This is a genomic window from Aeromonas sp. S8(2024) (assembly GCF_041403085.1).
Taxonomy (GTDB): Bacteria; Pseudomonadota; Gammaproteobacteria; order Enterobacterales; family Aeromonadaceae; genus Aeromonas; species Aeromonas dhakensis.
Window position 1 is genome coordinate 860,490 of record NZ_JBGLRF010000001.1, and the last position, 211,808, is coordinate 1,072,297.

Consider the following 211,808-nt stretch of genomic DNA (forward strand, 5'->3'; position numbering starts at 1 on the left):
CCCACCGGCGGCGCCAGCCATGACCCGGGCTGCCAGACTGGCCGAGCAAGCGTGCCCGGCGCTGGTGACCCAGTGGGGAGTGCGGCTGCTGCGAGAGACCACGGCCCTGCCCGTCACCGACGGCTGGTATCAGGGGGATGCTCGCCTTGCATTGGCGCAAGGGGCCTGCCGGCTCAGCCGGCGTCCCCTCGACCCGGAGGATCTGCCCGCAGGTGGCCAGCGAGTCTGGTTTGCCCCCCGCTTTCACGCCGAGCCCGGCCTCTGGCTCGGCATACAGGATCACCCCCGTCACCAAAACTGGTAGACTGGATGTTTGTCACTCCCTGACTTCGCACTCATCAAGACTGGATAGCCTATGCCCCACGCCCCCCTCTCCCCCCGTTTCCTGTTCATCCTGCTCGGCGCCCTGGCAGGCCTGACGCCGCTCGCGGTCGACATGTACCTGCCCGCCATTCCGGCCATCGCCCGGGATCTGGCCACCAGTATCGACGGTGCCCAGCTCACCATCAGCGCCTTCCTCGGCGGCTTTGCCATCGGCCAGCTCTTCTACGGCCCGCTCGCCGACAGCTATGGCCGCAAGCCGGTGATCCTGGCGGGGCTGGTGATGTTTGCCATCGCCTCGGTGGGCTGCGCCATGGCGGACTCCCTGCCCGAGCTGCTGGCCTATCGGATGTTGCAGGCGGCCGGCGGGGCGGCCGGCTCTGTGGTGGTCAATGCGCTGCTGCGCGACCTGTTCGAGAAGGAGGCCTTCTCCCGCGCCATGTCGTTCGTCATTCTGGTGATGACGCTCGCGCCGCTGGTCGCCCCCGTGGTGGGCGGCTACATCAGTGCCCACAGCGACTGGCGAGTGATCTTCTGGCTGCTGATGGGCATCAGCCTGCTCATCTGCCTGGTGATGCAGTGGAAAATTCAGGAAACCCTGAAGCCTGAGCACAAGCAGCCCCTCAACCTCGGTCAGGTGCTGCGCAACTACTGGGGCGTGCTCTCCCATCGCGGCGCCATGGGTTACGTGCTGTGCGGCGCCCTGTCGAGCTCGGGCATGTTCGCCTTTATCAGCGCCTCCCCCTATGTCTACATCGAGTACTTCAAGGTGCCGACCGAGCACTACGGCTGGCTGTTCGGCCTCAACATCCTGCTGATGATGGTGGTCACCTTCGTCAACAGCCGGCTGGTGAAGGGGGTGGGCGCCGAGCGCATGCTGCAATACGGCCTGCTGGTGCTGCCGCTGGCTGGTGCCCTGCTCATCTACAACGCCTGGAGCCAGACCGGCGGCCTGTGGGGCATCGTCATTCCGGTGGTGCTGTTTGTCGGCCACATCAGTCTGGTGGGGGCCAATGCCATGACCGGCCTGATGGGTCACTTCCCGCAGTCCGCGGGCACCGCCTCGGCGCTGGCGGGCACCTTGCGCTTTGGCATCGGCGCCCTGGTGGGGGTGCTGGTCAACCTCAATCCCCCCGAATCGCCGCTGCCCATGGCCATCGCCATCGCCGGCTGCGGATTCGGCTCGGCGCTCTGCTACTGGCTGCTGACCGGCAAGCGCGCCTGAGGGCCCCAAGAATGACCAAGCCCTGTCCATGGACAGGGCTTTTTTGTGTTCGCTTTCGTGTGCGCGGCGGCCCTCAGGGGTCCGGCGAGAGTCCGCTTCGCACCAGGATCTCGCTCTCCAGCCCATCCAGGCTCAGCTGATTCTTCTTGCGCCAGTAGGCCTCAATTCCCTCCCGGCCCTGCCGCTCAGACCAGTTGGCGAGATCTTCCCTGTCCCCCTGGTACTCATACAGAGGCACCGACATGCCGCAGGAGGCCTGGACGCGCGCTATGTCCAGCAGGAAGATCTGGCGGGCCGCGACGCTTGGGGAGAAACGTGCCAAGGACGACGACCACTCTGGGTCACTCCGGTGCAGCACCCGCGCCCGGCCATAGGCCCGCAGGATCAGCGGCGCCCCCTCGAAGGCGCAGAACATCACCGTCATGCGCGGATGTTGCAGCACATGGGCCGCCGACTCGTTGCCGCTGCCGGTCAGGTTGAGCCAGGCCAGGGTGTGGGGGTCAATGACCCTCAGCGAGTCCCCGCCCTTGGGGGAGAGATTGACCGTCCCCTCTGCGGCCGCCGTGCCGACGAAGAAGATCTTCTGTGCCTCGATGAAGGCCACATGGCGCGGCGAGAGCGCCTCGAACAGTTGTCCCATCTTGTCTGTCTCTCCATGATCACCCGCTCAGAACAGGGCGCTGTTGAGCCACAGGTGCGCCCCTATGCCGACCATATAGCCAAGCAGAATGGCGGGCAACCACTTGAGGTGGCCAACGAAGGTATACATGCCCCTCGCCTGCCCCATCAGGGCCACCCCGGCCGCCGAGCCGATGGAGAGCAAACTGCCCCCCACGCCGGTGGTCAGGGTCACCAGCAGCCACTGCCCCGCGCTCATCTGCGGCTCCATGGAGAGGACCCCATACATCACGGGAATGTTGTCGATAAGGGCGGAGAGCAGGCCGATGGCCACGTTGGCCAGGGTCGGATCCCCCTGGTAGAGTAGCTGGGAGGCGAGCGCCAGATAGCCCATGAAGCCGAGCCCGCCGACGCACATCACCACCCCGTAGAAGAAGAGCAGGGTGTCCCACTCCGCCTTGGCTATCTTGTTGAACACGTCGAACGGCACCATTGAGCCCAGGCGCAGCAGCCGGGCCTCGTCGCCGGTGCGCGCGTACAGCGCCCGCTCGCGGGCCAGGGTGACCGGCTGCGTCTTGCGCAGGTAGAAGCCGAAGAACTGCAAATAGCCGAGCCCCATCATCATGCCGAGCACGGGGGGCAGTGCCAGGAAGTGATGGCAGGCGACCGCAGTCACTATGGTGAGCAGGAAGAGCAGCACTATGGTGAAGGCTCCGCGTCTGAGCACCACCCGCTCGTTGATCATGGCGGGGGCATGGCGCGGCACCATCAGGCTCATCAGGGTGGCCGGCACCAGGAAGTTCAGCAGGGCCGGCACGAACAGCAGCAGAAACTGCTCGAAGGGCACCTGACCCGCCTGCCACACCATCAGGGTGGTGATGTCGCCAAAGGGGCTGAAGGCACCGCCCGCATTGGCCGCCACCACGATATTGATGCAGGCCAGGTTGATGAAGCGGCGCTCACCGTTGGCCACATGGAGCACGACGGTGCACATCAGCAGCGCCGTGGTGAGGTTGTCCACCACCGGGGAGATGAAGAAGGCGAGGATCCCCGTCAGCCAGAACAGGGAGCGCAGGCTGAGCCTGGTGCGTACCAGGCGGGCGCGCAGGGCGTCGAACAGCAGCCTGTCCTCCATGGCGTTGACATAGGTCATGGCCACCAGCAAGAAGAGCATCAGCTCGGCGTACGCCAGCAGCGTCTGGCGAAATCCCGCCACCGCCAGCGGGCTCTGCCCCTGCCCGGCATAGACGATGCCGATGACGATCCAGATGATGCCGGCCGCCACCAGCACGGGTTTGGACTTGCGCAGCTTCAGGTACTCCTCCGCCATCACCAGGGCATAGGCCAGGGCGAAGATGGCCAGAGCAAAGAGGCCGGCGCCGGTGTGCGTCATGGGCAGAGGGCCGCCGTCGGCGAGCGCGGGGGCGCAGAAGAGGCCGAGGATGACCGAAGAAAACAGACGTGCAGATCCAGACATGGGGCCCCTCTCTTGGAAACCGTCTGGTTTTGAGGCTGGCAGTGGACAGGGAGGTCACCCCCTGCCCTCTCCCTGCTCGCGCCAGGCCCGGGTGGGCGAACGCTTGCATCAGGGGCACGAGATCAGGCGGCGCTCCTTGCCCCTGCCATCAGGGTTATTTCTTGCCAAACCCCGAGCGTTTGAGGGTGTAGCCGGCACTGTTCTGCCAGGCATCCAGCCCGCTGCGGTTGTTGCCCGCCACCAGGCTCGCGGCCAGGCTCGGGCTGTTGAACAGCTGATCGGCGGTAAAGACGAAGCCCCCTTCGCTGCGCGGGGCCAGGATCCCCTTGCCCAGCAGCTCCTGGCGCAGTTCGATCACTGCCTCGCGCAGGGAAGCCGCATCCTCACCGTTGGCGGTGGAGCCCGCCAGCACCATGAAGCCGGGATTCTGCCGCTTGCCCACCGGATAACCGTGCGCTTCGGCCCCCTTGCCGTTGAAGTGGTAGAGCTCGCGCTCGCCCGGCTTGTTGTCGGAGAGCGCCTTTTGCAGGGTCATCAGCTCGTTGTAAATCTCGATGGGGACCACGGCAGCCTGCTTGGCGCCCTTGCTGTCGACGATAAAACTGACTTGCTTGTGTAACATCCTTGCGCATCCTGTGACCCATGGAGGCCCCTATTCTAACCACCACAGGCGAGCGGGATCCAGCCAGGATCCTCACCTCTTTTGCAGCCTTGATCACTAACTGGCATAGTGGCACTCACCCTGAGGCGAGCCGAGGGCACGTAATGAAAGCCATTGGCCATCAACCGGTTATCCCATGCTGAATCTGCGCAATCTCGGCAAGAGCTTCGATAACGGCAGCGAACGGCTGCCGCTGTTTCACCACCTTGATCTGACCCTGGCGGCCGGCGAGATCACCCTGCTGCTTGGGCAGAGCGGCTGCGGCAAGTCGACCCTGCTCAACCTCATCGCCGGCCTGCTCCCCCCGGATGAGGGGGAGATCTGGCTGGGTAAGACCCGCCTCGACAACCAGTCGGCGGACGAGCGGGCCCGCCTGCGCGGTCGCCACTTCGGCATCGTCTATCAGGACTTCAACCTGCTGCCGACCCTGACCGTGGCCGAGAACCTCGCCCTGCCCCTTGCCATCAACCAGCTTGCCCGCGATGAGACACGCATTGACGGCCTGCTGGAGCGCCTCGATCTGGCCCACAAGCGCCACGCCTGGCCGGAGCAGCTCTCCGGCGGCCAGCGCCAGCGGGTGGCGCTGGCCCGCGCCCTCATTCACCAGCCGAAGTGGCTGCTCGCCGACGAGCCCACCGGCAGTCTCGATGAACACAACGCCGAGCAGGTGATGGCGCTGATGATGGCGGCGGTGCGGGGCACCGGCGCCGGCCTCTTGCTGGTGAGCCACAACCCCGCCTATGGTGCCCTGGCGGATCGGGTGCTGCGCCTTGAAGGGGGCCAGCTGGTCGAGCTCAAGGGGCGCCGCCATGACTGACGCCCGCCACGGAGGGCAGTGATGCTGCCGCTCAAGGCGCTGCTGCGCCTCTATCGCGCTCACCCCTGGCTGCTGTTGATGAGCCTGGTCGGGCTCACCCTGGGGGTCTCTTTGGTGGTGGCCATCGAGCTTTTGAACCACAGCGCCCGCACCAACTTCGTCGCCGCCCGCAGCCAGCTGGCGGGGGAAGCGAACTACCGGCTGGCGCCGGACGGCGGGCTGGACGAGCAGCTCTATGTGACGCTGGTGCGCAGCCAGCCGAATCTCGACGCCATGCCCCAGCTGCACGGCTGGCTGCAAGATGAGCAGGGGCGCAGTTTTCAGCTGCTGGGGATGGATCTGTTCAGCCCAGGCCCCTTGCGCCGGCTGTTTGGCGCCGCACCGGACAATAAGCCCACCTTCTCCCTCACCCGCGCCGACAGCGTCTGGCTGGCCGCCCCCGAGGCCAAGCGCCTTGGCTGGCAAACAGGCCAGAGCCTGCGCTTCGTGCTGGGTGGCGCTGAAGGGGCGCCGCCCCGCCCGCTGACCCTCACCCTGGCCGGCACCTTCGAGCCCGGCGCCGTGCCCATGGAGCGGCTGCTGGTGACCGACATCGGCCTCGCCCAGCCGCTGCTGGGCAAGGAGGGGCGGCTCGATCGCATCGTCTTCAAGCTCAGCGAGGGCGAGGCCAATACCTTGCAAAGAGCCCTGCAGGCGGCCCTGCAATCCTATGCCCCCCATCAGCCCCTCTGGCTTGAGCCCATCAGCCCGGCGCTCGATGCCAGCCAGCTCGGCGATGCGCTGGCGCTGAACCTCACGGCGCTCTCCCTGCTCGCCATGGCGGTGGGACTGTTTTTGGTGTTCAACGCCCAGCGCTTCGTGCAGAGTGTGCGCCGCCCCCAGCTGGCCCAGCTCATCATCCTCGGCATGCCGCCGCGCCGGCTGCTGCGCTGGCTGACCCTGGAGATCCTGATCCTCGCCAGCATCGGCACCCTGCTCGGGCTGCTGCTGGGGAGCCTGTTGGCCCTCGCCCTGATGGGGCAGCTCACCCAGGCACTGGCCGATCTCTATGGCCCCAACCCCATCGATCTGCTGCGCCTCTCCCCGACGAGCCTTGGCAAGGCGCTGGTCATTGGCCTTCTGGGCACGCTCGCCGCCAACCTGCCCGGCTGGTGGCAACTGCTGCGCCAATCCCCCCTTGAGCTGCGAGAAGGCAACAGCCGCCCGCCGGCTCATCCCTGGCAACGTCGGGGGCTCGCCATCGCCATCTTGCTGCTCTGCGCCCTGTGTCTATGGCGGCCAGAAACCGGGCTGGGCGGCGCCCTCTTCGTGGCCGGCGGCTGGCTGCTGGCCATGGCGCTCGCCCTGCCCGATGTGCTGCGCGCCGTGCTGGGCCGGCTGCGCCGACGCGAGCGCGGCCCCCTCAGCGCCCGGCTCGGGGTGGCCGAAACCCTCTATCACCTGGATCGCACCGCCATCGCGGTGATGGCGCTGCAACTGGCCATCGCCGCGGCCATCGGCATCGGGGTCATGGTGTCGAGCTTTCGCTCGAGCGTGGAGATCTGGCTCGGCCAGCGCCTGGCCGCCGATCTCTACGTCACCGCCCCCAAGGGGGTGGCCGGCAGCAAGGGCGCCCTGAGCGAGCAGACCCTCAACACCATCCTCGCCGCGCCAGACGTACGCGCCGCCTCGCGCCGCTCGGTGCACCCGGCCCGCTGGCAGGGGCAGCCCATCGAGTGGGCGCAGATGGACTTTATTCCCGAGCTCAAAGCCGCCTATCCGCTGCTGGCCGGACGCTGGCCCGCCACCCCCGACGAGGTGCTGGCGAGCGAGCCGCTGACAGTGCGCCTCGGGGTCAAGGTGGGACAGAGCCTCGAGGTGAGCGGCGAGCAGGGGCCACGCACGCTCACCGTCACCGGCGTCTATCAGGATTACGGCAGCGACAAGGGGCAGATACTGCACGCCTTCGAAGGGGGCAAGGTGCTATCCCTCGCCCTCTTCAGCCAGCACCCGGAACGCCTCGCCGATCGCCTGCGGGCACAGTTTGGCGAGGGGGTGAACCTGTTGCCCGCCCCCGCCATCCAGGCCGCGGCGCTGAAGGTGTTCGACCAGACCTTCGTGGTGACCGAGCTATTGAAATTGCTGATCCTCGGCATCGCCTTCGTTGGCATCGGCTCGGCCTTTATGGTACTGGGACTGGCCCGGCGCGGCGAGTTGCAGACCCTGCAAAGCCTTGGCTTGAGCCCGCGCCACTGCCGCCGGCTGCTGGTGTGGCAAGGGGCGGGTCTCGGGCTGCTCACCGCGCTGTTGGCCCTGCCGGTGGGCTATGGCCTTGCCTGGGTGCTGATTGAGGTGGTCAACCCCCGCGCCTTCGGCTGGCGGCTGGCCTTCGAGGCCGCCCCCCTGCACGCCGTCACGGCGCTTCTGCTCGCCCCCATCTGTGGCGCGCTCGCCTCCTGGTACGCCGCAAGGAGAGTGATATGAAATATTGGTTGGCGCACTGGCTCAGCCATGGCTTGAGGTTCCCATTGACCAGATCTCTGTCACCGCCCTTGATTCAGCGCAAAGAAGCGCACAGAGCTGCCGCGAACCATCCCCTCTCCCTTCGGGAGAGGGCCAGGGTGAGTGGAATCTTGTCCTCTTTACGGTCCCTGTGGCACGCAGCCCCCTTGATCCCGCTTGTTGCCATAAGCGGCCAAGCGCAGGCCAGCGATCTGGGGAGCATCCTCGGCGGCGGCAACGATCACTTCAAAAAGGCCCTGCCGGGCCAGTCCATCCGCCTGCCCACGGATCACGCTGCCCACCCCGACTACCGCTCGGAGTGGTGGTATCTCACCGGCAACCTGAAAGACGAGCAGGGGCGCGGCTACGGCATGCAGTGGACCCTGTTTCGCCAAGGCATCGAGCAGGAGATAACATCCGACAACCCCTGGCTCACTCCCCAGCTCTGGCTGGCCCAGTTCGCCATCACGGATTTGAGCAAAGGCAGCCACCAGCAGGATGAGCGCACCAGCCGCCAGGGGCCTGGGCTGGCCGGTGCCAGCGGTGGTCAGTATTGGCTGAAAGAGTGGGTGCTGGCCTCTCTAGGAAAATCACTCTTTCCCGCCACCCTCAAGGTGCAGAGCAAGGCGGGGGATCTTGATTTACAGGTGAGGGCCGCCAAGCCGGCGGTGCTGCAGGGCAAAGCGGGTTACAGCGAGAAGAGCCCGGGCAACGCCTCCTTCTACTACTCCTACCCGCGCCTGACCATCAGCGGCACCTTGACCCTGGATGGCGAGACCCGCAACGTCAGTGGTGAGGGCTGGTTTGATCACGAGTGGAGCAGCTCGGTATTGGCCGAGTGGCAATCGGGCTGGGACTGGTTTTCGCTGCAATTTGAGGATGGCCGCGAGTTGATGCTGTTTCGCCTGCGCACCAAATCGGGCCGCGCCAATCCAGAAAACAAGCCGGAGAACCGCTACGGCATCCTGATTGAACGGGACGGCAGCAGCCGGGTGCTAAGCCCAGATCACATCCGCCTTACCCCCGGCAAAACCTGGCGCGGCCCCAAGGGGCAAGACTACCCCGTCGAGTGGCAACTTAAGGCCGGAGATCTCAACCTTCGCATCCAGGCGCGCCAGCCCAATCAGGCCATGACGGGGCGCTTTGACTACTGGGAAGGGGCCGTATCCGTCTCGGGAGACGCCAAGGGCGTTGGCTATCTGGAGATGACGGGGTATTGATCACCAACATTTGAGCGGCCGCCTCAGCTGTCACATTCTTATCCATCTGCACGTTCCCATTCTGACTGTCCTCGTCAAAATCTGACCGCCATCAAGATTTCATTCAAATCCCACGGATCGGCTGTGTTTTTACTCAACAGGAACGGTCGGCCTTTGATAGGCTACTCATCCGGCCCCCCGAGCCTCAACGGTAGCCAGGGAGCGTCTATGGTTCGTACTTATTCAATTTGGTTAACAGCAGTACTCTGGGAGCTGTAACCCTGAGCGAGGGCTATTATATTATCTGACAAGAAAAACAATAAATATATACTGAATGGACGAAAGTTACTTAGTTTAGCAATACTTCTGCTAAATATAGGATGCGGCAGGAGCAAATATTTATATATTCGTTAGAATAAAGTTGTATCTGCATGCCTTAGTATAGTGAGATTTTAAATGACAAATGAAGATGTTCGAAAAATAAAAATGCAACTCCACAAAAACAATGAAGCAATTAAAACCGTAAGGGATGAATTAAAACCAAGAAAACCACGAACCTCGGTTAGATTCAATAATAGAGAGATTGTTGTTAGAAAGCCCAAGGTTGTCGCCGACTTACCGAGTAAAGTTGTGCTAACTGATTCGACTTGGCAATATGTAGAAATATATCTTCGTTCGGAGGGCCAAGATGATGCACTTTTTTACTGGGAGCAAGCTAGAAACTTTTATGAATCCACTAAGACTCTTAGCTTAGTATCTAAGCCTCTAACAGCATACTACTGTTTTCTCAATGCAACCAAAGCCCTACTAGAGGTGAAAAATGTTGGTTATGATTTGAGTCATGGTGTAACTGGAAAACGAGAAGATGGGCACATAAGACTTCAAAATGAGATCGTTAAGTTTCAACCAGCAGGTGTTGTTTCGGGATTAGGCATTTATTTAGGAGAGAACGTCCCTGCTGGAGGCCAAGAGTATACACTTAAAGACATATTTTACAATCTCCCATACATTCATCGCGCATTTACAATAACATATAAGAACATGGCTGAGTTATTTATTCCAATAATGGAGCCAAGATTTGTTTTTGACAAGCACCAAAACAAAGGTTGGTTGGAGATAAAGTTAGAGAAAGAGCATTCTAACCGTAGAACACTTAGACGCCTTCAAGGATATAGCTTAGACCCAATATATGATAATAGCGTTTCATATACTTTAAGACGGAATAAAAAATTCGATTGGATCGTAAATAGAGGCATTCCTAATGAGGCAAGTGTTAATGCTCTTCAGATTTATCACAAAAACAGAAGAAAAGAACTTCGTTACATTTTCAGCCCTAATTCATTGTGGTATGTAAAAAGAAAGGATTTGCAAAACAACATCATTGACAAGAGCACATTGACATTAACAATTGGAGCTATGCATCGTTTAAGTGAGCTATCCCGATATAACCCTCAGACACTAAGCAAGCACCTTGAAAAAGATGGCAGTTGGCTAATAACTGAATTTATAAATAAATCTATATATCAATTCATTGACCAAATCTCATCCGAAATTACGGGGAATGATTTTCGGGTAACTGGCTTCAGGGATTAGCCATGCATACGATAAGCATTTCAAATAAACCATCAAAAATAACCTTTAAAAAGCTGAATCCTATATTGATGATGCTGAATTTAGGTTTGGTACATTACAAGTCTGTTAATCGAGCATTACTAGTTAAAGCCTGAGGTTCTCACCAACCCAATCAACTAACATAACTCCCCGTCAGAACTTGTTCTGCCGGGGCTTTCTTTATCTCGCCGCCTGATCCACCAGATAAAGGATGCTGTGATAGGGAATGCCGGCGTGCTGGCTGAGCCCCATTTCGCAGGTGCGGCTGTTGCTGAAACCCTGACGGCAATCGCTGGGCACCTGGGCTGGCAGGCTGGCAAGCGCCGCGGCGTTGAGCTCCGGGGTCATCAGCCCCTTGTCGCCGGCAAAGCCGCAGCACTGGATATGCTCAGGGATTATCACCTCACGGGCGCAGGCGCGGGCCACCGCCAGCATGGTCTCCCCCAGCCCCATGCGCCGGCTGCTGCAGGTGATATGGAGCATCACTGTCTCATCGATGGGGGTCAGCTCAAGGTGGGGCAGCAGGTGTTCCAGCACAAAGGTAGCGGGCTCAAACACCCGAAGGCCCTTGCCGAGCGCCCCCGGCAGCAGTCGCTGCACGCAGGGGCTGGTATCGAGCAGCACGGGCCAGCGCCCCTGCTCGCTTGCCTGCCACAGCGCCGCCACCAGCTCACTGCGCTTGGCGGCAGCCACCTCGACCATCCCCTTGCTGTCATAGGGCATGCCGCAGCAGAGCCCCTCAACTCTCACCGGCACTATCACCCGGCAACCCGCCTTCTTGAGCAGGGATAACACCACGTCCGGCAGTGACGGGGCATCCTCCTGCTGGCCGAATACCCGGCTGGCGCACGACGGCAGATAGACCACGGCGCGCTCGATGGATCCATCATTGCTCCCCTCCCCTTGCGACCACCGGTAGCGGCTCGGCCCCGGCAGGGTCGGCAACCAGGCGGGTGTGCGCTGGCCGCTGATGTTGCGTGCCCCGTTCACCAGCCCTGCCAGCGCTTTTTCTCCCAACAGCTTGCCAGCAATGGCTTTGAGGCCGAGGGCCCCACGGGCCGTACGGGTAACGCCAGCGAAGTGATCGGCGCTCCAGCGGGCGATGGGCACGAAGCGCTGGTACTTGTCAGTGCGCAGCTTCTTGATGAGCGCTCCGGTGTTGATGCCGACCGGGCAGCGATCGGCGCACAGCCCGGTGGCGGCACAGGTTTCAATGCCCTGATAGTCAAACAGCCGGGCCAGCTGGTTGGAGGGCTCATCGGCACGATTGCGGCGGGCCAGTTCGCGGTAAAGCACGATGCGCTGGCGCGGCGACAGTGACAAGGTGCGCGAGGGGCAGACCGCCTCGCAAAAGCCGCATTCGATGCACGGATCGACGATGGCATCGCTCGCCGGCATGGGCTTGAGGTGGGCCAGGTGGGCCTTGGGGTCGTCGTTAATGATGACGCCGGGATTGAGCAGGTTATCGGGATCGATCAGCGCCTTGATGCGCCGCATCAGCGCCATCCCCTCCGGCCCCCATTCCAGCTCCACATAGGGGGCCATGTTGCGGCCGGTGCCGTGCTCGGCCTTGAGGGACCCGCCAAAACGCACGGCGACCAGCTCGGCCACCGCATCCATAAAGGCGCCGTAGCGGGCCACCTGGGCCGGATCGTCGAACCCCTGGGTAAAGACGAAGTGCAGGTTTCCCTCCAGCGCGTGGCCGAAGATGATGGCCTCGTGATACTCAAACTCGTCGAACAGTTGCTGCAGCCCCGCCACCCCCTCTGCCAGACGTTCGATGGGAAAGGCGACATCCTCGATGATGACGGTGGTGCCTGTGGTGCGCACCGCCCCCACCGCTGGGAATAGCCCCTTGCGAATGGCCCACAGGCCGGCACTATCGGTGGTAAAGGGTACAGAGGCGACCTGAGCGAACTCGGCCGCCATGGCCGTCACCTGCTCGCAGCGATCCACCAGCTCCTCTTTCGATTCCCCATGCACCTCGACAAGCAGGGCGCAGGCAGCCAGATCCAGCGTCTTGATAAAGTCCGGCAGGCCGGGCTTGCCAGCCACCGAGCGCAGGGATCGCCCATCCATCAGCTCCACCGCCGCCACCGGCGCACTTTTCAGGCGCGAGGTGGCCAGACACGCCTGCTCGGCGTCCCGAAACACCAGCAGGGCCGAGGCCTTGTGGGGGTATTCGGGCACGGTATCGAGCACCACCTCGGCGATAAAGCCGAGGGTCCCCTCCGAGCCAATCATCAGGTGGGTGAGGATATCGATGGGATCCTCATGGTCGAGCAGGGCGTTGATGGCGTAGCCGGTGGTGTTCTTGAGCCGGTACTTGTGGCGAATGTTGGCGGCAAGCTCGGTATTGGCCAGCACCTCGGCACGCAGGGCGGCGAGCCCGGCCAGCAGCTCCGGGCGCCTGGCCGCAAAGGCGGCACGGCTGTGGGGATCACCGCTCTCCAGCACAGTGCCATCTGCCAGCAGCAGGGTCATGGCGTGCAATGTGTGATAGCTGTTGTGGGCGGTGCCGCAGCACATGCCGCTCGCGTTGTTGGCGGCGATGCCGCCGAGCTTGCAGGCGTTGATGGAGGCGGGATCCGGCCCAATCTTGCGCCCCAGAGGCGCCAGATAGCGGTTGGCATCGGCGCCGATCACCCCGGGTTGCAGGGCGATGCGGGCCCCCTCGTCCAGAATGCGGTGGCCGCGCCAGCTGTCGGTCAGGGTGATGAGCACCGAATTGCTCAGGGCCTGGCCCGAGAGGCTGGTGCCGGCGGCGCGAAAAGTGCACGGCAGGCTCAATTCGCGGCACACCGCCAGCACGAAGCGCACCTCATCCAAAGAATCGAGGCGCACGATGCGCTCGGGCACCAGCCGGTAGAAGCTGGCGTCCGTGCCGTGGGCGAGGCGCAAATCCGGGTCGCTCACCAGCCGCTCCGGCGGGATGCGCGCGAGCACGGCGGCGTCAAACTGGTTCCAACGCATCAGCAATCCTCCACCAGCACTACCAGCAGGCGGCTCGGGCCGTGGGCGCCGTAGGCCAGGGTCTGCTGGATATCGGCGGTCTTGGAGGGGCCGGAAACCAGCAGCAGGTTGGTGGGCATGGCCTGCTGCCAGCGCCCGGCCGCCACCAGCCCCGCCAGGTTGTCGGCGATGGTGGAGGCCGCCAGCAGGGCGATATGGCAGGGTGGCACCAGGGATAGGGTGCGCGGCTCGCCGCCATCGGGCAGCAACACCAGGGTGCCGGTATCGGCGATGGCCCCCGCGCAGTGGGTGATGCCCGCCTGACAAACGTCAAACAGCTCGTCCTTCCAGCCGGCGAACTCACCAGAGGGGGTCAACACCGAGCGCCCGGCGCAGGCGACCGCAACCGCCGCATGCCAACGGGCACCCTGGCCACAGGCCAGGCTCGTCACGCCTTCTTCATCCAGCCAAGCGGTCAGCTCCCGGGCCAGGGTTGCCTCCTTGACGGTGAGGATCTCGGCGTGGCTGACGCTGATCCCGGCAAGAAATCGCTCGCGCCGCGCCTGTTCATCCTCCCCGCGCCAGGGCTGCCAGGCGTGCGGTGCGTGGGCAATGGGGGTGGCGGCGCCGCGCAGGCGGTTCAAGATAGCCTCTTTGCTCGACATATCAGGACTCCTTCTTCTTCTGGCGCAGCAGGGCGTGCAGGCTCTGGGGGGCGGGTTTGGGGGCTTCGCGGCATTGGGTCCAGGGGCCCAGATGTTTAGGGATAAGCCCACGCAGGCGACCGGCGACACCGGTCGCGGCGTGATAGAGGCGCGGGTGGGTGGCGGCAAAGGCAAAACCCTGCATGGCAAGCGTCTCGAGCCGGCTCTTGGCCGCCCCCTGCCCCGCCAGCGGTTCGTGGCCGGGTTCTGCGTCGTGCTTGGCCTCCCGGCGCAGGCGCTGCAACAGGTCGGGAATGGGGATGCGCACCGGGCACACCTCGCCGCAGGCGCCGCACAGGCTCGAGGCGGTCACCAGATCGCTCGTGCTTTCCAGCCCCAGCAGGTGGGGGGAGACTATCTTGCCGATGGGGCCCGGGTAGATGGTGCCGTAGGCGTGGCCACCGATGCGGGTGTAGACCGGGCAGTGGTTCATGCAGGCGCCGCAGCGGATGCACTGCAAGGTCTTGCGCAGCTCTTCGTCCCGGTAGGCCTGACTGCGGCCGTTGTCGAGCAGCACCAGGTGCACCTCGTCCGGGCCATCCAGCTCCCCTGCCCGGCGCGGGCCGCTGATGACGTTGAAGTAGGTGGTGATGGCCTGGCCGGTGGCCGAACGGGTCAGGGCGCTGTAAAGCGGCGGCACATCGGATAAAAATTCCACTACCTTCTCAATGCCGGTGATGGCCACGTGCACTTTCGGCACCGTGGTGCACATGCGCCCGTTGCCCTCGTTCTCGACGAGGCACAGGCTGCCGGTTTCGGCCACCGCGAAGTTGACGCCGGAGAGCCCCATGCCGGCGCGGCGAAACTCTTCGCGCAGGGCCCGCCGCCCGGTCTGGATCAGGGCGTCCACGTCGGTGGTGGGGGTGAAGCCTTCCAGGTTGCTTGCGAAGGTGTCGCTCACCTCCTGCTTGTTCTTGTGGATGGCGGGCATGATGATGTGGGACGGGGTATCGCCGTCGAGCTGGACGATAAACTCCCCCATGTCGCTCTCAAGGCAACGGATGCCGTGGCGCGCCATCTCGTGGTTGAACCCCACCTCCTCGCTCACCATGGACTTGCCCTTGACGATGGAACTCACCCCATGTTGCTGGGCGATCCCCAGAATGATGGCGTTGGCCTCGGCCGGCGTCTGGGCCCAGTGCACCCGGATGCCGTTGCGCTCGCAGTTGGTTTCGAGCTGCTCCAGCAGTTCCGGCAGGCGCGAGAGGCAGCGCTGGCGAATTTGCTCAGCCGCATCGCGCACCGCCGCTTCTTCCTGCGGGTCAGAGAAGGCATCCCGCCGCTTGCCGCGCAGGTAATCCATGGCGCCGCGAAAGTTCTGGCGCAGCACGGGGTCGGCCAGGGCCGCCTCGGCCTGGGGGTGGAAGCGGCGCGGCGAATACTTGGCGTGATCACTCATGATGGGCCCCCTGTTTTTGCGCTTGTAAGCCCTGAGCCACCGGCTCGCTATGGGCGAGCAGGAAGCTCGCCAGATGGGTGGCGGGGAGCGTCTTGCCCTGATACGCCAGGGATCCCTTGATGTTCAAGAGGCACCCCCAGTCAGCACTCACCAGGGTATTGGCGCCGGTGGCCAGCAGGTGGCGGGTCTTGTCCTCCACCATGGCTTGGCTGATGTGGGGATGGCGCACCGAGAAGGTGCCGCCAAAGCCGCAGCACTCGCTCTCGTAGGCCTGCTCATGCAAAGTAACCCCCTCGAGCTGCCCCAGCAGGCTGCTGGCCGTGGTGTGCACCTGCATCTCGCGCCGGGCCGAGCAGGAGGTGTGCATGACGATGCTTGCCCTCCCCACCCCATGCCAACGCACCCGGCAGACCCGGACCAGAAACTCGGTGAGCTCGAACACCCGCTCGCAAAACGCCGCCACCTCGGGGCGCTCCGGGAAGAGGCGCGCATAGTGGTGGTGCATCATGCCGCCGCAGGAGCCCGACAGCACCACCACCGGCCAGGGCTCGGGGAAGAGCGCCATCTGGCTTTGCGCCACCTGGCGCGCCTCCTCCTCGTGACCCGAGGTGTAGGCCGGCTGGCCACAGCAGGTCTGTTTCTCGACAAAGTGCACCCTTATCCCTTCCCGCTCGAGCAGAGCGATGGCATCGAGCCCCGCCACCGGGTCGAACAGATCCACCAGACAGGTGGCGTAGAGATAGACATCGGCCGGCTTGGCCGGATAGACCCGCATTACCTTCATCACTTGCTCTCCTTTACTTCAACTGCAGCAGTGCGTCCGAGACGTGGAAGCTGTACATGAGCGCCAGCCCGATAAGGCCGGTGGCCAGCAGGTAGTAGAGGGTTGGCAGCGCCGTCTTGCGCAGCGTCGCCCCCTCGCGACCGAGCAGCCCCACGGTGGCCGAGGCCGCCACCACGTTGTGAATGGCAATCATGTTGCCGGCCGCCGCGCCCACCGCCTGCAGCGCCAGCATGGCGGCGGTGGAGACCCCCAGGGTCTGCGCCACCTCGAACTGAAACTGGCTGAACATCATGTTCGACACCGTGTTGGAGCCGGCGATAAAGGCCCCCAGCGCGCCTATGGTGGCGCTGAGCGCCGGGAAAAACTCCCCGACGAGCCCGGCGGCAAAGTTGGCGGTGGTCACCGGCATGCTGGCAAGATCCGCTCCGTTGACGCCGGAGTTGATGAAGATGCGCACCATGGGCACGGTGAAGATGAGCACGAAGCCGGCGCCAATCAGGGTGCGGCTTGACTCGCTCACGGCGCGGCCGAGGGGCGCCAGGGCGCGGGCCTGAATGAGGGTGGCAAGCAGGGCGCAGAACACCAGCAGGCCCCCCGGCAGGTAGAGCGGTTCAATGGAGGCGCTGACCCCCTTCTCCCCCAGCAGATCCGTGAAGGCGAGGCTCACCGACAGGAGGCTCGCCTTGAACTCCGGGCTCACCCGGCTCGCCACCAGCAGGAGCGCCAGCGCCACATAGGGGAGCCAGGCCAGCAGCAGGGACATGGGGCGGCCGGCGGCCTCTTTGAGATCGAGCTTGAGGGATCCCAGCCACTCGGCGGGCCACTCCTGCTCGGGAGCAAAATCCCAGCTGTTTTTTGGCACCAGAAAACCGGCCCGCGCCGCCGTCACCACCAGGGCCAGTCCCACCAGGCCGCCAATGAGGGACGGGAACTCGGGGCCAAGCAGCATGCCGGTCAGAGCGTAGGGTACGGTGAAGGCGAGCCCAGCGAAAATCGCGAACGGCAGGATGGATAGCCCCTCGGTCCAGCTGCGGTTGCGGCCGAAGAAGCGGGTCAACATCATCACCATCAGCACCGGCATCAGGGTACCGACGGTGGCGTGGATGAGGGCCACGTTGGTGGTCACCTGCTGCAGGTAGATGTCCCAGCTGCTGCCACCGGCGCTCAGGGTGTGGCCGATGGCCTGGTTATCCAGCCCCTTGTTGATCCCCACCAGGATGGGGGTGCCCACCGCACCGAAGGATACCGGAGTGGACTGGATCATCATGCCAAGCAGCACGGCGGCGAGCGCCGGGAAGCCGATGGCCACCAGCAGGGGGGCGGCGATGGCGGCCGGGGTGCCAAACCCCGAGGCTCCCTCGATAAAGGCGCCGAAGCACCAGGCGATGATGATGGCCTGGATGCGCCGGTCTGGCGAGATGTTGGTGAAACCGCCGCGAATGGCGGTGATGGCACCTGTGTGTTTCAGGGTGTTGAGCATCAGGATGGCGCCGAACACGATCCAGAGTACGGTCACCGTGATGATGAGCCCCTGCAGGCTGGAGGCGAGCACCCGGGTCGGGCTCATCTGCCAGCCCCACAGGGCAATGAATACGGTCAGGAAAAAGGCGATGGGCATGGCGCGCTTGGCGGGCCAGTTGAGGCCGACCAGCAGCACGGCGGCCACCACGATCGGCGAGAAGGCCACCAGGGCCAACAGGGTGTCTGTCATCATTGCGTCCTTGTCCGAGCGGTGCAGAGGCGCACCTTGTTGTTGTTTTGTTAAGCGGACGTGACCTTACCCTGTTCTTTTTTCGCGATATATGGAAATAATGAACAACATTCGTTCCAAAAATCGATAAATATGGCCAGTACCGACGACCTCATTCTCTTCGCCCAGGTGGTGGAAGCAGGCTCCTTCAGCAAGGTGGCCGAGCAAAATTCCCTGACAAATTCAGTGGTTAGCAAACGGATCGGGCGCCTGGAGGAAGAGCTCGGGGTGCAGCTGCTCTATCGCACCACCCGCCGACTCACCCTGAGCGAGGCGGGCAAGGAGCTCTATCAGGGTGCCAAAAATGTGAAGGCCGCCGCACTGGACGCCTTCGATGCGGTGGCGGGATTTGGTGAAAAGGTGAGCGGCCATGTGCGGATGTCGGTGCCCACCATCTCCGGCGAGCTGCTGCTGGCCGACGCCGTGGCCGATTTTTGCCAGCAACACCCGGGGCTCACGGTGGAGATGTCGCTGGAGAATCGCTTCGTCAACCTGGTGGAAGAGGGGTTCGACCTGGTCATTCGCACCGGCTATCTGGATGATTCGAGCCTGATTGCCCGCCACATTCTCGACTCCCAGTGGGTGATCTGCGCCGCGCCCGCCTACGTGCGCCGCTTCGGGGCGCCGCGCGAGCCGTCGGATTTGCTCACCCACAACTGCCTGCGCTACGCCTATCAGAGCACGGGGGCCTCGGAGTGGGCCTTCAAGGGGGAAGAGGGCAACTATCTGCTGTCGGTGTCGGGCAGTTTTTGCACCGACAACGCGGGGGCCCTGCGCAAGGCGGCGCTGGGGGGGCGCGGCATCGTCTATGTGCCGCGCTGCCTGGTCTATCACGATCTGATGAATGGCGAGCTGGTGGATCTCTTCCCCGATCAGGTAGGCAAGAAGCTCGGCATCTACGCCGTCTACCCCTTTACCCGCCAGCCGCCACGCAAGATCCGGCTGCTGATCGAGCATATCCGCCAGCGCTACCTCGATATCGCCCACTACTTCGGCTAGCGAGGATGGCGGTCATCCTATGTCAACGCGGGGCTTTTTGAGTCGGGCGGCAGCGTTACCTAACATGGCCTCCCCTTCAGCGCGCTGGCTCAAGCCACCAGGGTCGCCTCAAGCAGGCGGTTGGCGCCGGCTCAGACGGGTTGGGCGGTGAGAAAGGCCAGCGACTGGCGGTTGAAGTGCTCGGGCCGCTCCACATTGCAGACGTGGCCGCAGCCGTCGATGATCTCGAGCCGGCTGTAGGGGTCGCGCGCCACCTGCTCGCGCACCGGCGCCAGGAACATGTGATCCTCCTCCCCCATCACATAGAGGGTGGGAATGGGCAGAGCACGTTCCTTGAAATAACGCATAAGAGGGTTCACCTCGGTGGCGAGGCGAAACCAGCGCTTGAACTCTTTTTGGCACAATTTGCGCGCCTCGCGCACGAACAGGTTGCGCGACTCCTGATGGTGCTGGCGCGGCATGATGATGAAGGCAAACAGCCGGTAGAGCCACATGTAGGGCAGGATGTGCTGGCCAAGGCGGCCGAGCTGCACCAACACCCGCGAGCGGATGTCGAGGCGCAAAATGGCGCCGCCCAGCACCATGCTCTTGACCCGCTCGGGGCAAAGCTCCGCCAGATGGCGAATGAGGATGGTGCCAAGGGAGATGCCGACGAAGTGGGCGCGGCGAATGTTGAGGTGATCGAGCAGTTGCAGGATATCCTCGGTCACCGCCCGGAAGCTGTAGTGACCCTTGATCACCTGCTGCAGCTTGTGGGACTGGCCGTGGCCGCGCAAGTCCAGCAGCAGCACGTTGAAGTGTTCGCGATAGGCGCGCAGCTGCTTGAACCAGATGGAGGAGCTACCGCCCGCCCCGTGTACGAATACTACCCAATCCCGCTCGGGACCCAGCTCGAAGGTCTTGTGATACAGCATCTTGCGACTCCCTCATCGACGGCATTGGGGTATAGTAGGCGCGCATCTTAGCAGATTTTTTCACCCGACTAATACGTTTGCACCGCAAGCAGCCAGGAGCATGACCATGGAGTTGACCCGTTTGAGATCCTTTCTGCTGACCCTGCCGGGCGCTCAGGAGGATACCCCCTTCGGCCCAGAGATCCTGGTCTATCGCATCGCCGGCAAGATGTTTGCCCTGCTGGACTGGCAGGCCGAACCGCTGCGGCTGAACCTCAAGTGCGAACCCGAGCTGGCCCTGCTGCTGCGCGAACTCCACCCCGAGGTCAAACCGGGCTGGCATATGAACAAGCAACACTGGAACACGGTCACCTTCAGCGATGACCTGGCCGACGATCTCTGGCAGGGCTGGGTGCATCACTCCTACGAGCGGGTGGTGGCCGGTTTGCCCAAGGCCAAGCGCCCGCAGGCACCCCAGCGATGAGCCCCGCCATGGCGGCAGAGCCCAGGCTCGTCCGGCTGAACGAGCAGCACATCCCCGCCCTTTGCACCCTGTTCGAGCAGTCGGTGCGAAGGATAGGCCCGCAGCACTACAGCCCGGAGCAGGTGGAGCAGTGGGCCCTCGGCGCCCATCATCCCGGCTTTGTCGGCCAGTTGCGTGAGCACCACGGCTGGGTGCTGGAGCAAAGCGGCGAGCCGCTCGGTTTCGTCACCCTGAGCCAGGATGGCCACCTCAGCCTGCTCTATGTGAGCGCCGATCACCCGCGCCTTGGCTATGGCGGCCTGCTGCTGGCCGCGGCCCTCGCCGAGGCGCAACGACTCGGACTCAAACAGCTGACGACGGAGGCCAGCGCCTTCAGCTATGGGCTATTTTTACGGTATGGCTTTGAGCTGACCGGATTGGAGAGCGTGGAGCGCGGCGGCGTCGGTTTTATCCGTTATCGCCTGCACTGTCGCTTGCCAAGCTAGGTCCAGCCACTAAAATACGCACAGTTTTTCCGTATTGTTGAGGATTGAGGCCGCCATGGTTGTAGAAAGCGAAGGCTATATCGCCCTGATTGAGTATCTGGTGGAGAGTCTGGGACTGTTTGAAACCCAGCAACAGAGCAGTGGTGAACAGACCATCGAAGATCTGGTGAGCAGCCGGGTGGCCGGCAACCTGATGGCCATCTGCGAGCAGAATCCGCAGCTCGATCCCAAGTTGCGCTTCGTGATCATGCAGGAAGCCGATGCGGTGGTGGCCGATCTGGAAGAGGTGCTCTCCGCCGTCTGGCTGCGCGCCCCGACCCCGGAGCAGAAAGCCTTCCTCGAAGAGTTCATCGATCTCATCAAGAACCTGTTTGACGGCGCCATCAGCTGAGCGCCGTGGCGAACGCCGGCGTCGCCACTCCCTCACCATTTTTCGCACCGCAGATAATGAAAAGGGCCGCCTTCATTGGCAGCCCTGCTTGCTAGCATTTCAACTCATCAAGTTTTTCAATGACTTTTATGAATTTCGAGGCAAGAAATGTGTCTGGTCTTGGCCGCCGTCCATGGTGGCTACCAAGTTGGGCAAGCCTGGTTCGAATAAGTTCCTCTCCATGACACATTTTTTTATGATTTTTTTCACTCTCCTGACAAAGCCCGATAAAAAGGCCGCAAAGGCGGCCTTTTTCTTTTCACAAACAATGACGAGTCACAGATGCCCGTCATCTTCACCTAGCGGTTGAGGCTCGGTGGCAGGCAGACGCCGATGCCACCCAGACCGCAATACCCGTCCGGATTTTTCTCCAGATATTGCTGATGGTAATCCTCGGCGTAATAGAAGGGGGCCAGCGGCAGAATGCGGGTGGTGATGGCGCGGCCGTCGCCGCTGGCCAGCATCGCCTGCTGATAGGCGGCCAGACTCTGCTGGGCGATGGCCTCCTGGGTGTCATCCCCGAAGAAGATGACGGAGCGGTACTGGGTGCCGATGTCGCCGCCCTGGCGCATCCCCTGGGCCGGATCGTGCTGCTCCCAGAACAGCTTGAGCAGATCGCCGTAACTGATCACCTTGGGATCAAACACCACCTGCACCGTCTCGGCATGACCGGTCAATCCGCTGCACACCTCCTTGTAGGTGGGATTCTGGGTCACCCCACCCTGATAACCGGCAGCGGTGGAGTAGACCCCTGGCTGTTGCCAGAACAGGCGCTCCACGCCCCAGAAGCAGCCCATGCCAAACCAGGCCACCGCCATCCCTTCAGGCCAGGGGCCCTGAGTCGGGTGACCATTGACCGCATGCTGCTGGCCAATCACCATCGCCTCGCGGCGTCCCGGCAGTGCGTCTGCCGGCGAAATAATCTGTTCCATGCACCCTGTCCTTGTATAAAAACCTGTGCAACCGCACAGCTGACGAAAAGGAATATCGAAGATAACAGTTTATGGGCCGGGATCAACCTGAGGCGCACCGCCACACCGCTGACGCCTTGCCCCGCCTGGTATCGCCACCGTTCGACCTGCCTGACCACCGCGATGACAAAATCATGCCAAATCAATATTTAATCTTGATTTGTGCATTTATTTTCATATATTGAGCCCATTGCTGTTTTTTTATGGAAGAAGCCTCAAGTGCGTGAACGCGAACCCAGCCTGGTCTATGCCTTTCGGCAGTCAACCCCCTACGTCAATGTGCACAGAGGTGCCACCTTCGTGCTGATGATGGGGGGGGAAGCCCTCTGCCACCCCAATTTTGCCAACATCGTCAGCGACATCGCCCTGCTGCAGACCTTGGGCATTCGCCTGGTACTGGTGTTCGGCTCCCGTCCGCAAAACGACGAGGCGCTGGCCCGCGCCGGCATCGAGGCCCAGTACCACAAGCGCATCCGGGTCACCGATGACGCGAGCTTCGCCATCATCAAGCAGGTGTGCGGCGGCTTGCAGTACGACATCACGGCCCAGCTCTCCATGGGGCTCGCCAACACACCGATGCAGGGTGCCCGCATCAGCGTGGTGAGCGGCAACTTCGTCACCGCCCAGCCGCTCGGGGTGGATGACGGTATCGATTTTTGCCACAGCGGCCGGGTACGCCGCATCGACGTGGAGGGGATCACCCGCCAGCTGGATCAGAAGAGCCTGGTGCTCATCTCCCCCATCGGCTGCTCGGTCACCGGCGAGAGCTTCAACCTGAGCTCGGAAGAGGTGGCCCGCCGGGTGGCGGTGGATTTGAAAGCGGACAAACTCATCTGTTTCAGCAGCACCCAGGGGGTGATGGACCGCCACGGCGAGGCCATCTCCGAGCTCTTCCCCGAACAGGCCGAAGAGCTGCTGGTGGAGCTGGAGCAGGCGGGGGAAGAGATGTCCGGCACCGCCCGCTACCTGCGCGCGGCGATCGCCTCCTGCCGCGGCGGCGTGCCTCGCTCCCATCTGGTGAGCTATCAGGATGACGGCGCCATGCTGCAGGAGCTGTTCAGCCGTGACGGCCTCGGCACCCAGATCGTGCGGGAAAGCGCCGAGCAGGCGCGCGCCGCCACCATCGAGGACATCGGCGGCATCCTGGATCTCATCCGCCCGCTGGAGGAGGAAGGCATTCTGGTACGCCGCTCCCGCGAGCAGTTGGAGATGGAAATAGACAAGTTCACCATCATAGAGCGCGACGGCCTCATCATCGGCTGCGCGGCGCTCTACTGCTTCATGGAAGAGGCGATGGCGGAGATGGCCTGCGTCGCCATCCACCCCGACTACCGCAACTCCAACCGGGGGGATCAGCTGGTGGCCAAGGTGGCCGAGCGGGCCAAACGGCTCGGCATCCGCCGCCTGTTCGTGCTCACCACCCGCTCCATCCACTGGTTCCGGGAGCGGGGCTTCGATCCGCTGGAGGTGGAAGATCTGCCGGTGGCGCGCCAGCGCCTCTACAACTGGCAGCGCCGCTCCAAGGTTTTGTCAAAGACAATCGTATAACCCATTGATTTTGCGTTGGCTTGGCTGACTTTTTGAACTTTTTCACAAACTCGATTGACAGTGCAATCCAACGCAAGGTATTTCTAAATGCACTCCACCGCCCTGGTGGAGCCAGAAGAGGAGCGCTGCCCAGGCAGCCCGAGGGAGGACACCAGTGTCCGGTGAACTTGGGTCAGGGGGAGCAGCGCCGAGACATCTGAGGCAACTGGATACCTCAGTGTCGGCTGCGGGGGCTGAATCCCCCGGGTTGTCATCGGTAGTGGTCATCCCCCACCGCGCCCCGTCAGAGGCGGGTACGGGATGGGCTCTGCGGGTGGAGTGCTTCTGGCCGGGATAGTTTCGATCATTCCTGCCATTTTCAGCCTCCTCCTCTCTTTTTGCCCGATGGAACCGGATTTTCATATTAAGACAGGAGTAAGCAATGAGCCCGATCAATGTCGCCAAGTTTGGCGGAACCAGCGTCGCCAACGCGGCAGCCATGAACAACTGTGCCGATGTGGTGCTGGCCAACCCGGCCACCCGGGTGGTGGTACTGAGCGCCAGCGCCGGCGTCACCAACCTGCTGGTGGCACTGGCCCAGGGCGATCTGGACGAGGCGGGCCAGGAGGCGCAACTGACCAGACTGAGCGAGATCCAGCAGGCCATTCTGGCCGACCTTGGCCACCCGGGCGACGTGAGTGCCCAGATCCACGACCAGCTCGACGAGATCCGCACCATGGCGCGCCAGGCCCATCTGCGTACCGATGCCGAGCTGGCTGACAGGCTCATCGCCTGCGGCGAGCTGATGTCTACCCGCCTCTTTACCGAGCTGCTGCGCCAGCGCGGCGTCAAAGCCCGCTGGCAGGATGTGCGCCAGCTGCTGCGCACCGACAGCCGTTTTGGCAAGGCGAGCGTGGATCTGGCCGCCACCCGTGACCTCTGCCAGCAGACGCTGGGCCCCCTGCTTGGCGACAGCCTCATCATCACCCAGGGCTTTATCGGTGCCGACGGCGATGGCCGCACCACCACCCTGGGCCGCGGCGGCTCCGACTACAGCGCGGCCCTCCTGGCCGAGGCGCTCGATGCCGGCTCCATCGAGATCTGGACCGACGTGCCCGGCATCTACACCACGGATCCGCGCCTGGTTACCCGCGCCCGCCCCATCCCCGAAATCAGCTTCGTGGAGGCGGCCGAGATGGCCACCTTCGGCGCCAAGGTGCTGCACCCGGCCACCTTGCAGCCGGCGGTACGCCGCGACATTCCGGTGTTTGTCGGCTCTGCCAAGGATCCGGCCGCCGGCGGTACCTGGATCCGCGCCAGCACCCGCACCAATCCGCTGTTTCGCGCCGTGGCCCTGCGCCGCAACCAGGTGCTGGTGACCCTGCACAGCCTCAACATGTTCCACGCCTACGGTTTCCTGGCCGAGGTGTTTGGCATCCTGGCCCGCCATCGCATCTCGGTGGATCTCATCACCACCTCCGAGGTGAGCGTGTCGCTGACCCTGGATCACACCGGCAGCCAGAGCAACGGCGAACCCATCCTCAATGACAAGGTGCTGGCGGAGCTCGGCCAGCTGTGCAAGGTGCAGGTGGAGACAGGGCTGGCGCTGGTGGCGCTCATCGGCAACCGGATGAGCGAGGCGGTCGGGGTGGGCAGTCAGGTCTTTGACGCCATTCGCGAACACAACATTCGCATGATCTGTTACGGCGCCAGCGCCCACAACCTCTGCTTTTTGGTCAAGGAGGACGAGGCGGGCCACATCGTCAACCGCCTCCATCAGGAGCTGCTCGACTAAGGGGCAGACAGCTCGCCAGGATCAACAGAGGGGCCGCCGGGCCCCTCTTTTTATATAGGGTGATTTTGGGATGAGAGAGTCGAGCGCCCCTAGCCCGCCGTAGTCAGCGCCGGCAGCAGGTTGGCCCGGATCTCCTCGCGCAGCCCTTCCAGCCGGCTCAGCAGCGCCCCCTGATCCAGCCCCGCCTCGTCGGGGCCCAGGTTGTCCGCCAGTTCGGCGTAATGTTCGGTCACAGCCTGCTCCAGCCAGTCGAGCCGGCGCAGGGTGAGCGGGCCACAGCTCTTGCCGCTGAGATCGTCGGCAATGTCGAGCCGGTGGCTGCGATACATGTCGCGCCACCAGTTGGCGGCGAGCGCCTCTTCGCTGGCGAGCGCCGATCGCCACTCGCCCAGCAGCCCCTGCAAGCGGGCCAGCACCGGCGCACTCGCCCCCTCCCGAGTCAGGTGCTGCAGCTCCCGCTGCGCCCAATTGACGCACAGGCCGCGCCAGTAGCGAAACTGCGGCAGCGGATCCGGCTCGTCGAGCCAGAGACCCGAGAGGGTGCGGGTCTCCAACCGTTCAGGGACATGAAAACCGGGATCGGTGAGGCCGTTGGAGTTGAATTCATGGCGAGGATCGAAGGGCCACATGTAGCCAAAGTCGAACACGCTGATCTGCTGGCCGTCGTCCAGCAGGTTGCCGGGGCTCGGATCCCAGTCGAACCAGCCCCAGTGGGCCAGCTCCGCCTGCACCGCCAGCATCTGCGCCAGGTTGCGCTCGTTGAGCTCATGCACCGGCACGCCTCGCAGCCAGGGGGAGACCAGCACCCCGGCCCGGGCCGAGCCAAAGCTGGTGCAGACCACGTTGGCCAGGATGGTGGGGTGCAACTCCCGCAGGGCCTCTATCTCCCGGCGGCGCTCCAGCTCGGTCAGGAAGGCGGTTCTGCCGTCCACGTTGGCCACCAGGGAGTCGTGCCGGCGCCGCTTCAGGCACCAGTGATGTCCCTCCACCTTGAGGTGGAACACCTCGGCGGTGAGGCCGTGACGATAGACCTTGAGCACGGCCGGATGATCCTCCTTGAGACGCACCAGCTGGGCCACCGAGAGCGGACAGTCCTGCTCGCGCCCGATCCGGATCTCCTCCTTGCTCTCCAGCATGCGGAGCAACCTTGCCTGACGTGCCGCTACTTTGGGATTCATACATGTACCTCCATCCATATTGAGAGACTAAGCAGCAAGGCTGGAGCAGACCAGCGGCAAAGCGTCATGATGACGCTTTCATCACAGAATGAGTGTGCCCCCCGGATCGGGATCACAGTTTGCATGGCTCCACTGTCACGCAACCTTCATTGTTTGGTCATTAAATTGACAACAAGGAACAAGCCCATCACCATCGGGTCAAATTAAATGCAGCAGCCATGCATCACCGTCACTCGCTCAAAGGATGAGCCCATATGAAAGCCCCCACTTCAGCGCGCTTGCCAGCCAGGGTCTCCGGTCTCCCCGCCCTGCTGCTGGGCATGCTGGCCGCGCTGCTGTTGCTGACCCTGTTGCTGCCGCAGATCAATCCCGCCAGCTGGCTCGGCCGGGCCCAGCCGCTGGTGCTGGGGCCGGCGGACAATCCCATCGCCACCCTCACCCGCCATGCCCTGCTCTACAAGAGCGACAGCCGCGGTCTCTATCTGGTGGTACGCAGCCAGTGGCAGCTGCGGGGGCCGCTGCAGGAGGGGGACAAGGTCAGGGTGGAGCTGCTCAACGACAGGGGCGAGCGCATCGATCAGCTGAGCCAGCCGGTGGACAAGCGCCAACAGTGCCGCAAGGGGCGCTGCACCCTGGATCTCAACAGCACCCTGCGTGCCCCCGACGACGCCCTGGCCAGCCGCTATCAGCTGCGGATCGGCCTGCTGCTCAAGGAGAGGCCCGAGAGCGGCGAGTTCAGCCAGATCCTGCAGACCCTGCCGGAGCGGGGTTTCAACCTCACCTATCTCTGCACCAGCCTGCTGCTGGTGCTGGCCCTGAGCGCCGCCGTGCTGAAGGTGGTGCTGCCCACCCTCAGGCGCAATCTGCGCTGGCGCATCGCCGGCAGCCTGCTGCTCGGCAACCTCACCTTCGTGCTGCTGCACGGCTTCGTGGTGTTCAAGCTGGGGGAATTTCTGCTCTGGTCAGGCTTTCGTCCCGAGCACTACTACCTCGCCTGGGGCAGCATGGTGCTGGGCTGGAGCCTCTGCGCGCTGGCGGGTTTCAACCTCTATATGGGGCTGGTGTTTACCGCCCTCTCCGGCATCGGCCTCTTGGCGAATTTCATGAAGATCGCCATCTACGGGGTACCGCTCGGGGGGGACGATCTCGGCAACCTGGTGGCGCTGCTGCGCATCCTGCTGGAGCAGCACCCTGTGCTGCCGCTGCTGGGCGGTGCACTCGCCCTCTTCTTGTGCTGGCGCTTCGCCCTGTCGCGCTGGGTGCTGCGTACCGCCGCCGCCACCGCCGCCTTCTTTGCGCTGTGCGTGTTTGCCACCCAGACCGGCAACAAGCTGCTGGGGCCCAACATTCGCTACGTGGACAGGGCGGTCAACTACCACAGGGATATCATCCGCTCGGGGCCCGGCCTCTATCTGTTCAACCTGGTGGACGAGATGCTGCAAAGCGGCAGCGTGTTTCGTTATCCCTTGCAGATCAACGAGTTCACCCCCCAGCTCAGCCATGTCAGCCTGAACCAGACGCCCCGCTTCGATCTGGTGATCGTGCTGCAATATGAATCCCTCTGGCTCGGCTGGCAGGGCAAGATCTGCGCGCCCCCGCCCACCCTGAGCCTGCCGGCCAGCGTGCAGCAGTGGCACAAGACCATCCACTCCCCCACCACCGGCGGCATGACGGTGCTTGCGGAGTTCGAGATGAACACCGGCCTGCCAGTGGGGCTGCTCAAGCAGGGGGTGGTGCCCTACTACTACCTCTCGGAGCAGGTGCCGGGTCTGGCGCAGAGTGCCAAACAAAGTGGCTACCGGACCCTGTTTGCCCACCCCTATGTGGAAAAGTTCTGGGGCCGCGCCAAGGCGATCCCGGCCCTTGGCTATGAGGAGCGCTGGTTCGACAACCGTTTCACCACGCTCGAACATAAGGGGCTCTATATCTCGGATGATGCCCTCATCGACCACCTGCTCAAGCGCAGCGAGCAGGATGAGCAGCCGCTGTTTGCCTACGCGGTCACCATGCAGGGGCACGGCCCCTTCGACGGGGATCGCTACCAGGCCCAGCAGCTCGACAAGGCCTGCCCGGATCAGAGCGAGGCCGACCGCCAGCTGCTCAACACCTACTACACCGGCGTGGTGGATGCCATGGCATCGCTGGAGCACCTGCTGACCAGCCTGGATCGCTCAGGCAAACGCTACCTGGTGGTGGCTTTTGGCGATCACCAACCATTCCTGATGTCGGCCGGCAAGGGCATCCACGGTGACAAGCCACCCCGCGATGCCAGCTACCAGATCCCCATGATGGCCTTTGCCCGCGCCGATGACGCCCTCAATCTGGCGACCCAGTTCGACCCGGTGCGCCAGCTCTATCAGATGGGCCAGGCCACCCGTCAGCTGCTGGCGGGTGACATGACCCCTCTCCCGGATCAGGCCCTGCTTCATCCCGTGCTGGGAGAGGAGAAGGGATTCGACGTCTCACCCCTGGTGCCGCAGATCCGCGCCAGCTTCCGGCCCGACGCCCTGCCTTGAGCCCCGTAGCAATGGGATAGATGACAAAGAGGTCGCCCAGGCGACCTCTTTGTCTATGTGCCGATGCGACTATGGCAGGCGGTGCGAACTCACTCGCCGAGCCAGGACTCGCACAGGGTGAGACTCTGGGCATCGAGATCCAGTTCGGCCTCGATGCCAAGGGGCAGGGTCAGCATGGGGTGGGTGTGGGCGCAGTCATACTCCGCCAGAATGGGGAAGGTCGGCTCCCCCACCACCTCCAGCAGGATGTCGAGCGGCCGCCGGCCGCTGCCCTGACTGTCGAACAGCTCGTGTTTGCCGAGCACCAGGGCGCCGATGCGATCAAACACCCCGCACAGCTTGAGGTGGGCAAACGAGCGCTCCACCGTCTCTGCCAGATGAAGACTGTCTTCCAGCAGCAGAATGTCACCTCGCTCGATGGCCGGCATATAGGGGGAGCCCCAGATCCCCGCCAGGGTGTTGAGGTTGCCGCCAATGAGCCGGCCCCGCACCCGACCTGTGCCCACCGAGATCAGCCGGTTTGGCCGGCACTGCTTGGCCCGGCTCTGCTGCTCCCAGTCAAGCCGCTCCTCGGTCCATTGCGCCGGGGTCGGCACTGTGTGAGGCACGGCGGCGCCACTGGCCTGGCAGATCTGGCGAAAACCCGCCAGGGTCTCGTCCACCAGCGGCGAGAGCTCGCCAAAAGAGGCCACCAGCGCCGGTCCGTAGAAGGTGACCAGGCCGGTGCGGGCATGAATGCCGAGCAGCAGGGCCGTCACATCGGAGTAGCCAATGATGATTTTGGGGTCGCGCATGAGCGCATCAAAATCGAGATAGGGCAGCAGGGAGTTGGAGTTGCTGCCGCCAATCACCGACATGATGCAGCGCACCTCTGGATCGCGAATGAGGGCATTGAGCTCGGCAGCCCGGGCGGCGATGGAGCCGGAGCGCCAGTGATCGCGCTGGCCGGTGAGGCTGCCCGCCTTGAGTCTGAAGCCCTGCCCTTCCAGAAACGCCCCGGCACGGGCAAAGCGGTTTGGCGCCCAGGCGGTGGCCGCACTGGAGGGGGAGAAAAAGCCGATGGTATCGCCAGGCTTGAGCCCCGGCGGCTTGAGTATCGTCATCGCAAACGGTCCTGTTCCAGATCTGGCCATCCAGGGCATGGCAGCCACAACAAAGGACTCATAATAGCCATTAGATGGCCATCAAGGCACCAAGAAAAGATGGCTGTTCAGGTAATAACCGACGCCACCCGGCTGGTGATCACGAAGTCGAGACCCGCATGGGAGATAGCGCGGCTCACTTGCCCGCCGGCTGAACCCAGAAGCGACGCCCCCATGCCTGGCTTATCTCGTCAAAGGAGCCATCGCGGTGCATCTGCTCCAGCGCCGCCCGCAGGCCTTCGATAATGACGGCATCCGTGTTGCGGCTGAAGGCAAAATAGAACGACTTGGTCTCCTGAAACTCAAACATGGGGACAAACTCCGAGTAGTGATGGCCCAAGGTCTCTATGTGGTAGGCGGCCCCCATCTGCATGGCTGGCGCGACGTCGGCCCTGCCGCGCAGCAGCATGCGAAACTTGTCGTCTTCGTCGTGCACCAGCACCAGATTGAGCCCTTTCTCCGCCAGCTCGATGGCCAGCGCCGAGTCGCGTACCACCGCGATCCGCCAGGGGGCCAGGTCAGCCAGCTGATGGCCCACCACATCGTCGCGTTTTGCCAGGCGATATACCCAGGTGACGCGAGGCCCGATAGGGCCAACCCAATGAAAGAGCGCCTCGCGCTCGGGCAGCCTTATCATGCTGAAGATGACGGTATTGGGGTCATACTGCGCCATCTGATAGGCCCGCGCCCAGGGCAGGAGCTGGATGCCCTTGCGGTCGAGCCCGATGCCGCTGACCTCCAGCATTCGCTTGAGCAGATCCACCGACAGCCCCGTCACCTGGCCGTCCTTGTCCCGATAGTTGTATGGGGGGAGCTCCTCCGTCACCGCCTGAATGGTGGCCCCCATGGCGCTCCCCAGCCAGCACCACAGCAATATCCAGCGCAGAATATGGAACATGATTGCATCCTCAACCCAATCCCTCTTGTCATGAGTATTGCGGATGCGAACCACACAATACAGGCTGGCGGACAGGTGCATGTCAGGGCGCTGGCATCCCCCATCCGCTGGGAAGAGCGCAATAAAAAACCGGCAGCAGGTTGCCGGTTTTTTCATGGCATCAAGGCGTCAGACCAACACGGCGGTCCCGCTGATGCTGACCATCAGCATGCTGCCGCTTTGCCCCACCACCTCGTAGTCGATGTCGATGCCGACCACCGCATTGGCACCCAGCGCCGCGGCGCGCTCCCTGAGCTCGTCGAAGGCGATTTCCCGGGCCCGGGCCAGCTCTTTCTCATAGGCGCCGGCGCGGCCGCCGATGATGTCGCGGATCCCGGCAAACAGATCCTTGAACACGTTGGCGCCGAGAATGGCTTCACCCACCACGATGCCGCGGTACTCGCGAATGGTCTTGCCTTCCAGGGTGGGGGTAGTTGAGAGGATCATCTGGGTTTCCTTGTGGATTGAACTGGGGGACAGCCTAAAACAGCGAGGGTGGCCAGGCAAGCAGGGAGACCCGGTTCGCCCCTAGCGGAGCATGGCGGCGCGGGCCTGCCAGCACGGATCCCGTGCGCGTCGACGACGTGGCACCTATCCATATTCAACGACGAAAGGCGACATCGAGCAGTCGCATGGCCTGCTCCGACAGCCCCTTTCATTAGCCGATCCGGCTCAAACATCAAGTGATAAAAGTGTCAGTTGTGGCCAATTTTGCCTTTCCCTAGGGTGAGTCTGTCCCGGCCATGAACCGGAGACAGACCCACTTCTCACGAGGAGAGCAGCATGATGCAGCAGGATACCCGACTACCTCACCCCATCCTCGCACCGGGGGTATGTTCCCCCGCCAGCCAGCTCGCCGACACCGCTATGGGGAGCATGTCATGACCACGATCGCCACCCTGGAGCTGGGGGATCAGGGTCTGCTGGCAGCCTACCTGTCGGCGACCTCGCCCGCCCTGCTCAACCAGACCTATGCGAACTTGTTGTTGATGCAGCAGTCATTGGCCAACAGCGAGATCGACTCCACCCTCGCGGTCAAAATCGAGGCCTACCAGGCCCAGATGATGAGTCAGGCACGCTACTACCAGCAGACCAACCTGTCCGGCCTCATCCACCTGCTGAGCAACGGCTCCAACTTCTACGCCCTGGTCGCCGCGTTCAATCGCCTGCTTGGCCAGGAAGAAGACGCCGCCGTGCTCGCGGGGCGCGCCCGGCTGGCCGAGCAGCTGACGTCTCTCGCCGATCAGGCCCTGAGCTACCGGCTCAATGCCCAGGCACTCAATACCCGCGTGCAGGTGGCCTGGGGATCCCTGCGCCCCCTGATGGAGCAGTTCAATGGCGTCATCACCCAGCTCGAGCAGGATCTGATGGCCGACGCCAAGCGCCAGACCGAGATCATTGATGCCCTCAACCAGGCGATTGCCGCCAATATCCAGGCCATCGTCGATGAGGGTGGCAAGGCCGGTGAAGGGGTCAACCAGTTGGGGCGGGCCATCGTCACCTCGCTGACGCTGGAACAGAAACCGGCCGACAAGGGGGCCAAACCCGCCACCTCGCAGGAGATAGCCAAACAGACAGACCAGCAGACCCAGTACATGGTCTCCGGTCTCAAGGCGATCTCATCGGGCATTGCCGGATCCAGCCTGGCAGCCCGCGAGCTCAAGACCAACACCGACAAACTGGCCGAGGCCTACCAGGCGCTGGCCGCCACCAACACCCTGCTGACCGTGGCCAAGTCGGTGCAGGCGCAAAACCAGCTGTTTGTCGACACCTACAGCCGGGTTGCCGATGCCGTCACCCAGCTGCCTGCTGGCTGGCAGAAGGTGGCCGACGCCTACCAAGGGGCGGTACCCGTGGTCGCCGACCTCAACAGCCCCGACGACGTGCGCCAGCTGCGGCGCACCGTGGCGCTCAACACCCAGTCCTGGCTGCTGCTCGCAGGCCAGGTTGACGACATCAAGGCAGCCTACGCCGGCAACGGCATCCTGCCCGACGCTTAATCCCACCACGCAAGGACACGCCAAATGACCAACGCAACAACCATCACCATGGACCAGGGTATGGCCAACCAGGCTTCCCAGGCCCTGCAAATCCAGACCTACTGCAACAGCGTCAAGCAGCAGGTGCCGGTGGACTTCAGCCAGTTCCCGAACCTCAAGGACAACCAGACCCAGATCAACCAGGGGCTCGATCTGGCGAAGGGGCACGCCGACCTCTATCTCAATACCGTCCAGCCGCAGATCATCACCAACATCAGCAACATCTCCAACTACTTTGCCCTGCAAAACGCCATTCCGGCCGTGCTGCCGCCCGGCTCCACCAAGGCGCAATGGCTCAGGCAACTGAGCGTCATCAAGGAGCAGGCCAGCGAGTATCAACGGCTCTCCGCCGACACCCGGCTGGTGATCGTCAATCTCAACAACAACCTCATCACCGACTCCAGCAACTTCCAGGGCATAGTGGTGAACCTCAACAGCAAGGTGCAGGGGGACAACGGGGTACTCGCCCAGCTCAACGGTGACATCGACAAGGTGAACGCGGCCATCGACGGCGCCATCGCTGGCATCGTCGCCGGGGGGCTGCTGGTGATTGGCGGCGCCTTCGTCACCGCCATCGGCGCCGTGGCCGACTTCGTCACCGCCGGCACCTCGACCCCGGTGGTCATCGGCGGGGTCGCCATGATGGTGGCCGGGGCCGGCGGCATCACGGCTGGCGCCATCGTGCTGCACAACTCCCTCGGTACCCGCCAGGATCTGTACCAGAAACGCAGCAACCTCAACAGCGAGGTACTGATCGCCACCCAGATCGGCAACGGCTACAAGGGGCTGCAGGTGCAGGCGCAAAACGCCGTCACCGCGGCCACCCAGATGAGCAACGCCTGGGACGCCCTCACCTCCGATCTGGGCAGCCTGATCACCGACCTGGACAAGGGGATCACCAGCGGCGACGACATCCGCCAGCTCTGGCTGACCGCCGCCGACACCACGGTCAAGACGGTGCTCACCGACGTGACCACCATCAAGGCCCAGATGGCCGGCGTGAGCCCGCTGCAAGTGCCGCAGACCGACACCATCGCCAACTTCGTGGCGCGCCTGGCTGCCTAACCCCCGGGAGGGCGGCCTGGCCGCCCTCTTTCATAAGGAGACCCCATGAGCAACGGCATTCTTTCCCAATCCATTGCCAACATGCAGCAGGCCGAAGCGACCATTCAGTCCTTCACCGGTCTGCCGCAAAACGCCGTCAACATTCAGCAGAACGTCGGTGAGGTGGTCGCGGCCCTGCTGCCTCAGGTGCAAACCATGCAGCAGCAGGTGCTGGCGTTTGCTGGCCGCCTGGAGACGCAACTGACCCAGCAGCTGGCCAATACCGGCCCCTTCAACCCCGACGCCCTCAAGGCGTTTGTCGATCAGGTCCAGCAGGAGATAACCCCCATCCAGACCCTGACCGCCCAGACCCTGACTGCCAGCCAGGCGGCCAACGATCGCATCACGCAGGACAACATAGCGTTGCAGCGGATCGGCGTGGAGCTGCAGGCAACCATCGCCGGGCTGCAGTCCAACCTGGCCGGCGCTCGTCAGGAGCTGGACTCCCTCAACAAGAAGAAGCTCTACCTGCTGGGGCTGGGACTGCTGGGGCTGCCTGGCCTCATCGCTCTGGCCGTCACCCTGACGCAGACCCAGAACAAGGTGAGCAGCCTGGAAGGACAGGTGAACCAGATCGAGGGGCAGATCCAGCGCCAGCAGGGCTTCCTCGGCCAGACGACGGCGTTTTCCCAGCAATTTGGCTCCCTCATCGATCGGGTGAGCAAGGTGGGCAACACCATCACCCTGCTCGGCGGCGACATTGCCAACGTCGCCCGCGATGCCGGGCAAGGGGATCCGGAACTGGCGCGGCTCTTCTTCACCGCCGCCCTCACCGAGGTGCGCACCCTGCAGGTGGACGCCTCCTGATACGACCGCAACAAAAAAGGAGAGGCCAAGGCCTCTCCTTTTTCATGGTGCGCGGGACCATTGTCGCCCCGCCACGTTTGCCCCAGGCTGCTTAGTGCAGCTTCAGGGTCGGGCGCAGCACCCGGTTGATGCGGCCCACCAGCATGATGAGGCCGGTCTTGATGTAGCCGTGCAGGGCAATCTGGTGCATCCGGTAGAGCGAGATGTAGACCAGACGGGCGATATAGCCCTCCACCATCATGGAACCGCGCATCAGGTTGCCCATCAGGCTGCCCACGGTGGAGAAGCGGCTCAGGGACACCAGCGAACCGTGGTCGTGGTAGAGGTAGGGCTTGAGCTCGCCGCCGTTCATCTTGGCCAGGATGTTCTTGAACGCCTGGGTCGCCATCTGGTGGGCGGACTGGGCGCGCGGCGGCACGAACTTGCCGTCCGGCTGCGGGCAGGCGGCGCAGTCACCGATGACGAAGATGTTCTCGTCGCGGGTGGTCTGCAGGGTCTCTTTCACCACCAGCTGGTTGATGCGGTTGGTCTCAAGACCGGCAATATCCTTCATGAAGTCCGGCGCCTTGATACCGGCCGCCCACACCATCAGGTCCGCTTCAATCAGCTCGCCATCCTTGGTGTGCAGACCTTCGGCTGTCGCTTCGGTGATCATGGTGGCGGTACGCACGTCCACGCCGAGCTTGACCAGCTCCTGATGGGCGGCGCCGCTGATGCGTTCCGGCAGCGCCGGCAGGATGCGGGGGCCCGCTTCCACCAGGGTCACCTTCAGGCTGTCGGTGGTCAGGTTCTTGAAGCCGTAGGCGTAGAGCTGCTCCACCGCGTTGTAGAGCTCGGCAGAGAGCTCGACGCCGGTGGCGCCGCCGCCGACGATGGCAATCTTCACCTTGTCGCCCGGCTGGTACTCGGTGGCGAACTGCAGGAAGCGGTTCATCATGCTGTTGTGGAAACGATGCGCCTGGGAGGGGCTGTCCAGGAAGATGCAGTGATCCTTGATGCCCTTGGTGTTGAAGTCGTTGGAGACGGAACCGATGGCCATCACCAGGTAGTCGTAGGGCAGCTCGCGCTCGTTGACCACGATGTCGCCGTTCTCGTCGACGATCTTCGCCAGCACGATGCGTTTCTCGTCGCGCTTGATGTCGGTCAGGGTCCCCAGCTGGAAGTCGAAGCCGTGGTTCTTGGCGTGGGACTGGTAGCTCAGGGCGTCGATGCCCGCGTCCATGGAGCCGGTGGCCACTTCGTGCAACAGGGGTTTCCACAGGTGGGTGCGGTTGCGATCAACCAGGGTGATCTTGGCCTTGTTCTTCTTGCCCAGCTTGCGGCCCAGGCTGGTAGCCAGCTCCAGACCGCCGGCACCGCCGCCGACGACAACAATATTGGTCATGGTTAATTACCTCGGTTCCATTAAAGCGAAGGGAGCCATCGGCTCCCTTGATAGTTGAATCCATGACGTGACGATCAATCAGGCTTCTTTGAAAGCCTTCATCTGCTGCAGGTGATGAGAGATGTTCTTGAACTTGTGCGTCTCTCGTTCATCCCACACGATGTTGTAATAATTCTTCAATTCACGCTCAGTTTCGCCATTATCGCGCACTTCATCCTGAACGGAAAGGATGCAGAGGCAATTTCCTGAATTTTTACTACGAAACTCAGACACACATTTGGTGCCGATATCTTCGTACTCTTCCGGCCGGTCGATCTTGCCCTGCATGTTGATCTCGGGGTGCAGGTTGGGGTTGAAGATCACCTGCTTGATGCCGCACAGAAAGCCGATGCGCTCGCTCCAGTAGCCACCCAGTCCCACCCCGCAGATGAGGGGCTTGGGATCGGTACTCATGTCGAGCTGCTTCTTCACTTCCTTGAGCAGGTGGCTCATGTCATGACGGGGGTGAACCGTGCTGTAGTGCACGAAACGTACATCATCATCGATAAACTGCAACTGCAGCACTTTCTCGTGATTGCCGGGGCTGGTGGCATCGAAGCCATGCAGATAGATGATCATGGATAAGACCTCAGGATCTGTGTCGGTTTTATCGAAACTACCCCAGCGGCAGGGCCCTGCGCCACCAAAACATCCAACTTTCTTGCTTTGGATCACGCCCTCTGTTGCTGATGAAACCAGAGCGGCGGGGCCGGCACAGCGCCGACTATCAATCTGAGAGCCAGACCGACCGAAATGATAACCGGGCTACCAATCTGACAGCCCTCCCCTGCCGGCAGGAAAACGATTGGCAGCCATCAGCGTGTGCAAGCGTGATCCCGCCTGCAAAAATACCCACAGACAGGGCCAACAGACCCACATTCATGCCAACCGAGCACGGTTCCTGCACTCCTCCTGCGATGCAGCGCGAAGGCGACCTTCGTCTACGTGGCCGGATCCTGGGCGACCCGGCCCCTATCCATGAACGGGACAGCCAGCCTGCCCCATCTTGCCCGGCCCTTGCCGCCGGGTCGCAAGGAGTGATCTGTTCATGCACCAGACCCAGCCCCCTGGGGCGGCCAAGGGCCGCGCCATCGACGAAGTGGAGCGCCTGCTCCCCCCCGGCCAGCTCTTTACTCTCGGCCTGCAGCATGTGCTGGTGATGTATGCCGGCGCCGTGGCGGTGCCGCTGGTCATCGGCGGCAGCCTGGGGCTGCCCAAGGATCAAATATCGTATCTCATCAGTTCGGATCTCTTCTGCTGTGGTATTGTCACCCTGCAGCAGTGTCTTGGCATCGGCCGCTTCGCCGGGATCCGCCTGCCGGTCATCATGTCGGTCACCTTCGCCGCCGTCATGCCCATGCTGGCCATCGGCGCCAACCCGGCGCTGGGGCTCACCGGCATCTTTGGCGCCACCATCGCCGCCGGCATCCTCTCCACCCTGCTGGTGCCGCTCATCGGCCGCTTGATGCCGCTCTTTCCCACCGTGGTGACCGGGGTGGTGATCACCTCCATCGGCATCAGCATCATGCAGGTGGGCATCGACTGGATGGCGGGGGGCAAGGGCAACCCCGAGTACGGCAGCCTGCGCTACATCGGCACCAGTTTTCTGGTGCTGGCCTTTATCCTGCTGGTGACCCGCTTCACCAAGGGCTTTTTCAGCAACATCTCGGTGCTGCTCGGCATCCTGTTCGGCTTCGGGGTGGCCATCACCATGGGGGAAGTGAGTCTGGACGGGCTTGGCGAGGCGGCCTGGTTCGCCCCCATAGTGCCGTTCGCCTTCGGCTGGCCCACCTTCGATCCCATCTCCATCGCCACCCTCACCGTCATCATGCTGATCACCTTCATCGAGTCGATGGGGATGTTTCTGGCGCTCGGCGACATCGTCGGCCACCCGGCCAGCCGGGGCGACATAGTGCGCGGCCTGCGGGTGGATGGCATCGGCACCATCATAGGCGGCATCTTCAACAGCTTCCCCCACACCTCGTTTTCCCAGAACATAGGGCTGGTGAGCGTGACCGGGGTGTCGAGCCGCTGGGTCTGCGTCATGTCGGGGGGGATCCTGCTCGCCTTCGGCCTGGTGCCCAAGATGTCGGTGCTGGTCGCCTCCATCCCCCCCTTCGTGCTGGGGGGCGCCGGCATAGTCATGTTCGGCATGGTGCTGGCCACCGGCATCCGCATCCTGGCCAGGGCCGACTACAACAGCAATCGCCACAACCTCTACATCGTCGCCATCAGCTTAGGCATCGGCATGATCCCCACCGTCTCCGGCGCCTTCTTCCAGCACTTTCCCGCCGCCCTGCAGCCGCTGTTTCACAGCGGCATCCTCTTGGCCACCCTCAGCTCGGTGCTGCTCAACCTCTTTTTCAACGGCTACCAGCCGGACCTGCGCCACCAGCCGAGGCCCCTGCTGGTGGGGCCGGAGCGCCCGCCCGCTCAGCCGCAGCCAGGCAAACCCGCCCCATAAAAAACCGCCGGGCAGCGTGGCTGCCCGGCGGTTTCATTCAGCAAGCCTGCGCTAGCCGCGAGTCTGGGCGAAGCGCTCCACCGCCGCTTCCACCAGCGCCAGGCTGCCCTGCCAGAAGGCGCTCTGGCGGATGTCCTGGCCCAGGTGCTTGGCCACCAGATCTTCGGCGCTCATGCGGCCGGTATCGCGCAGCAGGTCGCGGTAGGCCTGGGCCACATTCTGTTCTCCCGCCTTCTGGCGATGCATCAGCTGCTGATAGACGCCGAGGCTGAACAGATAGCCGAACAGGTAGGGGTAGTTGTAAAAGCCAAACCCGGCGATGGAGAAGTGCGCCTTGGCAGCCCAGAACAGGGGGTGATAACGGCACAGACTCTGCTCGTACCAGCGACCCCAGGCCTCGTCGGTCAGCGCCTTGAGCCGGGCCGGCGAGACATAGCCAGACGCCCGCTCCGCCACCAGGGCCCGCTCGAAATCGAAGCGGGCCGGGATATTGACCAGGAAGGTGGCCGCGCCGTCGGCCTCCGCCCAGGCGATGGCCTGCTGCTCTTCCGAGCTTTGCGCCTGCTCGAACAGGGCGCTGCGCACCAGGGTTTCGGCGAAGATGGAGGCGGTCTCCGCCAGCGTCATGGGGTAACGACGCTGGCTCATGGGCAGATCGCGAATGAGCCAGTTGTGCCAGGCGTGGCCCAGCTCGTGGGCCAGCGTGATGACGTTGTCCATGGTGCCGGCATAGGTGATGAAGACCCGCGGCTCCACCGGCTCGGCAAACTTGGTGCAGTAGGCCCCGGTGCGCCGGTTGGGGGTGGGCGCCGCATCGATCCACCCCTTTTCGGCCATCATGCGGGCAAACTCGCCCATCTCGGGATCAAAACGAGAGAACGCCTCGGCGATGATCTCGATCGCCTCCTCGAACGGGATCTCGCGGCTCACCGCGGCCGGCGGCGGGGCAAACAAATCCTCCGGCCCCAGCTCCTCGATGCCGAGGCGCTCGGCCATCAGCCCCAGCGCCCGCTGACCCAGCCCGCGTGCGCGCCAGGTCTCCTGCATCAGGGTATCCAGGGTCGCCCGCTCGATGTGGCTCTGGTGACAGGAGAGGTCGAGCGCATCGAGCTGGCGGCTGCGGCCGCGCTGGCGCGAAAGCTCAAGCCGCCAGCCATTGAGGGCGTTCAAGATGGCGGCCACCGTCTCCTGCTCCCCCTCCCAGCCGGCGCTGATGGCATCGAATGCTTCCCGGCGCAGGGCCCGCAGCGGGCTGGAGAGCAGGTTGCTCGCCTCGGCCAGCCCCATCTCGCGGCCATCGATCAGCAGCCGGATCTTGCCCACCAGATCGTTGTAGAGATTGCCCCAGGCGTGCAAGCCGTCGGTGCCAAGGCCGATCACCAGCTGCTCCGCCTCCACCGGCAGGCGCTGATCCTGCAAGAGGCGCTCGTGGCGCAGCCGGTACGCCTCCTCCCCCAGCAGGGAGTCAGCCATCAGCTGTTCAAATTCGGGTTCCGGCAGGGCCAGCATCAGATCCTCGACCGGCGCCAGGGTCTTGAACAGATCGGCATTGAGGGCGCGGGCACGGGAGGCCAGCTGCTTGGCCAGCTCGTCGCGGGCATCCTGACTGCCACGGCAGGCCGCCAGCACGGCCAGGTTCCAGCCAATGTTGTGAATGTCCCGAGTCCGCAGCCGCACCTCGCGCAGGAAATCCTGCAGCGCCTGCGCATTGGCCCGGGCGGCGCCAAGCCCCTCGATAAACTGGCCGAGCTCGTCCAGACTGGCGCGCGCCAGGGCGAGATCCGCGCTCACCTGCGGGCAGTCGAGGGCGGGATAGATATGCTGGTTTTGCCACTGTTGTGGGTAGATTCGTTGCTGCATCAAACGCTCGTCATCAGGTTGCGGGGCCGGGCCCCGTTGAATGCGCGTGGCGAGCCACAGGCCCGCCACCAGGATAAAAACGGCCGGGCTACCTACACCAGCCGCTCGAGGCGGGCGACCGCCTCTTCCACATAATCGAGGCTCTCCTGCCAGAAGGCGGGCTCACGAATGTCGACCCCCAGGTGCTTCTCCACCAGCTCTTCTGCACTCATACGGCCGGTGTCGCGCAGCAGCTCCCGATAGGCGTGGACGAACTCGCGACCCGCCCGCGCCTGCTGGGCATAGAGCCCCAGGCTGAACAGGTAGCCAAACAGATAGGGGTAGTTGTAGAACCCGAGCTCGGCGATGGAGAAGTGGCCCTTGCTGGCCCAGAACAGCTCGTCATATTGACTCAGGGTGTCACCATACCACTGCTGCTGCGCCGATTTCATCATCTGCCGCAGCTGGCCGGCCCCCACGTAGCCCTCCTCCCGCGCCGCCACCAGGGTCCGCTCGAAGGTAAAGCGGGCCGGCACGTCGAGCAGCAGGCTGGCGGCCCGCTCCCCGTCCAGCCAGGCGATGGCCCGGCGCTGCTCCATGTTGTCGGTGGCCGCCAGCAGGGCATCGCGCACCAGCGCCTCGGCAAACAGGGAAGCTGTCTCCGCCAGCGTCTTGGGGTAGTCACGCTGCTCCAACGGCAACTCCCGCATAAGCCAGCTGTGCCAGGCGTGCCCCAACTCATGAGCGAGCGTGATGACGTTGTCCAGGGTCCCCTCGAAGGTGAGAAACACCCGCGGCTCGGGCGGCTCGGCATACTCGGTGCTGTAGGCGCCGCTGCGCCTCTGTTCGCTCGGGGCAGCGTCAATCCAGCCATTGGCCGCCATCATGCGGGCAAACGCCCCCATCTCGGGATCAAACCCAGCGAAGGCATCGGCCACCAGGGTCAGCGCCTGCTCGAAGCTGATGAGGCTGCTCGCCCCGACAGGCGCCGGGGCATAGAGATCCCAGGGGGCGAAGTCGTTGATCTGCTGGGCGCAGGCCATGGCACGCAGGGCGCGCCGCCCCAGCTCCTTGTGCTCGCCGGCCGCCGTCATCAGGGTCTCCAGGGTGGCCCGCTCCAGGTGCCCCTGATGGCAGGAGAGATCGAGCGCATCCCACTTGCGTTCCTTGCCGCGCTGGCGAGCCAGCTCGTTGCGCCAGCCGTTGATGGCGTTGAGGATGGCGGCCACCGTCTCCTGCTCCGCCTCCCAGGCCGCCTGGATGGCGTGCCAGGCCGCGGCGCGCCGAGACCGCTGCGGGTGGGCCAGCAGGTTGTCCGCCTGGGCCAGCCCCATGGGCTGCCCCTCCACCACCGGCCTGAGCCTTCCGACCAGGCTACCGTAGAGATCCCCCCACCCCTGCAGGCCATCCACGCTCAGCCCCGCGATCAACTGCTCGCTCTCGAGCGACAACCACTGATCCCGCTGGCGCCGGTCGTGGCGAATGGCGTAGGCGAGCTCGAACAGCTCGGGATCCTGCAACAGGGAACGCACCTGCTCCTCGGGGGCACGCACCCAGAACAGGGCCACCGGTTTGCAGAGCTGGGCCAGGCTTGCCTGCAACTGCTGGCCGCGGGAGAGCAGCAGCCGGGCCGCCTCGTCGCGCCCGTCCCGGCTGAGCCGGTTGTAACCGTAGGTCTGCCAGTTCCACTCCAGCAGGCGTACCTCGCGCCAGCAGGCCCGGATGGCCCGCAGCAGATGGCGCAAGGCATTGATGTCGTTGGTCTTGGGCAGTTCATCCAGCAGGGGTTGCAGGCGCTTCATGGCCTCGCTGACACGCTGAAAATCGGCATCGATCGCCGGGCAGTCGGGGGCGGCATAGATGTGATCATCCTGCCAAACGGGTGGTTTCATGACGTTCCTTGTCTGTTTGCATCCATGTGGGTTGACCCCGCCTCTGTGAGCGGGTGTCAACCGGATAGTACGAAAGGAGGCCGGCCCTTGCCTAGCCCCCATCCGAGGCAACAGACGAGACAGTATCTGACGGGATGACCCGCTATCGCGGAAATGCCCGCTGACAGTCAGGCCCCGGCACTATTTGGCGGGCTTGAGCTTACTCACCAGGGTCATGGCCAGCACCAGCACCAACCCGGCCACCACGCCGGCCACGGCGTTGAGCAGGGTCGGCGTCACCAGTGCGAGGGCGGCGCCGACCGCAGGCAGAGTGGCCACGGCAGCGGCAGCCCCTTCAATCAGGTGGTGCACGAAAGGCCAGCCATGCACCAGGATGCCGCCCCCCACCATGAACATGGCGATGGTGCCGACCAGTGCCAGCAGGTGCATCAGCCGTGGCGCCGTCACCAGCAGCCCCTGCCCCACCGCCCGGCGCAGGGCGCCACCATCGGGCTTTTGCAGCAGATGCAGGCCGATGTCGTCGAGCTTGACGATGAGCCCCACCAGGCCGTAAACCCCCACCGTCATCAATACGGCAATGCCCGCCACCACCGACAGTTGCAGTGCCAGGCTGGCTCCCTGCACGGTGCCGAGGGCGATGACGATGATCTCGGCCGAGAGGATGAAATCGGTGCGAATGGCCCCCTTCACCTTCTGCTGCTCGAAGGCGACCAAATCATCGGGAATGGGTGCGGTATTCGCCTCCCCCTCGCTCGCCTCATGGAGCAGAAACTTGTGGGCCAGCTTCTCGGCCCCCTCGAAACAGAGGTAGGCGCCCCCCAGCATCAGGAGCGGGGTGATTAGCCAGGGCACCAGGGCGCTGATGGCGATGGCGGCAGGCACCAGAATAAGCTTGTTGCGAAACGACCCTTTGGCCACCGCCCACACCACCGGCAGCTCCCGCTCGGCGCGCACCCCGGAGACCTGCTCGGCGTTGAGAGCCAGATCGTCCCCCAGCACCCCGGCCGTCTTCTTCGCCGCCACCTTGGTCATCAACGCCACGTCGTCGAGTACGCTGGCAATATCGTCAATCAGGGCCAACAAACTGGTTCCGGCCATATCAGAGAATCCTTATGTCAGTAGAAGAGAGCTTCCCGCGGCACACCACGCCCTTGTTGGCCACGACGTTGGTCATCAACGCCACGTCGTCGAGTACGCTGGCAATATCGTCGAGCAGAGCCAACAAACTGGTTCCGGCCATATCAGAAAATCCTCATCAGGGTAGTCAGGGTCCCACGGTTCACCGGCGGCAACTGCCGATGTCGAGAGCGATGCCGGCCGAAGGGGGATCCCTATTGCGGGAAAAGATGGCACAGTGTAACCAGAAGCCGCCCGTTCGGCAGCAACCACATCAGGGTCATTTGGCCTTGTTTCATCCGGTGCCCGCAGGCCCAAGGAGTGTTCCATGCAACCCTGGCAACCGCTGCTCACATTCTGGTTTGGCGAAGAGAGTGACGACGTCACCCGCGCCAAACGCCAAGCGCCCCTCTGGTGGGGCAAAAACAGCGACACCGACGCCCTGCTCGCCAGTCGCTTCGGTGACCAGGCCGCAGCAGCCGCCGCCGGTGAGCTCGCCCACTGGGCCGAATCGGCCGAGGGCCGGCTGGCCCTGATCCTGCTGCTGGACCAGCTGCCGCGCAACATCCACCGCGGCACTCCCGCCGCATTTGCCCAGGATGCCAAGGCGCGGGATCTCTGCCTCAAGGGGCTCTCGCTGGGAGCGGATCTGGCGCTGCCACCGCTGGAACGGGTCTTTTTCTACCTGCCGCTGGAGCACGCCGAATCCCGCGAGCAGCAGGCCAGAAGCGTGACCCTGTTCGAGGGACTGGCGGCCGAACAGGCTGACGGCCCGGCGCGGGAGACCTTCGCCGGCTTTGCCGACTTTGCCCGCCGCCATCAGGTGATCGTCGAGCGTTTTGGCCGCTTCCCCCACCGCAACGCCATCCTGGGCCGCGCGAGCACAGAGGAAGAGGCAGCCTTCCTGCTGCAACCGGGGTCAGGTTTCTGACCCATAAAAAAATCCCCGCCATGTGGCGGGGAGCTGGCACCCATCGTGATCACTGGATGCGATAACGAGAGATCTGCTGGTGAATATTCTCGGTGGTCACATTCAACTCTTCCGCCGCAGCCGATGTCTCTTCCGCCGTGCTGCTGGTCTGCTGGACCACCTGGGCAATCTGCTCCACCTGATGGGCAATGGACTCCGCCGCCGAGCTCTGTTCGCGAATCGCGATGGTGATCTCACCGACCTGATCCATGACGCGATGGGAAGCATGACGGATCTGAGTAATGATCTCCCCGCTTTCAGTGGCCATGGCCACCCCCTGCGCAACCTTTTCTTCCACCTGAACCATCTTGGTCACCGTGAGCTGGGAGCCCTGTTGAATCGCCTCCACCGTCTCCGAGATCTCCCTGGTTGATTGGGCCGTCCGCTCCGCCAGTTTGCGTACCTCATCAGCCACCACGGCAAAACCTCGACCCTGTTCACCCGCTCGCGCGGCTTCAATGGCCGCATTCAACGCCAGCAAGTTGGTCTGCCCCGCCACATCGCTGATCACGTTCACCACGCCACCGATCCGGGAAATGCCATCACCCAATGCCGACACTTCACTGGAAGCCTGACGAATGGCCTCTGCGATCTCGTTGATGGCTTTCACCGTTCTGTCTATCGTGGTCCCCCCATCGCTGGCGAGCTTGCCGGATTCATTGGTGATGCGGCTGGCCTCCTGGGTTCGCTGGGAAATATCCGTGATGCTCACCGTCATCTCTTCCACCCCGGCGGCAATGAGACTGGTGGCATCGTTGGCCTGGCTCGCCGACGAGGCAAGGTGATGAGCCGCCTGGGAGAGCGACTCGGCCGTGCTCTTTATCTGCAGGCTGCCCACTGAAAACTCGGTAAAGGTTTGCTGCAAGGTGTCCAGCAGACGGTTGACGGCCGAGAGGGTCAGGCCAATCTCATCTTGCTGGGCCACCTTGGCCCGCAAGGTAAAGTTCAAATTGTGCTGAATATCGGAGAGCGTCGCCATTGCCAGCCGCAGTGGATTGGCGACCTGTCTGAACAACCAGATAAACAGCACCAGGGTCAATATTCCGGTACCACAAGAAATAAACAGCATGGTCTGGAGGCTATTGTCGTAGTTCTTTTCACCCTGCAGTTTGACTGCAGCCCCCAAATCAATGTTGAATTTCACATGCTTATCTATGGCCTTGGAAAACTGTTCGAACAGTGGCATGACATTGCTGGCGATAAAGTCTCTGGCCTCGGTGTTTTTATTATCGCGAGACAATATCAGGACCTTTTCTATCTCCTGATAATATTGCTCAATGATGCGCTGATCATCCGTCGTCAGTTGCCGATCCTCTTCATTGGAGAGCATCTCTGCTTGGTATTTTTGCAACAGAGAGCGGATTTCAGTACGCAGATCTGCAATGCCCGTCTCAATCTGATTCATCTTGCTGTTGTCGGTATTGAGCACATGGGTCTGGATCAAGGCGTGCAATGCGTAAAAATCGGCTTGTACCTGTTTGATGAGGGAGATGCTGGGCACCGTATTGTCGGTGACATAACCGAGATCAGTGTCGGCAGCAGAGAGTCGGTTGATGCTGAACCAGCTGAGAAAGGTCAGGGCCAGCATAACCAGCAGGGCAATGAGTTGAAGCCGGCGAGCAATGTTCATAAAGGCATACTCCGTTAATAAACTCCATTGCAGTGTAGACGATGGGCAACCTCCGGATGGCCCGTAAAATGTGCGCTTCCTTGCACATCTGTCACTACTGCTAGCCCTCGTGTTTCACCCGCTGCCGATGGTCAGAACCAGGCCCGAAAATAACCTCGCTGGCTGAATGTGAATGCGAAAAAGACCCGGCTACGACTGTGCCGGCCAGCCAATAAAAAAGAAGGAAGACATGTCGTCTTCCTTCTCGCTATTTATCTTCGCTCGGGATGACCCGGTAGGCCCACAGTGTGACGGCCGTCGATGAAGGTCACGCCGCCTCCGCCAGCTCCTCTTCTTTTTTCTGGTAAGCCTGCGGCGTGAGCCCCAGCAGCTCCTGCACGGTGGAGGCCACCGTAATAGAGGAGATGGTGCCCACCAGGATGCCGGCGAACAGGGTGAAGGAGAAACCGTAGAGGGCGTCACCGCCGAACAGCAGCAGGGCCCCCACCGTGAACAGGGTGGTGCCCGAGGTGATCATGGTGCGGCTGAAGGTGGCCTTGATGGCCACGTCGGAGCAGTCGTGGATCCCCATCTGGGTGCGCGAGCTGAGCAAGTCCCGCAAACGGTCGGAGATGACGATGCTGTCGTTGAGGGAGTAGCCGATCACCGCCATCAGACCGGCGATGACGTTGAGATCGAACTCGATGTTGAACAGCGCCAGCAGCCCCAGCGCCACCAGGCCGTCGTGCAGCACCGACACCAGGATGCCGATGGCTTGGCGCCACTCGAAACGCACCGCCAGGTAGACGGAGATGGCGAGCGAGGCCACCAGCACCGCCAGCATCCCCTGCTGGAACAGTTCGGCGCCCACCTGGGGGCCGACGATGGTGGTGCGCAGCAGCTCCACCGGCAGGTTGAGCTGCTGACCCAGCATCACCGCCAGCTCCTCGGCCGGCCAGGGCAGCTCGTGGGGTGGCAGCTTGATCAGCCACTCGCCGGGCACGCCGGCGCCGTGCAGCTCGACCACGCCCGCCAGGGGGGCCGTCAACAGAGCGTTGAGCTCATGGGCCTCCTTCAGGGTCTGGATGCGAAACTCCAGCAGGATGCCGCCGGTGAAGTCGAGACCGAGGGAGAGGCCGTTGATGGCGAGCACCGCGATGCTCGCCACGGTCAGCAGCACGGAGGCCCACAGGCCGATGTAACGCCAGCGGGTCAATCCCATGGCAATGATCATTCTCAGCATTCTTCTTCCCTCGACAGCAGATGGCTCGGGCTTCCCGCAGGGAAGCGCGTGACGCGGGCGCGGAGCAGGCTCGAACGCGCGGCGCGATGACACAGGTGGTGGTCAGTCATGGTCACACTCTCAGCAGCTTGGCGCTGCTCTTGCCCCACAGGGGGTTGATGATGGCGCGCGTGCCCCAGATGCCGGTCACCATGCTGGAGATGAGGCCCAGGATCAGGGTGATGGAGAAGCCCTGCAGCGGCCCGGAGCCAATGGCATAGAGCACCACGGCGCAGATCAGGGTGGTGATGTTGGCATCGAAGATGGTGCGAAACGCGGAGCGATAACCAAAGTCGATGGCGTTGGCCAGCGAGCCCCCTTCCCGCAACCGGTCCTTGATCCGCTCAAAAATCAGCACATGGGTATCCACCGCCATGCCGACGGTGAGCACCAGGCCGGCGATCCCCGGCAGGGTCAGCACGGCCCCCGGCAGCACTGCCAGCATGCCCACCTGCATCAAGAGGTTGGCGATCAGCGCCGTGATGGCGACCCAGCCGAACTTGCGATACCAGGCCATCATGAACAGCATCATGCCGGCCATGCCAAACGCCAGCGCGGTGAAGCCCGCCTCGATGTTCTGCAGACCCAGGGTCGGGCCTATGCTGCGCTCTTCCAGGATCTTGAGGGGTGCGGTGAGGGCGCCGGCCCGCAGCAGCATGGCCAGCTCCTGGGCTTCCGGTACGCTGCCAATCCCGGTGATGCGGAACTGGTTGCCAAGGGCGGTCTGGATGGTGGCAACGTTGATCACCTCGCTCTGGGCCCGCAGCTTGCCCTGGGCGTTGGTCTTGTACTCGGTGAAGACGGTGGCCATCGGCTTGCCCACGTGCTGGCGGCTGAACTGGTTCATCTTGCTGCCGCCCAGGCTGTCGAGCACGATGTTGACCTGGGGTTGCCCCATCTCGCCCATGTTGGCGCGGGCATCGACGATGTGCTCGCCGGTCAGCACCGGCTTGCGAGCCAGCCCCACCGCCTGGCCGCTGCGATCCGCCATGAAGAAGCGGCTGTCGGCCTGGGCTTCGTAGAAGGCCAGCGAGGCGGTGGCCCCGATCACCTCTTTCGCCTGCTTGGGATTGTGCACCCCCGGCAGCTCGATGCGGATGCCGTCCTGCCCCTGGCGCTGGACCGAGGCTTCGACGATGCCGAGCTCGTTGATCCGCTTTTTCAGGATCGACAGGTTCTGGGTCACCGCGTTGTTGGCCAGCAGGGTGCGCTCGGCCTCGCTCATCACCAGCCGCAGCTCGTTGCCGCTGCGCTTGAGGGTCCACTGATCCTGCCGGGTGCCGGCGGAATCCTTGATGATGGTGAGCCAGGGCGCCTGATCGGCCACCTCAGGCAGGGTCACCCTCACCTCCCCTTCGCTCACCCTGGCTACGTTGGCGCCGCGCAGGCGCGCCTCGCGAAACTGGGTGCGCAACATGTCCACCAGGTTCTTGGTCTGGTTGTCGACCACGAAGCTCAGATCGACCCCGATCAGCAGCTGGGAACCGCCGCGCAGATCCAGCCCGAGCTTGATGGGGGCGGCGCCGAGCTGACTTATCCAGCCGGGGGCGTTGGAGTAGAACTCCAGGGTCAGCGCCGAGCTGTCATGGCCCTGCTGCTCCAGCAGCTGCTTGGCGCGCTGCTGCTCGGCCTGGCTGGCAAACACCAGCTCGACCCGCTCGCCCTGCTGCACCTGCTTCTGCGGCTCGATGCGGTTGTCGGCCAGCAGGGTACGCTGCGCCTCGGTCAGGCTGGTCTGGCCGTGCAGACCGAGGGAGGGCTGCTCACCGAAGAAGGTGGGCAGGGAGTAAAAGGTAAAGGTGAGCAGCATGAGCAGCAGCAGGGCGTACTGCCACATGTTCATGCGGTTCAAGGTGATACGACTCTTTTTTCTCATGAAATCAGCCTCTGTCAGGAGAAGGCGGCGCACTCGCCACGCCCGGGCGGCGGCACGCAAAAAAACAGGAATGAGACAGTGGCCCGTTCACGCGCGGTGAGCAGGCAGCAGGCGGCGATGAGGTGGTACGAAAGGACCGGACCCCATCGGGATCAGGCGAGGTAACTCTGACAGAAACGGTATTGCAGGTGCTGGCGTTGCAACCGGTGCCGATGGATGGTGGCAAACCGATCGCGGAAACTGTGTTTGCGATAGAAGAGGGCGGCATAGAACAGCAGGCCGCACAGCAGCAGCAGGATCGCCTGTTGGGACCAGCTGGTGACAAGCTCGTACACCACGCTGCCGGGCTGATGATCGCTGCGTAGGGAGTGTTCGAGCCGCAGCAGGTGATTCTGGTGGGAGCTGACGAACTTGACGACCCCGTCGTCGCTGTCGCTGGCACTGTGGCTCACCTGGCCTGCGTCGGACGGCGCCGCGGCGCCATCCATCAACTGACCATGCTGGGCGTGATGCAGGGATACGGGCAGGGAAAACCCCTCCACCGAGAGAGTGGAGAACAACAGAGCGAGGGAGATGAGCAGGCTCATCAGCACCAGTTTCACTTTGTCGATCAGGTTCAAAAAGTTAATTCCCGCATAATAGAAAGGGCAAACTACCACAGGGGGCCCGTTGGAACAAGGATGAAGGGGGTCGCCAACCCCCTTCCCCACTGGCTGGCCGCAACCATCATCCCTCAGACATCTGCCTGAAATCGCGGGCATAGCCCTTGAGCAGGCTGTAGAGGTGGGCTCGCTGGGAGATATCCAGCGACTGGCTGAGATCGCTCAGCCAGTTGACGGTGCGCTGGCGCGACTGATCGGTATAGCCGGTGAAGCGACCATCCATCAGACCGTCCCCCTGTTGCAGCAGGGCGGTGAGCTGGGCGCCGAAGTCCTGGCTCTGGCGCTGCTTCATCAGCCGGTCCAGCTCCTTGGTCCAGGCGGTCTGAAACTCAAGCCAGGGGGCCTGCAGCTCGTACTGCCACTGGGCCCACTGGGCCACCAGCGGGGCCTGGGCCGGCTTCACCTCGCCAATCCAGAACACCAGCCGCTCGTTCATCTTGTCGCGAAACTCCTTGAGCATCTCCTCCCTGGGCTTGTCGGCAAACTCCTTTTCCCGCTCGGCCTGACGGGTGAGCCTGTCCTTCATGAACATGGCCACCTGCGCCTCGGTCAGGGTGCGCGCCAGCCGCACGGCCCGCGGCACCGTGTCCTCCAGGGTTCGGGTCAGGCTCTGCTGGGCCGCATCCAGATGGCGGGAGACCTGGGCCGGGGTCATGGGGCTCGCCACCGCCTTGGCCAGCGCATCGAGATCCTTGGCGTAGCGCGGCACCTCATGCTGGCGGTGCCAGGCCATCAACCCCTTCACTTCGTTGTCCAGCAGCCGCTTCTGGCTGCGATCCAGCGAGAAGTAGTCGTCCAGCTGCCAGACGATGGCCACGTCAAGCCAGTAATAGACGACCCGGGTGGAGCAGCCAGCCAGCAGCAGACAGAGCAGCAGCAGACTCCAGCTACTGGGCTTGCGCCAGGAAAAGGTGGTCACCATGCAGGGCTCCAATGTTGATGAAACAGGGTTGTCGATACGGATGATTCATAATGCCTGCCCCTCTACTCCAACCGCTGCCGATTGAGATCGATCAGCGCCTGATAGTCGGGCCCCGGTTGCTGCTCGGCCATCAACAGCGCCCACAGCAGCCCTATGTAGTCGACCCAGGGCAAAAAGGCCCGGCTCTGAAAGCCGCGCGGGCCGACCGGCTGCTCTGCCCGCTCGCAGTAGGCCTGCTCCAGCGCCTCGCGCTGGGCCTCCTGCCAGTTGTGGGTGCGCTGGATGCTGGCCACCTCGAAACCGGGATGCCCGGCGGCGCCATACTCCCAGTCGATGACCCAGGGCCGGCTCCCCAACAAATTAGCCGGATTGAGATCATGATGGCAAGGGAGCCAGCAATCGGCAGGCTCGCGGCTGGCCAGCAGCCCCCGCTCCAGCGCAGGCAGCCAGGCCGGCACCCGGGCCAGCCGGGCACGATAGCCGGCGCTGTGGGCCCGCACCGCCATCACCACGGTCGGCACCGGCAACCGGTGCAGCCGCGTCAGCACCCCGGCCAGCAGCGCTGGCTGCAACGCAGCCGGGGGCGGCGCCGCCAGCCAGTTCGGCTCGTCGCACCACTCCAGCAGCATCAGGCCAGTGGCGGGATCGCTGTGATGGCAGGGCAAGGCCAGCCCCTGCCCCACGGCCCCCTGATAGAGCTGCCATTCGGTGGCCCGGTCGATGCCAAGGCGCACCGGATCGGGGTGGCCCTGGCGCAAAAAGTGACTGCGCCCCGAGGGGAGGCGCAGTCGATAGTTGCAGTTGGTCAGGCCGCTGGTCAATGGCTCCAGCCGACCCGAGCGCCAGGGTGGCGGCAGGCGGGACAGCAGAGCGCGCTCGGCGGCCGCCAGAGAGTCCTCGTTCGATTTACCAGCCAAAGGTGGACTTCTTGGCCTGCTTGCGGATCTCCTTCTGATCGGCCCACAGCAGCTCGCCGTTTTGCAGATCCATCAGGTTCATGGTCATCTGGTAGTAGACATCCTTCACCTTGCCGTTGTCCTTGACGATGCTGGCGAGGTTGCCATAGACCATGTAGCGGGCGCCGGTCTGCTTGCCCAGGCGCACCATGGAGGCAGGATCCACCATGCCGCTGCTCTGCTGGTATTCGAGCTGCTGCTTGACCGCCGCCACCTTGCTCATGTCGACGAAGCGGAACTTGCCGGCGCGCAGCAGCTTGGTACGGATGGTGTCGGTGATGGCCTCGGTGTCGATGTGCTCGGAGGTCTTGTTGCGAATGGAGTCCATGAACATCACCGGACGGCCGCCGGCGGTGATCTCGCTGGTGGCCGGCGACGCCAGCATGGAATCCGCCATCTTGTCGGCGATGGCCTGCAGATCGCTTGAACCGTAATCGACGGTCACCGTCTCGGTTTCGGTCGGATCGCCATAGCTGACGGTGGTGCTGGAGCAGCCGCCCAGCAGCAGGGCGCCAGTCAATATCAGCAGGGCATGATTCATTTTCATCAGTAGGATTCCTCAATCACTTCGCGTACGTAAATCCGGTAGCCCCGGGCGGCCGGGCTAGGCGCCAGGGCAGACAGGGTACGGGTCTGATAGCCGTGCAGCTTGAGCGGCGTCCAGCCGCGGCCATCGCTGGCCACCTCCTGCCCCGCCTCATCATACCAATAGAACAGGTATTGCAGCTTGTTGTCGCCACGCTGGGTGCTGGCCGCCGCCACATTGACCTGCAGCAGGCCGTTTTGTTCGCGCCGGCTGAGCTCGGTCAGGGTGACATTGACGTTTTGATGCTGCTCCGCCACTGGCGCGGCGCCCGGTGCCCCATAGAGCGCCACGCCGGAGGTATTGGTGGCGCAGCCTGCCAGCAGCAGAACCAGGCCCAGAGCCAACCCGTGTGCTTTCATCTTGCTCTCCTTGCCGGCGACCCCGATGGGCCCGACCGGTCACTCATGTGTATTGCCATTGTTCGCCGTCACAGCGGCATCACCCGCGTCGTCAGCCCGGCACCGAGCCGCTGCACCCACACCAGGGTGGTGCGTCCCTGGTGGATGGTGAGCGGCAATTGCCGCTGCGCTGCCCCCGCACCCAGGGTAAGGTTCACGTCACCCGCCGGCAGCATCCCCTGCCAGCTCGATGCCTGCGCCGGCAGCGTCAGCCAGCTGCGGGTGTCAGCCCGCTCCGAGAGGGTATTGAAGATGCCGACCAGAATGTTGCCCACATCGCCCCCCTCCTTGGCGGCGGTGCGCCGCACCTGCTCCTTGGCCACCAGCCGCAGCGCCTGGCGGGTCAGCATGCCGGGCAGCCGCTCCTGCAGATCTTTGGCCGCCAGCGCCTCCAGCCTGACCAGCTCGCTGGTTTGCTCGACCCGCTTGCCCACCGATACCGTGAGCGGCCCGGTGTCGCTGGCCCGATTATCGTAATAGGGGATGGCGACGGTAAAGGTGCGAAAATCGCCGCCGGAGGTGGCGATGGGCAGCGGCAGGAACAGCTCGCGCCGCGCCGGGATCAACCCATCTTCAAACAGCACCACCAGCTGGCCCTGACTCTTGGCCAGGGGCGGCGCCTTGCGGCCCACCTTTTTCTCGGTCTCACGGATCTCGTCCGCGGCGCCCCGCAGCACAGCCAGGCGCAGCAAGGCATCCTGCAGGCTGCGGTTGTCCGGCGCTATCTGGTAACCGCGCTGATAGTCGACCCAGGCATCGTTGAGATCCCCCGCGGCCTCATAGAGCACGCCGGAGAAATAGAAGGTGTAGGCGTTCTGAAAACCGTTCTTGACCCGCCCGATCAGCCGGTCGAGCTCGGGGGCGCCGCGCGACATCAGCTGGCGCATCTCCCCTTCAGTTGCGGTATCCGCCTCGACCTCTTCGCTCTCATTCTTTGCCTTGCGCACCTCGTCGGCCCGCCGTTTGAGGGCCTGCTCCTGCACCTGGTTGGCGCGGCGCACCTCCACCAGGGCGCCCTCGGCATCCCCGCGCTGCAGGTAGTTGAGAGCCAGATAGTGGTGCAGCATGGTGCGCTCGTAATCGGGCGCCCGGTAGACCATGGTCTGGTCGTTGGTGAGCAGGCTGCCCGCCTGGGCCAGCCCCTGGCTGACCCGGTACTCGGCCTGATTGTCTTCCCACGCCAGCCGGCTGTCGGCGGCGGCAAAGGCCTGCTTGCTGGCGGCATCCTGACTCGCCAGCCAGGCGATGCGCCCCTGCTCGAGCCGGTCCAGCACATAGGTATCGTCCCCCGGCGTGGAGTCGCGCACCTCGGGCAGCGCCTCGGCGGCATGGCCCAGCAGCAGCTGGTTGCGCAGCGGCACCATCTGATCGGAATAGGAGACGAACATGTCTTGCCAGTGGGAGGCGCAGCCCCCCAGCAGGGAACCGGCCAGCAGCAGGCCGGCCAGCGGCAGGCGCGGCATCACAGGCTGAGCAGGGGTCCCAGCGGCTGGCCGCCGACCAGATGCAGATGGATGTGGTAGACCTCCTGCCCGCCGTGGCGGTTGCAGTTCATGATGAGGCGATAGCCATCCTCGGCAATGCCCGCCTCGCTTGCCAGCTTGCGGGCCACGGTGAACATCCGGCCCAGCGCCAGCTCGTGATCCGGCTCCACATCGTTGACGGTGGGGATCAGTACGTTGGGGATGATCAGGATATGGGTCTTGGCCTTGGGCTGGATGTCACGAAAGGCGGTCACCAGGTCGTCTTGATAAAGGATGTCGGCGGGGATCTCTTTGCGGATGATTTTGCTGAAAATGGTTTCTTGCGCCATGGATAACTCCTTTATATGAAAAAGAAAATTCAATGCCTGTCTCAAGCGGTTCCAACGCCCGTCATCAAGGCCCGGCAAGTGTGACACAAGCCGACATTTGACACAGCCGTTGTCCCATTCTCTTCAGTTATTGTTAAAAATACCGATAGCCGGAAGACGTCTGCCGACGTTGCTCGCCCACAGTGGTAGCAGGGTATCAAATGGACGGGGTATTCAGGCAAGGGACTTTTGCATATACAGCGGGACAATAATGAAACAAACAATGTCAGACCTCTCCATCTTGCAGAGGGTCTATCTTGGCTTTGCCATCCTGGTGGCCGTGATGGCGGCCACCTCGGTACTCACCTTCCGCAGCCAGAGCGAGCTCAATCAGGCGCTGGATCAGGTCACCCGGCAGACCATGCCGCTGGTGATCGCCAGCAGTCAGACCCAGATCAGCCTGCTCAGCGCCAACAAGTGGCTCACCGACGTGCTGACCGAGCAGGATCTCAAGCAGATCCCGGCCGAAGTGGCTGAACTGCAGCAGGCCAAGGCGCAGGTCGACCAGACCCTCGCCACCCTTGCCCAACAGGCGGCGGAACACCCGGAGCTGCAGAGTGAGCTCGGCGCGCTCAACCAGCTGGTCAAGGACTACCTGCAGTTGACCGAGACCCTGCCCACCGAACACCAGGCCCTGCTCACCCGGCTCTACAAGGTGAACCAGGCCAAGGGCCAGTTCCAGGTCAGCCTGCCCCAGTTCAAGAAGAACCTCGGCGACATGATGATCACCATCGACGACAGCTTCATCAAGATGCTCTCCGAGACCCTGACCACCAAGCTCTCCGCCATTGAACTCTCCACCATGGATGCCCTCAATCAGAGCATCCCCGCCCCCATCGAGGCGGCGCTCAAGCGCAACAAGATGCAGATCGAGGGCTTCAACAGCACCATCAAGGATCTACAGGGGGAGCTCAAGGAGTTCGACAACAACATGGGCCACTACGTGCACGGCTTCGTGCGCGACACCACCGCCAGCGACGGCGTGCTGGCCCAGTACCTGGCGCTGATGCAGCAGCAGGAGCGGATGCGCGAGCAGAGCAAGCAGGCCGGCAAGCTCATCGTCAACATCCAGAGCAAGCTCGAGCAGATCACCGCCCAGAGCCAGCAGTTGATGAACAACAGCATCCGCGCCTCCGGCAAGGTGCAGACCCAGAGCACCCTCACCCAGGGGGTGGCGCTGGTCATCGCCATCACCATCGCCATCCTGGTGGCCTACACCCTCGGCAAGGCTATTCGCCGTCCGCTCAAGGAGCTGCTGCGGGTGCTGACCGAGGTGACCCAGGGCGACATGACCCAGCGCATCGGTTTTCGCAGCAACAACGAATTTGGCCGGCTCGGCAGCCAGGTCAACCTGCTGATCGAGCAGATGGGCGAAGTGCTGAGCCAGCTCTCCCAGGCCTCCAACCAGCTCAACAACGCCGCCCATGACAACCGCCACACCACCGAATCGGTGCGGGCGGATCTGGAGAAACAGCGCCAGGAGACCGCCTCGGTCGCCGCCGCCATGACCCAGATGGAGGCCTCGGTGCGCGAGGTGGCCCAGGCCGCCAACCAGACCCTGGAGCGGGTGATGGACGTGGAGAAAGCCTCCAAGACCGGCCGCAAGGTGATGGCCGGCAACATCACCACCACCCACCAGCTGGCGGGCAAGCTGCAGCAGACCGGCAAGGTGATTGGCGACGTGAGCGCCATGAGCGGCCAGATCGGCAACATCCTCGACGTCATTCGCGGCATCGCCGAGCAGACCAACCTGCTGGCCCTCAATGCCGCCATTGAAGCGGCGCGAGCCGGCGAGCAGGGGCGTGGCTTTGCGGTAGTGGCCGACGAGGTGCGCAGCCTGGCCGGGCGCACCGCTCAGTCCACCAGCGAGATCCAGACCATGATCGAGAACCTGCAGCAGGGGGTCGCCAAGGCGGTCACCGTGATGCAGGAGTGCTCCCGCGAGATGGACAGCTGCATGGATCAGAGCTCCCACGCCAACAACGCCATGGAGGAGGTGCAGGGCATAGTGGTGCTCATCAGCGACATGTCGAGCCAGATTGCCTCCGCCGCCGAGCAGCAGCAGGCCACCAGCGCCGACATCGCCACCAACCTCAACCGCATCTCCGACATCTCGGATCTCAACTACCAGGGGATCGAGCGGGTGGCCGAGACCAGCCAGCAGCTCGACTCGCTGGCCGAGCAGCAGGAGAGCCTGGTCAAGCGCTTTAGGCTCAGCGCCTGACACCCACGCCAGCCCCAGCAACGACAAGGCCCCGCAGATGCGGGGCCTTGTTTTTTTACTGGCAAGCAGCGCGGGATCAGGCGTAGGCGATGGCGCCCTTGCCCACCCCTTCATAGGCGACAATCTTGATGAACTTGTCGCCCACGCTCTTCTTCACCTCGCGGGCGATGTAGTGGGCCAGCAGCTCGATGGTGGTGTCGGTGTCGATCACCTCCACCTCCGCCGCCGGCATGGCCAGCTGGAACAACCCTTGCGGCGCCACATACTTGAAACCGACGTAGTGTTCGCCAGCCTCTTGCAGAATGGTCTTGGCCTGCTCGCTCAACGCGAGATCGCCGAGGGCCACCCGATCCTCGTCGGTCCCAAGATAGATGTCGGCCCAGCGTTCGGCCCAGTTGAGCTCAAGCTCCTGGTCGCGCTCGCCGTCCACATGGATCTCGATGGGAGAGCGGTGGCCGTGGGCGATGCGCTGGCAGTTGCCGTCGTGCTTCTTGAGGCCGTGGCTGTAGTGATAGAAGGCGCCGTCGATGGCCTCCTGGCGCAGGGTCAGCGACAGATCCTTGATGTTGCCAGGCAGCCGCTTGGCCAGCACCGCCAGCAGATAGCGGGTGACGGACTCCTTGTCCACCTGGGGCGCCGGAATGAAGGCAAAGCCCTGGCTCGGGCAGCGCAGGTGGATAGAGCGACCCGGGCGCAGCAGATCGACTGTGCTCTCGTCACCGTCCAGCTGGGCCACCTGCACCAGGGGGCTCTCGGTCGGCACCAGCAGCTTGTGATCCACCTCGTCGTCGATGATCGACTTGATCAGTTTCTTGACCCGGCCAAAGTCCAGCAACATGCTCATCTCGTTGAGCTCGCCGCTCATTTCGATGTCCACCAGCCAGCTCTCCCCCACCATACCGCGGCGTTCGCACAGGTAGCTGGAGTCGATCACGGTCAAATCTTTTACAAATAACTTCATCAGTCAGGCCTTGCTACAGAGAAAGGGCGGTTTGCGCTATTATGACCCGCGATTATCGGCAAAGGAACTGGAACCCCCCATGAACAAATTGCTTATCAAGAATGCCACCCTGGTCAACGAAGGCCGCATCTATGCCTCCGACGTGCTGATCGAGGGGGAACGGATCGCCCGCATCGCCCCGGATATCAGCGCCCCCGATGCAGTGGTGATCGATGCCGCGGGCCGTCACCTCATCCCAGGAATGATCGATGATCAGGTCCATTTCCGGGAGCCGGGGCTGACCCACAAGGGGACCATCGCCAGTGAATCCCGGGCCGCCGTGGCCGGTGGCACTACCAGCTTCATGGAAATGCCCAACGTCAATCCCCAGACCACCACCCTCGATGCCCTCGAAGCCAAATACCAGATAGCCGCCAACTCCTCCGCCGCCAACTACAGCTTCTACCTCGGCGCCACCAACGACAACCTGGAAGAGATCAAGAAGCTCGATCCGAAACAGTCCTGCGGCATCAAGATCTTCATGGGTGCCTCTACCGGCAACATGCTGGTGGACAATCAGGAGACCCTGGCCGCCATCTTCCGCGAGAGCCCGGTGATGATCGTCACTCACTGCGAGGACACCCCCACCATCAAGGTGCTGGAAGACGAAGCCCGCGCCAAGTGGGGCGAAGATGTGCCGATGCGCGAGCACGGCCGCATCCGCAGCGCCGACGCCTGCTACAAATCCTCCAGCCTGGCGGTCTCCCTGGCCAAGCAGTACGGCGCCAAGCTGCACGTGCTGCACCTGACCACGGCGAAAGAGCTGTCGCTCTTTACCGCCACCCCGGATCTGAAGGATCTCAAGGACAAGAACATCACCGCCGAGGTGTGCGTCCACCATCTGTTCTTCAACGAGGCGGACTACGACACCCTGGGCAGCCAGATCAAGTGCAACCCGGCGGTGAAGAGCGCCGCCGACCAGCACGCCCTGCTGGATGCGGTGCGCAATGACGTGCTCGATATCATCGCCACCGACCACGCCCCCCACACCTGGGAAGAGAAGCAGAACAGCTACTTCAAGGCGCCGTCCGGCGTGCCGCTGGTGCAGCACTCCCTGCTGGCCCTGCTGGAGCTCTACCACAACGGGGTATTCTCGCTGGAGACCATCGTCAAGAAGACCTCCCACGCGGTAGCCGAGCGCTTCCAGGTGCAGGATCGCGGCTACATCCGCGAGGGTTACTTCGCTGACCTGGTGCTGCTGGATCTGGGCAAGCCCTACGTGGTCAACGACAGCAACCTGCTCTACCTGTGCGGCTGGTCGCCCTTCAACGGCTACCGTTTCCACAGCACGGTGGAGATGACCCTGGTCAACGGCCAGATCGCCTGGCAAAACGGTCAGGTCACCAACGAGGTGCTGGGCAAGCGGCTCACCTTCACCCGCTGATCCCTCCCAATCGGTGCCATCGTCACCATCGCAGGCCGCCCACCCGGGCGGCCTGCTTGTTTTAAGGGGTTCTCAACCCCGCCATGAGCAGTTTTTGGGCAAGTGGCGGCACTTTGAGCGCCGATTGTTCGCAAAGCAGGCGAACGCACCGCCGCCGCGGTTTCCTTGTTGACAGGTCGGGTCCAGCTCCATAAACTCAGCCCCCGTCAGCCGAGCTGACTTCGTCGGCGTGTAGCGCAGCCAGGTAGCGCACTGTCATGGGGTGTCAGGGGTCGGAGGTTCAAATCCTCTCACGCCGACCATCATTCCCCGAGAAAGGCCTTGTCAAACGACAAGGCCTTTTTTCTTTTGGCCGCGCGCCACCGCAGGAAGCGGCCCCCCGATTGTGCCCCCCATGGCTTTGTGCTGTAGTGAAGCCCTCTGCTGCCAACCGGTGATCGAGATGCCCTCTCCCCGTCCCTCTGTGCCCGTCCTGCTACTGGCCTGCCTCTGCGCTGCCCTGCTGCTCGGCTGTGCCACCCCCTATCACAGCAAGCCCTCGTTCTGGAACGGCCAGACCGGCTTCTCCCAGACCCGGCTCGGGCCGGACAAGTGGCAGCTGGAATTTGTCGGCAACGATCTGGTGAGCCGGGAAACCGCCCGCAAGTACGTGCTGAAACGGGCGGGCGAAGTGGCGCAAGCCGAAGGATATCAGTGGCTTGAGGTCAATGAATTGACCCTGCAGCGGGATGCGGTCAGGGTAACCCCGAGCCGCCCCCTGTTCGGGTTCGATGATGACGAACCGGACCCCTTTCTGGATCAGCGCACCGTGGAGCATCGCATCTCGGCGCTGCTGGTCTTCACCCTCGCCAAACGGGCAAGAAACGACCAAAGCCTGAAAGCTAATTATCTTGCCAACATCAAAATAAACAGTGATTAATATAGGCAAATTGCAAGATCCATATCACATACACCTAATAGCAAGATAAAATTCTGCTACAAGGCGCTGGATTTACCCCCCCGGATTAGGCATGCTGCCAGCACACCGGCTGTCAGGAATCTACGGCTCGGATCACAAAAACGGACTGAAGTGGCACCCTTGCCGCTTGAAATGCTCTGCACTTATCAAAACTGGGACCCACCCCATGAAAATGAACAAACTGACGGTTGCCATCCTCATCGCAATGCTGGTTGGCATCCTCACCGGTCAGGGCTATCGGATGTTTGCCCCTGACCAGGCCGCCGGCTTTGCCAGCGACATCACCCTGCTGACCGACATCTTCCTGCGTCTCATCAAGATGATCATCGCCCCCCTGGTGTTCACCACCCTGGTGGTCGGTATCGCCAAGATGGGCGATACCCGCACCGTGGGCCGCATCGGCGTCAAGACCCTCGGCTGGTTCATGCTCGCCTCCCTGCTGTCGCTGACCCTGGGGCTGGTGATGGTTCACCTGATGCAGCCTGGGGTGGGGCTCTCCCTCTCCCTGCCCGATGACACCGCCAGCTCCGGCGTGGTCGCCAGCGCCATCTCCCTCAAGGACTTCGTCACCCACGCCATCCCGAAAAGCGTGGTCGAGGCGATGGCCACCAACGAGATCCTGCAGATCGTGGTGTTCTCCCTCTTCTTCGGGCTGGCCGCCGCCGCCCTGGGGGACGCCGCCAAGCCAGTGGTGATGCTGATGGCCAGCGGCGCCGAGATCATGCTCAAGGTGACCGGCTACGTGATGAACTTCGCGCCGTTCGCGGTGTTTGGCGCCATCGCCGCCATGGTCGCCAAGGAGGGGCTCGGTATCCTCGCCACCTACGGCACCTTCATGGCCCAGTTCTACCTGGCACTGGGTTGCCTCTGGCTGCTGCTGATCGCCATGGGCAGCCTGTTCATCCGCCGCCGCATGCTGACTCTGCTGGCCCTGATCCGCGAGCCCATCCTGCTGGCCTTCTCCACCGCCAGCTCCGAGGCCGCCTATCCAAAAACCCTGGATCGGCTGGAGAAGTTCGGTTGTGACAAGCGCATCGCCAGCTTCGTACTGCCCATGGGCTACTCCTTCAACCTGGACGGCTCCATGATGTACTGCACCTTCGCGGTGATGTTCATCGCCCAGGCCTACGGCATCGAGCTCTCCATGGCCCAGCAGATCACCATGCTGCTGCTGCTGATGGTCACCTCCAAAGGGATGGCCGGCGTACCGCGCGCCTCCCTGGTGGTGATTGCCGCCACCCTCAACCAGTTCCAGATCCCGGAAGCGGGCATCCTGCTGCTGCTCGGCATCGACCACTTCCTCGACATGGGTCGCTCCGCCACCAACGTGCTGGGCAACGCCATCGCCGCCAGCGTGGTAGCCAAGAGCGAAGACAGCCTGGGGGAAACCGCACCGCTCGGCGAGGTGGATACCGCCAAGGCGTGATCCCCGCCATCCCATCAAAACGGCCCGCATCTGCGGGCCGTTTTCTTGTGCCTCATGGCAACAGCACGCTCCCTAGCACCAGCGCCGCACCCGCCGGCAGTAATCGGCATAGGCCTCGCCAAAGCGCCCCTGCAGCGCCCGCTCCTCCGGTACTATCTGCCAGCGGCTGAGCCAGCCCCACAGCAGCAGCGGACCGAGCCACACCACCAGCCCGCCCAGATAACAGGCCAGCGCCATGGTCCAGCAGAGCAGCCCCAGGTACATGGGGTTGCGGCTGACACGAAAGATCCCCCCGGTGACCAGCGCACTGGCCTGCGCCGGGTGCAGCGGTGTCACCGTGGTGCCCTGGCGGCGAAAGCGCAGCACGCCTCCCAGCCCGAACAGGCTGCCGAGCATGGCCAGCAACAGGGCCGGCAGCGGCCAGCCACCGTTCACGTCACCCGCGCCCCATCCCAGCATGGCCGCCACGATCAGGCCAAACAGCAGCAACGGTGGTACCCGACACTCAAGACTCATCATCTATTGGCTCCCGGAAGGTGCCACGATCGGCACCTTGCGTTACACTCCCCGGCGGGAAAGCGCCGTGGAAAATTGACAAAGTTCATAACGATAACAATGCCTTGGCTACACTTTATCCCATCTGCATGAAAACGGTCACCCGCTGACCGTCATGCGCCTCAACCCAAACAATAAAGAAAGGAACCACCCCATGCACAAGAAGACACTGCTGGCCACCCTGATCCTGGGCCTGCTGGCCGGTCAGGCCGTCGCAGCCCCCTATCTGCCGCTCGCCAGCGATCACCGCAACGGCGAAGTGCAGACCGCCAGCAATGCCTGGCTGGAAGTTGATCTCGGCGCCTTCGAGCACAACATCCAGACCCTCAAGGATCGCCTCGGCGACAAGGGGCCGAAGATCTGCGCCATCATGAAGGCGGACGCCTACGGCCACGGCATCGACCTGCTGGTCCCCTCGGTGGTCAAGGCGGGCATTCCCTGCATCGGCATCGCCAGCAACGAAGAGGCCCGTGTGGCCCGCGAGAAGGGCTTCAGCGGCCGCCTGATGCGGGTACGTGCCGCCACCCCGGATGAGGTTGAGCAGGCCCTGCCCTACAAGATGGAGGAGCTGGTTGGCAGCCTGGTGAGTGCCCAGGGCATCGCCGACATCGCCCAGCGCCACCACACCAATATCCCGGTGCACATCGCACTCAACTCCGCCGGCATGAGCCGCAACGGCATCGATCTGCGCCTGGCTGATTCCAAGGAAGACGCGCTGGCCATGCTCAAGCTCAAGGGGATCACCCCGGTCGGCATCATGACCCACTTCCCGGTGGAGGAGAAAGAGGACGTCAAGATGGGTCTGGCCCAGTTCAAGCTGGACTCCCAGTGGCTGCTGGAAGCGGGCAAGCTGGATCGCAGCAAGATCACCATCCACGCCGCCAACTCCTTCGCCACCCTGGAAGTGCCGGACGCCTACTTCGACATGGTGCGCCCAGGCGGCCTGCTGTACGGTGACTCCATCCCCTCCTACACCGAGTACAAGCGGGTGATGGCGTTCAAGACCCAGGTTGCCTCCGTCAACCACTACCCGGCCGGCAACACCGTCGGTTATGACCGCACCTTCACCCTCAAGCGCGACTCCTGGCTCGCCAACCTGCCGCTGGGCTACTCCGACGGCTATCGCCGGGCGCTGAGCAACAAGGCCTATGTGCTGATCCAGGGCCAGAAGGTGCCGGTCGTCGGCAAGACTTCCATGAACACCATCATGGTGGACGTGACCGATCTGAAGGGGGTCAAACCCGGTGACGAGGTGGTGCTGTTCGGCCGCCAGGGTGAGGCCGAGGTGAAACAGGCGGATCTCGAGGAGTACAACGGCGCCCTCTTGGCGGACATGTACACCATCTGGGGCTACACCAACCCCAAGAAGATCAAGCGCTAAGCCACTCTTTGCCATAAAAAAGGGCTCCCGCGGGAGCCCTTGTTGTCAGTGCTTTATAGTCTGCCGCGTTCAAGCGGCTTTCTTGCGGGTCACCCAGAGGCTCAGCCCCATGGAGGCCAGCAGGATCAGCGCGACCACACCGAGCGCTATGCCGGTCGGGATCTTGAACACATCCAGCAGCAGCATCTTGACCCCGATAAACATCAGGATCAGTGCCAGGCCGTATTTGAGCAGGGCGAAGCGCTCGGCCACGCCGGCCAGCAAGAAGTACATGGCACGCAGACCCATGATGGCGAAGATGTTGGAGGTCAGCACGATGAAGGGATCCGTGGTCACCGCGAAGATGGCCGGGATGCTGTCCACCGCGAAGATGAGATCGCTCACCTCTACCAGCACCAGAATGAGCAGCAGCGGCGTGGCGTAGCGCACCCCATCGCGCCAGACGAAGAAGTTCTCCCCCTCCAGGGTCTCCGTCACCTTGAAGCGGCGGCGCATCCAGCCCAGCAGCGGGTTGTTGGCGAGATCTGGCTCCTTGTCGGCCGCCCACAGCATCTTGACCCCGGTCAGCAGCAGGAAGGCGCCGAACAGGTAGAGGATCCAGTGGAACTGCTCGATGAGCCAGCTGCCGGCGAACACCATCCCGGCCCGCATCACGATGGCACCCAGTACCCCGTACAGCAGCACCCGGCGCTGCAGCTCGGCCGGAATGGCAAAGTAGCCGAACAGCATCAGCCAGACAAAGACGTTGTCCACCGCCAGCGCCTTCTCGATGAGGTAGCCGGTGAGAAACTCCAGCCCCTTCTGGTTGGCAATTTCACGGCCTGCGCTGTGATCCAGCCAGAACCAGATGGCCAGGTTGAAGAGGAGCGCCACGCTGATCCAGATGAGGGACCAGACACCTGCCTCTTTCAGCGACACCTTGTGCGCCTTGCCGCCGCCGACAAAGCGGATATCAATCCATAACAGGACCAGCACTATGCTGAAGAAACCGGCCCACATCCACCATTCACCCATTTTCACTTCTCCCAAAAACGACAAAACCCACGGCCGGGAGGCAGTGGGTTCGCGTCTGGAGCAGATACACCTTGCCTCTCGGCAAGGTCTCACTTACAGCCGATTTTCATCGACTGCCCGGCTGCCGGGTGCACTGCAGGATATGGGTGCACCGTAATGACGACAAACCGGCGAGAAGTTACTCCCCTTGTTGCGCGGATAGTAACAGCGGAAAAAGATAACGCCAAGAGGCATCTTCATGCCGGCTGCAAAAAAACAGGGCGCCACCCGGGCGCCCTGTTCTGCCTGCTCATCCTCAGAGCGGATCCGCCTTGAGGCAGGAGACCGCATGGTCGAAGTTGCCCTCAAGCTGAGGCCGGGTCTTGGCACACTCCGGACCGGCCACCGGGCAGCGGGTACGAAACACGCAGCCTGAGGGCGGATTCATCGGCGATGGCAGCTCCCCTTCCAGGATCTGGATGGTCTTGCTGCGTTCCAGATCCGGATCCGGAATGGGCACCGCCGACATCAGCGCCTTGGTATAGGGGTGCAAGGGGTTGGCGAAGATCTCCTTGCCGGTCCCCAGCTCCACCGCATTGCCCAGATACATCACCAGCACCCGGTCGGAGATGTGCTTGACCACCGACAGGTCGTGGGCAATGAAGATGAGCGACAGCCCCATCTCCTTCTGGATGGACTTGAGCAGGTTCACCACCTGGGCCTGGATCGACACATCCAGCGCCGACACCGGCTCGTCACAGATGATCATCTTGGGCTCGAGGATCAGCGCCCGGGCGATGCCGATGCGCTGGCACTGACCGCCGGAGAACTCGTGGGGGTAGCGGTTGACCAGGTTGGGCAAGAGCCCCACCTTGCTCATCATGGCGCGCACCTTCTCCTTCACTTCCTCTTTCGGCAGGGCCGGGTAGAAGGTGATGAGGGGCTCGGCGATGATGTCGCCTATGGTCATGCGCGGGTTGAGGGAGGCCAGTGGATCCTGGAAGATCATCTGGATCTCCTTGCGCTTCTCGCGCAGCGCCTTCTGGTCGAGCTTGGTCAGATCGTTGCCGAGCCACACCACCTTGCCGTCGGTGGCCGGCACCAGGCCGATCAGCGCCCGGGCGAAGGTGGACTTGCCGCAACCGGACTCCCCCACCACGCCCAGGGTCTCCCCTTCGTAGAGGCGCAGGGTCACCCCGTCCACCGCCTTCAGGGCGGAGGGTTTGGCCCAGGGCCAGGCCTTGTCACTCTTGATGCTGAAGTGGACCTTGAGGTCGGACACTTCCAGCAGCAGTTTCTTGTCAGTCCCCATTTAGTTCACTCCCTTGATAATGGCATCCGATACCCAGTGGCAGGCCCGCTCCCGGCCGTCGTTGAACGGCGTCAGAACTGGGGATTGCCGGCCGCAAATCTCGCTCACCCGGTGACAACGCTCCTGGAAGGGGCAGCCGGTGGGCAGACGCAGCAGGTTGGGCGGATTGCCCGGGATGGTGGGCAGCACTTCCCCTTCGGTATCGAGGCGGGGAATGGCGCGCAGCAAGCCTTCGGTATAGGGGTGGCTCGGGCGATAGAAGATGTCGTTGACCTTGCCGTACTCCATGGTACGGCCGGCGTACATCACCAGCACCTTGTCGCAGATGCCGGCCACCACGCCAAGGTCATGGGTGATCATGATGATGGCGGTGTTGAACTCGCGCTTGAGCTCGTTCATCAGGGTCATGATCTGGGCCTGTACCGTCACGTCCAGCGCCGTGGTCGGTTCATCGGCGATGAGCAGTTGCGGCCGGCACAACAGCGCCATGGCGATCATCACCCGCTGGCGCATGCCGCCGGAGAACTCGTGCGGATACATCCCCATCCGCTTGCGCGCCTCGGGGATCTTCACCGCATCCAGCATGCGCACCGACTCCTCGAACGCCTCGGCCTTGCTGACCCCCTTGTGCAGCATCAGCACTTCCATCAGCTGATCCTTCACCTTCATGTAGGGGTTGAGCGAGGTCATGGGGTCCTGGAAGATCATGGCGATCTTCTCGGAGCGGATCTTGTTGAGCTTGTGCTCCGGCAGATTGAGGATCTCGTCGCCCTGAAACTTGGCAGACCCTGTGATGATGCCGTTCTTGGCTAGCAGCCCCATGATGGCGAACGCGGTCTGGGACTTGCCCGAACCGGACTCCCCGACGATGCCCAGGGTCTCGCCGGCAGAGAGAGAGAAGTTGAGGTCGTTGACCGCCACCACATTGCCGTCCGGGGTCTTGAACTCGACCCGCAGATCTTTTACATCCAGTAACTTCATAAAAACTCCTTATCGATCTTTCGTGACGTTTTCCTGTCGATCCGATGCGCTGTCCGCCCGATTGAGCCGCACTGTGCGGCCCTTCGGCGCGTTGTTCCAACGCTCTTTCCGCCGCTTTATCAGCGATCCTTCGGATCGAGGGCGTCACGCAGACCATCCCCGAGGAAGTTGAAGCAAAACAGGGTCACCACCATGAAACCGGCGGGGAACAGGAGTTGCCAGATGGCCACTTCCATCGACTTGGAGCCTTCATCCAGCAGGGCGCCCCAGCTGGTCATGGGCTCTTGCACCCCCAGCCCCAGGAAGCTCAGGAAGGATTCGAACATGATCATGCCCGGCACCAGCAGGGTGGCGTAGACCGCCACTATTCCCAGCACGTTGGGCACGATGTGACGGGTGATGATCTTCCACTTGGAGACGCCGCAGACATGGGCCGCCTCGATGAACTCCTTGCTCTTGAGGCTCAGGGTCTGACCACGGACGATCCGCGCCATGTCGAGCCAGCTCACCGCACCAATGGCGATGAAGATGAGCGCCAGGTTGCGGCCGAAGAAGGTCACCAGCATGATCACGAAGAACATGAAGGGGAAGGCGTTGAGGATCTCCAGTACCCGCATCATCAGGCTGTCGACCCGACCGCCGATGAAACCGGATGCCGCGCCATACAGGGTGCCGATGATGACGGCCACCATGGCCCCCATGATGCCGACCATCAGCGAGATGCGCCCGCCAAGCAGGGTGCGCACGAACAGATCGCGCCCCAGGCTGTCGGTGCCGAACCAGTGGCCGGTCTCCATGTCGGGGCCGGTCTGCATGGCGCCCCAGTCAGGATCGTCGAAGGTGTACTGGGACAGATGGGGCCCCACTATTACCGCCAGGCCGATGATGGAGAGAATGATAAGGCTGGTCAGGGCCGCCTTGTTGCGCAGGAAACGGCGACGGGCATCCTTCCACAGGGAGCGTCCTTCCACCACTTCCACTTTCTGGGCGAACGCCTCGATGGCTTCGCGTTTTTCAGTTGTGACAACCATGATGTACTCCCGGCTTAGTAACGGATCTTGGGATCGATAAAGGCATAGAGAATATCGACCACGGCGTTAAAGGTGATGGTGAGGGCACCGACCAGAATGGTCAGACCGAGCACCATGGAGTAATCACGGTTGAGAGCACCGTTGACGAACAGCTGGCCAATCCCCGGCAGACCGAAGATGGTCTCGATCACCACGGAACCCGTGATGATGCCGACGAAGGCCGGGCCCAGGTAGGAGACCACCGGCAGCATGGCCGGGCGCAGCGCGTGTTTCAGGATGATGTGGCGCAGCGGCAGTCCCTTGGCGCGGGCGGTACGGATGAAGTTGGAGTTCATTGTCTCGATCATGCTGCCCCGCATGATCCGCGAGATGGCGGAGATGTAATACATCATCATGCCGAACACCGGCAGCACCATGAACTGCACTCCACCACCCTGCCAGCCACCGGCCGGGAACCAGCCCAGATGGATACTGAAGAACAGCACCAGCAGGGGCGCCAGCACAAAGCCCGGGATCACCACCCCGGCCATGGCCGACGACATCAACAGGTAGTCGATGACGGTATTCTGTTTGAGGGCGGCAATGGTGCCGAAGGTGACCCCCAGCGTCACCGCAAACAGAAAGGCGAAGGAGCCTATCTTGGCGGAAACCGGCAGTGCCTGGCTCACCAGATCATTGACGGTGAAGTCCTTGTACTTGAAGGAAGGACCGAGATCCCCCTGCACCAGGTTGCCCAGATAGGTGAGATATTGCACCCCGATCGGCTTGTCGAGGCCATATTTGGCTTCGATGTTGGCCATCACTTCGGGTGGCAGGGTACGTTCGCTGCTGAAGGGGTTACCCGGCGCGAAACGCATCATGAAGAAGGAGACGGTGATCAAGACCAGCAGAGTCGGGATCGCTTCCAGTAGACGTTTAAAAATGAATTTCAACATAGACAATTCCTGTCCTGTACTGCTTCCAAAGGGTCGCGGTTGTAATAAAGGCCCGCCGTCTGGCGGGCCCTGCTTGTTATGCGACTTGTAACGAAAATCAGTGGGCGATGATGTACATGTCTTTGCTGTACAGGTTGTCCAGCGGGTTGGCCGGATAGCCGCCCACGTAGGGCTTGACCATACGGGAAGTCACGTACTGATAGATGGGGGCAATCGGCATGTCCTTGGCCAGGATCTCTTCAGCCTGGACGTAGAGCTTGTTGCGCGCCTCGGCATCCACCTGGTTGCGCGACTCGTTCATCAGCTTGTCGAACGCCAGGTTGGAGTATTTGCCGTCGTTGTTGCCGTGGGTGGTCTGCATCAGATCCAGCATGGAGGAGGCTTCGTTGTAGTCGGCGATCCAGCCGGCACGGCCCACGTCAAACTGACCCTGTTTCTTGGTCTCCAGGTAGGTTTTCCACTCCTGGTTGACCAGGCTCACCTGCACGCCCAGCTTCTTCCACATGGAGGCCACGGCAACCGCCACCTTCTTGTGGTTGTCGTCGGTGTTGTAGAGCAGCTCGAACTTGAGCGGTTTGCCCGGGCCGAAACCGGCTTCGGTCAGCAGCTCTTTCGCCTTGGCATCGCGCTCTGCCTGGGTCAGCTTGGACCAGGCCGGCGCCACCGGCTTGAAGCCGTCCACGAAATCAGGGACCAGGGTGTAGCCCGGGGTTTCCCCCTTGCCCATCACCTTGTCGGCGATCACGTTGCGGTCGATGGCGTAGGAGAGCGCGGTACGCACCCGCACGTCATCAAACGGCTTCTTCTTGAAGTTGTACTGGTAGTAGTAGGTACCGACGTAGCCGCTCACCTTCACCTCGTTCGGCAGATCCTTCTTCATCTGCTTGAAACGCTCGATGGGCATGTTGTAGGTGAGATCCACTTCGCCGGCCAGGTAACGGTTCAACTCGGCGTTGGTGGACTGGATCGGCAGATAGGTCACCTTGTTGATGACGGTCTTGGCGTCGTTCCAGTAGTTTTTGTTGCGCTCGACGTCGACGCGCTCGTTGACCACCCAATCCTTCAGCACATAGGCGCCGTTGGATACCATGTTGCCGGGCTGGGTCCACTTGTCACCGAACTTCTCGATCACCTTCTTCGGCACCGGGTAGGTGGTGGTGTGGGAGAGCATGCTGACAAAGTAAGGCACCGCCTTCTCCAGCTGCACCTCGAAGGTGTAGTCGTCCACCGCCTTCACGCCCAGCGTATCTGACGGCTTCTTGCCGGCAATGATGTCGGAGGCGTTGACGATGGTCGGGATCTCCAGATACCAGGAGTAGGGAGAGGCGGTTTTCGGATCGACGGCCCGTTTGAAGGCATATTCGAAGTCGTGGGCAGTGACCGGATCCCCGTTGGACCACTTGGCGTTTTTGCGCAGGTGGAAGACGAAGTGTTTGTTGTCCTTGGTTTCCCAGGACTCGGCCATGGCGGGGAGCACTTCACCCTTGGGGCCGGAGGAGACGAGACCTTCGAACAGGTCACGCAGAATATTGGATTCAACCGTTCCTTCGGTTTTATGCGGGTCGAGAGTTGCGGGCTCGGAGCCGTTGCCTTTCACCAGCTGCTGAACCTCAGCCAGCTTGGTACCTGCGGGCACATCGGCGGCTTGTGCCGCGTTGACACCGCCAAACAGAGCTGCCACCAATAGGGTATTAATCATTGTTTTTTTATGAGTCATTTCCATACTCCACAAGAACATTCCATGCATTTTTCCATCAACGAGATAAGTACCCCGCTGCCAGCATAATTCCCTGACATTTCTGATAATGCAATAGATATCGTCAGGCAGGACTGGACTTCATGGTCAAAAAAGCAGCTTTTGACCAATTATTCAGAATTTAAATATCCCGTGATGGACGTTTTTTATACAAACCCGCTCGATTCTAGGAAATGACCAACAAAAAAGAAACAATAAAAAGCCGGTCACAAGGACCGGCTCCAACAAAACAGACCTGAATCACATCAATCCGGGGAAGACCCCCTTGATCCCCGCCACCATGATCTCGATACCTAGCGACATCATGATGAGACCCATGATCCGGGTCACCACGTTGATGCCGGTGTTGCCCATCACCTTGAACAGCAGGGGGGCGGCGCGGAATATCAACCAGGAGCAGAAGGCAAACACCATCACCACCAGCGACATGCCCAGCATCTGGGACCAGGTGCTCTGGCTGGCGTAGACGATGGAAGAGGAGATGGCACCGGGGCCCGCCATCAACGGCAGCGCCAGCGGCACCACAGCGACAGATTCCCGCGCGGCCAGTTCCCCTTTCTCCTGTTTGTTGTGCTTCACCTCCCCCAGCTTGCCCTGCAGCATGGACCAGGCGATCAGGGTGATGAGCGAGCCGCCGGCGATGCGAAAGGAGGCCAGCGAGATGCCAAACCCGTCCAGGATCAGTTGCCCCATGGACATGGAGACCAGCAGGATGATCATCACCGCAATGTTGGCGGTGGTGTTGGTCTTCATCCGCTCTTCCGGCGTCTGATGGCTGGTCAGGCTGACGAACACAGGCAGCAAGCCGAGCGGGTTGATGATCGCAAACAAACCGATGAAAAACTTCAGATATAAAGAGACGTCAATCGCTGCCATAGGCGCCATCCAGAAGTAGTACGAGGCCCTGTGGGCCACCCCGATAAACCGAGCGTAAATTTACATCATGCCCGAAACCTTCACCAATCAAATAATCTCACCCTTTCCGTGGCTTTTCAGTTAGTTCCTCTAATGCATCGACAAAATTCGACAGATTGAGTTGTTAATAAAGATTGTCGCAATTTAACACTCTGATAAAATCGCTTCGAGTTTTATCTGGCCATGGAGTTTGGCCGCAACATTTCATCTCAGCAAACAAGGATTTCGTGATGATTGATACGGACATCAAGTTGCAGTGGCACCTGGATGCACTGCCCGCAGGCACCCTGAACCCATTGCTTAGCTTCTTCGGGCGACTGCCGGTTGATCCCTACATTCAGGGCAGCTTTCGCCAGCGCCGCTACGGCCGGGTGGAGAAGGAGGGCTCCCGCTTTCAGCCCCTCGACAACGGCGTCTTCTTTCAGGCGGCCGCCATCAACAAGTTTCTGGGGGATGTGCCCAGAACCTATGCCGAGCTGGAGCCTGCCTTCGTCGCTCATCCCTCCTTTATACAGCTGCTGAAACTGTTCGCCCGCCACACCCGGCTGGAAGACGGTCAGGCCATCGGCATTCACCAAATGCGCATCGTCACCGGTGAAGGAGAGAGCGTCCCGCCCGCGCCGGAGGGGGTGCACCAGGATGGCTTTGACTTCATCGGGGTCTTCTTCTGCGGCAGCGAAGGGGTCAGCGGCGGCGCCTTGCAGCTCTATCATGGATTAAAAGAACAACCATTTTTCCAACAACAATTAAACGTCGGTGAGTATCTGATCCTGGATGATCGCCGTTTCTATCACAATGCCGCCCCCATTCTGCCCCTGGGCACGGACCGGGGACATTGGGACGTGATCGTGCTAACTGCTTGAAAAATGGCGCGTGAGCCCCTGTTCACGCACCATTCATCCCGCCTCTGGCTCACTAAACAACTGCGCAACATCTGGCAAACATGTATTGTGAAACAAAATTTCTTTTGTTCTTTTGTTACACATGATCCAGATCAAGTTTTTCTGAGTCAGCCCCGCTCTATAATCGACTCAGAAAGCGATTTAGTAAGGCATGTAAATACCCCGTTGTGGTGATTCTGTTCTTGACAGGGCATCTATAATTGCCGGGCATTGCCAAGGTCTTACTAAACAGTTTTCAAATCATCAGGAGATAAACATGGCAGTAACCAATTTGGCTGAACTGGATGCACTGGTTGCCCGCGTCAAAGAAGCGCAGCGTGAATTCGCCAGCTTCTCGCAAGAGCAGGTAGACAAGATCTTCCGTGCCGCCGCCCTGGCCGCCAACAACGCCCGTATCCCCCTGGCCCAGATGGCCGTGGAAGAGTCCGGTATGGGTATCATCGAAGACAAGGTTATCAAGAACCACTTCGCCTCCGAATACATCTACAACAAGTACAAAGAAGAGAAGACCTGCGGCATCCTCAGCGAAGATGACGAGATGGGCACCATCACCATCGCCGAGCCGGTAGGCATCATCTGCGGTATCGTACCGACCACCAACCCGACCTCCACCGCGATCTTCAAGTCCCTGATCTCTCTGAAGACCCGCAACGCCATCATCTTCTCCCCGCACCCCCGTGCCAAAAACTCCACCAATACCGCTGCCAAGCTGGTACTGGATGCAGCCATTGCCGCCGGTGCACCGAAAGACATCATCGGCTGGATTGACCAACCCTCTGTTGAGCTCTCCAACGCCCTGATGAAGCACAACGACATCAACCTGATCCTGGCCACCGGTGGCCCGGGCATGGTGAAGGCCGCCTACTCCTCCGGCAAACCCGCCATCGGCGTAGGTGCCGGTAACGTACCGGTCGTCATCGACGAAACCGCCGATGTGAAGCGTGCCGTCGCCTCCATCCTGATGTCCAAGACCTTCGACAACGGCGTAGTCTGTGCCTCCGAGCAAGCCGCCATCGTGGTCGACTCCGTCTACGACCAGGTGAAAGAGCGTTTCGCCACTCACAATGGTTATGTGCTGTCCAAGGAAGAAGCCGACAAGGTCCGCAAGGTCATCCTGATCAACGGCGCCATGAACGCCAACATCGTGGGTCAGCCTGCGGTCAAGATCGCTGAAATGTCTGGCGTCACCGTGCCTGCCAACACCAAGATCCTGATCGGTGAAGGCGTGAAGATCTGTGAAGAGGAAGAGTTCGCTCACGAGAAGCTCTCCCCGACCCTGGGTCTGTTCCGTGCCAAGAACTTCGAAGAAGCCGTCGAGATGGCCTGCGACATGGTCAACCTGGGTGGTATCGGCCACACCTCCGGTCTCTATACCGACCAGGATCGCAACGCCGACCGCATCAAGTACTTCGGCGACAAGATGAAGACTGCCCGCATTCTGATCAACACCCCGACCACTCAGGGTGGTATCGGTGACCTGTACAACTTCGCGATGGCACCGTCTCTGACGCTGGGCTGCGGCTCCTGGGGTGGCAACTCCATCTCCGAAAACGTGGGTCCCAAGCACCTGATCAACAAGAAGACAGTCGCAAAACGGGCAGAAAACATGCTGTGGCACAAACTTCCGAAATCCATCTACTTCCGTCGTGGCTCCCTGCCGATCGCCCTGGGCGACCTGGAAGGTAAGAAACGCGCCATGATCGTGACCGACCGCTTCCTGTTCAACAACGGCTACGCCGACGAAGTGGTTCGTCTGCTCAAGGGCCTGAAGATGGAAGTGGAAGTGTTCTACGAAGTCGAAGCTGACCCGACCCTGTCCGTGGTGCGCAAGGGTGCCGAAATGGCCAACTCCTTCAAGCCGGACGTGATCGTCGCCCTGGGCGGTGGTTCACCGATGGATGCGGCCAAGATCATGTGGGTGATGTACGAGCACCCGAACACCGCGTTCGAAGATCTGGCCATGCGCTTTATGGACATCCGCAAGCGTATCTACAAGTTCCCGAAAATGGGCGTGAAGGCCGAACTGGTCTGCATCACCACCACGTCCGGTACCGGTTCTGAAGTGACCCCGTTTGCGGTCGTGACCGACGACGCCACCGGCGTGAAATACCCGCTGGCCGACTACGAGCTGACCCCGAACATGGCCATCGTCGACGCCAACCTGGTGATGGGCATGCCCAAGTCCCTGTGCGCCTTTGGTGGTATTGATGCCGTGACCCACGCCATGGAAGCCTATGTTTCCGTGCTGGCCAACGAGTACTCCGACGGTCAGGCACTGCAAGCCCTGAAACTGCTGAAGGACTACCTGCCCTCCAGCTACCTGAACGGTGCCAACGACCCGATCGCTCGTGAGAAGGTACACAACGCGGCCACCATCGCCGGTATCGCGTTCGCCAACGCCTTCCTGGGTGTGTGCCACTCCATGGCCCACAAGCTGGGTGCCGAGTTCCACATCCCGCACGGCCTGGCCAACGCCCTGCTGATCAGCAACGTCATCCGCTACAACGCGAACGACAACCCGACCAAGCAGACCGCGTTCTCCCAGTACGACCGTCCGCAGGCTCGTCGTCGCTACGCCGAAGTGGCCGACCACCTGGGTCTGACCGCCGCCGGTGACCGTACCGCCGCCAAGATCGAGAAGCTGCTGGTATGGCTGGACGAGCTGAAGGCGACCCTGGGTATCCCGGCCTCCATCCGTGAAGCTGGCGTCGCCGAGGCAGACTTCCTGGCCAAGGTTGACCAGCTGGCAGTGGAAGCCTTCGATGACCAGTGCACCGGCGCCAACCCGCGCTACCCGCTGATCAGCGAGCTGAAAGCCATCCTGCTGGACACCTACTACGGCCGTCCGTTCACCGAGGAGGCCCAAGCTGCCGCCAAGGTTGATGCCAAAGTAGAAGGCAAGAAGAAGTCCAAAGCCTGATAAGCTGAGTCGACTAGAGAGCCCGCGCACATGCGCGGGCTTTTTTGTTTGTCTATCTGCTTAATTTTGCTAGCTTGTTCATAGGCATTCATGAAATGCGAGCGAGCGTATGGCGCTGATACAGGCATCCATAGAACAGTTGCGGGTCGGTCACTATATCCATCTTCCCACGGGATGGACCAATCACCCTTTTATGTTCAATGCCTTCAAGATCAAGGATCAACAGCAACTCGACATCATCCGCCACCTTGACCTCAATCTGCTGATGGTCGACCCCGACAAGAGCGACCTCCCTCTCGAGCCCCTGTTGCGTGGCGATATTCCGAGCCCAGGCCCCGATCTCTCCGTTGTCGAAGAGCCGGAGGATAGCGGCCCTCCCCCGTTTGACGAGAAGGCATTTCGCCGCTCCCTGCGCGCCGCCGACAAGGCCTTCGGCCAGTCCATGTCCGAGCTGCGCGATGCCTTGGGCGCCCTCAACCTCAAGCCGGACGAAGGGCTCGCCAACACGGCGCAGATAGTGCGCAATGCCGCCGCCCGCATCAGCGCCCACGAGGGCCCACTCGGGCTGCACCTCATTCGCAGCCCCCATACCGACATCCTGCTGCAGCACAGCCTGAACGTGGCCTTCATCGCCATGTTGATGGCACGGGAGCTGGGCATGACTCCCATCGAGATCGAGGAGACCGGTCTGGCCGGGTTGGTACACGATATTGGCGAGCTGAAGATCCCGACCCAGATCACCCAGAAGCGGGGGGAACTCAACAAGTCGGAGCAGAACTTCCTCAAGATGCACCCTCAGTACGGACTGGAAATGCTGACCCAGTTGCAGGCCTTCGAGCCCAAGATCCGTCAGGTGGCCCACCTGCATCACGAGCGGCTCGACGGCAGCGGCTTTCCCCTTGGCATCAAGGGGGGGGAGATCCCGCCGCTGGCACGGATCATCGGGTTGGTGGATTACTATGACGAGCTGCTGCACCCGCGCAACAGCGCGACACCGGCGGCGCCGAGCCAGGCCATCAGCCAGCTCTACAAGCTGTCGCAGAAGAAATTCGACCAGGATCTGGTCAAGCTGCTGATCAAGGTACTGGGGGTCTATCCGCCGGGCTCCCTGGTGCTGCTCTCCGACGACTCGGTGGCCCTGGTGCTCTCCACCGAACCCACCATGCCCCTCAAACCCAAGGTGTTGCCCTACATCAAGGCACAACGACCGGAAGGGGTGGCCATGGTCGACCTGCGGGAGGATGAGCGCACCATCAAATCCTTTCTCAAGCAGGAAGATCTGGACGAAGGGCAGCGGCTGTTTTTCAACCTGACCCGACGCTTCTGTTACTATTTTGCATTCTGAGTTATCCCCAGAAGCTGGGGATAACTCATTGGACAAACCTGAATAATTGCCCGATTACCCTCAAAATGGTTTGCCACGTCCCCTGGATAAAAAACGCCCGACCTGCTGGTCGGGCGGAGCATGCCACCTCCGTGTGGCGTATCCAACGGATACATTCATGCTCAATTCAGCAATATCAATCCTTGGGCAATTACACAAATATCAATTTAACATGCTGATTTGATATGGTTTTATTCCGCGTTTCTGGCACACTTCGCCGGCGTTATGGCCAGAATGGCCCACAGAACAAGATCCTGATCACATTTATTCAAGACTGCCGCTTTTTTCGGCACGGACTCTGAGGAACGTTTTTTATGCAGTTGGTCCTCTCCCTGCTTCAACAGATGAGCGTCAGTCTGGTCATCGCCTACCTCTTTTCCAAGAGTCCGCTGCTGCGCCCACTGACCAACTATTCGGTCAGGCTGCCCCACAAGGTGCTGATCTACCTCATCTTCTCCTGCTTCTGCATTCTGGGTACCTATGTGGGACTGGATATCGACGATGCCATCGCCAATACCCGCGCCGTGGGCGCCGTGCTGGGAGGACTGCTGGGAGGCCCGCTGGTGGGATTTCTGGTGGGACTGACCGGCGGGATACACCGTTATACCCTGGGGGGGTTCACCGATCTCGCCTGCGCCATCTCCACCACCTGCGAAGGCTTGCTGGGCGGACTGGTGCACTGGCGACTGATGCGGGCAGGCAAGATGGATGCGTTGTTCGAGCCGCGCATCGCCTTCTTCACCACCCTCTACGCCGAGATCATGCAGATGGTGATCATCCTGCTGGTAGCCAGCCCGTTCGACAAATCCCTGCTGCTGGTGCGCACCATCGCCACCCCCATGATCCTCGCCAACTCCTGCGGTGCGGCCCTCTTCATCAGCATGATCCGCGACCAGCAGCGGATGTACGAGAAGTTCTCCCGGGTCTTCTCCGCCAAGGCGCTCACCATCGCCAACCGCACCGTGGGGATCATGAGCCAGGGCTTTACCCCCGAGGCCAGCACCCGCATCGCCCAGATAGTGCAGGAGGAGACCGGGGTCGGTGCGGTCGCCATCACGGATACCGACAAGATCCTCGCCTTCATCGGCATCGGCGAGGATCACCACAAGCCGGGGACCCCCATCACCTCCGCCATCACCATGCAGGCCATCGCCCAGAACAAGGTGCTGTTTGCCGACGGCAACAGCCAGCCCTACCGCTGCAGCATCTCGCCCCAGTGCCAGCTCGGCTCTGTGCTGGTGATCCCGCTGCACGGCGACGAGGGGGTGATCGGCACCATCAAGCTCTATGAACCCAAGAAGCGGCTGTTTCTCAAGATCAACCACACCCTGGGGGAAGGGATCGCCAACCTGCTCTCCCAGCAGCTGCTGACCGGCCGGCTGGAGCAGCAGCAGCGGCTGCTGGTGCAGTCCGAGCTCAAGCTGGTGCAGGCCCAGATCAACCCCCACTTTCTGTTCAACACCCTCAACACCATCAGTGCCATCACCCGGCGCGAGCCCGAGCGGGCGCGCCAGCTGCTGCTCCACCTCTCCCTGTTCTTTCGCAAGAACCTCAAGCGCCAGAGCGGGCTGGCCACCCTGCAGGAGGAGCAGGAGCACTGCCAATCCTATCTGGAGATCGAGCTGGCCCGCTTTGGCGACCGGCTGACGGTGCAAAACGACATCCCGCCCGACCTCGCCGGCCTCAAGCTGCCGAGCTTCACCCTGCAGCCACTGATTGAAAATGCCATCAAGCACGGCATCTCCACCCTGCTGGAGCAGGGGCGCATTCGCCTCTACACCGAGCTGACGACGGATCGGGTTACCATTCACGTCGAGGACAATGCCGGCACCTGGCAGGAGAAACCGGCCGGTGACGGGCTCGGCATGACCCTGGTGGATCGGCGCCTCAAGAGCGCTTTTGGCAACCGCTACGGCCTGAGCGTCAGCTGCGAGCCCGACTGCTGGACCCGGGTTTCCGTCACCCTGCCCAGGGAGGCGCCATGATCCGGCCGTCACACCAAGCCAGTTTTGTCCCCCAGCCACGCAGGAGAACACCATGATCCGCACCCTCATCGTCGATGACGAGCCGTATGCCCGCGAGGAGCTGATGCAGCAGCTGGCCGCCGAGCCCGATATCGAGCTGCTGGGGACGGCCGCCAACGCCATCGAGGCGCTGCTGCTCATTCAGCGGCTCAGACCCGACGTGGTGTTTCTCGACATCCAGATGCCAAAGCTGAGCGGCATGGAGCTGGTGGCCATGCTCGATCCCCTGCCCCGCATCGTGTTCGTCACCGCGTTTGACGACTACGCCATCCAGGCGTTCGAGGAGAACGCCTTCGACTACCTGCTCAAGCCGGTGGAGCCGGCCCGCCTCGCCAAGACGCTGGCACGGCTGAGACAGGATCTCAGCCCGCAGCCCATGACGGCGATCGCCCCCGCCATTCGCCACATTCCGGGCTACCTGCATAACCGGGTGCGGCTGCTGCCCATCGAACAGGTGGAGTACGCTTTCTCCGATCTCGGCGGCGTGCACGTCGCCAGCCAGGGCGAGCTGTTTCACACCCAGCTCACCCTCAAATCACTGGAAGAGAAGACCCCGCTGCTGCGCTGCCACCGCCAGTATCTGGTGGCCCCGACCGCCATCTTCGAAATCCGGCTGCTGGAGAATCAGCTGGCGGAGATAGTGACCCCGAGCGGTGCCCAGGTACCGGTCAGCCGCCGCTACCTGAAGGAGTTGAAGGAGCAGCTCGGGCTAGAGTGAGCCGCGCGGTGTGAGCCGGATCACGAGCGCCAACCGCTCGGGTCGCCATACGGCCGCTCGCCCCTTTTTACCTGCCGTTAACAGTGCAAGCCCCTACACTGGCCGCGCACACCAAAAAATAACAAAGCAGGAGCGTAGCAATGATCTGGTTCTTCCTCTGTGTCGGCTTGTTAATAGCCGGCTACTTCGTATACGGCAAATTCATCGAGCGGATATTCGGGCCAAAACCCGAGCTGAAAACCCCCGCCATCACCATGGCGGACGGGGTGGACTATGTCCCCATGTCGGACAAGAAGGTCTACCTGGTGCAGTTGCTCAACATCGCCGGCGTCGGCCCCATCTTCGGCCCCATCCTGGGTGCCCTCTACGGCCCGGTCGCCATGCTCTGGATCGTCTTCGGCTGCATCTTCGCCGGCGCGGTTCACGACTACTTCTCCGGCATGCTGTCGGTACGCGCCAAGGGTGCCTCTGTGCCGACCGTGGTCGGCGAGCACCTGGGCACCGCCGCCAAGCACTTCATGAACCTCTTTGCCGTGGTGCTGTTGATGCTGGTGGGCGTAGTGTTCGTGCTGAGCCCGGCGGGCCTCTTGGCCAACCTCACCTCCACCGACCTGGTCTACTGGATTGTGGCCATCTTCGCCTACTACATCCTGGCGACCATAGTCCCCATCGACAAGATCATCGGCCGCTTCTACCCCATCTTCGGCGCCCTGCTGGTGTTCATGTCGGTCGGCCTCATCATCGGCCTCATCGTCTCCGGCAAAGGCTTCTATAACACCGGGATGGACTTCTCCAACCTGCACCCGACCGAGCTGCCGCTCTGGCCGCTGCTGTTCATCACCATCGCCTGCGGCGCCGTGTCCGGCTTTCACGCCACCCAGTCCCCGCTGATGGCGCGCTGCATGCAAAACGAGAAATCCGGCCGCTTCATCTTCTACGGGGCCATGATCGGTGAAGGCATCATCGCCCTCATCTGGTGCACCCTGGGGCTCTCCTTCTACGACAGCACAGAAGCGCTCAACGCCACCCTGGCCAGCGGCGGCCCCTCTGCCGTGGTGCACGAGGTCTCCACCAGCCTGCTCGGCACCGTCGGCGGCATCCTGGCCATCCTGGGCGTGGTGATCCTGCCCATCACCTCCGGTGACACCGCGTTTCGCAGCGCCCGCCTCATCGTGGCGGACTTCCTCAACCTGACCCAGAAGCCGATGGCCAAGCGACTGCTCATCGCCATCCCCATGTTCATCCTCGGTTTCATCATCTCCAAGGCCGAATTCGGGGTGATCTGGCGCTACTTCGGCTGGGCCAACCAGACCACCGCCGTGATGATGCTGTGGGCCGCCGCCGCCTACCTCGCCAAAGAGGGCAAGCTGCACTGGGTCTGCACCCTGCCGGCCATGTTCATGACCGCCGTGGTGTTCACCTATCTGGCCAACGCCCCCATCGGGTTCGGACTGGAGATGGGCGTCTCCACCCTCATCGGTCTGGCCAGCACCCTGGTGGTGACTGTCGCCTTCCTGATGAAGTTCAGACCCGCCCTGATCGGCAAGGCCAGCGAAAGCTGAACCACGCCAAACATGTCAGAAAAGGAGCCATAAAGGCTCCTTTTTTTGCTGCTAATTTCCCCTCACTGATGCCATACTCCCTGCGTAAGTCCTTGTCATGGATACGACTTTATGGACTCGCCCCAATAATACCGTCATCTATCTTGACGATTTCGAAGCCACTTAAGCTTCAGTACAACAAGATTGCTTAAGATTTCGGGCCCAACAGGATGGAAACCCGGTTGCTGGTTGTGTTGCAGAACCCGGGCTCCAATGACAATGCTGTGCGTCACGCCGGTGGAGGCATAAATGACACTCGATTATTTTGCTCTTGGTCTGCTTTTTTTTGTGGGTTTGGTCATCTTTTACGGGGTCATCGTCATTCACGACATTCCCTATGAAATAGCCAAGCATCGTCAGCATCCCCATCAGGATGCCATTCACGTGGCCGGCTGGGTCAGCCTGTTTACCCTGCACGTGCTGTGGCCCTTCCTCTGGATCTGGGCGACCCTCTACCGGGAGGATCGGGGCTGGGGCTTTACCCAGCGTATCGAGCGCGACGAGAAGCATCTCGCCGAGCTCAAGGATGAGGTCGCCGCCCTGCGCAGCCGCCTCGATCAGCTGACCCAAGAGAAGGAGTGATCATGGATCTCTTGCTGGTACTCACCTACACCGCCATCTGTGTAGCTGTCTTCAAAATCTTCCGCATCCCGCTCAACAAGTGGACCGTGCCCACCGCCGTGCTCGGCGGCGTGCTGCTCATCGGCACCCTCATCATGCTGATGAACTACAACCACCCCTACTCAGAGATGGCGCGCAACTACTATGTCTCCACCCCCATCGTTCCCCTGGTCAAGGGCCGGGTCAGCGAGGTCGCGGTCAAACCGGACCAGAAGGTGAAGAAGGGTGACGTGCTGTTTCGTATCGACGACGAGCCGTTCCGCCAGCGCGCCGCGAGCCTGGAGGCCAGGGTCAGCTCCAACGAGGAGCACCTCAAATCCATCGATGCGCGCATGCGCTCGGCCAAGCTCGACCGGGATCGCGCCGCCGAGCTGATGCGCCGCGGCATCGGCAAGCAGCGCGATCTGGACGTGACCCAGGCCAACGTCGACGATCTGGTCGCCCAGCTCGATCAGCAGCAGGCCACCCTGGACGATGTGCGGGCCCAACTGCGCGAAGCCAAGTATCAGCTCGACCAGACCGTGGTCTATGCCCCGAGCGACGGCCATGTGGTACAGCTGGCCCTGCGTCCGGGCATGATCGCCACCCCCTTCATGTATCGCCCTGTAATGACCTTCATCCACGAGGATGACAATGCCTACGTCGGCTGGTTCTGGCAAAACAGCATGCAGCGCCTGGCGGTAGGGGACGAGGCCGAAGTGGTGATCGACGGCATCCCCGGCAAGATCTTCAAGGGTGAAGTAGAAGCAGTGATCCCCGCCATCGCCTCGGGCAACGTGCAGGCCAATGCGGCGCTGATCGACCAGAGCTCAGCGGTGATCCCCGGCCGCCTGCCGGTGCGCATCAAGATCACCGACCCGCGCTGGCAGGAGTATCAGGTGATAGCCGGCTCCAGCGGTCAGGCTGCCATCTACACCAAGCATTTCCATCACGTGGCCATCATGCGCAAGGTACTGCTGCGCATGGCCAGCTGGATGAACTACATCTTCCCCTTCCACTAAGCCGCAACGACGCAGCCAGCGGGCCGGCACCATGCCGGCCCGCTGTTTTTTGGCGCCAAGTTCCCTATAATGGCGCCACCCTGCTCCGCCCCTCGTCGACGTACCCAGCCTGCATGTTCGTTCTCAGACCCTACCAGACCGACGCCGTCAACGCCGTCATCAGCCACTTTCGCAAACACCCGGATCCCGCCGTGGTGGTGCTGCCCACCGGGGCCGGCAAGAGTCTGGTGATCGCCGAGCTGGCCCGCAAGGCGCGCGGCCGGGTACTGGTGCTGGCTCACGTCAAGGAGCTGGTGGAGCAGAACCACGCCAAATACGAAGCCTGGGGGCTCCAGGCCGACATCTTCGCCGCCGGGCTCAATCGCAAGGAGGCCCGCGCCCAGGTGGTGTTCGGCTCGGTGCAGTCGGTGGCGCGCAATCTGGACGCCTTCGACGGCGCTTTTTCGCTGCTCATCATCGACGAATGCCACCGGGTCTCGCTCGATGACGACAGCCAGTACCATCAGGTGTTAGGCCATCTCAAGGCCGCCAATCCGGCCCTCAAGATCCTCGGCCTCACCGCCACCCCCTATCGGCTCGGTCTGGGCTGGATCTACCGGCGCCACTACCACGGCATGGTCAAGAGCCACGGCGAGCGGCTGTTCGGCGACTGCGTGTTCGAGCTGCCGCTGCGCTTCATGGTCAAAAATGGCTATCTGACGCCGCCGCGCATGGTGGATGCCCCCATCGTCCACTACGACTTCAGCCGGCTGGTACCGCGGGAGAATGGCCTCTTCAGCGAGGCGGATCTCAACGGCGAGCTCAAGCGTCAGGAGCGGGTCACCCCCCATATCCTGAGCCAGGTACTGGAGTATGCCCGCGAGCGGCAGGGGGTGATGATCTTCGCCGCCACCGTCGAGCATGCCCGGGAAATTCACGGCCTGCTGGGTGCCAGAGGGGAGCAGGCGGCCCTCATCACAGGTGACACCCCGGGGCCGGAGCGCGATGCCCTCATCAGCGCCTTCAAGGCGCGCGAGCTCAAATTCCTGGTCAACGTGGCGGTGCTCACCACCGGCTTCGACGCCCCCCACGTCGACCTCATCGTGATGCTGCGCCCCACCGAGTCGGTCTCGCTCTACCAGCAGATCGTGGGCAGGGGCCTGCGCCTGTCGCCCGGCAAGACTGATTGTCTGGTGCTCGACTACGCCGGCAACAACTTCAACCTGTTCGCTCCCGAAGTGGGGGAGCCCAGACCCCATGCCGGCACCGAGCCGGTGCAGGTGCCCTGCCCCGCCTGCGGCTTTGCCAACACCTTCTGGGGCAAGACCGACGAGGATGGCAAGGTGATCGAGCACTACGGCCGCCGCTGTCAGGGGCTGTTTGAAGATGACGAGGGCAACCGCGAGGAGTGCGACTACCGCTTTCGCGCCAAGATCTGCCCCGCCTGCGGCAGTGAAAACGACATCGCCGCCCGCCGCTGCCAGAGCTGCGATCAACTGCTGGTGGACCCTGACGACAAGCTCAAGGAGGCACTCAATCTCAAGGACTGCATGGTGATCCGCTGCGCAGGGCTGACCTTGACGGCCGGGCGCGGCAAACAGGGGGAGCGGCTGGAGGTTGTCTATCACGACGAGGATGGTCTCACCCTCAATGAGTACTTCGGATTTCACTCGGCAGGCGCACGGCGCTTGTTTCAACAGCACTTTGTGCGTCATCATTGGCCCGCCCCGGGGCTGGAGCCCGAATTTGCCACCCTGGCGAGCGTGCTGGCGGTGGAACATCAGTTTCGCCACCCCGATTTTGTCATCGCCCGCAAGTCAGGGCGCTTCTGGCAGATAAAAGAGAAGATTTTTGATTATGAGGGTCGCTATCGCACCGCCAATTCACTGGCGTGATGGCGACCGGCATAAGGCGTATGAATTGCTTTGCCACGGCCGTTCCGGTATCGGCGGGTACAACAAGGTTTGAGTTATCAGGGCCGGCCCACTGCCGGGCCCCTTCGTCACGTTAGAGGATGTTATGCAGCGGCTGTTGATTGGTTTTTGTGCTCTCTTTTCCCTGGCGGCCCAGGCCGCCCCGCTGACGCCCCCCCAGGGGGGCCAGTACGCCATCGTGGTGCAGGGCAACAACGGCATCGAGTTTGCCCGCCATGCGGATCAGATGATCGCCCCCGCCTCCACCATGAAGGTGCTCACCGCGCTGGCGGCCCGTCTCGAGCTCGGCGCCGACTTCCGCTTCGCCACCGACATCCAGGCCCAGCCTGGCGCCAAGCAGGGCAATGTCATCAACGGTGATATCTGGATCAACTTCGTCGGCGACCCCACCCTGTCACGGATGGATCTGCTGGCCTTGTTCAAGCAGCTCGGGGTCAACCAGATCAAGGGCAACGTCTACGTCAACACCGGCGCCTACAACGGCTACGAGCGCGGCAACGGCTGGTCCTGGGGGGATCAGACCCTCTGCTTCGCCGCGCCCGTCTCCTCGGTCATCATCGACAAGAACTGCGCCTACGCCACCATCACCGCCACCCAGATCGGCAAGCCGGCGGTGGGCAACGTGGCCACCGGGGTCCCCATCGGGGTCGGTGCCGACAACGTCGAAGTGATGAGCTACGCCGACATGGCACGCCAGTTCTGCGCACTGGAAGTGGACATGGCCAAGGGCAACTTCTACGAGCTCAAGGGCTGCATTACTCCGAACAAGGATCCGCAGGGGCTGCGTTTCGCCATCCATGACGTGGAAGCCTGGGGCTGGGACAACATCCGCTGGGCCATGGACCGGGCCGGCATCAAGCATGACGGCCTGCTGCGGGTTACCCACAAGTCGCCGGACAATGCCGAGACCCTGGGGACCCACTACTCGGTCTCCCTGCCGGTGATGCTGGCCAAAATGCTGAAGAAATCGGACAACCTCTACGCCGATACCTTCCTCAAGACCGTCGGCCGCCACTACTACAACAAGCCGGGCAGCTATCGCAGCGGCACCATGGCGGTGCGCGCCATCCTGACCAAGAACGGCATCGATCTGGGCAACGCCACCCTGGCCGACGGCTCGGGCCTCTCCGCCCACAACCTCATCAGCGCCCGCCAGATGCTGTCGGTGCTGAACTTCATCCAGAAAAATGACGCGGAGCTCGGTCTCATCAAGCTGCTGCCAAGCTCCCAGGTGGACGGCACCCTGGCCTGGCGGCGCAGCGTCACCGCCCCCATGATGAAGAACAAGGTGCATGCCAAGACCGGCACCATCACCGGCACCTCCAACCTGGTGGGCTTTATCGACACGGCAGGTGGCCAGCGCAAGGCGTTCGTGATGTTCCAGCGCGGCCTGTCGCAGGATCCGGCCACCCACGAGCGCTACCGCGCCAGCAAGGCCCCCTGGCCCTGGACCGTGTTCGAGAAGGGGGTGCTGGAGAGCATCTACCAGCAGCAGCCGATCCAGATCGCCGATGAGGGGTGATCCGCTGCGAGGTGAGTGACGATGACGGCCGGCGCAATGCGCCTTATCGAAGATGGCGAACGGCCGTATCGACAATTTCCACTTTGACTAGCCACGAGGCGGGGCTATCCTGTGCCCAGCCTCAAATGAATGGAGAGAGAACATGTTTGCAGTGATTTTTGGTCGTCCCGGTTGCCCCTATTGTGTCCGTGCCAAGCAGATTGCCGAGCAACTGGTCGAACAGCGTGACGATTTCAAATTCCGCTACGTGGACATCCACGCCGAGGGCATCACCAAGGAAGATCTGGCCAAGAGCGCCGGCAAGCCGGTCAATACCGTGCCGCAAATCTTCCTGGACGAACAGCACATCGGTGGCTGCACCGATTTCGAAGCCTATGCCAAAGAGAACCTGGGTCTCTACCAGTAAGTTCACGTTGTAAAAAAGGCGCCATCAGGCGCCTTTTTTCATGGTCGTTCCCCGGCGTCACTCCGCCACCGGGCTGAAGCGGCTCACCACCTGACCCTGATGCTCGATCCACTCCATGAACATGACCACGGGACGGGCATAGACGGCGCCATCCTGCTCCGATTGATAGACCACCAGCTGCTCCCCGGTCTCGGTGTGCAAGGCCAGGGTCAGCACCTGATAATAACCACCCTTGAAGTGACGATAACGACCGGCGGCGGGGGCTTGCATGATGACTTCTCCATGGTGTGGGTACGGGGCCCGGACAAACCTGACAGCACGCGTCAGCTCCTGTTTTTGGCCGCCGTGGGCAAAAAGAACGGCATTTTTCACGCAAGCCAATCGTGCCAGCGAGCGTGAATATTTCAACACAGTCGGGTAGCTTTGTTAATGAGCCCCTCATCTTTCACTGGATAACCTTGGTTCACACAAACGATCGTGCTGAATTTAACGTTTTGGCAACCCTGTTTCAGGGCTAAAAATCAGGGAATTCTACTAAAAAGAGGATTGTTCTAGCATTCAATTCTGTGAAGAATAGGGGAAAAGAAATTTGATACTAAAAACCGCCTTTTTCGCCAACGCGTCCCCATGGGGAAGGAATCACAGTCACCATGTTCACAATCGACAAGTCGCACAAGCTCGACGATGTCTGCTATGACATCCGCGGCCCGGTGCATAAAGAAGCTCGCCGTCTCGAAGACGAAGGCCACCGCATCATCAAGCTCAACATCGGCAACCCGGCTCCGTTCGGCTTCGAAGCGCCGGAAGAGATCATCAAGGATGTGATCCTCAACATGCCCCAGAGCCAGGGCTACTGCGACTCCAAGGGGCTCTTCTCCGCCCGCAAGGCGGTGATGCAGTACTACCAGCAGAAGGGAATGCGCAAGGTCGACATCGACGACATCTACATCGGCAACGGCGCCAGCGAGCTCATCGTGATGGCGATGCAGGCGCTGCTCAACAACGGCGACGAGATGCTGGTGCCCTCCCCTGACTACCCGCTCTGGACCGCGGCAGTGACCCTCTCCGGCGGCCATGCGGTGCACTACCGCTGCGACGAAGGGGCCGACTGGTATCCGGATCTCGACGACATCCGCGCCCGCATCACCCCGCGCACCCGCGGCCTGGTGCTGATCAACCCCAACAACCCGACCGGCGCCGTCTACGGCAGCGAGTTTTTGCTGGAGGTGATCGAGATCGCGCGCCAGCACAACCTCATCATCTTCGCCGACGAAATTTACGACAAGATCCTCTACGACGACATCTCCCACACCAGCGTCTGCACCCTGTGCGACGATGTGATGGTGGTGACCTTCAACGGCCTCTCCAAGGCCTACCGCGCCTGCGGCTTCCGCCAGGGCTGGATGGTCATCACCGGGCCCAAGGGCCGTGCCAAAGGCTATATCGAGGGGCTGGAGATGCTGGCCTCCATGCGGCTGTGTGCCAACGTGCCGATGCAGCACGCCATCCAGACCGCCCTGGGTGGCTACCAGAGCATCAACGAGCTGATCCTGCCGGGCGGGCGCCTGCGCCGCCAGCGTGACAAGGCCTGGGAGCTTTTGAACGAGATCCCCGGGGTCTCCTGCGTCAAGCCCAAGGGGGCGCTCTACATGTTCCCGCGCCTCGATCCCAAGGTGTATGACATTCGCGACGACCAGAAGATGGTGTTCGACCTGCTGCAGCAGGAGAAGCTCTTGCTGGTGCAGGGCACCGGCTTCAACTGGCCGGCGCCGGATCACTTCCGGCTGGTGTTCCTGCCCCGGGAAGAGGAGCTGGAAGAGGCCATCGGCCGCCTCGCCCGCTTCCTCAAGGGTTACAAGCAGTAACCGCAACGCGGCGTCTGCCCCGGCCTGCGGCTCGCCAGCAGCAGGCCGATCATAAAAAATCCGAAGCGGTCTGCACCGCTTCGGATTTTTTTATGGCGAGAGAGTCCCGTCGCAAGGCCCGCGTTGTGGGCTATTTCTCCCCGGTGGCCACTTCGACAGGCGGCACGGCAGGAGCCTGATACCACTGCTCGCGGGGCACCAGCACCGCCTGCTCCGGCTGAGCCACGAAATTGGGGGACATGATCTGCACCCCGAACTCGTTGAACACATCCTGGATGTGGCCGTGCAGCTCGGTTCTGACCGGACCGGGCAACAGCCCCTCTTTCATCCGCACCTGCAGCTCGTACTCCACGTACCAGTCCTGCAGATTGAGCTGGCGCACCAGCGGGGCCTGCTCCTGATTGATCAGCTGGCAGCGCCTGGCCGCCAGCTCCAGCATGGCGTGCACCTGACGCCAGGGAGTGTCATAGCCGATGGTGACCTTGGTGAGCAGGGCAATGCCCTTGTCGCTTGCCAGTCGGCTCAGGTTGGTCACCTTGCCCCCCACCACCACGGCGTTGGGCAGGGTCACCTCGTGATCGTGGCGCGTCACCAGCTTGGTCGAGAGGGCGCTCAGCTCGGTGACGACCCCCTCCACCTCCCCTATCTGCACCAGATCCCCCGGCCGCAGGGCCCGCGAGTAGATCAGCACCAGGCCGCTCATGGCATGGTTCATGATCCCGGCCGAGCCCAGGGTCACCATCAGACCGAAGAAGACACTCACCCCCTTGAAGGCGTCCGAATCCGCCCCCGGCAGATAGGGATAGGCGACGGTCAGGGCAAACAGCCAGATCACCACCGAGAGCAGACGGCGGGTCGCCCCTATCGTCTCGGAGTGCAGCCCCTGCACCCGGAAATGGCCGCGCTCGATGCGCGCGAAGATGACCGCCAGCATGCGGATGAACAGCTTGGTCAGCACGAAGATGACCAGCACGGTCGCCAGCCCCGGCATGGCGGCGACGATCCCGCCCATGATGTTGCTGCACAGCTCCAGCAGGGAGGAGCCCAGCTGATCGCTCCAGATCCGGGTATGCGGGAACAGCCCCAGCACATAGGTGAGCCAGCCATAGGTGAGCAGCAGGATCACCAGCCAGGTGAACACGCCGATGACGCGGATCTCCAGGTTGCCGAGCACCTGGCGCCATTGATGGGGGATCAGCCCCTTCTGTTGCAGCAGGTTGTTGGCGAACCAGCGACGTGCCCGCTGATGCCCCCGCCGCAGCAGCTGCACCACCATCAGAAACAGCAGGGTCACCAGCAGCGTCTTGCCCGCCGCCTTGAGCAGGTAGGTGTTGGAGTGCAGCTCCAGCACTTTGACCCGCACATTTTCCAGCCGCAGCCGCACCCGCTCTGCGGCCTGATCCAGGGTCAGCTCATCGAGCCACTCCAGATCTTTTTCCAGCAACACCAGCAGGTGCTTGTCATTGAGCCTGAACTCCCTGGCCTCCTGACCGAGGCGGGTCGAGCTGACCACGGTCACCGGATGGGTCAGATCCTCGGGCTGCAGCTGTCTTACCCGCTCCTTGACGATCCGTACCCGGGCCGCCCCGTCCAGGCGACCGAATTTCGCCTGCAGCATCACTATGGGTTCGTGAAACAGGGTCAGGGTCTGGGCCTGCTCCTGCTCGGTCGGCTCCAGTCTCGGCTCCGCCGCCCACCCGCTATCGACCATGAGCAGGGCCAGCAGCATCCCTGCCAGCCTGATGATCCCTCTGTGCCCCATAACCTCTCCCTCGTGACCGTCAGGTTTCATCATGATGACCACGTTCGGCAACGGACGGGGCAACGTCCCCCTATCCCTCTCCTGGCGTCATCCATGACACATAGGGCTCATCGCCCTCGCTTGCAAAAAATCGAGTCATAACAAAGATCACCAGCAGTAATAGCACTGCAGTCGAAGCGGCGAAAGGGGCGACATCGCATTCTGCCACTGTGCTCACTTCGCCGGTCTGGCGCCTCAGTCAGGACTCATATTGATATGCTGCCAGAGGCACGCATAAAAATGAACGCCATGGCGTCCTCTTCCTGATCCATCGCGCGTCAAGGTGGCGAGCCAGCGGCTGCCTTTCACCCTGCTCTGCGCGACATGAGTAAACAACAGGGCCGCTCAACCCCGGTTGAGCGGCCCTGTTTCATCGAGACAGCGGTCTGCTTATCACCCCTGCAGCAGGGCCCCGGCCACCAGCACCGCCATGGTGATGAGGGCCACTCCTATGATGAAGGGCAACACCCAGCGCACGAAGCGATCGTAGGGGATCCTGGCGAGCGCCAGCCCCGCCACCAGGTGGGCGGCGGTGGGGGCGAACAGGTTGATCCAGCCGGAGGCGGACTGGTAGGCGGTGATCACCAGATCCCGCGAAATGCCGGAGAAGTCAGCCAGCGGCCCCATCAGCGGCATGGAGACAGTCGCCAGCCCCGAGGTGGAGGGGATGAAGAAGCTCAGGATGATGTGCACCAGATAGGCCATCAGGATGAACACCGATGAGGAGAGCCCGCTCACCAGCCCCTCGGCCCAGTGCAAGATGGTGTCGATGATGACCCCGTGCTCCATCACCACATAGATGCCGCGCGCCACCGCCACCACCAGCGCCACCCCGATGAGATCCCGCGCCCCGTTCAGGAAGGTTGCCACATAGTTGGACTCCGGCATCCGGTTGATCAGCGCGATCAGGATGGAGGCGCTGAAGAAGAGGGTGGAGAGCTCGTCAAACCACCAACCCAGGGTGGGCAGCAGATCGATCCCCAAATCCGACCAGGGCACCACCGCATAGATCATCAGCAGGAAGGTGCCGAAGAAGACCAGCATGGTGAGCTTCTGCTTGCCGCTGAAGGCGAGGTTGCCGCTCTTCATCTGGGAGAACTCGTCGTCATAGGCGATGTCGGCCAGCACGGAGCGGGACTTGTCCTGCTGCACCTGCCTGGCGTAGCGCATCACGAACCAGGAGGCGAAGATCACCAGCAGCAGCCACTGGATGACCCGCAACCCAATCCCCTCACCGATGGGGATACCGGCAAAACCGGAGGCGATGCCGGTGGCAAATGGGTTGACGGTGGAGGCGAGCACCCCGACCCCGGAGCCGAGCAGGATGATCCCCGCCGCCACCATGCGATCGAAGCCCGCCGCCATCATCACCGGCACGATCAGCGCCCAGAAGGCCACCGTCTCCTCCGCCATGCCGAAGGTGGAGCCGCCGAGGGCAAACAGGGCGATGAGCACCGGAATGAGCAGCCGCTCGCGCCCGGCAAAGGCACGGACGATGGCCCCCACCCCGGCATCGAGCGCCCCGCTCTGCATGGTCACCGCCAGAAAGCCGCCGATGATGAGTACGAACAGCGCCACGTCCGCCGCCTTGTGAAAGCCCTGAATGGGTGCCTTGAGCACATCGAATAGCCCCTGCGGCTGGGAGGGGAGCTCGGTGTAGCTGCCTGGCACTGGCAACAGCCGCTCATCGCCGCTGTAGTCGGCCACGGCCGCCGCCGCCATCGGCTGCTGGCTCTTGGCAGTCACATAGTTGTATTTGCCCGCCGGCAGCACCCAGGTGAGGGCCGCCATCAGGGCGATGATGATGAAAAGCAGGGTGTAAACCGTGGGGAGTTGGCGCTTCTTGGGCGCGTCATTTGGAGTGGTCATAGCTTCCGTACCTCGGCAATGCCGTCATGTGATCCGATCACCGCCAGACTAGCGGGTTTGATATGGGAAAAAGGTGATCGCGGATAATAAAATTTCGCAAGTTGGCGGGATTTTTGCCAAAAAAACGGGGCCCCGCGGGGCCCCGTTTTCACTTGGGTCAGACTCAGAGTTCGACCACGTCGAACTGCACGTCCGGATTCACGTCCGCGTCGTAATCCACCTCGTCCAGCCCGAAACCGAACAGGCGCAGGAACTCCTGCTTGTAGCCGGTGTAATCGGTCAGCTCGGAGAGGTTTTCGCTGGTGATGGACGGCCACAGGTCGCGGCAGGTCTGCTGTACGTCTTCGCGCAGCTCCCAGTCATCCATGCGGATGCGGGCCTGCTCGTCCAGCGCCAGATCGGCGCCGTACAGACGGGTGCGCATCATGCGATCCACCTGCTCCATGCAGCCCTCGTGAATGCCCTTCTCCTTCATGATCTTGAAGGCCATGGAGATGTAGAGCGGCATCACAGGAATGGCGCTTGATGCCTGGGTCACCACGGATTTCAGCACGGCCACGTGGGCGGTGCCGCCCTTGGCGGCCAGATCGCCACGGATGGCGGCGGCGGCGCGGTCCAGATCTTCCTTGGCGCGGCCCAGGGTGCCATGCCAGTAGATGGGCCAAGTCAGATCGGTACCGATGTAGGAGTAGGCCACGGACTTGGCGCCGTCGGCCAGCACGCCCGCATCGCGCAGGGCAGCCATCCACAGCTCCCAATCCTGACCGCCCATGACGGTGATGGTGTTCTGGATCTCTTCCTCATTCGCCGGCTCGACGGTGGCGGTGATGATCTGATCCTTGTTGGTGTCGATGGCGGTGGTGGTGTAGACCTCGCCGATGGGTTTGAGGGCGGAGCGCACCACTTCACCGGTTTCCGGCATCTTGCGCACCGGCGAGGCCAGGGAGTAGACCACCAGGTCAACCTGACCCAGATCCTGCTTGATGAGCTCGATCACCTTGGCGCGGCATTCGTTGGAAAAGGCATCGCCGTTGACGCTTTTCGCGTACAGACCTGCCTCTTTGGCGGCCTTGTCGAAGGCGGCGGAGTTGTACCAGCCGGCGGTACCGGTCTTGGTTTCGCTGCCCGCTTTTTCAAAGAAGACGCCGAGGGTGGCGGCGCCGGAGCCGAAGGCGGCGGCAATGCGAGACGCCAGGCCATAACCTGTAGAGGCGCCGATCACCAGCACCTTCTTGGGACCATTCTCGATGGTGCCCTTGGCCTGGGTATAGGCAATCTGACGACGAACATTGGCTTCGCAACCGACCGGGTGAGTGGTGGTGCAGATAAAGCCGCGAACCTTGGGTTTGATGATCATGTGTTGTCTCTTATCCGTTTGATGGATGAAATCGGGGCATAAGATACCTCATCTTGCCGCGATAAGGTGCTCTGATGTGTTGAATCGCAGGGAAAATGAGCAAATGGAGGGACAAAAACCGCCGCCGCCCCTCCTACCGTCACGCCCTCAGGCGGACTTGCCCCATTCCCCCCTGTTGCCGCTCCCCCGCATGGAACAATAAATAACGACAAAACAAGCAGTTCCCCACAATGGCCAAGGCGATGGCCAAAGAACCTGTACTAGTATTCAGACGGTCGGTTATTGTCATGAAGAGCCTCACAAGGGTCTTAACAAGGAGCTCCGCCATGTTTTGGAATCGCACGGGAAATCACGACAAGAGTGAACAAGCGGCAAAGATCGCAGCACTCGGCGCCTTTGAGCAGGCCATCCAGTCACGGCTGCCCTATATCGAATTCACCCCGGAGGGGGTCATCACCTTCGTCAACGATCGCTTTCTCGCCATCGTGGGCTACGGCCGGGAGGAGGTGATCGGCAAGCACCACAGCTCTCTCTGCTTCCCCGACGATGTCAACACCCGGGAATACGAGCAGCTATGGCAGGAGCTGCGGCGGGGAGAGTCGCGCAGCGGCCGCTTCATTCGGCAGGCCAAATCGGGCAAGGCGGTCTGGCTCGAAGCCAGCTACTTCCCGATCCTCCTCGATGGCAAGGTGATCAAGGTGGCCAAGGTGGCCTCCAACGTCAGCGAGCAACAATCCACCCTGGAGCGCACCCAGGCCCTGCTGACAGCACTGGACAAGTCCCTGGCCGTCATCGACTTCCAACCCGATGGCACCGTCATCACCGCCAACCAGAACTTCCTGCACTGTTTTGGCTACCGGCTGGACGAGGTGGTGGGTCAGCCCCACCGCATGTTCTGCGACGAGGAGTTTTATCAGCAGAATCCCAACTTCTGGCGGGATCTCGGATCCGGCGCCATCCAGTCCGGGCTCTTCATGCGCCGCGGCCGCCACGGCGAGAAGATCTGGCTGGAGGCCACCTACAACCCCATCTTCAACCACGAGCGCAAGGTGGTGAAGATCATCAAGCTGGCGAGCGACATCAGCGAGCGGGTGGAGAAATCCATCTCGGTGCGCGAAGCGGCCCAGAAAGCCTGCGCCATCGCCGGTGAGACCGTCTCGAGCGCCGCCAAAGGGCGGGAGGTGATCGACAAGGTGCTGGAAACCTCGGCCCACATCAACAGTTCGGTCAGCGAGGTCACCCGGCAGATAGAGAACCTCAACCAGCAGTCGAGAAGCATAGAGTCCATCATCTCGACCATCAGCAGCATCGCGGATCAGACCAACCTGCTGGCGCTCAACGCCGCCATCGAAGCGGCCCGCGCCGGCGAGCAGGGCCGCGGATTTGCGGTGGTGGCCGATGAAGTGCGCCAGCTGGCGGCCAGAACCTCCACCTCCACCGGCGAGATTGTCTCCGTCATCCGGCTTAACTCCGACATCACCTCCAGGATCACCCAGACCGTCTCGGTGGTATCGGAAAAGGCGATGGCAGGTCAGGCCCAGGCCGACATCATCGCCGGCGTCATTCAGGAGATCATCGAGGACGCCAACTCCGTCTCGGAGACGGTCAAAGGGCTCTCCATCTAGCCATTTCGCCCACAACAGACAGGCGACGCCGGTGCGTCGCCTGTTTGCTTTGTCTCCTGTGTTACCCGCCTGCATTCGATGGGGTGCTCCGCCCGTTACCCCTCGGCGGTGACGGCCTGCGCCCCCTTGCGCCTGGCCGGCAGTTGCCCCAGCGCGATGCCCAGCAGCACGGCGCCGCAGGCCACCCATTGCAGGGCATTGAGGGTCTCCCCCAACAGCAGGTAGGCCAGCAGCAGGGTAAACACCGGGATGAGATTGACGTAGGCTGCCGCCAGCGTCACCTTCACCTGGGTCACCGACCAGTTGTAGAGCAGGTAGGCCCCGAGCGTCACGCAGGCACCGAGAAAGACGATGACCGCCATATCCTGCCAGGCCCAGTCTGCAGGCCAGGGCTCGCTGAGGGCAAAGGGGGCGAAAAAGAGGGTGCCGACGAAAGCCTGCAGGGCGGTCAGGGTCAGCACGCTGTAGCGGCTACAGAGCTTCTTGAACACCACCGAGTAGGTGGCGGCGCAGAACATGGCTGCCATCTCCAGGCTGTTGCCAAGCAGGGCGTTGGGGGCAGACTCATCGGCTCCGCTGCCAAAACCGAGCAGGGCGATGCCGAAGATGGCCACGGCAAAGCCGAGCAGCTGGCGGCGACTCACCCGCTCCCCGATCAGCAAAAAGGCGACCAGGGCCACCACCAGCGGCAGCAGGGCGCAGACCATGCCCGCCTGGCCGGCGCTGGTGTAGCGCAGGGCGTTGACCTCCAGCAGAAAATAGAGACAAGGCTCCAGTGCCCCCATCAAGACCAGCCAGCGCCAATCCCCTGGCTGGTAGCGAAAATTGCCGAGATAGCGGTAGCAGCACAGCCAGCAAAGGGCCGCCACGCTCATGCGCATGAAGAGCACCTGACCGAAGCCCCAGACCGCCAGCACGTGCTTGAGCGCGATGAAGGAGCTGGACCAGAGCAGCATCGCCAGAGTCAGGGTAAAAATGGGTAAAGGGCGCACGTTTCCTCCATGAAATTGGCTATTTGAATAATAACCATGCGGCCTTGCGGTTGTTAAAAGGCACCTAAAATCAGATAATACCGCCGCCTTCAAACCGGATAACCAACCTGCAATGACTGAGTACCTGCTTTTACTGGTCGGCACCGTGCTGATCAACAACTTCGTGCTGGTGAAGTTTCTTGGCCTGTGCCCCTTCATGGGCGTCTCCGGCAAGCTGGAAACCGCCATCGGCATGGGGTTGGCGACCACCTTCGTGATGACCCTGGCCAGCGCCTGTTCCTATCTGATGGAACACTATATCCTGATCCCGCTGAACATCGCCTACCTGCGCACGCTCGCCTTCATTCTTGTGATCGCCGTCGTGGTTCAGTTTACCGAGATGGTTATCCGCAAGAGCAGCCCCACTCTCTACCGTCTGCTTGGCATCTTCCTGCCGCTCATCACCACCAACTGTGCCGTGCTGGGGGTGGCGCTGCTCAGCATCAACGAGCACCACAACTTCATCCAGAGCATCATCTACGGCTTTGGTGCCGCCACCGGCTTCTCGCTGGTACTGATCCTGTTTGCCGCCATGCGTGAGCGCCTGGTGGCCGCCGATGTTCCCACCCCGTTTCGCGGCGTCTCCATCGCCATGATCACCGCCGGCCTGATGTCGCTGGCCTTTATGGGCTTTACCGGCCTCATCAAGATATAGCGCTATGATTCACATTCTTTTTGCCGTTCTGGTGTTGGCTCTGCTGGCCCTGGCTTTCGGCATCATTCTGGGCTTTGCCGCCGTCAAGTTTCATGTGGAAGCCGATCCCATCGTCGATCAGCTCGACGCCCTGCTGCCGCAAACCCAGTGCGGCCAGTGCGGCTACCCTGGCTGCAAACCCTACGCCGAGGCACTGGCCAACGGCGATCAGATCAACAAGTGCGTGCCCGGTGGCGATGCCACCATGCGCAAGATTGCCGATCTGATGGGGGTCGAACCCCAGCCGCTGGGCGGCGCAGAAGCCGCCGTACCGGTCAAGAAAGTCGCCTTCATCCATGAAGATCAGTGCATCGGCTGCACCAAGTGCATCCAGGCCTGCCCGGTCGATGCCATCGTCGGTGCCACCAAGGCGATGCACACCGTGATCAAGGACGAGTGCACCGGCTGCGATCTCTGCGTCGATCCCTGCCCGACCGACTGTATCGAGATGATCCCGGTGCCCACCACGGTCGACAACTGGAAGTGGGATCTCAACAACGTCACCATTCCGGTCAAGATAGTGGAGTAACCATGCAGTCCTTACTCGAACGCATCAAAGCCGGCACCCTGTGGGATTTTCACGGCGGCATTCATCCTCCCGAGAACAAGGAGCAGTCCAGCCTCACCCCGGTGGTGGACGCGGGCCTGCCGCCCCAGCTCATCATTCCGGTACGCCAGCACGCGGGCCCGGCCGGCGATCTGCTGGTGCGGGTCGGTGACCGGGTCAAGAAGGGTCAGCCACTCACCCGTCATGAGAAGGGGCGGATCGTGCCGGTGCACGCCTCTACCTCCGGCACCATCACCGCCATCGGCCACCATACGGTGGCCCACCCCTCCGGTCTCGACGATCTCTGCATCACCCTCACCCCGGATGGCGAAGATGCCTGGGGCGAGCGCAAGGGCCAAGCCGACTACTGGAATCTGGAGCGGGGCGAGCTGCTCGAGCGCATTCAGCAGGCCGGTATCGCCGGCCTCGGTGGCGCCGTGTTCCCGACCCACAGCAAGCTCGACGGCCGCGGCCAGCTCACCGAGATCCTCATCGTCAACGGCCTCGAATGCGAGCCCTACATCACCACCGATGACCGGCTGATGCAGGAGTATGCCGACGAGATCATGGACGGCATCCGGGTGCTCAAGCACCTGCTCAAACCCAAGCTGACCCTGATCGGGGTGGAAGACAACAAGCCGGCCGCCATCGGCGAGCTGACCCGTCACGCCACCGACGAAGACGTACTGGTCAAGACGGTCCCCACCAAGTACCCCTCGGGCGGCGCCAAGCAGACCATAGAGCTGCTCACCGGTCGTCAGGTACCCAAAGGCGGCCGCGCGGTGGACATGGGCATCATGGTGCTCAACGTGGCCACCGTGTTTGCCATCAAGCGCGCCATCATCGACGGCGAACCGCTCATCTCCCGCATCGTCACCCTCACCGGCGACGCCTTCAAGAAGCCGGGCAACGCCTGGGTGCTGCTGGGCACGCCGGTGCGCTGGCTGCTGCAGCGCTTCGAGCTGCAGCCCGAGGCGGATCAGCGGGTGATCATGGGGGGGCCCATGATGGGCTTCACCCTGCCCCACGCCATGGTACCCGTGGTCAAGGCCACCAACTGCCTGCTCTCCCCCACCCGGGCCGAGCTGCCGCCACCCGGTCCGGAGCAGGCCTGCATTCGCTGCAGCGCCTGTGCCGATGCCTGTCCGGCCAACCTGCTGCCCCAGGAGCTCTACTGGTACAGCCGGGCCAAGGAGTACGACAAGGCAGAAGGGCTCAACCTGTTCGACTGCATCGAATGCGGCGCCTGCGCCTGGGTCTGCCCGAGCGAGATCCCGCTGGTGCAGTACTACAAGATTGCCAAGGATGATATCCGCGAGGCCCGCGCCGAGGCCGAGAAGGCCGAGCGCGCCAAGCAGCGCTTCGAGGCCAAGCAGGCCCGCTTCGAGCGGGAGAAAGCCGCTCGCGAAGCCCGCCATGCCGAGGCGGCCGCCCAGCGGCGCCAGGCCATGACGGCGGCCGGCGGAGAAGATCCGGTAGCCGCGGCCCTGGCCCGTCTCAAGGCCAAGCAGGAGGCTCCCGTCACGGCCGTTGCCGCCACTGCCGAAGGTGTGCCCGACAACAGCGCGGTGATCGCCGCCCGTGAGGCCCGCAAGCGGGAGGCGGAAGCCCGCCGCGCCGCCAAGGCGCTCGACACGACGGCAGCCGAGCCGGGCGATGCCACTGCCACCACTGAGGCGGATCCGAAAAAAGCGGCCATCGCCGCCGCACTGGCGCGGGCCAAGGCCAAGAAAGCAGCCCAGAGCGGTGACACCGAGGCGGCACAGGCCACCCCGGAGGATGCCACAGCATCAACCAGTGCTGCTGCCCAGAGCGATCCCAAGAAGGCCGCCATCGCGGCAGCCATTGCCCGTGCCAAGGCGAAGAAAGCGCAAGCTGGCAGCGAGACAGATGCCACCGAACCAGGCGCTGACAGCAGTGCGGCGACAGCCGAGCCGACCGGCGCGGGAGACGATCCCAAGAAGGCAGCCATTGCCGCCGCCATCGCCCGTGCCAAGGCCAAGAAGGCCGCGGCTCAGGCACAAGGCGACAAAGCCGTAACCGAGGGTGAAGAGGCCGTTGCTGCCGTCCAGCAGCCTGACACTGCCGACGCAGATCCCAAGAAGGCAGCCATCGCCGCCGCCATCGCCCGTGCCAAGGCCAAGAAGGCCGCGGCTCAGGCGCAAGGTGACACTGTCGTAACCGAGGATGAAGAGGCCGTTGCGGCGGCCCCTGCTTCCGCCCCGCAACCTGATGCCGCCGATGTGGATCCCAAGAAGGCGGCCATTGCCGCCGCTATCGCCCGCGCCAAGGCCAAGAAGGCTGCGGCTCAGGCGCAAGGCGACACCGCCGTGAGCGAGGGTGAAGAGGCCGTGGCGGCTGCGCCAGCAGTAGTTTCGCAGCCTGATGCCGCCGAGGCGGATCCCAAGAAGGCGGCCATCGCCGCCGCCATCGCCCGCGCCAAGGCCAAGAAGGCTGCGGCTCAGGCGCAAGGCGACGCAGTCGTAAGCGCGGATGAAGAGGCCGTTGCTGCCGCCGTCCCGCAGCCTGATGCCGCCGAGGCAGATCCCAAGAAGGCGGCCATCGCTGCCGCCGTAGCCCGCGCCAAGGCCCGGAAACTGGCGGCCGAGGCGGCAGCCCAGGCCTCCCCTTCTCCATCGACCGACAAGAGCCACTGATCCATGTTCAATATCGCGAGTGCGCCGTTTGCCCATAACCGCAGACAGACCCAAACCCTGATGTTGCTGGTGATGCTGGCCTGTCTGCCCGGTTTTCTGGCGCAGAGCTGGTTCTTTGGCTGGGGTACCCTGATCCAGATCCTGCTGGCCCTGGTCACGGCGCTGGCCTCCGAAGCCCTGGTGCTGCGCCTGCGCCAACGCCCCGTCAAACCAGCCCTGCTGGATGGCAGCGCGGCGCTCACCGCCGTGCTGATCGGTCTCTCCCTGCCGCCGCTGCTGCCCTGGTGGATGCTGGTGCTGGGCACGGCGTTTGCCATCATCATCGCCAAGCACCTCTACGGCGGACTGGGCCAGAACCTGTTCAACCCTGCCATGGTGGCCTACGTGCTGCTGCTGGTCTCCTTCCCGGTGCAGATGACCAGCTGGCTGCCGCCGTCGAGCATCGCCGCCTACGACATCGGCTTTGGTGATGCGGCCTCGGTGATCTTCACCGGCTTCAGCCTGGATGGCTACAGCATGGCCCAGCTCAAGCAGGGGGTGGACGGACTGACCATGGCCACTCCGCTGGATACCCTGAAAACCGGGCTGACCCAGGGCCTCACCGCCGGCGAAGTGATGACCCACAAGGTGTTCGAGGGCTGGGGCGGCATCGGCTGGAGCTGGGTCAACCTCGGCTACCTGCTGGGCGGTCTGTTCCTGCTGCAACAGAAAGTGATCAACTGGCGTATCCCGGGGGCCATCCTCGGCGCCCTGCTGCTGGCTGCCACCCTGGGTTATCTGGTGATGCCGGATGCCACCGCCACCCCCATGTTCCACCTGTTCAGCGGCGCCACCATGCTGGGGGCCTTCTTCATCGCCACCGATCCGGTGAGTGCCAGCACCACACCGCGCGGCCGCCTGGTCTATGGTGTGCTCATCGGGGTGTTGGTCTACCTCATCCGCCGCTTTGGCGGCTACCCGGATGCCTTCGCCTTTGCCGTGCTGCTGGCCAACCTGTGCGTACCGCTGATCGACAGCCTGACACGCCCCAAAGTCTATGGAGCCCGCCGCAAATGATCTCGACAGCCAACGCCTGCATGGCTTGCTGGACAGACAGCCTGAGCTGTCCCGGCGCCCATGGCGCCCGTCGTATGAACGTCGCGCACACCTCACTCTCAGGAACGATGCAATGTTAAAGAGCATGCGCAAGAACGGCGTCACCCTGGCCATTTTCGCCCTGGCCTGTACCGCCCTGGTGGTGCTGACCAACGAATTGACCCAGGGCCGGATCGCCCATCAACAGCAGCTGGAGAAGCTGCGCACCCTCTCCGCCCTGTTGCCGGAGGGGAGCTATGACAACGATCTGGTGGCCAGCTGCAAGCTGGTGCAGAGCAAGCGCTATCTGGGCAGCGATCAGCCGATGCCCCTCTACACCGCGACCCTGCAAGGCACCACCACCGGCTATGCGCTGGAAACCGTGGCCCCCGACGGCTACAGTGGGGCCATTCGCCTGATCGTCGGCACGGACGCCAAGGGCACCGTCAGCGCGGTGCGGGTGTTGACCCACAACGAGACGCCCGGTCTTGGCGACAAGATAGAGTTGAAAAAATCTGGCTGGATCAACAGCTTCGTCGGCAAGTTTCTCAACCGCGACAACGAATCCAGCTGGGCCGTGAAGAAGGATGGCGGCGAGTTCGACGCCTTCACCGGCGCCACCATCACCCCCAGGGCCGTGGTCAAGGCGGTGAAGAACCTGCTGTTGCTGCAACAGGAGCACCCCGAGCTGCTGCGGGACGCCCCCGCCTGTGACGCCACCCCCTAACGCCGGAGCACAAGCTATGGAACAAGTTGATGTGATTGACGGGCAGAGCCCGATCAGCGAGAGCAATGGCCGCCGTGAAGAGCTCAAGGAGCTGATGCTGCAGGGGCTGTGGAAGAACAACCCCTCCCTGGTGCAGGTGCTGGGGCTCTGCCCCACCCTGGCGGTCTCCTCCACCTTCACCAATGCGCTGGGGCTCGGCCTTGCCACCATGGCGGTACTGGTCAGCTCCAACCTCGCCATCTCCCTGGTGCGCAACTGGGTGCCCAAGGATATCCGCATCCCGGTCTACGTGATGATCATCGCGGCCCTGGTGACCAGCGTGCAGCTGTTGATGAACGCCTATACCTACGGCCTCTATCAGGCGCTCGGCATCTTCATCGCCCTCATCGTCACCAACTGCGTCATCATAGGCCGGGCCGAGGCCTATGCCTCCAAGAACCCGCCGCTGCTGGCGGCCATCGACGGCTTCATGATGGGACTGGGCTTTACCCTGGTGCTGCTGGTGCTGGGGGGCCTTCGCGAGATCATCGGCATGGGCACCCTGTTTGACGGTGCCGACCTGCTGCTGGGTGAGTGGGCCAAGTCCCTGCGCATCGAGCTGTTCCATGCCGACGCCAGCCTGCTGCTGGCGATCCTGCCCCCTGGCGGCTTCATCGGCCTCGGCCTGATGATCGCCGGCAAGAACGCCATCAACGACTGGATGGGCCGCAAGCAGAGCGCCGAGAAGGCCCACTGCAGCGTGCCGGCCGCGGGTGCCCGCGCGACCCAGCTCTGAGCCAAGAGGGAGCCATGAACAACCAGAAACGCAGACTGATCCTGGAGCGACTGCGGGACGACAATCCCCACCCCACCACAGAGCTCAACTTCACCACACCGTTCGAGCTGCTGATCGCCGTGCTGCTGTCGGCCCAGGCCACCGACGTGAGCGTCAACAAGGCCACCGACAAGCTCTACCCGGTGGCCAACACCCCGCAGGCCATGCTGGATCTGGGGGTGGACGGGCTCAAGGAGTACATCAAGACCATTGGCCTGTTCAACACCAAGGCCGAGAATGTCATCAAGACCTGCGCCATCCTGCTGGAGCGCCACGGCGGCGAGGTGCCGGAGAATCGCGAGGCCCTCGAGGCCCTGCCCGGCGTCGGCCGCAAGACCGCCAACGTGGTGCTCAATACCGCCTTCGGCTGGCCCACCATCGCCGTCGATACCCATATCTTCCGGGTCTCCAATCGCACCGGCTTTGCGGTGGGCAAGAACGTCGATCAGGTGGAGGAGAAGCTGCTCAAGGTGGTCCCGGCCGAGTTCAAGCTGGATGTGCACCACTGGCTGATCCTACACGGGCGCTACACCTGTCTGGCCCGCAAGCCGCGCTGTGGCTCCTGCATCATCGAAGATTTGTGTGAGTACAAAGAAAAAGTCTACCCCGAGAGCTGATCCGCAGGGCGAGGCCTGGCTCACAGGCGTCTGCGGAGCCAGGCCGAGGGTCATGGATTCAAGGCAGTACCAATCACCAACCCGGAGAATTGAGCAATGAGAATTCTGCATACCATGTTGCGCGTCGGCGATCTGCAACGTTCCATCGACTTCTACACCCGTGTGCTGGGCATGAAACTGCTGCGCAAGAGCGAGAACAGCGAGTACAAGTACACCCTGGCCTTCGTCGGCTACGGCGACGAGAAGGATGAGGCCGTCATCGAGCTCACCTACAACTGGGGCGTGAGCGAGTATGAGCTGGGTTCGGCCTACGGCCACATCGCGCTGGAAGCGGACGACATCTATGCCACCTGCGAGGCGCTGCGCACCGCTGGTGCCAAGATCACCCGCGAACCGGGTCCGGTCAAAGGCGGTACCACCGTCATCGCCTTCGTCGAGGATCCGGACGGTTACAAGATTGAACTGATCGCCAAGAAAGATGCCGGCAGCGGCCTTGGTGAGAGCTTCTGATCCAGGCTTGTCCCCGAAAAACCAAAAAGAGCGCCGAGGCGCTCTTTTTTATGGCAGAGATATCGCTCAGATGGCGCCATTACGGCCCATGTTGATCACCACCCGCCGGTTCTTGGCACGGCCACCCTCGGTCTCGTTGGAGGCGACATGCTGCTTCTCGCCGTGCCCTTCCACCGAGATCTTGCCAGGATCGATGCCCAGATCGACGAACACCTTCTTGATGGCATCAGCCCGCTTCTCCGAGAGCTTCTGGTTCGGCCAGCGACCGCCGTAGCTGTCGCTGTAGGCGTCGATCACCACCACGTCGATGCTCTTGTCCACCTTCACGTACTCGCCGATCATCGCCAGCCGCCGCTTGGAGGCCAGCGACAGCTGATCGCTGTTCTTGTCGTAGGTGAGCACGCTGAAGGCGATGTCGTTGAAACTGTAGGGCAGCAGGCCATTCACGCAGTCCATGAAGGCCTGGTACTTGACCCGGAAATTGACCGAGGAGAGGGAGACCCGTACCGGCCGGTTCTGGCGATACCAGTCACGATACTGGAAGGTCGGCATGCGCCCCCCCTCCAGCTCGTCCAGCATGGTCCAGGCGGTCTGCCCCTCCACCAGGCCATCAAACTGCTGGTAAAAACGCAGCTGGCTTATCTCCCGACCGGCCAGGCCAGGGCGCCAGATGGGCGGCATGATGCCCAGACTCACCGTCTGGGTCTGGGCCTGCTGGCGCAGCCCCTTGAGTTCGAAGTCCAGATTGATCTTGCGACCGGCGCGGCTGACGAAGGCCCCCGTGCCCCAGCTGGGGATGGGATGCTCGAGCCGGCACTCCACCTGGGTATCAGAGGTCAACCGCCAGACGGATTGATCCAGGCCGGCACCGAATTCGGTGACCCCCGCCTGCAACTGCATACTCACTGATATGCTGACCAACCCCAACACCCAAGCGTTCAACTGCCTGCCCTCCACACGATCTCTGGTTAGGTATCGGCAGGGGCAGGACAAGCTTTAGGTCAAAGCGCTCAATGGGGTGAAGATCCGCCCATCAGCTTGAAGCTGGCGATGCGGCCTGCCAGCTCTCGTGCCAGCTGATCCAGCTCAACGCTGTTCTGCTGCAGGGTCTCAGAGTGCTGGCGATGCGCCTCGTATACCTCGCGGATAGTCATCACGTTGTGCTGGATATCATCGGTGACATAACGCTGCTCCTCGGTGGCGGTGGCCACCTGGGCTGTCATGTCGCTCACCTTGCGCACCTCGTTGACGATGTCGGTCAGCTCGCTGCCCGCCCGTTTGGCTTCGGTCACGCTCAGCCCCGCCTGCTCGGTTCCCAGGTGCATGGCCGTCACCGCCTGATTGGCCCCCTGACGCAGACGCGCCAGCATCCGTTCGATGTCGTCGGCGGCCTGCTGGGTGCGCGATGCCAGCGCCCGCACCTCTTCCGCCACCACCGCAAAGCCGCGGCCGGATTCGCCGGCACGGGCCGCCTCGATGGCCGCGTTGAGGGCCAGCAGGTTGGTGCGATCCGAGATCTGCTTGATGAGGTTGAGGGCCTCCCCCACCGACTCGGTATCCTGATGCAGACTGTCCACCAGTTGCTGGGTATCGCTCAGGGTACCCGCCACCAGCTGGATGGCGTCTATGGTCTGATCCACCTCCTTGTCCCCCTGCCGGGCCCGACCGATGGCCTGCTGGGTCGCCAGCGAGGTCTGGGTGGCGTTGCGCGCAATCTCTGCCACCGTTGAGGCCATCTCGGTGGCGGCGGTCGCCACCAGGTCCACCTGACCAAAGCCCCTGGCCACCCCGGCGTTCACCTCCGAGATGACGTTGGCCGAGGCGGCGGCACTGCGGGTCAACACCTCGCAGGAGCGGCGCACCGCCAGCAGCAAGCCTTCCAGGTGTTCGAGGAAGTGGTTCAGATCCCGCGCCAGCGCCCCCAGCTCGTCGCCGGATTGCCAGTTGACCCGCACCGTCAGGTCGTTCTCCTTCACCAGCCGCTTGAAGGTCTGATGCAGCGCCGTGAAGCCCAGGTGCAGATCCCGCACCACCCGCCAGCAGACGAAGGTGGTCAGTGCCACGCACAGCAAGACCCCGATGGCAGCCCACCAGAAGTCGCTGGCACTCTGGGCTCGCATCTGGTCAACCCGCTCGGACAGCTGCTGATAGAGGCGATCCTCACTCTGTTTGAGCAGGCCTATCTTGTCGGTACTCAAGGCAAACCAGGCTTCGGCATCCACCCCGAAACCACCGGTGGCCGCCTTGTCGAGCGCCAGTTTCTCCATGGCGGCCACCTTGGCTACCACGGGCGAGGCCAGGCTGTCGGCCAGCAGCTGGCGCTGGGAGAGGCTCGCCACCGCCTGGAAGCGTTCAAGATAAGTATTCTGGGCCGCCAGCAGCGAGATGAACTGCTGCAGCAGCGCTGGCGTGAAGCTGTCTCGGCCGAACACGTTGCTCAAGGTCGCCCGCTCCAGCCCCATCCGCTCCTTGCTCTGCAAGAAGGCGGCATAGGCGTTGGTCTGCAGCGCTATGGTGGCATCCCGGCTGTGGATGCTGATCTGATCCACCACCGCCAGCAGGCGGGAGATGATCCGGCTGTAGACGCCGACCTGCTCCGCCACCTCCACCCCCAGCGCACTGACCCGCTCGCGCATGGCCGTCAGCCCGGCCAGCTCCTGCTGCACCTCGCTGAGCGCCAGCAGGGCCGGGTCTTGTGCAAAACGCTGCAGCAGGCCATCCACCACCTTGCGCTGGGCCGGCAGGGCATCGCGGAACTTGTTGCCGCCAGAGCCGAGGAAGCCGGCCGACATGCCGCGCTCTTTTTGCAGCTCGTGGGCCAGTTGCGCCGCTTCCCGAACCACATCCAGCGCGGCCTGGGCCTGGCTCATCTCCTGTTCGACCCGATAACGCTCATACACGTACCGGCCGGAGAAAAACAGCAGGGCCAGCAGTGGCAGGCAGACAACCAGCAACATCTTGTGCGCCAATCCCAGCTTCTTCATCCTTGCTCTCCATTCCATTGATTGAGTGGTCAATTATAAGCTCGCGTGTCGATAATAGAATCGGCTAGCGCCTGCAGGGCGGCGGAGATGGGACAAGGGCCCGCTTTTTTGCCATAATGCCGCCTCATTTCACGCCGACCGAGATACCATGACCGACGCAGTTCACACCCTCAAGGGCCGTTTTCGTGGCTTTTACCCCGTCGTCATCGATGTTGAAACCGCCGGGTTCAATGCCAGAACCGACGCTTTGCTGGAGATCGCTGCCCATACCCTCAAGATGGACGAGCAGGGCTGGCTCGTGCCCGATCAGATCTTCCATTTTCATGTCGAACCGTTCGAGGGCGCCAACCTGGAAAAGGCGGCGCTCGACTTCACCGGCATCGACCCCTTCAATCCCCTGCGTGGCGCCGTCAGCGAGAAAGAGGCGCTGACCGAGATCTTCAAGGGCATTCGCAAGGGGATGAAGGAGCAGGATTGCGGCCGCGCCATCATAGTGGCCCACAACGCCACCTTCGATCACGGCTTCGTGATGGCCGCCGCCGAGCGGGCCGGCCTCAAGCGCAATCCGTTCCATCCGTTTGCCACGTTCGATACCGCGGCGCTCTCCGGCCTGGCCTTGGGTCAGACGGTGCTGGCCAAGGCGTGCCAGAGCGCCCGCATCCCGTTCGACAACAAAGAGGCACACTCCGCCCTCTATGACACCGAACGCACCACAGAGCTGTTCTGCCATATCGTCAACCGCTGGAAGAGCCTGGGTGGCTGGCCACCCGCTCACCCGGACAACGAGAGTGACGATGCGGGCGAATAAACCCCGATCTCAAGCAGGCTGCCACGGCAGCCGCTTTTCTTTGCACGGTTTGCCTCTGCTGGTTTATTCCTGATCTGGTTTGACCAGAATAGATAATAAAGTGCCATCCAGCGCCTTTTTTCACGCCTCCGACCCCGTTGTCGGCAGCAGAGCGCCGTGAATGCTGCAGATAGGCCATCAGCCTGATTTTTTACTCGACATTTGTCACATTTTTCGCAAACTAACTGCCTTTCACACGACAGACAGCAACACAAACTATAAGGAAATCAAATGAATCCTGTTGTTATCGCAGTGGCGCTGATGCTGGTGCTCAGCCTACTGCGGATCAATGTGGTGGTCTCCCTCGCCATCGGCGCCATCGCGGGCGGCCTGATCGGGGGGCTCACCCTTGAGCAGACGCTCTCCACCTTTACCGGTGGCCTGGGTGGCGGCGCCGAGATCGCCCTCTCCTACGCCATGCTGGGTGCCTTCGCCGTCGCCATCTCCCGTTCCGGCATCACCGATCTGCTGGCCCGCAAGGTGATCAGCCAGCTCGGCAAGGATGCCAGCAGTACCCGCATTCTCTGGGTCAAGAGCCTGCTGCTCGCCTCCGTGCTCGCGGTCTCCGTCTCTTCCCAGAACCTGATCCCGGTTCACATCGCCTTCATTCCCATCCTGATCCCGCCGCTGCTGCACGTCATGGCCCAGATGCAGATCGACCGTCGTCAGGTGGCCTGCGTCATCACCTTCGGCCTGACCGCGACCTACATGCTGCTGCCGGTGGGCTTTGGTGGCATCTTCCTCAACAACATCCTGGCCAAGAACCTGATCGACAACGGCGTGCCGGTCGAGCTCAGCCAGCTGCCGATGGCGATGGCCATCCCGGTGCTTGGCATGTTCTGCGGCCTGCTCATCGCCGTCTTCTTCAGCTACCGCAAGCCGCGCCAGTACGATCTGGAGAAGATCCTGGCCGCCGAGCCGGAGACGGTCGAGCTCAACCTCAGTCACATCTGGGTGGCCCTGCTGGCCATCGCCGTGGCGCTGGGGCTGCAACTGATGACCAACAGCATAGTGCTGGGGGCCCTGGCGGGTTTCGTCATCTTCACCTGTGGCGGCGTCATCAAGTTTCGCGAGAGTCAGGATGCCTTCACCCAGGGCGTGCGCATGATGTCCCTCATCGGCTTCATCATGATCTCCGCCGCCGGCTTTGCCGCCGTGATGAAGGAGACCCACGGGGTCGACAGCCTGGTGCAGTCCGTCGCCGGCATGATGACCGGCCACAAGGGGCTGGCCGCCCTCCTGATGCTGCTGGTGGGCCTGCTCATCACCATGGGGATCGGCTCCTCCTTCTCCACCGTGCCCATCATCGCCACCATCTATGTGCCGCTGTGCATCCAGCTCGGCTTCTCGCCCATGGCCACCATCGCCCTGGTGGGGGCAGCCGGCGCGCTGGGGGACGCGGGTTCGCCCGCCTCGGATTCGACCCTGGGCCCCACCTCGGGCCTCAACGCCGACGGCCAGCACGACCATATCTGGGACAGCGTGGTGCCGACCTTCATCCACTACAACATCCCGCTCATCCTCTTCGGCTGGATTGCCGCCATGGTGCTCTAAGCCGGGCAGCAAGAGACAACACAGCAAAAAGGCGACCTATGGGTCGCCTTTTTGCTGCCTTCATCGTGCCATGTATACGCCGGAATATACGAGCGAACAGGCGAGGCACTTTTCCTTCCTGGCTGCTCTGTCGGCCCTCTCTTGTTCTGCTTCGCTCTCCCCTTCGCGCAGGTTCTGCTCGCAACGGCACAAGGCGGCTCATGGGCTGGCTACCTTAGTTACCATCCTGCACCTTGCAGCCGATGCCGATGCCGATGCCGATGCCGGGCAGCCTGTCGGTGATATCAATGGCGCTCAATGGGTGAGCCCCACCAGCACAGCATGGGTAAACCACAGGCAACAAAAAGGCCGCTCGATGAGCGGCCTTTTTAGATAACCATCAGGGCTTAGCTGTCGCGGCGCTTGCCACCGAACTTGCGACCCTTGTCGAAACCGCCTTCACGGCGATCCTTGTTGAAGGGACGGTCACCCTGCGGACGGCGATCCTTGTTGAAAGGACGGTCGCCACGGAACGGACGATCACCGCGCGGCGGACGGCTGCTGGTGTTGCCGCCGGCCGGCACCTCGGTGTAGCGGCTGATCTGCAGCGGACGCTGGCAGACCCGGGCCTTCTTGATCACTTCCAGCACGTCAGGGCTGATGCCTTTGGGCAGATCGACAGTGGAGAAGTCGTCAGCGATGTCGATGTTGCCGATGAAACGGCTCTCGATGTTCGCTTCGTTGGCGATGGCGCCCACGATCTGGCCCGGCTTGACGCCGTGATGGGCACCCACGTCTACGCGGTAACGCTCCATCTCCACGTCCGGGTTGTCTTTGAGCGGACGCGGCTCCAGGGACGGCATGCGACGGGCCGGACGATCGCCACGGTCACCGAAGTCACGACCGCCGCGGTCGTTGAACTCACGACGCTCGAAACCACCGCGATCGTTGTTGTTGCTGAACAGCGGATCCGGGATGGAGTCATCCAGCAGCAGCGGCTGATCACCCTGTACCAGCTTGGCCAGTGCGGCAGCCAGCTCCAGCGGATCGGCAGAATCTTCTTCGATCAGCTCGTTCACCAGGTTCACGTAGATCTCGAGCTCTTCGCCCATCATGGTTTCGCGGATGCGCTCCTTGAACTTGGCCAGACGGTGCTGGTTGATGTCCTCGGTGCTCGGCATCTTCATCGGCTCGATGGCCTGACGGGTAGCGTGCTCGATGGCGCGCAGCATGCGGCGCTCGCGCGGTGCCACGAACAGGATGGCCTCGCCCTTGCGACCGGCACGGCCGGTACGGCCGATACGGTGAACGTAGGATTCGGTGTCGTACGGAATGTCGTAGTTCACTACGTGGGTGATACGCTCAACGTCCAGACCACGAGCAACCACGTCGGTGGCGATCAGGATGTCCAACTGGCCCTGACGCAGCTTGTCGACGGTACGCTCACGCAGCTTCTGCGGGATGTCGCCGTGCAGCGCTTCACAGGCGTGGCCACGAGCGGCCAGCTTGCCGGCCAGCTCTTCGGCGGCGTTCTTGGTACGCACGAACACCAGCAGCGCTTCGTAGGGTTCCACTTCCAGCAGACGGGTCATGGCGTCCAGTTTGTGCAGACCGGTCACCTGCCAGTAGCGCTGGCGAATGGTGGTGGCGGTAGCAGTCTTGGAGGCGATCTTGATCTCTTTGGGCTGCTTCAGGTGCTTCTGGGCAACGCGACGGATCTGCTCCGGCATGGTGGCAGAGAACAGGGCAACCTGACGACCGGCCGGGCACTGATCCATGATCCAGTCCACGTCGTCGATGAAGCCCATGCGCAGCATTTCGTCCGCTTCGTCCAGCACCAGGGCTTTCAGACCGGAGAGGTCCAGGTTCTTGCGACGGATCAGGTCCATCACACGGCCCGGAGTACCCACGACAACCTGAGCACCGCGACGCAGGGCGCGGGTCTGGGTTTCGTAGGAGGCGCCGCCGTAGATGGGCAGCACGTGGAAATCAGGCATGTGGTGGGCATAGCGTTGGCACGCCTCAGCCACCTGCAGGGCCAGTTCGCGGGTAGGCGCCAGCACCAGGATCTGGGTGTTGCGGTTACCAGCTTCCAGACGAGACAACAGAGGCAAGGCAAAAGCAGCGGTCTTCCCTGTACCGGTTTGCGCCTGCCCCAGCAGATCGTGGCCCGCCATCAGGTGGGGAATTGCTGCGGCCTGGATGGGGGACGGGCGCTCATAGCCCACGTCCTGCAGCGCTTTCAGTACAGGCGCGGCCAGTCCAAGCTCACTAAAAAGGGGCAGTTGTTCGGTATCAGACATAGATTCTTCCAGATTAAGGCAGGCGGCTAACACCGCGGAATAGCAAAAAGGCGGCGATTATAGCGCCACTTTGTTCTGCTGTCTTGAAAAATGTGATAGGCCTCTCAAGACGTTGGCAATTATAGAGGGATCTGACGACTATGGCTTGCTTATTTTTCACTCATGGTGCGTGATTGCGGATCACGCTTCGCCAGAGTCCTTGTCCCGCTTGTGCTTGAGCACCGCCATGGTCAACCGGCTGGTGCACAATAAACGACCACGTTCATCGCGAATTTCTATCTGCCACACCTGAGTGGTCGCCCCCAGATGCAGCGGCGCGCAGCGCCCCGTCACCACCCCTTCCCGCTTGGCCCTCAAGTGGTTGGCATTGACCTCCAGCCCCACGCAGTAACTGTCAGGTCCGACCGCCATGTTGGCCGCAAGCGATCCCAGCGTCTCCGCCAGCACCACGGAGGCGCCGCCGTGCAGCATGCCGAGCGGCTGATGGGTGCGGTGATCCACCGGCATGGTGGCCTCCAGCCAGTCAGGACCAAAGGCGGTGTAGACGATGTCGAGGTGGGCCATCAGGGTATTGCGGGAGCTGGCGTTGAGCCCCTCAAGGCTCATGGGCTTGCGCCAGATGGGGGCGTTATCTTGACTCATGACGAGCTGACTCCTTCTGTGATCAATGGGTTATCGCTGCGCCGTAGCGGCAAACCAGCAGTGTCGGCGAAAAAGGCGCAGAAAAAAAGATGCCCCGCTTGAGGGGGCATCTTCAGGGCTGGCTGGCCAGGCCCTGTCACCAGGGGTAGGTCACCCCGGGCCACCCGGCCCAAGGGACGTCCCGCCCAGGCAGGCTCGGCTCGGGCCACTGCCACACCTTGCCAAGCCAGGCGCGCAGTTCGGCCTCCAGTTCGGCATCGGTGAGCGGCGCCTCGGCCACCTTCCAGAAGAAGAGCTCCACCGCCACCTCCGGCAGCACCGAGGGGTAGAGGTAAACTCCGCCCCAGAACTCGGGCTCCCGTGCCGGGCTCCAGAGACCATAGGCAAAGGAGCGCTTGGCCAGAAACTCGGAGCGCTGCCACTCCAGATCGGCCTCGTGCTGGCTCAGGCTGAAATTGGCGGAGGGCCACACATCGTCCGGGCGAAACAGCTGATGGAGCTGCTCGCGCTCGCGCAGCATGGCGACGAACTCCACCACCGCCTGGGCCGGGCTGACCGGCAGCAGCAGGAAGTGCGGGTGCCGATAGGCTTGCGGCACCCGAAACCGCTTGGGCAGCGTCAGCATCAGAGCAGTTCCAGCAGGGCCTGCAACGGGTGCTTGAGTTTCTCCCCCTCCATCCGCTTGACCTGGCTGCGGCACGAATAACCGGTGGCCAGGCAGCGCTCCTTGGGCAGGCGCGCGAGGGGCTCGGCCCAGCTCAGACCATAGATGCCTTTGGAGTTCTCCACCTGTTTGGCGTCGTGGCCATAGGTACCGGCCATGCCGCAGCAGCCCACCGAGACCGGCTGCAGCGTGGCACCGAAGCGGCGGAACAGGGTGCTCCAGTCACCGTGGGTGGTGGGCTTGGCGGTCTTCTCGGTGCAGTGAGCGAACAGATACCAGGGTTCGGTGCCCGCCTCTTCCCGCACCGGCAGCGCCTCGGCCGGCAGGGAGAGCAACCACTCCTGGGGCAACATCACCTGGAAGTCCCCGCGAGCGGGGCCGAGCGCCTTCACGTACTCGTCCCGGTAGCAGAGCACCAGGGAGGGATCGACCCCCACCATGGGGATGCCAAGCGCCGCCACCTTGTTGAGGAACTGGGCGCTGCTGGCCGCGGTACGGGCAAAGGCGCGCAGGAAACCCTTCACGTGCTGGGGCTTGCCGTTGGGCTTGAACGGCAGCAGATAGGGCTGCAGGCCGAGCTTGCTGGCCAGTTTCACCAGGTCACGCACCACGGGGGCGTCGTAGTAGCTGGTGAAGGGATCCTGCACGATGAGCACCACTTTTTGACGCTGCTCTGGGCTCATGGCCTCGAGGCCCGGCAGGTCGAAATAGCGGGCGCGATGGTCACGCAGCTCCTCGGCCAAGGTCGGCACGCTCAAGAGCGGCACGTCCACCATGCCGATACTCTTCTCGGTCGCCTTCTGGGCCCACTCTTTCTCGAGGAAGAAGTTGACCAGTTTCGGCGCCTTGGCCAGCAGGGGGGCATAGCTCTCCACCGTGCCGACGAAGTAATCCTTGGGTCCACGCAGATAGCGGCTGTGGTAGAGCTGCATGAAGCGGGCGCGGAAAGTGGGTACATCCACCTTGATGGGGCACTGGCTGGTGCACGCCTTGCACGCGAGGCACCCTTCCATCGCCTCCATCACCTCGTGGGAGAAGTCATACTGGCCGCGGGCGCGGGCCACCGTATTGCGGAACTTGTCGACAATCTGCTTGAAGCGCAGACCGCCGCTTTGCAGCGCTACCTCTTCGGCAAGAGGGTCGAAACCCTGCTCCGCCAACTGGCGCAGCCATTCGCGCATCAATCCTGCTCGCCCCTTGGGGGAGTGGCGGCGATCGCGGCTGATTTTGACCGAGGGGCACATGGGGGAGTCGGTCTCGAAGGTGAAGCACAGACCGTTGCCGTTGCAATCGAGCGCCCGGGTATAGCTGGTGCGTACCGCCAGCGGGATCTGGCGGTCAAACTTGCCACGCTTGGGCCCGTCCACCGACACCAGTTCGGCGCCGCTGCCGTAAGGCATGCAGATCTTGCCCGGGTTGATGCGGTTGGCCGGGTCGAACGTCCCCTTGACCCGTTGCAGCTCCTCCCACAGCTCGCCGAAGAAGGCGGGGCTGTATTCGGAGCGAAAGCCCTTGCCGTGCTCCCCCCACATCAGGCCGCCGTATTTGGCGGTGAGCGCCACCACCTGATCCGAGATGCGCCGCAGCAACACCTCCTGCTCGGGGTCGCACAGATCGAGCGCCGGGCGCACGTGCAGCACCCCGGCATCGACGTGGCCGAACATGCCGTAGTCAAGGCCATGGGCGTCCAGCAAGGCACGAAACTCCATGATGAAATCGGCCAGGGATTCCGGCGGCACGGCGGTGTCTTCGGTGAAGGCCACCGGCTTCTTGCGCCCCTCGGCGTTACCGAGCAGCCCCACCGACTTCTTGCGCATGCCGTAGATGGTCTCGATGCTCGGCAGGTGGTCACACACCTGATAGCCGATGACCCCGGCCTCCCCGCGCGCCAGCAGACCGTCGATGCGCCGGCACAGCTCGACTACCTTGGCTTGGTGCTCGGCCTCATCGGTGTCGGCAAACTCGACGATGTTGAGCCCCTGCAGATCCTTGCCGGGTACGTCCTGGATGAGATCCTTCACCGAGTGCCAGATGATGTCGGCGCGGGCCAGCCCCAGCACCCGGGAGTCCACCGTCTCCACCGACAGGGCGTGGGCCTCCACCATAAAGGGGGCGTTGCGCAGGGCCGAGGGGAAGCTGTCGTACTTGACGTTGACCAGGGTCCGGTAGCGCGGGATGGGGGTGATGTTGAGCCTGGCTTCGGTGATAAAACCCAGGGAGCCTTCCGAGCCGCACAGCACCCGGCTCACGTCCAGGGTGTCGCTCTCTGGAATATAAAGGTGCTTGAGATCGTATCCGGTCAGAAAGCGGTTGAGTTTGGGGAAGGTAGCCTCGATGTCGGCGCGCCGCTCGCGGCCTATGCGATAGAGGGTGCGATAGATCTCCCCTTCCCGATTCTCCAGCGCCAGCTTGTCGGCCAGTCGCTCACCGGTCACCGGCTCGGTGGCCATGAGTTCGCCGTTTTCCAGCACGGCCTTGAGACCCAGCACGTGATCCGAGGTCTTGCCGTACACCAGCGACCCCTGCCCGGAGGCGTCGGTGTTGACCATGCCCCCCAGGGTGGCGCGGTTGGAGGTGGAGAGATCCGGCGAGAAGAAGTAGCCATGAGGCTTCAAATAGGCGTTGAGCTGATCCTTCACCACCCCGGCCTGGGCTCGCACCCAGCCCTCTTCCAGATTAATTTCCATGATCTGGTTCATATGGCGCGAGAGATCGACGATAATGCCGCCGCCCAAGGATTGACCATTGGTGCCGGTACCGCCGCCGCGAGGGAAGAAACTCAAGGCTGCGTACTCGGGCCCCTGGGCCAGCTTGAGCATCACCGCTATATCGTCCGCGCTGCGCGGATAGAGAACCGCCTGAGGTACGACCTGATAGACGCTGTTATCCGTCGCCATCGCCAACCGGCTTGCATAAGACTTTTCGATATCACCACGAAATGCTGATCGCGCCAGCAACTCAAGAAACTGCAGGGTTGTAGGTGACAAACTGTCCTGGTAATCGAGTCTCGGGATCATGAATCCTTGTTCCCATCCTTTGCTTGATGCCGGCATTCCGGCGACAACGACCGTTCGGGCCAGCCTCTTCGCGGGCCCCCGAACCAGTCCGCTCACATGTGAGCGGGCAGTATATCAGCTAGAAAACCGCTTGCGCGCGCAATCTTCACCATTTGAAAGGAGGACTTTTATGGCTCACTACAGCCATGTTATCAGTACGCTTGTCCGCACCGAAAAACAGGCGCTGACCCTGTCGCTGTTTGGTTGCATCACCTTTGCCATCTTCGGCATCGGCTATGGTCTGTTCGTCGGATCCAACGCCATCATGCTCGACGGCATCTTCACCCTGTTCAGCATGGGCATGACGGGCCTCGGGCTCATCACCGCCTACCTGGTTACCCGCCCCTCCGATGCCCGTTTTCAATACGGCTACGCCCACTTCGAACCCATCGCCAACGTCATCAACGGCACCATCATTCTGCTGCTCTGTCTGGCGGCGCTCTACAACGGCCTGACCACCCTGCTGGCGGGGGGACGGGAGATCGATCTCGGCCACGCCCTCATCTATGCCGTCGTCTCCACCTTCTTCTGCGGCATCATCTATCTGGTCGAGGCCAACGTGGCCGAGCGGGTCAACTCAGAGCTGGTGCGGGTGGACTCCAAGGAGTGGCTGGTGGACACCCTGCTCAGCACCACCCTGCTCATCGGCTTCGTGGTCGCCATTGGCCTCGATGCCATCGGCTACGGCCACTACAACCGCTACATAGACCCGCTGCTGGTCTCTCTCTTGGCCCTGTGCGCCACCCTCATTCCCATCAAGGTGCTCGGTCGCAACCTGCGGGAAGTGCTGAAAATTGCCCCCAAGGGGGACGTCTCCCGGCTGGTGGCAAACGAAGTCGAGGCCCTGCGCCTGCGCCATGGCGTCGAGTGCTACAGCCATCTGGCGAAAAGCGGCCGCCGCTTCGATCTCGAGCTCAACATCCTGGTGGCCCCGGGTCAGGAGTGGCCCATCGAGCGCCAGGATGCCCTGCGCCAGGAGCTCTGGTCCCGCCTCGGCGATACCCTGGGGGACGCCTGGCTGTCGGTCTGCTTCACCCGCGAAAAGCGCTGGCTGTAACCGCCGCTTGAACTGCCGTTTGGGGGAGGCCAGCCGCCTCCCCCAGTCATCACATCTTCATGGCTTCCCTCTTGCCAAAACGGCGCCAACCGCTATCATCAGGGCTCACTTTTAACCCGAGGTTTTATTGCCCATCATGGACAATCCCCGAAGTTGCCCTTCGTTTCTTCCCGTCAAAACCTATCTTTATCTGCTTAATCAGCGCCTCTGAATAACGTCATAGCCTTGCTGTCACTACGGCCGTCGTGCGCCGTGCTTACTCTTTGCTCTGTCTGTTTTTATTGAGGTCACTACATGGAATTGCTGCTGGATCCCCACATCTGGATCGGTCTCTTTACCCTGATCGTTCTGGAAATCGTGCTCGGGATCGACAACCTGGTCTTCATCGCCATCCTGGTGAAAAAACTGCCCCCCGCCCAGCGGGACAAGGCCCGCATCATCGGCCTGTCGCTGGCCCTGCTGATGCGCCTGGGGCTCCTGAGCGTCATGTCCTGGCTGGTCACCCTGACCACCCCCATCCTGCACATCTGGGATCACCCCTTCTCCGGGCGGGACCTGATCCTGATGGGGGGCGGCCTGTTCCTGCTGTTCAAGGCCACCTCCGAGCTGCACGAGCGGCTGGAGGCCAAGCCGCCCGAAGAGGGGCCGGTCGGCGTCTACGCCAGCTTTGGGGTGGTGATCACCCAGATCCTGGTGCTGGATGCCATCTTCTCGCTGGACTCCATTATCACCGCCGTCGGCATGGTGGAACAGCTCGGCGTCATGATGGCGGCCGTGACCATCGCCATGGTGGTGATGGTGCTCGCCTCCAAGCCGCTGACCCGCTTCGTCAACGCCCACCCCACAGTGGTGGTGCTCTGTCTGAGCTTCCTCTTGATGATCGGCTTCAGCCTGGTGGCGGAAGGGTTCGGTTTCCATATTCCGAAGGGCTACCTCTATGCGGCCATCGGCTTCTCGGTGCTGATCGAGTTCTTCAACCAGCTATCCCAGCGCAGTGCCGAGCGCCACGAGGCCAAGCTGCCCCTGCGCGAGCGCACCACCGCCGCCATCTTCAAGCTGATGGGCAGCAAGGCGTATCAGGACAAACCGGACGACGATCTGGATGCCCCCGCCCCCGAGCCGGTGAGCTTTGGCGAGGAGGAGCGCTACATGGTGACCGGGGTGCTGTCGCTGGCCGATCGATCCATCCGTACCATCATGACCCCGCGCTCCGAGATGGCCTGGATCGACGTCAACGACACCGATGACGAGATCCGCGCCCTGCTGAAGCAGGAGCCCCACAGCCTGTTCCCGGTCTGTGACGGCGATCTGGACGAGGTGATCGGGGTGGTCAAGGCGCGCGATCTGCTGTTTGCCCTCAACGAGGGGCAGTCCCTGAGCGCACTGGCCAAACAGAACGACCCCATTATCGTGCCGCAGACCATCAACGTGATCAGGTTGCTGGCGGAGCTGCGCCAGGCCAAGGGCAGCCTCATCCTGGTGGCCGACGAGTTCGGCATCATCCAGGGGCTGGTGACCACCCACGACCTGCTGGAGGCCATCGTCGGCGAACTGCCCGATGAAGATGAAACGCCGGACATGATCCGCGACGGGGAAGGCTGGCTCATCAACGGCAGCACCAACATCCACCACGTGGAGCAGGTGCTGGAGCACGAAGGGCTGGTGAGCGAGAGCGACGAATACGTGACCCTCGCCGGCATGCTGCTCTCCCACTTCGGCACCCTGCCCGCCCCGGGCCAGCAGCTGCAACTGCAGCAGCTCTGCTTCGAGGTAGTCGAGGTGAGCGAGCGGCGCATCGAGCGGGTGCGCGTCATGCCGCTGGCGGCCTGACGCCATCTCGTGAACCCTGCTGCAAAAGGGGACCTTGCCGGTCCCCTTTTCTATTTATCCTCCCCCCTTTCTCCTCTCTCATGTCGCCATTGCTGTCATCAGCGCAATTCTTTTCTGCAATTACCCCTCTTTTTCGCAAGGGATACCGGCACTAGAGTGAGCCCATCATCACCATGAGGAATTCACCATGCACCACGATCACCTGTTCTGCCCCCTGCGCCTCGGCCAGCTGCACCTCAACAATCGCATCGTCATGCCCCCCATGACCCGCTCCCGCGCCAGCCAGCCCGGTGACGTGGCCAACGCCATGATGGCCACCTACTACGCCCAGCGCGCAGGGGCCGGTCTCATCATCAGCGAGGGCACCCAGATTGACCCCATGGGCAAGGGCTACGCCTGGACGCCGGGGATCCACAGTGCCGAACAAGTGGCCGGCTGGAAGCTGGTGACCGACGCCGTGCACGCCAAGGGCGGCACCATGTTCGCCCAGCTCTGGCACGTGGGCCGGGTCACTCACCCTGACAACCTCGGCGGAGCTCAGCCCATCTCCTCCTCGGCCATTCAGGCCAAAGGGGTCAAGGTGTTCGTCGACAACGGCAGCGACGCCCCCGGGTTCGTCGAGACCGTCACCCCGCGCGCCATGACCCAGGCCGACATCGACCAGGTGGTGGGGCAGTTTCGCCAGGCGGCCCGCAACGCCATGCTGGCCGGCTTTGACGGCATCGAGCTGCACGCCGCCAACGGCTACCTCATCAACCAGTTCCTCGACTCCGAGTCCAATACCCGCACCGACGGCTACGGCGGTTCGCTCGAAAATCGGCTGCGTTTCCTCAAAGAGGTGACCGAGGCGGTCTGCAGCGAGATCGGGGCCGACCGGGTCGGGGTGCGCCTCGCGCCGCTCACCACCTTGAACGGCACCGTGGATGCCAATCCGCAGGAGACCTATCTGGCCGCTGCCCGCCTGCTGGGCCGGCTCGACGTGGTTTACCTGCACGTTGCCGAGGCGGACTGGGATGACGCCCCGCTGATGGCAGAGAGCTTCAAGCAGGGGCTGCGCGATGCCTTCCCCAACACCCTCATCTACGCAGGCAAGTATGACGGCGAGCGCGCCCGGGCGGCGCTCGAGGCAGGCTGGGCCGACATGATAGGCTTCGGTCGCCCCTTCGTGGCCAACCCAGACCTGCCCGAGCGGCTGCGCCACGGCTATCCGCTGGCCCCTCACGATCCGGCCACCCTGTTCGGCGGTGGCGAGAAGGGCCTGACCGACTACCCGACCTATCAGGCAACCGCCCAGTCCCACTCGGCCTGAGTCAGCACCGCTTCCCTGGCATAAAAAAACGCGCCCACCATCACTGGTGGGCGCGCCGTTTTTGCTTTTCACGCGAGCCAATACTCAGTAGAGGCTGACCCCGTAACAGGCGGCGTAGCTTCTGATCTCCCGGGTCAGCCGCGCCTTGTCGGCCAGGCTCAGCCAGCTCGCCTCGACGGCATTGAGTGACAAGCGGCAGAGCTGGTTCATGCTGGCCCCCAGCTCATGGGCCAGGGCGTGGAAGTTGGCGTTCATGTAGCCGCCGAAATAGGCGGGGTCGTCGGAGTTGATGGTGACGCACAGCCCTTGCTCCAGCAAATTCAGTACGTTGTGGTGGGCCATCTGGTCAAACACCTTGAGGCGGGTGTTGGAGAGGGGGCAGACGGTGAGCGGCAGCCGGGTATCGGCGAGATAACGCAGCAGCTCGGGATCGTCGACGCAGCGTACCCCGTGATCGATGCGCCGCACCTCCAGCTCCCGGATGGCCTGCCAGATGTAGTCCGCCGGCCCCTCTTCGCCGGCATGAGCCACCACCGGCAACCCCAGCTCGCGGCAGCGGGCAAACACCCGGGCAAACTTGCCGGGCGGGTTGCCCAGCTCCCCCGAATCAAGGCCGATGCCGTGAATGCGCGACAGGAAGGGCTCTGCCTCTGCCAACGTGGCGAAGGCCTCCTCTTCACTCAGGTGGCGCAAGAAACTCATGATGAGCCGCCAGCTGATGCCAAACTCTTTCTCCCCTGCCTGCAGCGCCCGCTCGATGCCGCCCAGCACGGTGGCAAAGGGAATGCCGCGAGCGGTGTGGGTCTGGGGGTCGAAGAAGATCTCCACGTGCACCACCTTGTCGGCGGCGCAGCGCGCCAGATAGGCCCAGGTCAGATCGAAGAAGTCCTGCTCGGTGACCAGTACGCTGGCCCCCAGATAGTAGAGATCGAGGAAGGATTGCAGGCAGTCGAACTCGTAGGCGGCGCGCACGCTGGCCACGTCTGGCCAAGGCAGGGCCACGCCGTTGCGCTGGCCCAGGGCAAACATCAGTTCCGGCTCGAGCGAGCCTTCGATATGGAGGTGCAGCTCCAGCTTGGGCAGACCGGCAATAAAGTTATCCATGATGACGGCTCCATCAGTGCACAGACAGCGGGACCCGCCAGTGGCAGAGCGGTTCCCTCCCCTGCAATTGATTGTGCACCTATCTCTGTTTATGGGGGAGACTTGTCATCAAACAGACTTATAATGGCGTCACAAAAACAACATAACTATTTGAAGATCTTGAGAGTTGGCGCAACTTTCCGCCGCCTCTTGCGCCTACACAAGGAGTCCCCATGAAGAAAAGCGTCATCTGCGACATCGACGGCGTCATCCTGCACAACAACGATCTGGTGCCGGGCGCCGACCGCTTCGTCCACCGCCTGCTGGAGCAGGGCAGCAAGCTGCTGTTTCTGACCAACTACCCGGCCCAGACCCAGAAAGATCTGCAAAACCGCTTCCGCTCCGCCGGGATCGAGGTACCGGAGGAGTGCTTCTACACCTCCGCCATGGGCACCGCCGACTTTCTCAAGCGCCAGGATGGCAAGAAGGCCTATGTGATCGGTGAAGGGGCACTGACCCACGAACTCTACAAGGCCGGTTTCACCATCACCGACATCGACCCCGACTTCGTGGTGGTGGGCGAGACCCGCAACTACAACTGGACCATGATGCAGTTGGGGGCCAAGTTCGTCGATCAGGGGGCCCGCTTCATCGCCACCAACCCGGATACCCACGGCCCCATGATGCACCCGGCCTGCGGCGCCCTGTGCGCCCCCATCGAGCGGATGACCGGCAAGAAGCCGTTCTACGTCGGCAAGCCGAGCGCCTGGATCATCCGCGCGGCGCTCAACCGGATGGAGGCCCACTCCGACGACACCATCATCATCGGCGACAACCTGCGCACCGACATTCTTGCAGGCTTCCAGGCCGGCCTCGAGACGGTGCTGGTGCTCTCCGGGGTGAGCAAGGTGGCCGACATCGACCGCATGCCGTTTCGGCCGAACCACATCTTCGACTCAGTAGTGGACATCGACATCGTCTGACCCGCTACCCAGGATAGAGAAGAGGGCAGGCCGGTCCTGCCCTAGCAGGAAACAACATGGAACCCATTCTTATCGCCGTGGCCTTCGGCTGCGGCATGCTGGTCAACCTCATCGGCCTGCCGCCCCTGCTGGGCTTTCTGGCCGCCGGCTTCATCCTCAACGCCATGGGCTATCACAACACCCCGGCCCTCAGCGAAGTGGCCGATCTCGGCGTCACCCTGCTGCTGTTCACCATCGGCCTCAAGCTCAACGTCAAGATCCTGATGCGGCGCGACGTCTGGGGCACTACCAGTTTGCACCTGCTGCTCTCCACCCTGCTCTTTACCGTGGTGCTGCTGGTGTGCAAGGGGCTCGGGCTGGCGCTGGCCATGTCGCTCGACTGGAAGCTGGCGCTGCTGCTGGGCTTTGCCCTCTCCTTCTCCAGCACAGTATTTGCGGTCAAGGTGCTGGAGGAGCGCAGCGACATGAACGCCCTCTATGCCCGTCTCGCCATCGGCGTGCTGGTGATGCAGGATCTGTTCGCGGTGGCCTTCCTGGCGGTCTCCAGCGGCGAGTGGCCCAGCATCTGGGCGCTCTGGATCCTGGGGCTGCCGCTGCTGCGCCCCTTGCTGCTGAAACTGCTGGAGCGGGCCGGCCACGGCGAGCTGCAGGTGCTGTTCGGGATCTTCCTGGCGCTGGTGGTGGGGGCCGCCGGCTTCGAGGTGGTGGGGCTCAAACCGGATCTGGGGGCACTCATCATCGGCATGCTGATCGCCTCCCACCCCGCCTCCGCGGGGCTGGCCAAGTCGCTGTTCAACCTCAAAGACTTGTTTCTCATCTGCTTCTTTCTCACCATCGGCCTCAACGGCCTGCCGACCCACGACACCATGTTGCTGGCGCTGGCACTGGTGCTGGCCCTGCCGCTCAAGAGCGCGCTCTACTACCTGGTCTACAGCGGCGCCCACCTGCGAGTGCGCACCGCCCTGCTCTCCACCCTGGCGCTCACCAACTTCTCGGAGTTCGGCCTCATCGTCGCGGCCATCGCCGCCAAGGCGGGCTGGATCTCCCACGAGTGGCTGGTTGCGCTCTCCCTGGCGCTGGCGGCCAGCTTCATGATCTCGGCCCCCCTCAACGGCCAGAGCGAGCGAATTTACCATCGGCTCGGCAACTGGCTGCGCGGCATGCAGGCCACCACTTTGCACCCGGAGGACAGGCCCATCGAGCTTGGCGATGCCGAGGTGATCATCCTCGGCATGGGGCGGATCGGCCAGGGCGCCTACTTCGAGCTGGAGAACAAGTACGGCACCGTGATCCTCGGGGTGGAGAACGACAGCGACAAGCTGCCCACCCTGCGCGCCCAGGGGATGAACGTCATCGAGGGGGACGCCACCGATACCGACTTCTGGGACAAGGTGTTGCTCTCCAACCAGGTCAACCTGGTGCTGCTGGCCATGCCTCACCACTCGGGCAACCTCTACGCCATCGAGAAGCTGCGCAGCCACGGCTTTGCCGGCAAGATTGCCGCCATCGTCCGCTTCGAGGACGACATCGCCTCCCTGAAGGAGCAAGGGGTGGATGCGGTGTTCAACGTCTACGACGAAGCGGGCAGCGGCTTCGCCCGCCACGTCATCAAGCGGCTGCAGCCACGCTAAAGGGCGGGAGCAGCCCCTTGGCAAGGAGGACGCTATCGTTTACGTTATACGCAACCTCGTTTAATAAAACGAACAATCACGGGGCCAGGATGGCCCCGTTTTTTATCCCTTGCCAAGGAGGCAGCATGAAGACCCTCAACGACTGGATCCTGCTCGACCGCCACGAGGTGGCTCCCACCCCGCTGATGCCCGCCCCCGATCGCCTGCGCGCCGGCAACCCGCGCCAGACGGTGTGGAACCACTACTCGGATCCGAGCCAGCAGTTCCACGTGGGCTTCTGGAGCTGCGAGCCGGGCCGCTGGGCCATTCACTACACCGAGCATGAATACTGCCAGCTGCTGGAGGGCGAGGCGGTGATCCACGACGAGCAAGGCGGCAGGCTGCCCCTCAAGTCCGGCGACCAGTTCGTCATTCCCGCCGGCTTTGTCGGGCAGTGGGAAACCCTCACCCCCTGCCGAAAGCTCTATGTGATCTTCGAGCCCGCCAGCTGACGTTCACGTCAACCTCTTCTCTTTTTTCCGGCGGCCGGACGGGTCGCCGCACTCCCCTACCTGCTTGACGCTTACGGCATGATTTTCTGCGGTTTTCCCGCTTGCAAAAGGTTTTTGCACTAGGCATTGTGATTGGCGAGGAATGTAAATGGAATTTCGAGCCCGAACGTGGGGGGCTCATATAAAAATCAAGAGGATTACCGCCAATGTGTTCTATTTTCGGCATTCTGGACATCAAATCCGATGCGGCCGCCCTGCGCAAATCGGCGCTGGAGATGTCCAAGCGATTGCGTCACCGCGGTCCTGACTGGTCCGGCGTCTACAGCTCCGACAAGGCCATTCTGGTGCACGAGCGCCTGGCCATCGTCGATCCGGGCAACGGCGCCCAGCCGCTCTACAACCCCGAGCGCACCCATGTGCTGGCCGTCAACGGCGAGATTTACAATCACAAGGAGCTGGAGAAGAACCTCAAGGTCGACTTCCAGTTTCAGACCCACTCCGACTGCGAAGTGCTGCTGGCCCTCTACAAGGAGAAGGGCCCGGCCTTTTTGGACGATCTCAACGGCATCTTCGCCTTCATCCTCTATGACGCCGAGCAGGATGCCTACCTGATTGGCCGCGACCACATGGGGATCATCCCCCTCTACACCGGTCGCGACGAGCACGGCAACTTCTACGTCGCCTCCGAGATGAAGGCGCTGGTACCGGTCTGCAAGAGCGTCGAAACCTTCCCGCCGGGACACTACCTGTGGAGCAAGGATGGCGAGCTTAAACAGTGGTACAAACGCGACTGGATGGAGTACGGCGCGGTCGAGCACAACGTCAGCGACAAAGCCGAGCTCAAAGCCGCGCTGGAAGCGGCGGTCAAACGCCAGCTGATGTGTGACGTGCCCTACGGCGTGCTGCTCTCCGGCGGGCTGGATTCGTCCGTCATCTCCGCCATCACCAAGCTCTATGCCGCCCGTCGGGTGGAAGACGATGGCAAGAGCGAGGCCTGGTGGCCCCAGCTGCACTCCTTCGCCGTGGGCCTGGAAGGCTCGCCGGATCTGGCCGCCGCCCGCAAGGTCGCCGATCATTTGGGCACCATCCACCACCAGATCCACTTCACCGTGCAGGAAGGTCTGGATGCCCTGCGGGACGTCATCTATCACCTCGAGACCTATGACGTCACCACCATCCGCGCCTCCACGCCCATGTACCTGATGGCCCGCTACATCAAGGCGATGGGGATCAAGATGGTGCTCTCCGGCGAAGGCTCCGACGAGCTGTTCGGCGGCTACCTCTACTTCCACAAGGCGCCCAACGCCCGCGAGTTCCACGAAGAGAACGTGCGCAAGCTCGCCTCTTTGCACCTCTATGACTGCCTGCGCGCCAACAAGTCCATGGCTGCCTGGGGGGTGGAGGGTCGCGTGCCCTTCCTCGACAAGGAGTTCATGGACGTGGCGATGCGCCTGCAACCTGCCGACAAGATGTGCGGCAAGGGCAAGATCGAGAAGCACATCCTGCGCGAAGCATTCGAGGATCTGCTGCCCCATGAAGTGGCGTGGCGTCAGAAGGAGCAGTTCTCCGACGGCGTAGGCTATTCGTGGATCGACAGCCTGAAAGCCATGGTCGAGCAGGAAGTGACGGATCAGATGTTCGAGGCGGCGGCCTTCCGCTTCCCCGTCAACACCCCGCTCACCAAGGAGGCCTACTTCTACCGCGCCATCTTTGACGAGCACTTCCCGCTGGAGTCCGCCGCCCGCACCGTGCCCTACGGCAAGTCGGTCGCCTGCTCCACCCCGACTGCGCTGGAATGGGATGCCAAGTTCAAGGAGATGGCCGACCCCTCCGGTCGCGCCGTGATGGACGTGCACCAGCAGGGTTACTGATCTGCCGGCGACCACCCTTGCCTGAATGCCAAGCCCCTCCTGCGAGGGGCTTTGTTTTTCCCGTCGACCCATTCCCGCTTTTTGCATAACAAGGGCCCATCTCGCCCTTGGCGGCCGGGCTCGCTCGTGTCACATTGTTGCGGCTTGGAAGCAACCACAACAACACAAGGAGCACGTGATGAACCGACTGCTATTGCCGCTGGTGCTTGGCACCGCCCTGTTTCATGGCGAGGTGTACAGCGCCGACCACCTCTGGAGCCAGACCCTGCCCGATTACAGCCAGGGCTATGACGAGCAGCGGGATCCGGCCCGCGATCTCGCCGCCGCCACCGCCAAGGCCAGCGCAGAGGGCAAGAAAGTCCTGCTGCTGGTCGGGGGCGAGTGGTGCAGCTGGTGCCAGGAGATGAACCACTTTCTGGACCGGGAGCCCGCTCTCGCCGGCCAGTTCAACCGCACCTTCGTGGTGGTCAAGGTGAACGTCAGCAAGCAGAACAAGAACGAATCCTTCCTCAAAGGTTATCCCGAGTACCTGGGGGTGCCCCACTTCTACGTGCTGGATGGCAAGGGCAAGCTGCTCGAATCCTTCAACACCGGGCTGCTGGAGAAGGGGGACAGCTACGACGGGGAGAAATTCGGCAAGTTCATCGCCTTCTTCCAGCCCAAGCCCACCCGCGGCTAGCGAGCCCCTGATATGAAAGCCCCGCACGGTCGGCTGACGGTGCGGGGCTCGATAATTGGAACCTGGCAGGAGGGCGCAGCCTCAGGGCTGGGCATCCGGCTGATTGGCGGGGGCGGCCTTGATAAAGGCCTGCAGCTGCTCGCAGTTGGCGACGATGCGGTTGATGGTGGGATAGTCTTCCAGCGACATGTCGTAGCGGCGGGCGTTGTAGACCTGGGGCACCAGCATGCAGTCCGCCAGGGTCACCTCGTTGCCGACGCAATAGATGCCGGCAGTGGTCATCAACAGCTGCTCCAGCGCACTGAAGGTTTCGTCAATCCAGTGGCGATACCAAGCCGCCTCCTGCTCCTTGCCCGCCCTGAGATGCTCTCCCAGGTAATTGAGCACCCGCAGGTTGTTGAGGGGATGGATGTCGCAGGCGATCATGTTGACGATCTGGCGTACCCGGGCCCGCTCCTCGGGGGAGGACGGCATCAGCGGGTGAGCGGGGTAGGTTTCGTCGAGGTACTCCATGATGGCCACCGACTGCCCCACCTGCACCTCACCATCCACCAGAAACGGCACCAGCCCCTGGGGATTGAGCCGGCGATAGGCCTTCTCGCGCTGCTCGCCCTGCCGCAAATTGACCGGATGCTGCTCGTAGTCGAGCCCCTTGAGCTGCATCACGATCCGTACCCGATAACTTGCCGATGAACGCCAATATCCAAACAACTGCAACATACTTTGTCCCTGTGTTGACAGGTGCATGGACACCTGCCGCTCACCCGTCGGCCACGTGTCCATGCCGGCCCCTTCACTTCGTCTGACTGGCCTCTGCCGGCGTGACCCGCTGCAAAATGGTGCCAAACAGACTCATCCCGTTGCGATCCTGCATCGCGATGGACACTGTATCACCAAAGCGCAGAAAGGGTGTAGTGGCTTGACCTGACTCGATAATTTCCAGCATTCGCAGCTCGGCGAGGCAGGATGAGCCACGACTTCTGTCGTAGTTGGAGACGGTCCCCGAGCCGATGATGCAGCCCGCCCCGAGCGGCCGGGTCTTGGCGGCGTGGGCGATCAGCTCATAAAAGTTGAAGGTCATGTCCACCCCGGCATCGGGAGCGCCGAACAGGGCGCCGTTGAGGTGGGTCTCGAGGGGCAGATGCACCTTGCCGTCGCGCCAGTCATCCCCCAGCTCGTCCGGGGTGATGGCCAGCGGCGAGAAGCTGCTGGAGGGCTTGGACTGGAAGAAGCCGAAGCCCTTGGCAAGCTCGCCCGGAATGAGGTTGCGCAGGCTCACGTCGTTGACCAGCATCAGCAGCTTGATGTGGCCGGCGGCCGCCTGCGGGCTGGTGCCCATAGGCACGTCGTCGGTGATGACGGCGATCTCCGACTCGAAATCGATGCCCCACTCCTCCGACCCCATCGGGATGGCCCCCCGCGGCGGCAGGAAGCTGTCCGAGCCCCCCTGGTACATCAGGGGATCGTGCCAGAAGCTTTCCGGCATTTCGGCGCCGCGCGCCTTGCGCACCAGCTCCACGTGGTTGACGTAGGCGCTGCCGTCCGCCCACTGGTAGGCGCGCGGCAGCGGGGAGAGACAGGCCGTCTCGTCGAACGGGAAAGTATCGGCGCAGGCGCCATCGTTGAGCTGCTGATAAACGGCGGTCAGCTTGGGCGCAAGCTCGGCCCACTCGTCGAGGGCAGCTTGCAGGGTGGCAGCAAGGTGCGGCACGCGCACCGCGCGGCTCAGATCGCGACTCACCACCACCAGGGCGCCGTCCCGTTTGCCATTGTTCAGGGTTGCCAGTTTCATAGGGATTCCTTTTATTTGCCGTTGGTGGCGGGTGTGAGTTCCGGGCGCAACCAGCTGGTGACATAACGCGGGTTCTCCACCCCGTCACACAGGCTGCCGACGTTGAGCGCATCTCGGGTATCGAGCATCACCGCCACCTCGTCGGTGAACTTCTTGGTGTAGGCCTGACCCGCCGCAAACGCCTTGGGATGGGGACCGTGGGTAAACCCGGCGGGATGGAAGGTGACCATGCCCCGCTCTATGTTGTCCCGACTGAAGAAATCCCCGGCGTGGTAGAAGAGCACCTCGTCGTAGTCATCGTTGCTGTGATAGAAGGGCACCTTGAGGGCGCCGGGATCGCTCTCGATGGGGCGCGGCACGAAGGTGCAGACCACGAACCGGCTCGCCACGAAGGTGGAGTGAGCCGAGGGCGGCAGGTGATAGCGGTGGCTCATCAGCGGGCGGATGTCCCGCCAGTTGAGGCGCACCACGCACAAGTCCCCGTGCCACCCTTGCGCATCCAGCGGATTGAACGGCCAGGTGATGACCGACACCTGGTTGTGGCGCTTCACCTGCAGCGACCAGGGATTCTCATCCTGCTGGGCCAGGAAGCGCTCGTTGATGGCGGGTACATCGAGCGCTGCCGGGTCGAAGATGGCGTGATTGCCCACCAGCCCCTTGTCCGGCAGCTGGTAGCTGTCGTTGGTCGCCTCGATCATCAGGATGAACAGGGGTGCCGTCGGCTCGATGCGCCACATGGTGCCGCGGGGGATCACCAGGTAGTCGCCATCGCGCAGGGTCAGGTGACCGTAGTCGCAGTAAAACTCACCGCTCCCCTCGTGGATGAACAGGAGCTCGTCGCCATCGGCGTTGCGCACCAGAAACGGCATGGGCTCGTGCAGGCGCCAGATGCGGTAGCGGCAGTGGGGGTTGCTCAGAATATCCGGCATCACCCAGGGGGAGAGGGAGCTCACCTCTTCGCCCAAGGCGTTGAGATCGAACAGGCGCGGGCGCAGCGGCCCCTCCCAGTTGATCCAGTCGGTGGGGGCATGCTTGTGGTGCATGTGGGTGGCCGGCCCGAAAAAGCCGGAGCGGCCCAGTTCACGCTCATAGATGGCCTGCTCGGGCAGGTCGGCATGAGCCTGGCGGGAGTGGGTCCCCTCCCGGTGGGGAAAGTTAATCCAGTTACGCATTGCCATCCTCCCTTGCCTGACCGACAACCTGCGCGTGGCGGCTTTCGTTACGCATCATTGAGCACCCCGCGACGGATCTGATCCAGCTCTATGGATTCGAACAGTGCCTGGAAGTTGCCTTCGCCAAAGCCTTCGTTGCCCTTGCGCTGGATGATCTCGAAGAACACCGGGCCGATCACTGTGTCGGTGAAGATCTGCAGCAGGATACCGTCCTTGGTGGGAGAGCCGTCGATGAGAATGCGCAGCTCTTTGAGCGCCGCCAGATCCTCCTGGTGCCCCTCGACCCGGCTGTCCACCTTCTCGTAGTAGGTGTCCGGGGTCGGCATGAAGCCGGTGCCACGGCCGCGCAGGGTACGGATGGTGTGGTAGATGTCGCTCGACGCCATGGCGATGTGCTGGATCCCCTCCCCCTTGTACTGACGCAGGTACTCCTCAATCTGGGACTTGTCGTCAGAGGATTCATTGATGGGAATGCGAATTTTACCGCAGGGAGCTGTCATGGCACGGGAATGGAGCCCGGTCAGCTTGCCCTCGATGTCGAAGTAGCGGATTTCGCGAAAGTTGCCGATCCGCTCGTAGAAGTTGGACCAGACATCCATGTTGCCGCGCTGCACGTTGTGGGTCAGGTGGTCAATCTCGTAGAGCCCTGCATCCACCTCGGCCATGCGCGCCTGCCAGTCCGGATAGAAGACGAAGTCCACATCATAGATGGAGCCCTTGTCGCCGTAGCGGTCGACAAAGGAGAGGGTGCTCTCGCCGATGCCGTAGATGGCGGGGATGTTGAGCTCCATGGGACCAATCTTGCCGACGAACGGCTTGGCGCCCTTGGCGATGGCGTACTGCTGGGCCTTGCCGGCATCGCTCACCCGAAACGCCATGCCGCAGACGCTCGGCCCGTGCAGGCTGGCAAACTGCTCGGCCTGGGAGTGGGGCTCGGCATTGACCACGAAGTTGATGTCCCCCTGGCGGTAGAGCCAGCACTGCTTGTGTTTGTGCTGCGCCACCTCGGCAAAGCCCAGCGAGACGAACAGCGCCTTGAGGGCGGCAATGCCTTTGGCATCCGGCGCCGTGTACTCGACGAATTCGAAACCATCGGTGCCGAGCGGGTTGATGGTGTGAGTACGGGTAGAAGAAGTGGTCGTCATGATGCGCTCCTTGCGATTGACTGATAACGAAACGGGTCACACCGGGGCGCTGCGGGCAGCTGCCACCGGCGTTGTTAACAACTTGTTTCATTAGAGGCAGGGGCGTAGCGGAAGAAAAGAGGCGGCGTTCAGATAGTTTGGCGGAGGGCGGCGCCAAAAGATGTAAATAGATTGTGACATTGAAGCCGCAGCCTTGTGGCGCGCTCGGTGGCGACCCACAAGGCTGTCAGTTTTGCCTTACAGGGACCAGTATCTGGGCTCGATGTGGGACAGTGACTGCCGCGCGCGTTGCAGCCGCGCCGGGGTGGGGTTGATGAGCCAGGCCGCCTGCCCCTCAGCCAGCAGTGGCAAGTCGTGCAGGCTGTCGCTCAGGGCCAGGGTGGCACCGAGGGCCTGGATCCCGGGCAGGATCTTGTGGCGGCCGTGACAGTAAAAACGCGGCATCAGGCCGCCGAGGCGATAGTGCATCCGCGACCCCAAAATGCGATGGGGCAGCTGGCCGGGCAGCTGCTGATGGAGCTGACCCCGCACCAGGGCGCGGGGGCTGGCGGAGAGCACCCAGCAGCGCTGCCCTTCGGCCAGCAACAGGGCGCGCGCCTCCTGAAACAGCCCAGGTCGGGTGCGGCAGTAGGCTCGCACCAGGCGGCGCCACCCTAGCGGCGAGAGCCCCAGGGTGATGGCCCACCAGATCAGTGAAATGCCGCGCCGACGCTGGCTTGGCAGCAGATAGACCAGCCCCCCCAGCGCCATCACAGGCCACAGCAGCAGCGGCCAGATGCGGCGGCGCAGGATGAAGCGCAGCAGCCCGGCATGGCTATCATCCGGCGCCAGGGTGTCGTCAAAATCCGCCAGGATCCAGCCGCTGGCGGGCAGATCCGAGGCCCCTTGCATGGCAGCCCCCTTCATTCGGCCAACCCCGCGATGGCGGCGTGCAGCTCGGGCAGCACAAACAGCGTGCCTTCGTCGGGTGGGCAGACAAAGTCGAACGCCTCCCCCGCCAGGGTGAAGGCGAGGCGCCAGGCGTGCAGATAGCCGCGATCGGCCGCCGTGCCGCCGTAGCGCTCATCCCCGAGGATCGGCGCCCCCACGCTCTTCAAGGCCACCCGGATCTGGTGGGTCTTGCCGGTCTGAGGCTTGATGCGATAAAGGCGCAACCCTTCGCGCACCGAGACGGAGTCGAACCAGCTGATGGCGGGGTTGTCGAGTGTGCGGGTCAGCATCCAGCTGCCCCCCCGCCCCTTTTGCATGTCTCCCTTCACCCAGCCCTGCTTCTTCTTCGGCTTGCGATCGGAGAGGGCCAGATACTGCTTGCTCACCTCTCGCGCGGCAAAGGCCATGCTGAGGGCCCGGTTGGCCTCGGTGGTGCGCGCCAGCAGCACCAGCCCGGAGGTCATCTTGTCGAGCCGATGCACCGGATAGAGCAGCAGACCGGTGTCGGCCTTGACCCGGCTGACCAGGCCCGGATGGAGCAGACCGGACTCGTCGGTCTCGTCGTGCATGCCGAGCCCGGGCCCCTTGTTGATAACCATGAAATCTTTGTGCTGCGCTAGTATCCGGTACATCAATAACCCTTTAGAATGTTTTTAATTACAAGAAGATGACCCTGCGGGGTCGCACCCCATGAACACTCAGAACAAGACTCGCACGGATGAAGAGATGCTTGCTTTGGCTGCTGCTGATCGGTATCAGCCATGCTGTTCCCCTGCGGGCCAGCGAATCCCCCCTTGAGGCCCCGGAGCGGGTGGTGCTCCAGTTGCGCTGGCTGCACCAGCCCCAGTTCGTTGGCTATCACATGGCCAAGGCCAAGGGCTTCTATGCCAGTGCCGGGCTGGACGTCGAGATACGGCCCGGCGGCAAGGGCATCAGCCCGGTAGAAGAGGTGCTGAGCGGGCGGGCCGACTTCGGGGTCGGCAACACCGAGGTGCTGACCAGCTATGCCAACGGCAAGCCGCTGCTGGCGCTCGCCAGCGTCTATCAGCACTCGCCGTCCATCTTTCTGGCCCGCCGTGACAGCGGCATTCTCACCGTTGATGACATGCGTGGCAAACGGATCATGATGTTTTCGGCCCATCAGGACGCCGAACTGCTGGCCACCCTCTTCTATCAGGGGCTGAGCGAGCGTCAGCTCATCCCGCTGCCCACTTCGGTCAACATCGAGGATCTCATCCAGGGGCGAGTCGACATCTTCAACGCCTACCTCAGCAACGAGCCCTTCTATCTGGAGGAGCGCGGCATTCCCGTCTCCGTCATCAATCCGCGCAACTACGGCATCGATTTCTACAGCGACATCCTGTTCACTACCCAGGCCCAGGAGCACGCCCATCCGGATCGGGTGGCCCGCTTTCGGGTCGCCAGCCTGGCCGGCTGGCGCTATGCCCTGGCCCACCCGCAGGAGGCCATCGCCCTGCTGCGCAAGGAGTATGGCGTCAACCGCAGTCAGGCCCACATGGAGTACGAGCTGCAGGTGAGCAAGGAGATGATCCAGCCGCTCTATGTGGAGATCGGGTATATGAATCCGGACCGCATGGCGCACATCATGCAGCAGCTGGTGGAGATCGGGCTGGTGCCAAAGCCGGTCTCCTTGAGCGACTTTCTCTATCAGGCCCCCTCCGAGCAGTGGATCTTCTGGCGCCCCTGGTTCCTGCTGAGCCTGGCAGCCAGCGTGCTGATCCTGCTGCTGGCCCTCTATCTATTGATGTGCAACCAGCGGCTCAACCGCGAAATCGCCCTGCGCCGCCAGCGGGAGGAGGAGATCTGGCAGCTGGCCCGCCGCGACCCCCTCACCAACCTGCCCAACCGGCTGAGCCTGATGGAGCGGCTCGATGCCCAGGTCAAGGGGCCGACCCCCGGCTGTCTGCTGTTTTGCGATCTCAATGACTTCAAGCAGGTCAACGACAACTTCGGCCACAGCCACGGCGACGCCCTCCTCTGCCAGCTGGCGGAGCGGATCAGCCGCAGCCTCGGGCCACAGCACTTCTTCGCCAGGCTGGCCGGCGACGAGTTCGTGTTGCTGTTGCCGGACCATGATCAGGCGCAGGCTGACGCCATCGCCGAGCAGATCAGGGCCACCATGCAGCCGCCATTCGAGGTGAAGGGAGTCCCGCTGTCGGTCGGCATCAGCGTTGGCATCAGCCAGTACCAGCCGGGCTGGCGCCCAGAGCAGTGGTTGATCCAGGCCGACCGCGCCATGTACCACGACAAGGGGAACCCGCTGGGCCAGGCCGCGATCTGATCGACACGCCTGACAGCACAAGGCCACCCGTGGGTGGCCTTGTTGTTGTATGGATGTCAGCGGCGGCTAGCCGAAGGTCTGCCCCAGGGATTTGAGCTGTCTGGCCTTGGTCAGCAGGATCTCGCTCGACTCGTCCACGTCCTGCATCTTGTTGCTGTTGGCGTGGGAGTGCTGGGAGATGAGGTTGACGTTCTGGCTGATATCCTCCACCACCGCCTGCTGCTGCTCCGCCGCCGCCGAGATCTGGGCCGAGAAGTCCATCACCAGCTCGATCTCCGCCAGCACCTGATGCAGGCTGTCCGACCCCATCCGGGTCATCTCCACGCAGGCCTGGGTCTGTTGCAGGTTGTTCTGCATCATTCCCTTCCAGCCGTTCAGGGTGCGCTGGATCTGGCCGATGCTGCCCTGGATCTGTTCGGTCGCCTTGTGGGTGCGGGTAGACAGGGTGCGCACCTCGTCAGCCACCACCGCAAAGCCGCGCCCCTGCTCCCCAGCCCGGGCCGCCTCGATGGCGGCGTTGAGCGCCAGCAGGTTGGTCTGATCGGCAATGCCCTGGATCTCCCCCATCAGCACCCCGATGCGATCCGACTCGCTGGCCAGCGCCACCGCCGAGGCAAAGGCGTGCTCCGCCTCCTTCGCCAGATCGGTGATCTTGTGCTCGGTCTCGATCAACTGCTGATCCGTGTGCTGGCAGTGGGCCTTGGCCTCGGCGATCTGGCTGTTGGTATCCTGGATGTTGCGGGCAATCTCCTGCGCCGTGCTCGCCATCTCGGTGATGGCGGTCGCCATCTGCTGGGTCTGGGCATCCTGCTCGGCAATGTCCGAGCTCGCCTCGCTGGAGGCGCTCTTCAGATGCACCGCCAGATCCTGCAACGAGTGCGTGGCGTCGTCCACCCGGCCGAGCACGGTGCGGATACGGGCCTGCAGCAGCTTGATGTGAAAGTCGGCGATGGCGCTCGGCTCCTGCCCCGAGTAGATGAGACGGGTCAGGCTGTCATACTCGCCGGCTAGTTGCTGCAAGTAACGGGGGGTGGTGATGAGCTCGTGACGATAGAGCAGCCCCAGCAAGATCAGCGGCAGCGCCATGTAAAGAGCGGCCCAGCCGCCCAGCTCTACTGTGCCGAGCCAACCCAGTGCCAGCAGCCCGGCCACCGCCACCCCGTGACGCAGCCGCGCCAACGAGAGCCTGGGCCTGCCACCGCCCTGTTCCGCCGCCCGCAGCCGCGCATAGGTGCGAGCGGCGATCTGCTTCATTTGAGGATCGGCGCGGCAGCGCACCGACTGGTAGCCGCTGATCTTGCCCTGCTCGAAGATGGGGGTGACATAGGCATCCACCCAGTAGTAGCGACCATCCTGGCAGCGATTCTTCACCATGCCGCGCCATGGTTGGCCCTGCTTGAGCTTGCCCCACAGGTCGGCAAATGCCGCCTTGGGCATGTCGGGGTGGCGCACCATGTTGTGGTGCTGCCCCACCAGCTCGGCTCGGCTGTAACCGGCGACCCGGCAGAAGTTGTCATTGGCGTAGGTGATCACGCCCCGCAGATCCGTGGTGGACACCAGCTGTTCATCGGCGGCGAAATCCACTTCCTGATCAACTAGATGAGCTCTTTGTTCGCGCATGCAGCCCCCTCTACTGTTTTATTTCTCAGTAGAGTGTTGGGAAGCAATCCACGCCTGTAAAGGCAAAATCAAAAAGAAACAGGCCGGCTGCGCGCAATCCGGCCTGATAGGGAATGAACTTTGATTTACATCAAGTTTTTCTACCCGCGTTCACACTTACTGCAGGCTGAGATGGCTGGCGATGGCCTGGTACAGCACAGGGTAGTCATCCTCGAAATGGTGGGATCCCGGCAGGGTCACAGTAGTCACGTTGGGCTGCTGCAAGTGGGGGCAGAGCCGTACCGGCGAGTCGTCTGCCGCCCCCTGCAGGCAGAGCATCGGCAGGGAGTGAATGGCGTTGACCTCGGGCTGGGTGGGATAGCTGCCCGCCTTGTCGCGGGTCACCATGTCGCTGACGTGGATCTCGAAGTCGGAGGCGGTCGAGGGGGAGAGCATCACGGCCCCGATCAGGCTCTTGCGGTAGGGTTCGGGCAGCCGGTTGATGACGAAGGGCACGATTTCCGCCCCGAAGGAGAAGCCCACCAGCAGCCAGCGCTGGCGCCCCCAGCGGGACTGGTAATCGTCCAGGATCCGCACCAGATCGGCGGTGACCTGCTCTGGATCCTTCTTCTTCCAGTAGTAGGTGAGCGAGCTCCAGCCCACCACCGGCATGCCGTGCTGCTGCAACTGGGCGCTGAGCCCCTTGTCCAGCGCGGCCCAGCCGCCATCACCGCTCAGAAACACCACCATGGGGGCATTCGAGGCTTGCGCCACCGGCAGCTCCACCAACCCGAGATCTTCTTTCACCGGCGCGGCCGAGAGCGAGAAGGCGCAGCACGCCAGCAGCAATAACAGGATCTTCATGAACGACTCCTACTTTTTTATGAGCCCGAACGGGCCTCGGCTGATCAGGGAGATCAGGTTGGTCAGCACCCGCGGCAACACCAGCTTGCTGGCGCAGAGCAGGTAGCGCGGCTCCCAGTCCGGCGAGAACTTCTCCTTGTAGCGCCTGAGCCCCTGAAAATTGTAGAAACGGCTGCCCCGGGTGAAGATGGTGTTGCCAAGCTTGGTCCAGTAGCCGCTCAAGGGGTGATCGTTGAAGCCGGACATGGGGGCCATGCCGAGATTGAAGCTGGCGTAACCCTCGCCCTTGCCCCACAGCAGCAGCTCGACGAACAGGAAATCCATGATGGGGGCCGTGCCCGTGTCCAGGCTGTAGCGCATCAGATCGATGGAGAGGCTCGCCTTGTTGGCGCTGACCCAGAGGTTGGCAAAGCCGACGATCTGACCCTCGTGCCACACCAGGGCGGCCGGGCTCAGACTGAGATAGGCCGGCTCGAAACTGCCCACCGAGAAGCCCTTCTCCTTGCCCTGCTTGCTCTGCAGCCAGGTGTCCGACACCTCCTTGAGGCGGGGCAGCAGTGCAGGCACGCATTCCGGCGCCACCACCTCGAACGACAACCCCTCCCGCTTGCCCTTGGCATGGCTCTGGCGCAGGTTGCGCAGCCGGCTGCCGGCCAGCTCGAAGGCTGCCAGATCGACGATGGCCTCCTCCCCCAGCTTGAACGGGATCAGCCCCAGCTCCAGATAGAGCGGCAGGTAGCGTGCCGACACCTGGTAGAACACCGGGCTGGCATCGTGCTGATCGCACAGCTCGCGAAACTGCCAGAGCAGCTCCTCGATAAGCTCAGGCTGACCGATGGGATCCCCCATCACGATCCAGCCGTTGCCCTCGACGCCGTACATCAGAAACGCCTCGCCGCCGGGATGAAACAGCAGCGACTTGTCGCCAAGCTGGGCCAGGTAACCGTGGCCGCCCCCCTCGCGCAGCACCAGGGCATGGGCACGGGCCAGCTCGTCCGGCTCCGGCTTGCGCCCGGAGACCCGCAGCGGCGCCAGCAGCTGGGCCACCCCCACCACCGCCAGTACCGCCACCACGCTGCCCATGGCCCGCAGCCCGCGTGAGGCGGCGCCATGGGGCGAGAAGTGGAACCAGAGGGCGTGGTCATACTCCACCTGGCGGTAGGAGAAGAGCAGCAGCCAGAGCGCCCCCAGCAGCACGGCCCCCACCGAGATGAGCCAGCCCGGGGTGAACTGGGCGTGCAGCAGGGAGCCCTTGCGATAGAACAGTGAGCGACAGGGGGTGATGATGAGCAGGAACAGCCCGAGCAGCAGAGCCGACTCCCAGTCAAACCCCTTGAGCAGGGAGAAGATCATCCCCAGCCCCAACAGCAGCTGGGTGATGCGAAACGCGGCATCGTGGCGCCGGTAGAGGCTGCGGGCCAGCAGGATCAGCAGCACGCCGCTGACGCTGCCCAGCACATGGGAGAGCTCCAGCAGGTGCAGCGGCAATACCTGCAGGAACATCTCGATGCGCCCGCGCATGGTGGGGATCATCCCGGAGCAGAGCAGCAGGCTGCCCGCCGCGAACGCTCCCAGGCTGATCAGCGCCGGCAAAAACTCGCGCACCGCGCTCATGATGCCCTGCAGCCGGCTCCAGCGCGCCTTCTGCTGCAGCAGCTCCTGGCTGGTGAACAGCAGCAGGGCGCACAGGAAAGGCAGCACATAGTAGATGCAGCGATAGAGCAGCAGGGAGGCCAGGAGCTTGTCCACCGGCAGGTACTTGGCCAGCAGCAGGCTCATGCTCGCCTCGAACACCCCGATCCCGCCCGGCACATGGGCCAGCACCCCGAGGAAGCTGGCCAGCACGAAGGCACTGAGCAGCACCGGATAGGAGACGCTGTCCGCCGGCAGCAGCACATAGAGCACGGCGGCGGCGGCCATCCAGTCCAGCAGCGCCACCAGCAGTTGCAGCAACCGGGTTCTGAATACCGGCAGCACCAGCTCGTGGCCGCGCCAGACCAGCACGGGCTTTGGCCAGCACAGGTAGCCAAGCACCGCCAAGAGTGCCAGCCCCCCCGCCAGGTTGAGCAGCTGATCGGCCCACAGCGGCCAGTCCGGCAACAGGGTGGTGGCCTGCCCCACCAGCAGGGCGGAGCCCCCCCAGGCCAGCAGGCCGAGGAAGAAGGTCACCGAGCAGAAGAGGATGATCCTGGCCACTTCCCCGGTGTTGAGCCCGAGGGCCGAGTAGATGCGATAGCGCACCGACGAGCCGGTCAGCAGGGCGAAACCCAGGGTATTGGAGAAGGTGTAGGCGATAAACGAGGTGACCCCCACCTGCTGCCAGGGCAGCCGCTTGCCGAGGGCGTGCACCGCCAGCATGTCGTAGCAGCAGAGGCAGCCATAGCTGAGCAGGGTCAGCAACAGGGCACCGCCCAGCAGCGGCAGCGGCAAAGACCAGATGGCCAGCCGGATGTCGTGCCAGTGCCAGAGGTGGGTCAAACGATAGAGGACGACCAGCGCCGCCCCCAACAACAACAAGCTACATAACGGGCCTAACCAGATAAACAGATGACGCCGCATTGCCAATCCCTACCGACGCGGCTCATGGCTGCCTGCGTCATGTTGCTGAACATTGCACCGAGGCGGGCAGTGCCCCTGGCACGTACTCGCCCCTTGCTCTTTGATTGCTGTGTGATGCGCCATGACGGACGAGCCGGGAAGGTGAGCGTGACGGCCTGTTCCTCCGGCAAACCCGCGCGCCCCAGCATGGCATCCCACTTTATATCGACTCTTTTGCAAAAGACGAGTCTCGCCGTGAAAATAAATTACTCAGCCCTGGCCGGATTAATTCCCCGGCGACGCAGACCCACATCCCGCCATCGCTCTGAACAATTAATAATCAGAAATATCATACACCAGATAAAGGGATCCGCCCGCCCCATCTGGTCGGTGCGACAAGTCGCTCAAAGGATAATCATAGTGGCGCGCCAAAATAAAAAGGGGAGCCTGGCTCCCCTTTATCTCGCTATGGCGTTATTGCACGCTGCGACACTGGCTGAAGATATCCAGCGGCTGTTCATATACGGCCGTATTCACATCCCAGATCCCCAACATGGAGGAAAACAGGTTGTCGTGAGAATAACGGGTATTGGCCGCCTTCTGCTGCAAACAGTCGAGGTTCATCCCCTTCTCTTTGGCAAAACCCGATGACATCCACACCTGCATGGGGACCCGGGTCTGATCATCCGGCGCAAATTTATAAGGGGTGCCGTGCAGATAAAGTCCCAATGCCCCCAGTGACTCACCGTGGTCGGAAATATAGACCAGCGCCGTATTGTATTTGTCCTCGTACTTTTTCAAGCGCTCGATCATGCTGGCAATCACATAATCGGTGTAGCGAATGGTGTTGTCATAGGTATTCTCCAGCTCCTGATCGGTGCAGTTCTCGATGTCGCTGCGCTGGCAATCCGGCAGAAAGTGGCGGTGCGAGCCCGGATAACGCTTGTAATAGGTCGGCCCATGGCTGCCGATGAGGTGGAAGCCCACCAGCTTGTCCCCCTTCATGCCCGCCAGTTCGTCATCCAGCCCCTCCAGCACCACCTCGTCATAACAGGTGTTCTTGTCGCAGAACTTGGGGTGATCCTTGGGGTTGACCACCATGTTGGGCACCCGATCGCACACCCCCTTGCAGCCGCCGTCGTTCTCCTTCCAGAAGATGGAGACGCCGCTCTTTTGCAGCACGTCCAGCAGCCCTTCGCTGTTGCGGGCCTGGTTGCCGTCGAACTGGTTGCGCCCCATGTTGGAGAACATGCAGGGCACCGAGACCGCGGTCGCCGTGCCGCAGGAGCGCACGTCGTTGAAGGAGATGATCCCCGCCTGCTTGCTGGTGAAGGGGTTGGTCTCCTTGTGATAGCCGTTCATGGAGAAGTTCTTGCCGCGCGCCGTCTCCCCTACCACCAGGAACATCATGGTCGGCTTGTCCGCACCGGCCACCCGCCTGGCGTCGTCGCCCAGGCGCTGGAACGGCACCGGCTCTGTCAGATAGCGTTTCTGCAGATACCTGGCGGTGCTGTACATGTAGTTGGCCGGCACTATCTCCCGGTTCAGGGTCTGGTTGTTGCGCCCGACCGAGGCGTAGTCCTGGTAGTAGGCCGCGGCGATGAGCCCCAGCACCACGAGGGAGGCCAGCATGGAGAGCCCGCGCTGCAGCAGCCCCTGATACCACTTGGCCGGATACTCTATCTTGACGAAGAACAGCAGCACCGCCGGCAACACCCCGGCCAGCAATACCCAGATCACGATGGGCACGCTCAGATAGGAGTGCGCCTCGCTCTGGTTGGTCTCAAAGATGTTCTGGATCATGTTGCCATCAAACAGCACCTTGTATTTCATCATGGTATAGCTGGCAATGGCCCCCGTGATAAACAGAAAGGCAAAGAAAGGCTTGATGAAATAACGCACAGAAAATGGCATGAAGACAAAGTTCAATGCCGCAACCAGCACGATGGGAATAGAGATGGCAAACCCGATTTTAAAATGTTCAAGCTGTGTCAATATTTCATAAAAATGCAGCAATACTGGCCAGTTCAGCAAGAAGGCAAAGATGAATGCCAGCAAAAAAACAAATGGAACAATTCTTATTCTAAGAAAAGAAGGCATGTATATCTCCCTGTTACACTTCTTTATTACACCTTGAAATACCCGCTCCGGAGTCGACACGCCGATATTTGGCGCCGGATATTAACAGTGTGTTGAAAACGCCAAATGCGATATTTTCAGACATTTTCAATAATGTGATAAATATCAACAATCACAGCAAACCGACAGCCTAACCGGCAAAACTTAAGGAAGAATTAAGCAATCCGTGTTATGTGGTCGCTCAAAAAACCGGCGCGCTGTCATATTGAATGACAACGCCCTCCCATCGGCACGTCGTTACCACCATTTTTCAGGTCCCTCTCCCGCGCTTAAGTTTTGCTTAAGAGTGCTCGGCGACGCTGTCTCCTGACGAGTCCTCGTCATACGACAGATACGAGAGAGGGTTAACATGCACGACAACAGCAAGGCAGCGATCAGCAAGGTGCCAGAGATCACCCTGGCGTTCTGGGTCATCAAGATCCTGGCGACCACCCTGGGGGAGACAGGGGGGGACGCCGTTTCCATGTCGATGGAGCTCGGTTATCTGGTGAGCACAGGCATCTTTGCCGTGATCTTCTTCGTCTCGGTCAGCGCGCAGATCGCAACGACCTCCTACAACCCCTTCCTTTACTGGACCACCATCATCGCCACCACCACGGTCGGCACCACCCTGGCGGATTTTGCCGATCGCTCGCTCGGGCTGGGCTATGACGGCGGCTCCACCCTGCTGCTGGCCTTGCTGATGGGATCCTTCCTGCTCTGGTATCGGCTGCAGGGCAGCATCTCCACCGGCAGCATCACCACGCCGCGCACCGAGCTGTTCTACTGGTTGACCATCATGTTCTCCCAGACTCTGGGCACCGCACTGGGCGACTGGACCGCAGACGAGGCCGGCTTTGGCTATGCGGGCAGCACCCTGCTGTTTGGCGGCATGCTGGCCGCCATCGTTGCCGCCTACTACCTGACCCGGGTATCGCGCACCCTGCTGTTCTGGGCCGCCTTCATCCTGACCAGGCCCCTTGGCGCCGTGGTGGGGGATTTTCTGGACAAGCCGCTCAGCAAGGGCGGGCTTGAACTGAGCCGTTACTCCGCCTCTTTTGCCCTGCTGGCCGCCATCGCCACCCTGGTGCTGATCTCGACCCTGCGCAACCGGCAACCGGTTCGGGCCGAACTCGACATCGAGCAATGATGCCGTGACCGCAGGCAACCGTCTGCGGTCACGCTGGCAGACATGACCAGCCAGCCCGGCAGCCTTGTGGCGGCCGGGCTGGCTATGCTCTGGGTGAATCGATGCAAGACAGGAGAACCCCATGACCACAATAAGCCGCCCCCCCGCTCCCCAACCCGCCGGCCGGATCCCGAGTGGCGTCTGGGTGCTGGGGTTTGTCAGCCTGCTGATGGACATCTCGTCCGAGATGATCCACAGCCTGCTGCCCCTGTTCATGGTGACCGTGCTCGGCAGCAGCGCCCTCACCATCGGCCTCATCGAAGGGATGGCAGAGGCGACGGCCCTGATGGTCAAGGTCTTCTCCGGCACCCTGAGCGACTATTTGGGACGCCGCAAGGGATTGGCCCTGCTGGGCTACGGGCTGGGAGCGCTGACCAAGCCGCTGTTTGCCATCGCTACCGGCAGCGGGCTAATCCTGACCGCCCGCCTGCTGGACAGAGTTGGCAAGGGCATCCGTGGCGCCCCCCGCGATGCACTGGTGGCCGACCTCACTCCGCCGGAGCTGCGCGGCGCTGCCTTCGGCCTGCGCCAGTCTCTCGACACGGTCGGCGCCCTGCTGGGGCCGCTGCTGGCGGTGGGGCTGATGCTGCTCTGGCACGATGACTTTCGCGCCATCTTCTGGCTGGCGGTCATTCCCGGGCTGGCCTCGGTCACCCTGCTCGCCATCGGCCTGCGTGAACCCAAAGCGGCTGGACACCACGCCCGCAGCAACCCCTTGCGGCGCGACAACCTGCGCCAGCTGGGTAAACCCTATCGCTGGGTGGTGCTCATCGGCGCCCTGTTTACCCTGGCCCGTTTCAGCGAAGCCTTTCTGGTGCTGCGCGCCCAGCAAAGCGGCATGGCGCTCGCCCTGGTGCCGCTGGTCATGGTGGCAATGAACCTGGTCTATGCCCTCGGCGCCTATCCGTTCGGCCGCCTCTCGGATCGCATGAGTCACCGTACCCTGCTGGTCTGGGGGTTGCTGGTGCTGGTGGCCGCCGATCTGGTGCTGGCGGCCAGCACCCACTGGGGGTCATTGCTGTTGGGGGTGATGTTGTGGGGCATTCATCTGGGGATGACCCAGGGTCTGCTGGCCGCCATGGTGGCCGCCAGCGCGCCCGCGAAACTGCGCGGCAGCGCGTTCGGCTTCTTCAATCTGGTCTGCGGCCTCGCCATGTTGCTGGCCAGCCTGCTGGCCGGGCTGCTGTGGGACACTCTGGGCGCCGCCTGCACCTTCTACGCCGGCGCCGCCTGCTGCCTGCTCACCCTGCTGGTGCTCGGCAGATACCCGCAGCCCTCCCCCGGCAGCCAGCCATGAGCAGCGCATCCCGCTTGCAACAGACAGCAAAAAGCCCCGGCAACCTGGTTGCCGGGGCTTTTCTGAAAATGGCGGAGGAGGTGCCCGCCGCAATAACGTCCAATCAATTCTGAAGCAGTCAGACAAACCAAACCCTATCAGTAAGTTATAGGTAACTCTTGTCCGATTCATCCCAATCACATGTTACCACTGCGCATGCTTGGTGGCATACTGCGTGGCATATTCAATTCCCAAGGAGGTTACCTGATGGCAATCCTCACCGATACCAAAGCTCGTAGCATCAAGCCTGAAGATAAACCCCTTGCTCATGGTGGTGTAACTGGGTTGACGCTACACCCCTCAACCGTCAAAGGAAGAGGTAAGTGGGTATTCCGCTATGTCAGCCCACTGACGAAGAAACGACGTAATGCAGGCCTAGGAACTTACCCCGAGATCTCCATCGCTGACGCAGCTCGAGACGCACAGGCAATGCGGGAACAACTGGCGAATAATCTGGATCCGCTAGAGGTTCGGCTGCAGGAGCAGAACAAGCCGAAAATCCCGACGTTGGAAGCATCTGCCAGATTGGTCTACGAAAGCTTGCTACCAGGCTGGAAGAACCCCAAGCACGGGAAACAATGGATCACCACATTGGAGCAATATGCCTTTCCTACCATTGGTGCTATCTCCATTGATACGATAACCCCAGCTCATATCGCTTCAGTCCTGCAACCGATATGGCTGACGATCCCAGAAACGGCAAGCCGTGTTAAACAGCGTTTACACGCAGTCATGGCTTGGGCATGGGCTCATGGCTATACCTCCGCAAACCCAGTAGATGTGGTGGGTCACTTACTACCGGCACAACCCAGCAAGTCTGTACGGGTAGAACACCAGCCTGCAATGCCTTGGCGTGATATCCCTGCATTTGTGCAAAAGCACCTAAGAACGGAGCAACAATACGATGTAACCCGCTCAATGCTGGAGTTCTTGATCCTGACCGCTTGCCGCTCAGGTGAAGTCAGAGCCATGAAGTGGTCAGAAGTCGACTTGGAAGCAAGGATCTGGACCCTACCAGCCGAACGTATGAAAGCTAAGCAACAACATCGTGTTCCGTTATCTCTTCGTGCAGTCGAGATCCTGAAGGGGTTAAGGGGATTACATGACGACTTGGTGTTCCCTTCTCCCAGAGACCAGGTACCGCTCTCAGACACAGTGCTGACGATGTTTCTGAGAAGAACCAAAGCGGCGAGCTGTACTCCTGACAGAATGGCAACTGCTCATGGCTTTCGTTCCAGCTTTCGAGACTGGTGTAGCGAGCAAGGCTATGCGCGAGATCTCGCTGAACGAGCGTTAGCCCACACAGTGCAGAACAAGGTCGAAGCTGCATACCACCGCACAGACTTGCTGGATCAGCGACGTCCGATGATGGATGCCTGGGCAGAGTTTGTGGCTGATAATTTACCAACAGAATAAGAAGGAAGCGGCCCATCAGGGCCGCTTCCTTCTATGTTCTTTTTTTAGCTTGCTCTGACTGATGATGCCATCTTGCCAGGGTAGAGCTCAGACAGCCTGACCATATCTTTACTGTAGTCCATCAGGCATGGCAAAAAATAGGCATGCGTAGTATTACAAACCCCTCTTCATTCCTTATGCCATATGACAACCCAGTATTACGCCAGTATCTACATCCATTCTCTTCTTTGCCACAGCCTGTAATCGATATCAAGTCACCAAACAGAACATCACCGTCCGTGCTCAGCTTTGGTAGTTTTAAATTTTTATGTAAAATAAGTGAACTTTCGAATAGGGGCATTAATGATGAGTTCTAATAGGCCGTTACTAAAAATAAGAGAAGAACTAACCCACCTATCTGCAGCACAGATAGATGAACTATCTTCCCGATATGAGGCGGGGGATAAGTGTGCCCAACTGATAAGTGATTACAATATCAAAACCACACCAAACAAGCTCTCGAAAATTTTACCATTATGTATAGCGAGTAATTTTACTTGCCCTCACTGTAAAGAACAGATGTATCGTGAGGTAAGAAGAAAGAATACACACTACTATAATCAGCCTTCTGCAATATGCATAGAATGTCAACATGTAGAGTACGCAGATAAAGATAACAACAGAAATGAATTTTGCACATGCACCCAATGCAACAACTTAAAAAAGCACAAAGCAGAAATAAAAGCAACTATGAACAGAGCTATTATTTCTGAAAAATATTCAACTAATTCATACCCTGCTTATCCTTACTCACAGTTAAGCTTTTCGGAGAAACTGTTTATCCTTGCCCTTATTGAAGCTGGGCACATTGATACCGAGCAAACTTTTCACCCACTGAATAAAACATCTAATAGCAAGCCATTTATGCCAAGTCGTAGTATGGGAGTTGAATGCTTGACATCACTTTTTCATAGGAAGATATTACTGGTTAATCCTGATACACCAACCTGCTTCTTCCATGAGCTAGACAACTTCAACACTTTCAATTTTGAGAGTGTATCTTGGGTAGTGAACGTCACCTTAGATACAATTAAAAAAGCTAATTTAACAGTATTGCGAGACCAAATCGTTCAAGATGTCATATATGGTAGAATCAAGCCAGAGTGGTCTATAGAGATACATGACTTGATCTTCAGAATAGCCACTGAAGAGGCCATGATGAATATAAGTGCGGCGATAGAGAAACATGACCAACTTACTGAACCACCTAGCACCAGCACGAGAAAAAGCATCATTGCCATGCTAAATGACTTTTCAGTAAGTGAGATTCGTCATCTTGCAAAGCTAGCAATAGACAATGCCATTAAGTTTTACGATAGTGGACGCTCGAAAGGTAGAAGACATGTTACATACTGCATCCCTGGTGAAATGCTTAAAAAAGCAGAGCGAGCCAAAACAAAGTCATGGTCAATATCCAACCCCCCGAGAAATCTCGCCCTACCCCGCTCAGCATTAAGCATTATTCTTTACGAGCAAATACTTAATGCTAAGGATGCTGGGTTTTACAAACCACTGGCCTCTTTCTGGGAAGAAGATATCAAGAGAAAATATTTCACTGCACACGAGCCTAACTTGTTGCATTGTACAGAATGTAGCTCTCATGAAATTATTGCCGTAATGACTGGAAATAACATACATATCGCCTGCAAGGAATGCGGTGAATTGAAGTTTTTCAGTGAGTGTTAATACTAAAACAGACAGGGGATATATAGTCATCCCCTTTCTCTTTTGTTTTTTGATGACTGAAACCAATGCTCCGACAGTTTTTGAGCCTGCTGTACTTCTGGCTTGGTCATTACAGCCTCCAGCTCGTCACGAGCCCGTACTGCTTCAGGCATCCCCTCTGTTGCCGCCAGTGACAGCCAAGCATAGGCATGAACTCGGTTACGCGGGGCCCCCAAGCCTTCCTCACGCAATGCCCCCATTCGGTATTGGGCTTGGCGGTCGCCCTGCTGGGCCGCTAGGCGATACTGCTTGAGAGCCAGCGCGTAATCCTCTTTTCCCCCTTGTCCCAGACGCAGCATTTCACCGTAGGTGTACTGCGCTGCAGTGTGTCCTTGTTGGGCAGCCTTGGCATAACTGGCTCTGGCCTGCGTCAGTTCACCTTGCTTATGCTGTAGCTCCGCCAGCTCGAACAACGCCTTGGGTACGCCACCGTTAGCTGCCTTCTCTAACCAGTAGACCTGCTGCTTGTGGTCTACCTGCTGCAAGCTCAGTTGGTACTCGGCTTCGTGGGAGCCGTGTCCGGCAGCCAGCTCCAGCCAATAGCGCCCCAAAGCCGGGTCTGTCGGGATCTGTTCCCCCGCCAGATAAGCCATCCCTAGCCAGAGTTCTGCTTCGGCAGAGCCCGCATTAGCAGTGCGCTGATAGGCAGCGAAAGCGTTGGCTGGTGCCACCTGTTTGGCTTGCTGTAGCAAAGCGTCCGGTTGCTGCTGGGCGGCGGATCTATCGTTCCAGCGCTGAGCGAGATCTGGTCGTTTGACTACCCCTTTACCTTGCGCATATCGCTCACCCAGCAGGTATTGGGCATCACGGTTACCCAGCTCTGCGGACCGTTCAAGCCACTTGACGGCATCCGTATCTGCCCCCGGTTGGGTGGTGCTGTACCACCGGGCCAGGATCAACTGAGCTTCAGCATGATCCCGCTTAGCAGCCTGCTCGAACCAATCGAGGCATTCGCTCACCAGTTTGCCTTGATGCTGCGTCTGGCACATCAGCCCCAGACGATAGCTGGCATTGATGTTGCCAAGATGAGCTGAACGCTGCCACCACTGGGTAGCGAGCGTCGGATTTTTGGGCTCCCCGAGCCCTGCCTGATACCAGTCACCCACTTGCCAGGCAGCGCTGGCGCGGATCTCTTTATCGGCGGCCAAGGGGCCAGACTGCTCGGCGGCCTGCTGCATCCAGTGCATGGCGTTGGGGTAATCGGGCTGACTTGCCAGGCGTTTGGCCAGCTCATACTGGGCGCGACCATCCCCCTGCTTTGCGGCTTGGGATAACTCGGCATCAGTGAGTGAAGTTGTGGAAGAACAGGCCGCGAGCAGGCCGGTCGCCAGCGTCAGCCATAAGACTCGATATGTCATGGATAAATCTTCGCAGAGTGAAAAAGTGACGGATGAGGTACTGCTGTATTACGGGCTAATCCGTTATGCTACGCAGCCACCTGATGGGCATAAAGCAGCTGATGCGGCGCCTTCCCTGGCCATTAGCCTTGCCTATCAGGTGGTCTGTTGCAGGTGCTCCTGATAGACCTTCTGCCACTTGGTATGCTCAACCTTATCGCCTCTAGCCTGCCAGAAAGCACAGATGCTCTCGGCCAATTCTGCGGCCATGGCATGGTCGTTATCACGACGACAAATCAGATACTGGGCCAGCCAGTTTTGGTACTGCTTCATTGATACCTCTTAAACCGCTATCCAAATCAATTGACCGGATCGGTATCCGTTTTAGGCTGTGCGGCGCGATAAGCATCCATGATGGGAGCCCAAGCCATACCACTGGGGGTGGGGTATTGTTGGTAGGCCTGACCAAACTTTGCCCAAAACTCATCTATGGCATATTGCTTGTTGAGTGGTACTCGTTTGTCATAAGTGTCATCGGTCACTTCTGTCGCCAACCCTCTGGCCAGCAATATGTCCGGCTTGACCTTGGGGTTTCTTAAAAACACCTCGACATAGCCACCGCTGGCCAGGCCCAGCGCTATGTTGTTGCGCTGTTCTTCTTGCCATTTATCACCGACCTGCACTCGATAGCGGCGGGCCATCTGGGCAGCCATATCCTTGGGCAAGTCCAGGGTGATGCCATAGCGTTTTTTGTCGTGATAGGAGACCCACTCAATCACAACCTTGTCTGGCACGGGCTCATTGTAGCCACTTCGTCCCCCACTGACTAACCAACGATAATCACGCTCTTTTAATGACTTTTCATCGACTCGGCTTGAGGCTCCATTTGCCGAGCCATGCACCGGCTTGCCCTCGCGATAGAAGTTGGCCTTGGTGTGCCAGATCCCGTCTGCATTGGAGCCGACCGTGTAGCGCCAATCCATGTTTGTGGGGCCATTGTCCTGGCAGGCAATCAGCCCCAGTACCACTAACGGCAATATCAACCAGCGCATTACTTCCCACCTTTCAGATTGTTGATTATACGGCGAGCTTCTCGACCATCAATTTGGTTTGGATAGTTCACCAAGCCGCTGTCTGCACTATGGTGCAGGTACTCAAAACGCAGATAACGGTAGATATCTGGGGGCAGCGTCTGAGCCAGATCCTCAACCACCCCTTTGCGTTTGCCCGCCGCCAGCCACAGGGCGTCCAGCTTGGTTAAATCGACCCTGGGGTGCGGCACGGCGGCGCTCTCTAGCATCAAATCTCGATTATCTGCCTTCCACTCCTCGAACGGCACGCCAGCTTCACGGGCGGCCTCCACCATGATGTGCAGCGGAATGCGGGAATACTCCCCCTCGACCACCCGGTTGAGCAACACTGTGACACTGACTTCCAACGGTTTTTCCCGGCCAAACTCGGGGCGGTTTAACGTGCGAACTCGTAAATTGAGTTTCCCTTTCACTGGGTCGCTAGCTGGAGAAGGTAACACAGTCACCCCATTTCCCCAGCCCTGGCTCAGTTTGGCTTGGGCATAGTCCATCGCTTGCTGATAAGCGGAGCTCTGCGCTGGGCGAGTCCCTGCGGGTTCCATACTTTGAAACAGCTTAATCACCTTTTGTTCCGTCAGCGCCGGATCGCTATTGGGGTTGCGCAAGCTCCAGCGGCTATAGTAACCACCCCCAATGTCAGAGTGGGCACCCGGCAGGGTCAGCTCGGTAAAGTGTGGAGGTATCTTGTTGCTGGCTGCATCGTCTCTGATAAGGGTCAGTGCGAAGTTCATTCGCCACTCATCATTGGCTATCAGGTGCACCACCCGCTCTGCGCAGTCGGGGGCCAGGGTCACCTGGCGCTTTTCAAATTGCGAGGTGACCACGGTATCAAACAACCCGACAAACTGAATACGCACATCGTCGCGGCTGGCCCAATCAAAGCCCGCCTTGAGAGTGATGCTGGGTTCATTGGCTATTGCCTCGACCAAGAGGTGGTCGGCATGTTGGTCAAGCTGATTGACAAACTGGCGGGCCGCCGACGCCCCTCGGCTAAAGCCAAACACATCGAATTCGATTTTGTGAATGCAGTCAATGCCGGGCAGGAAATCCCCTAGCTGGGATTTTATTCCCTGAACTATGCTGCTGCGACAAGCCTGTTCTACCTTGGCCAAGCTGGAGGTGGCTCCATTATCGAAGCCCAGCCCTCGGCTGGTATCCCCCTCACCGGCTGCGGTACCGATGCCACTGATGTAAGCCTTTACAATTAGTGATGATTTACTTGGAGGAAGATAAAGCTCATGAGCCTTGCCAATATTGGTGACGTCGTTCTTCTCGCTGTTGTCGTCCAGCGGTAGAGCCCCGGCCTGACACTGCTGGCGCAATGCTTCCCGCTCAACAGGGTCATCGCACTGGCTGAGGAAAGCCTCGATCATCTCCTGTCCTTCCAGGTGTTTGAAAGTGTTGTTGGCGGTGCCATCAAAGAACACACCGATACGCAGGATATTCAGCTGATATCCCTTTATCTCAATCACGTAGGAGTGCTTGGTGATAAAGCGCGGCGGCTGGGCTTGCCCGGCTTTGTGCCCTTCCGGTAGCGGCTGCTCGGGGTCAGTGAGGCAGAGGTCGCCGGAAGTAACCTTGATGTGTTCGCGCTTCACATCGTCGTGCCCGAAGAGTTTGTCGGTATAAGCAGGAACCTGGCTGGTTTCGCCCTCTTTCAAGGCTTCACGGGATTGGGCGGCTTTGAGCCAAGGTTGGGTCTCCAGCTTTACCGTCACCGGCCCCACGGCAAAGCCTTGTACCAGGGTTGGGCCATCCTTCAGGGTCACTGTTTTGCTGGTGCCAGTGGCATCGGTCAAGGTGGCCTTTTGCCCCTTGAACGAGCGGTTTTGTTCGTCGCGAACGTCTATCTCAATCCAGCAGTTGTTCTTCTCACAGGGGATGCAGTAGGCACTGATAGCCATTACACGGCTCCTATCAAATCAGGGTGTTTGTTCAGCCAGTTATTCACCTGAGCCATTTCATCGTCGGTCAGCATCAACGGCGCTCTGATGGCATCCAGCGCCATGCTTGCCTGTAGCGTGAGCGCGCCAGCCACCACGCCATCAAGGACGTCGTCTGTCAGCCCAACTTGATTGGCCTGCTTGAGGACGGTGGTAATGGCGGCTTCCGGATTGGGATGACGCGTCATCATATCTTCCATACGTTGCCAGAAGTGGCGAGAGAGGATGTAGGCGTGACGGTTTTCGTCATACAGCGGCGTCAGGTGGTGAGGCTGAATGCGAAACCAGGGGGCTTGGCGGGGAGTAAATTCGGTATCCGGCGTGCGCTGCCAGACACTGTCGTTGGCCCACAGGCTTAAGCAGGGCCCCAGGACATCATCGAGTTCCCGCTGGCTCATGGTGGCCAGCATCTTGGGAAAGACCCGATTATCGGCATAGCGCAGCCACATCACCTCGCCTTCGAAGGCCACCTCAATCAGGCTTTGCCAGTGCGACAGGACGACATCGATAGCCGCATCGCTGGCGACATATACTCCCCCCAATTGAGGGTGTGCAGCGATAAACTCGGGAGCAGGGTCGGGCAGTAGCCAGGGGCCTTGTTCGGCTTGGTCCGCAAACGCCGTACCGGCAAACAAGGGGATGGCATTGCTACCGTCCTGGTTGCAGTAGTCCGCCACGGCGGTGGTATCGAGCGCAGCATCGACGATAGCAAACAGTGGGCCGGGATGTTGGCTACGCCACTCTTGAAAGGTCATGCCTTACCTCCCTGGGCAAAGGGGCAGGGCTTCACCAACGGGGCCATGGACTCCATGCTTTTTTGAACGGCGCTCGCCGGGATAGTGGCTGGTGGTGCGGGTGGTACTTTGACAGCCCCCGGCAAGCCAGGCATTTGACCCGCCCAACCGGAGCCCGAGCCGGGACTACCGCCTGAGTTCATCTTGATGGTGGGGCCGACCAGGGTGACACCACTGGGGTCAACCTTCACAAAGCTCCCGCCGACCTTGAGGGTCAGCTCGGAGCCTGCTTCCAGCACAATCTTGTTACCGGCCTTGATGTGGACCTCTTGACCAGCCTCAACCAGCAGCGACTGGGCCAGCTTCTGATGCAGGGAGGCATCGACCGTGAGGGAGTAGTCCGCCTTGATGTGGTCGCGCTTCTCGCCGTCTACCGTCAGGTGGTCGTTTGCCTTGATGCGGGTCACCCGCTCGTTGTCGATATCGGTGTGCTGGTCATGCTTGATGTGCCACGCCGCATCGTTTTCGATAAGCACGTTCAGGTCTTTCTGACCGTGGATGTAAATCTCTTCCTGCCCCGCCTGGTCTTCGAAGCTCAGCTCGTTGAAGCCCTCGCCCTGGTGGGTCTCAGTGCGCAGCACGGTGCGCGTCTTGTTGGCTGGCAGCTCATACGGCGGCCGGTTGGTGGCGTGGTAGGTGCGACCGGTCACGATGGGCTGGTCGGGGTCCCCCTCCAGGAACGAGACGATGACCTCGTGGCCGATGCGCGGAATGGCCATCATGCCGTATTGGCCGCCAGCCCAACCTTGCGATACTCGCACCCAGCAGGAGCTCTGGTCGTTTGAACTACCGTAGCGGTCCCACGGGAATTGCAGTTTCACCCGGCCATGTTCGTCGCAGTAAATCTCTTCCCCCTCGGGGCCCACCACTATCGCGATTTGCGGGCCATCCACCATGGGCTTGTGTGGCGCCTCTGGGCTGCCGATGCGGGCACGCCATGTGGTGCTCGCCTTCACTACACCAAATTCGTTGTGGTAGACGGTCGGGCCGCTACCACCTTCCTCTTCCAGCGCCTGCGGCTGTTCGCCGGTGTGGCGGATATTGACGATTTGCCAGTCGGTGTTGAGGCTGCCGTTGGGGTGTTCGGTTAGCGAGAAGAACTGTCCCGGCAATAACCCAGCGCTGTTGGACTTGCCACTGCCCGCCACCGCGTCATTGCGCAGGGCATCCAAGCGGTGCTGGGCAAACGCCTTGCCGCTCGGGTCCTCTTTGTAGCGGCCCGGATAGTCGAAGTGCTGGTAGATGTCCCGTTGATGCTCGAGATCGCTACCCTGCTTCTTGTGGGAGAGGCCATAAGCCGGGGTTTTGAAGCTGTAGTCTTTGAGCTCTACGTCAGAGGGGCGCACCGATTCGCGGTAATGGAACTGACGCACGTAAGGCCCTTGTTCCAGCGAGCGGTTGCCGAGGTTGAAGAAGAGCTCGGGGCCAGCGGTTAGCGCAACCGCATCATCGGCAAAGACGATACGGTGTTTGCCTGCTTCAAACTCGTGGAAGTAGAACAGCCCCTCTTCGGCAGCAAGGCGGTTAACGAAGTCGAGGTCGGTCTCGCGATACTGGACGCAGTATTCGCGCTGGACGTGCTCATTCTTGAGCGCAAAGGCGTAGTCGGTGATGCCGTGCTCTTGCAGCAAAATAGAGAGGATTTCATCGGACTTCTGGGCTTGGAAGATGCGGGAGTTCTGGCGAAGACCCAATCGCCACAGGGCCGGTTTGACCTCAAGGCGATAGCGGGTGCGGCGAAAGCCGCTGTCACCTTGGGCAAACTCGCTCACTACCCCGCACACTCTGCGCTGCAGCTCGCCGTTGTACCACACCATCAGCTCACATGGCTGGTCCAGCACGGCACCAAAGTCGATTTCCGGTTGCTGGCTAGCCACCTCCAGGTGGAGGTTAAAGGGGCGGTTCAAGCCCTCATCCAGCTTGAAGCTCGCGACCGCAAAGGTGTTGTTAGTCAGTGCGCCGACCTTGACGGTGAATTGTAATCCTGTGCTCTGTGCCATGACCTTGCTCCTTATCCTGCCTGTCCACTGCCCGAACCAATCACCACGCCACCACAATCCACCGCTGTGCCTGTGACGGCGATGGGTTTGCCGTTCACCAACACCGAGCCAACTCCTCCGGCAATGCTGCGCGGGTGGGGTGGATTGTTGGACTTGTCGTGCGGCGCTAACGGGTCGCCCTGACGGGCCACAGGTTTTCCATCGAGGAACACATCAGGGCTGGCGGCTATCACCGGGGTCGGTGGAAAGCCATCGTGGTCGGTACCGATGTCACCGAGCAGTGCAATGGAGGGACACATAATTCAAACCTCTTGTGTGCTTTGCCATCACTCCGCACTCGCTATACAAGACACCAGCGTCATAACAGGGGGATGGCAAAACATAAAAGCTCCGGCAGCCAACGGCTGGCCGGAGAAACACGGGATAAAGGCCGGAGCACACCGGCCACAAGATACAGGGTTACTTACAAGGAATACCAAAGTACGAAAGGGAGGCTTAGGCCTCGATAGGCGCACGCCAGTCGTCAGCACCTGAGGTACCGGCAACAGTGTGCTCCCAGTCAATCTTGCGGTACGCCAGAGAGACCTGGATCAGTTGGGTGAAGTCAGACTTCGCCGGGTCCTGGCAGTGGGGCATTTGGCAGTCGATGTCAACGATGGTGGCATCGGTCAGTACGGTGCTGAAGAAGTGCTCCTGCTTGCCCTCAACAGAGGTACGGAACCACTTCAAGGTCACTTTCGGCAGCATCTCACCGGAAGCCAGCGAGTTGTACATCAGCGGCACAGCTTTGTTCAGCGCAACGGTGAACTTGAACGGCTTGTGGACACGCTGACCAGCTGGCTGACCGGATTGCGGGTCAGTCGGTACGGTCACGACGTGTTGGAACTCTTGCACCAGCATCTCGTCTTCGTGACCTTGTACAAAGATGTTGCCGACGGAATCGGAGGTGAAGGCACCTGCGGTGATATTGCCCTGGGTTTTACCTTCGATGCTGATATAACATGGAGTTGGCATGGGTATGCTCCTAGATAAATTGGTTAAATGAGATAGCACTCGACCAAAACTCTTAGCAGTGACCATGCCACTTTATTGAGTTGTTAATTATCAACGACTTACAGAAACCCACCACGACACCGCCCCAACCAGCAGCAAAATGTTGCATCAGGCGGAGTATCAAGCCAGCAATAATGACATTGTCAGCATTAAATGCTTTTCATCGCGCAACGCATTGCGCCAGACAGAACTACTAACCACCCTCATCAACATTTCCCACTAACGCCGTATCGATATTGAGCCGCACCAGCCCTTGCTTGACTGCCCAGGATATCGCCTGGCTTTTACTGCTCGCCCCCAGCTTCTCGACTACCCGATTGAGGTGAAAGGTCACGGTTCTTGGGGTGATACCTAATATCTGGGCGATGTCGCTGACTTGCTTGCCCTCCGCCGCCCACTGGCACACTTCCAGCTCCCGTAGACTCAGCGCCTCCCGAGGAGGAATATCGGACAAGCAGACCCGAGCAGCAGCCTCAAAAATGTGCACCGACAGCCAGCTCAAAAAGGGCGTGGCCGTCAGCCACTGGTGTTCAGTACGCGGTGTTCGGGTAATGAATGACAGTAACCCCACATGACCGTTGGCTCCATGCCAGGGAAAGGTGATGCCATCGCACAATCCCGCTTCATGAGCCTGCAGCATCACCTCAAGCCCATCAGTATCCTGTCGGTCGCAACATTCGGTGATGAGGTTGGCCCACAGGATAGGCGTACTCTGAGTCATCCCTTTGCGCACTACTGGGTCTACCGTAAAGAAGCGCTGCTCGCCATAGGTCTGCACCCACTCGGCTGGACAGCCATTGAAGATACGCACCTCGGGGCGTTGGATAGAACTTGGAAAAATGAATCCCAGCCGAAAGTGGTCAAAGCCCATCTGCTGGCAGAGGGTGCGCAACAGCGTGACGATGGTGTGCTCGTCAGTTGCCGTCTCGAGCTGGGTGATGAGCGTCAGTGCGTCGGCAGTATTGAGGAAATGAAGCGGGGTAGTGGTCAAGCATTCAGCTTACAAGCGATAAAACGTACTAAATATTACCAACAATCAATCAGATGGCGCAATCTATCACCCGCTAATGATAGATAAGGCCGCATCAATGCGCGATGCGGCCCAACATGTTCAGATGAGGAACTCGTCAAGTTGACGGCCTTGCTCGAGCTGCTGAGCCAGGAATTTGGGTGTACGGCCCTGACCGGTCCAAGTTTTCTCTACGCCATTTTCAACATAACGGTATTTCGGCGGACGAGGTGCCCGTTTAGCTTTGGCCGCAGTCGCTGCTGGGGCACTGCCTACCAACTCAGTGGGGTCGATACCAGCCTGAGCCAACATCGCCTGGAACTCTGCCAGCTTTTGCTGGTGCTCAGCTTGGGTAGCTTGTTCTTTTTCTGCCAGCTCCAATCGCTCCAGATAAATCATTTCGATTTTCTCGTGGGCTTCTTTGACTTGTTCCAGAGACAGCTCGCGCATTGCCGCGCGCAAACTGCGCACATTCAGTAATACTTTCAAAAAATCGCTCATTACGGGGTCTCTATTTCAGAAGGGCAACCAGTCATGACAAAAAGGCGCATAACAGGGTCGTGGGCCTATTAGCATCACAGCCAGAAAAGGGGTTATACACCACTATTATCCCTGTTTTCCACCTACGCGGATTTCACATGCACCACTCTCCTACATGCGCCCCCCATCGGACCTTCGGGATAACGAACTACATTGAACTGTAGTATCGTAGGGGAAATACATTCCCCAGACAGAGCTCATGCATTATACGGTAGACCAGCTAGCCAAGGATTTACGACGAGTGTTTGAGCTACATCACGAACAACTTGACGAAATGAATTTCCCATTTTTCTCAATGTTTCCTGAAAACTGCTGCCAGGGAGCATCCATCATGCTAGGTATGCTAGCTGAATTTTTCATCCCAACATGCTCTGTCGTCATTATCAAAGGCAGTACTAGGGGTTTTGATACCAATTACCATTATTGGCTAACGGTTGATGGCCGAGTTTATGACCTCACGCTCGATCAGTTTCAGTCAACGCTGGGTAACAAATTCGACCAATTGAGGCACCCATTGTTCAACAGTGCTAAACACCCATTGCGCATGCATTTTTTCCATAAAAATCGCTTCTCTACTATCGATGCTTATCTGGATTTCTGTGATAAATACACCGGTGCAGAAAACGGATTAAAGATACTGCTGTTTCTCGCCAGACAGCTGACTCAAGTCCGTGATATATCCCTAGAAGCATAAAAACCCACAACTCGGCTTAACGCCGAGCTGTGGGTTGTCATTGATGTGATAGTTCAAGGCCATGAGCGTCATCAGCTCGTTGGTGTGAATGTCCAGTTGCCTTGGTCTGTCTCTACAACAATCTCAACCACATCACAGTGATAGCGATTACCATTGAGGCTGTTATACAGCATGTAGCGATAAGACTGAGTCGCTCCAAACTTTAATGTGTACGGTTTAACAGGATCACCCCAACTAGCGCGACATTGACCCCGATTGACCACCACCTTGTTAATGGTCAGCTCATTGGCCAACCCCGTGACATTGACAACCCGATAGTTGCCCTCCTGACCGACGCTGATTTTGACAGACTCGTTCATTGCCAACACACCACTGCTGACGCACAGGCATGCGAGTAATAAATACGGTTTCAATCCCATGCAAACCTCTGATAAGGGAAATTGGTTGTGTTAAGTGGATAAGGAAATAGTGGGGGACTCGGCTTGCTCTTGGGCCTTCCCCAAGGCAGAGAGATGATGGCGGGATGCACATCAAGGCCGATTGGGGTCAGGAGCATGGCTGTCCACAGTCCCGTTCCGTCGGCAAAGCCTGCCGCCTCCCCCCTTATGGATTGCGCCAGGAGGACCTAGCTTTTCCACCACTTGTACAATCCGTAGGCGGCAGCCCCAATTGCAATGGGCGCTGCGGCTGTGACCGCCAGTCCAGCGGCCATACCGCCACCCACCACACTCCCAACCGTGGCCAGGCCCGATGTAATACCGGCAGCACCCAACCCGCCGACGGCGCCTACTGCAGATACAGTACCCACTGACCCAGCGGCACCCGCTGCAGCACCAACAGCTCCCGCCTTTACGGCGTCTTTTTCGATGTCACTCATGTCATGCCTCTCCATACCGATAGGTTGTTCGCTTACCAATAAACGCGTGTAAATCATCAAGGTGAACACACTGATTTCTTAAGTGACCAATTTACAACCCAACGTTCATTTCATCAACCCTTTGGCTCAACAAAACTATTTCCACAACTTTTGAGTTCATGATGGCCGTGTAATGAGTAAGTTCACATCAACAGAGATGGATGCCCTGTTAGGGAAGCGAGTCAAACTCCGGCGCAAGGAGTTGCGGGTGTCAGTGGCGCGACTGGCTGAAGCGTTAGACCTGTCTCAGCAGCAACTGTCCCGATATGAACGGGGTGGGAATCGAATTAGTGCGGCGTTGTTGGTTGATATTGCAGCGTTGCTGGATACCCCGGTCGAGTGGTTCTTTTTGGAGTGCACCTCAGGCTACGAAGCGCTCATTACTGCGTCAGCACCCTTGGTGTATCGTCCAACAGAGGGACTCAAACGTCGACTAGAGCAGCAGTGGGCAAGCATGACCCCGGAGAAGCAGCAAGCCCTCATCCAGTTTCTCGATTTTTATTGATGGAGAGAAGAAAAAAGTCAGGCTAAGCCGCGTTACCTAAGCACTGCTGTAGAACTTGCTCAGCACCAGCCGGTTGAATTGGGTTGATCCGATTACCTACGGCATGTGTTGAATGTGCTCGTGACCGGGTCAACGAACTTGCAGCCATGGTGCGTTGTTTACCCGTGGGATAACCTATAGACCCTGTCAATACGGCCTTCGCTGGACGCTTACGTGCGAACGACCAAATGAAAAACGGCAGCATCACCTACAGCTGTCGAACCCTTTTAGAGAACTATCCAATGGCACGTTACACTGAACATGATCCCAGCCAGATCCTTCAAACCGCTGAAACCTTCTTTTCAAAATGCCTTCTACATGATGGATCTCTGCTATTTGAAGTAGACACTCTTTGGACAATAGACGTTCTTCAGCGTTTGCACAGCGCCTTTGTAGCTGCGCCAGACGAGGGTGATCGACAATTCACCGACAAATTCCGTGATCAGATTAAACCCCAAGGCCAAGATGTCATCCGGCTAGCGGCTGAGTTGCTGTGTGTATATTTTCTATTCCCCTCAAATGTTGGCGGTGCACGCAAGCGCGAGTTGATCAATGAGGTACTTAGCTGGTGTGGCGACTCCTTACCTGATAGCCATCCTGTCTCACAAGCATTTGCAACAGGCATCGGTAGTGGCGGACAAGGCTACAATACGCGACGCCCCTTTGAGCTAACCTACCTGATAAATCTTGTACTGGCATGGAAAGCGTTACCGATTGAAGAACAAAAGCTGATCGCGAATGATCCTTGGTTGTTCCAGAGTTTCGCGGACAGTCTTGAGGAGGCAGATTCTCGGCAATTGCGCCATATGCTGCTCTATCTCTTTTACCCTGACCACTTTGAGCGCATAGCAAGCAACGGTCACAAAAGACGCATAGTCAACGCATTTGGCGATCTTGTTGATGAGCCTGGGGAAGATGACAATCTCGATCAACGGATTTACGCCATACGTAGCAAATTGGAAACCCTGCTTCCTGGTAAAAAACTCGATTTCTACTGGCCGCCATTAGTACAAGCATGGTTTGACAATAGCGATGAAACGCAGACAGGCGGCACAACTCTGGAGTTGATCGAGCATAAAAAACAGATTGTGTTGTATGGGCCACCTGGGACAGGAAAAACATATACCGCAAAAAAACTGGCTGAAACCATCATTCGTTCTGCCGCGTTGCGCCAATGGAAGCCAGCTCGCTATTTTCAGTCCGAGATGGAAATTCAGAAGGCGCTTACAGCGAATATTCATCGATTGCAGCTTCATCCGGCATACAGCTATGAGGACTTCATCCGTGCTTTACACCTTACTGCGCATGGCGGCACCGAATATCGACTTGGTTATTTGCCACACCTGATTGAAGAAATAAATCAATGTCCGGTAGACCAACGGTTACCTCATGTGCTGATCCTCGACGAGATGAACCGAACCGACCTGAGCCGTCTGTTGGGGGAATGCTTCTCGCTGTTGGAAGACAGGGAGCAGAGCATTGAACTCCCAGGACGCACACTTGAGGGGAAGGCTTTGACACTCTCCTTGCCTACAGATTTGTTTGTTATTGGCACCATGAACCTGATCGATCAATCCATTGAGCAAATCGATTTTGCCCTACGTCGCCGATTCTTATGGCAGGCATGCCCATTCAGTGCCGATGCCCTAATGCGAGCGGCAGAATCGAAATGGAACGCACTGTCGAGTCGTGTTGAGTGGGAGCGTATCGCTGGGGATTTCCAACGTATTGCTGATGCAGCTTCTGTGCTAAACCAACGTATCCACGATAGTCCATTGCTGGGCGCACAGTATGAGATCGGGCATACCTACCTGCTTGATGTCGTCACCTTTCTGCACAATTCGCTGCAACATAAGACGCGGCCCCAGAATTTCCTATGGACCCGCAAGGGAAACGCGCTGGAACCTGTAGAACAGGTGTGGAAGTTTTCATTGCGCCCCCTGCTTGAGCAATACCTTGCAGGCCTAGATGCCAAAGCACGCAATGCTGAGCTGGATCAGTTAGAGAAAGTGATGTTGACCTCTTCGGTGAAGGTATGAGTTGGCGCGTAAAAGACTGTTTGCCCCTAGTACCTCAGCCTGACTCAATCCAAGCCGCATGGTTGCAGCGTTTGGCTGCGAGTATTAGCTATACCGACCTTGTTGTCCCAATGTCATCTCGTCGAAAAGAGGATGAGCCTATTGTCTACTGCGAGCGGGATGGGACATGGTGGGCAGGGCGCTATGTTGGTACAGTTGAGTTCGAAGGACAGCGGTTGACCCTCCTACCGCGCTTCGGTTTGGCCACTTTACACCATTGGCTATTTGAAGCTGCGTCGATAGTGTTAGTCGACACCCCAGGGCAATTGCGCGAGGATGAGACCTTCATTGCCCAACTACTGGCGTCAGTATGGGCGCAGGGTTTTGTCGACGCGGCTCGTCACGGTTTACCTTCGTTACGTTATGAGCACTCCAGTCGAGGGACGACGATTCGGGGACGGTTGGACGTAGCTGCCTCGGTGCCACTGTTTGCGAAGGGAAGTCCTGAAGTCATCTCCGTGCGTTCAGCGAAAACACTAGATCATGCCGCCAGCGAGGCCATTGTGGCAGCATACAATGTACTGCGCCGCTGGTTGCCAGACAGCAGTTGGCTACCACAGCGAGCGAAGGAGTTGTTGCCACAGCTACTGACTGTCACAGGACCCCGCCCGCGTGTTCCAACCAAAGCCGAACTGGATCGTATCCGTTACACACCGATTACGGCAGGCTTCGCTCTGATTGCTGAGCTATCTCGTCAGATTGCAAACCGCCGAGGCATGTCAGCTGACGTAAATACCTCCGGCCAAGCTAAGGGGGTACTACTTGATGTTGCTGAATTATGGGAACTACACGTTCTACGCTCGCTTCGACAGCTTGATGTCCCTTGGATTGTGAAACATGGCACTCGCGAGCTAAATGCTTGTCGTCAATTACTGACCAGTGAAGTCAGTGGCAAAGAATTGGGCATGCTCATCCCGGATGCATTGCTGTATGAAGGTGATCATATCCAAGGGGTCGTTGACGCCAAGTACAAATCGATCCATCCAACCGCCAACTATCCATGGGGGCCTCAGCGTGAAGATCTCTATCAGATGACAGCCTATTTGAGCAGCTTTCACACCAGAGAAGACCAAAAAGCCTGGGGTATTCTGGCATACCCGGAAAATCCAGATTTGGGTAGCCTCGCTCCAGCAGAGGCCAACAGTCCATGGCGCTTCGATAGTGACAAACGGATTGCGTTCGTGGCACTACCTCATGAAGTGACAGGGGCGACCCATAAGCTGCAAGACTGGCTAGAGAAACTCCAGTAGACATCTCAATAGGTATTGGTCTGATTACCCTATATCGGATGTTTCCGTGTGTCTTTCCCTTACATTGGATTTCAAACACATAAACCCCGGGCCTCTGGCCGCGTTATGCAAGTATGAGACGTCATTTATGTTACCTGATACACCGGCTCTCATAGGACGGGAATGCCACAGGCAGGCCCGTGTGCCCGATATTCACCACAACGCGGGGTGATATGACAGGCACGGGGCCAAACGTTGTTGTTACATAACATGGGGTTGGCTACGTATTGACGGCATCAGCCTGATTAAACCGGGCCAGAATCCACTGGTCCACATCGTTTTCCAGCCACCCCACACTTTTTAGACCAAGGCGCACGCGCTTGGGGAAAGATGGGTCATAGCGAGGCGAACGCTCGTTCATCCAGTCATACAGCGTGCTGCGAGCAACGCTCAGCTTGAACATCATGTCTTTGAGGCGCAGAACTCGAACTGGTTTGTGTTGGCTCATGGTGAAATTTCCTGAATAAAAAATGCCATGGCAACAAGTGCAACCATGGCATGGGGATAGGAAGGGGAACAGCACACTGTGGTGCTGTCGGTGATGAGGTCAGGCAGTAGTGATGATGTGAGTGCTATGTCTGCTCATCAGATAACAAGTGCCGTAGAGAAATACCGATGGAGCCCATCGGGGCGAGGTGATGTCTTGGTAACGAGGATTGCTCGGGGGGGGGCGAGCGTCCGAAAGCTCTCTGGTTTATGCCCCTTTGGGTCACTGGCCATCAGGCATTAATGACTCCGTCTGTTTCTTGCCACCGGCAGAGCACCCAAATGACCGGGCAGCTTTGCTGTACGCCTTGGTCCGGTCTTTGGCTAAGTAGCTGACACGCTCAAGAAACCCTTTGTAGTCGACAGAGTTTCGCTCCTCTGCCCTGATCCAATACCAGGGGTTTTTGGGAAAGTGCACCAGAGACACATGATTTTCCATATCGCCTAGCTTCAAGGCACTACACCACGCTTGGCGTACCATCACTGACAGGCTTGGCCTCGGGTTGCACGTCAGACTTGCCTGGTAGTTACCTAATGAACAGAACGCATCCTTGTTGAGCATTAGCACCAGGTGGTAATGGGCCTGCTCACTTTGCTCCCCATACTCTCTGACCCAGATATAAAACAGGGCGGTGTCATGTACACGCTTGCCTTCAGCCTCTTTTTTCTTAGCCTTCAAGTTTGCTTTGAGCTTGGCTTTGAGCGAGTCAATGAAGCGGGAAATGGCCTTAATATCTGTTGCCAGCTCCTTGCTAGGGAAGCGTAGGTCGATACGCACCGCCATGAGTCTGGGGTGGGTCTCAAGCGCCCGGTCGATAGTGTCCTGACAGCGCTGCAGGTAGTAAGCGTTATGGTACGGGCCAGACAGTGACAACATGATGAAATCCTCTTGGGTGTGTTTGGTGTCACTAGATGGATGTCGCCGTAAGAATTTATGTCGATTGTTCCGGGCATGACGATTTGAACCGGATGCCTGCTCAGGTGATGGGCGCATTGATGCGCTGATGGTACTGATGGCGCTGACGGTGAAGTACAACGCGTTACCCTGAACGACAAGGCCTTGTATGGCGCTTCATTCGCTCTCTGAGGCATTATCCAAGGAAAGATGACTCGTTAAATGCCATGGGTCTCAAAGGACTGTACGGCACTCGCAGGAACGATAACGAACCCGCCAGACTACACGGCTCATTGAGGGGGCACGTCAGATAGGCTCAATCACCAACAACGCACCATGAAACAGAAACGCGATACAGATGACCGATAGTATCCCTTTCTCTCCCCCTTCATTCAGGCATCCTACCCACTAGGAAATCCATTGACGGTCATGTTGTTTAACATCCAGCCATAGTGGCCTCATCAACGTCGGCTATAACGTCGATAACAGTATCAGTCACTATGCCGGTCATATAGGCTCTATCCACCCTGACACAGAGGTTAGATATCAGCCCACTCGCTCATTTCGCTATTCCAGATAAAACGTTTCATGATGCGACACAGGCCTCTGAGTAGATAATTGGATTAAGATGGCAGATGCCTACCTACACCTCACATATATTCCTTACGACCGCCATCGATATCCCTGCAGGGTTATATCAACACATCCTTATGGACAAACCATCGCAAGCCTATCAATGAGGCCATATTCATATTCCACCTCTGGGAGAGGGCATGCCTACAGCAACACTTTCGCTCTCAATGAAATCTGTTAGCATCTATGTTTTATGTATGCCATATCTCTACAGACATATGTCCTGCATTCATGCTCCACATGAACCACATGAACCACATGAACCACATGAACCACATGAACCACAGATATGATTTACATGACTCGCAGCTATAATAAATACATCCCATGCTTATTGGCTTCGCACACCTAGTCATTACCTTGCATTCATTATACTGAGCATAGACCCAACATTACTACGACTTATGCTTTCTGCGCTATCTATTTACTTATTGTCATTTCTCTATACGTTGCCATTGGTTCGTACATTGCTTCCACATTCATGTTGCCATGTATTATCAACGTATATTAATCCATTACTAACGCACACCTATATGTCACTTCTTATATGTTATATTAACAATCCGACATGTTTCACCTCGTATTTAGTTGGCTTAATGGAAAGGTAAATCCAGACACCACAAGGCCTCGGCCATGTATATGGCTGCACTCACAGTGGTAAAAACCACTCTGGAGTTATCATTTTGCCGCCATTCCTTTTTACCCGTCGAAAGAGCCGCCCTCACCTCTCACTCATCGCGAGAAACTGTAGCAGCATGGCTACAAGGTCCATCACATCACCACCACATTGTTGTTCCAACCTCCCGCTTTATCTCTTTGCTGTCTAGGCATGAAACGAAGATGACGAGTGACCACCTCATTAAGCCTCCAGTCTTTTTTTACTTCCCAAGCACTCCCGCTCACTGGCACGCACACCAGTCCTATTCCTGCATAAATCAGGCCACCAGTCACCCTAAAAAGAATGCCAGACCCAGTAATAAAAAAATGGTGAGTATGGTTGTTAGCCTAGCTGCAAGTGAGGCGGCAAGGCTGGATGCAATGACCGACGAGACCGTTAGTACAAGGAGAACTGTGGCAGGGAAAAGGAGGTTACAGCGTGTCTTACCGAGGGATACAGCAACAGAGATGGGTTGCGGGAGGCCTCCTTGACTAAAAAAAACTACAAAAAAACCTCAGTAAAGCCTCAATAAAACAATGTAAAAACTAACATATAGATACGATATGACGACAAGAGGCATTTTTTGGAGACAGCAATGCCTCCATCGTGATACGGTCTCACCACTACGTAGTTTTTATGGGTGCAAGGAAACATGAAAACAAGTTACGATGATGTACGACAGTCCGCTATGACTATGGATATCCGAAGATGTCAGTTTTGCCTTACTTATCTTAATAATACCAGGCACATGCAAATATCCAGTTGTGACCAAAATGATATCCATAGCTGTCAGATGGCAATTGACGATATGATTTCAATGGTCACATCAAACAAGAATGAACGCTACCATTTGATTGCTGAACTAGAGCAAGCGTGTGCGGCAAACATCCTTCCCATATCACATTTTGATTGGTTCAAAGAAGATACGCGCGCGGCGTTTTGGTTGTGGGCGTACATTTATCAAACGGAGGACAACACACTTGGTATACCATTTGAAAACAACTCTTTTTATAATATGTATAACAGGCTGGGATTGAGCAGTTCGCCATGTAATCATCAAGGACGACTATCGCTCATCATCACCTTTATGGACCGATTTACTGTCTCACCTCAAGCAATAGGCTTTAAAGAGAACTTACTTGAAAGACTCAAAGAAAAATGGAAATACGTATACGCGCAACCAATTCCGCTAAAATGGTTGCCTAATGAAGAGGCATCGGTGCAGTGGGCTTGGGAAAGTTTACAGAAACATTTTCCTCTCACTTTTGGCGCAAACACCTCTATGTTTTCATCTGCGCGACAACTAACGCATTGGTTTACGCCATACAACCATGATGAACGGTTATTGGCCGTGCGTGCCGCACTGGATTTGTGGGTCGATGCCCCCGACAGTAAACGATTATTTTTACTCAATCTCAACAAAGCTTGGAATCAACGCAAACTGCGCCAACAACGCACAGATAAGAAAGCGGTAAACACATATTTGAGGAACGAAACAAAAGCGCACTTAGACTCACTAGCCGCGCATTATAACATGCGCATCAGTGATGTGCTGGAAATGCTGATTAAGGAACGTCACCAACAGATTAAATCATCATCCTGATGGCGGACTTTTCTCATTAATATGGAGTAAGCCACTTTCTTCACTTCCATAATTTTTCAGACCGATATTACTCATGTGACACATCACACTGGATGTCTTCATATCGAACAAGCCCTGGCATTTGCCGGGGCTTGTTCATTTCGGTCTTCACGCACTTATGGGAGTACGTTATGAAACGAGGTGACCACCTGGTCGTTTCACGGGGATTGTTTACCCATCATGGCCTGTATCTGGGCGGGCAGCAGGTCATTCATTATGGCGGCGGGCTGTCGAGCCGCGAGCAGGCTGACGGGGTGGAAATCGTCTCGCTGGCAATCTTTGCAGATGGCCGCACCGTCACGGTGCAACCCCACCTCTCTGCCACCTATGACCCCGATGCTCGCCTTCAACGGGCGCTCTCTCGCCTGGGCGAGCATCAGTACCATCCCCTCACCAATAACTGCGAACACTTCGTTAACTGGTGTATCGACGCACAGGCCCGCAGTCCACAGGTCAGCACTGCCATCGCCACCGGCACGCTGCTGTTGACACCCTATGGCCGGGCAGCGCTGTACGGTGTGGGGAGTTGTGTCTGTCGCTCACTGGGTGGTCCCGTGGTTATCGGAGGACTGATTGGCTATGGCCTTGCTCGGCTGGTTAGAAGCCTGCGCTCCTCCGGATAAGGAGTATCCACATCATGATGATTACTCTCTCCATCAACACGACCGTGGCGGCTCGCATTGATAGCTTTATCCAGGCAGCCTGGTATATCCCCTGCCAGCAAGCGCTGGTTATTGCATCTCACACCAACCGAAGGGGATATGGCCCACACCACGACCACTCTGGTACTGCAGTGGCCTGGCACGACAGACCCTGGGGATGTGCAATGGCAATTGCTCAGTGTCACGGATGCCAGCAGCTGGCCTGACATGCAACGGCCCTTTCAGGAGCTCTACGTCGATATCGAACAGCACCAGTATTAATGCCAAGGGGGTCCCTTAACCCCAGCGCAATTCACTCAGATCTTCGCACAATGGCAGGACCGCTTTATCACGCATCACCCCATCGCGTTCACCCGAGCAGAAGCCGAACCGCTGATGCCGATACAGAGTGAATCCGTCGCCACGACAGGAGCCATCACGACAGCCAACTGAACTACTCTCACGGTGAACCAACAACCTCTCTGCCTTTGACCCCGCCATGCTTCCTGCATGCCGGGGTTTTGTTTATTTGGAGAACCCCATATGCGTTACCACAAACTCAAAGCCGGGGAGCACCCAGGCACCTATGTCGTCACCGAGCCGGTGACCGAGCAGGACCTGCTACGCATCGCCAATCAGATTGCCCGCAAGCGCCTGGCTAAGGGCGCCGCCATCACCAACACCACCGACGCAGCAGAGCGGCTACAAACCTTGCTGCAGGACCGGGAGCATGAGGTGTTTGGTGCACTGTTCCTCGATGCCCAGCATCGGGTATTAGCCTTTGAGGAGCTGTTTCGCGGCACCCTCGATGGTGCCAGCGTCTACCCCCGCGAGGTGGTCAAGCGGGCCTTAGCTCTTTGCAGTACCTCGATAATCGCCGTTCACAATCACCCGAGCGGCAACCCCGAACCCAGCCAGTCAGACCGGGCCCTCACCCAAGCCCTGAAAGACGTGCTGGCCCTGGTCGACATCCGTTTGCTCGACCATCTGGTGGTTGGGGCAGAGGGCGTAGTCTCGCTGGCCGAGAGAGGTCAACTATGACTCCAACCCCAGGTAAGTCACACCTCACCGCCCTCGATATCCTCCTCGAATTGCGTTGCTGGCTTGCTGACAACGTCGAGATGCGGGCCGAGCCTGCCATCGTGGCTCACCTGCCTAACGGCTATCAACTCACCCAGGCCGACTGCATAGAGGCCATTGATGCGCTGCTGCATCAGCTGCGCCAAGAAGGGACAAACACCATGCGATTACCCAATCCCTATACCTTAGAGGAGACTCTCGAGAAGCTGCGCCATGGCCTGGCAGCCGCCAGCAACCAAGGGGCGCTGGCGTTATTGGAGAAAGCCGTCGCCAAGGCCTGTGATGACAGGGCCTACGCCAAGGAGTTTGAAGAGACCTTGCTGCAAGGCTCCACCGTCGAGATACGCGAGTGTCTCAGCTGCTTTGGCGACTACTTCGAGCGCTCCCGAGACGCACCGCCCTATTACCCGCATCACGACGCCGTTAACGGCATTGATTGTGCGCTCTACGCCATCCTGTTCGATGCGGCTCTCCCCAGCACAGAGTAGGCGCACGAATAACGCCAGCATCCCCAAACCCGGATCATCCGCGCCAACACCATGATCCGGATATTCCGATCCCCAGCAAGGCCACCTCACTGCAGGTGGCCTTTTGCATTTCAAGGAGCTATTCCCATGTCTGCCTTCATGATCGATCGCAAGGACTACCTTGCCTTTGCCGTGCAGTTACACCGCTTTTGCAATGCCCCGATGCCACCCCATTACACCATGGAGCTACTGCACACCCTCTGGTGGCTGCCGCCAGCAGACACGACCAGTACCTGGACGTGGCGGGTAGACCGGCTGGCACGACTGATGATGCTCGCCAATCGTCGGGCAGTCTGGCATCGCTATCAGCTGGGGCGTCAGCAAGAGCACAAGGAACCACGCCAGCACCACTCGACCAAGCTGAGTCCGCTCAAACCTGCCCACCGTTACCACCAGGCTCCACTCACCGATAGCGAACTGATGGCTCTCTACAAATTCACCTGCTGCGCCCTGTACCAATCGAGCGAATGGACCGGAAGCCCTGAGCAGGCACCTCGGCTAGTGAAGGTGATACAGCAGTTTCAGCAAGCACTGGCGCAAGACGTGCTGACTCGACTGTCACTGTGGGAAAAAGCCCCTTGGGGAGAGATGTAATGGCTCTTTCCATCACCCTGACCATAACGAGTTCACCGCCGCACAACACTGCCGTGCTGGCCCAACGTATCGCCGATGACATGGCACACCTGCATCACCGTCTAGGGGATGGGGTCAGTGATGAACTGGGCATCAGCATCAGCTATCTGGTCGAACAATTTGCGCTGCTGGCAGCGGCTTACCGTTCACCGGAAGCAATGGAGAAACATCAATGATTGAGTTCAACGACAGCTTTAGCCAAGCCGCCGTGGCAGAGGCCATGTGTGCCCATCCAGCACTTACCAAGCTCATCAGTCAGCAGTTGATGCTGCCGAGTTTTGCCTATGCCCACGATGTAGAGGGGCGGCGTATTGGTGGCCCGCTGGTGGCCCCCAACCCGGTGTTGCACAAGACCACGCTCTTTGTCAGTCCCCGCGATATGCGCGAGCACCTGCCGCGTGAGATTAACTTCGCCCGCTTTCGCTGCCCCTGTAATGCAGCGGGTCAACCGGTCGGCGAGTGGCAGCGGGTGATAGTAGGGGCCTACGTTAACCACGGCAGCAACGACACGCCGGATTGGAGCAGCCATACATGACAACGCCCACTGCATCACCCATGGGGACAGAGGCCGCTATCGCCCGTCTCCGAGCCCATATCGAGGAGTTCATTGCACTGGAGCTGACCCAAAGGCTCGATGTACAGCTGGCTAACCTAATGCGTTCCGGCGTGTTGGAGCTGGATAACTGGGACGGGGCAAATCTGGTTTTGCCTCGCACAGTGACCACGGCACTGCTGGAGGCTGCAGCCGAGCGGGTGATTTGGCACAGCCACCGCCGTCGCTATCAGCGAGACATCAACCGCCTCAAGCAATCGCTGTAGACAATCCTCCCCACAACCTCATGCAGCCCCTCACACCGAGGGGCTGTTTGCATTTTAAGGAACCCACCCATGCACGACCTGCGTGATTACAACACCCTGACCGCTCGGCAGCTCACCACTGCCATCAGCCATCTCAACCACAACACCGCGCCGAAGATAATGACCCACCTTGCATTGCGGGCCAGGCAGCCACTCCCGCTCGGTAATGGCCGCAGCCGGGCCAAGGCCCTCAAGCTGATGCGCCGGGTCAAGAAGGCTAACAAGACTGGGCGTATCCCGCTTGAGCTCACAGTGACGGGCTGCCGCATCGACCGGGGTTGCCATCAGGCAGACCGTTACTACTACGACCGGACGCTGCTGGCCCAGGGCTGGCAACAATACGACACCGAGGCAGATGCGTGGTACTTCGGCATCTGGATTCACACCGAAAAGCTGGAGACTTTTACCTACGCCGAGGGGGATACCGGCCATGTGATTGCGCCAAACGTCGAGGCGTTTCGTGCCGAGCTGACGCGGCTCTATCAGTACCACCCGCAAGCCCCGGCATTTATCAGCATCGACCCGGAGGCGGGCGTTGTAACCCGCCATTTTGAAGCCAAACCGGAGGTGTGAGATGGCCAAGCACATCACCATCAAGGTACCTGGCAAACATCCGCAAACCGGCGAGCTCACCACCTTTGAGCTAAAGGGCCAACGCATGGATATCGACATCGGCGGCCAAGCCGTGCCTTTCCTTATTCACGGGAGGGGCATCGGCACCTCGCTCGCCCACATCCCGAGCGGCTACCGCATAGCCCTGCTCGGCGGCTGGCTCACCGCTCGTTACGCCATACCCGAAAATAAGCCCAGCAGAACAGTCTGCGCCCAGATGGCAATAGACCGACTAGTGGCCCAGTACGGCTCGCGGCACCTGCTGGACCGACTCAACTGCAAGCCGGTTATCAATGAGACAGCTGACTGCGCTCGTTGACGCCCCACCGTCTCGCTCATCCACAAACAGCATAAAGGACCAGCCCTCACAGGCTGGCCCTTGGAATCGTCGGAGTAATTTCTCATGACTCGTCTTATCACCGGGCTCGAGGTGCATCGTTATGCCCCCGAGCTCAACACACTGCATCTGCGCAACCGGCAAACGTTACCAGTCCCCGGCATCACCACCATCAAAGAGGCCAAAGCCCGCCGGTTTAGCCGCTGGCAGTCAGGGCATCAGGTGACCATCACGGTGAGTCACCCTGACTACGCCAATCTCTCCCGGCTCTACCGAGGGCGACTGGCAAACCTGACAGCGCTCCCAGAGCACCTGACCAGACTACGACAGCGCCACAACGAGCCCGGCACCTGTATAGACATTCAACTGAGGTATCGCTAATAATGACCACGACCCATCCAACACACTCTCCAGAGCTCCAGACTCTCACACCGCTCCCCAGCATTTGCTGAGGTCTGCTGCGTGATATCTCTGCACGCTTTGGCGCTCGTCTGATACAGAGTCGCTACCGGCTCGATTTTCTATCCGATCGAGCCAGTCTGATAGGTGAATGGAGTGAAGCGCAGATAGCCAATCTCGACCAGGCTTTCCCGGAGATCATCAAGGCACTGGAAGCCAAGCTGCTGACCGGTGAACTGGATGCCCAACGTCGGCACAGCATCTTTCACCTACTCGTCCGTGATAAGTGGGTAGGTCGTGGGGAAGGCCAATTCATGGCCTTCCCTTTGTTTTGGTGACTCTGTTTTTTTGAGGTTGCTCCCAGTGACCTCGATACCAACTGGCTCCAGCTGTGGTGCTATGGCAAAATATACCCCCTATCTTGTCTCACTCCGGTTACCCGATGAAAGAACCTCTGCCCAGCTACGAAGCCATGATGCCTGCTGTGCTCAAGGTATTGGCCGATGGTGCAGCCCGTTCATTGCGCGAGGTATTCGAGCGGGTTTGCCAGCACTATGCTTTTACCCCTGAGCAGTTGGCTGACACCTTGCCAAGTGGCCGCCAAACCACGTTGCGTAGCCGGGTCGGGTCGGGTCGGCTGGGCCAAGGCCATTCTGGTCAAGGCATTTCGCGGCGAGCTTACCGCCGACTGGCGCGCCGCCAACCCGGACCTTATCAGTGGCGATAATAGCGCCGCCCTGTTGGCTCGCATTCAAGCCGAGCGGGCCGCCGCCAGCGGCAAAAAAGGTAAGCGTGGGACCAGCAAGACTCGCACAACGGACTAACCCGCTCGTATGATGGGCAGCCAGCGGCAACATTCGGCGGGTTGTAAGCCAAGTGCTGGCGAGATAAGGTCGTGTTGGCATCAAAATTAGGAATAGAGCATGGAAATCAAACAACTCACCCTCGAAAATCTGGGGCGTTTTGAGCGTCTTGCCATCGAGTTTGCTCCCACGGAGCGGGTCAACTCGAATATGACCGTGCTGATCGGCAACAATGGCGCAGGCAAAACCTCGGTACTCAAATCGTTGGCGACCTCGCTCAGCTGGTTTGTTGCCCGTTTGCGCAGCGACAAAGGCAGTGGCAGCCCCATCCCGGAAGAGGTAATCCTCAATGGCGCCAATACCGCTGTGGTTTCTCTTCAACTACACGATCAGCTGAGGGAATACATCTGGTCTCTCACCAAAACTCGCGCAGGTCGCAAGAGCAACGAGCAATCCATATTGACCGACGCTAGCAAACTAGCCGATGAGTATCGAGCACGATTGACAGAGCAGGAAAATGTCAGCTTACCCCTGATCGCCTTCTACCCAGTCGAGCGGGTGGTACTGGATATTCCGCTAAAGATCAAAGAGAAACATTCATTTCGCCAACTCGATGGTTATGACAATTCACTGAGTCAAGGAGTCGATTTTCGTCGTTTCTTTGAGTGGTTTCGCGAGCGGGAAGATAGCGAAAATGAGTCGGTAATCCCTACTGAAGTTCTTAATGAACTTCAAGATTTACTTGGTCCTGATCTTTGGCAAAAGTTGCAACAGACACAGGCATCAGCCAGAGATCGTCAGTTGACGGCGGTGCGCACAGCTATCGCCAACTTTATGCCCGGATTTAAAAATCTGAAGGTCCGCCGTAAGCCGCGTCTGCATATGTCCATCGACAAGGAGGGTCAGACCCTCAATGTGTTGCAACTGTCGCAAGGGGAGAAATCCCTGATGGCACTGGTGGGCGATATTGCCCGCCGCCTCGCAATGATGAATCCGGAGCTGGAAAATCCGCTGCACGGCGATGGGGTGGTGCTGATCGACGAGGTGGACATGCACCTGCATCCCCAGTGGGCACGTACTATCATCCAGCGGCTCACTGATACCTTCCCCAACTGTCAGTTTGTGCTGACCACCCACTCCCCCCTGGTGATCAGCGATTGCAAGGATGTACTGGTCTATTCGCTCGATAATGGCGAGTTGACTGAAGTGCCATCCCAATATGGTCAGGATGCCAACTCGGTGCTGCTGGAGGTGATGGATACCGCTATTCGCAATGAGCGGGTGGCGAGCCGACTGAATGACTTACTCGATTTAATTCAAGATCGGCAATTTGATAAGGCCAATGCCCTGCTGGCCGCGCTAAGAGCCGAGCTGCCAGCCAACAACCTGGAGCTGACCAAGGCTAGCTTGCTGCTGCGCAAAGAGGAGCTGCGCCGTGCGCAAGATTTATAAGGGACAAGAACCTGCAAGTCTGGCGTCATTCAAACGTCAAAATCCTCATGCTCGATATCACGACCTACCCAACGATGAAGAGGGTCAGGCAATTCGCCAGCAGATCCGGGAGGCTTGCACTACTGAGCAATTCCATCTCTGCGCCTACTGTTGCCAAGCCATCAGCGGCACCAGTGAAGACACCATGAACGAGCATGTTGAGGCTAGGGATCTCGCCCCTAAGCGCACCATGGATTTCAGCAATCTGGTAGCCAGTTGCAAAACACCGAAACAGTGCGATGCCGCCCATGGCTCGCAGCCTCTGCCGTTGACTCCGCTGATGCCTGAGTGCGAAACCGAGTTGCACTTTAAATGGAGTGGTCGGGTTGAGGGGTTGACGGAAAGAGCCAAAGAGGCGATCCGGGTACTCAATCTGGGTGATACGGAGCAAAGCAACAAGGTGCTGGTTGCCAAGCGCAAACAGCTGGTGGATAGCCTGATTTGGACCCACTACGGCGATGATCAGCAGGCACTGGCGCTGGAAGATGATGCACAATTGCTGACAATGCTGATCGAAGATCTGAGCCAGCCCAAACAAGGCAAGCTGGAGCCCTTCGCACCTGTATTGGTGAATATACTGCGCAGTCAGCTCTAGCGATTGCGTGCCTGCCCGGGTGACTCGGGAACCACAACCTCGGTACACCTCGTGCGCTTTTCTCCGGCAGCAGACCGCGAGGATAGGCGCATCTCCTCCCCTCTGATAATCTGCCGTGGCCATCAACCCGGCGCTCTGGCAGAAAAAACGTGAGCTCGAGATCTGCTTTTACCGTGGCCCGGAGGGAGTGCAGGGGGCTATCTTGCACAAATTTAAACAGCGCTCGAAGAAGAAGACCGATCTCGCGTTCGAGGAGCATCAACACTATCTGCAGCGGGACATCAAGCAGTTGCATGGCCAGCTGGCGACCATCACCTCCCTGGCAACCCTCAAACCCTATCTGGTCGAGCGCTGGGACGCGCGTCAGCACGCCATCTGGGATGAAGAGCCGGACTTTGATGAGATGTTCTTTCGATAGCAAGAGAGGGCCAATGGCCCTCTCTTGCTTTAAGTAACTTGAGAAAGTTGTGGCAATGACTTGTCCAAGGGAGTGCTATCAAGGGGTAGGACAGCCAACACCTAATGGCATACTCACTGGCATACCCAAAATTGCAGATACAAAAAAGCCCAACCGAATCAATCAGTTGGGCTATACAAATGGCGGAGGAGGTGGGATTTGAACCCACGGATGGTCGCCCATCGCCGGTTTTCAAGACCGGTGCATTCAGCCGCTCTGCCACCCCTCCGAACGGCGTGCATACTACGTCAGCCCCTTGTTCATATGCAATACATATTTGATTTGGGATAGTAGGGGGCAACAGGCTGGGGTGGGGCTTGAAATCAGCGCTCGTCATCCCGACATTCAGTGCATACAATGCGTTAACGAAGCGGCGTTGCCGCCTCACCCCGGAAATCAAGAGGACACCCAAGATGGATACCCGTTCTATCTATACCGGCACCCAGAGTGCCGCGCGCGATACCAACAAGGTACTGCGCAACACCTATATGCTGCTCTCCCTCACTCTTGGCTTCTCTGCCGTGGTGGCCGGGGTCGCCACCGTGATGAACATGCCGCCCCTGCACTGGGCCATCTTCCTCATCGGCGTCTACGGTCTGATGTTCCTGACCGAGAAGAATCGTGACAACGGCATGGGGCTGGTGTTCACCTTCGCCCTGACCGGTCTTCTGGGCTATAGCCTGGGCCCCATCATCAACATGTACATGAACAACGGCGGCGGCGAGATCGTGATGACCGCGCTCGGCGGCACCGCGCTCACCTTCTTCGGTCTGTCGGCCTATGCCCTGACCACCAAGCGTGACCTCTCTTTCATCGGCGGCATGCTGTTCGTCGGTTTCTGGGTGCTGCTGGTGGCCATGGTCGCCAACATCTTCCTGCAGATGAGCGCCCTGAGCCTGGCCCTCTCCGCCATGTTCATGCTGTTCTCCTCCGGTGCCATCCTGCTGACTACCCAGCAGATCGTGCGCGGCGGCGAGACCAACTACATCTCCGCCACCGTCACCCTGTATGTCTCCATCTACAACATCTTCCTGAGTCTGCTGAGCCTGCTTGGCGGCAACCGCAACTAATCAAACACCCCGCTTCGGCGGGGTTTTTATTGGCGCCTGTTTCTGTCAGGATAAGTTGCAAATCAAGGATATGAAGCGAAGTGGCCCTGATCCAAATCAGGGCCGTTTCGTTGTTGACCGGTTATGCTCTCGCTTTCGTTTCGCTCAAGGGTTGCGCTCTCCCATGCCCACGGATTTCTCTGGCCTGCTGCGCCGGCTGCTGACTGACAGTCATATCTATTTCGCCCTCAAGGTGCTGCTGGCCATCATGGGGCTGCTCGCCTTCACTCTGGCGACCGGCGACATCCAGCTCACCGTGCTGCTCTCCCTCGGGGTGGTGGCCGGCGCCATCGCCGAGACCGACGACAGCCTGTGGGGCCGGGTCAAGAACCTCGCCATGACCCTGCTCTGCTTCCTGTTCGCCTCCCTCTGCGTGCAGTATCTCTTTCCCACCCCCTGGCTGTTCGCCCTAGGGCTCGCGAGCTCCACCTTTATCTTCGTGATGGTGGGGGCGCTCGGTCAGCGTTACGCCACCATCAGCTTCGGCTCCCTGCTGATTGCCATCTACACCATGCTGGGAGCCGCCAAGGCGCCGGATCTCTTCTATCAGCCGCTGGCCCTCGGCGCCGGGGCGCTCTGGTATGGCCTGGTGTCGCTGGTCTGGCTCTGGCTGCTGCCCTACAAGACCCTGCACGAGCAGCTGGCCCAGAGTTACTTTGCTCTCTCCCGCTATCTGCTGGAAAAATCCCGCTTCTTTCCGGCCGACGAGCACGGCGCCCAGGCCATTCGCCACAACCTGGCCCAGCTCAACATCAATCTGGTCAATGCCCTGACGCTCACCAAGTCGGCGCTCAACGCCCGTCTCAGCACCCGCCACCGGGCCTCCCCCGAGCTGGCGAGCCTGCTGCGCCTCTACCTGCTGGCGCTGGAGATCCACGAGCGGGCCACCTCCAGCCACTACCCCTACAGCAAGCTGGAAGCCGAGCTCAAGCAAGGCATCGTGCTTGACGGTTTCCAGGAGGTGTTCCTGCAGCTCTCCGAAGCGTGCCAGCGGCTCGGCTACGCCATCCTGGTGCACAAGCCCTATGCCCACAACAAGCGCATCCACTGGACGCTGGAGGCCCTCGGTGATCAGCTGGAGTTCACTCACCTCAAGCAGCACTACCCGAAAACTCTGCTGACACCGATGAAGTTTCTGCGCCGCAACCTGGCCAGCATCAACCAGCTGCTGCAAAGCGCCGAGGAGCTGCAAAACCCCGAGCAGGCCCCGCAGAGCCTGCCGCCCCTGGCCAAGCCCGCCCGCCTGCCACTGCTGACCCAGCTCAAGCAGCACCTGACCCCCAACTCCATGGTGTTTCGCCATGCCCTGCGGCTGTCCCTCGGGTTGGTGGTGGGCTACGGCATTCTGCAGGCCTTCCAGCTGGACAAGGGTTACTGGATCCTGCTGACCGTATTGTTCGTCTGCCAGCCCAGCTACAGCGCCACCCGCCGCCGGCTGGTGCAGCGCATGCTCGGCACCTTCGCCGGCCTGCTGGTGGGGATCCCGGTGCTCTGGCTCTTCCCCGAGCTGCACGTACAGCTGGTGGTGATGGGGCTGGCCGCCTTCCTGTTTTTCACCCAGGTGCGCAGCAACTACAGCGCCGCAGTCTGCTTCATCACCCTTTACGTGTTGATGGCGTTCAACCTGCTGGACGGCATCGGCTTTGCCATTCTGGGGCCGCGCATGCTCGATACCCTGCTCGGCTGCCTGCTCTCCTACGCCCTGGTGGCCTGGCTCTGGCCGGACTGGCAGTACAAACGGCTGCCGACCCTGATCGCCAATTCGCTGTCGGCCAACGCCCGTTACCTCTCGGCAGTACTCGCCAGCCTGCAGCAGCAGCGGGATGAGTCACTCGACTACCGGGTGGCGCGCAAGAGCGCCCATCTGGCGGACAGCGAACTGGCCATGGCCTGGCAGAGCATGCTGGTGGAGCCGCAAAAGCGCCGCCGCTTCCTCGATCTCTGCTTTACCCTCACCTGGCGCAACCATGCCCTGCTCTCCTACATCTCGGCGCTGGGCGCCCATCGCGACAAGCTGGAGGCCATCGGCGAGCTGGACGAGATCAGCCGCCACCTGAGCCATACCCTGGAGCGGGCCGCCGGCCATCTGGCGGGAGAGATGCCGGAGCAGATCGAGGGGCAGTGCCCTGTCATCACCCCGGACAGCAGCGAGGAGCAGCTGATGCTGACCCAGCAGCTCAATCTCATCAGCCAGCTGGCGGACGAATTGCTCGCCCTGGCCAACGAGAGCCGGTTGCTCACCCGGGAACAAGGCGCTACCATGCCCGCCCAATCCTGACAGGCCACAAGGAGCCCACCATGTCCGAGCACCACCAGCTGGAATTCAACGGCCAACTCATCGAGACCGATGCCAAGGGTTATCTGCTCAACAGCAACGACTGGAGCGAGGAGCTGGCACTGGTACTGGCCGAGCAGGAAGGTATCGTACTGGAGGAGCCGCACTGGGAAGTGGTGCGCTTCGTGCGCGCCTTCTATCTGGAGTTCAACACCTCCCCCGCCATTCGCGCCCTGGTCAAGGCGATGGAGAAGCAATACGGCCCCGAGAAGGGCAACAGCCGCTACCTCTACAAGCTGTTCCCGGAAGGCCCCGCCAAGCAGGCCACCAAGATCGGCGGCCTGCCCAAACCGGTGAAATGCATCTAAAAAAATACCGCGCCCATCCAAAATGAAGCGCGGTATTTTTTTATCTTGTGGTCCCTCTTAGGGGTTGTAAGCCACCACGGAACCACTCAGGCCGGTCATCTGGCCGATGCGGCTCTGCATGCCCTGCAGCTTGGTCTTGGAGACATCCGGTCCGATGAAGACCCGGTTGAGCTGACCCTGCACCGGCGTGCGCGGCGAGGTGTGAGCCGAGTAACCCGCCGCCCGCAGCTTGCCCACCAGCGCGTTGACGCTGTCGACATTCTTGAAGGCGCCGAGCTGCAGGATCCAGCTGCCCTGGGCCGGTGCAGTAGCTGCAGGCGCCGGGGCTACGGTCGTGGTCGCTTGCCCCATCTTGCTGGCGATGAGATCGTCCATCGACCTGATCTGGCCCGCCTGCGGCTTGCTCTCCACCGGTTTTTGCACCTCTACCGGCTTGGGCGGCACCACTTTGGGCTTGGGCTGCTCCACCGGTTTCTTGGCGATCACTTCAGGCTTGGGCTGGGGCTTGGCCGCAGGCGGTGTAACGGGCTGGGTCACCGGCTTGGCGGCCGGCTGCTGCACCTGCGGCTGGCCCTGCTTGGCCCCCAGGGTGACCGGCTCGGGCACCTCTTCCACCTGCCACTGCTCGGCAGCCGACGCCTGCTGCTGGCTGGCCAGATGTTCCGCCGGCAGGGTGCTGGCGGCCGATACCTGCAAGGCGGGCTTGGCGGGTTCCAGCTCGGGGCGCAGCGGGATCTTGGCAAACGCCTCTTCCTTCTGCTCCAGCTTGTGGCCGTCCATCAGATCCGGCAGAAAAATGACTACCAGGGCCACCAGGATGACGGTCCCCACCAGACGGTTTTGAAACTTAGAGGCCAAGTTGAATCCTACCTTTACGTAACTCAATATGCGATCTGGCTCCCCGCCAAAGGGCCGGGGAGCCGGGGTGTGGCCTAGACGGCGCCACCCGCCAGAATGTCGGCGACAGTGTAAAACGAACCAAACACAATGACCATATCATCAGGACTCGATGCGGCCAACGCGGCAGCATAGGCCTGCCCCACATCGTCAAAGGGGGTCGCCGGCCCCCGCTCGCTGCCAAGAGCTGCCGCCAACTGGGCCGCGCTCGCCGCCCGCGGGCCGCTCAGGCTAGCCAGATACCACTCGCCGATGAGGCCATCGAGCTCGGCAAGCGACCCCGCCATGTCCTTGTCCTTGAGCATGCCGACCACGGCGCGGCGCACGCCGCTGCAGGGCAGCTTGCGCAACTGGGCTGCCAGATAGGCTGCCGAATGGGGGTTGTGGGCCACATCGACGATGACCAGCGGCGCGCTTTGCAGTTGCTGCATCCGGCCAGCCAGCCTGGCGTTGGCCAACCCGTCACGGATGGCGGACTCCGGCAACGGCAGACCGAGGGACTCCAGCGCCGCCAGCACGGTGACCGCGTTCATCAGCGGCAGGGCCGGCTTGGGCAGGTCGTGCCACTGATGAAGGCCGTGATAATCCCAGCCGGTTTCGTGCTCATCGCCACGAAAATCGATGCCAACCTGACGCAGGCAGGCGCCGAGGCGGGCCGCCTCGCTGGCGATGGTGACGGGCGGGTTGGGCTCACCGCTGATGGCGGGTTTGCCGGCGCGATACACCCCTGCCTTCTCCACCGCCACCGCCTCGCGGGTATCCCCGAGCCAGTCACAGTGATCGAGCGCAATGGAGGTGATCATGGCGACATCGGACTCCACCACATTGGTGGCATCGAGCCGGCCACCCAGCCCTACTTCCAGCAGCAGCACATCCGGCGCGGCGCGACGGAACAGCCACAAGCCCGCCAGGGTGGCGAACTCGAAGAAGGTAAGGGCAATCTCGCCGCGGGCTGCTTCCACCTCGGCAAAGGCGGTACAGTGCTCGCTGTCGGCCAGTTCGGCCCCGTTGATCCGCACCCGCTCGGTAAAGCGCAGCAGATGGGGGGAGGAGTAAACGCCGACCTGGTAGCCGGCTTCCATCAGTATGCTGGCCGCCATGGCACAGCTGGAGCCCTTGCCGTTGGTGCCTGCCACCGTGATCACCTTGAACGGCAGTTGGGTAAGACCCATGCGGCGGGCGACGGCGCCGACCCGATCCAACCCCATGTCGATGTTGACCGGGTGGATCTGCTCCAAATAAGAAAGCCAGTCGACCAGCGACCGGCTTTGGGATTGTTGCATGTTGGAACTCATCTTCACTCTTCGATGACGTGAGTATTCAGCATTTTGGCGAGCAGGCTGGCCAGACGGTTGCGCATGTCGCGGCGGTCGATGATGAGATCGATGGCGCCCTTCTCCAGCAGGAACTCGGAGCGCTGGAAGCCTTCCGGCAGCTTCTCGCGCACGGTCTGCTCGATGACGCGGGGACCGGCAAAGCCGATCAGCGCCTTGGGCTCGCCCACGTTGATGTCACCCAGCATGGCCAGACTGGCGGAGACGCCACCCATGGTGGGGTCGGTCAGCACCGAGATATAAGGCAGGCCTGCTTTGGAGAGTCGGTCCAGCGCCGCACTGGTCTTGGCCATCTGCATCAGGGAGAACAGCGCCTCCTGCATGCGGGCACCACCCGAGGTGGAGAAACAGACCAGACCGCGCCCTTCCTTGATGCTCTCCTCGACGGCGCGCACGAAGCGGGCGCCCACCACGGAGGACATGGAGCCACCGATGAAGGAGAACTCGAACGAACAGGCGACGACCGGCACCCCCTTGAGGGTCCCCTTCATCACCACCAGCGCATCTTTCTCGCCCGTATCCTTCTGGGCGGCTGACAAACGATCCTTGTAGCGCTTGGAATCCTTGAATTTCAGTACATCCTGCGGCTCCAGCTCGGCACCGACTTCGGTGCGGCCCTGCTCGTCGAGAAAGCTCTCGAGGCGGGCACGGGCGCTGATGCGCATATGATGATCACACTTGGGGCACACTTCGAGATTGCGCTCCAACTCTGCCCGGTAGAGCACCTGTTCACAAGCACTGCACTTGGTCCACACCCCTTCCGGAATGTTGTGGCGACGCGGGGCAGTGATCTTGCTCTTGGGAAGGATCTTCTCAAGCCAGCTCATGGAATTCCTTAATGCTTTTGTGCCTGACAAAACGCATCGAGCCTAGATTGTTCAATGACTTAATAGCTCGATGGCAATAAATGACGGATCATTAAACCACAAATTTTCGGGCCCAGTTACTAAAAACTGGTCGTACCCGGTGCCGAGTCCGGCAGCCACAACGGGCCGAGCGGCACCTGCGGCAAGCCCAGTTCCAGCGGGTAATCCACGTCCACCAGATAGAGTCCCCCCGCCTTGGCGGTGGGGCCTGCCAGGTTGCGATCCCGGGCCGCCAGCACCTCGGCCACCCACTCCACCGGTTTGAGCCCCTGCCCCACCAGCAGCAGGGAGCCGGTGATGTTGCGCACCATGTGGTGCAGGAAAGCGTTGGCCCGGATATCCAGCACGATATAGGGGCCCTGACGGCTGACGCACAGGTGGGTCACATTGCGCCACGGGGTCTTGGACTGGCAGCCGACGGCCCGAAACGAGCTGAAGTCCTGCTCACCCAGGAGGCACTGGCCTGCCTGGTGCATCAGCGTCGCGTCGATCGCTTCGTGGTAGTGGCTGACGCCGCTGCCGAGGATGGCCGGCCGGTAGTTGTGGTTGTAGATGACGTAGCGGTAGCGACGGGCGGTGGCGCTGAAGCGGGCATGGAACCCCTCGTCCACCTCCTTGACCCAGCGCACCGCGATGTCGGGCGGCAGGTTGGAGTTGAGCCCCAGGGTCCAGGCCCCTTCGGCACGGTTCGCATCGGTATCGAAGTGGATGACCTGGCCGGTGGCGTGGACGCCGGCATCGGTGCGTCCTGCACACTGGATGGAGACGGGGTGATTGGCGATCCGGCTGAGGGCCTTCTCCAGCTCCTCCTGTACGCTGATCACTTCGCGCTGACGCTGCCAGCCGAAATACCGGCTGCCGTCGTATTCAATACCTAGGGCAATTCGCATGGATAAACTTGTCTTCTGATGAAAGGATGCGGTGAAAGAAACGGGGCGGATTATACCCATCTCGCCTCAAAAATCCCAAATCACAGCGCCCAGGCCAGACCAGGCGCCAAAAAGAAGGGGCAGCCCATCGGCTGCCCCTGCTGTCATCATGGTGCTGTGGCTACCTAGCCAAGGCGCTTGAGCAGCTTCTCGGCCTCGGCCCGCTGATGCTCGGTGCCCTGCTCCGCCGCCTCCTGCAGCAGCTCGCGGGCGCTATCCTTGTCGTCGATCTCGAGGTAGGCGCGCGCCAGATCCAGCTTGGCCCCCACTCCGCCATCGTCGGCATCCACGTCAAATCCGGTGGACTCCGGCAGCACCTCGGGGAAGCCATCCAGCCCCACATCCAGCGAGAAGCCCTGATAGGGTTCCTGCTCCGTGGTGGTGGCATCGGCCTCGGCCAGCAACTTGTCGATCTCGACATAACCGCTCTCCTGGGCCTGCTCGCGCGGCTTGACCTCGCCCTGATGGGGCTCCACTTCGGCGAAGGCATCCTCAAAATCGGAGAGGGCCATCTCGTTGGGATCCCAATCCGGTTCTGCCTCTTTCTTACCTTTGACCGGCTCGGGCTCCAGCCCCAGCTCAGCCAGCATCTCGTCGGCACCGGCAGCGGCAGCCTGGTCGGCCCCCGGCTCGGCAAAGGCGGTCTCAAAGTCGCTCAGATCGAAGGAGGCGAGATCCTCATCGCTCACCACCGCCTCGGCGTCCGGCTGGCCGTCATCGGCGCCATCCAGCGTCAGGTCGGCCTCCAGATCCGCATCCAGCTCGGCGAACAGGGCAGCCTGCAGCTCCTCTTCACTCATGACCTCGTTGTCAGCCTTGGGCTTGGGATTGAACTCGCTGGCGAGATCGAGATCCGGCTCGGTGTCGAGGGTGATGGGATCGTCATGGGCCAGATCCAGATCGGGCACCAGATCCGGATCCCGGATGGCGGCCTTGGCGGCTGGTGCCGGCTCGGCATCGAAGCTGGCCAGATCCATCTCGCCATCATCGCTGAACACCAGATCGGCCGGCGCGGCGGGCTCTTCCACCGCCATGTAGCCATCCGGCGTATTGAGATCCGGTGTCGGCCGCATCGGCTCCTCGTCGGCTATGCCGACCGTCATCAGCTCGTCAAACTCGCTGCTCTCCTGATCCATCACCATGGCGGTGGATTCGGACAGGCTCTTCTCCTGCTCTTCCAGCTCGCGACGAGCACGAGCCCGCAGCCACAGAGTCACCAGCGCCAGCACCAGCAGCACCGGCAACAGGATGATCATGGCGAGGTTGAGCGGCGAGGAGAGCAGGTCCATCAGCCAGTTCTGCTTGGGCTCGGGGGCCGGCGCCGCCGGCGGAACCGGCTTGGCCTTGAGCTCGGCAATCTCTTTTTGCAGGGCGGTCTGATCCTGCAGCTGGGCCTTGAGGGTCTCCACCTCTTCGGTCAGCGACTGCAGTCGCAGCTTGAGCCTGTGGTTCATCTCGGTGACCTGACCGAGCTGGGCATTGGCATCTTCCAGCGCCAGCGCCATCTCGGTGGAGGGCTTGCCGACCGGCTTGTCGAGGTCGGCCGGCAGCGGGGCCGGTGCACTGGCGGTGGCGGCACTGGTTGCCGCGGCCTGGCTCGCGACCGGCTCGGGGGCCTTGGCAACCTCCTTGACCTCGGTGGCCGGCTGGGGCGCCTCCACCTTGGGAGCCGGGGCCGGAATGGGCGCCGCCTTGGCGGGCGCTACCTTGGCAACCTCGGGCTTGGTCGGCTCGGCTGCCTTGGTGGGGGTCGCCTTGGGCTGGGCCGGCTTGGTGGCCACCGGTTTGGCAGGTTGAACATGCTTGTTGGCCAGATATTTCGGGCTCAGCCCTTTCCAGCTGGCGTTGTCACTGCGGAACTTGGCGCGGGCCTCGGCATCCGTGATGACGCTGGCCTCGGCGGCGGTGGGCAGCAGGATGCGCGAGCCCACCAGAATGTGGTTGATGTTGCCGTCAGCGAAACTGCGGGGATTCTTCTCGTAGATCGCCACCATGGTCTGGTAGACGCTGACACTGTTGGAGGGGCGGTACTTGCTCGCCAGGCTCCAGAGGGTGTCGGTGGGACGAATGGGACCATAACTGCCGGCATTGCTCGCAACCTGCCGCACGATGGGCTGGGCCGTCGCTCGGCTGGGCTGGGGCGTGGCGCTGGGAGTGGCGACGGGTTGTGCCAGCGGCTGGGAATTGACGGCGGGTGGAGCCGGCTCGTCCGGGCCTTTGAGCTCAACAAAAAAGGGCTCCCGCGTCGAGTCTTCGGCCTGGGCCATGCCCAGCAGACCCAATGCGAGTAGCGTTGCCAATGTTATGCGGGAATGTCCCATATTCGTTCCTTCGTATGACGGCCCTATCACATTGAAAAATCTGGATAGTTACCCCAAAACAGTCGGTTCAATATAAATCAGGCTCAGGTTGCAAGCCAGCAGTCCGACACATTTAGCACCCAACTTGCCCCTGAGTGTAGGAAAAAACTTAATCAGTTGATATCGCGAAACATTCCAGAAGTCGCACTGTGCGCCCCCGGTCACATCTGCCTCGCGCTCGGCAGTGCCATCTCTGGCGGGCATCCCTCCCCGCCAGGCCCATGAGCTCGCCGATCAGAGGTAATCGCGCACCAGCAGTTCGGCAATCTGCACGCTGTTGGTTGCGGCGCCCTTACGAACGTTATCGGCCACGATCCACATATTTATACCGCAGGGGTGAGAAATATCCTGGCGAACCCGGCCCACTTGTACCTCGTCCTTGCCGGTTGCGTCGCGTACCGGGGTCGGATAGTCATGCTCGTCGTCAAACAGGGTGACGCCCGGCGCCTGGCGCAGCAGCTCCTTCACCTGCTCGGCGTCGAGCGGCTGATGCAGCTCGACGTGGACCGCCTCGGCATGGCCGTAGAACACCGGCACCCGCACGCAGGTGGGGTTCACGGCGATGCTGGCATCCCCCAGGATCTTCTGGGTCTCCCACACCATCTTCATCTCTTCCCGGGTGTAGCCGTTGTCGGTGAAGCTGTCGATCTGCGGAATGAGGTTGAAGGCGATCTGCTGCGGGTAGAGGCTGGGCTCCACCGGACGACCGTTGAGCAGATGGGCGGTCTGGCCGGCCAGCTCGCTCACCCCCTCCTTGCCGGAGCCGGAGACGGACTGATAGGTCGCCACGTTGATGCGAGCGATACCCACCTCATCGTGCAAAGGCTTCAGTGCCACCAGCATCTGGATGGTGGAGCAGTTGGGGTTGGCGATGATGTTGCGGTTGCGAAAATCGGCCAGGGCGTCCGGGTTCACTTCCGGAATGACCAGCGGGATCTCTTCGTCGTAACGGAAGCAGGAGGTGTTGTCGATGACGATGCAACCGTGCTCGGCGGCAATCGGCGCCCACTTGGCAGAGACCTCGGCCCCGGCGGAGAAGAGGGCGATCTGCACCTGGCTCCAGTCAAACTCCTCCACGTCCAGGATCTCGACGTTCTTGCCGGCAAAGCGCACCGTGTCGCCGGCGCTGCGGCTGGAGGCCAGCGGATAGAGGGTGGCGACCGGGAAGGCACGCTCTTCCAGGATCTCGATCATCGCCTCGCCCACGGCGCCGCTGGCGCCCAATACCGCTACATTGAATTGCTGACTCACTGCTGTTCTCTCCTATGATGGTGCCGGTGACGCGCGCTGGCATCACCGCTGGCAGGCGGACCTGCCTGATAGCGGGTCTGGCGTCAGCCAGACCGGGTATGGGCGGGACAAGGCTCCCCCCCCTTCAAGTATGTCGAGCGCTCAGCCGAGCTGGCAGACAAACCCGAGCCGGGCCAGGGCATCGCTGGCAAACGGCCCCTTCAGCTGCAGGGCCGAGAGCTCGCGCCGCTCCGGATAATCTTTGCGCTGCTCATCGAAGCTGCCCGCCACACCGAGCCGGTTGCGAAAACGGGCGTCATCACGGCGCACGTCATAAACAAGGTGGACCAGTTGCTTGATCAATGCCTGATCCGCCGGCTGGCCCGGCGTCACCTCGCGCACCTCGGGGATGGGCAGCAGGCTCTGCAGATCCTGGCGCGGCGTGCGCCCCAGCTGGCGGCAGAGCGCCTCATAGAGCATCCAGGTGCCACGGGCCTTGCCCTCCAGGCTGTAACCTGCAATGTGCGGTGTCGCGAGCTCAGTGTGGGGCACCAGGGCCTGCAGCGGCTCCGGCTCCCCTTCCCACACGTCCATCACCAGTCGCAGCGGCGCCTGGCTCTGCTGGCGCGCCAGCAAGGCCTGGTTGTCCCACACCTCGCCGCGGGAGGCGTTGATGAGGATCTGCCCAGCCGGGCGGGCGGCAATCTGCGCTGCATCCAGCAGATGGAAGGTGGCATCCGGCCCCTGACGGGTAATGGGAACGTGGAAGCTGACGATGTCGGCCTCAAGGGCCTGCTGGTAATCGACAAACTGCACAGCCTCGTCTGCCCCTGCGGCGCGGGCACGGGGCGGATCGCAGCGCAGCACCCGCATGCCGAGGGCCTCGGCCTTGCCTGCCACGCACTCGCCGGTATTGCCGGCGCCGATGACCGCGAGGCTCATCTCGTTCAAGTTGAGCTCATGGCGCTCGGCCAGCACCAGCAGGGCGGAGAGCACATAGTCGCCGACCGAATACTTGTTGCAGCCGGGGGCACTGAAGAAGGGAATGCCCCGCTCGGCCAGCAGCGCCTTGTCCACGTGATCGGTGCCTATGGTGGCGGTGCCGACGAAGCTCAGTCGAGGACAGCTGGCCAAGAGGGCGGCGTCCACCCGGGTGACGGAGCGCACCAGCAGCACGTCGGCCTCTTGCAGATCCGCCGCCTGCATCTGCCTGCCGGGCAGCGGGATGACCTCGCCAAACTCGGCAAACAACTCACGGGCGTGGGGCATATTTTCATCAACGACGATCTTCATCGGGCTCTCTCACTTCGCTAGCGGCCACAAGCGCGCCATTCTAGCCCAAACAGACCGAAGTTTCAGATGCTTATTCACCCATACGCGGCCGTCGCCGCGACTTTCTGCCGGGGTGGGTGCGCTATTGCCTCATCTGCGCCCGATGAAGCGCCCTGCCCGGGCTATATCTGCTGACCGCCCCCGTCATCAGCGGGCCCCGGTCAACAATCAGACCATCACCACACTCATTTGTAACCCCGTGTTACAGGGAGCGGGGCGCGACTTGACCGACCGGGTTGGGCTGGCACAATGACGCCTCTTTTTTTGCTGCCCATGAATGGGCACCTTGCCGAGCCCCGTTATGCCGACTCACGCCTCTTCCCTGCCGCGCCGCCAGGTGCTTTGTTTCAGTGCCGCCCTGATCCTGCCGCTGCTCCTGCTGGTCTGCCTGCCCTGGCAACCGTTCATGAGCCAGGCCCTGCACTCGGACTGGCTCTGGTGGCCCTACGCCCTCACCCGCATGGTAGATGTGCCCGGCATCGCCGTCAGCATCCTGGCCCTGCTGCTGCTGACCCGACACAAGCTGACGCTCAGCCTGCCGGCACTGCTGGCCCTCGGCGCCGCCCTGTTTGCCGTGCTGGCCGGCGACTGGCTCATCAAGAGCCTGATCAAGCACCTGACCGAGGAGCCCCGCCCCTACCTGCTCTGGCTGGAGAGCCAGAACCTGATCCCCGCCATCCAGCAGTTCTACGCCGGCAAGGTGGAGGTGCGCAGCGAGCAGGTCCATGCCGCCAGCCAGCTGCTGGCGCTGCCCGAGTGGCTCGCCAGCCACTGGCAGGCGGAGGTGAACTACGCCTTCCCCTCCGGCCACAGCATCGCCGCCATGAGCCTGGCCCAGTTCTTCGGCCTGATCTGGCTGGCGCGCGCCCCCGCCGGCGCCTGGTTGCTGCCGCTGTGGGCCATCGGTGTCGGCCTGTCGCGCATGCTGATCGGCATGCACTGGCCACTGGATGTGCTGGCGAGTGCCCTGCTCGGCAGCCTCACCTCGCTGTTCGCGGTGCGCTGGTGGCTGCGCCGTTACTAACAATGCGCACGACAAAAAAACGGGCACCTGCGGGTGCCCGTTTTTGTTCTCTGCTCTCTGCCGTGGTGGCTCAGTTGCTGGCGCTCGCGCCCTGCCAGCCTTGCGGGTACTTGTAGCCGACGAAGCGCTTGGCGGCATAGGCCTTGAAGGCGGCCGAGTTGTAGGCCTCTGCCACATCTTTGGCGAAGGGCTTGTCCGCATCGGCACTTTTTACCACCACCCAGTTGATGAAGTCGTAGCTGCGCTCAAGGAACAACCCGGAACTGAAAGGAATGCCGCTTGAGGCGGCAAAATTGCCGTTGATGACCGAGAAGTCCACGTCTTCGCGCGAGCGGGGCAGCTGGGCCGCCTCCAGCAGCACCAGCTTGAGGTTGTGCGGGTTTTGCACCACGTCGAACTCGCTCGCCTTGAGCGGGTTGATCCCCTCCTTGAGGGTCAGCCAGCCCAGATCCTGCAGCATCAGCAGCGCCCGCGCCTGATTGGTGGGGTCGTTCGGTATGGCCACCGTGCTCCCCTCCTGCACCGCCTTCAGATCTCCCAGCTTGCCGGCATAGAGCCCCATGGGGCCGGTCGGTACCTGGGTAATGGGGGCGAGCGACAGCCCCCGATCCTTGGCAAAGCTCTCCAGATAGGGCTTGTGCTGGAAGCAGTTCACATCGAGCGAGCCGTCGGCCAGCGCGATATTGGGGGTCACATAGTCGGTGAACTCCACCAGTTTGACCTGATAGCCCTTGGCTTCGAGCTGCGGCTTGATGGAGTCGGTCACCATGTCGGCAAAATCCCCCACCGTGGTGCCGATGACGATCGCCTGTTTGGCCGGATCGGCGGCCAGCGTGGCCAATGGCAGGGTTCCGGCCAGCAGGGCCAAGGCGGAAAGAGCAAAGAAGGAACGACGCTGCATAAAAACTCCCTGTAAAGATCTCAACGGCTGGCTCGATGGCAGAGTCGTGCTTGAATCACCACAACCATCTAGCCATCTAAACGGCTAATCAAGCACACCATAACAGAGCCGTTTCTCTTCGCCAAGCAACAAAACCGGGCAAGCTTTACCGGATGGCAGTGAAGCCCGGCTCTCAGCCCTGTCAGGTCCCCAGGACAAGAAATCTTTGATAAACCACACAGTTATTGCTTGACCCCCTCCCCAAGCCAGCCTCAAGTGACTTATTGTGGTCAATCGGTACCGTTTTTGGCCAAGGTGCAAGACGTACATTGTCAGGTTCATCCTGCCGAAAATAGTGCGCTATATAAGTGTCATTCAAGGTCAGCTGGAATCATTAACAATTGGATTATTCATGATTCATTTAAAATAATTAGATTAAGCAAGCGTTATAAAAATGGAATATTAAATGGCTATGTTTCTTATTAATGATAGGCCATTCAATATGAATAATGCATGATTTTATGAAGAGAGGTATATAACAATGGGATATGATGATAATATAAATTTTGAAAATGAAGTCCGCAGAATTGCTAGAGCAAGATGGCCTGAGGCAAAATATTCAGGGGCGGCTTTAATACAAGGAAGAGAGCGTGATGGTGTTTTTGAGACTGATGATGTCATTCACTATATAGAAGCAACAGTTTCAAGACGAGCAGATAAGGCAAGGGAAGACACTAAAAAAATATTTGACCTTATGTCACAACAACATAAAGCTGGCTCAATGAAAGGTGCAATAGGCTGGTTAATAACAAAAGATGAACCAACTGCCGAACAAAGAGAGGAAGTTAGAAAATATGGTAAACAGCAAGTAAAAACTCTATCCTTCATGCAATTTCAGCAAGCAATTATTGATGTTTCACAATACTTGCAATCTCGAGAGCAACATTTTTTGGTAGTGTTAAAGACCCTCACACTGGAAACATAAAAACTAGTATTGAATACATCCCTCTAGATTTGATAGACATTAAAAATGAAAGCAGCTATGAAATAAATGATATTGCCGAAGGATTAGCCAGCGGACAAAGTTTTTCCCTTTTAGGAGACTATGGCGCGGGGAAAAGCATGACACTTAGGCAAATATTTTTTTATCTAAGTAAAAAGTATAAAACTGGAGGCACCCCCTTATTCCCAATTTACATCAATCTCAGAGAGCATTCAGGGCAAGATGATCCCACTGAAGTTCTAGAAAGACATGCCAGGAGGATTGGATTCGAGAAGGCTCATACTCTTGTTAACGCTTGGAGAGCTGGCTTTGTAATACCAATATTAGATGGTTTTGATGAGATAACATCTTTAGGGATAACAACATCTAAGAATAAAATGCGTGAAGCAAGGCGCAGGTCTTTAGAAGCGATAAGAAAGTTAATTGAACAAACTCCATATTCTGTCGGAGTTATAATCGCAGGACGAGAGCACTTTTTCAATAACAATGATGAACGGAATAGCGCTCTTAGTTTAAGAAAAGACACCATTACCTTGAACCTTAATGAATTCAATGAAAGACAGATAAAAAAATACTTAAAAAGTTTCAATGGTGGTTCTTCATTCAAAATCCCAAATTGGATGCCGACACGCCCTTTACTCGTGGGGTATATAGTATCCAGAGGTCTTTTAGACTCACTCCCAGAGGTAAGTGATGATCTAGACCATATTGATGGTTGGGATTTTCTACTGGACAGAATCTATGATAGAGAGTCAAATATAAGCCCAAATCTAGATGGTGCAACTTTAAGAAAAATATTAGAGAGACTAGCAACTATCGCTCGCTCCACACCTGATGGACTAGGTCCTATTACACAACAGCAGATAAGGGACGCATTTATACATATCTGTGAGACTGAACCTGATGATCAGGCCAACATGCTACTACAAAGATTACCAGGCCTAGGTGTGTATAGAAATGAAGAGGACTCTAGAATATTCGTAGACATAGAACTATCTGGAATATGTAGAGCTAGAGACATTTATGACTTCATTGTCAACCCCTACGATACCATGCAAGACGAACAGTGGAAAACAGCCATCAACTTAGCCAGTATTTGTGCCGGTAATGATGCAATAACAAAAATATGTCGAAAATTAAAAAATGAGCATATAAATACCAGCAGCGTATTTGAACAAGTAATTTTAATTTTAAATAAAACTTCAAATATGAATGCACTTAAAACTGATATTGCATCTATCTTTTGTATGATGCCCTATGAGCTTCAACAAAAATTCAATGTTGAAGAAGGTATTTTTGATGGGGTTAGCTTATGTTTTGAACAACAAGAAGTCAATCTCAACAACCTTATTCTTAAAGATTGTTTCTTGTCTGAGATTGAGATTGGCCCTGAATGCACAACTCGCTCACTCCCAATATTTAATGGTTGCGCCATTATTAAGTTAGTCGGCCGGTCTAATAAAGAAGACCTACCGAAAAATAATTTTATCAATGATACAGAAGTAGAAGTATTTACTACTTCATCTAGTACTCAAGCATCTATATTAAGTACAGCTCTAACAAAAGGAGAGAAAGTTTTACTTTCAATAATGCGAAAGCTATTTATACAGAGTTTAGGGGGAAGGGCTGAGTCTGCTTTATCTAGAGGTCTAGAATTAAATGATAGACAACTTGTTCCTGACATAGTTAAACTATTACAACAACATCAATTCTTAACAATAATGGCAAAAGGAGATGGAACCATTGTAATGCCAGTCAGAAAAGAGCTGCACAGGGTAAGATCTATTCTTCTATCTCCAAGTTCTAGTGAGGAACCTATATTGATGGATGCTAAGCTAGTCGGCAAATAAATATCCAGCAACCTGCGTTTATTTTTATGATAGCACCTTATAGTTCAACGGCTTCCATCACCTATTTACATTTCTTAGTTGATGGGAGCTTCTTTCAATTAAAGTACCGAACAAAATAATATCGATTATACAACAGACTTTTAGATATCCTTCAGACAAGTGGTAATATCATCCAATCGATATACAGCTAACCACTAGGGTGACACAGCATAGCTACCACAACATTTACAATTTGAATTACTTTATTTTTGACCTGCTCCGGCCCTGCCGGTAGGTTTATGCCTTATCGACACAGTGCCGTGACTCATATTTTATACGTCACCTTGTCAGTCGCGAACGACATGGAGGGTTCGCTCACTCACCAGCAGGGAGCACGCCCCCCCCCCTATTCAAGGAGTATTCATGACCCCCAAACAACATCTGCTCGCCAAGGCCATCTTTATCCTTGCCACTCTGTTCTCCCTGGCCATGATCGCCTTCGTTGCCTGGGCCGTCGTCACGGTCAGTCCGCTCCACCCGGCTGACATGGCGCCGTCGCAGAGTCTCAGCCTTGGCCTGGCAACCGCCATCGCCCTGTTTGTGCTCGCCTTCAACTATGTCGCTTATCGCGGGCTCACCGAACAGGTGACGGCCTTCAAGGTGGTCTTCTGGTGCTTCGTCGCCCTGCAGTTGTTCGCCTTTCCGATCGGTACCGTCATCGCGCTGACCCTCGTCTATCTGTGGAACCAGTCGCGCGCATCCCTCGCCCGCCCACTCGGCGCCACTGTCTCACTCTGATCCGGGAGAGTATCCATGCTGACCACCACGAACATCGGCCTGCTGGTCGTCGATATTCAAGGCAAACTGGCCCGTCTGGTCGAGGGGAGCGATGCCCTCATCGCCAACACCGCCAGACTGGTGGCGGGGGCCCGTCTATTGGGCCTGCCGGTTGTCTGGCTGGAGCAGAACCCGGACAAGCTCGGGGCTACCGTGCCCGAGCTGCAGCTGATGCAGGCAGGCGATCTTGTGCTGCCCAAGCACAGCTTTGGCGCCCTGGGGGAACCGGTACTGGCCGACGCCCTCGCCCGCCAGGGCGTCAGCCACTGGCTGGTGTGCGGCATCGAGGCCCATATCTGCGTCTACCAGACGGTGTTGGGATTGCTGGACGCGGGCAGCCAGGTGTCGCTGGTGGTGGATGCGGTGTCATCGCGCAGCGCCGCCAACCGGGATCTCGCCATCCACAAGCTGGCGGCACACGGGGCCGAACTCACCTCGGTGGAGATGTGCCTCTACGAGCTGCTGGGCGATTGCCGCCATCCGGCATTTCGATCCATTCTGGCGTTAATCAAATAGCCCTCCTGCCAGCCATCCGGCGTTTCGTATCATATTGCTGCCGCTGATCAAATAGCCTCCCCTGCAGGCAAGCCACCCGGCGCCATTGGCGCCGGGTGGCTTGCCTGCAGTGCCCCCTGTTTTCATCGCAGCGGCGCTCCCGCCAGCGCGAAGATTCCCCCCATCCTGCGCAGCTCCGCCCCGCCTTTCTCACACCGGTAACGGCCCGTCAAACGTTAACAAACGGTTACTAATCGATTGATATAAAAAGACAAATATCAATAGCAGCAAGCTGAGAAAAGTTCTCAATACAGCACAGAAAAGGATTCACAGGAACCCCCACATGGTCTGTCGATTATTTGTTGTGAGATTTCTTTGAGCCTTATCTCAGAATGAAAATGAGTGCTTTTTGACTCTGTTTTTCCCATGTATAGATGCCAGTCGCACCCAGGACGGTGCGATATAAGATGGAGTTTATTAATGAGAAAAACATCGTTAGCGTTGGCAATCTCGGCCCTGCTCTCGGCCCTGCCCATCGCTTCAGTTCAGGCGAGTGAGAGTTGCACCCCATTGACCGGCAAGGAAGTCGGCCTCGATACCGGCCGCAGCAGCGCCGAGCGCTGCCTGCCCGGCATCAACCCGCTGCAGGATCAGCAGTGGCACCTGCTCAACAGCGGCCAGAATGCCTTCAGCCCCCGCGGCGGCGTGGCAGGCAACGACCTCAACCTCTGGTGGGCACACCGTACCGGCGTGCAGGGCCAGGGCATCAACGTGGCCGTGGTGGATGACGGCCTGGCCATCGCCCACCCGGACCTGGCCGACAATGTGCGCCCCGGCTCGAAGAACGTGGTGACCGGCAGTAGCGACCCCACCCCGACCGATCCGGACAGTGCCCACGGCACCTCGGTCTCTGGCCTGATCGGGGCGGTCGACAACCGCATCGGCACCCTGGGGGTGGCCCCTCGCGTCCAGCTGCAGGGGTTCAACCTGCTGGATGAGCGCAGCAAGCAGCTGCAGAAAGACTGGCTCTATGCGCTGGGCGGCAGCCCCGCCACCGCCGACAACCGGGTCTTCAACCAGAGCTACGGCATGAGCCTGGTGGATCCGCAAAGCGCCAGCGGGCTGGATCAGGTTCAGCTCGATCGCCTGTTCGAGCAGCAGACCCAGCAGGCACAGGGCGCGGCCTACATCAAGGCGGCAGGCAACGGCTTCAACCGCATCGCCGCGGGTGACTACATGTTCAGCCGCACCGGCGTCCTGCCCAAGCTGCCGTTCGAGAACAGCAACATAGACCCCTCCAACAGCAACTTCTGGAACCTGGTGGTGAGCGCCATCAACGCCGATGGAGTGCGCTCCTCCTACTCCAGCGTCGGCAGCAACGTCTTCCTGAGCGCCCCCGGCGGGGAGTACGGTACCGATGCGCCGGCCATGGTGACCACGGATCTGCCCGGCTGCGACATGGGCTACAACCGTACCGACGATCCCAGCACCAACCGGCTGCACAACAACCCGCAGCTGGATGCCACCTGCGACTACAACGGCGTGATGAACGGCACCTCGTCGGCCACCCCCAACACCTCGGGCGCCATGGCGCTGTTGATGTCCGCCTACCCGGATCTGTCGGTGCGGGATCTGCGCGATCTGCTGGCCCGCAACGCCACCCGCATCGATGCCGGCCAGCAGCCGGTCCGGGTCAGCTATACCGCCGCCAACGGTCAACCCCGCCAGGTCACCGGCCTGGAAGGGTGGGAGCGCAACGCCGCCGGCCTCTGGTACAGCCCCACCTATGGCTTTGGTCTCATCGACGTGAACAAGACCCTGACCGCCGCCGCCAGCCACACCCCGCTGCCGCCGCTGGTGCAGTTGCCGGCTCAGAAGGTGACTGTGCCGCGCAGTGAAGGGAGCATCGCGGATGTGGGCAGCAGTGCCACCCGCTCCAGCACCCAGGTGGCGCAGGCCTTGACCGTGGAAGCGGTCCAGGTCACGGTGAGCCTGGATCATCAGCGCCTGCCCGACCTGCTGATCGAGCTGGTCTCCCCGTCCGGTACCCGCAGCGTGCTGCTCAACCCCAACAACAGCCTGGTGGGGCAATCCCTCGACCGGCAGCAGCTGGGTTATGTGCGCACCAAGGGGCTGCGCGACATGCGCATGCTCTCCCACAAATTCTATGGCGAAGCGGCCCAGGGCGAGTGGCGACTGGAGGTGACCGACGTCTCCAACAGCAGCCGCCAGCTGACCCTGGTTGACCTCAACACCAACCGCCGCAGCACCCTGACCGAGCGCAACAACAGCCAACCGGGTCAACTGCTCAACTGGTCCCTGCGGGTGATCGGCCACGATGCCGCCCGCTCATGATCACAAGGAGTCACAAGATGAAACACAGCTTACTCGGCCTGGCCCTGGCCGGCCTCCTGGCTTCGGCCGGCGTGCACGCCGCCGATGAATCGGTGGTGATCGACGGCAAGCTGTACCGCACCATAGAGGTGAACGGTCAGACCTACCTCACCCCGGACAACGGCAGCAAGCAGCGAGTCGCCCGCAGCGCAGACGGCAAGGCGCCCCGGCAAACCCTGCGCAGCGGCGACGTGCTGCTGCAAGGGGTGGCCAGCCCTGAGCTCACCGCCAGCGGCACCCTGCTGGTGGAAGCCGATGACAACCAGGCCAGCGCGCTGGCCAGCCGGCACGGCCTGCGCTTCAAGCAGAGCAGCGGCGGCATCGCCCTGCTGGAAGCCAAGCCGGGCACCGATCTGAACGCCGTCGCCACGGCGCTCAAGCAGGAGGGGGTCAAGGTGCAGATTGAACTCGCCGGGGCCCTCAAACGGCCCAAGTGAGCCGCTCCGGGCCAGCGCCCGGACGCTTTGACTTATCTTCGAGGGGGCCACCGGCCCCCTCGCGTGTTGCCCGCGGCCAGCGTCATTGGCCATCAGGCCACCCGTTTTTTCCGCATATCCCCTGCCCTTCTCCCCTCTTGCCACCCTCCACCCTTGGTTTGACACCGCCTTTCGATGCGACCTTGCTCACAACTCGGCCCCCATGCTCCCGCCGGCACATTTCTCGCTCCCCCGGGGCAAGGCGGCCATCGCCCGGCTTGTTAACCTGCCTGCAGCCAAACGCCGGCCCACGGGCCCGTTCGGCCTTCCTTGCGATATCCAATGGCAGCCGCCAGCAGAGCGGCCCAGCCCGGGCGGATGCCTTGCGCCCGGTGTCGATATCTCCTTTTTATTTTTATTCAGACAGTTACGAGGACGTCTTATGCCTATCACCACAAAATTGAAAGCGGTTTCACTGGGCGTCAGCCTGGCGCTGGCCGGCCTGCTGGTCGGTTGCAACCAGAATGATTCGGATCCCCTGATCAAGGACGATGCCTATTACCGCGGCCAGGCCGAGGCCATGGTGGCCAGGCTGACCCTGAGCGAGAAGCTGGACCTGCTCTCCGGCCCCGGTTACGGCAGTGCCAACGGCGCCATCAACGTCAAGCAGGACGTGCCCGGCGTGGCGGGTTACATCAACGGCGTGCTGCGCAGCGCAGACGGCATCGACATTCCGGCCCTTAAACTGGCCGACGGGCCGGCCGGGGTGCGGATCAACGCCAACCGCGACGGTGACAGCGCCAGCTACTACGCCACCGCCTGGCCCATCGGCTCGCTGCTCGCCTCCAGCTGGGACGTCAAGCTGGTCAAGGCCGTCGGCGAAGCCATAGGGGACGAGGTGCGCCAGTACGGGGTCGACATCCTGCTGGCCCCGGGCATGAACATCCAGCGCAACCCGCTCAATGGCCGCAACTTCGAGTACTACTCGGAAGACCCTCTGCTCACCGGCAAAATCGGCGCTGCCATGGTCAACGGGGTGGAGAGCAACGGGGTGGGCACCACCATCAAGCACTACTTCGGCAACAACTCAGAGACCAACCGCAACCAGATCAACGACATCGGCGAACCGAGAACCTTCCGCGAGATCTATCTGCGCGGCTTCCAGATAGCGGTGGACGAGGCCCAGCCCTGGGCGGTGATGACCTCCTACAACAAGGTCAACGGCACCTATGTCAACGAACGCAAGGATGCGGTGACCGACCTGCTGCGCGGCGAATGGAAGTTCGACGGCCTGGTGATGTCCGACTGGTTTGCTGGCGATGTGGCCAACAACGCCTACAAGCAGGTGCTGGCGGGACAGGATTTGATCGAGCCGGGCAACGTCAAGGAGCAGTTGCAGCAATCCATCGAGCACGGCGATCTCGACGAGGCCAAGGTGAACGAGGCCGCCATCCACATCCTGACCCAGGTGATGAAGAGCCCCTCCTACAACCAGCTGGCCATCAGCAACAGCCCGGATCTGACCGCCCACGCCAAACTGGCCCGTCAGGCCGGCGCCGAGAGCATGGTGCTGCTGCGCAACGAGGCCGCGGCCCTGCCGCTTTCGGCAAGCAGCACCCTGGCCAGTTTTGGCATCAATCAGATCAACACCTACAAGGGCGGCACCGGCAGCGGGGATGTGAACGCCGCCAGCACCACCACCATCGCGCAGGGACTGGCGGCACGCTTCCCGGTCAACGAAGCGTTGCAAAGCTATTACCGTGATTTTTACGAGAACAACAAGGTCTATCACGAGGGGCAATTTGGCGCCAAAGGCTACTACACCTGCGCCGAGGCACCGATCAGCGGCGATCTGGCGGCCCTGATCGCCAATGCGGCCGCCACCCAGCAAGCCGCCGTCATCAGCATCGGCCGCCAGGCCGGGGAAGGGGCGGATCGCAGCAGCGGCAAGGGGGACTATCTGCTCGGTGATGACGAGCGCGCCCTCATCGATGCGGTAAGCAGCGCCTTCCACGCCCAGGGCAAAAAGGTAGTGGTGGTGCTCAACGTCAACGGCGTCATTGACACCGCCCAGTGGCGCGACAAGGTGGATGGCATCCTGCTGGCCTACATGGCTGGCCAGGAGACCGGCCACGCGGTGGCGGACGTGCTCTCCGGCGCGGTCAACCCGAGCGGCAAGCTGGCCCAGAGCTTCCCGCACAGCTACGCCAGCGTTCCCTCCGCCGGCACCTTCCCGGGCGAGGACACCGACGGGGACGGCGAACCGGACGATCTCTACTACAACGAGGGGGTCTACGTGGGCTATCGCTACTACAGCACCTTCGAGCAGGCGGTCTCCTACCCGTTCGGCTTCGGTCTCTCCTACACCAGCTTCAGCTACACCAGCCCCGCCATCGCCAGCAATACCCTGGAGGGCGACAGTGCCGGCAGCCTGGTGCTGACCGCCACCATCACCAACACCGGCGCCGTGGCAGGCAAGGAGGCGGCCCAGGTCTATGTGAGCGCCCCCGAGGTCAAGCTGAAGAAACCGCTCATCGAGCTCAAGGCCTTTGCCAAGACGGCGCAGCTGGCACCGGGGGCCAGCGAACAGCTGAGCTTCACCATTCCGGCCAGCATCCTTGCCAGCTTCGATGAGGCCAGCAACCAGTGGATCGTGGAGCCGGGTCGCTACAGCGCCTACATCAGCCCCTCGTCGGATGTCTCCGCCAGCACGCCGGTCAGCTTCACGGTGAGCAAGGAGATAGTGGTGAGCAACACCACGCCGGGGGCGCTGGCACTGCCGGCCGGGGTGGATCCCGCCAGCGTCACCACCATCACCCGCTAACAGAGGCAGGCACGGCCGGGCACTCAGCCCGGCCTTGCCTGACAGTTGCTCGACAATGACCCGACCACGGGATCGGCCTTGCGCCGGTCCCGTTCTTATTGGCGGGCGTTGCGATAGGCCAGCGGCGTCATGCGGGTGTTGGCCTTGAAGAAACGGTTGAAGGCGCTCTGGGACGAGAAGCCGACCCGATCGCTGATGTTCTGCAGCGGTTGATCCCCCTCACCCAGCAAGCGGCAGGCTTCGCTCACCCTCGCTTCCCTCAGCAGGGTCGAGAAGCTGCTCCCCTCCCCCTGCAATTTGCGATTGAGGGTCCAGCGGCTGACGTTCATGGCCGCGCACACCTCCTTGAGCAGGCTCTCGTCGCTCTCCAGCTCCCCTTCCCGGATCTTGTGGCGGATCCGCTCCCCCACCAGACAGGCAAAGGGGGCCCGCTCGGCGATGTCGGCACATATCTGTGCCAGCTGAGCCAGTTGCAGACGACCCAGCGGCTCGTTGTAGCAGTGGCTGGGGCAGTCGAGTTGGGCGTTGTCGATGGTCAGGGTGTTTTCCCCCTGCTCCCAGCGGCAGCGGGTGGCGAAGAACTGATCCAGCAGCTGATGGCGCGGTGGCGGCCGCCCCGTGAAGCCCACCGAGACCCGGGGATCCGCCAGATAGACCCGCAAAATCCGGTAGAGGATGATGAAGTTGGGGATGGCCTGACTCGCCCCCAGGCTGGCGGGCCCCTGATTGACATACAAGTATTGGCTGGCCTGCGCCCCCCGCCGCACCCGCAGCTCGTCACAACTGCCGATGATGGGGCGATAGGCCAGCAGCACCTCGAGCGCCGCCCGCGGCGAGGGCTGGTTCAGGCACAGGCTGATGAGGGGCGGGTAGTGCTGGTAGAGCTGGCCGATGTCGTAGGAGAGGATGGTTTCGTGAAAACTGGCCAGATAGGGCTGCATCAGTTGCAGCATCCGGTAGTGGTTGTGGGCCGGCAGCCGGCCCTGTTCCCGCTCGATGTCGAACGACGTGAGGCCGCCCGCCATCAGAATGGCATCGGGATCGCCCCCCTGCTGCTGGCAGGCTCCCAGCATTCGTCTGATCACCTGGTTTGATACGCTCTGTGACATCTGCCGTCCTGGCCTCCGTGCTGACAGGAAACTGCTCGTGATCCCCCGGCCCGCCACTGGCGGCAGGCCTGCCACCCCGTGCGGCGGGCTGGCGGGACCATTATGGGGCGGTTGCAAAGCGAGCAGATGTAACGGAGTGTAAAAGCACGCGCCAGCGCGCCATTTTGGGCACATCTAGCCGTCATATCGGACCAGCTGCGTCAGGTTCGGTCATGAAAAATGGCGCCCGTGGGCGCCATTTTGATGGGGGCAGTGCAGCCTGCGTCAACTCGCCTTGTGCTGCTCGGCCAGATAGAGCCAGGTGTCGACCACGGTATCCGGGTTGAGCGACACAGAGTCGATGCCCTGCTCGACCAGCCAGGCGGCGAAGTCCGGGTGATCGGACGGCCCCTGGCCGCAGATCCCCACATACTTGCCCGCCTTGCGGGCGGCGGCAATGGCCATCGCCAGCAGCGCCTTGACCGCTTCGTTACGCTCGTCGAACAGGTGGGCGATAAGCCCCGAGTCCCTATCCAGTCCAAGCGTCAGCTGGGTCATGTCGTTGGAGCCGATGGAGAAGCCGTCCACGTGCTCGAGGAACTTGTCTGCCAGCAGGGCGTTGCTCGGGATCTCGCACATCATGATCACCTTGAGCCCCCGCTCGCCACGGCGCAGACCGTTCTCACCTAGGATGTCGATCACCTGCTCCGCCTCGCCCACGGTGCGCACGAAGGGGATCATCACCTCGACGTTGGTCAGCCCCATCACATCGCGCACCCGCTTGATCGCCTCGCATTCGAGGGCAAAACAGGGGCGGAAGCTGTCGGCGATGTAGCGCGACGCACCGCGAAAACCGATCATCGGGTTCTCTTCGTGAGGCTCGTAGTCACGACCGCCCACCAGGTTGGCGTACTCGTTGGACTTGAAGTCCGACATCCGCACGATCACCCGCTCCGGCCAGAAGGCGGCGGCCAGGGTGGCGATGCCCTCGGTCAGCTTGGCGACGTAGAACTCGCGCGGGCTCTCGTAGCCAGCGATCATCTTGCCGATGGTGGTCTTGAGTTCGGGGCTTTGGCTGTCAAACTCCAGCAGCGCCTTGGGGTGCACCCCGATCATCCGGTTGATGATGAACTCCAGGCGAGCCAGACCGACACCGGCATTCGGCAGCTGGGCGAAGTCGAAGGCTCTGTCCGGGTTGCCGACGTTCATCATGATCTTGATGGGCAGGCGCGGCATGTTGCCCACCTCGGTCACCGCCACGTCGAAGTCGAGCTCGCCGTCGTAGATGAAGCCGGTATCCCCTTCCGCACAGGAGACGGTAATGAGCTGGCCCGGTTCGATGCACTTGGTGGCATCACCACAACCCACCACCGCCGGAATGCCCAGTTCGCGGGCGATGATGGCGGCGTGACAGGTACGCCCGCCCCGGTTGGTGACGATGGCGGAGGCCCGCTTCATGATGGGCTCCCAGTCCGGGTCGGTCATGTCGGTGACCAGCACGTCGCCGGGCTGCACTTCGTCCATCTGGCTGATGGAGGAGATGACCCGCGCCGGGCCCGCCCCGATCTTGTGGCCGATGGCGCGCCCCTCGATCAGCACCTTGCCCGCTTGCTTGAGAGCAAAACGCTCGAGGGTGTTGGCCTCCTGGCGGCTGCGCACGGTTTCCGGACGCGCCTGCACGATGTAGAGCTTGCCATCCTGCCCGTCCTTGGCCCACTCGATGTCCATCGGGCGGCCGTAGTGCTGCTCGATGATGAGCGCCTGCTTGGCCAGCTCCATCACCTCGGCATCCGTGATGCAGAAGCGGCTGCGCTCGGCCTCATCGGTATCGACGATCTGCACCTGACGGCCGTGGCTGGCATCGCCGGAATAGGTCATCTTGATGAGCTTGGAGCCGAGGGTCTTGCGCACCACCGCCGGGCGTCCTGCCTTGAGGGTCGGTTTGTGCACGTAGAACTCGTCAGGGTTGACCGCACCCTGCACCACCATCTCGCCAAGGCCCTGGGCGCCGGTGATGAACACCACATCGTTGAAGCCCGACTCGGTATCCAGGGTGAACATGACGCCGGAGGCGGCGAGATCCGAGCGCACCATGCGCTGGATCCCGGCCGACAGGGCGACACCCTTGTGGTCATAGCCCTGATGCACCCGATAGGAGATGGCGCGATCGTTGAACAGTGAAGCAAACACATGCTTGACGGCCACCATGACGGCGTCGATGCCGCGCACGTTGAGGAAGGTCTCCTGCTGGCCGGCAAAGGAGGCATCCGGCATGTCCTCCGCAGTGGCGGAGGAGCGCACCGCAAAGGAAGCGTCAAGCCCGCCGCTGAGCTTGTCGTAGGCAACCCGGATCGCCTGCTCCAGCTCGCTCTGGAACGGGGCTTCGATCACCCAGTCACGGATCTGCTGGCCAGCCCGGTTGAGGGCGGCGATGTCATCCACATCCAGGCTGTCGAGCAGATCGTGGATCTTGCCGTTGAGGCCGCTTGACTCCAGAAACTCGTTAAACGCAAAGGCGGTGGTGGCAAACCCGCCCGGCACGGAAACTCCGGCACCAGAGAGGTTGCTGATCATCTCGCCAAGGGATGCATTCTTGCCGCCAACTCGTTCTACGTCCTGCATTCCGAGTTGCTCGTACCAGAGTACGTACTGTTGCACTTGCATGTCTCCAGGTTGGTGGGCACTGTGCCGCCATGGCACCTTGTGCGCCAGTTTATGTGCGTTATTGTCTGTTTCTACTGTTGCCAACGACCATGAAAACGTTTTCTACTTATTGTCAAAAAAATCCCCGAGCAAGATTTGGGGATGGTCGAATGACACAGACATTCTACAATGCCAACACAAAAAGGTAACGACTCAGGTTTGCAAGCCACTTCACAACTTGGGCACGGCAGACCGGTTGACAAAAACGATATGGTTTCGAGAGATACTTCTTGCCAGCCAGCTCGCCGACCCCCTCACAGGAGCCCCCAGTGCACACCGTATTCTATGTTTCAGACGGCACTGCCATCACAGCCGAAGTGTTCGGCCACGCCGTGTTGAGCCAGTTTCCGCTGGCCTTCGAGCAGATCACCATCCCCTTTGTCGAAACCCTGGAGAAGGCGCGCCAGGTACGGATGCGCATCGACGAGCAGTTCCGCCAGACCGGGGTTCGCCCCATTCTGTTCCACACCATCGTCGATCATCAGGTGCGCGAGGAGGTGCTCAAGGCCCAGGCCAGCAGCCACGACTTTCTCAACACCTTCGTCAGCCCGCTGGAGCACGAGCTCGGGGTGAAGGCCGAGCCCAGGCTGCACCGCACCCACGGCATGGAGAACCGCAAGCTCTATGACGACCGTATCGAGGCGGTCAACTTCGCGCTGGCCAACGACGATGGCATCACCACCAAGGAGTATGAGGAGGCCGACATCATCCTGATCGGGGTCTCCCGCTGCGGCAAAACGCCGACCAGCCTCTATCTGGCGCTGCAGTTCGGCATTCGCGCCGCCAACTACCCCTTCATCGAGCAGGACATGGGGGTTCTGGATCTGCCGGCCGCCCTCAAGGCCAATCGTCACAAGCTGTTCGGCCTCACCATCGCCCCCCAGCGGCTGCACGAGATCCGCAACCAGCGCCGCGCCAACAGCCGCTACTCCTCGCTGGAACAGTGCGAACAGGAGCTGGCCTGCGTCGAGCGGCTGTTTCGCCAGGAGGCGATCCGCTTCCTCGACACCAGCTCCCACTCGGTGGAGGAAATCAGCGCCAAGATCCTCGAGGCCACCGGCCTGCGCCGTCAGCTCTATTGAAAAGAACCGCGCGCCGGCAAGCTGGCGATACGGCAAACGACCATAAAAAAGCGCCGGATACATCTGTATCCGGCGCTTGTGGACTGAACCTCAACGGGATTGGGAGCCCGGGCGGTTCAGCTCTCTGTTGTTCATCAGCATGGCGTAGAAGTTGAGCACACCGTGACGCCGCCGTACCCGTTCAGTCAGCCAGAGGGCCGGCAGCAGGCCGATGGCACCGGCGATCAACAAGACACTCCGCAGGTGCATCACCAGATAGTCATCACCCTGTACGGCCCACACCAGCAGGCATCCCGCCGCCATGGTCAGCAGCAGGGGCGAAAGCCACACGGTCAGCCACAGCGCGACGGCCAGCAAACTGCCAATAATACGTTGCATGAAGCGCATCCTTGTTGCACAGGAGGTTTCATAAAACAGGAAATACCAGAAGAGTCAACCGAGCAGCATTCGATTGCTCACAATACAGCCAAAAACTTCCCTGCCAGCTTCGCCATTCCTTAAAAACCTGCCTTTCGCCGAAAAAACCAGCGAATAATGAGGAAAACAGGTGCATCAGCGATGGATTATCACTATTCTGCTTCCGTTGGTAGTCGCCATAAAAAACAGAAAGCGACTCACTGTAACGAAATAAATACGGATTTCGTCACGTTTCAGGCACGCTTTGCCGTGCACGGTCACATGGAGTGACCCGACTGACGAGATGACAGACGAATGACTTCAGAAGACGTAAGGAAGGAAGAATGGATCTTCAACAAAACGGCGAGGAGCTGAAACGCGGTTTGAAAAACCGCCATATCCAGCTCATCGCACTGGGCGGCGCCATCGGCACCGGCCTGTTTCTCGGCATTGCCCAGACCATCAAGATGGCGGGCCCCTCCGTGCTGCTTGGCTATGCCATCGGTGGTTTTATCGCCTTCCTGATCATGCGCCAGCTGGGCGAGATGGTGGTGGAAGAGCCGGTAGCCGGCTCCTTCAGCCACTTCGCCTACAAATACTGGGGTGACTTCGCCGGCTTTGCCTCCGGCTGGAACTACTGGGTGCTCTACGTGCTGGTGAGCATGGCCGAGCTGACCGCGGTGGGCATTTATGTTCAGTACTGGTGGCCCGAGATCCCGACCTGGATGTCGGCAGCCTTCTTCTTCGTGTTGATCAACGCCATCAACCTCTCCAACGTCAAGGCGTTTGGCGAGATGGAGTTCTGGTTCGCCATCATCAAGGTGGTGGCCATCATCGGCATGATTGGCTTTGGCGGCTACCTGCTGGCCAGCGGCAACGGCGGCCCGGACGCCAGCGTCAGCAACCTGTGGGCTCAGGGCGGCTTCTTCCCCAACGGCATCAGCGGTCTGGTGATGGCGATGGCGGTGATCATGTTCTCGTTCGGCGGGCTCGAGCTGGTCGGCATCACGGCCGCCGAGGCCGACAATCCCGAGAAGAGCATCCCCAAGGCCACCAATCAGGTGATCTACCGGATCCTCATCTTCTACATCGGCGCCCTGGCCGTGCTGATGTCCCTCTACCCCTGGGGCAAGGTGGTAGAAGGTGGCAGTCCCTTCGTCATGATCTTCCACGCACTGGACAGCAATCTGGTGGCCACCGTGCTCAACATGGTGGTACTGACCGCGGCCCTGTCGGTTTACAACAGCTGTGTCTACTGCAACAGCCGTATGCTGTTTGGCCTGGCCAAGCAGGGCAACGGCCCACGCAGCCTGCTCAAGACCAACAAGAGCGGTGTGCCGGTAGTGGCCATCTCCGTCTCCGCCGCGGCAACCCTGCTCTGCGTACTCATCAACTACCTGATGCCGGGCAAGGCGTTCGAACTGCTGATGGCGCTGGTGGTCTCCGCCCTGGTCATCAACTGGGCCATGATAAGTCTCGCGCACCTGAAGTTTCGCAAAGCCAAGGTCGCAGAAGGCGTTCAGCCCAAGTTCAAGGCGTTCTGGTACCCGTTCGGCAATTATCTCTGCCTCGCCTTCATGGCTGGCATCCTGGTCATCATGTACCTGACCCCGGGCATCCAGATCTCGGTACTGCTCATCCCGGTCTGGATCATCGTGCTGGCCATCGGCTATCAATTCAAACAAAAGCGCCTGAGACGGGTGGCGACCAACCTGGGCTAACCCCTTTCCTCGCACCTCTTCAATGCCGGTCACTGACCGGCATTTTTCTAGCCGGCGCTCCCTCCGCGAACCAACATCCATATCGGCCCCCCCTCTTCACCTATGCAGATGGCCCAAGGCCAGGGTCAGCCTCAAGCGCGGGCCGTCACAGCCCGACAAAGTCTGTCAGCAAGAGGGCAGCTCCCGGAAAGCAACAAGCCCGAGACACTGGGCTCGGGCTTGGAGACGACAAGGGGCGAAAGCCGCTGGATTATTCCAGCAGGAAGACGGCTTCCACGTTGTCGGTAATGCTGATCTGCTGCTGTTGATAGCTGTTTTCCATCATGTCGGCGGCGGGCGACATGGCTGCAGCCTTGAGGGCCCGGCTGTAGATCGGCATGGGGGTATTGTTGCGATATTCGACGCTGTAAACCTTGCCGAGCTTCATGCCAAACGCCTTGGCCAGCGACTCTGCCTTGCTTCTGGCATCCTCAACCGCACCGAGGCGAGCCTGTTCTTTCATGGCTTGCGGAGCCTTGAGGCCGTACTCAATCTGGGAAACGGACTCCAGCCCGGCCTTGAGCGCGGTATCCATCAGCTCGCTCAGCTTGTCGAGTTGATAGAGCTTGACCGCCAGCTGGCGCTGGGCACGATAACCCACAAGTTCCGGCTTCTTGTTCTGCGGATACTGATACTCCGGGGAGATCACCAGATTGCCCGCCTCAACGTCAGTGCGCTTGATGCCCAGCCCTTCGAGCTGACCAAAGAAGGCGGCGACCTTGCCATCCACCTGCTGTTTGGCCTTGATGCCCTGTTTCTCCAGCGCTGTCACGGAGACATTCAGGGTCAGCATGTCGGGCTCTGCTTTTTGCTCGGCATAGCCGCTCACCACCAGATGGGGAGCCTGCGGCACTTCGATGGCAAACAGGGGAGCACTGACCACCAGAGCGGACAGGGTAAGAAGGGGACGCCACATAAAAAAAGACCTCAATCTATTGGAGTGAGGTCATTATGCCCGTCGCCGAATGGGATTCATATATCGTGCAACGGCGGGATCTGATCCAATACCTGATTGGTCATGTCGATATTGATGCTGATCTCACTGCCAGCCGCCTCCGGGTGGCCAGCCGTTACGGGGGAGGCACTGCGGGAGCTGAGCAGCACATCATCATCAAAGTGGAAGGAGTCCCACGACAGAACGTGTCCGGCAAGCGGGGTGATCGGGTCTGCTATGGTATCCACCGTCAGAGGGGCGCAGTCGATGTTGTCGGAATGACCGAGCAGATCCTGCAGGCTGATATCGCTCAGACTTTGCAGCGTATACTCCTGCTCCCCCTGCTCATGGCCAACCAGCACCATCATATGAGGTGGCTGCTCACCCTGGGCCGGCGTGAAGGAAATGGTTGCTGCAGCAAAGTCCACATTCAGTGAACCCGCCACCTCGCCATCATCGCTCTCCAGATCCAGCGCATCAATCCGATCACCCGCCATCGTGGCGTGATAGCCAAACTGGCCGGTACAGGTAATGCTGCCCTGCCCGTCCCAGCTATAGCGAATGCCATCGATATCGATCCAATTAAATGACTGCATGGTGACCCTCTCCTGTACTGCCGCTATCTTAGCCGCCCCCTCAGTCAAAAAACAGGGGCCAGGCATGGCCCGGCCCCGTTCACTGGTTACGGATCAACCTTGAGGTTGCCGTCATCCAGCAGCTGCTTGATGATGTCGTGGTTGGTTGTGAGCCCTCCGTTTTGATCCAGATCCAGGTTGCCCTGGAACTGGACGGTCAATTGAGAGCCACCACTCGCCGATCCGTTCGTGTCTATGGTCAGCTTGTTGGTCGTGGTGTCGAACTGCAGATAGTTGTTGAGCACCGTGGCCAGATCATTGTTGTTGAACCCCGAGGGAACACCGACCAGCAGATCCGACAGATCCAGCACATCCCCCCCGTTGGACGGGTTGCCCAGCGTGAAGTCGGTAATGGTGTCGGTACTGCCATCCGCATCGCCAGCAATCCACTTGAAGGTATCACTGCCAGCCCCCCCCGTCATGGTGTCGCTGCCCAGACCACCGATCAACAGATCGTTGCCATCTCCTCCTTGCAATATGTCGTTGCCAATTCCGCCGATCAGGGTGTCATTGCCGGATTCCCCATAGAGGGTATCGTTGCCGCTGCCACCATCCAGCACATCATTGCCCGACCCGCCAACCAGAGTGTCTTTGCCTCCCATCCCGTACAGCAGATCATCACCATCACCACCCGACAGGATGTTGTCCAGGCTGTTGCCCGTGATGCTGTCTCCAAAGTCGGACCCGATGGCGTGCCCTTGCGTACTGGTCAGGGTCACATTCACCGCGCTGGCGGAGTCGTCGTAGTCCACGGTAAAGGGGGCATCCGGCAGCAGGCTCAGACCGATATTACTGTGAACGGCATCACCATCGCCGTCCGTCAGTGTGACCGGCAACTGCAAGTTGACCGGAACACCCGGAGTCGCCACGCTGGAGCCGAAGTCGCCAATCTTGAAGGTGCTCCCAGCGGCATAGTGGAACTCCAGGCTGTTGTAACCATCTGCGGTATACGCCGCCAGTTTGGTATTGGAGATCACCCCGGCAACTGTCGCGACATAGGCCACACCAGCGGTCGGATCGTCATCGGTAAAGTTGACCGTAAAGCTGTGGCCTCCCACCGAGACAACCTGGGACATTCCGGCTCCGATACTGACAATCCTGGTTGAACCGTTGTAGCTGATTGCCACGGCGGTCAGCGACTCCTTGTTGCCATCGCCAATATCGTTGTCATTGTCCACATCCTGACGGGCTACCAGTTTTACACTGGAGCTGCTATTGATCGCCGTAAACATGGCGGAGGCACCATTTACATCGTAGTGAGCCTCAAAGGCATGGGTCTGGTTCGCCAGGACGCCGTAGGAGCCACCACTGACCGGGTTGCCGGTCAGATCGATGACAAAGTCTATCCGCATCGCCTCACCCGACCCGACGGATGAACCGCTACTGATCCCCCCCGTGTTGGCAGAGGTGTTGACGGTACCACCATCCACACCATTGGTCATCGCCGTCAGCAGCAGATCCTTGCTGTCGTCATTGGCTAGCGTGTTAAAACCGGCCCAGGACGCATTGCCGCCAACGAAGTCGTAACCCCCCCCGTTGAAGTCGATGGTGGTTTGCCCACCGTCCACTTCGCCAATCATCTGGATCTGATAGGTCCCGGATGCAGGTTGCAGGGTGGCAATGAACACGGTGCCGGCCGCCGTTGTAGCAGTCAGGGTGATACCATCCGACGACAAGGCGTAAGTGATGGGCAAGCCACCCGAGGTCAGGCCACTGCTGCCATTCAGACTGCTGTCAAAGCGGATCGAACCACCATCAGCCCCGTAGTTGTTCAACAACGAGCCATCGCCATCCAGCAGGAAGGTCTCAGTAAGCCCGGACTGGTTCAGCATGACTCCCATTGCGGGCGTCATGACAAGAGGCACATCATCTTCAACCTGCACGATGAAATCCCGCACCAGAGTCACATTGTCCGGTCCTTCATGGGCAGTGATCGCACTGGAGAGGTTCAACGCCTTCAGTTCCAGATCATTGCCATCAGCCTGAGCATGATCTATCGGCCCCTGCAGGGTGAAGGTGTAATCACCATCCGCCTCCACCGCCAGCGTAAAGATCGGTTTGCTGCCGGCCATGGCCACCAGGGTATCCACCCCGACACCATGGACGATGCTGTAGGTGATCGGCACACCACCTGAGGTCAACGCCGGCAAGCCGGCTGTGCTGCCAACACCGAAGCTGACGCCAGTGCTGTCAATCACCATATGGGCCAGTGAGCCGCCCACGGTTGTCAGAGACGGGTCGTTGCCAGGCAGGCCGGTGGGCAAGCCATCCTCGAATACGGAGGCCGTGATCGGAGTGGTATCCAGCACCAGTATCTTCAGCAAGGCACTGGAGGTGTCACCATCTGCATCCACTATGGTGTAGGTAAAGGTCTCCAACGTATCCACTGCTACATCATTGGGTGGTGTGTAGGAGTAGGAGCCGTCGGCATTGACCACCAATTGGCCACCCAGAGACGTAGTCATGGGACCCGTTGTTCCTCCTTGCACCAGGAAGGTCACGACATTGCCATTGATGCTGTCGGCAACCCCCACATACGCAGCCGGATTGCTGACGGTGAAGCTGACCTGGAACACGGTTGCGGGGGCATCGGCGCCTGCACTGTCCACGCCGGCAGTCGCATCCACATCCGTGATCACATTGCCGGTGGCAGGAGGCGGCACAGTCGCCTGCAAAGTGGCATCCAGGTCATAGATATTGTTGACCAGCGTCACCGCATCTCCGTTGTCTTCCACCAGTCCCAGCTGGGCGATCGCCGAGGCATTGCCGCTCACGTTCAGACCAACGGCGTAAACTTCAACGTTGTTGTTATTCACAAAGCTGGTCCAGCCAGCGGGGACATTGCCTTCATTGGGCGCGCCATCCGACAGGAAATAGACCTTGGTTTCATACCCGGCCAATGCAGGGTTTGCCAAATCCGTTGTCAGTTGATTCTGCGCCAGTACCAGGGGGGCGTTGTAGTTGGTACCACCGCCATCCGTCGGCAAACCGGAAATGCTGGCCTTGGCCACATCAGGATCACTGGTTTGCGGGATCAGGACTGCACCACTGGCAAAATCAATGACCGTAATGACCAATGGAACCCCCAGCGCCACATACGAGTCGATCATGTGGTTCAGGGCATCTTTGGCCAGTTCCAGACGGTTTGGCGAGCCATTTGACGTCGTACCTATCTGCCACAACATGCTGCCCGAGGTATCGATCACCATGACGAGGTTGAAAGGCGGCAAGCCCGCCTCAGTAATGACGATGCTGTTGTCCTTGGCTGTCGGCACATCGTCCTCAAAGTTGATGTTGCCACCCAGGTCCGCACTCACCGTCCCGGTCGCAGTGTCGTTGTCGCCATCCACCACCGTCACGGTCGCACTCAGCAGCACCTTGCCATTGGCCAGGCTGATGAGGTTGTTGTCGTTGCTGTTGTCCACGTCCTCCGGCAGATGG

Annotated in this window: 180 protein-coding genes, 2 tRNA genes, 1 pseudogene and 1 riboswitch (1 of these 184 only partly in view); of the genes and pseudogenes, 94 read left to right on the plus strand and 89 right to left on the minus strand. The window is 60.8% G+C overall.

The window, feature by feature from the left end; translation table 11 throughout:
* Together ACB031_RS03675 and ACB031_RS03680 are read left to right on the plus strand one after the other, a co-directional pair.
* Window positions 1-304, plus strand: partial view of a hypothetical protein gene (locus tag ACB031_RS03675; protein WP_371139029.1) — the final stretch only. 980 nt of this gene lie to the left of the window's left edge; only the last 304 of its 1,284 coding nucleotides appear in the window; its start codon lies off the left edge, out of view; the stop codon is at window positions 302-304.
* Window positions 305-355: 51 nt separating this feature from the next.
* A complete protein-coding gene (locus ACB031_RS03680; RefSeq protein ID WP_005302014.1) occupies window positions 356-1,546 on the plus strand; it encodes a Bcr/CflA family multidrug efflux MFS transporter in 1,191 nt (396 codons plus the stop codon).
* Window positions 1,547-1,619: 73 nt separating this feature from the next.
* Here the strand turns inward: ACB031_RS03680 and ACB031_RS03685 are convergent, their stop codons facing one another.
* From ACB031_RS03685 to ACB031_RS03695, 3 genes are all read right to left on the minus strand, one after another.
* A complete protein-coding gene (locus tag ACB031_RS03685; protein ID WP_216973006.1) occupies window positions 1,620-2,186 on the minus strand; it encodes a pyridoxamine 5'-phosphate oxidase family protein in 567 nt (188 codons plus the stop codon).
* Between the two features lie 27 nt (window positions 2,187-2,213).
* Window positions 2,214-3,641: a sodium:proton antiporter NhaD gene (nhaD, locus tag ACB031_RS03690; RefSeq protein WP_371139030.1), complete on the minus strand. Its 1,428-nt coding sequence runs from the start codon at window positions 3,639-3,641 to the stop codon at window positions 2,214-2,216.
* A gap of 154 nt (window positions 3,642-3,795) precedes the next feature.
* Window positions 3,796-4,263 carry a DUF4357 domain-containing protein gene (locus tag ACB031_RS03695; protein WP_005302024.1) on the minus strand — a complete coding sequence of 156 codons (468 nt, stop codon included), beginning with the start codon at window positions 4,261-4,263 and terminating at the stop codon, window positions 3,796-3,798.
* A gap of 175 nt (window positions 4,264-4,438) precedes the next feature.
* On the opposite strand from ACB031_RS03695, the gene ACB031_RS03700 reads away from it, so the two are divergent.
* The 4 genes from ACB031_RS03700 (at window position 4,439) to ACB031_RS03715 (ending at window position 10,392) form a co-directional block, all read left to right on the plus strand.
* Complete coding sequence (locus tag ACB031_RS03700) at window positions 4,439-5,119, plus strand: ABC transporter ATP-binding protein (protein ID WP_139724102.1); 681 nt, start codon at window positions 4,439-4,441, stop codon at window positions 5,117-5,119.
* A 21-nt stretch (window positions 5,120-5,140) separates the two neighbouring features.
* The gene (locus ACB031_RS03705) at window positions 5,141-7,582 is read left to right on the plus strand and encodes an FtsX-like permease family protein (RefSeq protein ID WP_371139031.1); all 2,442 of its coding nucleotides are present in this window, start codon (window positions 5,141-5,143) and stop codon (window positions 7,580-7,582) included.
* 185 nt (window positions 7,583-7,767) lie between these two features.
* A complete protein-coding gene (locus tag ACB031_RS03710) occupies window positions 7,768-8,820 on the plus strand; it encodes a lipocalin-like domain-containing protein (RefSeq protein ID WP_371139032.1) in 1,053 nt (350 codons plus the stop codon).
* Between the two features lie 435 nt (window positions 8,821-9,255).
* Window positions 9,256-10,392 carry a YaaC family protein gene (locus tag ACB031_RS03715; RefSeq protein ID WP_371139033.1) on the plus strand — a complete coding sequence of 379 codons (1,137 nt, stop codon included), beginning with the start codon at window positions 9,256-9,258 and terminating at the stop codon, window positions 10,390-10,392.
* A gap of 198 nt (window positions 10,393-10,590) precedes the next feature.
* Here ACB031_RS03715 and ACB031_RS03720 read toward each other — a convergent pair whose 3' ends face one another.
* Genes ACB031_RS03720 through ACB031_RS03740 form a run of 5 tightly spaced genes read right to left on the minus strand, consistent with a single transcriptional unit; the run spans window position 10,591 to window position 17,960 of the window.
* Complete coding sequence (locus ACB031_RS03720) at window positions 10,591-13,383, minus strand: FAD-binding and (Fe-S)-binding domain-containing protein (RefSeq protein WP_371139034.1); 2,793 nt, start codon at window positions 13,381-13,383, stop codon at window positions 10,591-10,593.
* Window positions 13,383-14,027 carry a lactate utilization protein C gene (locus ACB031_RS03725; protein WP_371139035.1) on the minus strand — a complete coding sequence of 215 codons (645 nt, stop codon included), beginning with the start codon at window positions 14,025-14,027 and terminating at the stop codon, window positions 13,383-13,385. The genes ACB031_RS03720 and ACB031_RS03725 overlap by 1 nt, the downstream gene beginning before the upstream one ends.
* A gap of 1 nt (window position 14,028) precedes the next feature.
* On the minus strand, window positions 14,029-15,465 hold the full coding sequence (locus ACB031_RS03730; RefSeq protein WP_371139036.1) for a LutB/LldF family L-lactate oxidation iron-sulfur protein: 1,437 nt from the start codon (window positions 15,463-15,465) through the stop codon (window positions 14,029-14,031).
* Entirely contained in the window at window positions 15,458-16,249 is a 792-nt protein-coding gene (locus ACB031_RS03735; protein ID WP_371139119.1) for a (Fe-S)-binding protein, read from the minus strand. The genes ACB031_RS03730 and ACB031_RS03735 overlap by 8 nt, the downstream gene beginning before the upstream one ends.
* Before the next feature lie 13 nt (window positions 16,250-16,262).
* The gene (locus ACB031_RS03740) at window positions 16,263-17,960 is read right to left on the minus strand and encodes an L-lactate permease (RefSeq protein WP_279463716.1); all 1,698 of its coding nucleotides are present in this window, start codon (window positions 17,958-17,960) and stop codon (window positions 16,263-16,265) included.
* A gap of 60 nt (window positions 17,961-18,020) precedes the next feature.
* On the opposite strand from ACB031_RS03740, the gene ACB031_RS03745 reads away from it, so the two are divergent.
* Window positions 18,021-18,998 carry a LysR family transcriptional regulator gene (locus tag ACB031_RS03745; RefSeq protein ID WP_081588796.1) on the plus strand — a complete coding sequence of 326 codons (978 nt, stop codon included), beginning with the start codon at window positions 18,021-18,023 and terminating at the stop codon, window positions 18,996-18,998.
* Between the two features lie 131 nt (window positions 18,999-19,129).
* Here ACB031_RS03745 and ACB031_RS03750 read toward each other — a convergent pair whose 3' ends face one another.
* Complete coding sequence (locus ACB031_RS03750) at window positions 19,130-19,912, minus strand: alpha/beta fold hydrolase (RefSeq protein WP_010633685.1); 783 nt, start codon at window positions 19,910-19,912, stop codon at window positions 19,130-19,132.
* 106 nt (window positions 19,913-20,018) lie between these two features.
* Between ACB031_RS03750 and ACB031_RS03755 the strand changes: the two genes are divergently transcribed.
* Genes ACB031_RS03755 through ACB031_RS03765 form a run of 3 tightly spaced genes read left to right on the plus strand, consistent with a single transcriptional unit; the run spans window position 20,019 to window position 21,251 of the window.
* Window positions 20,019-20,375 (plus strand): MmcQ/YjbR family DNA-binding protein, encoded by a 357-nt coding sequence (locus tag ACB031_RS03755; protein ID WP_005302071.1) that lies wholly within the window; start codon window positions 20,019-20,021, stop codon window positions 20,373-20,375.
* Window positions 20,372-20,860 (plus strand): GNAT family N-acetyltransferase, encoded by a 489-nt coding sequence (locus ACB031_RS03760; protein WP_017764254.1) that lies wholly within the window; start codon window positions 20,372-20,374, stop codon window positions 20,858-20,860. Before ACB031_RS03755 ends, ACB031_RS03760 begins: the two co-directional genes overlap by 4 nt.
* A gap of 55 nt (window positions 20,861-20,915) precedes the next feature.
* On the plus strand, window positions 20,916-21,251 hold the full coding sequence (locus ACB031_RS03765; protein ID WP_005302076.1) for a DUF3802 family protein: 336 nt from the start codon (window positions 20,916-20,918) through the stop codon (window positions 21,249-21,251).
* A 338-nt stretch (window positions 21,252-21,589) separates the two neighbouring features.
* Here ACB031_RS03765 and msrA read toward each other — a convergent pair whose 3' ends face one another.
* The gene (gene msrA / locus ACB031_RS03770) at window positions 21,590-22,222 is read right to left on the minus strand and encodes a peptide-methionine (S)-S-oxide reductase MsrA (protein WP_005302079.1); all 633 of its coding nucleotides are present in this window, start codon (window positions 22,220-22,222) and stop codon (window positions 21,590-21,592) included.
* A 258-nt stretch (window positions 22,223-22,480) separates the two neighbouring features.
* Between msrA and argA the strand changes: the two genes are divergently transcribed.
* Together argA and lysC are read left to right on the plus strand one after the other, a co-directional pair.
* Window positions 22,481-23,809 (plus strand): amino-acid N-acetyltransferase, encoded by a 1,329-nt coding sequence (gene argA / locus ACB031_RS03775; RefSeq protein WP_005302082.1) that lies wholly within the window; start codon window positions 22,481-22,483, stop codon window positions 23,807-23,809.
* Between the two features lie 107 nt (window positions 23,810-23,916).
* Window positions 23,917-24,141, plus strand: a riboswitch (Lysine riboswitch).
* Window positions 24,142-24,230: 89 nt separating this feature from the next.
* The gene (gene lysC, locus ACB031_RS03780; RefSeq protein WP_017786787.1) at window positions 24,231-25,583 is read left to right on the plus strand and encodes a lysine-sensitive aspartokinase 3; all 1,353 of its coding nucleotides are present in this window, start codon (window positions 24,231-24,233) and stop codon (window positions 25,581-25,583) included.
* Window positions 25,584-25,672: 89 nt separating this feature from the next.
* On the opposite strand, the gene ACB031_RS03785 is transcribed toward lysC, so the two are convergent.
* Window positions 25,673-26,761, minus strand: coding sequence for a hypothetical protein (locus tag ACB031_RS03785; RefSeq protein ID WP_139724091.1), 1,089 nt, complete (start codon window positions 26,759-26,761; stop codon window positions 25,673-25,675).
* A gap of 254 nt (window positions 26,762-27,015) precedes the next feature.
* On the opposite strand from ACB031_RS03785, the gene ACB031_RS03790 reads away from it, so the two are divergent.
* Complete coding sequence (locus tag ACB031_RS03790; RefSeq protein WP_279484200.1) at window positions 27,016-29,277, plus strand: LTA synthase family protein; 2,262 nt, start codon at window positions 27,016-27,018, stop codon at window positions 29,275-29,277.
* An 89-nt stretch (window positions 29,278-29,366) separates the two neighbouring features.
* On the opposite strand, the gene ACB031_RS03795 is transcribed toward ACB031_RS03790, so the two are convergent.
* The 3 genes from ACB031_RS03795 to ACB031_RS03805 all read right to left on the minus strand — a co-directional run bounded on the left by ACB031_RS03795 (window position 29,367) and on the right by ACB031_RS03805 (window position 31,803).
* Complete coding sequence (locus ACB031_RS03795) at window positions 29,367-30,380, minus strand: LD-carboxypeptidase (RefSeq protein ID WP_279484199.1); 1,014 nt, start codon at window positions 30,378-30,380, stop codon at window positions 29,367-29,369.
* 175 nt (window positions 30,381-30,555) lie between these two features.
* The gene (locus tag ACB031_RS03800) at window positions 30,556-31,317 is read right to left on the minus strand and encodes an ABC transporter substrate-binding protein (protein WP_213343582.1); all 762 of its coding nucleotides are present in this window, start codon (window positions 31,315-31,317) and stop codon (window positions 30,556-30,558) included.
* Window positions 31,318-31,485: 168 nt separating this feature from the next.
* Window positions 31,486-31,803: a heavy metal-binding domain-containing protein gene (locus ACB031_RS03805; RefSeq protein ID WP_005302101.1), complete on the minus strand. Its 318-nt coding sequence runs from the start codon at window positions 31,801-31,803 to the stop codon at window positions 31,486-31,488.
* A 434-nt stretch (window positions 31,804-32,237) separates the two neighbouring features.
* On the opposite strand from ACB031_RS03805, the gene ACB031_RS03810 reads away from it, so the two are divergent.
* The 3 genes from ACB031_RS03810 to ACB031_RS03820 are packed head-to-tail and all read left to right on the plus strand — an operon-like array spanning window position 32,238 to window position 35,306.
* Entirely contained in the window at window positions 32,238-33,356 is a 1,119-nt protein-coding gene (locus tag ACB031_RS03810) for a hypothetical protein (RefSeq protein WP_371139037.1), read from the plus strand.
* Window positions 33,357-33,380: 24 nt separating this feature from the next.
* Window positions 33,381-34,460: an HBL/NHE enterotoxin family protein gene (locus ACB031_RS03815; protein ID WP_017778853.1), complete on the plus strand. Its 1,080-nt coding sequence runs from the start codon at window positions 33,381-33,383 to the stop codon at window positions 34,458-34,460.
* Window positions 34,461-34,505: 45 nt separating this feature from the next.
* Complete coding sequence (locus ACB031_RS03820) at window positions 34,506-35,306, plus strand: hypothetical protein (RefSeq protein WP_017778852.1); 801 nt, start codon at window positions 34,506-34,508, stop codon at window positions 35,304-35,306.
* Window positions 35,307-35,397: 91 nt separating this feature from the next.
* On the opposite strand, the gene ACB031_RS03825 is transcribed toward ACB031_RS03820, so the two are convergent.
* Both ACB031_RS03825 and ycfP read right to left on the minus strand, forming a co-directional pair.
* Window positions 35,398-36,690 carry an NAD(P)/FAD-dependent oxidoreductase gene (locus tag ACB031_RS03825; RefSeq protein WP_211029923.1) on the minus strand — a complete coding sequence of 431 codons (1,293 nt, stop codon included), beginning with the start codon at window positions 36,688-36,690 and terminating at the stop codon, window positions 35,398-35,400.
* Between the two features lie 78 nt (window positions 36,691-36,768).
* Entirely contained in the window at window positions 36,769-37,308 is a 540-nt protein-coding gene (gene ycfP, locus ACB031_RS03830) for an alpha/beta hydrolase YcfP (RefSeq protein ID WP_005302119.1), read from the minus strand.
* Between the two features lie 469 nt (window positions 37,309-37,777).
* Here ycfP and ACB031_RS03835 point away from each other — a divergent pair, with 469 nt between their 5' ends.
* The gene (locus ACB031_RS03835) at window positions 37,778-39,193 is read left to right on the plus strand and encodes a nucleobase:cation symporter-2 family protein (protein ID WP_371139038.1); all 1,416 of its coding nucleotides are present in this window, start codon (window positions 37,778-37,780) and stop codon (window positions 39,191-39,193) included.
* Between the two features lie 51 nt (window positions 39,194-39,244).
* Here the strand turns inward: ACB031_RS03835 and ACB031_RS03840 are convergent, their stop codons facing one another.
* The 4 genes from ACB031_RS03840 to ACB031_RS03855 all read right to left on the minus strand — a co-directional run bounded on the left by ACB031_RS03840 (window position 39,245) and on the right by ACB031_RS03855 (window position 44,164).
* A complete protein-coding gene (locus tag ACB031_RS03840; RefSeq protein WP_329268389.1) occupies window positions 39,245-41,053 on the minus strand; it encodes a M3 family oligoendopeptidase in 1,809 nt (602 codons plus the stop codon).
* 92 nt (window positions 41,054-41,145) lie between these two features.
* Window positions 41,146-42,924 carry a M3 family oligoendopeptidase gene (locus ACB031_RS03845; protein WP_329268386.1) on the minus strand — a complete coding sequence of 593 codons (1,779 nt, stop codon included), beginning with the start codon at window positions 42,922-42,924 and terminating at the stop codon, window positions 41,146-41,148.
* Window positions 42,925-43,104: 180 nt separating this feature from the next.
* A complete protein-coding gene (locus ACB031_RS03850) occupies window positions 43,105-44,022 on the minus strand; it encodes a DUF808 domain-containing protein (protein WP_349933324.1) in 918 nt (305 codons plus the stop codon).
* Between the two features lies 1 nt (window position 44,023).
* Complete coding sequence (locus ACB031_RS03855; protein WP_371139039.1) at window positions 44,024-44,164, minus strand: hypothetical protein; 141 nt, start codon at window positions 44,162-44,164, stop codon at window positions 44,024-44,026.
* A 204-nt stretch (window positions 44,165-44,368) separates the two neighbouring features.
* Here ACB031_RS03855 and ACB031_RS03860 point away from each other — a divergent pair, with 204 nt between their 5' ends.
* Window positions 44,369-44,971, plus strand: a complete 603-nt coding sequence (locus ACB031_RS03860) for a DUF924 family protein (RefSeq protein ID WP_371139040.1) — start codon at window positions 44,369-44,371, stop codon at window positions 44,969-44,971.
* Between the two features lie 49 nt (window positions 44,972-45,020).
* On the opposite strand, the gene ACB031_RS03865 is transcribed toward ACB031_RS03860, so the two are convergent.
* From ACB031_RS03865 to hinT, 10 genes are all read right to left on the minus strand, one after another.
* Window positions 45,021-46,640, minus strand: a complete 1,620-nt coding sequence (locus ACB031_RS03865) for a methyl-accepting chemotaxis protein (protein ID WP_017784064.1) — start codon at window positions 46,638-46,640, stop codon at window positions 45,021-45,023.
* Window positions 46,641-46,947: 307 nt separating this feature from the next.
* Window positions 46,948-47,862 (minus strand): protein translocase subunit SecF, encoded by a 915-nt coding sequence (gene secF, locus ACB031_RS03870; RefSeq protein ID WP_371139041.1) that lies wholly within the window; start codon window positions 47,860-47,862, stop codon window positions 46,948-46,950.
* 112 nt (window positions 47,863-47,974) lie between these two features.
* Window positions 47,975-49,777 carry a protein translocase subunit SecD gene (gene secD / locus ACB031_RS03875; RefSeq protein ID WP_371139042.1) on the minus strand — a complete coding sequence of 601 codons (1,803 nt, stop codon included), beginning with the start codon at window positions 49,775-49,777 and terminating at the stop codon, window positions 47,975-47,977.
* A gap of 152 nt (window positions 49,778-49,929) precedes the next feature.
* Entirely contained in the window at window positions 49,930-50,436 is a 507-nt protein-coding gene (locus ACB031_RS03880) for a hypothetical protein (RefSeq protein ID WP_139724066.1), read from the minus strand.
* Between the two features lie 67 nt (window positions 50,437-50,503).
* On the minus strand, window positions 50,504-51,361 hold the full coding sequence (locus ACB031_RS03885; protein WP_005302145.1) for a DUF6279 family lipoprotein: 858 nt from the start codon (window positions 51,359-51,361) through the stop codon (window positions 50,504-50,506).
* A 62-nt stretch (window positions 51,362-51,423) separates the two neighbouring features.
* A complete protein-coding gene (locus ACB031_RS03890; protein WP_371139043.1) occupies window positions 51,424-52,278 on the minus strand; it encodes a phosphotransferase in 855 nt (284 codons plus the stop codon).
* A complete protein-coding gene (gene lpoB / locus ACB031_RS03895) occupies window positions 52,268-52,864 on the minus strand; it encodes a penicillin-binding protein activator LpoB (protein ID WP_005302153.1) in 597 nt (198 codons plus the stop codon). The genes ACB031_RS03890 and lpoB overlap by 11 nt, the downstream gene beginning before the upstream one ends.
* The gene (locus ACB031_RS03900) at window positions 52,864-53,262 is read right to left on the minus strand and encodes a YcfL family protein (protein WP_017764229.1); all 399 of its coding nucleotides are present in this window, start codon (window positions 53,260-53,262) and stop codon (window positions 52,864-52,866) included. Before ACB031_RS03900 ends, lpoB begins: the two co-directional genes overlap by 1 nt.
* A 68-nt stretch (window positions 53,263-53,330) precedes the next feature.
* Entirely contained in the window at window positions 53,331-54,764 is a 1,434-nt protein-coding gene (locus ACB031_RS03905; RefSeq protein WP_371139044.1) for a COG3014 family protein, read from the minus strand.
* Entirely contained in the window at window positions 54,764-55,114 is a 351-nt protein-coding gene (gene hinT, locus ACB031_RS03910) for a purine nucleoside phosphoramidase (RefSeq protein ID WP_010633658.1), read from the minus strand. The genes ACB031_RS03905 and hinT overlap by 1 nt, the downstream gene beginning before the upstream one ends.
* Window positions 55,115-55,376: 262 nt before the next feature.
* Between hinT and ACB031_RS03915 the strand changes: the two genes are divergently transcribed.
* Window positions 55,377-57,377, plus strand: coding sequence for a methyl-accepting chemotaxis protein (locus tag ACB031_RS03915; protein WP_371139045.1), 2,001 nt, complete (start codon window positions 55,377-55,379; stop codon window positions 57,375-57,377).
* 76 nt (window positions 57,378-57,453) lie between these two features.
* Here ACB031_RS03915 and ACB031_RS03920 read toward each other — a convergent pair whose 3' ends face one another.
* Window positions 57,454-58,338 (minus strand): 6-carboxytetrahydropterin synthase, encoded by an 885-nt coding sequence (locus ACB031_RS03920; RefSeq protein ID WP_371139046.1) that lies wholly within the window; start codon window positions 58,336-58,338, stop codon window positions 57,454-57,456.
* A 79-nt stretch (window positions 58,339-58,417) separates the two neighbouring features.
* On the opposite strand from ACB031_RS03920, the gene ACB031_RS03925 reads away from it, so the two are divergent.
* The 4 genes from ACB031_RS03925 (at window position 58,418) to ACB031_RS03940 (ending at window position 62,145) form a co-directional block, all read left to right on the plus strand.
* Complete coding sequence (locus ACB031_RS03925; RefSeq protein WP_005302169.1) at window positions 58,418-59,761, plus strand: dihydroorotase; 1,344 nt, start codon at window positions 58,418-58,420, stop codon at window positions 59,759-59,761.
* 225 nt (window positions 59,762-59,986) lie between these two features.
* Window positions 59,987-60,063 (plus strand) — tRNA-Pro (locus ACB031_RS03930).
* Between the two features lie 140 nt (window positions 60,064-60,203).
* A complete protein-coding gene (locus ACB031_RS03935) occupies window positions 60,204-60,680 on the plus strand; it encodes a hypothetical protein (protein ID WP_329268769.1) in 477 nt (158 codons plus the stop codon).
* A 205-nt stretch (window positions 60,681-60,885) separates the two neighbouring features.
* Complete coding sequence (locus tag ACB031_RS03940; RefSeq protein WP_042007652.1) at window positions 60,886-62,145, plus strand: dicarboxylate/amino acid:cation symporter; 1,260 nt, start codon at window positions 60,886-60,888, stop codon at window positions 62,143-62,145.
* Window positions 62,146-62,217: 72 nt separating this feature from the next.
* Here the strand turns inward: ACB031_RS03940 and ACB031_RS03945 are convergent, their stop codons facing one another.
* A complete protein-coding gene (locus ACB031_RS03945) occupies window positions 62,218-62,664 on the minus strand; it encodes an isoprenylcysteine carboxylmethyltransferase family protein (RefSeq protein ID WP_252604505.1) in 447 nt (148 codons plus the stop codon).
* Between the two features lie 190 nt (window positions 62,665-62,854).
* Between ACB031_RS03945 and alr the strand changes: the two genes are divergently transcribed.
* Window positions 62,855-64,081, plus strand: coding sequence for an alanine racemase (gene alr / locus ACB031_RS03950; RefSeq protein ID WP_219325530.1), 1,227 nt, complete (start codon window positions 62,855-62,857; stop codon window positions 64,079-64,081).
* Window positions 64,082-64,150: 69 nt separating this feature from the next.
* Here the strand turns inward: alr and ACB031_RS03955 are convergent, their stop codons facing one another.
* The 7 genes from ACB031_RS03955 to ACB031_RS03985 form a co-directional block, all read right to left on the minus strand.
* Entirely contained in the window at window positions 64,151-65,095 is a 945-nt protein-coding gene (locus ACB031_RS03955; protein ID WP_371139047.1) for a TerC family protein, read from the minus strand.
* 295 nt (window positions 65,096-65,390) lie between these two features.
* Window positions 65,391-66,386 (minus strand): murein tripeptide/oligopeptide ABC transporter ATP binding protein OppF, encoded by a 996-nt coding sequence (oppF, locus tag ACB031_RS03960; RefSeq protein WP_005302185.1) that lies wholly within the window; start codon window positions 66,384-66,386, stop codon window positions 65,391-65,393.
* Window positions 66,387-67,367 (minus strand): ABC transporter ATP-binding protein, encoded by a 981-nt coding sequence (locus ACB031_RS03965; RefSeq protein WP_005302188.1) that lies wholly within the window; start codon window positions 67,365-67,367, stop codon window positions 66,387-66,389. It abuts the gene before it with no gap.
* A 119-nt stretch (window positions 67,368-67,486) separates the two neighbouring features.
* Entirely contained in the window at window positions 67,487-68,398 is a 912-nt protein-coding gene (oppC, locus tag ACB031_RS03970) for an oligopeptide ABC transporter permease OppC (RefSeq protein ID WP_005302192.1), read from the minus strand.
* Window positions 68,399-68,412: 14 nt separating this feature from the next.
* Window positions 68,413-69,333 (minus strand): oligopeptide ABC transporter permease OppB, encoded by a 921-nt coding sequence (gene oppB / locus ACB031_RS03975; RefSeq protein ID WP_005302198.1) that lies wholly within the window; start codon window positions 69,331-69,333, stop codon window positions 68,413-68,415.
* 97 nt (window positions 69,334-69,430) lie between these two features.
* Window positions 69,431-71,050, minus strand: a complete 1,620-nt coding sequence (locus ACB031_RS03980; RefSeq protein WP_017764221.1) for an ABC transporter substrate-binding protein — start codon at window positions 71,048-71,050, stop codon at window positions 69,431-69,433.
* 279 nt (window positions 71,051-71,329) lie between these two features.
* A complete protein-coding gene (locus ACB031_RS03985; RefSeq protein ID WP_005302204.1) occupies window positions 71,330-71,965 on the minus strand; it encodes a YchE family NAAT transporter in 636 nt (211 codons plus the stop codon).
* A gap of 269 nt (window positions 71,966-72,234) precedes the next feature.
* On the opposite strand from ACB031_RS03985, the gene ACB031_RS03990 reads away from it, so the two are divergent.
* From ACB031_RS03990 to ACB031_RS04040, 11 genes are all read left to right on the plus strand, one after another.
* Entirely contained in the window at window positions 72,235-72,867 is a 633-nt protein-coding gene (locus ACB031_RS03990; protein ID WP_026139035.1) for a 2OG-Fe dioxygenase family protein, read from the plus strand.
* Between the two features lie 295 nt (window positions 72,868-73,162).
* A complete protein-coding gene (adhE, locus tag ACB031_RS03995; RefSeq protein ID WP_017784052.1) occupies window positions 73,163-75,826 on the plus strand; it encodes a bifunctional acetaldehyde-CoA/alcohol dehydrogenase in 2,664 nt (887 codons plus the stop codon).
* A 109-nt stretch (window positions 75,827-75,935) separates the two neighbouring features.
* Window positions 75,936-77,171, plus strand: coding sequence for an HD-GYP domain-containing protein (locus ACB031_RS04000; protein ID WP_005302214.1), 1,236 nt, complete (start codon window positions 75,936-75,938; stop codon window positions 77,169-77,171).
* Between the two features lie 353 nt (window positions 77,172-77,524).
* Entirely contained in the window at window positions 77,525-79,195 is a 1,671-nt protein-coding gene (locus ACB031_RS04005; protein ID WP_371139048.1) for a LytS/YhcK type 5TM receptor domain-containing protein, read from the plus strand.
* Window positions 79,196-79,247: 52 nt separating this feature from the next.
* Window positions 79,248-79,952: a two-component system response regulator BtsR gene (btsR, locus tag ACB031_RS04010; RefSeq protein ID WP_017778828.1), complete on the plus strand. Its 705-nt coding sequence runs from the start codon at window positions 79,248-79,250 to the stop codon at window positions 79,950-79,952.
* 140 nt (window positions 79,953-80,092) lie between these two features.
* A complete protein-coding gene (locus ACB031_RS04015) occupies window positions 80,093-81,514 on the plus strand; it encodes a carbon starvation protein A (RefSeq protein WP_010633644.1) in 1,422 nt (473 codons plus the stop codon).
* Window positions 81,515-81,802: 288 nt separating this feature from the next.
* Window positions 81,803-82,135 carry a DUF3302 domain-containing protein gene (locus ACB031_RS04020; RefSeq protein WP_005302225.1) on the plus strand — a complete coding sequence of 111 codons (333 nt, stop codon included), beginning with the start codon at window positions 81,803-81,805 and terminating at the stop codon, window positions 82,133-82,135.
* Between the two features lie 2 nt (window positions 82,136-82,137).
* Window positions 82,138-83,175 carry an HlyD family secretion protein gene (locus tag ACB031_RS04025; protein ID WP_054544676.1) on the plus strand — a complete coding sequence of 346 codons (1,038 nt, stop codon included), beginning with the start codon at window positions 82,138-82,140 and terminating at the stop codon, window positions 83,173-83,175.
* 113 nt (window positions 83,176-83,288) lie between these two features.
* Window positions 83,289-85,049, plus strand: coding sequence for a DEAD/DEAH box helicase (locus ACB031_RS04030; protein ID WP_371139049.1), 1,761 nt, complete (start codon window positions 83,289-83,291; stop codon window positions 85,047-85,049).
* Window positions 85,050-85,173: 124 nt separating this feature from the next.
* Window positions 85,174-86,610 carry a D-alanyl-D-alanine carboxypeptidase/D-alanyl-D-alanine-endopeptidase gene (dacB, locus tag ACB031_RS04035; protein ID WP_201881226.1) on the plus strand — a complete coding sequence of 479 codons (1,437 nt, stop codon included), beginning with the start codon at window positions 85,174-85,176 and terminating at the stop codon, window positions 86,608-86,610.
* A 142-nt stretch (window positions 86,611-86,752) separates the two neighbouring features.
* Window positions 86,753-87,016 carry a GrxA family glutaredoxin gene (locus ACB031_RS04040; protein WP_010633640.1) on the plus strand — a complete coding sequence of 88 codons (264 nt, stop codon included), beginning with the start codon at window positions 86,753-86,755 and terminating at the stop codon, window positions 87,014-87,016.
* Between the two features lie 57 nt (window positions 87,017-87,073).
* On the opposite strand, the gene ACB031_RS04045 is transcribed toward ACB031_RS04040, so the two are convergent.
* Window positions 87,074-87,286: a DUF1653 domain-containing protein gene (locus tag ACB031_RS04045; protein ID WP_010633639.1), complete on the minus strand. Its 213-nt coding sequence runs from the start codon at window positions 87,284-87,286 to the stop codon at window positions 87,074-87,076.
* 380 nt (window positions 87,287-87,666) lie between these two features.
* Here ACB031_RS04045 and ACB031_RS04050 point away from each other — a divergent pair, with 380 nt between their 5' ends.
* The gene (locus tag ACB031_RS04050) at window positions 87,667-88,881 is read left to right on the plus strand and encodes a pyridoxal phosphate-dependent aminotransferase (protein ID WP_005302243.1); all 1,215 of its coding nucleotides are present in this window, start codon (window positions 87,667-87,669) and stop codon (window positions 88,879-88,881) included.
* Between the two features lie 130 nt (window positions 88,882-89,011).
* Here ACB031_RS04050 and ACB031_RS04055 read toward each other — a convergent pair whose 3' ends face one another.
* The 3 genes from ACB031_RS04055 to fabV all read right to left on the minus strand — a co-directional run bounded on the left by ACB031_RS04055 (window position 89,012) and on the right by fabV (window position 93,908).
* A complete protein-coding gene (locus ACB031_RS04055) occupies window positions 89,012-90,643 on the minus strand; it encodes a mechanosensitive ion channel family protein (RefSeq protein ID WP_371139050.1) in 1,632 nt (543 codons plus the stop codon).
* A gap of 432 nt (window positions 90,644-91,075) precedes the next feature.
* The gene (locus ACB031_RS04060) at window positions 91,076-92,551 is read right to left on the minus strand and encodes a YfcC family protein (protein WP_371139051.1); all 1,476 of its coding nucleotides are present in this window, start codon (window positions 92,549-92,551) and stop codon (window positions 91,076-91,078) included.
* Window positions 92,552-92,714: 163 nt separating this feature from the next.
* A complete protein-coding gene (gene fabV, locus ACB031_RS04065; RefSeq protein WP_214455059.1) occupies window positions 92,715-93,908 on the minus strand; it encodes an enoyl-ACP reductase FabV in 1,194 nt (397 codons plus the stop codon).
* A 326-nt stretch (window positions 93,909-94,234) separates the two neighbouring features.
* Here fabV and ACB031_RS04070 point away from each other — a divergent pair, with 326 nt between their 5' ends.
* Window positions 94,235-95,533: a PAS domain-containing methyl-accepting chemotaxis protein gene (locus ACB031_RS04070; protein WP_017784045.1), complete on the plus strand. Its 1,299-nt coding sequence runs from the start codon at window positions 94,235-94,237 to the stop codon at window positions 95,531-95,533.
* A gap of 95 nt (window positions 95,534-95,628) precedes the next feature.
* On the opposite strand, the gene ACB031_RS04075 is transcribed toward ACB031_RS04070, so the two are convergent.
* Window positions 95,629-96,525 carry a DMT family transporter gene (locus tag ACB031_RS04075; protein WP_371139052.1) on the minus strand — a complete coding sequence of 299 codons (897 nt, stop codon included), beginning with the start codon at window positions 96,523-96,525 and terminating at the stop codon, window positions 95,629-95,631.
* Window positions 96,526-96,637: 112 nt separating this feature from the next.
* Here ACB031_RS04075 and rsxA point away from each other — a divergent pair, with 112 nt between their 5' ends.
* The 8 genes from rsxA to gloA all read left to right on the plus strand — a co-directional run bounded on the left by rsxA (window position 96,638) and on the right by gloA (window position 104,204).
* Window positions 96,638-97,219 carry an electron transport complex subunit RsxA gene (gene rsxA / locus ACB031_RS04080; RefSeq protein ID WP_005302262.1) on the plus strand — a complete coding sequence of 194 codons (582 nt, stop codon included), beginning with the start codon at window positions 96,638-96,640 and terminating at the stop codon, window positions 97,217-97,219.
* Between the two features lie 4 nt (window positions 97,220-97,223).
* Entirely contained in the window at window positions 97,224-97,787 is a 564-nt protein-coding gene (gene rsxB / locus ACB031_RS04085; RefSeq protein WP_005302265.1) for an electron transport complex subunit RsxB, read from the plus strand.
* Between the two features lie 2 nt (window positions 97,788-97,789).
* Window positions 97,790-100,462, plus strand: a complete 2,673-nt coding sequence (rsxC, locus tag ACB031_RS04090) for an electron transport complex subunit RsxC (protein WP_371139053.1) — start codon at window positions 97,790-97,792, stop codon at window positions 100,460-100,462.
* A 3-nt stretch (window positions 100,463-100,465) separates the two neighbouring features.
* On the plus strand, window positions 100,466-101,518 hold the full coding sequence (gene rsxD / locus ACB031_RS04095; protein ID WP_371139054.1) for an electron transport complex subunit RsxD: 1,053 nt from the start codon (window positions 100,466-100,468) through the stop codon (window positions 101,516-101,518).
* Between the two features lie 112 nt (window positions 101,519-101,630).
* Entirely contained in the window at window positions 101,631-102,263 is a 633-nt protein-coding gene (rsxG, locus tag ACB031_RS04100) for an electron transport complex subunit RsxG (protein WP_371139055.1), read from the plus strand.
* A gap of 16 nt (window positions 102,264-102,279) precedes the next feature.
* On the plus strand, window positions 102,280-103,038 hold the full coding sequence (locus ACB031_RS04105) for an electron transport complex subunit E (protein ID WP_017764207.1): 759 nt from the start codon (window positions 102,280-102,282) through the stop codon (window positions 103,036-103,038).
* Between the two features lie 14 nt (window positions 103,039-103,052).
* Window positions 103,053-103,694, plus strand: a complete 642-nt coding sequence (nth, locus tag ACB031_RS04110) for an endonuclease III (protein WP_017778817.1) — start codon at window positions 103,053-103,055, stop codon at window positions 103,692-103,694.
* A 96-nt stretch (window positions 103,695-103,790) separates the two neighbouring features.
* Window positions 103,791-104,204, plus strand: coding sequence for a lactoylglutathione lyase (gene gloA / locus ACB031_RS04115; protein ID WP_195879249.1), 414 nt, complete (start codon window positions 103,791-103,793; stop codon window positions 104,202-104,204).
* A 66-nt stretch (window positions 104,205-104,270) separates the two neighbouring features.
* On the opposite strand, the gene ACB031_RS04120 is transcribed toward gloA, so the two are convergent.
* On the minus strand, window positions 104,271-105,146 hold the full coding sequence (locus ACB031_RS04120; RefSeq protein ID WP_005302285.1) for an OmpA family protein: 876 nt from the start codon (window positions 105,144-105,146) through the stop codon (window positions 104,271-104,273).
* Between the two features lie 68 nt (window positions 105,147-105,214).
* Window positions 105,215-107,188 (minus strand): methyl-accepting chemotaxis protein, encoded by a 1,974-nt coding sequence (locus ACB031_RS04125; protein WP_371139056.1) that lies wholly within the window; start codon window positions 107,186-107,188, stop codon window positions 105,215-105,217.
* Window positions 107,189-107,336: 148 nt separating this feature from the next.
* Between ACB031_RS04125 and rnt the strand changes: the two genes are divergently transcribed.
* A complete protein-coding gene (rnt, locus tag ACB031_RS04130) occupies window positions 107,337-107,996 on the plus strand; it encodes a ribonuclease T (protein WP_017764203.1) in 660 nt (219 codons plus the stop codon).
* Between the two features lie 270 nt (window positions 107,997-108,266).
* Window positions 108,267-109,589, plus strand: a complete 1,323-nt coding sequence (locus ACB031_RS04135) for a Na+/H+ antiporter family protein (RefSeq protein ID WP_005302295.1) — start codon at window positions 108,267-108,269, stop codon at window positions 109,587-109,589.
* A 386-nt stretch (window positions 109,590-109,975) separates the two neighbouring features.
* Here the strand turns inward: ACB031_RS04135 and ACB031_RS04140 are convergent, their stop codons facing one another.
* From ACB031_RS04140 to ACB031_RS04155, 4 genes are all read right to left on the minus strand, one after another.
* The gene (locus tag ACB031_RS04140) at window positions 109,976-111,871 is read right to left on the minus strand and encodes a DEAD/DEAH box helicase (RefSeq protein ID WP_005302298.1); all 1,896 of its coding nucleotides are present in this window, start codon (window positions 111,869-111,871) and stop codon (window positions 109,976-109,978) included.
* 180 nt (window positions 111,872-112,051) lie between these two features.
* On the minus strand, window positions 112,052-112,513 hold the full coding sequence (locus tag ACB031_RS04145) for a hotdog fold thioesterase (protein ID WP_042008973.1): 462 nt from the start codon (window positions 112,511-112,513) through the stop codon (window positions 112,052-112,054).
* A 136-nt stretch (window positions 112,514-112,649) separates the two neighbouring features.
* Entirely contained in the window at window positions 112,650-113,138 is a 489-nt protein-coding gene (locus ACB031_RS04150; RefSeq protein ID WP_043169828.1) for a hypothetical protein, read from the minus strand.
* Window positions 113,138-116,194 carry an FAD-binding and (Fe-S)-binding domain-containing protein gene (locus ACB031_RS04155; protein WP_371139057.1) on the minus strand — a complete coding sequence of 1,019 codons (3,057 nt, stop codon included), beginning with the start codon at window positions 116,192-116,194 and terminating at the stop codon, window positions 113,138-113,140. Before ACB031_RS04155 ends, ACB031_RS04150 begins: the two co-directional genes overlap by 1 nt.
* Window positions 116,195-116,363: 169 nt before the next feature.
* Here ACB031_RS04155 and ACB031_RS04160 point away from each other — a divergent pair, with 169 nt between their 5' ends.
* The 3 genes from ACB031_RS04160 to ACB031_RS04170 all read left to right on the plus strand — a co-directional run bounded on the left by ACB031_RS04160 (window position 116,364) and on the right by ACB031_RS04170 (window position 120,429).
* Complete coding sequence (locus tag ACB031_RS04160; protein ID WP_371139058.1) at window positions 116,364-117,290, plus strand: cation diffusion facilitator family transporter; 927 nt, start codon at window positions 116,364-116,366, stop codon at window positions 117,288-117,290.
* Window positions 117,291-117,584: 294 nt separating this feature from the next.
* Window positions 117,585-119,120 (plus strand): TerC family protein, encoded by a 1,536-nt coding sequence (locus tag ACB031_RS04165; RefSeq protein ID WP_336289698.1) that lies wholly within the window; start codon window positions 117,585-117,587, stop codon window positions 119,118-119,120.
* Between the two features lie 187 nt (window positions 119,121-119,307).
* Window positions 119,308-120,429: an alkene reductase gene (locus ACB031_RS04170; RefSeq protein WP_371139059.1), complete on the plus strand. Its 1,122-nt coding sequence runs from the start codon at window positions 119,308-119,310 to the stop codon at window positions 120,427-120,429.
* An 84-nt stretch (window positions 120,430-120,513) separates the two neighbouring features.
* Here the strand turns inward: ACB031_RS04170 and ACB031_RS04175 are convergent, their stop codons facing one another.
* Window positions 120,514-121,533, minus strand: coding sequence for an adenosine deaminase (locus ACB031_RS04175; RefSeq protein WP_017764195.1), 1,020 nt, complete (start codon window positions 121,531-121,533; stop codon window positions 120,514-120,516).
* A gap of 212 nt (window positions 121,534-121,745) precedes the next feature.
* Between ACB031_RS04175 and ACB031_RS04180 the strand changes: the two genes are divergently transcribed.
* The 5 genes from ACB031_RS04180 (at window position 121,746) to ACB031_RS04200 (ending at window position 127,167) form a co-directional block, all read left to right on the plus strand.
* On the plus strand, window positions 121,746-122,495 hold the full coding sequence (locus ACB031_RS04180; RefSeq protein WP_005302324.1) for an HAD-IIA family hydrolase: 750 nt from the start codon (window positions 121,746-121,748) through the stop codon (window positions 122,493-122,495).
* 56 nt (window positions 122,496-122,551) lie between these two features.
* Window positions 122,552-124,126 (plus strand): cation:proton antiporter family protein, encoded by a 1,575-nt coding sequence (locus tag ACB031_RS04185; RefSeq protein ID WP_010633618.1) that lies wholly within the window; start codon window positions 122,552-122,554, stop codon window positions 124,124-124,126.
* Window positions 124,127-124,251: 125 nt separating this feature from the next.
* Window positions 124,252-124,617: a cupin domain-containing protein gene (locus ACB031_RS04190; RefSeq protein ID WP_371139060.1), complete on the plus strand. Its 366-nt coding sequence runs from the start codon at window positions 124,252-124,254 to the stop codon at window positions 124,615-124,617.
* A gap of 206 nt (window positions 124,618-124,823) precedes the next feature.
* Complete coding sequence (gene asnB, locus ACB031_RS04195; RefSeq protein ID WP_005302332.1) at window positions 124,824-126,488, plus strand: asparagine synthase B; 1,665 nt, start codon at window positions 124,824-124,826, stop codon at window positions 126,486-126,488.
* A 178-nt stretch (window positions 126,489-126,666) separates the two neighbouring features.
* Window positions 126,667-127,167 (plus strand): thioredoxin family protein, encoded by a 501-nt coding sequence (locus tag ACB031_RS04200; RefSeq protein WP_025201509.1) that lies wholly within the window; start codon window positions 126,667-126,669, stop codon window positions 127,165-127,167.
* Between the two features lie 81 nt (window positions 127,168-127,248).
* Here ACB031_RS04200 and maiA read toward each other — a convergent pair whose 3' ends face one another.
* From maiA to ACB031_RS04230, 6 genes are all read right to left on the minus strand, one after another.
* Window positions 127,249-127,887: a maleylacetoacetate isomerase gene (gene maiA / locus ACB031_RS04205; protein WP_371139061.1), complete on the minus strand. Its 639-nt coding sequence runs from the start codon at window positions 127,885-127,887 to the stop codon at window positions 127,249-127,251.
* Window positions 127,888-127,960: 73 nt separating this feature from the next.
* A complete protein-coding gene (locus tag ACB031_RS04210) occupies window positions 127,961-128,959 on the minus strand; it encodes a fumarylacetoacetate hydrolase family protein (RefSeq protein WP_371139062.1) in 999 nt (332 codons plus the stop codon).
* A gap of 11 nt (window positions 128,960-128,970) precedes the next feature.
* A complete protein-coding gene (locus tag ACB031_RS04215) occupies window positions 128,971-130,131 on the minus strand; it encodes a homogentisate 1,2-dioxygenase (protein ID WP_010633612.1) in 1,161 nt (386 codons plus the stop codon).
* Window positions 130,132-130,178: 47 nt separating this feature from the next.
* A complete protein-coding gene (gene hppD, locus ACB031_RS04220; RefSeq protein WP_123246409.1) occupies window positions 130,179-131,276 on the minus strand; it encodes a 4-hydroxyphenylpyruvate dioxygenase in 1,098 nt (365 codons plus the stop codon).
* Between the two features lie 237 nt (window positions 131,277-131,513).
* The gene (locus ACB031_RS04225) at window positions 131,514-132,167 is read right to left on the minus strand and encodes an HAD family hydrolase (RefSeq protein ID WP_371139063.1); all 654 of its coding nucleotides are present in this window, start codon (window positions 132,165-132,167) and stop codon (window positions 131,514-131,516) included.
* An 11-nt stretch (window positions 132,168-132,178) separates the two neighbouring features.
* Window positions 132,179-132,838 (minus strand): TIGR01621 family pseudouridine synthase, encoded by a 660-nt coding sequence (locus tag ACB031_RS04230; RefSeq protein ID WP_024941094.1) that lies wholly within the window; start codon window positions 132,836-132,838, stop codon window positions 132,179-132,181.
* Between the two features lie 86 nt (window positions 132,839-132,924).
* On the opposite strand from ACB031_RS04230, the gene ACB031_RS04235 reads away from it, so the two are divergent.
* Entirely contained in the window at window positions 132,925-134,508 is a 1,584-nt protein-coding gene (locus tag ACB031_RS04235) for an ABC transporter substrate-binding protein (RefSeq protein ID WP_371139064.1), read from the plus strand.
* A 66-nt stretch (window positions 134,509-134,574) separates the two neighbouring features.
* Here ACB031_RS04235 and ACB031_RS04240 read toward each other — a convergent pair whose 3' ends face one another.
* From ACB031_RS04240 to ACB031_RS04255, 4 genes are all read right to left on the minus strand, one after another.
* Complete coding sequence (locus tag ACB031_RS04240) at window positions 134,575-136,128, minus strand: PAS domain-containing methyl-accepting chemotaxis protein (RefSeq protein WP_371139065.1); 1,554 nt, start codon at window positions 136,126-136,128, stop codon at window positions 134,575-134,577.
* Window positions 136,129-136,284: 156 nt separating this feature from the next.
* The gene (locus ACB031_RS04245; RefSeq protein ID WP_371139066.1) at window positions 136,285-136,971 is read right to left on the minus strand and encodes an AcvB/VirJ family lysyl-phosphatidylglycerol hydrolase; all 687 of its coding nucleotides are present in this window, start codon (window positions 136,969-136,971) and stop codon (window positions 136,285-136,287) included.
* A gap of 9 nt (window positions 136,972-136,980) precedes the next feature.
* A complete protein-coding gene (gene mprF, locus ACB031_RS04250; protein WP_211049944.1) occupies window positions 136,981-139,530 on the minus strand; it encodes a bifunctional lysylphosphatidylglycerol flippase/synthetase MprF in 2,550 nt (849 codons plus the stop codon).
* A gap of 453 nt (window positions 139,531-139,983) precedes the next feature.
* Window positions 139,984-141,609 (minus strand): MCR-3-related phosphoethanolamine--lipid A transferase, encoded by a 1,626-nt coding sequence (locus tag ACB031_RS04255; RefSeq protein WP_371139067.1) that lies wholly within the window; start codon window positions 141,607-141,609, stop codon window positions 139,984-139,986.
* Window positions 141,610-141,997: 388 nt separating this feature from the next.
* Between ACB031_RS04255 and ACB031_RS04260 the strand changes: the two genes are divergently transcribed.
* The 4 genes from ACB031_RS04260 (at window position 141,998) to ACB031_RS04275 (ending at window position 147,293) form a co-directional block, all read left to right on the plus strand.
* On the plus strand, window positions 141,998-142,777 hold the full coding sequence (locus ACB031_RS04260; RefSeq protein WP_019840450.1) for a membrane protein: 780 nt from the start codon (window positions 141,998-142,000) through the stop codon (window positions 142,775-142,777).
* Between the two features lie 121 nt (window positions 142,778-142,898).
* Window positions 142,899-144,113: an MFS transporter gene (locus tag ACB031_RS04265; RefSeq protein ID WP_371139068.1), complete on the plus strand. Its 1,215-nt coding sequence runs from the start codon at window positions 142,899-142,901 to the stop codon at window positions 144,111-144,113.
* Window positions 144,114-144,359: 246 nt separating this feature from the next.
* On the plus strand, window positions 144,360-145,568 hold the full coding sequence (locus ACB031_RS04270; protein WP_371139069.1) for a tyrosine-type recombinase/integrase: 1,209 nt from the start codon (window positions 144,360-144,362) through the stop codon (window positions 145,566-145,568).
* Window positions 145,569-145,910: 342 nt separating this feature from the next.
* The gene (locus tag ACB031_RS04275) at window positions 145,911-147,293 is read left to right on the plus strand and encodes a hypothetical protein (RefSeq protein WP_371139070.1); all 1,383 of its coding nucleotides are present in this window, start codon (window positions 145,911-145,913) and stop codon (window positions 147,291-147,293) included.
* A gap of 26 nt (window positions 147,294-147,319) precedes the next feature.
* Here ACB031_RS04275 and ACB031_RS04280 read toward each other — a convergent pair whose 3' ends face one another.
* From ACB031_RS04280 to ACB031_RS04325, 10 genes are all read right to left on the minus strand, one after another.
* Entirely contained in the window at window positions 147,320-148,690 is a 1,371-nt protein-coding gene (locus tag ACB031_RS04280) for a hypothetical protein (protein ID WP_371139071.1), read from the minus strand.
* A 135-nt stretch (window positions 148,691-148,825) separates the two neighbouring features.
* Window positions 148,826-149,002 (minus strand): hypothetical protein, encoded by a 177-nt coding sequence (locus ACB031_RS04285; RefSeq protein ID WP_371139072.1) that lies wholly within the window; start codon window positions 149,000-149,002, stop codon window positions 148,826-148,828.
* A gap of 26 nt (window positions 149,003-149,028) precedes the next feature.
* Window positions 149,029-149,721: a DUF2931 family protein gene (locus tag ACB031_RS04290; RefSeq protein ID WP_371139073.1), complete on the minus strand. Its 693-nt coding sequence runs from the start codon at window positions 149,719-149,721 to the stop codon at window positions 149,029-149,031.
* Complete coding sequence (locus tag ACB031_RS04295; RefSeq protein WP_371139074.1) at window positions 149,721-151,664, minus strand: DUF2235 domain-containing protein; 1,944 nt, start codon at window positions 151,662-151,664, stop codon at window positions 149,721-149,723. The genes ACB031_RS04290 and ACB031_RS04295 overlap by 1 nt, the downstream gene beginning before the upstream one ends.
* On the minus strand, window positions 151,664-152,458 hold the full coding sequence (locus ACB031_RS04300; protein WP_371139075.1) for a DUF4123 domain-containing protein: 795 nt from the start codon (window positions 152,456-152,458) through the stop codon (window positions 151,664-151,666). The genes ACB031_RS04295 and ACB031_RS04300 overlap by 1 nt, the downstream gene beginning before the upstream one ends.
* Window positions 152,455-154,497 (minus strand): type VI secretion system tip protein VgrG, encoded by a 2,043-nt coding sequence (locus tag ACB031_RS04305; RefSeq protein ID WP_371139076.1) that lies wholly within the window; start codon window positions 154,495-154,497, stop codon window positions 152,455-152,457. The genes ACB031_RS04300 and ACB031_RS04305 overlap by 4 nt, the downstream gene beginning before the upstream one ends.
* An 11-nt stretch (window positions 154,498-154,508) precedes the next feature.
* Entirely contained in the window at window positions 154,509-154,796 is a 288-nt protein-coding gene (locus ACB031_RS04310; protein ID WP_371139077.1) for a type VI secretion system PAAR protein, read from the minus strand.
* Window positions 154,797-154,992: 196 nt separating this feature from the next.
* A complete protein-coding gene (gene hcp1, locus ACB031_RS04315) occupies window positions 154,993-155,511 on the minus strand; it encodes a type VI secretion system effector Hcp1 (protein ID WP_103422487.1) in 519 nt (172 codons plus the stop codon).
* Window positions 155,512-155,743: 232 nt separating this feature from the next.
* Entirely contained in the window at window positions 155,744-156,541 is a 798-nt protein-coding gene (locus tag ACB031_RS04320; protein WP_371139078.1) for a LuxR family transcriptional regulator, read from the minus strand.
* Between the two features lie 120 nt (window positions 156,542-156,661).
* Window positions 156,662-157,060 (minus strand): H-NS family nucleoid-associated regulatory protein, encoded by a 399-nt coding sequence (locus ACB031_RS04325; RefSeq protein ID WP_371139079.1) that lies wholly within the window; start codon window positions 157,058-157,060, stop codon window positions 156,662-156,664.
* A gap of 280 nt (window positions 157,061-157,340) precedes the next feature.
* On the opposite strand from ACB031_RS04325, the gene ACB031_RS04330 reads away from it, so the two are divergent.
* Window positions 157,341-157,793, plus strand: a complete 453-nt coding sequence (locus ACB031_RS04330; RefSeq protein WP_371139080.1) for a hypothetical protein — start codon at window positions 157,341-157,343, stop codon at window positions 157,791-157,793.
* Window positions 157,794-157,864: 71 nt separating this feature from the next.
* Here ACB031_RS04330 and ACB031_RS04335 read toward each other — a convergent pair whose 3' ends face one another.
* Window positions 157,865-158,212, minus strand: coding sequence for a hypothetical protein (locus tag ACB031_RS04335; RefSeq protein ID WP_371139081.1), 348 nt, complete (start codon window positions 158,210-158,212; stop codon window positions 157,865-157,867).
* A gap of 630 nt (window positions 158,213-158,842) precedes the next feature.
* Between ACB031_RS04335 and ACB031_RS04340 the strand changes: the two genes are divergently transcribed.
* From ACB031_RS04340 to ACB031_RS04350, 3 genes are all read left to right on the plus strand, one after another.
* Window positions 158,843-159,214: a helix-turn-helix domain-containing protein gene (locus ACB031_RS04340; RefSeq protein ID WP_043166558.1), complete on the plus strand. Its 372-nt coding sequence runs from the start codon at window positions 158,843-158,845 to the stop codon at window positions 159,212-159,214.
* A gap of 281 nt (window positions 159,215-159,495) precedes the next feature.
* A complete protein-coding gene (locus ACB031_RS04345; protein ID WP_371139082.1) occupies window positions 159,496-161,292 on the plus strand; it encodes an AAA family ATPase in 1,797 nt (598 codons plus the stop codon).
* A gap of 110 nt (window positions 161,293-161,402) precedes the next feature.
* On the plus strand, window positions 161,403-162,581 hold the full coding sequence (locus ACB031_RS04350) for a hypothetical protein (protein ID WP_371139120.1): 1,179 nt from the start codon (window positions 161,403-161,405) through the stop codon (window positions 162,579-162,581).
* A gap of 259 nt (window positions 162,582-162,840) precedes the next feature.
* On the opposite strand, the gene ACB031_RS04355 is transcribed toward ACB031_RS04350, so the two are convergent.
* Both ACB031_RS04355 and ACB031_RS04360 read right to left on the minus strand, forming a co-directional pair.
* Window positions 162,841-163,068 (minus strand): helix-turn-helix transcriptional regulator, encoded by a 228-nt coding sequence (locus ACB031_RS04355; protein WP_371139083.1) that lies wholly within the window; start codon window positions 163,066-163,068, stop codon window positions 162,841-162,843.
* A 261-nt stretch (window positions 163,069-163,329) separates the two neighbouring features.
* Entirely contained in the window at window positions 163,330-163,983 is a 654-nt protein-coding gene (locus ACB031_RS04360; RefSeq protein ID WP_371139084.1) for an inovirus Gp2 family protein, read from the minus strand.
* A gap of 2,102 nt (window positions 163,984-166,085) precedes the next feature.
* Between ACB031_RS04360 and ACB031_RS04365 the strand changes: the two genes are divergently transcribed.
* The 17 genes and pseudogenes from ACB031_RS04365 (at window position 166,086) to ACB031_RS04445 (ending at window position 175,328) form a co-directional block, all read left to right on the plus strand.
* Window positions 166,086-166,895, plus strand: coding sequence for a hypothetical protein (locus ACB031_RS04365; protein WP_371139085.1), 810 nt, complete (start codon window positions 166,086-166,088; stop codon window positions 166,893-166,895).
* A gap of 170 nt (window positions 166,896-167,065) precedes the next feature.
* On the plus strand, window positions 167,066-167,557 hold the full coding sequence (locus ACB031_RS04370) for a lecithin retinol acyltransferase family protein (RefSeq protein WP_161785163.1): 492 nt from the start codon (window positions 167,066-167,068) through the stop codon (window positions 167,555-167,557).
* Window positions 167,558-168,118: 561 nt separating this feature from the next.
* Window positions 168,119-168,616 carry a DNA repair protein RadC gene (gene radC / locus ACB031_RS04375; RefSeq protein ID WP_371139086.1) on the plus strand — a complete coding sequence of 166 codons (498 nt, stop codon included), beginning with the start codon at window positions 168,119-168,121 and terminating at the stop codon, window positions 168,614-168,616.
* Entirely contained in the window at window positions 168,613-169,143 is a 531-nt protein-coding gene (locus ACB031_RS04380; RefSeq protein WP_371139087.1) for a hypothetical protein, read from the plus strand. Before radC ends, ACB031_RS04380 begins: the two co-directional genes overlap by 4 nt.
* A 126-nt stretch (window positions 169,144-169,269) precedes the next feature.
* Entirely contained in the window at window positions 169,270-169,776 is a 507-nt protein-coding gene (locus ACB031_RS04385; protein ID WP_371139088.1) for a hypothetical protein, read from the plus strand.
* Window positions 169,776-169,991 (plus strand): hypothetical protein, encoded by a 216-nt coding sequence (locus tag ACB031_RS04390; protein ID WP_371139089.1) that lies wholly within the window; start codon window positions 169,776-169,778, stop codon window positions 169,989-169,991. Before ACB031_RS04385 ends, ACB031_RS04390 begins: the two co-directional genes overlap by 1 nt.
* Window positions 169,988-170,350 (plus strand): hypothetical protein, encoded by a 363-nt coding sequence (locus ACB031_RS04395; RefSeq protein ID WP_336988038.1) that lies wholly within the window; start codon window positions 169,988-169,990, stop codon window positions 170,348-170,350. The genes ACB031_RS04390 and ACB031_RS04395 overlap by 4 nt, the downstream gene beginning before the upstream one ends.
* Complete coding sequence (locus ACB031_RS04400; protein ID WP_371139090.1) at window positions 170,347-170,634, plus strand: hypothetical protein; 288 nt, start codon at window positions 170,347-170,349, stop codon at window positions 170,632-170,634. Before ACB031_RS04395 ends, ACB031_RS04400 begins: the two co-directional genes overlap by 4 nt.
* Window positions 170,635-170,703: 69 nt before the next feature.
* Complete coding sequence (locus ACB031_RS04405) at window positions 170,704-171,246, plus strand: hypothetical protein (protein ID WP_371139091.1); 543 nt, start codon at window positions 170,704-170,706, stop codon at window positions 171,244-171,246.
* A 1-nt stretch (window position 171,247) separates the two neighbouring features.
* Window positions 171,248-171,604, plus strand: a complete 357-nt coding sequence (locus tag ACB031_RS04410; RefSeq protein ID WP_371139092.1) for a hypothetical protein — start codon at window positions 171,248-171,250, stop codon at window positions 171,602-171,604.
* Window positions 171,605-171,688: 84 nt separating this feature from the next.
* Window positions 171,689-172,003: a hypothetical protein gene (locus ACB031_RS04415; RefSeq protein ID WP_371139093.1), complete on the plus strand. Its 315-nt coding sequence runs from the start codon at window positions 171,689-171,691 to the stop codon at window positions 172,001-172,003.
* A gap of 113 nt (window positions 172,004-172,116) precedes the next feature.
* Window positions 172,117-172,359 (plus strand): type IV toxin-antitoxin system YeeU family antitoxin, encoded by a 243-nt coding sequence (locus ACB031_RS04420; protein WP_371139121.1) that lies wholly within the window; start codon window positions 172,117-172,119, stop codon window positions 172,357-172,359.
* A 137-nt stretch (window positions 172,360-172,496) separates the two neighbouring features.
* A pseudogene (locus tag ACB031_RS04425) lies at window positions 172,497-172,589 on the plus strand (hypothetical protein); the annotation flags it as partial.
* The gene (locus ACB031_RS04430) at window positions 172,576-172,845 is read left to right on the plus strand and encodes a hypothetical protein (protein ID WP_371139122.1); all 270 of its coding nucleotides are present in this window, start codon (window positions 172,576-172,578) and stop codon (window positions 172,843-172,845) included. The pseudogene ACB031_RS04425 and the gene ACB031_RS04430, both read left to right, overlap by 14 nt.
* 99 nt (window positions 172,846-172,944) lie before the next feature.
* A complete protein-coding gene (locus tag ACB031_RS04435; protein ID WP_371139094.1) occupies window positions 172,945-174,276 on the plus strand; it encodes an AAA family ATPase in 1,332 nt (443 codons plus the stop codon).
* The gene (locus tag ACB031_RS04440) at window positions 174,260-174,910 is read left to right on the plus strand and encodes a hypothetical protein (RefSeq protein ID WP_371139095.1); all 651 of its coding nucleotides are present in this window, start codon (window positions 174,260-174,262) and stop codon (window positions 174,908-174,910) included. The genes ACB031_RS04435 and ACB031_RS04440 overlap by 17 nt, the downstream gene beginning before the upstream one ends.
* 202 nt (window positions 174,911-175,112) lie before the next feature.
* Entirely contained in the window at window positions 175,113-175,328 is a 216-nt protein-coding gene (locus tag ACB031_RS04445; RefSeq protein WP_371139096.1) for a hypothetical protein, read from the plus strand.
* Between the two features lie 180 nt (window positions 175,329-175,508).
* On the opposite strand, the gene ACB031_RS04450 is transcribed toward ACB031_RS04445, so the two are convergent.
* A tRNA-Ser gene (locus tag ACB031_RS04450) sits at window positions 175,509-175,596 on the minus strand.
* A 184-nt stretch (window positions 175,597-175,780) separates the two neighbouring features.
* Between ACB031_RS04450 and ACB031_RS04455 the strand changes: the two genes are divergently transcribed.
* The 3 genes from ACB031_RS04455 to ACB031_RS04465 all read left to right on the plus strand — a co-directional run bounded on the left by ACB031_RS04455 (window position 175,781) and on the right by ACB031_RS04465 (window position 179,119).
* Window positions 175,781-176,437: a Bax inhibitor-1/YccA family protein gene (locus ACB031_RS04455; RefSeq protein ID WP_005302492.1), complete on the plus strand. Its 657-nt coding sequence runs from the start codon at window positions 175,781-175,783 to the stop codon at window positions 176,435-176,437.
* A 163-nt stretch (window positions 176,438-176,600) separates the two neighbouring features.
* Complete coding sequence (gene yccS, locus ACB031_RS04460; RefSeq protein ID WP_371139097.1) at window positions 176,601-178,754, plus strand: YccS family putative transporter; 2,154 nt, start codon at window positions 176,601-176,603, stop codon at window positions 178,752-178,754.
* Between the two features lie 20 nt (window positions 178,755-178,774).
* A complete protein-coding gene (locus tag ACB031_RS04465) occupies window positions 178,775-179,119 on the plus strand; it encodes a TusE/DsrC/DsvC family sulfur relay protein (RefSeq protein WP_005302496.1) in 345 nt (114 codons plus the stop codon).
* Window positions 179,120-179,176: 57 nt separating this feature from the next.
* On the opposite strand, the gene dedD is transcribed toward ACB031_RS04465, so the two are convergent.
* From dedD to ACB031_RS04500, 7 genes are all read right to left on the minus strand, one after another.
* Window positions 179,177-179,977 carry a cell division protein DedD gene (gene dedD / locus ACB031_RS04470; protein ID WP_010633598.1) on the minus strand — a complete coding sequence of 267 codons (801 nt, stop codon included), beginning with the start codon at window positions 179,975-179,977 and terminating at the stop codon, window positions 179,177-179,179.
* 74 nt (window positions 179,978-180,051) lie between these two features.
* Window positions 180,052-181,311, minus strand: a complete 1,260-nt coding sequence (folC, locus tag ACB031_RS04475; RefSeq protein ID WP_371139098.1) for a bifunctional tetrahydrofolate synthase/dihydrofolate synthase — start codon at window positions 181,309-181,311, stop codon at window positions 180,052-180,054.
* 2 nt (window positions 181,312-181,313) lie between these two features.
* The gene (accD, locus tag ACB031_RS04480) at window positions 181,314-182,177 is read right to left on the minus strand and encodes an acetyl-CoA carboxylase, carboxyltransferase subunit beta (protein WP_005302503.1); all 864 of its coding nucleotides are present in this window, start codon (window positions 182,175-182,177) and stop codon (window positions 181,314-181,316) included.
* 119 nt (window positions 182,178-182,296) lie between these two features.
* Window positions 182,297-183,106 (minus strand): tRNA pseudouridine(38-40) synthase TruA, encoded by an 810-nt coding sequence (gene truA, locus ACB031_RS04485; protein WP_017786704.1) that lies wholly within the window; start codon window positions 183,104-183,106, stop codon window positions 182,297-182,299.
* 164 nt (window positions 183,107-183,270) lie between these two features.
* Window positions 183,271-185,466: a FimV/HubP family polar landmark protein gene (locus ACB031_RS04490; protein ID WP_371139099.1), complete on the minus strand. Its 2,196-nt coding sequence runs from the start codon at window positions 185,464-185,466 to the stop codon at window positions 183,271-183,273.
* A gap of 273 nt (window positions 185,467-185,739) precedes the next feature.
* Complete coding sequence (locus ACB031_RS04495) at window positions 185,740-186,756, minus strand: aspartate-semialdehyde dehydrogenase (RefSeq protein ID WP_017764176.1); 1,017 nt, start codon at window positions 186,754-186,756, stop codon at window positions 185,740-185,742.
* A 141-nt stretch (window positions 186,757-186,897) separates the two neighbouring features.
* Window positions 186,898-188,028 (minus strand): 4-phosphoerythronate dehydrogenase, encoded by a 1,131-nt coding sequence (locus ACB031_RS04500; RefSeq protein ID WP_371139100.1) that lies wholly within the window; start codon window positions 188,026-188,028, stop codon window positions 186,898-186,900.
* Window positions 188,029-188,368: 340 nt separating this feature from the next.
* Here ACB031_RS04500 and ACB031_RS04505 point away from each other — a divergent pair, with 340 nt between their 5' ends.
* On the plus strand, window positions 188,369-189,091 hold the full coding sequence (locus ACB031_RS04505; RefSeq protein WP_371139101.1) for a phosphatase PAP2 family protein: 723 nt from the start codon (window positions 188,369-188,371) through the stop codon (window positions 189,089-189,091).
* A 70-nt stretch (window positions 189,092-189,161) separates the two neighbouring features.
* Here the strand turns inward: ACB031_RS04505 and ACB031_RS04510 are convergent, their stop codons facing one another.
* A complete protein-coding gene (locus ACB031_RS04510; RefSeq protein WP_201881158.1) occupies window positions 189,162-189,992 on the minus strand; it encodes a MetQ/NlpA family ABC transporter substrate-binding protein in 831 nt (276 codons plus the stop codon).
* Window positions 189,993-190,512: 520 nt separating this feature from the next.
* Between ACB031_RS04510 and ACB031_RS04515 the strand changes: the two genes are divergently transcribed.
* The 7 genes from ACB031_RS04515 to ACB031_RS04545 all read left to right on the plus strand — a co-directional run bounded on the left by ACB031_RS04515 (window position 190,513) and on the right by ACB031_RS04545 (window position 199,769).
* Window positions 190,513-190,956: a hypothetical protein gene (locus ACB031_RS04515; protein WP_371139102.1), complete on the plus strand. Its 444-nt coding sequence runs from the start codon at window positions 190,513-190,515 to the stop codon at window positions 190,954-190,956.
* 29 nt (window positions 190,957-190,985) lie between these two features.
* On the plus strand, window positions 190,986-192,824 hold the full coding sequence (locus ACB031_RS04520) for an NACHT domain-containing NTPase (protein ID WP_371139103.1): 1,839 nt from the start codon (window positions 190,986-190,988) through the stop codon (window positions 192,822-192,824).
* A gap of 402 nt (window positions 192,825-193,226) precedes the next feature.
* Window positions 193,227-193,601: a hypothetical protein gene (locus tag ACB031_RS04525; protein WP_139432395.1), complete on the plus strand. Its 375-nt coding sequence runs from the start codon at window positions 193,227-193,229 to the stop codon at window positions 193,599-193,601.
* Between the two features lie 15 nt (window positions 193,602-193,616).
* On the plus strand, window positions 193,617-194,156 hold the full coding sequence (locus ACB031_RS04530; protein ID WP_371139104.1) for an isochorismatase family protein: 540 nt from the start codon (window positions 193,617-193,619) through the stop codon (window positions 194,154-194,156).
* A gap of 459 nt (window positions 194,157-194,615) precedes the next feature.
* Entirely contained in the window at window positions 194,616-196,490 is a 1,875-nt protein-coding gene (locus ACB031_RS04535) for a S8 family serine peptidase (RefSeq protein WP_371139105.1), read from the plus strand.
* Window positions 196,491-196,507: 17 nt separating this feature from the next.
* Complete coding sequence (locus ACB031_RS04540; RefSeq protein WP_043169885.1) at window positions 196,508-196,966, plus strand: hypothetical protein; 459 nt, start codon at window positions 196,508-196,510, stop codon at window positions 196,964-196,966.
* Window positions 196,967-197,387: 421 nt separating this feature from the next.
* Entirely contained in the window at window positions 197,388-199,769 is a 2,382-nt protein-coding gene (locus tag ACB031_RS04545) for a glycoside hydrolase family 3 protein (RefSeq protein WP_244366959.1), read from the plus strand.
* A 95-nt stretch (window positions 199,770-199,864) separates the two neighbouring features.
* Here ACB031_RS04545 and ACB031_RS04550 read toward each other — a convergent pair whose 3' ends face one another.
* Both ACB031_RS04550 and ppsA read right to left on the minus strand, forming a co-directional pair.
* The gene (locus tag ACB031_RS04550) at window positions 199,865-200,842 is read right to left on the minus strand and encodes a helix-turn-helix domain-containing protein (RefSeq protein ID WP_371139123.1); all 978 of its coding nucleotides are present in this window, start codon (window positions 200,840-200,842) and stop codon (window positions 199,865-199,867) included.
* Window positions 200,843-201,142: 300 nt separating this feature from the next.
* Window positions 201,143-203,521 (minus strand): phosphoenolpyruvate synthase, encoded by a 2,379-nt coding sequence (gene ppsA / locus ACB031_RS04555; RefSeq protein ID WP_371139106.1) that lies wholly within the window; start codon window positions 203,519-203,521, stop codon window positions 201,143-201,145.
* 308 nt (window positions 203,522-203,829) lie between these two features.
* Between ppsA and ACB031_RS04560 the strand changes: the two genes are divergently transcribed.
* Complete coding sequence (locus ACB031_RS04560) at window positions 203,830-204,642, plus strand: pyruvate, water dikinase regulatory protein (protein ID WP_005302533.1); 813 nt, start codon at window positions 203,830-203,832, stop codon at window positions 204,640-204,642.
* A 90-nt stretch (window positions 204,643-204,732) separates the two neighbouring features.
* Here the strand turns inward: ACB031_RS04560 and ACB031_RS04565 are convergent, their stop codons facing one another.
* A complete protein-coding gene (locus tag ACB031_RS04565; RefSeq protein WP_054544562.1) occupies window positions 204,733-205,020 on the minus strand; it encodes a hypothetical protein in 288 nt (95 codons plus the stop codon).
* A 362-nt stretch (window positions 205,021-205,382) separates the two neighbouring features.
* Between ACB031_RS04565 and ACB031_RS04570 the strand changes: the two genes are divergently transcribed.
* Window positions 205,383-206,759 (plus strand): amino acid permease, encoded by a 1,377-nt coding sequence (locus ACB031_RS04570; RefSeq protein ID WP_371139107.1) that lies wholly within the window; start codon window positions 205,383-205,385, stop codon window positions 206,757-206,759.
* A 250-nt stretch (window positions 206,760-207,009) separates the two neighbouring features.
* Here the strand turns inward: ACB031_RS04570 and ACB031_RS04575 are convergent, their stop codons facing one another.
* The 3 genes from ACB031_RS04575 to ACB031_RS04585 all read right to left on the minus strand — a co-directional run bounded on the left by ACB031_RS04575 (window position 207,010) and on the right by ACB031_RS04585 (window position 211,792).
* Window positions 207,010-207,714: an SIMPL domain-containing protein gene (locus ACB031_RS04575; RefSeq protein ID WP_024943450.1), complete on the minus strand. Its 705-nt coding sequence runs from the start codon at window positions 207,712-207,714 to the stop codon at window positions 207,010-207,012.
* A gap of 56 nt (window positions 207,715-207,770) precedes the next feature.
* Window positions 207,771-208,328 (minus strand): hypothetical protein, encoded by a 558-nt coding sequence (locus tag ACB031_RS04580; protein ID WP_371139108.1) that lies wholly within the window; start codon window positions 208,326-208,328, stop codon window positions 207,771-207,773.
* Window positions 208,329-208,414: 86 nt separating this feature from the next.
* Entirely contained in the window at window positions 208,415-211,792 is a 3,378-nt protein-coding gene (locus ACB031_RS04585) for a type I secretion C-terminal target domain-containing protein (RefSeq protein ID WP_371139109.1), read from the minus strand.
* Window positions 211,793-211,808 lie beyond the last annotated feature (16 nt).

Bases quoted from the DNA above. Each gene is read 5' to 3' on its own strand.
- ACB031_RS04160 (WP_371139058.1), top strand. From the start codon at position 116,364: ATGGCTCACTACAGCCATGTTATCAGTACGCTTGTCCGCACCGAAAAA.
- lysC (WP_017786787.1), top strand. From the start codon at position 24,231: ATGAGCCCGATCAATGTCGCCAAGTTTGGCGGAACCAGCGTCGCCAAC.
- ACB031_RS04335 (WP_371139081.1), bottom strand. From the start codon at position 158,212: ATGGGATTGAAACCGTATTTATTACTCGCATGCCTGTGCGTCAGCAGT.
- ACB031_RS04055 (WP_371139050.1), bottom strand. From the start codon at position 90,643: ATGGGGCACAGAGGGATCATCAGGCTGGCAGGGATGCTGCTGGCCCTG.
- ACB031_RS03845 (WP_329268386.1), bottom strand. From the start codon at position 42,924: ATGAAACCACCCGTTTGGCAGGATGATCACATCTATGCCGCCCCCGAC.
- ACB031_RS04410 (WP_371139092.1), top strand. From the start codon at position 171,248: ATGGCCAAGCACATCACCATCAAGGTACCTGGCAAACATCCGCAAACC.
- ACB031_RS03750 (WP_010633685.1), bottom strand. From the start codon at position 19,912: ATGCTGTATCACAAGACCTTCGAGCTGGGTCCCGAGCGGGATTGGGTA.
- ACB031_RS04345 (WP_371139082.1), top strand. From the start codon at position 159,496: ATGGCACGTTACACTGAACATGATCCCAGCCAGATCCTTCAAACCGCT.
- ACB031_RS04300 (WP_371139075.1), bottom strand. From the start codon at position 152,458: ATGACCTTTCAAGAGTGGCGTAGCCAACATCCCGGCCCACTGTTTGCT.
- ACB031_RS04015 (WP_010633644.1), top strand. From the start codon at position 80,093: ATGATCTGGTTCTTCCTCTGTGTCGGCTTGTTAATAGCCGGCTACTTC.
- ACB031_RS04430 (WP_371139122.1), top strand. From the start codon at position 172,576: ATGCTTTTACCCCTGAGCAGTTGGCTGACACCTTGCCAAGTGGCCGCC.
- ACB031_RS04490 (WP_371139099.1), bottom strand. From the start codon at position 185,466: ATGGGACATTCCCGCATAACATTGGCAACGCTACTCGCATTGGGTCTG.
- ACB031_RS03735 (WP_371139119.1), bottom strand. From the start codon at position 16,249: ATGAAGGTAATGCGGGTCTATCCGGCCAAGCCGGCCGATGTCTATCTC.
- ACB031_RS03680 (WP_005302014.1), top strand. From the start codon at position 356: ATGCCCCACGCCCCCCTCTCCCCCCGTTTCCTGTTCATCCTGCTCGGC.
- rsxA (WP_005302262.1), top strand. From the start codon at position 96,638: ATGACTGAGTACCTGCTTTTACTGGTCGGCACCGTGCTGATCAACAAC.
- ACB031_RS03900 (WP_017764229.1), bottom strand. From the start codon at position 53,262: ATGAAAGCACACGGGTTGGCTCTGGGCCTGGTTCTGCTGCTGGCAGGC.
- ACB031_RS04030 (WP_371139049.1), top strand. From the start codon at position 83,289: ATGTTCGTTCTCAGACCCTACCAGACCGACGCCGTCAACGCCGTCATC.
- ACB031_RS03915 (WP_371139045.1), top strand. From the start codon at position 55,377: ATGTCAGACCTCTCCATCTTGCAGAGGGTCTATCTTGGCTTTGCCATC.
- radC (WP_371139086.1), top strand. From the start codon at position 168,119: ATGCGTTACCACAAACTCAAAGCCGGGGAGCACCCAGGCACCTATGTC.
- ACB031_RS03935 (WP_329268769.1), top strand. From the start codon at position 60,204: ATGCCCTCTCCCCGTCCCTCTGTGCCCGTCCTGCTACTGGCCTGCCTC.
- ACB031_RS03805 (WP_005302101.1), bottom strand. From the start codon at position 31,803: ATGATCCTCTCAACTACCCCCACCCTGGAAGGCAAGACCATTCGCGAG.
- ACB031_RS04355 (WP_371139083.1), bottom strand. From the start codon at position 163,068: ATGAGCCAACACAAACCAGTTCGAGTTCTGCGCCTCAAAGACATGATG.
- ACB031_RS03965 (WP_005302188.1), bottom strand. From the start codon at position 67,367: ATGAAGTTACTGGATGTAAAAGATCTGCGGGTCGAGTTCAAGACCCCG.
- ACB031_RS04325 (WP_371139079.1), bottom strand. From the start codon at position 157,060: ATGAGCGATTTTTTGAAAGTATTACTGAATGTGCGCAGTTTGCGCGCG.
- ACB031_RS04145 (WP_042008973.1), bottom strand. From the start codon at position 112,513: ATGAGTCAAGATAACGCCCCCATCTGGCGCAAGCCCATGAGCCTTGAG.
- ycfP (WP_005302119.1), bottom strand. From the start codon at position 37,308: ATGATCATCTATCTGCATGGCTTCGATGCCACCAGCCCCGGCAATCAC.
- ACB031_RS04185 (WP_010633618.1), top strand. From the start codon at position 122,552: ATGGAACCCATTCTTATCGCCGTGGCCTTCGGCTGCGGCATGCTGGTC.
- ACB031_RS04235 (WP_371139064.1), top strand. From the start codon at position 132,925: ATGAAGAGATGCTTGCTTTGGCTGCTGCTGATCGGTATCAGCCATGCT.
- ACB031_RS04150 (WP_043169828.1), bottom strand. From the start codon at position 113,138: ATGCTGACGCTGCCCAAGCGGTTTCGGGTGCCGCAAGCCTATCGGCAC.
- ACB031_RS04165 (WP_336289698.1), top strand. From the start codon at position 117,585: ATGGAATTGCTGCTGGATCCCCACATCTGGATCGGTCTCTTTACCCTG.
- ACB031_RS04540 (WP_043169885.1), top strand. From the start codon at position 196,508: ATGAAACACAGCTTACTCGGCCTGGCCCTGGCCGGCCTCCTGGCTTCG.
- ACB031_RS04135 (WP_005302295.1), top strand. From the start codon at position 108,267: ATGAATCCTGTTGTTATCGCAGTGGCGCTGATGCTGGTGCTCAGCCTA.
- ACB031_RS04000 (WP_005302214.1), top strand. From the start codon at position 75,936: ATGGCGCTGATACAGGCATCCATAGAACAGTTGCGGGTCGGTCACTAT.
- ACB031_RS03990 (WP_026139035.1), top strand. From the start codon at position 72,235: ATGATTGATACGGACATCAAGTTGCAGTGGCACCTGGATGCACTGCCC.
- ACB031_RS03840 (WP_329268389.1), bottom strand. From the start codon at position 41,053: ATGCAGCAACGAATCTACCCACAACAGTGGCAAAACCAGCATATCTAT.
- ACB031_RS04435 (WP_371139094.1), top strand. From the start codon at position 172,945: ATGGAAATCAAACAACTCACCCTCGAAAATCTGGGGCGTTTTGAGCGT.
- ACB031_RS04395 (WP_336988038.1), top strand. From the start codon at position 169,988: ATGATTGAGTTCAACGACAGCTTTAGCCAAGCCGCCGTGGCAGAGGCC.
- ACB031_RS04190 (WP_371139060.1), top strand. From the start codon at position 124,252: ATGAAGACCCTCAACGACTGGATCCTGCTCGACCGCCACGAGGTGGCT.
- ACB031_RS03800 (WP_213343582.1), bottom strand. From the start codon at position 31,317: ATGTTCCATATTCTGCGCTGGATATTGCTGTGGTGCTGGCTGGGGAGC.
- secF (WP_371139041.1), bottom strand. From the start codon at position 47,862: ATGCTGAGAATGATCATTGCCATGGGATTGACCCGCTGGCGTTACATC.
- ACB031_RS03835 (WP_371139038.1), top strand. From the start codon at position 37,778: ATGCACCAGACCCAGCCCCCTGGGGCGGCCAAGGGCCGCGCCATCGAC.
- ACB031_RS03885 (WP_005302145.1), bottom strand. From the start codon at position 51,361: ATGGTGACCACCTTTTCCTGGCGCAAGCCCAGTAGCTGGAGTCTGCTG.
- ACB031_RS04225 (WP_371139063.1), bottom strand. From the start codon at position 132,167: ATGCAAGGGGCCTCGGATCTGCCCGCCAGCGGCTGGATCCTGGCGGAT.
- ACB031_RS04360 (WP_371139084.1), bottom strand. From the start codon at position 163,983: ATGTTGTCACTGTCTGGCCCGTACCATAACGCTTACTACCTGCAGCGC.
- ACB031_RS03765 (WP_005302076.1), top strand. From the start codon at position 20,916: ATGGTTGTAGAAAGCGAAGGCTATATCGCCCTGATTGAGTATCTGGTG.
- fabV (WP_214455059.1), bottom strand. From the start codon at position 93,908: ATGATCATCAAACCCAAGGTTCGCGGCTTTATCTGCACCACCACTCAC.
- mprF (WP_211049944.1), bottom strand. From the start codon at position 139,530: ATGCGGCGTCATCTGTTTATCTGGTTAGGCCCGTTATGTAGCTTGTTG.
- ACB031_RS04255 (WP_371139067.1), bottom strand. From the start codon at position 141,609: ATGCCTTCTTTTCTTAGAATAAGAATTGTTCCATTTGTTTTTTTGCTG.
- ACB031_RS03825 (WP_211029923.1), bottom strand. From the start codon at position 36,690: ATGACCAATATTGTTGTCGTCGGCGGCGGTGCCGGCGGTCTGGAGCTG.
- ACB031_RS04175 (WP_017764195.1), bottom strand. From the start codon at position 121,533: ATGGATAACTTTATTGCCGGTCTGCCCAAGCTGGAGCTGCACCTCCAT.
- ACB031_RS03855 (WP_371139039.1), bottom strand. From the start codon at position 44,164: ATGGCCGGAACCAGTTTGTTGGCTCTGCTCGACGATATTGCCAGCGTA.
- ACB031_RS04310 (WP_371139077.1), bottom strand. From the start codon at position 154,796: ATGTGTCCCTCCATTGCACTGCTCGGTGACATCGGTACCGACCACGAT.
- nth (WP_017778817.1), top strand. From the start codon at position 103,053: ATGAACAACCAGAAACGCAGACTGATCCTGGAGCGACTGCGGGACGAC.
- ACB031_RS04215 (WP_010633612.1), bottom strand. From the start codon at position 130,131: ATGCGTAACTGGATTAACTTTCCCCACCGGGAGGGGACCCACTCCCGC.
- ACB031_RS04340 (WP_043166558.1), top strand. From the start codon at position 158,843: ATGAGTAAGTTCACATCAACAGAGATGGATGCCCTGTTAGGGAAGCGA.
- btsR (WP_017778828.1), top strand. From the start codon at position 79,248: ATGATCCGCACCCTCATCGTCGATGACGAGCCGTATGCCCGCGAGGAG.
- ACB031_RS03725 (WP_371139035.1), bottom strand. From the start codon at position 14,027: ATGTCGAGCAAAGAGGCTATCTTGAACCGCCTGCGCGGCGCCGCCACC.
- ACB031_RS04575 (WP_024943450.1), bottom strand. From the start codon at position 207,714: ATGTGGCGTCCCCTTCTTACCCTGTCCGCTCTGGTGGTCAGTGCTCCC.
- ACB031_RS04510 (WP_201881158.1), bottom strand. From the start codon at position 189,992: ATGCAGCGTCGTTCCTTCTTTGCTCTTTCCGCCTTGGCCCTGCTGGCC.
- adhE (WP_017784052.1), top strand. From the start codon at position 73,163: ATGGCAGTAACCAATTTGGCTGAACTGGATGCACTGGTTGCCCGCGTC.
- ACB031_RS04270 (WP_371139069.1), top strand. From the start codon at position 144,360: ATGGCAATCCTCACCGATACCAAAGCTCGTAGCATCAAGCCTGAAGAT.
- ACB031_RS03705 (WP_371139031.1), top strand. From the start codon at position 5,141: ATGCTGCCGCTCAAGGCGCTGCTGCGCCTCTATCGCGCTCACCCCTGG.
- ACB031_RS04200 (WP_025201509.1), top strand. From the start codon at position 126,667: ATGAACCGACTGCTATTGCCGCTGGTGCTTGGCACCGCCCTGTTTCAT.
- ACB031_RS04390 (WP_371139089.1), top strand. From the start codon at position 169,776: ATGGCTCTTTCCATCACCCTGACCATAACGAGTTCACCGCCGCACAAC.
- oppB (WP_005302198.1), bottom strand. From the start codon at position 69,333: ATGTTGAAATTCATTTTTAAACGTCTACTGGAAGCGATCCCGACTCTG.
- ACB031_RS04265 (WP_371139068.1), top strand. From the start codon at position 142,899: ATGACCACAATAAGCCGCCCCCCCGCTCCCCAACCCGCCGGCCGGATC.
- rsxD (WP_371139054.1), top strand. From the start codon at position 100,466: ATGTTCAATATCGCGAGTGCGCCGTTTGCCCATAACCGCAGACAGACC.
- ACB031_RS03790 (WP_279484200.1), top strand. From the start codon at position 27,016: ATGAAAGCCCCCACTTCAGCGCGCTTGCCAGCCAGGGTCTCCGGTCTC.
- ACB031_RS03820 (WP_017778852.1), top strand. From the start codon at position 34,506: ATGAGCAACGGCATTCTTTCCCAATCCATTGCCAACATGCAGCAGGCC.
- ACB031_RS04025 (WP_054544676.1), top strand. From the start codon at position 82,138: ATGGATCTCTTGCTGGTACTCACCTACACCGCCATCTGTGTAGCTGTC.
- ACB031_RS03760 (WP_017764254.1), top strand. From the start codon at position 20,372: ATGAGCCCCGCCATGGCGGCAGAGCCCAGGCTCGTCCGGCTGAACGAG.
- oppC (WP_005302192.1), bottom strand. From the start codon at position 68,398: ATGGTTGTCACAACTGAAAAACGCGAAGCCATCGAGGCGTTCGCCCAG.
- ACB031_RS03795 (WP_279484199.1), bottom strand. From the start codon at position 30,380: ATGACGATACTCAAGCCGCCGGGGCTCAAGCCTGGCGATACCATCGGC.
- ACB031_RS04050 (WP_005302243.1), top strand. From the start codon at position 87,667: ATGTTCACAATCGACAAGTCGCACAAGCTCGACGATGTCTGCTATGAC.
- ACB031_RS04565 (WP_054544562.1), bottom strand. From the start codon at position 205,020: ATGCAACGTATTATTGGCAGTTTGCTGGCCGTCGCGCTGTGGCTGACC.
- yccS (WP_371139097.1), top strand. From the start codon at position 176,601: ATGCCCACGGATTTCTCTGGCCTGCTGCGCCGGCTGCTGACTGACAGT.
- ACB031_RS03905 (WP_371139044.1), bottom strand. From the start codon at position 54,764: ATGCCGCGCCTGCCGCTGGCCGGCCTGCTGCTGGCCGGTTCCCTGCTG.
- ACB031_RS04155 (WP_371139057.1), bottom strand. From the start codon at position 116,194: ATGATCCCGAGACTCGATTACCAGGACAGTTTGTCACCTACAACCCTG.
- msrA (WP_005302079.1), bottom strand. From the start codon at position 22,222: ATGGAACAGATTATTTCGCCGGCAGACGCACTGCCGGGACGCCGCGAG.
- ACB031_RS03730 (WP_371139036.1), bottom strand. From the start codon at position 15,465: ATGAGTGATCACGCCAAGTATTCGCCGCGCCGCTTCCACCCCCAGGCC.
- ACB031_RS04505 (WP_371139101.1), top strand. From the start codon at position 188,369: ATGCCGACTCACGCCTCTTCCCTGCCGCGCCGCCAGGTGCTTTGTTTC.
- ACB031_RS03815 (WP_017778853.1), top strand. From the start codon at position 33,381: ATGACCAACGCAACAACCATCACCATGGACCAGGGTATGGCCAACCAG.
- ACB031_RS03940 (WP_042007652.1), top strand. From the start codon at position 60,886: ATGAAAATGAACAAACTGACGGTTGCCATCCTCATCGCAATGCTGGTT.
- hppD (WP_123246409.1), bottom strand. From the start codon at position 131,276: ATGACGACCACTTCTTCTACCCGTACTCACACCATCAACCCGCTCGGC.
- ACB031_RS03685 (WP_216973006.1), bottom strand. From the start codon at position 2,186: ATGGGACAACTGTTCGAGGCGCTCTCGCCGCGCCATGTGGCCTTCATC.
- oppF (WP_005302185.1), bottom strand. From the start codon at position 66,386: ATGGGGACTGACAAGAAACTGCTGCTGGAAGTGTCCGACCTCAAGGTC.
- ACB031_RS04305 (WP_371139076.1), bottom strand. From the start codon at position 154,497: ATGGCACAGAGCACAGGATTACAATTCACCGTCAAGGTCGGCGCACTG.
- ACB031_RS03720 (WP_371139034.1), bottom strand. From the start codon at position 13,383: ATGCGTTGGAACCAGTTTGACGCCGCCGTGCTCGCGCGCATCCCGCCG.
- ACB031_RS04180 (WP_005302324.1), top strand. From the start codon at position 121,746: ATGAAGAAAAGCGTCATCTGCGACATCGACGGCGTCATCCTGCACAAC.
- ACB031_RS04525 (WP_139432395.1), top strand. From the start codon at position 193,227: ATGACCCCCAAACAACATCTGCTCGCCAAGGCCATCTTTATCCTTGCC.
- ACB031_RS03755 (WP_005302071.1), top strand. From the start codon at position 20,019: ATGGAGTTGACCCGTTTGAGATCCTTTCTGCTGACCCTGCCGGGCGCT.
- ACB031_RS04285 (WP_371139072.1), bottom strand. From the start codon at position 149,002: ATGAAGCAGTACCAAAACTGGCTGGCCCAGTATCTGATTTGTCGTCGT.
- rsxG (WP_371139055.1), top strand. From the start codon at position 101,631: ATGTTAAAGAGCATGCGCAAGAACGGCGTCACCCTGGCCATTTTCGCC.
- ACB031_RS03985 (WP_005302204.1), bottom strand. From the start codon at position 71,965: ATGGCAGCGATTGACGTCTCTTTATATCTGAAGTTTTTCATCGGTTTG.
- ACB031_RS04380 (WP_371139087.1), top strand. From the start codon at position 168,613: ATGACTCCAACCCCAGGTAAGTCACACCTCACCGCCCTCGATATCCTC.
- ACB031_RS04570 (WP_371139107.1), top strand. From the start codon at position 205,383: ATGGATCTTCAACAAAACGGCGAGGAGCTGAAACGCGGTTTGAAAAAC.
- ACB031_RS03695 (WP_005302024.1), bottom strand. From the start codon at position 4,263: ATGTTACACAAGCAAGTCAGTTTTATCGTCGACAGCAAGGGCGCCAAG.
- ACB031_RS03860 (WP_371139040.1), top strand. From the start codon at position 44,369: ATGCAACCCTGGCAACCGCTGCTCACATTCTGGTTTGGCGAAGAGAGT.
- ACB031_RS03955 (WP_371139047.1), bottom strand. From the start codon at position 65,095: ATGGGTGAATGGTGGATGTGGGCCGGTTTCTTCAGCATAGTGCTGGTC.
- rsxC (WP_371139053.1), top strand. From the start codon at position 97,790: ATGCAGTCCTTACTCGAACGCATCAAAGCCGGCACCCTGTGGGATTTT.
- ACB031_RS04170 (WP_371139059.1), top strand. From the start codon at position 119,308: ATGCACCACGATCACCTGTTCTGCCCCCTGCGCCTCGGCCAGCTGCAC.
- gloA (WP_195879249.1), top strand. From the start codon at position 103,791: ATGAGAATTCTGCATACCATGTTGCGCGTCGGCGATCTGCAACGTTCC.
- ACB031_RS04295 (WP_371139074.1), bottom strand. From the start codon at position 151,664: ATGGCTATCAGTGCCTACTGCATCCCCTGTGAGAAGAACAACTGCTGG.
- ACB031_RS04230 (WP_024941094.1), bottom strand. From the start codon at position 132,838: ATGTACCGGATACTAGCGCAGCACAAAGATTTCATGGTTATCAACAAG.
- rsxB (WP_005302265.1), top strand. From the start codon at position 97,224: ATGATTCACATTCTTTTTGCCGTTCTGGTGTTGGCTCTGCTGGCCCTG.
- asnB (WP_005302332.1), top strand. From the start codon at position 124,824: ATGTGTTCTATTTTCGGCATTCTGGACATCAAATCCGATGCGGCCGCC.
- ACB031_RS04530 (WP_371139104.1), top strand. From the start codon at position 193,617: ATGCTGACCACCACGAACATCGGCCTGCTGGTCGTCGATATTCAAGGC.
- ACB031_RS04140 (WP_005302298.1), bottom strand. From the start codon at position 111,871: ATGTCTGATACCGAACAACTGCCCCTTTTTAGTGAGCTTGGACTGGCC.
- ACB031_RS04280 (WP_371139071.1), bottom strand. From the start codon at position 148,690: ATGACATATCGAGTCTTATGGCTGACGCTGGCGACCGGCCTGCTCGCG.
- ACB031_RS03715 (WP_371139033.1), top strand. From the start codon at position 9,256: ATGACAAATGAAGATGTTCGAAAAATAAAAATGCAACTCCACAAAAAC.
- ACB031_RS04020 (WP_005302225.1), top strand. From the start codon at position 81,803: ATGACACTCGATTATTTTGCTCTTGGTCTGCTTTTTTTTGTGGGTTTG.
- ppsA (WP_371139106.1), bottom strand. From the start codon at position 203,521: ATGCAAGTGCAACAGTACGTACTCTGGTACGAGCAACTCGGAATGCAG.
- ACB031_RS04405 (WP_371139091.1), top strand. From the start codon at position 170,704: ATGCACGACCTGCGTGATTACAACACCCTGACCGCTCGGCAGCTCACC.
- secD (WP_371139042.1), bottom strand. From the start codon at position 49,777: ATGAGAAAAAAGAGTCGTATCACCTTGAACCGCATGAACATGTGGCAG.
- ACB031_RS04500 (WP_371139100.1), bottom strand. From the start codon at position 188,028: ATGAAGATCGTCGTTGATGAAAATATGCCCCACGCCCGTGAGTTGTTT.
- ACB031_RS03945 (WP_252604505.1), bottom strand. From the start codon at position 62,664: ATGATGAGTCTTGAGTGTCGGGTACCACCGTTGCTGCTGTTTGGCCTG.
- ACB031_RS04240 (WP_371139065.1), bottom strand. From the start codon at position 136,128: ATGCGCGAACAAAGAGCTCATCTAGTTGATCAGGAAGTGGATTTCGCC.
- ACB031_RS03925 (WP_005302169.1), top strand. From the start codon at position 58,418: ATGAACAAATTGCTTATCAAGAATGCCACCCTGGTCAACGAAGGCCGC.
- nhaD (WP_371139030.1), bottom strand. From the start codon at position 3,641: ATGTCTGGATCTGCACGTCTGTTTTCTTCGGTCATCCTCGGCCTCTTC.
- ACB031_RS04290 (WP_371139073.1), bottom strand. From the start codon at position 149,721: ATGCGCTGGTTGATATTGCCGTTAGTGGTACTGGGGCTGATTGCCTGC.
- lpoB (WP_005302153.1), bottom strand. From the start codon at position 52,864: ATGAAAATGAATCATGCCCTGCTGATATTGACTGGCGCCCTGCTGCTG.
- ACB031_RS04415 (WP_371139093.1), top strand. From the start codon at position 171,689: ATGACTCGTCTTATCACCGGGCTCGAGGTGCATCGTTATGCCCCCGAG.
- ACB031_RS04260 (WP_019840450.1), top strand. From the start codon at position 141,998: ATGCACGACAACAGCAAGGCAGCGATCAGCAAGGTGCCAGAGATCACC.
- accD (WP_005302503.1), bottom strand. From the start codon at position 182,177: ATGAGCTGGCTTGAGAAGATCCTTCCCAAGAGCAAGATCACTGCCCCG.
- dacB (WP_201881226.1), top strand. From the start codon at position 85,174: ATGCAGCGGCTGTTGATTGGTTTTTGTGCTCTCTTTTCCCTGGCGGCC.
- hcp1 (WP_103422487.1), bottom strand. From the start codon at position 155,511: ATGCCAACTCCATGTTATATCAGCATCGAAGGTAAAACCCAGGGCAAT.
- ACB031_RS04580 (WP_371139108.1), bottom strand. From the start codon at position 208,328: ATGCAGTCATTTAATTGGATCGATATCGATGGCATTCGCTATAGCTGG.
- alr (WP_219325530.1), top strand. From the start codon at position 62,855: ATGCACAAGAAGACACTGCTGGCCACCCTGATCCTGGGCCTGCTGGCC.
- ACB031_RS04245 (WP_371139066.1), bottom strand. From the start codon at position 136,971: ATGAAGATCCTGTTATTGCTGCTGGCGTGCTGCGCCTTCTCGCTCTCG.
- ACB031_RS04515 (WP_371139102.1), top strand. From the start codon at position 190,513: ATGGGATATGATGATAATATAAATTTTGAAAATGAAGTCCGCAGAATT.
- ACB031_RS03700 (WP_139724102.1), top strand. From the start codon at position 4,439: ATGCTGAATCTGCGCAATCTCGGCAAGAGCTTCGATAACGGCAGCGAA.
- folC (WP_371139098.1), bottom strand. From the start codon at position 181,311: ATGAGTTCCAACATGCAACAATCCCAAAGCCGGTCGCTGGTCGACTGG.
- ACB031_RS04370 (WP_161785163.1), top strand. From the start codon at position 167,066: ATGAAACGAGGTGACCACCTGGTCGTTTCACGGGGATTGTTTACCCAT.
- truA (WP_017786704.1), bottom strand. From the start codon at position 183,106: ATGCGAATTGCCCTAGGTATTGAATACGACGGCAGCCGGTATTTCGGC.
- ACB031_RS04210 (WP_371139062.1), bottom strand. From the start codon at position 128,959: ATGAAACTGGCAACCCTGAACAATGGCAAACGGGACGGCGCCCTGGTG.
- ACB031_RS04070 (WP_017784045.1), top strand. From the start codon at position 94,235: ATGTTTTGGAATCGCACGGGAAATCACGACAAGAGTGAACAAGCGGCA.
- ACB031_RS04275 (WP_371139070.1), top strand. From the start codon at position 145,911: ATGATGAGTTCTAATAGGCCGTTACTAAAAATAAGAGAAGAACTAACC.
- ACB031_RS04365 (WP_371139085.1), top strand. From the start codon at position 166,086: ATGGCAATTGACGATATGATTTCAATGGTCACATCAAACAAGAATGAA.
- ACB031_RS03785 (WP_139724091.1), bottom strand. From the start codon at position 26,761: ATGAATCCCAAAGTAGCGGCACGTCAGGCAAGGTTGCTCCGCATGCTG.
- ACB031_RS04535 (WP_371139105.1), top strand. From the start codon at position 194,616: ATGAGAAAAACATCGTTAGCGTTGGCAATCTCGGCCCTGCTCTCGGCC.
- ACB031_RS03850 (WP_349933324.1), bottom strand. From the start codon at position 44,022: ATGGCCGGAACCAGTTTGTTGGCCCTGATTGACGATATTGCCAGCGTA.
- ACB031_RS04400 (WP_371139090.1), top strand. From the start codon at position 170,347: ATGACAACGCCCACTGCATCACCCATGGGGACAGAGGCCGCTATCGCC.
- ACB031_RS03920 (WP_371139046.1), bottom strand. From the start codon at position 58,338: ATGAAGTTATTTGTAAAAGATTTGACCGTGATCGACTCCAGCTACCTG.
- ACB031_RS04385 (WP_371139088.1), top strand. From the start codon at position 169,270: ATGTCTGCCTTCATGATCGATCGCAAGGACTACCTTGCCTTTGCCGTG.
- ACB031_RS03810 (WP_371139037.1), top strand. From the start codon at position 32,238: ATGACCACGATCGCCACCCTGGAGCTGGGGGATCAGGGTCTGCTGGCA.
- ACB031_RS04350 (WP_371139120.1), top strand. From the start codon at position 161,403: ATGTCATCTCGTCGAAAAGAGGATGAGCCTATTGTCTACTGCGAGCGG.
- maiA (WP_371139061.1), bottom strand. From the start codon at position 127,887: ATGTTGCAGTTGTTTGGATATTGGCGTTCATCGGCAAGTTATCGGGTA.
- ACB031_RS04125 (WP_371139056.1), bottom strand. From the start codon at position 107,188: ATGAAGAAGCTGGGATTGGCGCACAAGATGTTGCTGGTTGTCTGCCTG.
- ACB031_RS03865 (WP_017784064.1), bottom strand. From the start codon at position 46,640: ATGAACATTGCTCGCCGGCTTCAACTCATTGCCCTGCTGGTTATGCTG.
- ACB031_RS04550 (WP_371139123.1), bottom strand. From the start codon at position 200,842: ATGCTGGGAGCCTGCCAGCAGCAGGGGGGCGATCCCGATGCCATTCTG.
- ACB031_RS03980 (WP_017764221.1), bottom strand. From the start codon at position 71,050: ATGACTCATAAAAAAACAATGATTAATACCCTATTGGTGGCAGCTCTG.
- ACB031_RS04005 (WP_371139048.1), top strand. From the start codon at position 77,525: ATGCAGTTGGTCCTCTCCCTGCTTCAACAGATGAGCGTCAGTCTGGTC.
- ACB031_RS04465 (WP_005302496.1), top strand. From the start codon at position 178,775: ATGTCCGAGCACCACCAGCTGGAATTCAACGGCCAACTCATCGAGACC.
- ACB031_RS04045 (WP_010633639.1), bottom strand. From the start codon at position 87,286: ATGCAAGCCCCCGCCGCCGGTCGTTATCGTCACTTCAAGGGTGGTTAT.
- ACB031_RS04545 (WP_244366959.1), top strand. From the start codon at position 197,388: ATGCCTATCACCACAAAATTGAAAGCGGTTTCACTGGGCGTCAGCCTG.
- ACB031_RS04455 (WP_005302492.1), top strand. From the start codon at position 175,781: ATGGATACCCGTTCTATCTATACCGGCACCCAGAGTGCCGCGCGCGAT.
- ACB031_RS04060 (WP_371139051.1), bottom strand. From the start codon at position 92,551: ATGACCACTCCAAATGACGCGCCCAAGAAGCGCCAACTCCCCACGGTT.
- ACB031_RS04105 (WP_017764207.1), top strand. From the start codon at position 102,280: ATGGAACAAGTTGATGTGATTGACGGGCAGAGCCCGATCAGCGAGAGC.
- ACB031_RS03740 (WP_279463716.1), bottom strand. From the start codon at position 17,960: ATGACAGACACCCTGTTGGCCCTGGTGGCCTTCTCGCCGATCGTGGTG.
- hinT (WP_010633658.1), bottom strand. From the start codon at position 55,114: ATGGCGCAAGAAACCATTTTCAGCAAAATCATCCGCAAAGAGATCCCC.
- ACB031_RS04040 (WP_010633640.1), top strand. From the start codon at position 86,753: ATGTTTGCAGTGATTTTTGGTCGTCCCGGTTGCCCCTATTGTGTCCGT.
- rnt (WP_017764203.1), top strand. From the start codon at position 107,337: ATGACCGACGCAGTTCACACCCTCAAGGGCCGTTTTCGTGGCTTTTAC.